At 71.3% G+C, this 230686-nt stretch carries 195 protein-coding genes, 1 tRNA gene, 11 pseudogenes and 1 riboswitch (2 of these 208 running past the window's edge); of the genes and pseudogenes, 85 read left to right on the forward strand and 122 right to left on the reverse strand.

The window, feature by feature from the left end:
* On the forward strand, positions 1-1163 hold the 3' portion of the coding sequence (locus OG568_RS10765; RefSeq protein WP_329531289.1) for an MFS transporter. 190 nt of this gene lie to the left of the window's left edge; the window shows 1163 of its 1353 coding nt (coding positions 191-1353); the start codon falls outside the window, past its left edge; the stop codon is at positions 1161-1163.
* A 229-nt stretch (positions 1164-1392) separates the two neighbouring features.
* Here the strand turns inward: OG568_RS10765 and OG568_RS10770 are convergent, their stop codons facing one another.
* Positions 1393-1833 (reverse strand): PPOX class F420-dependent oxidoreductase, encoded by a 441-nt coding sequence (locus OG568_RS10770; RefSeq protein ID WP_329531290.1) that lies wholly within the window; start codon positions 1831-1833, stop codon positions 1393-1395.
* 77 nt (positions 1834-1910) lie between these two features.
* On the opposite strand from OG568_RS10770, the gene OG568_RS10775 reads away from it, so the two are divergent.
* The 3 genes from OG568_RS10775 to OG568_RS10785 all read left to right on the forward strand — a co-directional run bounded on the left by OG568_RS10775 (position 1911) and on the right by OG568_RS10785 (position 5423).
* On the forward strand, positions 1911-2489 hold the full coding sequence (locus OG568_RS10775; RefSeq protein ID WP_329531291.1) for a TetR/AcrR family transcriptional regulator: 579 nt from the start codon (positions 1911-1913) through the stop codon (positions 2487-2489).
* Positions 2486-4120, forward strand: coding sequence for an MFS transporter (locus tag OG568_RS10780; protein ID WP_329531292.1), 1635 nt, complete (start codon positions 2486-2488; stop codon positions 4118-4120). Before OG568_RS10775 ends, OG568_RS10780 begins: the two co-directional genes overlap by 4 nt.
* A gap of 76 nt (positions 4121-4196) precedes the next feature.
* Positions 4197-5423, forward strand: a complete 1227-nt coding sequence (locus OG568_RS10785; RefSeq protein WP_329531293.1) for a serine hydrolase domain-containing protein — start codon at positions 4197-4199, stop codon at positions 5421-5423.
* Positions 5424-5429: 6 nt separating this feature from the next.
* On the opposite strand, the gene OG568_RS10790 is transcribed toward OG568_RS10785, so the two are convergent.
* The 5 genes from OG568_RS10790 to ribA form a co-directional block, all read right to left on the reverse strand.
* Positions 5430-6581, reverse strand: coding sequence for a saccharopine dehydrogenase family protein (locus OG568_RS10790; RefSeq protein ID WP_329531294.1), 1152 nt, complete (start codon positions 6579-6581; stop codon positions 5430-5432).
* Positions 6574-7668 carry a saccharopine dehydrogenase gene (locus OG568_RS10795; RefSeq protein ID WP_329531295.1) on the reverse strand — a complete coding sequence of 365 codons (1095 nt, stop codon included), beginning with the start codon at positions 7666-7668 and terminating at the stop codon, positions 6574-6576. Before OG568_RS10795 ends, OG568_RS10790 begins: the two co-directional genes overlap by 8 nt.
* Positions 7665-8810, reverse strand: a complete 1146-nt coding sequence (locus OG568_RS10800) for an NAD(P)/FAD-dependent oxidoreductase (RefSeq protein ID WP_329531296.1) — start codon at positions 8808-8810, stop codon at positions 7665-7667. The genes OG568_RS10795 and OG568_RS10800 overlap by 4 nt, the downstream gene beginning before the upstream one ends.
* Positions 8807-9784: an ornithine cyclodeaminase family protein gene (locus OG568_RS10805; protein ID WP_329531297.1), complete on the reverse strand. Its 978-nt coding sequence runs from the start codon at positions 9782-9784 to the stop codon at positions 8807-8809. The genes OG568_RS10800 and OG568_RS10805 overlap by 4 nt, the downstream gene beginning before the upstream one ends.
* 75 nt (positions 9785-9859) lie before the next feature.
* Positions 9860-10549, reverse strand: coding sequence for a GTP cyclohydrolase II (ribA, locus tag OG568_RS10810; protein ID WP_266588111.1), 690 nt, complete (start codon positions 10547-10549; stop codon positions 9860-9862).
* Positions 10550-10598: 49 nt separating this feature from the next.
* On the opposite strand from ribA, the gene OG568_RS10815 reads away from it, so the two are divergent.
* Complete coding sequence (locus tag OG568_RS10815; protein WP_329531298.1) at positions 10599-11402, forward strand: creatininase family protein; 804 nt, start codon at positions 10599-10601, stop codon at positions 11400-11402.
* A gap of 167 nt (positions 11403-11569) precedes the next feature.
* On the opposite strand, the pseudogene OG568_RS10820 reads toward OG568_RS10815, so the two are convergent.
* From OG568_RS10820 to OG568_RS10840, 5 genes and pseudogenes are all read right to left on the reverse strand, one after another.
* Positions 11570-12448, reverse strand: a pseudogene (locus OG568_RS10820) (lysylphosphatidylglycerol synthase transmembrane domain-containing protein); the annotation flags it as partial.
* Positions 12449-12513: 65 nt separating this feature from the next.
* Positions 12514-13458 carry a class I SAM-dependent methyltransferase gene (locus OG568_RS10825; protein ID WP_329361942.1) on the reverse strand — a complete coding sequence of 315 codons (945 nt, stop codon included), beginning with the start codon at positions 13456-13458 and terminating at the stop codon, positions 12514-12516.
* Complete coding sequence (locus OG568_RS10830) at positions 13455-14642, reverse strand: glycosyltransferase family 4 protein (protein WP_443077860.1); 1188 nt, start codon at positions 14640-14642, stop codon at positions 13455-13457. Before OG568_RS10830 ends, OG568_RS10825 begins: the two co-directional genes overlap by 4 nt.
* 11 nt (positions 14643-14653) lie before the next feature.
* Positions 14654-15052: a 6-pyruvoyl trahydropterin synthase family protein gene (locus tag OG568_RS10835; RefSeq protein ID WP_266428011.1), complete on the reverse strand. Its 399-nt coding sequence runs from the start codon at positions 15050-15052 to the stop codon at positions 14654-14656.
* Between the two features lie 137 nt (positions 15053-15189).
* Entirely contained in the window at positions 15190-16170 is a 981-nt protein-coding gene (locus OG568_RS10840) for a zinc-dependent alcohol dehydrogenase (RefSeq protein ID WP_266631198.1), read from the reverse strand.
* Between the two features lie 106 nt (positions 16171-16276).
* Here OG568_RS10840 and OG568_RS10845 point away from each other — a divergent pair, with 106 nt between their 5' ends.
* A complete protein-coding gene (locus OG568_RS10845) occupies positions 16277-17068 on the forward strand; it encodes a CDP-alcohol phosphatidyltransferase family protein (protein WP_329531300.1) in 792 nt (263 codons plus the stop codon).
* Between the two features lie 167 nt (positions 17069-17235).
* On the opposite strand, the gene OG568_RS10850 is transcribed toward OG568_RS10845, so the two are convergent.
* Positions 17236-17436 (reverse strand): hypothetical protein, encoded by a 201-nt coding sequence (locus tag OG568_RS10850; RefSeq protein ID WP_329531301.1) that lies wholly within the window; start codon positions 17434-17436, stop codon positions 17236-17238.
* A 14-nt stretch (positions 17437-17450) separates the two neighbouring features.
* Here OG568_RS10850 and OG568_RS10855 point away from each other — a divergent pair.
* A pseudogene (locus OG568_RS10855) lies at positions 17451-17654 on the forward strand (hypothetical protein); the annotation flags it as partial.
* Positions 17578-18714 (forward strand): annotated as a pseudogene (locus OG568_RS10860) (RNA polymerase sigma factor); the annotation flags it as partial. The pseudogenes OG568_RS10855 and OG568_RS10860, both read left to right, overlap by 77 nt.
* Positions 18715-18720: 6 nt before the next feature.
* On the opposite strand, the gene OG568_RS10865 reads toward OG568_RS10860, so the two are convergent.
* The 13 genes and pseudogenes from OG568_RS10865 to OG568_RS10920 form a co-directional block, all read right to left on the reverse strand.
* Complete coding sequence (locus OG568_RS10865) at positions 18721-19929, reverse strand: cytochrome P450 (protein WP_266428026.1); 1209 nt, start codon at positions 19927-19929, stop codon at positions 18721-18723.
* A gap of 31 nt (positions 19930-19960) precedes the next feature.
* A complete protein-coding gene (locus tag OG568_RS10870) occupies positions 19961-21334 on the reverse strand; it encodes an NAD(P)/FAD-dependent oxidoreductase (protein WP_329531302.1) in 1374 nt (457 codons plus the stop codon).
* Positions 21324-21533 carry a ferredoxin gene (locus OG568_RS10875; protein ID WP_266428032.1) on the reverse strand — a complete coding sequence of 70 codons (210 nt, stop codon included), beginning with the start codon at positions 21531-21533 and terminating at the stop codon, positions 21324-21326. The genes OG568_RS10870 and OG568_RS10875 overlap by 11 nt, the downstream gene beginning before the upstream one ends.
* A 178-nt stretch (positions 21534-21711) precedes the next feature.
* Positions 21712-21906, reverse strand: a pseudogene (locus tag OG568_RS10880) (saccharopine dehydrogenase); the annotation flags it as partial.
* A gap of 194 nt (positions 21907-22100) precedes the next feature.
* Entirely contained in the window at positions 22101-23228 is a 1128-nt protein-coding gene (locus OG568_RS10885) for an MsnO8 family LLM class oxidoreductase (protein ID WP_266428035.1), read from the reverse strand.
* 13 nt (positions 23229-23241) lie between these two features.
* Positions 23242-24327: an LLM class flavin-dependent oxidoreductase gene (locus OG568_RS10890; protein ID WP_329531303.1), complete on the reverse strand. Its 1086-nt coding sequence runs from the start codon at positions 24325-24327 to the stop codon at positions 23242-23244.
* A complete protein-coding gene (locus OG568_RS10895) occupies positions 24324-25712 on the reverse strand; it encodes an NtaA/DmoA family FMN-dependent monooxygenase (RefSeq protein WP_329531304.1) in 1389 nt (462 codons plus the stop codon). The genes OG568_RS10890 and OG568_RS10895 overlap by 4 nt, the downstream gene beginning before the upstream one ends.
* A gap of 17 nt (positions 25713-25729) precedes the next feature.
* Positions 25730-26965: an LLM class flavin-dependent oxidoreductase gene (locus tag OG568_RS10900; protein WP_329531305.1), complete on the reverse strand. Its 1236-nt coding sequence runs from the start codon at positions 26963-26965 to the stop codon at positions 25730-25732.
* Positions 26966-27040: 75 nt separating this feature from the next.
* Positions 27041-27208, reverse strand: coding sequence for a putative leader peptide (locus OG568_RS61410; RefSeq protein WP_443077608.1), 168 nt, complete (start codon positions 27206-27208; stop codon positions 27041-27043).
* A 28-nt stretch (positions 27209-27236) separates the two neighbouring features.
* Positions 27237-28013 carry a GNAT family N-acetyltransferase gene (locus OG568_RS10905; RefSeq protein ID WP_329531306.1) on the reverse strand — a complete coding sequence of 259 codons (777 nt, stop codon included), beginning with the start codon at positions 28011-28013 and terminating at the stop codon, positions 27237-27239.
* A 26-nt stretch (positions 28014-28039) separates the two neighbouring features.
* Positions 28040-29065, reverse strand: coding sequence for an ABC transporter substrate-binding protein (locus OG568_RS10910; RefSeq protein WP_329531307.1), 1026 nt, complete (start codon positions 29063-29065; stop codon positions 28040-28042).
* A gap of 111 nt (positions 29066-29176) precedes the next feature.
* A complete protein-coding gene (locus tag OG568_RS10915; protein WP_329531308.1) occupies positions 29177-30001 on the reverse strand; it encodes an amino acid ABC transporter ATP-binding protein in 825 nt (274 codons plus the stop codon).
* Positions 29998-30963 (reverse strand): annotated as a pseudogene (locus OG568_RS10920) (amino acid ABC transporter permease). Before OG568_RS10920 ends, OG568_RS10915 begins: the two are co-directional and overlap by 4 nt.
* A 466-nt stretch (positions 30964-31429) precedes the next feature.
* Positions 31430-31576: riboswitch (SAM riboswitch) on the forward strand.
* A gap of 36 nt (positions 31577-31612) precedes the next feature.
* Between OG568_RS10920 and OG568_RS61415 the strand changes: the two are divergent.
* Together OG568_RS61415 and OG568_RS10925 are read left to right on the forward strand one after the other, a co-directional pair.
* Positions 31613-31687, forward strand: coding sequence for a putative leader peptide (locus tag OG568_RS61415; protein WP_351299548.1), 75 nt, complete (start codon positions 31613-31615; stop codon positions 31685-31687).
* Positions 31688-31814: 127 nt separating this feature from the next.
* Positions 31815-32504: a glutathione S-transferase C-terminal domain-containing protein gene (locus tag OG568_RS10925; protein ID WP_329531309.1), complete on the forward strand. Its 690-nt coding sequence runs from the start codon at positions 31815-31817 to the stop codon at positions 32502-32504.
* Positions 32505-32554: 50 nt separating this feature from the next.
* Here the strand turns inward: OG568_RS10925 and OG568_RS10930 are convergent, their stop codons facing one another.
* Positions 32555-33070 carry a YceI family protein gene (locus tag OG568_RS10930; RefSeq protein ID WP_329531310.1) on the reverse strand — a complete coding sequence of 172 codons (516 nt, stop codon included), beginning with the start codon at positions 33068-33070 and terminating at the stop codon, positions 32555-32557.
* Between the two features lie 174 nt (positions 33071-33244).
* On the opposite strand from OG568_RS10930, the gene OG568_RS10935 reads away from it, so the two are divergent.
* Complete coding sequence (locus OG568_RS10935; RefSeq protein WP_329531311.1) at positions 33245-33790, forward strand: MarR family winged helix-turn-helix transcriptional regulator; 546 nt, start codon at positions 33245-33247, stop codon at positions 33788-33790.
* 77 nt (positions 33791-33867) lie between these two features.
* Here the strand turns inward: OG568_RS10935 and OG568_RS10940 are convergent, their stop codons facing one another.
* Positions 33868-33999 carry a hypothetical protein gene (locus OG568_RS10940; protein ID WP_329531312.1) on the reverse strand — a complete coding sequence of 44 codons (132 nt, stop codon included), beginning with the start codon at positions 33997-33999 and terminating at the stop codon, positions 33868-33870.
* A gap of 69 nt (positions 34000-34068) precedes the next feature.
* Between OG568_RS10940 and OG568_RS10945 the strand changes: the two genes are divergently transcribed.
* Positions 34069-35358 (forward strand): YhgE/Pip domain-containing protein, encoded by a 1290-nt coding sequence (locus OG568_RS10945; RefSeq protein ID WP_329531313.1) that lies wholly within the window; start codon positions 34069-34071, stop codon positions 35356-35358.
* A 32-nt stretch (positions 35359-35390) separates the two neighbouring features.
* On the opposite strand, the gene OG568_RS10950 is transcribed toward OG568_RS10945, so the two are convergent.
* Positions 35391-35876: a hypothetical protein gene (locus tag OG568_RS10950; RefSeq protein ID WP_329531314.1), complete on the reverse strand. Its 486-nt coding sequence runs from the start codon at positions 35874-35876 to the stop codon at positions 35391-35393.
* A gap of 186 nt (positions 35877-36062) precedes the next feature.
* The gene (locus tag OG568_RS10955) at positions 36063-36362 is read right to left on the reverse strand and encodes an oxidoreductase C-terminal domain-containing protein (protein ID WP_329531315.1); all 300 of its coding nucleotides are present in this window, start codon (positions 36360-36362) and stop codon (positions 36063-36065) included.
* A gap of 244 nt (positions 36363-36606) precedes the next feature.
* Between OG568_RS10955 and OG568_RS10960 the strand changes: the two genes are divergently transcribed.
* Positions 36607-38238 (forward strand): transposase, encoded by a 1632-nt coding sequence (locus OG568_RS10960; protein ID WP_329531316.1) that lies wholly within the window; start codon positions 36607-36609, stop codon positions 38236-38238.
* Here OG568_RS10960 and OG568_RS10965 read toward each other — a convergent pair.
* The gene (locus OG568_RS10965; protein ID WP_329531317.1) at positions 38228-38731 is read right to left on the reverse strand and encodes a MarR family winged helix-turn-helix transcriptional regulator; all 504 of its coding nucleotides are present in this window, start codon (positions 38729-38731) and stop codon (positions 38228-38230) included. The two genes, OG568_RS10960 and OG568_RS10965, sit on opposite strands and share 11 nt — an antisense overlap.
* Before the next feature lie 404 nt (positions 38732-39135).
* On the opposite strand from OG568_RS10965, the gene OG568_RS10970 reads away from it, so the two are divergent.
* Positions 39136-40179 (forward strand): zinc-dependent alcohol dehydrogenase, encoded by a 1044-nt coding sequence (locus tag OG568_RS10970; RefSeq protein ID WP_329531318.1) that lies wholly within the window; start codon positions 39136-39138, stop codon positions 40177-40179.
* Between the two features lie 100 nt (positions 40180-40279).
* Here OG568_RS10970 and OG568_RS10975 read toward each other — a convergent pair whose 3' ends face one another.
* Together OG568_RS10975 and OG568_RS10980 are read right to left on the reverse strand one after the other, a co-directional pair.
* On the reverse strand, positions 40280-41269 hold the full coding sequence (locus OG568_RS10975) for a hypothetical protein (protein WP_329531319.1): 990 nt from the start codon (positions 41267-41269) through the stop codon (positions 40280-40282).
* On the reverse strand, positions 41266-42180 hold the full coding sequence (locus OG568_RS10980; protein WP_329531320.1) for a helix-turn-helix domain-containing protein: 915 nt from the start codon (positions 42178-42180) through the stop codon (positions 41266-41268). The genes OG568_RS10975 and OG568_RS10980 overlap by 4 nt, the downstream gene beginning before the upstream one ends.
* Before the next feature lie 244 nt (positions 42181-42424).
* On the opposite strand from OG568_RS10980, the gene OG568_RS10985 reads away from it, so the two are divergent.
* Positions 42425-43627 (forward strand): CaiB/BaiF CoA transferase family protein, encoded by a 1203-nt coding sequence (locus tag OG568_RS10985; protein ID WP_329531321.1) that lies wholly within the window; start codon positions 42425-42427, stop codon positions 43625-43627.
* A gap of 164 nt (positions 43628-43791) precedes the next feature.
* Here the strand turns inward: OG568_RS10985 and OG568_RS10990 are convergent, their stop codons facing one another.
* Positions 43792-44373, reverse strand: coding sequence for a dienelactone hydrolase family protein (locus OG568_RS10990; protein WP_329531322.1), 582 nt, complete (start codon positions 44371-44373; stop codon positions 43792-43794).
* Between the two features lie 50 nt (positions 44374-44423).
* On the opposite strand from OG568_RS10990, the gene OG568_RS10995 reads away from it, so the two are divergent.
* The 3 genes from OG568_RS10995 (at position 44424) to OG568_RS11005 (ending at position 46272) form a co-directional block, all read left to right on the forward strand.
* Complete coding sequence (locus OG568_RS10995; RefSeq protein ID WP_329531323.1) at positions 44424-44597, forward strand: hypothetical protein; 174 nt, start codon at positions 44424-44426, stop codon at positions 44595-44597.
* An 84-nt stretch (positions 44598-44681) separates the two neighbouring features.
* On the forward strand, positions 44682-45764 hold the full coding sequence (locus tag OG568_RS11000) for a beta-ketoacyl-ACP synthase III (protein WP_329531324.1): 1083 nt from the start codon (positions 44682-44684) through the stop codon (positions 45762-45764).
* Positions 45765-45918: 154 nt separating this feature from the next.
* Positions 45919-46272: an SCO4225 family membrane protein gene (locus OG568_RS11005; RefSeq protein WP_329531325.1), complete on the forward strand. Its 354-nt coding sequence runs from the start codon at positions 45919-45921 to the stop codon at positions 46270-46272.
* Between the two features lie 23 nt (positions 46273-46295).
* Here OG568_RS11005 and OG568_RS11010 read toward each other — a convergent pair whose 3' ends face one another.
* The gene (locus tag OG568_RS11010) at positions 46296-46865 is read right to left on the reverse strand and encodes a TetR/AcrR family transcriptional regulator (RefSeq protein ID WP_329531326.1); all 570 of its coding nucleotides are present in this window, start codon (positions 46863-46865) and stop codon (positions 46296-46298) included.
* A gap of 158 nt (positions 46866-47023) precedes the next feature.
* Here OG568_RS11010 and OG568_RS11015 point away from each other — a divergent pair, with 158 nt between their 5' ends.
* Together OG568_RS11015 and OG568_RS11020 are read left to right on the forward strand one after the other, a co-directional pair.
* On the forward strand, positions 47024-47881 hold the full coding sequence (locus OG568_RS11015) for an AAA family ATPase (protein ID WP_266591573.1): 858 nt from the start codon (positions 47024-47026) through the stop codon (positions 47879-47881).
* Positions 47878-49260 carry a VWA domain-containing protein gene (locus OG568_RS11020; protein WP_329531327.1) on the forward strand — a complete coding sequence of 461 codons (1383 nt, stop codon included), beginning with the start codon at positions 47878-47880 and terminating at the stop codon, positions 49258-49260. The genes OG568_RS11015 and OG568_RS11020 overlap by 4 nt, the downstream gene beginning before the upstream one ends.
* 67 nt (positions 49261-49327) lie before the next feature.
* Here OG568_RS11020 and OG568_RS11025 read toward each other — a convergent pair whose 3' ends face one another.
* Together OG568_RS11025 and OG568_RS11030 are read right to left on the reverse strand one after the other, a co-directional pair.
* Positions 49328-50029 carry an SDR family oxidoreductase gene (locus tag OG568_RS11025; RefSeq protein ID WP_329531328.1) on the reverse strand — a complete coding sequence of 234 codons (702 nt, stop codon included), beginning with the start codon at positions 50027-50029 and terminating at the stop codon, positions 49328-49330.
* Positions 50030-50226: 197 nt separating this feature from the next.
* A complete protein-coding gene (locus tag OG568_RS11030) occupies positions 50227-51762 on the reverse strand; it encodes an MFS transporter (RefSeq protein ID WP_443077609.1) in 1536 nt (511 codons plus the stop codon).
* Between the two features lie 154 nt (positions 51763-51916).
* Here OG568_RS11030 and OG568_RS11035 point away from each other — a divergent pair, with 154 nt between their 5' ends.
* The 22 genes from OG568_RS11035 (at position 51917) to OG568_RS11140 (ending at position 79964) form a co-directional block, all read left to right on the forward strand.
* Entirely contained in the window at positions 51917-52393 is a 477-nt protein-coding gene (locus tag OG568_RS11035) for a MarR family winged helix-turn-helix transcriptional regulator (RefSeq protein ID WP_329531329.1), read from the forward strand.
* A 115-nt stretch (positions 52394-52508) separates the two neighbouring features.
* Positions 52509-53156: a DUF4255 domain-containing protein gene (locus OG568_RS11040; RefSeq protein WP_329531330.1), complete on the forward strand. Its 648-nt coding sequence runs from the start codon at positions 52509-52511 to the stop codon at positions 53154-53156.
* Positions 53153-53875, forward strand: a complete 723-nt coding sequence (locus OG568_RS11045; RefSeq protein WP_329531331.1) for a hypothetical protein — start codon at positions 53153-53155, stop codon at positions 53873-53875. Before OG568_RS11040 ends, OG568_RS11045 begins: the two co-directional genes overlap by 4 nt.
* Positions 53876-53897: 22 nt before the next feature.
* Positions 53898-55721, forward strand: coding sequence for a phage tail sheath C-terminal domain-containing protein (locus OG568_RS11050; protein WP_329531332.1), 1824 nt, complete (start codon positions 53898-53900; stop codon positions 55719-55721).
* Between the two features lie 45 nt (positions 55722-55766).
* On the forward strand, positions 55767-56222 hold the full coding sequence (locus OG568_RS11055; RefSeq protein ID WP_329531333.1) for a phage tail protein: 456 nt from the start codon (positions 55767-55769) through the stop codon (positions 56220-56222).
* Positions 56223-56347: 125 nt separating this feature from the next.
* Positions 56348-57988, forward strand: a complete 1641-nt coding sequence (locus tag OG568_RS11060) for a phage tail sheath subtilisin-like domain-containing protein (protein WP_329531334.1) — start codon at positions 56348-56350, stop codon at positions 57986-57988.
* Complete coding sequence (locus tag OG568_RS11065; RefSeq protein WP_329531335.1) at positions 57985-58500, forward strand: phage tail protein; 516 nt, start codon at positions 57985-57987, stop codon at positions 58498-58500. Before OG568_RS11060 ends, OG568_RS11065 begins: the two co-directional genes overlap by 4 nt.
* A 44-nt stretch (positions 58501-58544) precedes the next feature.
* Positions 58545-58766 carry a putative phage tail protein gene (locus OG568_RS11070; protein WP_067361831.1) on the forward strand — a complete coding sequence of 74 codons (222 nt, stop codon included), beginning with the start codon at positions 58545-58547 and terminating at the stop codon, positions 58764-58766.
* Positions 58766-59467 carry a CIS tube protein gene (locus OG568_RS11075; protein WP_329531336.1) on the forward strand — a complete coding sequence of 234 codons (702 nt, stop codon included), beginning with the start codon at positions 58766-58768 and terminating at the stop codon, positions 59465-59467. Before OG568_RS11070 ends, OG568_RS11075 begins: the two co-directional genes overlap by 1 nt.
* Positions 59468-59473: 6 nt before the next feature.
* Entirely contained in the window at positions 59474-60691 is a 1218-nt protein-coding gene (locus OG568_RS11080; protein WP_329531337.1) for a phage late control D family protein, read from the forward strand.
* A 16-nt stretch (positions 60692-60707) separates the two neighbouring features.
* On the forward strand, positions 60708-61448 hold the full coding sequence (locus OG568_RS11085) for a phage baseplate assembly protein V (RefSeq protein ID WP_329531338.1): 741 nt from the start codon (positions 60708-60710) through the stop codon (positions 61446-61448).
* Positions 61445-61906: a GPW/gp25 family protein gene (locus tag OG568_RS11090; RefSeq protein ID WP_329531339.1), complete on the forward strand. Its 462-nt coding sequence runs from the start codon at positions 61445-61447 to the stop codon at positions 61904-61906. The genes OG568_RS11085 and OG568_RS11090 overlap by 4 nt, the downstream gene beginning before the upstream one ends.
* The gene (locus tag OG568_RS11095) at positions 61903-64056 is read left to right on the forward strand and encodes a hypothetical protein (protein ID WP_329531340.1); all 2154 of its coding nucleotides are present in this window, start codon (positions 61903-61905) and stop codon (positions 64054-64056) included. The genes OG568_RS11090 and OG568_RS11095 overlap by 4 nt, the downstream gene beginning before the upstream one ends.
* A complete protein-coding gene (locus OG568_RS11100; RefSeq protein WP_329531341.1) occupies positions 64053-66215 on the forward strand; it encodes a putative baseplate assembly protein in 2163 nt (720 codons plus the stop codon). The genes OG568_RS11095 and OG568_RS11100 overlap by 4 nt, the downstream gene beginning before the upstream one ends.
* Before the next feature lie 2 nt (positions 66216-66217).
* Complete coding sequence (locus OG568_RS11105) at positions 66218-67756, forward strand: hypothetical protein (RefSeq protein ID WP_329531342.1); 1539 nt, start codon at positions 66218-66220, stop codon at positions 67754-67756.
* Positions 67753-69192 (forward strand): hypothetical protein, encoded by a 1440-nt coding sequence (locus tag OG568_RS11110; protein WP_329531343.1) that lies wholly within the window; start codon positions 67753-67755, stop codon positions 69190-69192. The genes OG568_RS11105 and OG568_RS11110 overlap by 4 nt, the downstream gene beginning before the upstream one ends.
* On the forward strand, positions 69189-70355 hold the full coding sequence (locus tag OG568_RS11115; RefSeq protein ID WP_329531344.1) for a hypothetical protein: 1167 nt from the start codon (positions 69189-69191) through the stop codon (positions 70353-70355). Before OG568_RS11110 ends, OG568_RS11115 begins: the two co-directional genes overlap by 4 nt.
* 12 nt (positions 70356-70367) lie before the next feature.
* A complete protein-coding gene (locus OG568_RS11120; protein WP_329531345.1) occupies positions 70368-71591 on the forward strand; it encodes a hypothetical protein in 1224 nt (407 codons plus the stop codon).
* Positions 71592-71711: 120 nt separating this feature from the next.
* Positions 71712-72299 (forward strand): hypothetical protein, encoded by a 588-nt coding sequence (locus tag OG568_RS11125; RefSeq protein WP_329531346.1) that lies wholly within the window; start codon positions 71712-71714, stop codon positions 72297-72299.
* Positions 72300-72344: 45 nt separating this feature from the next.
* Positions 72345-74378, forward strand: a complete 2034-nt coding sequence (locus OG568_RS11130) for a hypothetical protein (RefSeq protein WP_329531347.1) — start codon at positions 72345-72347, stop codon at positions 74376-74378.
* 49 nt (positions 74379-74427) lie between these two features.
* Positions 74428-76578 (forward strand): ATP-binding protein, encoded by a 2151-nt coding sequence (locus tag OG568_RS11135; protein ID WP_329531348.1) that lies wholly within the window; start codon positions 74428-74430, stop codon positions 76576-76578.
* Positions 76579-76817: 239 nt separating this feature from the next.
* Positions 76818-79964, forward strand: coding sequence for a phage tail protein (locus OG568_RS11140; protein ID WP_329531349.1), 3147 nt, complete (start codon positions 76818-76820; stop codon positions 79962-79964).
* Positions 79965-79976: 12 nt separating this feature from the next.
* Here OG568_RS11140 and OG568_RS11145 read toward each other — a convergent pair whose 3' ends face one another.
* A complete protein-coding gene (locus OG568_RS11145) occupies positions 79977-82724 on the reverse strand; it encodes an ATP-binding protein (RefSeq protein ID WP_329531350.1) in 2748 nt (915 codons plus the stop codon).
* A gap of 477 nt (positions 82725-83201) precedes the next feature.
* Between OG568_RS11145 and OG568_RS11150 the strand changes: the two genes are divergently transcribed.
* Positions 83202-84383: a glycosyltransferase gene (locus OG568_RS11150; RefSeq protein ID WP_329536326.1), complete on the forward strand. Its 1182-nt coding sequence runs from the start codon at positions 83202-83204 to the stop codon at positions 84381-84383.
* 238 nt (positions 84384-84621) lie between these two features.
* Here OG568_RS11150 and OG568_RS11155 read toward each other — a convergent pair whose 3' ends face one another.
* Positions 84622-85863, reverse strand: a complete 1242-nt coding sequence (locus OG568_RS11155; RefSeq protein WP_329531351.1) for a DUF418 domain-containing protein — start codon at positions 85861-85863, stop codon at positions 84622-84624.
* A gap of 201 nt (positions 85864-86064) precedes the next feature.
* On the opposite strand from OG568_RS11155, the gene OG568_RS11160 reads away from it, so the two are divergent.
* Together OG568_RS11160 and OG568_RS11165 are read left to right on the forward strand one after the other, a co-directional pair.
* Complete coding sequence (locus OG568_RS11160; RefSeq protein ID WP_266428105.1) at positions 86065-86736, forward strand: response regulator; 672 nt, start codon at positions 86065-86067, stop codon at positions 86734-86736.
* Positions 86733-87851 carry a sensor histidine kinase gene (locus OG568_RS11165; protein WP_266588045.1) on the forward strand — a complete coding sequence of 373 codons (1119 nt, stop codon included), beginning with the start codon at positions 86733-86735 and terminating at the stop codon, positions 87849-87851. The genes OG568_RS11160 and OG568_RS11165 overlap by 4 nt, the downstream gene beginning before the upstream one ends.
* A 110-nt stretch (positions 87852-87961) precedes the next feature.
* Here the strand turns inward: OG568_RS11165 and ykgO are convergent, their stop codons facing one another.
* The 13 genes from ykgO to OG568_RS11230 all read right to left on the reverse strand — a co-directional run bounded on the left by ykgO (position 87962) and on the right by OG568_RS11230 (position 97888).
* Positions 87962-88084 (reverse strand): type B 50S ribosomal protein L36, encoded by a 123-nt coding sequence (ykgO, locus tag OG568_RS11170; RefSeq protein ID WP_054244622.1) that lies wholly within the window; start codon positions 88082-88084, stop codon positions 87962-87964.
* 161 nt (positions 88085-88245) lie between these two features.
* The gene (locus tag OG568_RS11175; RefSeq protein WP_266428127.1) at positions 88246-88506 is read right to left on the reverse strand and encodes a type B 50S ribosomal protein L31; all 261 of its coding nucleotides are present in this window, start codon (positions 88504-88506) and stop codon (positions 88246-88248) included.
* Positions 88507-88571: 65 nt separating this feature from the next.
* On the reverse strand, positions 88572-88736 hold the full coding sequence (gene rpmG, locus OG568_RS11180) for a 50S ribosomal protein L33 (protein ID WP_266428130.1): 165 nt from the start codon (positions 88734-88736) through the stop codon (positions 88572-88574).
* A 355-nt stretch (positions 88737-89091) separates the two neighbouring features.
* Positions 89092-90333, reverse strand: a complete 1242-nt coding sequence (locus tag OG568_RS11185; RefSeq protein ID WP_329531352.1) for a cytochrome P450 — start codon at positions 90331-90333, stop codon at positions 89092-89094.
* A 418-nt stretch (positions 90334-90751) separates the two neighbouring features.
* A complete protein-coding gene (locus OG568_RS11190) occupies positions 90752-91291 on the reverse strand; it encodes an FABP family protein (protein WP_329531353.1) in 540 nt (179 codons plus the stop codon).
* A 204-nt stretch (positions 91292-91495) separates the two neighbouring features.
* Positions 91496-92071 (reverse strand): hypothetical protein, encoded by a 576-nt coding sequence (locus OG568_RS11195; protein WP_329531354.1) that lies wholly within the window; start codon positions 92069-92071, stop codon positions 91496-91498.
* A 27-nt stretch (positions 92072-92098) separates the two neighbouring features.
* Complete coding sequence (locus tag OG568_RS11200) at positions 92099-92233, reverse strand: hypothetical protein (protein ID WP_329531355.1); 135 nt, start codon at positions 92231-92233, stop codon at positions 92099-92101.
* Complete coding sequence (locus tag OG568_RS11205) at positions 92230-92598, reverse strand: BlaI/MecI/CopY family transcriptional regulator (protein WP_329531356.1); 369 nt, start codon at positions 92596-92598, stop codon at positions 92230-92232. The genes OG568_RS11200 and OG568_RS11205 overlap by 4 nt, the downstream gene beginning before the upstream one ends.
* A 110-nt stretch (positions 92599-92708) precedes the next feature.
* Complete coding sequence (locus OG568_RS11210) at positions 92709-92879, reverse strand: hypothetical protein (protein ID WP_329531357.1); 171 nt, start codon at positions 92877-92879, stop codon at positions 92709-92711.
* Positions 92880-92958: 79 nt separating this feature from the next.
* Positions 92959-94077 (reverse strand): helix-turn-helix transcriptional regulator, encoded by a 1119-nt coding sequence (locus tag OG568_RS11215; protein ID WP_329531358.1) that lies wholly within the window; start codon positions 94075-94077, stop codon positions 92959-92961.
* Positions 94078-94180: 103 nt separating this feature from the next.
* A complete protein-coding gene (locus tag OG568_RS11220; RefSeq protein ID WP_329531359.1) occupies positions 94181-95443 on the reverse strand; it encodes an MFS transporter in 1263 nt (420 codons plus the stop codon).
* A gap of 165 nt (positions 95444-95608) precedes the next feature.
* Complete coding sequence (locus tag OG568_RS11225; protein WP_329531360.1) at positions 95609-97000, reverse strand: amidohydrolase family protein; 1392 nt, start codon at positions 96998-97000, stop codon at positions 95609-95611.
* Between the two features lie 102 nt (positions 97001-97102).
* Entirely contained in the window at positions 97103-97888 is a 786-nt protein-coding gene (locus tag OG568_RS11230; RefSeq protein WP_329531361.1) for an Atu4866 domain-containing protein, read from the reverse strand.
* A 382-nt stretch (positions 97889-98270) separates the two neighbouring features.
* Here OG568_RS11230 and OG568_RS11235 point away from each other — a divergent pair, with 382 nt between their 5' ends.
* A complete protein-coding gene (locus tag OG568_RS11235; protein WP_266588026.1) occupies positions 98271-98555 on the forward strand; it encodes an Atu4866 domain-containing protein in 285 nt (94 codons plus the stop codon).
* Positions 98556-98695: 140 nt separating this feature from the next.
* Here OG568_RS11235 and OG568_RS11240 read toward each other — a convergent pair whose 3' ends face one another.
* The 3 genes from OG568_RS11240 to OG568_RS11250 form a co-directional block, all read right to left on the reverse strand.
* A complete protein-coding gene (locus OG568_RS11240) occupies positions 98696-99574 on the reverse strand; it encodes a helix-turn-helix transcriptional regulator (protein WP_329531362.1) in 879 nt (292 codons plus the stop codon).
* Between the two features lie 88 nt (positions 99575-99662).
* Positions 99663-100538, reverse strand: coding sequence for a helix-turn-helix transcriptional regulator (locus OG568_RS11245; protein WP_329531363.1), 876 nt, complete (start codon positions 100536-100538; stop codon positions 99663-99665).
* Positions 100539-100750: 212 nt separating this feature from the next.
* Positions 100751-101665, reverse strand: a complete 915-nt coding sequence (locus OG568_RS11250; protein WP_329531364.1) for a helix-turn-helix domain-containing protein — start codon at positions 101663-101665, stop codon at positions 100751-100753.
* Positions 101666-101761: 96 nt separating this feature from the next.
* On the opposite strand from OG568_RS11250, the gene OG568_RS11255 reads away from it, so the two are divergent.
* Positions 101762-103330 carry an alpha/beta hydrolase gene (locus OG568_RS11255; RefSeq protein ID WP_329531365.1) on the forward strand — a complete coding sequence of 523 codons (1569 nt, stop codon included), beginning with the start codon at positions 101762-101764 and terminating at the stop codon, positions 103328-103330.
* A 75-nt stretch (positions 103331-103405) separates the two neighbouring features.
* Here the strand turns inward: OG568_RS11255 and OG568_RS11260 are convergent, their stop codons facing one another.
* Positions 103406-103636 carry a hypothetical protein gene (locus tag OG568_RS11260; RefSeq protein ID WP_329531366.1) on the reverse strand — a complete coding sequence of 77 codons (231 nt, stop codon included), beginning with the start codon at positions 103634-103636 and terminating at the stop codon, positions 103406-103408.
* 403 nt (positions 103637-104039) lie between these two features.
* On the opposite strand from OG568_RS11260, the gene OG568_RS11265 reads away from it, so the two are divergent.
* The 3 genes from OG568_RS11265 (at position 104040) to OG568_RS11275 (ending at position 107212) form a co-directional block, all read left to right on the forward strand.
* The gene (locus OG568_RS11265) at positions 104040-104942 is read left to right on the forward strand and encodes an RNA repair domain-containing protein (RefSeq protein ID WP_329531367.1); all 903 of its coding nucleotides are present in this window, start codon (positions 104040-104042) and stop codon (positions 104940-104942) included.
* Between the two features lie 83 nt (positions 104943-105025).
* Entirely contained in the window at positions 105026-105286 is a 261-nt protein-coding gene (locus OG568_RS11270) for a hypothetical protein (RefSeq protein WP_329531368.1), read from the forward strand.
* A 717-nt stretch (positions 105287-106003) separates the two neighbouring features.
* A complete protein-coding gene (locus OG568_RS11275) occupies positions 106004-107212 on the forward strand; it encodes a L,D-transpeptidase (protein WP_329531369.1) in 1209 nt (402 codons plus the stop codon).
* 230 nt (positions 107213-107442) lie between these two features.
* Here OG568_RS11275 and OG568_RS11280 read toward each other — a convergent pair.
* Positions 107443-107530 (reverse strand) — tRNA-Leu (locus tag OG568_RS11280).
* A gap of 236 nt (positions 107531-107766) precedes the next feature.
* A complete protein-coding gene (locus OG568_RS11285) occupies positions 107767-108219 on the reverse strand; it encodes a MarR family winged helix-turn-helix transcriptional regulator (protein ID WP_329531370.1) in 453 nt (150 codons plus the stop codon).
* Positions 108220-108279: 60 nt separating this feature from the next.
* On the opposite strand from OG568_RS11285, the gene OG568_RS11290 reads away from it, so the two are divergent.
* On the forward strand, positions 108280-109293 hold the full coding sequence (locus tag OG568_RS11290; protein ID WP_329531371.1) for an LLM class flavin-dependent oxidoreductase: 1014 nt from the start codon (positions 108280-108282) through the stop codon (positions 109291-109293).
* On the opposite strand, the gene OG568_RS11295 is transcribed toward OG568_RS11290, so the two are convergent.
* The 3 genes from OG568_RS11295 to sucC form a co-directional block, all read right to left on the reverse strand.
* A complete protein-coding gene (locus tag OG568_RS11295; RefSeq protein WP_329531372.1) occupies positions 109229-110782 on the reverse strand; it encodes an aldehyde dehydrogenase family protein in 1554 nt (517 codons plus the stop codon). The genes OG568_RS11290 and OG568_RS11295 overlap by 65 nt on opposite strands.
* Positions 110783-111022: 240 nt before the next feature.
* Positions 111023-111922: a succinate--CoA ligase subunit alpha gene (sucD, locus tag OG568_RS11300; protein ID WP_329531373.1), complete on the reverse strand. Its 900-nt coding sequence runs from the start codon at positions 111920-111922 to the stop codon at positions 111023-111025.
* A 14-nt stretch (positions 111923-111936) separates the two neighbouring features.
* Positions 111937-113067, reverse strand: coding sequence for an ADP-forming succinate--CoA ligase subunit beta (sucC, locus tag OG568_RS11305; protein WP_329531374.1), 1131 nt, complete (start codon positions 113065-113067; stop codon positions 111937-111939).
* Positions 113068-113247: 180 nt separating this feature from the next.
* Between sucC and OG568_RS11310 the strand changes: the two genes are divergently transcribed.
* From OG568_RS11310 to OG568_RS11330, 5 genes are all read left to right on the forward strand, one after another.
* Entirely contained in the window at positions 113248-114933 is a 1686-nt protein-coding gene (locus OG568_RS11310) for a thiamine pyrophosphate-binding protein (RefSeq protein WP_329531375.1), read from the forward strand.
* A gap of 12 nt (positions 114934-114945) precedes the next feature.
* Positions 114946-116175 carry a formyl-CoA transferase gene (gene frc / locus OG568_RS11315; protein WP_266428201.1) on the forward strand — a complete coding sequence of 410 codons (1230 nt, stop codon included), beginning with the start codon at positions 114946-114948 and terminating at the stop codon, positions 116173-116175.
* 3 nt (positions 116176-116178) lie between these two features.
* Positions 116179-118323 carry an acetate--CoA ligase family protein gene (locus tag OG568_RS11320; RefSeq protein ID WP_329531376.1) on the forward strand — a complete coding sequence of 715 codons (2145 nt, stop codon included), beginning with the start codon at positions 116179-116181 and terminating at the stop codon, positions 118321-118323.
* A gap of 124 nt (positions 118324-118447) precedes the next feature.
* Positions 118448-119836 carry an OFA family MFS transporter gene (locus OG568_RS11325; protein ID WP_329531377.1) on the forward strand — a complete coding sequence of 463 codons (1389 nt, stop codon included), beginning with the start codon at positions 118448-118450 and terminating at the stop codon, positions 119834-119836.
* A 1-nt stretch (position 119837) separates the two neighbouring features.
* Positions 119838-121241, forward strand: a complete 1404-nt coding sequence (locus OG568_RS11330; RefSeq protein WP_329531378.1) for an OFA family MFS transporter — start codon at positions 119838-119840, stop codon at positions 121239-121241.
* A 126-nt stretch (positions 121242-121367) separates the two neighbouring features.
* On the opposite strand, the gene OG568_RS11335 is transcribed toward OG568_RS11330, so the two are convergent.
* From OG568_RS11335 to OG568_RS11430, 20 genes are all read right to left on the reverse strand, one after another.
* The gene (locus OG568_RS11335; RefSeq protein ID WP_329531379.1) at positions 121368-122534 is read right to left on the reverse strand and encodes a sugar phosphate isomerase/epimerase family protein; all 1167 of its coding nucleotides are present in this window, start codon (positions 122532-122534) and stop codon (positions 121368-121370) included.
* Positions 122535-122689: 155 nt separating this feature from the next.
* Positions 122690-124090 carry a nucleotide pyrophosphatase/phosphodiesterase family protein gene (locus tag OG568_RS11340; RefSeq protein ID WP_329531380.1) on the reverse strand — a complete coding sequence of 467 codons (1401 nt, stop codon included), beginning with the start codon at positions 124088-124090 and terminating at the stop codon, positions 122690-122692.
* Complete coding sequence (gene eboE / locus OG568_RS11345) at positions 124087-125256, reverse strand: metabolite traffic protein EboE (RefSeq protein ID WP_329531381.1); 1170 nt, start codon at positions 125254-125256, stop codon at positions 124087-124089. The genes OG568_RS11340 and eboE overlap by 4 nt, the downstream gene beginning before the upstream one ends.
* 3 nt (positions 125257-125259) lie before the next feature.
* Positions 125260-126108 (reverse strand): TatD family hydrolase, encoded by an 849-nt coding sequence (locus OG568_RS11350; RefSeq protein ID WP_329531382.1) that lies wholly within the window; start codon positions 126106-126108, stop codon positions 125260-125262.
* Positions 126108-126812 carry an EboA domain-containing protein gene (locus OG568_RS11355; protein WP_329531383.1) on the reverse strand — a complete coding sequence of 235 codons (705 nt, stop codon included), beginning with the start codon at positions 126810-126812 and terminating at the stop codon, positions 126108-126110. Before OG568_RS11355 ends, OG568_RS11350 begins: the two co-directional genes overlap by 1 nt.
* Positions 126809-127780 (reverse strand): sugar phosphate isomerase/epimerase family protein, encoded by a 972-nt coding sequence (locus OG568_RS11360; protein ID WP_329531384.1) that lies wholly within the window; start codon positions 127778-127780, stop codon positions 126809-126811. The genes OG568_RS11355 and OG568_RS11360 overlap by 4 nt, the downstream gene beginning before the upstream one ends.
* On the reverse strand, positions 127777-128736 hold the full coding sequence (locus OG568_RS11365; RefSeq protein ID WP_329531385.1) for an SCO3242 family prenyltransferase: 960 nt from the start codon (positions 128734-128736) through the stop codon (positions 127777-127779). Before OG568_RS11365 ends, OG568_RS11360 begins: the two co-directional genes overlap by 4 nt.
* Positions 128733-129866, reverse strand: a complete 1134-nt coding sequence (locus OG568_RS11370; RefSeq protein ID WP_329536327.1) for an inositol-3-phosphate synthase — start codon at positions 129864-129866, stop codon at positions 128733-128735. Before OG568_RS11370 ends, OG568_RS11365 begins: the two co-directional genes overlap by 4 nt.
* Before the next feature lie 110 nt (positions 129867-129976).
* Positions 129977-131320, reverse strand: a complete 1344-nt coding sequence (locus OG568_RS11375) for a ThuA domain-containing protein (RefSeq protein ID WP_329531386.1) — start codon at positions 131318-131320, stop codon at positions 129977-129979.
* Between the two features lie 16 nt (positions 131321-131336).
* Positions 131337-133838 carry a PQQ-dependent sugar dehydrogenase gene (locus tag OG568_RS11380; protein ID WP_329531387.1) on the reverse strand — a complete coding sequence of 834 codons (2502 nt, stop codon included), beginning with the start codon at positions 133836-133838 and terminating at the stop codon, positions 131337-131339.
* Between the two features lie 80 nt (positions 133839-133918).
* Complete coding sequence (locus OG568_RS11385) at positions 133919-134923, reverse strand: sugar phosphate isomerase/epimerase family protein (protein WP_329531388.1); 1005 nt, start codon at positions 134921-134923, stop codon at positions 133919-133921.
* 13 nt (positions 134924-134936) lie between these two features.
* Entirely contained in the window at positions 134937-136205 is a 1269-nt protein-coding gene (locus OG568_RS11390; protein ID WP_329531389.1) for a Gfo/Idh/MocA family protein, read from the reverse strand.
* A 52-nt stretch (positions 136206-136257) separates the two neighbouring features.
* A complete protein-coding gene (locus OG568_RS11395; protein ID WP_329531390.1) occupies positions 136258-137316 on the reverse strand; it encodes a substrate-binding domain-containing protein in 1059 nt (352 codons plus the stop codon).
* Between the two features lie 64 nt (positions 137317-137380).
* Positions 137381-138403 carry an ABC transporter permease gene (locus OG568_RS11400; protein ID WP_329531391.1) on the reverse strand — a complete coding sequence of 341 codons (1023 nt, stop codon included), beginning with the start codon at positions 138401-138403 and terminating at the stop codon, positions 137381-137383.
* Positions 138400-139917 carry a sugar ABC transporter ATP-binding protein gene (locus OG568_RS11405; RefSeq protein WP_329531392.1) on the reverse strand — a complete coding sequence of 506 codons (1518 nt, stop codon included), beginning with the start codon at positions 139915-139917 and terminating at the stop codon, positions 138400-138402. The genes OG568_RS11400 and OG568_RS11405 overlap by 4 nt, the downstream gene beginning before the upstream one ends.
* Positions 139918-140085: 168 nt before the next feature.
* Positions 140086-141267 (reverse strand): ROK family transcriptional regulator, encoded by a 1182-nt coding sequence (locus tag OG568_RS11410; protein ID WP_329531393.1) that lies wholly within the window; start codon positions 141265-141267, stop codon positions 140086-140088.
* Between the two features lie 259 nt (positions 141268-141526).
* On the reverse strand, positions 141527-142201 hold the full coding sequence (locus tag OG568_RS11415; RefSeq protein WP_329536328.1) for a GntR family transcriptional regulator: 675 nt from the start codon (positions 142199-142201) through the stop codon (positions 141527-141529).
* A 186-nt stretch (positions 142202-142387) separates the two neighbouring features.
* Positions 142388-143335: a beta-ketoacyl-ACP synthase III gene (locus OG568_RS11420; protein WP_329531394.1), complete on the reverse strand. Its 948-nt coding sequence runs from the start codon at positions 143333-143335 to the stop codon at positions 142388-142390.
* Positions 143336-143493: 158 nt separating this feature from the next.
* Entirely contained in the window at positions 143494-143631 is a 138-nt protein-coding gene (locus OG568_RS11425; RefSeq protein WP_165853968.1) for an MFS transporter small subunit, read from the reverse strand.
* On the reverse strand, positions 143597-144934 hold the full coding sequence (locus OG568_RS11430) for an OFA family MFS transporter (protein ID WP_329531395.1): 1338 nt from the start codon (positions 144932-144934) through the stop codon (positions 143597-143599). The genes OG568_RS11425 and OG568_RS11430 overlap by 35 nt, the downstream gene beginning before the upstream one ends.
* A 239-nt stretch (positions 144935-145173) precedes the next feature.
* Between OG568_RS11430 and OG568_RS11435 the strand changes: the two genes are divergently transcribed.
* Genes OG568_RS11435 through fdhD form a run of 5 tightly spaced genes read left to right on the forward strand, consistent with a single transcriptional unit; the run spans position 145174 to position 151620 of the window.
* On the forward strand, positions 145174-146145 hold the full coding sequence (locus tag OG568_RS11435; protein WP_266587961.1) for a 2-dehydropantoate 2-reductase: 972 nt from the start codon (positions 145174-145176) through the stop codon (positions 146143-146145).
* Positions 146142-148061, forward strand: coding sequence for a molybdopterin oxidoreductase family protein (locus tag OG568_RS11440; RefSeq protein ID WP_329531396.1), 1920 nt, complete (start codon positions 146142-146144; stop codon positions 148059-148061). The genes OG568_RS11435 and OG568_RS11440 overlap by 4 nt, the downstream gene beginning before the upstream one ends.
* Before the next feature lie 4 nt (positions 148062-148065).
* Positions 148066-149898, forward strand: a complete 1833-nt coding sequence (locus OG568_RS11445; RefSeq protein WP_329531397.1) for an NADH-ubiquinone oxidoreductase-F iron-sulfur binding region domain-containing protein — start codon at positions 148066-148068, stop codon at positions 149896-149898.
* On the forward strand, positions 149895-150755 hold the full coding sequence (locus tag OG568_RS11450) for a 2Fe-2S iron-sulfur cluster-binding protein (protein WP_329531398.1): 861 nt from the start codon (positions 149895-149897) through the stop codon (positions 150753-150755). Before OG568_RS11445 ends, OG568_RS11450 begins: the two co-directional genes overlap by 4 nt.
* A gap of 7 nt (positions 150756-150762) precedes the next feature.
* Positions 150763-151620: a formate dehydrogenase accessory sulfurtransferase FdhD gene (gene fdhD, locus OG568_RS11455; RefSeq protein ID WP_329531399.1), complete on the forward strand. Its 858-nt coding sequence runs from the start codon at positions 150763-150765 to the stop codon at positions 151618-151620.
* Between the two features lie 252 nt (positions 151621-151872).
* Here the strand turns inward: fdhD and OG568_RS11460 are convergent, their stop codons facing one another.
* Together OG568_RS11460 and OG568_RS11465 are read right to left on the reverse strand one after the other, a co-directional pair.
* Positions 151873-152415, reverse strand: coding sequence for an isochorismatase family protein (locus OG568_RS11460; RefSeq protein ID WP_266630886.1), 543 nt, complete (start codon positions 152413-152415; stop codon positions 151873-151875).
* A gap of 19 nt (positions 152416-152434) precedes the next feature.
* Positions 152435-152869 carry a MarR family winged helix-turn-helix transcriptional regulator gene (locus OG568_RS11465; protein WP_266630884.1) on the reverse strand — a complete coding sequence of 145 codons (435 nt, stop codon included), beginning with the start codon at positions 152867-152869 and terminating at the stop codon, positions 152435-152437.
* Between the two features lie 102 nt (positions 152870-152971).
* On the opposite strand from OG568_RS11465, the gene OG568_RS11470 reads away from it, so the two are divergent.
* From OG568_RS11470 to OG568_RS11480, 3 genes are all read left to right on the forward strand, one after another.
* The gene (locus OG568_RS11470; protein WP_329531400.1) at positions 152972-153895 is read left to right on the forward strand and encodes a quinone oxidoreductase family protein; all 924 of its coding nucleotides are present in this window, start codon (positions 152972-152974) and stop codon (positions 153893-153895) included.
* Positions 153896-154064: 169 nt separating this feature from the next.
* Positions 154065-155942, forward strand: coding sequence for a sialidase family protein (locus tag OG568_RS11475; protein ID WP_329531401.1), 1878 nt, complete (start codon positions 154065-154067; stop codon positions 155940-155942).
* 10 nt (positions 155943-155952) lie between these two features.
* On the forward strand, positions 155953-157197 hold the full coding sequence (locus OG568_RS11480; protein ID WP_329531402.1) for a DUF4185 domain-containing protein: 1245 nt from the start codon (positions 155953-155955) through the stop codon (positions 157195-157197).
* On the opposite strand, the gene OG568_RS11485 is transcribed toward OG568_RS11480, so the two are convergent.
* Complete coding sequence (locus OG568_RS11485; protein WP_329536329.1) at positions 157130-158143, reverse strand: bile acid:sodium symporter family protein; 1014 nt, start codon at positions 158141-158143, stop codon at positions 157130-157132. The genes OG568_RS11480 and OG568_RS11485 overlap by 68 nt on opposite strands.
* Before the next feature lie 181 nt (positions 158144-158324).
* Between OG568_RS11485 and OG568_RS11490 the strand changes: the two genes are divergently transcribed.
* Positions 158325-159218: a LysR substrate-binding domain-containing protein gene (locus tag OG568_RS11490; RefSeq protein WP_329531403.1), complete on the forward strand. Its 894-nt coding sequence runs from the start codon at positions 158325-158327 to the stop codon at positions 159216-159218.
* Here the strand turns inward: OG568_RS11490 and OG568_RS11495 are convergent.
* A complete protein-coding gene (locus OG568_RS11495) occupies positions 159193-160173 on the reverse strand; it encodes an Lrp/AsnC family transcriptional regulator (RefSeq protein ID WP_329531404.1) in 981 nt (326 codons plus the stop codon). The genes OG568_RS11490 and OG568_RS11495 overlap by 26 nt on opposite strands.
* Positions 160174-160295: 122 nt before the next feature.
* On the opposite strand from OG568_RS11495, the gene OG568_RS11500 reads away from it, so the two are divergent.
* Together OG568_RS11500 and OG568_RS11505 are read left to right on the forward strand one after the other, a co-directional pair.
* Positions 160296-161780, forward strand: coding sequence for an MFS transporter (locus OG568_RS11500; RefSeq protein WP_329531405.1), 1485 nt, complete (start codon positions 160296-160298; stop codon positions 161778-161780).
* Positions 161781-162113: 333 nt separating this feature from the next.
* Complete coding sequence (locus tag OG568_RS11505) at positions 162114-163940, forward strand: AMP-dependent synthetase/ligase (protein ID WP_329531406.1); 1827 nt, start codon at positions 162114-162116, stop codon at positions 163938-163940.
* A 43-nt stretch (positions 163941-163983) separates the two neighbouring features.
* On the opposite strand, the gene OG568_RS11510 is transcribed toward OG568_RS11505, so the two are convergent.
* The 8 genes and pseudogenes from OG568_RS11510 to pqqA form a co-directional block, all read right to left on the reverse strand.
* Positions 163984-166011, reverse strand: a complete 2028-nt coding sequence (locus OG568_RS11510) for a PQQ-dependent sugar dehydrogenase (protein WP_329531407.1) — start codon at positions 166009-166011, stop codon at positions 163984-163986.
* 12 nt (positions 166012-166023) lie between these two features.
* Entirely contained in the window at positions 166024-171498 is a 5475-nt protein-coding gene (locus tag OG568_RS11515) for a glycosyl hydrolase family 28 protein (RefSeq protein WP_329531408.1), read from the reverse strand.
* Positions 171499-171509: 11 nt separating this feature from the next.
* The gene (locus OG568_RS11520) at positions 171510-172304 is read right to left on the reverse strand and encodes a Tat pathway signal sequence domain protein (RefSeq protein WP_266587933.1); all 795 of its coding nucleotides are present in this window, start codon (positions 172302-172304) and stop codon (positions 171510-171512) included.
* Between the two features lie 7 nt (positions 172305-172311).
* On the reverse strand, positions 172312-173511 hold the full coding sequence (locus tag OG568_RS11525; RefSeq protein ID WP_329531409.1) for a glycoside hydrolase family 88/105 protein: 1200 nt from the start codon (positions 173509-173511) through the stop codon (positions 172312-172314).
* Positions 173508-174593, reverse strand: a pseudogene (gene pqqE, locus OG568_RS11530) (pyrroloquinoline quinone biosynthesis protein PqqE). Before pqqE ends, OG568_RS11525 begins: the two are co-directional and overlap by 4 nt.
* Complete coding sequence (gene pqqD / locus OG568_RS11535; protein WP_329531410.1) at positions 174590-174844, reverse strand: pyrroloquinoline quinone biosynthesis peptide chaperone PqqD; 255 nt, start codon at positions 174842-174844, stop codon at positions 174590-174592. The pseudogene pqqE and the gene pqqD overlap by 4 nt, the downstream one beginning before the upstream one ends.
* Before the next feature lie 164 nt (positions 174845-175008).
* A pseudogene (pqqC, locus tag OG568_RS11540) lies at positions 175009-175707 on the reverse strand (pyrroloquinoline-quinone synthase PqqC); the annotation flags it as partial.
* Positions 175708-175797: 90 nt separating this feature from the next.
* Positions 175798-175893, reverse strand: a pseudogene (pqqA, locus tag OG568_RS61420) (pyrroloquinoline quinone precursor peptide PqqA); the annotation flags it as partial.
* Positions 175894-176259: 366 nt separating this feature from the next.
* On the opposite strand from pqqA, the gene OG568_RS11550 reads away from it, so the two are divergent.
* Complete coding sequence (locus OG568_RS11550) at positions 176260-177051, forward strand: aldo/keto reductase (protein WP_266431833.1); 792 nt, start codon at positions 176260-176262, stop codon at positions 177049-177051.
* A gap of 246 nt (positions 177052-177297) precedes the next feature.
* The gene (locus OG568_RS11555) at positions 177298-177993 is read left to right on the forward strand and encodes a glycoside hydrolase family 75 protein (RefSeq protein WP_329531412.1); all 696 of its coding nucleotides are present in this window, start codon (positions 177298-177300) and stop codon (positions 177991-177993) included.
* Between the two features lie 19 nt (positions 177994-178012).
* Here OG568_RS11555 and OG568_RS11560 read toward each other — a convergent pair whose 3' ends face one another.
* Both OG568_RS11560 and OG568_RS11565 read right to left on the reverse strand, forming a co-directional pair.
* Positions 178013-178714, reverse strand: coding sequence for an SDR family oxidoreductase (locus OG568_RS11560; RefSeq protein WP_329531413.1), 702 nt, complete (start codon positions 178712-178714; stop codon positions 178013-178015).
* A 525-nt stretch (positions 178715-179239) separates the two neighbouring features.
* Positions 179240-179464, reverse strand: coding sequence for a hypothetical protein (locus OG568_RS11565; protein WP_329531414.1), 225 nt, complete (start codon positions 179462-179464; stop codon positions 179240-179242).
* A gap of 224 nt (positions 179465-179688) precedes the next feature.
* On the opposite strand from OG568_RS11565, the gene OG568_RS11570 reads away from it, so the two are divergent.
* Entirely contained in the window at positions 179689-181077 is a 1389-nt protein-coding gene (locus tag OG568_RS11570; protein ID WP_329531415.1) for a glycosyltransferase family 39 protein, read from the forward strand.
* A gap of 10 nt (positions 181078-181087) precedes the next feature.
* Here OG568_RS11570 and OG568_RS11575 read toward each other — a convergent pair whose 3' ends face one another.
* On the reverse strand, positions 181088-181984 hold the full coding sequence (locus tag OG568_RS11575) for a class I SAM-dependent methyltransferase (RefSeq protein ID WP_329531416.1): 897 nt from the start codon (positions 181982-181984) through the stop codon (positions 181088-181090).
* Between the two features lie 139 nt (positions 181985-182123).
* Between OG568_RS11575 and OG568_RS11580 the strand changes: the two genes are divergently transcribed.
* Entirely contained in the window at positions 182124-182894 is a 771-nt protein-coding gene (locus tag OG568_RS11580; RefSeq protein WP_329531417.1) for a phytanoyl-CoA dioxygenase family protein, read from the forward strand.
* 28 nt (positions 182895-182922) lie between these two features.
* Here the strand turns inward: OG568_RS11580 and OG568_RS11585 are convergent, their stop codons facing one another.
* A complete protein-coding gene (locus tag OG568_RS11585; RefSeq protein WP_329531418.1) occupies positions 182923-184629 on the reverse strand; it encodes a glycoside hydrolase family 6 protein in 1707 nt (568 codons plus the stop codon).
* A 146-nt stretch (positions 184630-184775) separates the two neighbouring features.
* Complete coding sequence (locus OG568_RS11590; RefSeq protein ID WP_329531419.1) at positions 184776-186248, reverse strand: cellulase family glycosylhydrolase; 1473 nt, start codon at positions 186246-186248, stop codon at positions 184776-184778.
* Between the two features lie 256 nt (positions 186249-186504).
* On the opposite strand from OG568_RS11590, the gene OG568_RS11595 reads away from it, so the two are divergent.
* From OG568_RS11595 to OG568_RS11605, 3 genes are all read left to right on the forward strand, one after another.
* The gene (locus tag OG568_RS11595; protein ID WP_329531420.1) at positions 186505-189426 is read left to right on the forward strand and encodes a glycoside hydrolase family 48 protein; all 2922 of its coding nucleotides are present in this window, start codon (positions 186505-186507) and stop codon (positions 189424-189426) included.
* A gap of 233 nt (positions 189427-189659) precedes the next feature.
* Positions 189660-192323: a cellulose binding domain-containing protein gene (locus OG568_RS11600; protein ID WP_329531421.1), complete on the forward strand. Its 2664-nt coding sequence runs from the start codon at positions 189660-189662 to the stop codon at positions 192321-192323.
* A gap of 299 nt (positions 192324-192622) precedes the next feature.
* Complete coding sequence (locus tag OG568_RS11605) at positions 192623-193063, forward strand: hypothetical protein (RefSeq protein ID WP_329531422.1); 441 nt, start codon at positions 192623-192625, stop codon at positions 193061-193063.
* 66 nt (positions 193064-193129) lie between these two features.
* On the opposite strand, the gene OG568_RS11610 is transcribed toward OG568_RS11605, so the two are convergent.
* Positions 193130-195004 carry a rhamnogalacturonan lyase gene (locus tag OG568_RS11610; protein ID WP_329531423.1) on the reverse strand — a complete coding sequence of 625 codons (1875 nt, stop codon included), beginning with the start codon at positions 195002-195004 and terminating at the stop codon, positions 193130-193132.
* Between the two features lie 98 nt (positions 195005-195102).
* On the reverse strand, positions 195103-196047 hold the full coding sequence (locus OG568_RS11615; RefSeq protein WP_329531424.1) for a helix-turn-helix transcriptional regulator: 945 nt from the start codon (positions 196045-196047) through the stop codon (positions 195103-195105).
* A 139-nt stretch (positions 196048-196186) separates the two neighbouring features.
* Here OG568_RS11615 and OG568_RS11620 point away from each other — a divergent pair, with 139 nt between their 5' ends.
* Both OG568_RS11620 and OG568_RS11625 read left to right on the forward strand, forming a co-directional pair.
* Positions 196187-196639, forward strand: a complete 453-nt coding sequence (locus OG568_RS11620) for a hypothetical protein (RefSeq protein ID WP_329536330.1) — start codon at positions 196187-196189, stop codon at positions 196637-196639.
* Entirely contained in the window at positions 196636-197106 is a 471-nt protein-coding gene (locus OG568_RS11625; protein ID WP_329531425.1) for a hypothetical protein, read from the forward strand. Before OG568_RS11620 ends, OG568_RS11625 begins: the two co-directional genes overlap by 4 nt.
* Here the strand turns inward: OG568_RS11625 and OG568_RS11630 are convergent.
* Both OG568_RS11630 and OG568_RS11635 read right to left on the reverse strand, forming a co-directional pair.
* Positions 197075-197833: a class I SAM-dependent methyltransferase gene (locus OG568_RS11630; RefSeq protein WP_329531426.1), complete on the reverse strand. Its 759-nt coding sequence runs from the start codon at positions 197831-197833 to the stop codon at positions 197075-197077. The two genes, OG568_RS11625 and OG568_RS11630, sit on opposite strands and share 32 nt — an antisense overlap.
* 5 nt (positions 197834-197838) lie before the next feature.
* Complete coding sequence (locus OG568_RS11635; protein WP_329531427.1) at positions 197839-198144, reverse strand: 4a-hydroxytetrahydrobiopterin dehydratase; 306 nt, start codon at positions 198142-198144, stop codon at positions 197839-197841.
* A 250-nt stretch (positions 198145-198394) separates the two neighbouring features.
* Here OG568_RS11635 and OG568_RS11640 point away from each other — a divergent pair, with 250 nt between their 5' ends.
* Positions 198395-199243 carry a helix-turn-helix domain-containing protein gene (locus OG568_RS11640; RefSeq protein WP_329531428.1) on the forward strand — a complete coding sequence of 283 codons (849 nt, stop codon included), beginning with the start codon at positions 198395-198397 and terminating at the stop codon, positions 199241-199243.
* A gap of 55 nt (positions 199244-199298) precedes the next feature.
* Positions 199299-200165, forward strand: coding sequence for a helix-turn-helix domain-containing protein (locus OG568_RS11645; RefSeq protein WP_266428388.1), 867 nt, complete (start codon positions 199299-199301; stop codon positions 200163-200165).
* Between the two features lie 83 nt (positions 200166-200248).
* Here OG568_RS11645 and dnaK read toward each other — a convergent pair whose 3' ends face one another.
* The 4 genes from dnaK to OG568_RS11665 form a co-directional block, all read right to left on the reverse strand.
* Positions 200249-202114 (reverse strand): molecular chaperone DnaK, encoded by a 1866-nt coding sequence (gene dnaK, locus OG568_RS11650; protein WP_329531429.1) that lies wholly within the window; start codon positions 202112-202114, stop codon positions 200249-200251.
* 166 nt (positions 202115-202280) lie between these two features.
* Positions 202281-202706: an OsmC family protein gene (locus OG568_RS11655; protein WP_329531430.1), complete on the reverse strand. Its 426-nt coding sequence runs from the start codon at positions 202704-202706 to the stop codon at positions 202281-202283.
* A gap of 139 nt (positions 202707-202845) precedes the next feature.
* The gene (locus tag OG568_RS11660) at positions 202846-204930 is read right to left on the reverse strand and encodes a phage holin family protein (protein WP_329531431.1); all 2085 of its coding nucleotides are present in this window, start codon (positions 204928-204930) and stop codon (positions 202846-202848) included.
* Positions 204931-205018: 88 nt separating this feature from the next.
* Positions 205019-205453 carry a hypothetical protein gene (locus OG568_RS11665; protein ID WP_266428404.1) on the reverse strand — a complete coding sequence of 145 codons (435 nt, stop codon included), beginning with the start codon at positions 205451-205453 and terminating at the stop codon, positions 205019-205021.
* Positions 205454-205538: 85 nt separating this feature from the next.
* Between OG568_RS11665 and OG568_RS11670 the strand changes: the two genes are divergently transcribed.
* Together OG568_RS11670 and OG568_RS11675 are read left to right on the forward strand one after the other, a co-directional pair.
* A complete protein-coding gene (locus OG568_RS11670; protein ID WP_266428407.1) occupies positions 205539-206312 on the forward strand; it encodes an MBL fold metallo-hydrolase in 774 nt (257 codons plus the stop codon).
* Positions 206313-206326: 14 nt separating this feature from the next.
* A complete protein-coding gene (locus tag OG568_RS11675) occupies positions 206327-207001 on the forward strand; it encodes a DedA family protein (protein WP_385077909.1) in 675 nt (224 codons plus the stop codon).
* A 115-nt stretch (positions 207002-207116) separates the two neighbouring features.
* On the opposite strand, the gene OG568_RS11680 is transcribed toward OG568_RS11675, so the two are convergent.
* The 4 genes from OG568_RS11680 to OG568_RS11695 all read right to left on the reverse strand — a co-directional run bounded on the left by OG568_RS11680 (position 207117) and on the right by OG568_RS11695 (position 211434).
* A complete protein-coding gene (locus OG568_RS11680; protein ID WP_329531432.1) occupies positions 207117-208253 on the reverse strand; it encodes an MBL fold metallo-hydrolase in 1137 nt (378 codons plus the stop codon).
* Positions 208250-209497 carry an aminotransferase class I/II-fold pyridoxal phosphate-dependent enzyme gene (locus tag OG568_RS11685; protein WP_266428418.1) on the reverse strand — a complete coding sequence of 416 codons (1248 nt, stop codon included), beginning with the start codon at positions 209495-209497 and terminating at the stop codon, positions 208250-208252. The genes OG568_RS11680 and OG568_RS11685 overlap by 4 nt, the downstream gene beginning before the upstream one ends.
* 93 nt (positions 209498-209590) lie before the next feature.
* Positions 209591-210688, reverse strand: coding sequence for a hypothetical protein (locus OG568_RS11690; protein ID WP_329531433.1), 1098 nt, complete (start codon positions 210686-210688; stop codon positions 209591-209593).
* 158 nt (positions 210689-210846) lie between these two features.
* Entirely contained in the window at positions 210847-211434 is a 588-nt protein-coding gene (locus tag OG568_RS11695) for an ANTAR domain-containing response regulator (RefSeq protein ID WP_443077615.1), read from the reverse strand.
* Between the two features lie 320 nt (positions 211435-211754).
* Between OG568_RS11695 and OG568_RS11700 the strand changes: the two genes are divergently transcribed.
* Positions 211755-212882 carry a PAS domain-containing protein gene (locus OG568_RS11700; protein ID WP_329531434.1) on the forward strand — a complete coding sequence of 376 codons (1128 nt, stop codon included), beginning with the start codon at positions 211755-211757 and terminating at the stop codon, positions 212880-212882.
* A 3-nt stretch (positions 212883-212885) separates the two neighbouring features.
* Here the strand turns inward: OG568_RS11700 and OG568_RS11705 are convergent, their stop codons facing one another.
* The 5 genes and pseudogenes from OG568_RS11705 to OG568_RS11725 form a co-directional block, all read right to left on the reverse strand.
* Positions 212886-213680: an RNA polymerase sigma factor SigF gene (locus tag OG568_RS11705; RefSeq protein ID WP_329531435.1), complete on the reverse strand. Its 795-nt coding sequence runs from the start codon at positions 213678-213680 to the stop codon at positions 212886-212888.
* Positions 213681-213881: 201 nt separating this feature from the next.
* The gene (locus OG568_RS11710; protein WP_329531436.1) at positions 213882-215882 is read right to left on the reverse strand and encodes a hypothetical protein; all 2001 of its coding nucleotides are present in this window, start codon (positions 215880-215882) and stop codon (positions 213882-213884) included.
* 182 nt (positions 215883-216064) lie between these two features.
* Positions 216065-216224 (reverse strand): annotated as a pseudogene (locus OG568_RS11715) (DUF2795 domain-containing protein); the annotation flags it as partial.
* A 108-nt stretch (positions 216225-216332) separates the two neighbouring features.
* Positions 216333-216569, reverse strand: a complete 237-nt coding sequence (locus OG568_RS11720; protein ID WP_266431837.1) for a DUF6158 family protein — start codon at positions 216567-216569, stop codon at positions 216333-216335.
* A gap of 230 nt (positions 216570-216799) precedes the next feature.
* Entirely contained in the window at positions 216800-218419 is a 1620-nt protein-coding gene (locus OG568_RS11725; protein ID WP_266587882.1) for an ABC-F family ATP-binding cassette domain-containing protein, read from the reverse strand.
* A 266-nt stretch (positions 218420-218685) separates the two neighbouring features.
* On the opposite strand from OG568_RS11725, the pseudogene OG568_RS11730 reads away from it, so the two are divergent.
* From OG568_RS11730 to OG568_RS11740, 3 genes and pseudogenes are all read left to right on the forward strand, one after another.
* Positions 218686-219285: pseudogene (locus OG568_RS11730) on the forward strand (phosphatase PAP2 family protein); the annotation flags it as partial.
* Positions 219286-219460: 175 nt separating this feature from the next.
* Positions 219461-220282, forward strand: a complete 822-nt coding sequence (locus tag OG568_RS11735) for a class I SAM-dependent methyltransferase (RefSeq protein WP_329531437.1) — start codon at positions 219461-219463, stop codon at positions 220280-220282.
* A gap of 42 nt (positions 220283-220324) precedes the next feature.
* Entirely contained in the window at positions 220325-220495 is a 171-nt protein-coding gene (locus OG568_RS11740; RefSeq protein WP_329531438.1) for a hydrophobic protein, read from the forward strand.
* A gap of 169 nt (positions 220496-220664) precedes the next feature.
* Here OG568_RS11740 and OG568_RS11745 read toward each other — a convergent pair whose 3' ends face one another.
* Both OG568_RS11745 and OG568_RS11750 read right to left on the reverse strand, forming a co-directional pair.
* Positions 220665-222533, reverse strand: coding sequence for a transketolase (locus OG568_RS11745; RefSeq protein ID WP_329531439.1), 1869 nt, complete (start codon positions 222531-222533; stop codon positions 220665-220667).
* 135 nt (positions 222534-222668) lie between these two features.
* Positions 222669-222970: pseudogene (locus tag OG568_RS11750) on the reverse strand (NAD(P)/FAD-dependent oxidoreductase); the annotation flags it as partial.
* 122 nt (positions 222971-223092) lie between these two features.
* On the opposite strand from OG568_RS11750, the gene OG568_RS11755 reads away from it, so the two are divergent.
* On the forward strand, positions 223093-223449 hold the full coding sequence (locus tag OG568_RS11755) for a VOC family protein (RefSeq protein WP_329531440.1): 357 nt from the start codon (positions 223093-223095) through the stop codon (positions 223447-223449).
* Between the two features lie 51 nt (positions 223450-223500).
* Here OG568_RS11755 and OG568_RS11760 read toward each other — a convergent pair whose 3' ends face one another.
* The 6 genes from OG568_RS11760 to OG568_RS11785 all read right to left on the reverse strand — a co-directional run.
* A complete protein-coding gene (locus OG568_RS11760) occupies positions 223501-225507 on the reverse strand; it encodes a DUF5107 domain-containing protein (RefSeq protein ID WP_329531441.1) in 2007 nt (668 codons plus the stop codon).
* A gap of 114 nt (positions 225508-225621) precedes the next feature.
* Positions 225622-226173, reverse strand: coding sequence for a GNAT family N-acetyltransferase (locus OG568_RS11765; RefSeq protein ID WP_329531442.1), 552 nt, complete (start codon positions 226171-226173; stop codon positions 225622-225624).
* Between the two features lie 25 nt (positions 226174-226198).
* Positions 226199-227128 carry a S66 peptidase family protein gene (locus tag OG568_RS11770; RefSeq protein ID WP_329536332.1) on the reverse strand — a complete coding sequence of 310 codons (930 nt, stop codon included), beginning with the start codon at positions 227126-227128 and terminating at the stop codon, positions 226199-226201.
* 5 nt (positions 227129-227133) lie between these two features.
* Positions 227134-229170 (reverse strand): prolyl oligopeptidase family serine peptidase, encoded by a 2037-nt coding sequence (locus OG568_RS11775; RefSeq protein WP_329531443.1) that lies wholly within the window; start codon positions 229168-229170, stop codon positions 227134-227136.
* Positions 229171-229180: 10 nt separating this feature from the next.
* A complete protein-coding gene (locus tag OG568_RS11780; RefSeq protein WP_266591555.1) occupies positions 229181-230497 on the reverse strand; it encodes a M20/M25/M40 family metallo-hydrolase in 1317 nt (438 codons plus the stop codon).
* A gap of 40 nt (positions 230498-230537) precedes the next feature.
* Positions 230538-230686, reverse strand: the end of a protein-coding gene (locus OG568_RS11785; RefSeq protein ID WP_266428459.1) for a M55 family metallopeptidase. It continues 685 nt past the right edge of the window; the window shows 149 of its 834 coding nt (coding positions 686-834); its start codon lies beyond the right edge, outside the window; the stop codon is at positions 230538-230540.

Here is a 230686-nt window from a genome sequence, read left to right on the forward strand (position 1 = left end):
CGTTCGGTGTCGCCTACGCGGCCCGCCCGATCGGCGCGCTCTTCCTCGGCCACTTCGGCGACCGGGTCGGCCGCAAGAAGATCATGGTCTTCACACTGATGCTGATGGGCCTGTCGACGTTCCTCATCGGCTGTCTGCCCACCCGCGCCCAGGTCGGCGGTATCGCCCCGGTCCTGCTCGTGCTCTGCCGCGTCCTGCAGGGCATCTCCGCGGCCGGTGAGCAGGCGAGCGCCAACTCCATGACACTGGAGCACGCGCCGCCGAACCGCCGGGGCTTCTTCACCAGTTTCACCCTCAGTGGCACCCAGGGCGGCCAGCTCCTGGCGACCCTGGTGTTCCTGCCGATCGCCGCGCTGCCCGAGGACCAGTTGCTCTCCTGGGGCTGGCGCGTACCGTTCTGGGCGAGCGTCGCGGTCACCGCGGCCGGCTACGTCATCCGCCGCACCCTGCAGGAGACCCCGGCCTTCACCCAGCAGGCCGCGAGTGAGGGCGTTCCCGAACTGCCCCTCGTCGTGCTCCTGCGCGAGCACTGGGCGGACGTCCTGAGGGTCGTCGCGGGCGCCCTGATCGCCTCGGTCAGCACGATCTTCACGGTGTGGGCGCTGGCCTACGGGACGAGCGACTCGGTCGGGCTGTCGCGCACACAGATGCTGTGGGTGGGCGCGCTCGCCAACGTCGTCGCCCTCGGCGCGATCCCCGCCTGGGCCACGCTCTCCGACCGCATCGGCCGCCGTCCGGTCTTCCTGATCGGCGCCGCGGGCAGCGCCGTGCTGATGTTCGCCTACCTGTGGGCCATCTCCACCGGCTCGTACCCCCTCGTCCTCCTCTTCGGCATCCTCGCCTTCGGCGTCGTGTACAGCGCGGCGAACGGTGTCTGGCCGTCCTTCTACGGCGAGATGTTCTCCACCCGCGTCCGGCTCTCCGGTATGGCGATCGGCACGCAGATCGGCTTCGCCGTCGCCGGGTTCGCGGTCACCTTCGCCGCGCAGATCGCGGGTCCGGGCGGCAACGACTGGTCGTCCGTGGCGCTGTTCACCGCGGCCCTGTGCATCCCGCCGGTGCTCGCCGCGCTCACCGCCCGGGAGACGCACAAAGTGCCGACTGAGGATCTGGGCGAGCGGGTGCCCCAGGACGCCGCGAGGCGCGAGACCGTGACCGCCTGACCGCGCTCCTCACTCCGGTCGCTCAAGTCCCCGGCAGCCCCAGGCTGTCGGGGACTTGGCGGTTCTCGGGCCGGCACGGTCGGCGCACGGTTGACAGCTGACGTTTTCGGCAAGAAGATCAGCCGGAACAAGCGGAAAGAAACAGCGCGATTACACAGAGCCACTCCGCGCACCCCGGCCGGGTTCAGGGGCGGCCGGTGTGCGCGGAGATCCTGTCGCTCGAGCGGGCTCAGCGCTCGCGGGGGATGCCGTACGCGCGCTCCACATGGAGCCGTAGGACGAGCCGGCCGTCGCGGACCATCGCGGCCCGGAAGTCGTCCCAGTCCGGGTGCTCGCCCAGGACGTCCCGGTAGAGCCCGACGAGCTCCTCGACGGTCTCGTCATGGGGGTCCTGGGCGACGGCGGTCAGTTCGGCGGTGCCCTCGGCGACCGTGTACGCCCAGCGGTCCTCGGCCGTCACATGGTAGGAGGCCCGCGGGTCCCGGCGCAGATTGCGGGTCTTGGCGCGGTCGTCCGTGATCGAGACCCGGACGATGCGCTCGTCGGGATCGTAGGCGTGGTTCACGTTGGACAGCTGGGGCCGGCCGTCCTTCTTGAGGGTGACCAGTACCCCGCCGTCGTACTCGGAGAGCAGCTTGAGGAGTGCGTCCTGCGTCGCGTCCTGAGTCATGTATCGCTCAACCCCGGGGAACACATGGCCATTCCCATCGCGTAGACACTGTCTACGCAGACTGGTAGACAGTGTCTATGAGTGAAAGCGAAACCGGGCTGCGAGCCCGGTTGATCGAGGTGGGCGTGGACCTGGTGACCACTCAGGGCGCGCAGGTTCTGACCCTGCGGGAGATCGCCCGTCGCGCGGGCGTCTCCCACGGTGCCCCGCGCCGCTACTTCCCGACCCACCTGGAGCTGCTGTCCGCCATCGCGCACCGGGGCTTCGCCGACCTGGGGGCCCGGGCGGCGGCGGCACTGGGCGACGGCGGGGCGAGCCCTCGCGCCCAGCTCACGACCCTGGGGAGGGTCTACCTCGACTTCGCCTTCACCCAGCCCGGAATGTACGAGCTGATGTTCCGTCACGATCTGCTGGAGAGTGGGCGGCTGGGACTGCGGGAGACGAGTCTTCCGCTGTTCGGCGTCCTCGTGGACCTGGTCGGTCGGGCGCGCCCGGAGGCCGACGCCACCCTCGTCGCGAGCGCCCTGTGGGCGAACCTGCACGGGATCGCCCAGCTGTGGGGCTGGGGCAGCCTCCAACTCGCCACGGGAGCGACCGACTTCGTACCCCTGTTGAACACCGCGCTCGACGCGCACCTCGGGCCGGAGGAACGGTGAATCCGTCGGTACGTCGCCGTCTCACGCTGGCCAACAGCGTCGTCGGGGCCGTGATCGTCGCGCTCGACGGCACCGTCCTCACGGTCGCTCAGCCCACGCTGCGACGCGACCTGGGAGCGTCGTTCGCGCAGGTGCAGTGGACCAGTACCGGCTATCTCATCGCGGTGGCCAGTCTGTTGGTGTTCGCCGGGCGCCTCGGTGACCGGTACGGCCATCAACTGGTCTTCGCCGTGGGGATGGCGGGGTTCGGGGCGACGTCGGCGGGGATCGGCCTGGCGCCCGGCATCGGCTGGGTGATCGGACTGCGGGTCGCCCAGGGAATCTTCGGCGCGCTGTCGCAGCCCGCCACGCTCGGGATGCTGCGCGCGGCCTACCCGCCCGACCGGCTCGGTATGCCCATCGCGCTGCGCACCAGCGCCATCGGTCTCGCGGCCGCCGCGGGTCCCCTCGTCGGCGGGGCGCTGGTCACCCAGCTGGGCTGGCGAGCCGTCTTCTTCCTGAACGTCGTACCCGCGCTCGTCATGGCCGCCCTGGCCCTGACCGTCCGGGACGCGCCCCGGGACAGGGTGTCGGCGGCAGGACTCGACGTGCCCGGCGCGGCACTGCTCGCGGTGGCCCTGGTCGCCCTGGTGCGCACGCTCGTCGTGCTGCCGGGGACCGGCTGGACCACGGCGACCGTGCTCGGGCCGGTCGTGGCGACGGCCGCGGCAGCCGCCTTCGTACAGCGCGAACGGCGCGCGGCGAGCCCTCTGGTGCCGCCCGACCTGTTCGGCTCCCCCACGGTCGGCGCGGCGCTCGGCACCCTCGTGTGCGCCTCCGCGGCACTGTTCGGCACGCTCTTCGTCAGCACCTACTACCTTCAGGACGTCCGCGGCCTCGACCCGCTCCAGAGCAGTCTGCGCGCGCTCCCGCTGGCCGTGACGATGGTGCTGGGCGCGCCGCTCTGCGCCGTACTGCTGCGCCGCCACGGCCCGCGCCGCACGACCGGGACCGCGATGACGCTGCTCCTCCTCGGTGTCCTGCTGCTGTCCCGGCTCGACCGGTCCTCGACGGACCTGGCCATCGGCACCGGTTTCCTGCTCCTGGGCGCGGGGTTCGTCGCGGTGATGGTGAGCGCGACGGCCGTCGTGGTGCGCTGCGCGCCCGCCGGGTCGGCCGGGGTGGCGGGCGGCCTCCAGCAGACGGCGATGAACATCGGACCGACGGTGGGGGTGGCTGTCGCGACCACGCTGGTCGGCCTGGCCGGCGTCGACATGGGCCCCGCGCTGACCGTCCTCGCGGCCGTCACGGCGATCGGCGCGCTGTCGGCACTACGGCTCCCGGGCCGCGGCGATGCCCTGGGCACCGAGCCCCGACCCGCCGGTCCCCCACCCACCGACGCCCCCTGTGAAGTCCGTACGAGACGCGGGCGGCCTCCAGCAGACGGCGATGAACATCGGACCGACGGTGGGGGTGGCTGTCGCGACCACGCTGGTCGGCCTGGCCGGCGTCGACATGGGCCCCGCGCTGACCGTCCTCGCGGCCGTCACGGCGATCGGCGCGCTGTCGGCACTACGGCTCCCGGGCCGCGGCGATGCCCTGGGCACCGAGCCCCGACCCGCCGGTCCCCCACCCACCGACGCCCCCTGTGAAGTCCGTACGAGACGATGAGGGTGAGCGGGACGATGAGGACGAGCGAGTCCGAGAGCCGCAGTCCGGAGGAGAGCCATGGGACATCTGCGACAAGAGGTCGAGCCGAGCGAGGCCGGTCTTGATCCGAAGGCGCTGGCCCGCCTGGACCAGCACTTCTCCCACCTGGTCGACGACCTCCGGCTGCCCGGCTACCTCGTGTCCGTGTCCCGGCACGGCAAGGTCGCACACCTCACCACGTACGGCCACCGCGACCGCGAGGCCCGGCTCCCCGTCGAGACCGACACCTTGTGGCGGATCTACTCGATGACGAAGCCGGTCACCTCGGTCGCCGCGCTGATGCTCCTGGAGGAGGGACGCTTCCGGCTCGACGACCCCGTCGCCCGCTTCCTTCCCGCCTTCGCCGATCCCCAGGTGTACGTCAGCGGGTCCGGCGCCGACATGAAGACCCGCCCGGCCGAGCAACCCCTCCTGATCCGGCACCTGTTGACCCACACCTCGGGTCTGACCTTCGGCTTCTACCACTCCCACCCCGTCGACGCGCTCTACCGCGACGCCGGTCTGGAGTCTTCGGTGGCGCCGGGCGCGGACCTGGCCGGGACCTGCGACGTGTACGCGGGCCTGCCCCTGCAGTTCGAGCCGGGCACCGAGTGGAACTACTCGGTCTCCACCAATGTGCTCGGCCGCCTGATCGAAGTGGTGTCGGGACAGGACCTCGACGTGTTCCTCGCCGAGCGGATCTTCGGGCCGCTGGGGATGACGGACGCCGGGTTCTGTGTCACCGACGAGCAGGCCGGGCGGCTCGCCGAGCTCTACGGGGAGGACCCCGAGGGCCGGATCACCCCGATCGCCGGGCTCCCGCTGCACGGCCGCCCCCGCTTCCTCTCCGGGAGCGGCGGCATGGTGGCCTCCGCGCACGACTACCACCGCTTCATGGAGATGCTCCGCCGCCGCGGCGAACTCGACGGCGCCCGGCTGCTCAAGCCCGAGACCGTGGACACCATGGCCGCCAACCACCTCCCGGGCGGCGCCGACCGCCGCACCTTCGGCAGCGCGCTGCACCGGGAACCCGGCAACGCGGGGCTCGGCTTCGGACTCGGGGTCTCCGTCGTGGTGGACCCCGAGATCACCCGGTCGCCGTCCAGCGAGGGCGCGTTCGGCTGGAGCGGGGTGGCCAGTACGACCTTCTGGGTCGACCCGCGCCATGACCTGACCGTGCAGTTCTACACCCAGGTCCGCCCGACGTCGTCCCACTCGATCTATCCCGAGCTCAAGCGGCTCGTGCACGAGGCGGTGCTCGACTGAGCCCGACTACCCCGCCCGCAGGGTGGAGGGCACTCCCTCCCGGGCGAGTTCGGCCAGCCACGCCTCGGAGCGTTCCGCCGTCTCCGCGGCGCGCCCGAGGCCGGGCGGGAGCGAACCGTCCAGGATGTGCCGGACCCCGAGAGCGAGCGTGCGGGAGACACAGCGGGCCATGGCGCTCTCCTCGGCGGTTCCCACGAGGTCGAGGAGGTAGCGGCCCGACCAGGTCGCGCCGGAGCCGCCGCGCACATCCAGCGAGACGGCGAGAACGACCCGGTCACGGTCCGCGTCGGTGGTCGGATACGTCTTCGCCAGCTCCTGGGCGAGGGCAGCGATCCGGCGGTCGTCGCCCGCCTTCAGCTCTTCGAAGACGGCGTCCCAGGCCCGCAGCCAGCCGTCGAGGCGCAGCGTGCCGCGTACGAAGGCCTCGGGCTTCCAGGTGCCGGGAAGCCCGTACTGCTCGATGAAGGGCACGCTGTCGCGGTTGGGGTAGACCTCGAAGGCCTCGCCGTCGATGACGTGGGGGCGGGTGGCCTCCCAGGGGCGGTCGGCGGTGGTCTCGGCGCCGTCCTCGACGTAACGGGCGGGCGAGCGGAGGGCGTTGAGCACGCCCGCGGGTGCCCAGCTGAAGCGGTACCTGAAGTCGTTGGGCACGGCGGGGATGCCGCCGCAGTACGAGGTGAGGCGGTACGAGGCGGCCGACCCGGCGCCGATCGCGGCCTCGGCCCGGGCGATCAGACTGTGCGCGAAGAGGTGGTCGATGCCCGGGTCGAGCCCGCACTCGGTCAGCACCACCACTCCCGCCGCCTCGGCCGCGGGCACCTGGTCGAGGACCGCGTCCGACACATAGCTGGAGCAGGCGAAGTGCGCGCCGCGCTCGACACAGACGGCGAGCAGCGGGGCGTGTTCGGGCGCGGGCAGCATGGAGACGACGACGTCTCCCGGGGCGAGCTCGGCGGCGAGGGCCTCCCGTGTGTACGCACGGGGCTCGGCCCGCCCGGTCAGTCCCAGCGCCTCAAGGCTGCGCGCGGCACGCTCCTCGGTGCGGTGCCACAGGCGTACGCGGTCGGCTGCGTCGCAGGTCGCGGCGAGACCACTGCCGGTGGACAGGCCCGCGCCGATCCAGTGGACGGTGCCGCTCGCGGCCGTCACCTCAGACATCACGGGACTCCCCTTCCTCTGCTTTCTCGGCTTCCTCTACTACTTCCCCGGCTTCCTCGGCTTCGAGGGCGCGGCACGCCTCGTGGAAGCGGTCCAGGCAGCGCCCCCACGGACCGCCGACCCCGAACTCCAGCAGCTGGGGCACCAGCGCCGCCGAGAAGTCGACGCTCGCCTCCCGCGGCAGCAGCGACGGCAGATTGTCGATGGCGATCAGGTCCAGGGCGGGCCGCTCGCGGATGCGGCGGGCGGGGTGCGTCCAGTCCGTCGTGGTGTCGTAGATCGGCAGCACGTTCAAAGGGGAGCCGACGTCGCAGGTGACGTCGCACAGGGTGCGCAGCCGGCGGCCGGGCTCGTCGAGGTCCTGGTCCGTGAGGAAGGGCGGGATCGGCCGGGTGGTCAGCACGGTGTTGACCATCAACTCGTGCGCCAGCAGCGCCGGTCGGTCCAGCTCACGGGTCTCGGCGAGGTCCCAGCAGGTGGGCTCGACCCCGGCCACCCCCAGCGCCACGCGGGCACCCCGGCCACTGCGGCCGAGCGCGCCGATGACGAGGGCTCGCAGCTCCCCCTTCTCTGACGCGAGTTCGGCGTCCAGCTCCTCCTTCGACGTGGGCACCAACGGGGCCTTGAGGTTGCCCCGATGGTGCAGCACCGCCAGGGCCGCGCCCAGGTATCCGGCCCAGTAGCCGAACGCGGCGAGCCTGCGCCCGTCGTCGTCCACCAGGTACTCGAGGTCGAGCAGGGCCCCGCCCCCGGCGAGGAACCTGCGGAGCAGGGCGGCGGCCCCCGGCTGCCGCTTGTAGGCATGCCCGAAGAAGAGATGACGGTGTGTCAGTTCTGCTGGCGCGTCCGGGAGTTCCTTCAGTCCCAAGACGACCGCGTCCGGCGGCGCCGACACCCAGGAGCCGGCCTTCGCGACCCGGCACCCGGCCTCCTCGTACGCCTCGATCGGGAAGACCCGCTGCGGCGACTCCTCGACCGTGAGCGTCACGCCGCTCTCGACGAGCCGTCGGGCGTCCGCGGGCACGATCGGGGTGCGCCGTTCGGTCGTACGGGTCTCGTGGCGCAGCCACAAGTGGAGTTCGGTCATACGAGGTTGACCTCCGGGCGCGGGGCGTCGGCGGCGAAGCGCTCGACGCTCAGGGGGCTGATGTCGACGAAGGGTACGCGGCCCAGATACAGATCACGGACCACCTCGCCGACCGCCGGTCCCTGGAGGAAGCCGTGGCCGGAGAAACCGGTCGCGTACAGGAAGCGTGAGCACGAACGCGCCTCGCCGATCAGCGCGTTGTGGTCCGGGGTGATCTCGTACAGGCCCGCCCAGCCGCCCGTCCGGCGCAGGTCGAGCAGGGCCGGGGCGCGGCGCTCCATCGCCTCGGACAGGCGGGGGATCCAGCGGTCGTGGGTACTGGTGGCGAAGCCGGGGATCTCGTCGGGGTCGGACATGCCGAGCAGGAGGCCGGGTCCCTCGGTGTGGAAGTAGAGGCTGGTGGTGAAGTCGATGGTCATGGGGAGGTCGGGCGGCAGTCCCGGGACGGCTTCGGTGACGGCGATCTGACGGCGCAGCGGCTGTACCGGAAGGTCCACGCCCGCCATCGCGCCCACCGCCCGCGACCAGGCACCGGCCGCGCAGACGACCGTGTCGGTGGCGATCCGTCCCTGGCTGGTGACGACCGCGGTGATCTCGTCACCGCGGGTCTCGATGCCGGTGACCTCGCGGTGCCGCAGCACCGTCGCGCCGTGCCGGCGGGCCGCGGCCGCGTAGCCCTGGACGACCGACTCGGGCGTGCAGTGCCCGTCGTCCGGGGAGAAGGCCGCGGCCAGCAGCCCGTCGGTGGTGATCAGCGGGGACAGCCGCCGTGCCTCGGCCGGGTCGATCAGGCGGCTGGGCACCCCGAGCGCGTTCTGCAGCCGTACGCCGTCCTCGAAGGCGGCGACCTCCTCGGGCGTGGAGAGCAGGAACAGATAGCCGACCCGGTGCAGCCCGATGTCCTGGCCGAGTTCCTCACCGAAACGGGCGAACGCCTCCAGACTCCGTGCGCCAAGCTGGATGTTCAGCTCGTCGGAGAACTGCGCCCGGATTCCGCCCGCGGCCCGCGAGGTGGAGCCGGAGGCGAGTTCGTCGCGCTCGACGAGCACCACGTCCGGTACGCCCGCCCGGGCCAGGTGGTAGGCGACGCTCGTGCCCATCACCCCGCCGCCGATGACGACGACCCGTGCGCGCCCGGTCATCGGCCCGCCTCCCGGGCGCGAGCGGCCTCGATCACGGCCCAGGCCGCGGCGGCGTCCTGGATGCCGAGCCCGACGCTGTTGTAGAAGACGATGTCGTCGGGGTGGGTGCGGGCCGGGTGGCTGCCGGTGAGGACGCCGCCGAGCGGGATCAGGTCGGAGCGGGTGAGTGCTCCGTCCCGCAGTGCGTCCACGATCGGTCCGGCGTGCTCCGCCGCCGTCTCCGGGTCGTCGACCACGACCGCCGCGGCCCGCCGTAGGACCTCTCTGTCGACCTCGCTCCGGGTGGGCTCGAAGGAGCCGACGCTGACGACCGTGCACCCGGGCGTCAGCCATGCGCCCCGTACGACGGGTGTGCTGCTGAGCGTGCAGGCGGCGACCATGGGCAGGCCCGTGACGGCTTCCTCGGCCGTGTCGACGGCCTTGGTCGCGACGCCGAGTTCCGTCGCGAGGCGCCGCGCCGCCCGCGCCCGTCGGGCCGGGTTCGGGCTCCACACCCGTACGGACCTGAGGTCCCGTACCCGGGCGACGGCCCGCGCGTGGGCGAGGGCCTGGGTGCCGGAGCCCAGAAGGCCCAGCTCCGCGCTGTCGGCGGTGGCCAGCGCGTCGAGGGCGACGGCGCTCGCCGCGGCGGTGCGCAGGGCCGTGACCGCCGTGCCGTCCATGACGGCGGCGAGTTGCCCGGTCACCGGATCGAGCGCGTTGATCACGGCGTGCACCGTCGGCAGCCCGGCCGCCGCGTTGGCCGGGTTGACGCTGCCGAACTTGGCGACGGCCCCGGTGTCCGCGGACAGCCGGGCGAGGTAGGCGAAGACGACGCTGTCGTCGAATCGGCCGGCGTGCATGATCTTGCCGGGGAGCTCGGCGGTGCCGTCACCGAGCGCGGTGAACGCCGCGCGCTGCGAGGCGATCGCCGCATCGGTGTCCAACAGCTCCGTCACCCGCTCCCGGGAGAGGTACAGGACGTCGTCGGTCATTCCTTGTACCTTTCCCCGCACGCGCCTCTCTCACCACAGCCGACGCCTCCGGGTGACGTCCTCGGGCGCCCGCGCTCAGGAGGAGTGGGAGACCACCACGTCCAGGTGCGGCAGGAAGTGGTCGAGACGCTCCCGCTTGGTGCGCAGATAGGTGATGTTCTGCGGGCACGGCGGTATGAGCAGCGGGACCTGCTCGGCGACCTTGATGCCGTTGCGCTGGAGCGACTCCCGCTTGCGCGGGTTGTTCGAGAGGAGGCGTACGGACCGGACGCCGAGGTCGTGCAGGATGTCCGCCGCGACCCCGTAGTCACGGGCGTCGACCGGGAGTCCGAGGGCGACGTTCGCCTCGACGGTGTCGAGGCCCTCCGACTGGAGCTTCATCGCCTGCAGCTTGGCGAGCAGACCGATGCCCCGGCCCTCGTGGCCGCGGAGGTAGACGAGGACGCCCCGGCCCTCCGCGACGATGGCGCGCAGCGCGGCGGCGAGCTGGTCGCCGCACTCGCAGTGGGTGGAGCCGAAGGCGTCCCCGGTGAGGCACTCCGAATGGAGCCGGGTGAGGACACCATCCTTCGTGGCGCCTTCCCCGCTCTTGCTGAGGTTGCCGACCTCGCCGTAGACCAGGGCCACTTGCTCCTCTCCGCGATCGTGGTCCAGGAACCCGACCGCCTGGAAGTCGCCGTACACGGTGGGCAAAGGGGCATTGACGACTCGTTCGACACCTGTGAGGCGTGCGGTCCCGGCGAGTACTCCAAAGTTATCTGTCATGATCTGGTTCCTAAGCAGAGTCGAAAGCAGAGTCGAAAGGCCGTGAAACATGAGTGGTTCGGGAACGCGCTCGGCGGTATCCGGTCTGTTGCCGGCGGACACCACGGAGGATGTGCGCGAGCGGGGGGCCGGTGTCGCCCGTGAGGTCGCCGTGCTTCCCGTCGGGAGTTTCGAACAGCACGGTGCCTATCTTCCGTTGGCGACGGACACCCTGGTCGCGTGCGCCGTCGCGGAACGGATCGCCGCCGCTCATCCGGTCCATCTCCTCCCTCCGGTGACGATCTCCTGCTCGCACGAGCACGCGGCCTGGCCGGGTACCGTCAGCATTTCCGCCGTCACGCTGCACGCGGTGGTGCGGGACATAGCCGCGTCGCTGCGGCATTCCGGCGTCGACACCCTGGTGCTGGTCAACGGGCACGGCGGAAATTACGTGCTGGGCAATGTGGTTCAGGAATCCGTCGGCACCGGTACGCGTATGGCGCTTTTCCCGGCCATGGAGGACTGGGAGGCGGCGCTGGAACGGGCAGGTGTGGAGACCTCGTTGCTCACCGATATGCACGCCGGTGAAATCGAGACCTCCATTCTTCTGCACACGCATCCTGAATTGGTCCGGCCCGGTTACGAGACCTCCGACTTCGTCGAGGACGACCGGCGTCATCTGCTCACCCTCGGAATGGCCGGCTATACCGAGTCCGGCGTCATCGGCCGTCCCTCGAAGGCGTCCGCCGAAAAGGGGAAGGAGCTCCTGGCGGGGCTGACCGAGGCCTTCGGGGCGTACTTCTCCTTGGTGACGGCGAAGACGCTGCCCACCGCCTCGGACGCGACCCCGGCCAAGGGGACTTCCGGCGCGTGAACTTCGGCGGTCTCTGACGCTCGGCATAGATCGTGCCCTCCTGCGTTCTCCTCCCGGGGGCGCCGCAGCGCGGCGACCCACCGGACGACCAGGACCGCGACGCCGGGCAGGGCGGCGGCGAAGCTGAGCACTCCGTAGATCACCGCGACGCTCAGGCCCATGCCGGCGCCCAGCCCGGCGGCACCGAAGGCCCAGGCCATGACGCCTTCCCTGGGGCCCCAGCCGCCGATGTTCAGCGGCAGGCCCATGGCGAGCAGGGCCAGCAGGGCGAGCGGCAGCAGTACGGTGGCGGAGGCGTGGGATCCGGCGACGCGGGCGGCGAGCAGGAACATCGCCAGATGTCCCGCCAGCACCACGACCGACGAGATGAGCACGCCCGGCCAGTTGCCGCGGGCGAGCAGCGCGCCGCGCGCCTCGGTCAGCGCGGCACGGACGGCTCCGTAGCGCCGCGACGGACCGGACGACGCCCTGCCCTTGCGGACCACGGCCGCCGTGACGACTCCGCACACCGAGACGATCGCCAGGACGAGGGCGAGTTGGCGGGCGTCCCCGAGGACCGGTGACGGCAGGGTGAGCAGGACCACCGCGCCGACGGCCACCAGGACCGCCTGGCCCGCGGTCCGTTCGAGGACCACGGCGCGTACGCCGCGGCCGACGTCACCGGCGCTCTGGCCGTGCCGTACGGCGCGGTGCACGTCGCCGAGGACACCGCCGGGCAGCGCCGCGTTCAGGAACAGCGCGCGGTAGTAGTCCGCGACGGCGTCGCCCAGCGGCAGCCGGATGCGCAGCCCGCGCGCCACCAGGCACCAGCGCCAGGCGCTGAACACGGTGGTCAGCAGGCCCAGCCCCAGCCCCGCCAGCAGGGTCGGTCCGTCGACCCGCCGCAGCCCGTCGAGGAAGACACCGGTACCGAGCCGCCAGAGCAGCACACCGAGGATGAGGACACCGGCGACGGACCCGATGTGCTTGCGGAGGGAGCCCCCCTTGCGTCGGGTGGTGGTCGGGTCGGCTTCCACGGCGGGGCCGGAACGGTGGAGCTCCGGCATGCCCGGGTCCGACACCGCCTCCGCCGCGTCCACGGCGACCGGCTCCGCCGTCTCCACCCCGGTACTCACACCGCACCACCTGTCGGGTGCGGGAGCGCCAGTACGTCGCTGTGGTGGACCCGTACACGCAGCTCACCCGCGGCGCAGGCCGCCAGGCGGGACTCCAGATACGACTCCGCTCGGGCCGCCAGCGCGGGCCGCTCCTCGACGGCCGCGCCGACCCAGCCGCGCAGCCACTCCGCCGTGAGTTCGGCCTCGTCGGCGCCGAGCCGCCAGGGGCTCGGATGCACCCGTACCGTCGCGCCGTGCCGGTCGAAGGCCTCGCAGGCCACCGTGATCGCGTCAGGTCCGAGCAGGTCGCCGCGCCGCTGGTGGGCGTTGAACGCCTCGGCGATCTCGGCGTCCAGCGGATCGGCAGGCGTGAACTCGACGCGCCCCACGACGGAGAGCGTCAGCAGAGCCGGCACTCCGGCGCCCGCGCAGGCCGCCGCGAGCCGGTCGATCTCCTCGCGGGTCAGTACGTCGAGCAGGGCGGAGGCCGTCACCAGTGAGGCCCCGGTGAGCGCGTCCGCGGTCAGCCGGCCGATGTCACCGCGCTGGGTGGTGACCGTGACCCGGCTGCCGTCGGCGGCCGCGCTCGGCGCGCCCACGGTCGCGAAGTGCAGCAGATACGGGTCCCGGTCGTGCAGGACCCAGTGCTGGGCACCGTCGAGCCGGGGGGCGAGCCAGCGGCCCATGGAGCCGGTGCCGCAGCCGAGGTCGTGGATCACCAGGTCGCCGCCGCGGCCCGGCCGGTTCGCCAGCCGGATGCGCAGCGGGTCGAGCAGTTCGGGCGCCCGTGCGGCGGCGTCCGCCGGCTCCCGCAGCTGAAGCCACTGGGGGGCGTAGCGGGGCACGTCGTCGTCGGGCGCACTCACACGCTGCCCCGGAACCCCGGACACACCACCCTGCACGCCCACCTCCGACACACCCTGTTCCGGAACTCCCGACGGAGTCGTAGTCATGCTCATGCCGCCCTCCGAGGCCGCTGCGGAAGACGTCCCAGCACACCGGCCAGGCTGCGGGCGGTGGTCGCCCAGCCGTCCAGCGCGGCCCGGCGGCCGCGCGCGGCCGCCTTCAGCCGACGGCGCACATCGGCCTCACCGAACCAGCCGCGCAGTTCCACGGCGAGCGCCGCCGGGTTCTCCGGGGGTACGAGGATGCCGGGGACGCCTCCGTCGGGCGCGCGCCCGACCGCTTCGGGCAGACCGCCGACATCGGTCGCCAGCACCGGGATCCCGCGCGCGAGCGCCTCGGTGACGGCCATGCCGTACGTCTCGGCGTACGAGGTGAGGACCATGAGGTCGGCCGCCGCGTAGCTCGCGTCGAGTTCCGCGCCCGCCTGCGGTCCGGCGAGGTGCAGCCGGTCGCCGAGCCCGTACTTCTCGATCAGGCCGCGCAGCTGGGCGACGTACGCCGGGTCCTGGGTGAGTCCGCCCACGCAGACGCAGCTCCAGGGCAGGTCGGTGACGGTGGCGAGGGCCTCGATCAGCCGGTGCTGGCCCTTGCGCGGGGTGACCGCGGCGACACACAGCAGCCGGGAGACGCCGTCCGTGCCGGAGGCAAGGGGCGAGATGTCGGCGCCGGGGGCGGCCACGTGCACCCGTTCGGGGGCGAGCCCGTGGTGGGCGACCAGCCGGCGGACGGCCCAGTCGCTGGTGGCGACGACGGCGGACACGGCCCGCAGCGTCTCCCGTTCCTTGGCGTCCAGCTCGGCGGCCACGGCGGGCGCGAGCCCCGTCTCGTCACCGAGCGGCAGGTGCACCAGGACGGCGAGACGCAGCCGTTCGGCCTCCGGGACGATGATCTCGGGGACGCCGCAGGCGACGAGTCCGTCGAGCAGGACGACCGTGTCGTCCGGGAACTCACTGAGCGTGCGGGCCAGCTCCGTACGGGCGGAGGCCGACGGCCGGGGCCAGCTGCCCGCCACGGCGTGCTTGTGGACCTGCCAGCCGAAGCCGGGCAGGTCCAGGCAGAGCCGCCGGTCGTAGGCGTTGCCGCCGCTGGGCGCGGACGGGTCGTCGACACCGCCCGGCATCACGAAGTGCACGGAGCGCAGGGACATGGGGATGATCTCGGCGTTCTTGAGAGCCGTGTGCTGTACGGGCACGTAGTTCAGGGAAGCCTGGTGGCTGTTCGGGGACGTCTGGTCCATGGTCGTGTCGGTCACAGCGCACGCTCGTAACTCGCCCAGGCGATGTGCGACTCGTGCAGGGTGACCGTGATGCCCGCGAGGCCGTGGGCGCCCTCGCCCAGACCCCCGGCGTGCACGCGCTCGGCGAGGCGGTCGGCGATGACCTTGGCCAGGAACTCCGTCGAGGTGTTGGTGTTCTTGAAGTCCGGCTCGTTGTCGAGGTTGCGGTAGTTCAGCGCGCTCACGACGGCGCCGAGTTCCTGCGTGGCCAGACCGATGTCGACGACGATGTTGTCGTCGTCCAGCTCGGCCCGGCGAAACGTGGCGTCCACCAGGAACGTCGCCCCGTGCAGACGTTGCGCGGGCCCGAAGACCTCGCCACGGAAGCTGTGGGCGATCATCAGGTGATCGCGGACGGTGATGCTGAACAACGGACGACCCTCCAGGTGCGGCACGTCTGGTCCCCTGCCGGGACCATGCCGTGTAGTACGGCTGCCCCGTTCTCCTTGTTCAGCCGCCCGTTCCCCTTTCTTTGCAGTCTTTGGAGGTCAGGCAGGTTGTTCAGTGCTCAAACGCCTTCGTAGACAACGCGATGGCACATGCCGGGTATCGATCCGGAGGCCAACTTCGGCATCACGTCGGGCAGTTCGTCGAAGCCGCACTCACCGGTGACGAGCGCGTCGAAGGCGGGCTCGGCGAGCAGTTCCAGGGCGAGCGCCAGCCGATCGGCGTACGTCCGACTGGCGCGCCGCGCCGGAGAAACGGAACCGACCTGGCTGCTGCGCACGACCAGGCGCCGTGAGTGGAAGGCCTCGCCCAGCGGCAGGCTGACCCGCCGGTCGCCGTACCAGCTCATCTCCAGGACGGTGCCCTCGTGGGCGAGCAGCTCCAGCGACCGGGTGAGCCCGGCCTCGGTGGCGCTGGCGTGCACGACGAGGTCGCACTCGTCGGCGGCGTCCGCGGGGAGTGCGAAATCGACGCCCAGGGCGCGGGCGATGTCGGCGCGCGCGGGGTCGGCGTCGACGAGCTGGACGCGTACGCCCGGGAAGCGGGCGAGGAGCGCGGCGACGGAGCAGCCGACCATGCCGCCGCCCACCACGGCGATCCGGTCACCGACCAGCGGGGCCGCGTCCCACAGCGCGTTCACCGCTGTCTCCACGGTCCCGGCGAGCACGGCGCGCGGGGCGGGGACGGAGTCCGGTACTACGGTCACGGCACTCACCGGGACGACGTACCGCGTCTGGTGCGGGTACAGGCAGAAGACGGTCCGGCCGCGCAGACCCGCCGGGCCTTCCTCTACCTGGCCGACGCTCAAATAGCCGTATTTCACCGGCGCGGGGAAATCCCCGTCCTGGAACGGTGCACGCATCGAGGCATGCTGGCTTTCCGGTACGCCGCCACGGAAGACGAGGGTCTCGGTGCCCCGGCTCACCCCCGAGTAGAGCGTGCGCACCAGCACCTCCCCCTCGGCCGGCGCAGGGAGGGCCACCTCGCGTATCTCGGCGTGGCCGGGCGAGCTCAGCCAAAAGGCGCGAGCTGTGAGTTCCATGAGCATCCCCCTGAACGATTCAGCAGATCTTCACGTACGGACCGGTGACAAGCCGCGCACTGTACGCGGCGTTGATCGACTCTGTCATACGGCCGGAGGATGTGCGGTGGCCCTGAACAACACGTACGACGCGAGGCTCTTGGCGCAGGAGACCACGGTGGGAGCGGGTCTGCAGCTCCTGGTGCTGGCTCTGCTGGGCACGGCGATCGGGATGGGGCCCGCGGGCTGGCTGACCGGTCTGGCCTTCGCGATCGCCACCTGGGCGGTGCTGACCCGCGCCCTGCGCCGCTCACGGCCCCGCTCCTTCGGACCGGCCAATCGGGTGACACTCGGCCGGGCCATCCTCGTCGGCGGGGTCACCGCCCTCGTCGCGGACTCCTTCGAGAGCTCGCCCCCGGTCAGCCTGCTCGTCGGTCTCACGGCGGTCGCCCTGATCCTCGACGGCGTGGACGGCAAGGTCGCCCGCCGCACCGGCACCTCGACCGCGCTGGGCGCCCGCTTCGACATGGAGGTCGACGCGTTCCTGATCCTGGTGCTGAGCGTGTACGTCTCGATGTCGCTCGGCCCCTGGGTGCTGCTGATCGGCACCATGCGCTACGCGTTCGTGGCGGCGGCCCGGGTGCTGCCCTGGCTGAACGCCGCGCTGCCGCACAGCATGGCGCGCAAGACCGTGGCGGCCCTGCAGGGGATCGTGCTGCTCGTCGCGGGCGCCGGGATCATGCCCCTGGAGGGCAACGCCGCCGCGGTGCTCCTCGCGCTCGCCTCGCTGGTCTGGTCGTTCGGCCGTGACATCACCTGGCTGTACCGCCACCGCCACCCCGTGCAGGAGCAGGAGCAGGAGCAGGCCCCGGAGCAGGCGCAGGCGCAGGACAGCGTCCGCGAGCTCGTCGAAGCGTGATGCCGCGGCGGCGACGCCGACACGTCAGCCCGTCGCCCGTGCCCGTCGCCCATGCGGGTTCCCGCCGGTGGTCCCGCCCGGCACGAGGTCCCCGCATACCGCTCGAGCCAGGTGCGCCCGACGAGGAACAGTTGATGACGACTCGGCAACCGCACAGGCCGGCGGTGCTACGCCGCATCGCATTCCGTCTGCGTCGACTCCGTGGTTCTCGACGCCTCCGGCCCGGAACGTGAGGTGCGGTTCCCGGAGCGGATGACCTGCCCCGGCGCGACGGCGCCCTCGGACAGCGACTTCTCCTCGTCCGGCACGCCGAGTTCGGCGTCGACCTCCATCGCGGCGCCGAGTACTTCACCGCGATCACGGCGCACGACGCCGGGCGGCCCCTGACGTCTACGTGCCGTGTGAGGTCTGTCACGGAGCGCAGTACAACCGGGAGACCCTGGACGTACACTTCAAGGACAGGTCCGTCGTAGGCGTTCTGGACCATGTGAAACTCGGCCGGCCCGCCACGACGCTCTCCGGCGGCGAGGCACAACGCGTCAAGCTCGCCTCCGAACTGCAGAAACGCACCAAAGGTAGAACCCTTCCCGCACCGGGCAGTTCCTCCGACCGCTTCTGGAGAGGAGTTGAGCGCCATGGAGACGGATGCCCAGGCGTGGGATGCGGAGCCGCCCGTTGCCGCCATGGAAGAGGACGACGACGCGCCCAGCCCCCGGCTCACCTCCGGCGGTGCCTCGGTCGATCAAGTACGTGACTACCTCAAGCAGATCGCCCGGGTCTCCCTCCTCGACGCCGAGAAGGAGGTGGAGCTGGCGAAGCGGATAGAGGCGGGTCTGTTCGCCGAGCGGAGGCTCACGGAGGAGCCGCGCCTCGGCCCGGAGTTCCGACAGGAACTGGAGATCCTCGCAGCGGACGGGCACGTGGCGAAATCCCATCTCGTCGAGGCGAACCTGCGCCTGGTCGTCTCCATCGCCAAGCGGTACAGCAGGCGCGGAATGTTGTTCCTGGACCTGATCCAGGAGGGAAACACGGGACTGATCCGTGCGGTGGAGAAATTCGACTACACCAAAGGGTTCAAGTTCTCGACCTATGCGACCTGGTGGATCCGGCAGGCGATCTCACGGGCTCTGGCCGACCAGAGCCGGACCATCCGCATTCCCGTCCACATGGTCGAGGTCATCAACCGCATGGCCAAGGTCCGCCGGGAAATACTCCAGGACACCGGCGCCGAGCCGACACCGGAACAACTCGCCGACAAGCTGGACGTCTCCGTCGAGAAGATCACCGAGATCGAGGGCTACAGCAAACAGCCCGTCTCGCTCCACACCCCGCTGGGCGAGGACGGTGGCACGGAACTCGGTGACATCCTGGAGGACAGTGAGACCATCTCCCCCTCGGACATGGTCACCTTCCTCCTCCTCAAGGACGCCATCCAGGCCGTCCTCGCGAACATGACCGCACGCGAGGCCGGCATCATCTCGCTGCGCTACGGCCTGATCGACGGGCAGGCCAGGACCCTGGAGGAGATCGGGCAGGTGTACGGGGTGACACGCGAGCGCATCCGTCAGATCGAGTCCAAGACGATGTCCAAGCTGCGCCACCCCTCCCGCTCCCAGTCCCTACGGGACTACCTCGACGTCAGCTGACCTCATCTACCCCGTCGGCAGTTGGACGGACAGATGGCGGGGGCCGCGGAGCATCGCGTTCTGCCGATAGGGGGGCGGGTCCTGGACCAGGCGGGCCGTGGCGAGGCGGGGGAGCAGCGCGCCGAGCGCGGTCTCCGCTTCGATGCGGGCGAGTGGTGCGCCGTAGCAGAGATGGATACCGCTGCCGAAGCCGAAGTGCTCGTTGTCGGGGCGGGTGGGGTCGAAGCGGTCGGGCTCGTGGAACCGCTTGGGGTCGCGGCTGCCCGAGGCCAGCGCCAGTACGACGGAGGTGCCCTGGGGGATCGTGGTGCCGGCGACGTCGATGTCGGCGAGAGGGGACCTCTCGCGCATGTGGACCGGGGGTTCGAAGCGCAGCAGTTCCTCCACCGCGCGCGGCAGCAGGCCGGGGTCGCGGCGCAGCCGGTCCAGCTCGTCGGGGCGGCGCAGCAGGGTGAGGACGCCATTGGTGATCAGGTTGACCGTGGTCTCGTGTCCGGCGATGAACAACAGGATGGTGTTCTCCGCCAGTTCCTCGACGGAGAGCCGCAGGGCGGGGTCCGGTTCGTTGATGAGGTCGGAGAGCATGTCGCCGGTGGGACGGCCGCGGCGCTGTTCGGCGAGGTTGACCAGGTAGCGGCCCATCTCCTGGCGGGCCTGCAGGCCCGCCTTGTCCCGTTCGGTGGTGTCCTCGTCGGGCCCGATGTCGGCGGACGCGACGATCGCGTCGGTCCATGCCTGGAACAGAGACTCGTCCTCGCGCGGGACGCCCATCAGCCGGCAGATGACGGTGATGGGCAGGGGGTAGGCGAAGTCGTCGACGATGTCGATCTGCTCGCGGTCCTGGAGCCCCTCGATCAGTTCGTCGGTGATGCGGGCGATCTCGCCGCGCATGGCGTCGACCCGGCCGGGGCTGTGCGGCGGCCCGAACGGCCGCATGGTCAGGGTGCGCTGTCTGTGGTGCTCGGGGTCGTCGAGCCGCAGGAACGGCAGCCGCCCCGGCTCCTCGGACGGCGCCGGGCTGGTACGGCTGCGCGGATCGGCGCTCATCCGCGGGTCATGGAGCAGAGCGGCGATTTCGTGGTAGGTGCCGATCAGACAACTGCCGTCCGCCTGCCACACCACGGGACCGGCCTCGCGGAGTTCCGCGTACAGCGGGTAGGGGTCGGGGCGGTTCGCGTAGTCGGAGATCCGTGCCAGCAAGGTCTCGGAGGCCATGGTGGCTCCTCGTCGTCGGGCGGGACGTGGGTCAGCGCGTGGGCTGCACCACCGTCAGTCGTCGATCGGGCAGATAACCGGTGAGCGCCACGGTGGGGCCGTGCGACAGCACGCTCGGGTCGGGCACGTCGGACGGAATCGTGACGTCGGCCGCGATCGCGCGGTCCGCCGCGCCGGGCGGGGGCGGGAACGGAGCGGCCGTCTCGATCAGGTGCTTGTAGTAGTCGAGCGACTTGGCCATGTCGACGGTGACCGCGGCGGTGACCCGTCCCCGGTAGCCGTAGACCACCGCCAGACGGCGCGCCTCCAGAGAGCCCTGGGCGATGACCACATGGTCGGAGTAGGTGGGCACGCCCACCGACTTGATGTTGAGCCCGAACTGGGTCGACCAGAACGTCGGGACGGCGAGGTGCGGGCGCCTCAGGGGCCCCGGACTGACCATGTTGTGGGCCGCCACCTCGGCCTGCGCGACCGCGTTGCCCCAGTGCTCCAGCGAGAGCATCTGGTACCCGAACAGCGGGTGCGGGAACCGGGAGACGTCACCGGCCACGAAGACGTCGTCGGTGACGATGCCGTACATGTTGAAGGCCCGGCACCCGGCGTCGCAGGCGATCCCGCGCGGACCCGCCGCCAGCCCGGACTCCGCCAGCCACTCGACGTTGCGGACCGCCCCCAACGCCACCACGCACACATCCGCCTCGACACGACTGCCGTCGGACAGGCCCGCACCGATGAACCGGCCGTTCCCGTCCCCGCGCAGAGCGGTGACCGTCACCCCGGTGCGCAGGTCCACGCCGTGATTGCGGTGCATGGCCGCCGCGAGTTGAGCCAGGGTGCCGCCCAGCGCGCCCACCAGGGGTGCGGGGCCGCGTTCCGCGACCGTGACCTCGATTCCCCGCTCCCGGCACGCGGAGGCGATCTCCGAACCGGTGAAACCGGCACCGATCACCAGCACCCGCCCCGGCCCGGCACCCAGCCGCTCGGCCAGCTCCCCGGCCTCGACACTGGTGCGCAGGGTGAACACCCCGTCCAGGGAGGCCTCGTCCGGGTTGGGCCAGGGGCGCGCCCGGGTCCCGGTGGCGATCAGCAACCGGTCGAACGGCAGCGACTCGCCATCGGCCAACGTCACCCGTTTCTCCAGGGGGTCCAGACCGGTGGCGGCCACACCCAGCCGCCAGTCGGCGTCCGGGTCCCGGCGCATCGGCAGCGCCGTGGAGTTTGCCGGCGTCTTGCCGAGCAGTACCTGCTTGGACAGGGGTGGGCGGTCGTAGGGCGGATGGGGCTCGTCCCCCACCACGGTGAGTGAGCCGGTGAAGCCCTGCTCGCGCAGCGTCTCCGCGGCCCTCAGCCCGGCCAGCGACGCGCCGACGATCACGATGCGGCCGTCGCGCACATCACCGGGCACCGGCGCTCACCTCCGCGCCGAGGAGGATGGCCTGGACCGGGCATGCCGCCGCGGCCTGACGCACGCGCTCGACCTGGTCGTCCGGGACGGCGGTGGCGTACAGCAGCCCCTCCTCGCCGTGCAGCTCGAACACCTCCGGCGCGAGGAACACGCACTGCGCATAACCCTGGCAGCGCGTGAGATCCACAACGGTCTGCATCCTCACCACCTCCTCCGTGGCCTCACCCCCTCACTTCCAGCATGGGGGGAGATCCGAAAGCCCGCACGGCCACGACTCGGCTCCCCGATGAGCTGGGCGGCGGCCCGTGTCACGGGCCTCACCCTTGGAGCGAGGACAGCGCGTGCGTGGGCGTTGGCCCCAACGCCCACTCCGACGGTCAGGAGGCCGTCCGCTGCCGGAGCAGTTCGAAGGAGATGTGCGGGGACAGCGCGCGGAGGAAGTCGGGCGCGTCGAAGATTTCACCGGCGGAGGCGACTCCGACCATGCGGGTCCGGCCGGTGAGGACGCGGTGGACCGCTTCCACCGCGAGCGGCGCGCTGACGGCGTAGGTGTCCCGGCCGCGGACCCCGGCCGCGGACGGCTACCACTACCTCACGGTGTACGCGACGACCCGCTCCGGCATCCGACTGTCGCCCCATTACTACTACTTCACCTGAACTGAATCCGGGCACTGCCCGCGCACCGCCCACGCATCGGCCATGTCCGAGCCCACCGCAGCCGCCGGTGGGCTCGGATGGCTGCGACACCCCCGTCACCCGGATGCGGTCACCTGCGTCGCCACTCCTCGGCCAGCAGTTCGTACGAACGCACCCGGTCCGCATGGCCGTGGGTGATGGTCGTGATCAGCAACTCGTCGGCCCCGGTGGCCTCCTGGAGCTGTTCCAACTGGTCGGCGACGTGTCCCGGGGAGCCCACGAACTGGGTCTCGACGCGATCCGCGACCAGCGCCCTGTCCTCGTCGCTCCACACATGGGCGCGGGCCTCCTTCGGCGTCGGGAACTCGATGGCGCCCTCGGCGGTGCGGATGCTGCGGACCCAGAGGCCGTAGCCGGTGGCGAGTTCGCGCGCGGTGTCGTCGTCCTCGGCGACGACCACGTCCGCGGACACGCTGACGTACGGCTTGTCGAGGACGTCGGACGGCTGGAAGGCGGCGCGGTAGCCCTCCGCCGCCTCCAGCACCGTGGCCGGACTGACGTGGTAGTTCGCCGCGAACCGCAGCCCGTTGCGGCCGGCGACCGTGGCGCTCTCCCCACCGCTGCTGCCCAGGATCCACACCTGTACGTCCGCGCCCTCGCCCGGGACGACATGCGCCTCGACGCCGTCCGCCGACCGGTACGTCCCCGCGAGCAGCGCGAGGATGTCGTCGATCTGCTCGCCGTAGTCCTGCGACCGGGCGTGCGGCTGTTGGAGCAGCCTGCGCTGGAGGGCGACGCGGGGTGAGCCGAGCAGATACTCGAAGGAGAAGCGGGGCGGGATGCGGAGACCGCCCGGGGCGCGGCCGTCGACCACGGGGGTCGCGGTCGGCAGCGGGGCGGTGGGCCCTCCCGGCGGGCGCCCGCCGGAGCGGCCGAGGCCCAGGTCGAGGCGGCCGGGGTGCAGGGCGTCGATCAGACCGAACTCCTCGACCGTGGAGAGCGCGGTGCGGTGCCCGAGCTGTACGGCGCCCGAACCGAGCCTGATGGTGGAGGTGGCGGAGGCGGTCAGGGCGAGGACCACCGCGGGTGAGGTGCCGGCGACTCCCGGGTTGAGGTGGTGCTCGGCGAACCAGTAGCGGGCGTACCCGAACCGCTCCGCCTGCCGGGCCAGGTCGACGGAGTTGCGCAGGGCCTCGGTCGCGGTGGAGCCCGAGGAGATCGGGACGAGGTCGAGGACACCCAGGGGGATGTCGGACATGGGGCGGGGCTCCTCAGCGGTCGGCGGGGACGGACGCGGGCTCCGCGCGGACCGGGCCCCACGAAAACGGTGGATCGGGGATCTCGCGGCGCAGCACCGGTGCGACCTCCGACTGGAAACGCTCAAGGGAGTCGCGGTGCTGGGCGTCGCCGAGACCGCTCGCGTCCGCGTGCAGATGCAGCACCGTGTGCCCGAACCGCTCGTGGTAGCGGTGCACCTTGTCGATGATCTGCTGGGGGCTGCCGATGAGGGCCGAGCTGCGCTCGACGAAGTCCTCCAGGGTGGGGAAGACGGGCTCCAGGCCGAGGCTCTTCTGGAAGGCCAGGTTCCCCTCGAACACCGGGCGGTACGCGGTCAGCGCCTCCTGCGACGTACGGGCCACGTAGAGGCCCGCCGTGCCCGCGCCCACCGCGATGTCGGCCGGGTCGTGGCCGTAGTGCTCCCAGCGCTCGCGGTAGTAGCGGATCAACTCGGCGTAGGGCTCTATGGGGTTGGTGACGTTGGCGGAGAAGAGGGGGTCGCCGTAGCGGGCGGCCAGGTCGACCGACTCCTTGCTGGTCGCGCTGCCGTGCCAGACCCGGATCGGCTGCTGGTACGGCCGGGGCCACACCTCCGCGTCCTTGAGTCCCGGGCGGAAGCGGGTCTCGGCGGTCACCTTGTCCTGGCGCCAGATCGTGCGGAACACCTCGTAGCTCTCGGCGTTGCGGTCCCACTGGTCCTCGGGGGTGACGTCGAAGAGGTCGCGCTGGGCGGCCCCGTTGCCCTTGCCGATGATCAGGTCCAGGCGACCGTCGGAGAGGTGGTCGAGGGTCGCGTAGTCCTCGTACGCGCGTACCGGGTCGAGAAGGCTGAGCGTCGTCACGGCCGTGAACAGGCGGATGCGCTTGGTGAGCGCGGCGACGTGGCTGAGCACGACGGGCGGTGAGGAGGAGATGAACGGCCGCTCGTGCCGCTCCCCCACGCCGAAGCCGTCGAAGCCCAACTCCTCGGCGAGCTGCGCGTTGTCGAGGACCTCGCGGAAGCGGTCGTGCGTGGGCTTCCGTACCCCGGTGATCGGGTCGGGCCGGTGCACGATCAGGGTGATGGCCAGGAATTTCATGACGCCGCTCGCTCGTCGCGCACGGTGTCCGGGTGGGCGAGGCCGAGGTGGTCGCGCAGGGTCGTGCCCTCGTACTCCGTGCGGTACACCCCGCGCTCCTGGAGCAGCGGGACCACCGTGTCGGCGAAGGTGTCGAGGCCGCCGGGGGTGATGTGCGGGACGAGGATGAAGCCGTCACTGGCGTCGGCCTGCACGAAGGAGTCGATGGTCTCGGCGACGGTGGCCGGGGAGCCGACGAAGGTCTGCCGGTTGCCGGTCTCGATGACCAGATCGCGGATGGACCACTTGTTGGCGGCCGCGAGCTCGCGCCACTCCCGGGCGGTGGCCAGCGGGTCCCGGTACATCCGTACCTGGGCGCGGCCCCGGGCGATGGTGTGCTCGCCGAGGTCCGGGTCGATGTCGGGCAGCGGGCCGTCCGGGTCGTACGCGGACAGGTCGCGGTTCCAGACGAACTCCAGGTGCTTGATCGCGGTGGCGCCGCTGACCTGCTGGCGGCGCACCTCGCGGGAGATCTCCTGCGCCTCGGCGTCCGTGTCGCCGAGGACGAAGGTCGCGGCGGGCAGGATCAGCAGTTGGTCGCGCGTACGGCCGTAGCGGGCGAGGCGTCCCTTGACGTCCTTGTAGAACGCCTGGCCCTCCTTGAGGGTGGCGTACCGGCTGAAGATCGCGTCGGCGCCGGAGGCGGCGAACTCGCGCCCCTCCTCGGAGTCTCCGGCCTGGAAGGCGACCGGGCGTCCCTGCGGGCTGCGCGGGACGTTGAACTGTCCCTGGATGTCGAAGTGTTGGCCCTGGTGCACGAAGGCTCCGGCCTTCGCGTCGCGGAGGAAGGTGCCGGTCCGCTGGTCGGCGACGATCTCGTCCCCGTGCCAGGAGTCGAAGAGCTCGTTCGCCGTGGTCAGGAACTCCTTGGCCCGGGAGTAGCGCTCCTCCTGCGGGAGGAAGCCGCCGCGGCGGAAGTTCTCGCCGGTGAAGGCGTCCCAGGAGGTGACCACGTTCCAGGCGGCGCGGCCGTCGGAGAGGTGGTCGAGGCTGGCGAACTGACGGGCCACTTCGTAGGGCTCGTTGAAGGTGGAGTTGATGGTGCCGGTCAGGCCGAGGTGTTCGGTGACGGCGGCGAGCGCGGTGAGGATCGTGAAGGTGTCGGGGCGGCCGACGACGTCCAAGTCGTAGATCTTGCCGCCTTGTTCGCGCAGTCGCAGTCCCTCGGCGAGGAACAGGAAGTCGAACTTGGCGCGCTCGGCGGTGCGCGCGAAGTGGGCGAAGGAGCTGAACTCGATGTGGCTGCCGGCCTCGGGGTCGCTCCACACGGTGGTGTTGTTGACGCCGGGGAAGTGCGCCGCGAGGTGGATCTGCTTGCGGGGCTTGTCCTGTGACGTGCTGCTCATGAGTGGGTCCCTCCGGCTCAGGCGGTGGCGGCGTAGCGGTTGGCGGGGCGGGAGAGCCCGAGCAGCCCGCGCAGGGTGTCGGCCTCGTAGGACTGCCGGAAGACGCCCCGGCGCTGGAGTTCGGGCACGAGGCCCCGGGTGATCGCGGGCAGGTCGTGGCCGACGACGGCGGGACGCAACCGGAACCCCGACAGCCCTGCATCCCCCAACTCCTGGAGCAGATCGGCCAGTTGCGCGGGCGTGCCGGTGAAGATCCGCGCGTCGCTGGTGTAGGGGTAGCCGGCGAGGGCGTCGAGGCGCTCACGGCGGGCCGCGGCGGCGGCCGGGTCGTCGTCCAGGAACACCACGAGGTCGCCGAAGAGGTGCAGGGGTTCGCCGGTGCGGCCGGCCGCCGCCCGCTCGCCGCGGATCTCCTCGACTACGGCACGGGCCTGGTCGGTGTCATGCGGGGTCACGTAACCGAGGTCGACGGCCCGGGCCACCAGCCGGTAGGGGATGGTCGCGTGGGCCAGGGCGCTGACGATCGGCTGGCCCTGCGGTGGGCGGGGGGTGATCGAGGGGCCCTTGACGCTGAAGTGCTTGCCCTCGAAGTCGATGTAGTGCAGTTTGTCGCGGTCGAGGAAACGGCCGGTGGCGACGTCACGGATCTCCGCGTCGTCCTCCCAGCTGTCCCAGAGCCGGCGCACCGCTTCCACGTAGTCCGCGGCCTCGTCGAAGAGGTCGGTCGTCAGCTCCCGTACGGCCGGGCTGTCGAAGTCCTCGATGCGCAGCGGCGGGAACGTACGGCGGCCGAAGTACGCGGCCTCGTGGGTGCGGGCCGACACCTGCACCCGTACGCCCGCACGCCCCGTGCTCACGTAGTCGAGCGTGGCGATCGCCTTGGAGAGGTGGAAGGGCTCGGTGTGGGTGACCACGGCTGTCGGGACCAGTCCTATGTGGCTGGTCAGCGGGGCGACGCGGGCGGCGATCAGGACGGCGTCCAGGCGCCCGCGGACCTGGTCGGTGCGGTCGTCGGGCTCGGTGAGGCGCGAGGACTGGAGCCCGAGGGCGTCCTCGATGGTCACGAAGTCGAGGAGACCGCGCTCGGCCTCGGTGACCAGGTCCGTCCAGTACCCGGCGGTGAGCAGTTCGTGAGGGCGGGCCACCGGCTCGCGCCAGGCGGCCGGGTGCCAGCCGGCGCCGTCGAGCGCGACGGCGAGGTGAAGAAGGGGGGACGAGGGGGAGGAATCGGGCAGCGAAGATGATGCGGACACGGAGGGGGTGCCTTCCTGGTCGACCGTACGAGAGCGCGGCCCTCTACGCGGAGGGCGGGGCGGCGGGGTGACAGGTCAGGGACGACAGAGCGCGCCGGCCACGCGCTGCAGATCGATGTGCGGCCGGGAGTAAAGACGTACACGGCGGCGCGGGGTGAGCACCATGACGCGAAGATCGGACCCGACTCGCACGTCGCTCACCTCCGCTCTTGCGTCCCGGCGGGCCCGTGGCCGCGCCGACATCGTGCATCCCTTCAACACAACGGCCCGCCTACGCCGTCTGTTCCTGCTCGGCGCCCGGAGTTCGGACGAGGAGGAACTCCGAGCGGCGGCGCAGGGTGAAGCCGATCGACTCGTAGAGCCGGATCGCGCCGGTGTTGGTCGCGGAGGCGTGCAGGAAGGGGGTGTCGCCGCGCTCCCTGATGCCTGCGGCGACGGCGCGGACCAGTCGCGTGGCCAGGCCCTTGCCGCGGTGGTCCGGGGCGGTGCAGACCGCGCTGATCTCGGTCCAGCCGGGCGGGCGCAGCCTCCCCCAGCCTCCGGCCGGGGGGACCCCCATCTCGCTTCGCTCGCCGGCCAGGGCGATGAGCCGGCCGCGGTGCCGGATGCCGAGGTAGGTGCCGAGTTCGACCGTGCGGGGCAGGAAGGGCCCCGGCTCGGTCAGGGCGATCAGGTCCAGGATCTCGGGCACGTCGTCCGGCCCGAGCCGCACCGCGTCGGGGGCGGGCTCGGCGCGCAGCGCGGTGTCGACCAGTTGTACGCCCCGGCCGTGCTGCACCGTCTCCCAGCCCTCGGGCACCGACTTCGCGCCGGTCACGGGGGTGACGGTGCCGGGGCCGACGAGTGCGGCGAGGTCGTCCCAGGCGCGTGGGTCGGCCGGGTCGGCGAGGGCGGTGAACGGGGAGACGTCCAGGGGGTAGCGGGCGGCGCGGCCGACGCGCTCGGCGAGGTGGGCGTGCGGGCCGGTCAGCGCGGCCCAGGCGGCGTTGTCCAGGATGTGGGGCGCCGCAGGGCTCTGCGGCGGAGCAGGTCGGGCAACGGTGGACATGGTGGTGTCGGACCTCCGGGGCGCGGTCAGGAGTTGTCGAGCGGCAGGCCGGGCGGGTTGATCTGCGAGGTGCTGACGGCCTCGTTGGAGAGGTTCCAGGCGGCGAGCCACTTGGCGTACTGACCGTTCTTGATGAGGTGGTTGATCGCGTCGGCGACCGGCTTGGCCAGCCCGCTGTCCTTCTTCGCGGTGGCCGCGATCAGCCCCTGGAGCGTCGCGCCCGCGCCGGAGAACTTGCCCGCGTTGCGGGTCGGGTTGGGCGTCTTCGCCGTCTGGGTGATGTGGTACGAGATACCGGGGTTGGGTCCGAAGTAGGCGTCGATCTTCCCGCTGGACAGCGCCAGATAGACGCTGTTGTTGTCCTGGAAGTACTTGACGGTGAGCTTCTTGCCCTCCTTCGCGAGCTTCGCCTTCCACTCCAGCAGGAGCTTCTCCTGGTTGGTTCCGGCGCCCACGGAGACGGTCCGGCCGGCCAGGTTCTCGTAGTCGCCGGCGAAGTTCCAGGTGCTCTTCTTCGGCACCTCGAAGGCGAGGTTGTCCTGCCGGTAGGAGGCGAACTCGTACTTCTTCTTGCGTTCCTCGGTGTCCGTGACGTTCGTGAAAGCGACGTCGACCTTGCCGCTGTCGATGCCGACGAACAGGTTCTCCCAGGTCGAGTTCTTCACCTCCGGCTTCAGTCCGAGGACGGCGGCGACCAGTCGGCCGAGGTCGGGTTCGGCACCGGTGAGGGTCTTCTGGTCCTGGCCCACGTACGCCAGCGGCGGGAACCCGGCGGGCAGCGCGCCGACGCCGATGACCAGCTTGCCGCTCTTGGCGACCGACTTGGGCAGTTCGGCGCTGATGGACTTGACCTCGGACACCTTGAGGTCGGTCTGCCGTGCGGCGCCGTTGGAGAGCGCGCCGACGGTGACGGTGCCGGAGGCCGCGCTGCCGGAGGTGGTGGCGGCGTCGCTCTCACCCCCGCACGCGGCGAGACCGGCGGCGAGGGTGGCGACGGCGGTGGAGGCGGTGAGGCCACGGAGGAGTCTGCTGCGGAGGGTGAGGGTGCGCATGGCTGTCCTTGTCCGATGTTCGTGAGTGAAGGTGAGGTGGGTGAAGGTGAGGTGGGTGAAGGTGAGGTGGGTGAAGGCGCGCGGGACGAAGGCACGGAGGGTGCAGGAGGTTCAGAGGACCTTGCTCAGGAAGTCCCTGGTCCGCTCGTGTACGGGGTGGTCCAGCACCTCGGTGGGCGAGCCCTGTTCCACCACCCGGCCCTCGTCGAGGAAGACGACCCGGTCGGCCACCTCACGGGCGAAGCCGATCTCGTGGGTCACGATGACCAGAGTGGTGCCGCTGGTCGCCAGGTCCTTGATGACGGCCAGCACCTCGCCGACCAGCTCGGGGTCGAGGGCGGAGGTGGGTTCGTCGAAGAGGATGACCCCGGGCCGCAGCGCGAGGGCGCGGGCGATGGCGACCCGCTGCTGCTGACCGCCCGACAACTGGCGTGGATAGGCGCCCGCCTTGTCGGCCAGACCCACACGGTCGAGGAGGGTGCGTGCGAGCTCCCTGGCCTCGGGCCGCTTCAGCCGTCGGGTCGCCACCGGCGCGGCCGCCACGTTGTCCAGCACCGTCAGATGCGGGAACAGGTTGAAGTTCTGGAAGACGAACCCGATCCGGCCGCGCTGGGCCAGGATCGCCCGCTCGGTCAGCTCCTTCAGCCTCCCCCAGCCTTCGGCCGGGGGGACCCCCATCTCGCTTCGCTCGCCGTGCCTGCGTACGCCGATGAGCTCGCCGTTCAGGCTGACATGGCCGATCTCGGGCTTCTCCAGGTGGTTGATCACCCTGAGGAGGGTGGACTTGCCGGAGCCGGACGGGCCGAGGATCACGGTGACCTCACCCGGCGGTACGGTCAACTCCACTCCGTTCAGCACGCGTTGGGTGCCGTACCACTTGTGCACATCGCGCACCTCGACGGCGGCCGGCCGGATCGCGAGCGTCTCGTCGGTCATATCGCCGCCTCCTTGCGGATCCGCGCCCGCAGGTCACGCAGACCGGTGCGGACCTTCTGCAACGGGGTCGGCGGGAGGGAGCGCAGCGCGCCCCGCGAGTAGTACCGCTCGACGTAGAACTGGATGACGGACACGACGCTCGTGAGGATCAGATACCAGGCGGTGGCGACCAGCAGCAGCGGCACGATGTCGCCGGGGTAGGTGGAGCCCATGCTCTGCACCGAGCCGAAGAGGTCGAGCAGCGAGACGTAGAAAACCAGCGAGGTTCCCTTGATCAGGCCGATCAACTAGTTGACGTAGTTGGGGGTGATGGAGCGCAGTGCCTGCGGGAACACGATCCTCGTGAACTGGTAGCCCTTGGGCAGACCGAGTGCTGAGGCCGCTTCGTGCTGGCCCTGGTCGACGGAGAGGATGCCGCCGCGGACCACTTCCGCCGCGTACGCCGCCTCGTTGAGGCTCAGTCCGACGACCGCGACGACCATGTCGGTGGCGAGCCGGGACTCGTCGAAGGTGAGGAAGGCGGGGCCGAAGGGGACGCCGAGGCTCAGCGTCTTGTAGAGCGCGCTGAAGTTGTAGAGGAAGAGCAGGACGACGATGAGCGGCACCGAGCGGAACAGCCAGATGTAGACCCAGCTCACCGCGCGCAGTACGGGGCTCCTGGAGAGTCTGGCCAGTGCGAGCAGGATGCCGCCGAGCAGGCCCAACACGGCGCTGTAGACGGTCACTTCGAGGGTGATGAGCAGACCGTCGAGGATCGTGGGGCGCAGGAACCAGTACTGGAACCGGTCCCACTGGAAGAAGGGGTTGGTCGCCAGCCCGTGGACGATCTGTGCGACCACGACGAGCACGATGGCCGAGGCGATCCAGCGGCCGGGGTGGCGCAGGGGCAGTACGCGCTGGGTCGCGGTGAGGCGGGGCTCCGTCGTGCTCAACGGCACGGCGGAGCCCAGGGATTCACTCATGGAGGGCTCCAACGAATGCGGACACACCGCCGCCGCGGCCCGTACGACGGCGGTGCGCGGGGGCAGACGGATGTCAGGGGGTACGGAGGGGGAGGCTCACCGACGGAGCGCCGACAAGGCGGCGGGCGAGGGAGGTTGAGCCATGCGGACGTTCAACGCCGCGGAAGGCGGAAGCGGTCAGCCCTGACAGAGACAGCGGGCGCCGCGGGCGGTACAACACAGTGCGGCGGCGGAGCAGCCGTGGCGCCGCGGAGCGGTCGTCCCGTCAGCTGCGTACATCGCGTTCACCGTCACCATTCCGCCTCGTTGGGCCTCACACGTACCGGAATCGATCCGGCCCGATGCGGCGTAAGTTAGACACGGCCCCAAACGAATGTCAACGCGCACCGGCCGGAATGACCACGTCGTGAGACCGCGCATATGCCTTCTTGACGGCTTCGCGGACCACACCGAGACTGACAGGGACGGTCACGATTGTCAGCGCCCGTCGTGCGGGGTTCTCCCGTTCGACGCGGTTATCGGCCCCGGCCCGCTGACAGGCAACCCTTCCACCGCGACGGGGTGCCCCGGGTGACGACCGGGTCCCGCCGGAGCGGCGGGACAAGCGTGGTCTCGCCTCTCGCGAGCCCCGGACACGGGAGCGATGGGAATGGCCAGGAGGAGCACGAACGGTCTGACCAGGCGCCTGCACATCGATCTGCAGCGGGTCTCCAGCGCCTACTAGTCCACACGGTCCGTCCGTCGAGTCCGGCATGTCCCACGATCCGGACCGGTCCGTACGTCAGCGCAGTCACTCCGTTCCGCCACCGCCGCCCTGCCGGCCGCGGGGCTTCGACGTTCCCTGGAGAGTCATGCCCAAGACAGCTTCGCTCGGGGCCCCTCGCCCCCACCGCATCAACAGCCGCATCGGCGTGGGCCTGGCCGGCGGTTTCTACCCGGCGCCGCACCGCTATCAGCTGTACCTCTGCGAGGGCTGTCCGCGTTCGCTGCGCATCTCGATCACCCTGGAGCTGCTCGGTCTCCACGACTCGGTCGCCACCACGCTGCTGACGCTTCCCGCCGAGACACCCGGCGCGTTCGCCGCACTGCGCGGCGCGTACGAGGCCACCTGGCACCACTACGACGGTCCGCTCATCGCGCCCGCGCTGTGCGACCGTTGGAGCGGGCGGATCGTGAGCAACCACACGCCCGACATCCTGCGCGACCTCGCCGGACTGCCGACCTGCCGGGACGACGCCCGCCTCCCCCGGCTGCACCCATCGGCCCTCGTCGCGGACATCGACGCCTTGCGCGAACTCCTCGACCGGGACGTCACCCCCACCGCACCACCGCAGGCGCGCACGACGACACTCGAGGCACTGGACCGCCAACTCGTCGCGGGCGCCTACGTGTTGGGCGACAAGCTGACGGCCGCGGACGTCGACCTCTGGGTGGCCCTGACCCAGCTCGGCCCGACGGAATCCCTCTCTCCGTACGGTCGACTCCGGGATTACGTACATCGGCTCGACGCCCACCCGGCCTTTCACGGCAAGGTGCGCTGAGCGCGTACGCCGGGGCCGGTAGGGCCGCAGGGCCCCGGCGCCGCGTCGGCTCAGGCCTTGGCGCGGGTGAAGACGAGCGTGCTGGTGACCGTCGTCAGGCCGCGGATCATGCCCATCTGGTTCCAGCCCATGTCGAACTGGTCGCGGTCCACGGTGAACTCCGCGGTGAGCGTGACGGTGTCGGCGCTCGCCCCGGTCACCCGGCCGGTGACGGGCTGCGGCCGGCTGATGCCGCGCACGGTCAGCTGCCCATTGATCTCCACCGTGTCGTCCTGACCGAGGGTGGCGTCGCGGACGGCGAAGGTGATCGCGGGGTGGCGGTCGGCGTCGAAGAGGTCGGCCGAGCGGAGGTGCTTGTCCCGCTTGGCGTTCTTGGTGTCCAGGGACGCGACGTCCAGGGTGATGGTGCCGCGGGCGGTCCCGTCGGGCTGTACCTCACCCTCTCCGGCGACTCCGGTGAAGGTGCCCTTCACGTTGACCATGCCCCACATCGTCTTGTGCTGGATGGCGACGACGGTACGGGCGGGGTCGAGCTGCCAGAGGCCGGTTTCGACGGCGACGGTCATGTGAGTTCTCCAGACGGTTACGGGCGGTGCGCAGGGGTGCGCGACACACAGGGGCGCGCGACACACAGGGGCGCGCGGCACACGGGGACTGTGGGGACAACGTGGTTATCCAAATTTGGATGACTCCACGCTAGCCGCTTCTTCAAATTTGGACAACCGGTAGACTTGGACACTATGGCCGACCCTTCCGCCCCCACTGACCTGCCCGAACATGAGCCGTCGGGCGACGGTGAGCTGCTGCCCACCCCGCTGCGGGCCTGGATGCGCCTACTGGCGGCGGCCGGGGCGATCGAGCAGCAGCTGCGTGCCCGCGTCAAGGACACCCTCGACGTCTCGCACGACGAGTTCCTGGTGCTGTGCCTGCTGGCCGACCAGCCCGGGTCCAGCCTGCGGATGACCCAGATCGCCGAACTACTGGGCCGCCCCAAGACACGGCTGACCTATCAGGTGGCCTGTCTGCAGCACGCGGGACTGATCACACGGCGCTCGGCGTGCGGCGACCGGCGCGGTATCGAGGTGGCCCTCACGGACAAGGCGCGTCGGCTGCTGCGCGAGTCCACGGGGCCGCTGGCCGAAGCCGTCTCGCAGGCCATCGCGCAGACGGCCTGCGCGCAGCGGTACGAGGCACTGCACGACCTGTTGCCGCCCGCACCCCATCCCGGTGCGGAGTCCGGGCCGGCCCAGGGGGACGACAAGGCCTCCGAGCAACCGGGGAAGTAGCCCCTTCGGGGCCGAGTTCGCCTTCGGGCCGGCGGTCAGCGGCGACCGCCCCGTGTCGACTCGTTCTCCCGGCGTTCCTAGGTGGCGCGGTGCTGCTCGCCGCACACCCGGCGGTGCGGGTCGTCGTCGTGGGCGTCCTCGTGGGCGCGGCGCTCCGTGGCGCTCCACGCGCGGCGCGTCGCTGACCGTCGTACCGCCGCAGCCCGCATCCTGGCCTGGTGCGGGCGCCCGTACCCGCCCACGCAGGTCCCGCGCCGCCACCCCACCCACGGAGAACCATGGCCGCCGACAGCACGTCCACCGCCGACGACACCCCCGTCCGGGCACGCGCCGCCGCGCTCCTGTGTCGCCCCAGACTGTGGCTGGTGCCGACCGTGCTGTGCGGGCTGCTGGCGTTCCTGCTGTCGCTGCTCTACATGGGCGGCATCGTCAACCCGAACGGGGAACTGCACCACCTGCCCATCGGCATCGTCAACGCCGACCAGGGCAGACCCCTGCCCGGGCAGACCACGAACCTCGGCACACAGATCACCCGCTCCGTCATCACCGACACCTCCGGCAAGGCCGACTGGCAGCCCCTCACCCGCGCCCAGACCGAGGAGAAACTGGCCTCCGGCAAGATCTACGGCGCCCTGGTCGTCCCCGCCGACTTCACCACCACCACCGCCGCCCTCACCACGGCGAACGCCACCACCCGGCCCACCCTGACGGTGCTCACCAACCCCGGCATGGGCAGCCTCGGCTCCTCCCTCGCCGCCCGGATCACCCAACAGGCCGCCGAGCAGGCCTCCCTGGCCATCGGCAAGCAGCTGATGGATTCCGCCGCCACCGCGCAGGCCGACGCCACCACCCGCCTCGTGCTGGCCGACCCCGTCGCCGTCACCACCCAGGTCGGCCACCCCATCAGCGATCACAGCGGCCTGGGTCTGAGCGCCTTCTACTACACCCTGCTCCTCGTCCTCGCCGGATTCCTCGGCGGCAACGTCATCAACAACGGCGTCGACACCGCCCTCGGCTACGCCGACAACGAGATCGGCCCCTGGCACACCCGCCGTCCCACCGTGCCCATCAGCCGCACCCAGACACTGCTGCTGAAGATGGCCATGACCGCGGGAATCATCGTCCTCAGCACCACGCTGGTCATGATCGCCACCATCGGCATCCTCGGCATGGACGCCTCGCACCTGCCGCTGCTGTGGGTCTACTCCTACTGCGCGTCACTCGCCGTCGGCCTGGGCGTACAGGCCATCAACGCCGCCTTCGGGGGCATCGGTCAGCTCGTCTCGATGTTCGTGTTCATCGTCCTGGGCCTGCCGTCCTCCGGATCCACCGTGCCCCTCGAAGCCGTCCCCGGCTTCTACCGTTTCCTGAGCACCTTCGAACCGATGCACCAACTCAGCATGGGTGTCAGGGCCATCCTCTTCTTCGACGCCCGCGGCGACGCCGGCCTCACCCGCGCCTGGATCATGATCGCCGTCGGCGCCGCCCTCGGCCTCCTCTTCGGCCTCGCCATGACCCGTTACTACGACCGCAAGGGCCTGCACCGCTTCACCCCTCAGCCCGCCTGATCCCGCGGGACGGCACGGGGGGCGAGTCCTCGTCAGGATCCGGTCGTGGCGTTCGGGTCCCGCAGGCGCCGGACGGTTCCGCCGACCTTCGCACGCAGCGGTTCGAGGACCTCCGGCTGTGCGCTGATCGCCCAGCGCGGGCCGACGAGAAACGTCCCGCCGTAGACCGCGGCACTGTCCAGCCAGGTCAGTTTGTACCGCTCTTCGGGGAACGTCGTGATGAGGTAGTCGCCGGTCTCCGTGTGGCAGGCACCCTCGCGGAGTTCCTTCGCCTCGATGCGGATCGTGACCTTGCATCCGGTGAGGTTCGCGAGCACCTCGACGTCCGCGGGCGCCACCACCTCGACGGCGCCGGCCTTCTTCGAGGCCTTGCGCTCGGCCGCCGCCTCCTCCCCTCCGGCGTCGCAGCCCACGGCAAGGGGGAGCAGAGCCAGACCCCCGGCGACCGCGGCCCGGCGGACGAGGCGGGTGGGGGAAGGGGTGCGGCCGAGGCGTCCTTGGCGTCGCTGCTGGGGCACGTCGTCTCTTTCCGTCTCCGGTGCGGTTCGCGCGTACTCGAAAAGGGATACGAAGGGACGCCGGGTCCTGTTCACGACGTGTCTCCCGGACGCGTGTGTCGCGGGCGAGGCCGGCCGGCATGGTGTCGATCAGACCGTCCACGATCTTCCCGCGCGTCGCCACGCGGGTTCTTCCGCGCGCGGTGCTCAGAAGGACGGTTCGCCGTGGACGGCCTCCTTGGCATCGGCGTCCGTCGCCCATGCCCAGGCCCGTATCGCCTCGTGCCAGCTGGTGCCGGTGGCGATGGCCTGCCGCCAGGGACGCATGGCCTTCGGCGGCATCCCGACCGCGAGGGCTCCGGCCAGCCGGTCACCGGTGCGGTAGACGGCCAGGAACCGACGCTCGCTCAACTCGCCCTCCACCACGACGATCTCGTCGTGCCCGCGCAGATGGCCGAGCCGAGCAGGCGACTCCCCTTCGCCCGGACCGGGGGTCCTCCGTTCCACACCAGACCCACCGCTGGATCAGGCCGGGTGGGCGGCCCCGGCCGGCTCCCGGGGGGGGGAGCTGCTGCTCCTGGAGTGCGCTCGAGCACGTTGTAACGGTGAGCGGGAGCGAGTGCCGGTGATAAGCGTCGTGCCACGTACCTGAAGGGAACTGGTGTTCTTGTGCCGAATGCGTGACCTCTGCGGGTGGTGCTCGTTGGATGCGGTGTTGGGATCTTCGGGTGCGGACGGGCGGGGGTGGAGGGTGGGCGAGCTGAGGGAAGTGGCGGAGCCGTTCGTCGCGTCCGGTCCGACCGGTGTGGCGGTCCGTACCCGGCTCAAGCTCCTGGCCCCTGGGGACGAGAAGGTGCTGCGGCTGGTCGGTGCGCATCTGGGGTCGCTCGCCGCGAAGGATCTTGCGGCGCGCTGCCGGGACGGTCCGGAGCATTCCGCCGACACCTGGGCGGCCCGCAAGCGCGAGCTGACCCCCCTCTCGTCGTCACGCTGGGCCGGGACGATCACGAAGGCGTCGCACGACCAGTGGGCGCTGGCCCGCCGCTGCCAGCTGGCGCACGTCCAGAACCTGGAAGCGGGCATCAGGACCCTCACACACCGGCTGTCCCTTCCCGTCGGGCAGAAGGGCTCCAAAAAGACGCCGGGCGGTTACCGTTCGAGGCGGGAGTGGCATGCCAAGGCGCGTCGCCTGCACGTGCTGGAAGACCGACTGGCCGCCGAGCGGGCCGACCGTGAGGCGAGGCGCGTGCGTGTCGTGCGCGGCGGCAAGCGCCTGGCCCGCACCCGGCACCACCTGGACGCCGCCCACCTCACCGAGGCCCAGTGGCGTGAACTCTGGGAGGCCGAGCGCTGGTTCCTCGCCGCCGACGGAGAGTCCGGCAAGCGCTACGGCAACGAGACCATCCGCGTCAGCCCCGACGGCGAGGTCAGCATCAAGCTGCCCGCGCCGCTCGCGCATCTGGCGAACGCCGGGCACGGCCGGTACGTCCTCGCCTGCCGCGCCACGTTCGGGCACCGGGGCACCGAGTGGGCCGACCGCGTTGGGGCCAACCGGGCGATCGCCTACCGCATCCACCTGGACGTGGGCCGGGACCGCTGGTATCTGACCGCCTCCTGGCAGATCCCGCCCACCCCGGCCATCCCCATCCGTGCCGCGCTCGTCGACGGCGTGATCGGTGTGGACATGAACGCCGACCACCTCGCCGCCTGGCGCCTGGACGTCCACGGCAACCCCATCGGTGCCCCGCGCCGGTTCTTCTACGACCTGACCGGCTCGCGAGATCACCGCGACGCCCAGGTCCGCCACGCCCTCACCCGGCTGCTGCACTGGGCCCGGGCCTGCGGCGTGAAGGCCATCGCCATCGAGGACCTGGACTTCACCGCAGACAAGACCCGCGAGAAACACGGCCGCAGGAAGCGGTTCCGGCAGGTCATCTCCGGCATGCCCACCGGCAGACTCCGCGCCCGGCTGACCTCGATGGCCGACCAGACGGGCATCGCCATCATCGCCGTGGACCCCGCCTACACCAGCCGCTGGGGCGCCCAGCACTGGCAAAAACCTCTCACCAGCAGCAACCGTAAGACGACTCGCCACGACGCGGCAGCGGTGGCGATCGGAAGGCGCGCCCAGGGACACCCGATCCGGCGACGGACGGCACCGCCCCCGCACGACCAGAGTGATCGTGCGGGGCATCGGACCGTCCAGGCCCGACCGGGCATCCCCAGGCGTGAGGGAACCCGCCCCCGCATCCCCGGACCACGGACACGATCCGTCGGCGCCGGACGCGGAGCGAACGCGGGGGACCAGAACGCCCAGCACCGTTCGGGGCGTTCGGCTGAGCACGGGTCCTGGCAACAGGACTCACTCCCGCTCAGTCTTTAGCAACGGTCTCCTCGTCCTCGATGGCGTACGAGAGGAAGTCGTCCACCATCCGGTGGAACAGGGTGGCGAGCTGCTGCAGCTCCTGCGGCGACCAGTCCGCCAGAGCCATCTGCATACCCCGCGTGCTCGCCTCGCGAATGCGGTCGACCGCCTCCTCGCCCGCCGGGGTGATCTGGATGCGCTGCGCACGGCGGTCGTCGGGGTCCGGCACCCTGGTCACGAGGCCGGCCTTCTGCAACTGCTGCACCTGGCGGGTGACATGAGAAGCCTCCACGGCCAGCCGGGCCGCGAGCTCACCGGGGCGCAGGGGCTCGGAGTCGGCGATCTGCCGCAGCAGCGCCGTGGCGGCACGGTCCAGCGCCACCCCGGCCAGCGCCATCAGCCGATCGTGCTGGCGGATCCCTCTGGCCAGGTAGGTGACGCGGCTCAGGGCGCGCTCGATCTCCTGCATGGCGGCCGAGACGGGAACCTCTGCGGGCGGCGGTGTGGGCATGGCCCAAGTCTAGCATCTAATTGCCTGAGTCAAGTAACTTAGCAACCACTTGCTTGACTCAAGTACTTCACATATGCTTGCCTGACTCAAGTAAGCCGGTAGCCGGCACACAGACCGGGGCCTCCTCGAGCGGAGGCGGCCTCGCCACGCCGAACCCGTGGGGACGGGGGACGGCGCGGTCCCGGGCCCGGCGGCCGGTTCACTCCCTCCGTCCGCCGCCGGGCCCGAGGGCACCGACGCGCGTCATCTCTCCCCTGTCCACCGAGGTCGGCCGTCCACCGCGCGTACCGAGCGAAGGAGCACGGCTTGAGCGGCACCGGCCCTGAAGGGCTCGGCGTCATCCACGGCTCGTCCGAGCCAGAAGCAAGCAACCGCCGCAGCGTATTGAGAAAGTGAATCCCTCCATGGCCACCATGAAGTCCGTACAGACCGGCCCCGTCGACGCCATCGACGTCGTCGAGGTCGAGCGCCCCGTCCCCGGTCCCAAGGACATCCTCATGCGCATCCGTGCCTGCGGCATCTGTGGAACCGACACCTTCTTCCTCCACATCGGCGGCGCTCCTTTCGGCCCCGACGGCTCCATGGTCTCCATCCCCCTCGGTCACGAGCCCGCGGGTGAGATCGTCGAGGTCGGCGCCGAGGTCGAGGGCCTGAAGGTGGGTGACCGAGTGGTGGTCAACCCCCAGGACGCCCCCTCCGGCATCATCGGCTGCGGCGGCAGGTTCGGCGGGCTCAGTGAGTACCTCCTCATCGAGAACGCCGAGGCCGGCAAGAGCGTCGCCGTCTTCCCCGGGTCCGTTCCCTTCGACGTCGCCGCCCTCAACGAGCCCATGGCCGTCGCCCGCCACTGCGTCAACCGGTCCGAGGCCAAGCCCACCGACAAGGTCGTGATCTTCGGCGCCGGGCCGATCGGGCTCGGCGCGGCGATCTGGCTGAAGCTGCGGGGCGTGCGGCACGTCACGGTCGCCGACGTCATCCCCGAGCGCCTGGAGACCGCGCTCGCCATCGGTGCGGATGCAGTCATCGACTCCGCCGAGGAGAACGTGACCGAGCGGCTGACCGAGCTGCACGGGCAGGCCGCGAACGCGCTCGGCCAGCCCCGTCCCGACACCGACATCTACATCGACGCGGCCGGTGTCGCCGCCGTCATCAACACCACGGTCGAGTCGGCGAAGTGGGGGGCCAGGCTGGTCATGGTGGCCGTACAGAAGAAGTCCGACGCGATCGATCTCGGCGGGATGCTCCGCAGTGAGCTGACCCTCATCGCCTCGCAGGGCTACCCCACCGAGATCTTCGAGGTCACCCCCGAACTCATCGAGCACCACGAGCGCTTCGCCAAGCTCATCAGCCACCGTGTTCCCTTCGATGACGCCAAGCACGCGTTCGAGCTCGCGTTGACGCCGGGTGCGGCGGAGAAGGTGGTCGTGACCTTCGACGACGAGCGGTAGTCGGTCCGTCGGGTGCGGGTGCGTGGGGGCTGGTCGCGCGGTTCCCCGCGCCCCTCAAAGATCCCGGGGCGCGGGCGCGTTGCCCGGTGAACCGGACGGGCTACCTCCGACTCCTTCCGATCGACGCGGGGGCCAGCAGGAGGTTGGGGTCGGTGGCCGTGCTGTAGGCGGCGCTGAGGACGTAGAGCGTGCCGCGGCGCAGCGCGAGCGAGGTCGGGTTCTGCAGGCCGTCGGCGGCGGTGAGTACCGTCGACGAGGTGCCGTCTCGCCGGATGCGTACGACCGTGTCGGGGCCGTTGAGCGCGGCCAGGATCTCGTCGCCGCGGCCGGTGAAGGCGAAGTCGTCTATACCGGTGAGACCCGTCGCCCGGATCCGGACGGGCCCGGGCCCGCCGTCGCGGCCGAACGGGATACGCAGCACGGTGCCCCGGTCGAGGTTGGTCGCCCACAGCGCGTTGTCGTGGATCTTCAGACCGTTGACGCCGAGGAAGCCGGTCGAGGAGAGGTCGGGGGCGGCGGACCAGGTGACCGGTTCGCCGCCGGTGGAACCCTTCGTGGAGACGGTGTAGATCTTTCCCAGTACGGAGTCGGCGATGTAGAGCCTGCCTCGGTGTTCGTCCAGCACCAGTCCGTTGGGCAGGCCGTCCGCGGGCAGGGCGGCGATGCGCTGTGGGGTGCCGCCCGGGCGCAGCCGCCACAGGCCGGTCAGGTCCGAAGTGCCGGTGGCGTAGAGGAAGTACAGCGTGCCGTCGTGGGCCCGGGCTATGCCGGTGGTCAGGGCGAAGCCGAGGACCGGGGTGTGCACCCCGCCGTCGGCGGGCGCCGGCAGGGTCGCCAGGACACGGGTCACGCCCGCCGTGCTGACGGAGGCCACCTGCCGGGCGGCCGCGAAGGTGACGTCGGCCGTGCCGTCGGGCTCCAGCGCGATGTTCTCCGGCATCTGCCCCCGGGCCAGGTCGAAGTGAGCGGCGATACGGGGCTTCGCGAGCGGCCCGGTGGCCGCCACCACGGGGGACGCGGTGAGGGCGGTCACGGCCGTCATCGCGGCGGCCGTGACCGTGTAGGCAAGTGCGGTCAGTTTCTTTCTCATGTGTCCTTCGCCGTTTCCTTCACTGTTTGCTTCGCGATGGTCTTCCGGCGCCCGGCGGACGGTCCGGGCGCCGCCGTGCTGTGGGTGAGGAGGGTCATGGCGGCCCGTGACGGTGAGTCGGCCTCGGTGGTCGCGACGACGACGTTCTGCCCCTGTTCGGTGTGCAGCGTCTGCTGGGTGACGTCCATGGCGCCCACCAGCGGATGCCGCATCTTGTGGACCGCGACGTCACTGGTCTTGACCCGGTGGTCGGCCCACATCGCCGCGAACTCGGCGTTGTTGACGGTCAGTTCACCGACGAGCGAGGCGAGTCCCGGATCGTCGGGGTACTGGCCGGACGCCAGGCGCAACGTGCCCACGACGGCTCTGGCCTTGGCCGGCCAGTCCGCGTACAGATCGCGTGTGTGGGCGTCGAGGAACACCAGCCGGGCCAGGTTGGGTCGTTCACCCGGCCGGTCCGGGGCGTCCGGGTCGAGGTGTCCGGCGTACAGCGCGTGCCCGGCGCGGTTCCACGCCAGTACGTCGCCGTACCGGCCCGTCACCACCACGGGCACCTCCGAGAGCACGCCCAGGAGTTGGGCGACCGCGGGTGAGACGCGTTCCGGCGCCGGGCGGCGCGTTCGGGTCCGGCGCCGGGCTCCGGCGGACAGCTCCCGCAGGTGGCGCCCTTCGGCCTCGCTCAGCCGCAGTGCCTGGGCGATCGCGTCCAGGACGTCCGGGGAGGCCTGGGACTGCCCCTGCTCCAGCCGCGCGTAGTACGACTCGCTCACCCCGGCGAGCCGGGCCAGTTCCTCGCGCCGCAGCCCCGGCACGCGACGGCGTTCCCCGTACGTCACCACGCCGAGGTCTTCGGGCCGCACCTGCGAGCGGCGCGCCCGCAGAAACTCACCCAGCTGTCGTTTTCCGTCCATGCGCCGAGTATTGGGCTCCCCCGCGAGGACCAACCACACCCTGATCGGGATACCCGGCGCCGAAGAGGCGCCGTGCGCCACGCTCGCGGACGAGGAGACGGACGTTCGGCGAGGGGGTGGCGGCAGCGGCTCCGAGCAGGTCGGTCGCGCTCTCCAGGAGGCCCGCCGAGGTCTCCATGAGCGACCATGATGGCATCACGGCCGCGTCGCCGCGGCCTCCCGGCCAGCCTCTGGAGGTCGCCCCATGACCGAGCTCTCCGAAGTGCTTCCGCTCTCCGGCATCACCGTCGTCAGTGTCGAGCAGGCGGTGGCGGCGCCCTACGCCACCCGTCAGCTGGCCGACCTCGGCGCCCGGGTGATCAAGGTGGAACGCCCGGGAGGCGGCGACTTCGCCCGTCGCTACGACACCACCGTGCACGGCGAGTCCAGCTACTTCGTATGGCTCAACCGCTCCAAGGAGTCCCTGACCCTGGACCTGAAGTCGGCCCGGGGCCGGGACATCCTGGAGCAACTGCTCGCCGGTGCCGACGTCTTCGTACAGAACCTCGCGCCGGGAGCGGCCACCCGGCTCGGGCTGGACGCCCCGGCGCTGCAGGGGCGGTATCCGTCCCTGATCCCCTGCACCGTCTCCGGATACGGGACCAGCGGGCCCTGGGCCGACCGCAAGGCGTACGACCTGCTCGTGCAGTGCCAGACGGGACTGGTCTCCCTGACGGGGAACGAGCACGGGTCCGCCCGGGCCGGGGTGTCGGTCGCCGACATCGCGGCCGGGATGTACGCCTACTCGGGGATCCTCACCGCCCTGTTCACGCGCGCCACCACGGGAGTCGCCCGCGCGGTGGAGGTGTCGCTGTTCGAGGCGCTGGCGGAGTGGATGGGCCAGCCCGCGTACTACACGCGTCACGGCGGCACCCAGCCGCCGCGGCTCGGCACGCAGCACGCCACCATCGCCCCCTACGGTGCCTACCCCGCGGCCGACGGCAAGGACGTGCTCTTCTCCATCCAGAACGAGCGCGAATGGGCCGCGCTGTGCGAGCGGTTCCTGGAGCGCCCGGACCTCGTCGACGACCCGCGTTTCGCCACCGGCTCGGACCGCGTGGCCCACCGGGAGGAGCTGAACGCGATCGTGGCCGAGCGGTTTCGCGTGCTGGACAGCCAGGAGGCGATGAGACTGCTGGACGCGGCGGGCATCGCCAACTCCGGCGTCAACACCGTCGAGGAGTTCCTCACCCACCCCGTGCTCGAGCAGCGCGACCGCTGGCAGGACGTACGGCTGCCCGGCGGCGCGGGGCCCGTGCCCGCGCTGCTGCCGCCCGTCGACCTGGCCGGGGTCACTCCCCGTATGGACGCCGTTCCCGCCGTGGGCGAGCACACCGACGCGATCCTGACCGCACTGGGACACAGCGCGGCCGACATCGACGCCCTCCGGGCCGACGGCGTCGTCTGAACCCCCGGCCCGACGCCTCCCCCCTGATCGAGCGGATGAAGAAGCCCGGGATCTTCGGGCTCGCCGTCCCCGAGGGCCACCGCGTCCGCGCGCGCAGACGCGGTCCGGGGGACGCCGAGCCGTGGACCGAGCTGTGTCGCCGCCATGGGCGGCCCGTGCGGCCCCTACTCGATGCCGTCGAGGAAGCCGAGGACGCGCCGGGTGAGCAGGGTGGCGGCGTGTTCGTCGTACGACGGCAGGCCGTTGTCGGCGAACAGGTGCTGCTTGCCGGGGTAGAGGAACAGTTCGGCGGCGTCGGGGGCCGACTCGACGAGGGCGCGGGCCGCGTCGAGGTCGCCCTCGTCGACGAAGTACTCGTCCGCGTCCATGCCGTGGATCTGGACCGGCACCTCCTGCGGCCAGCCGCCGCCGAACTCCGAGGTCGGGACGCAGGAGTGGAACAGCAGCGCGCCCTTCGCGCCGGCCCGGGTCTGGGCGAGGTCCTGCGCCGGCAGGACGCCCAGCGAGAACCCGGCGTACACGAGTTCGGCGGGCAGCTCGGCCGCGGCGGCCCGTCCGCGCTCGACGAGGGTGCCGAACCCGATGCCCTGGGCGTGCGCGACGCCCTCTTCCAGGTTCTCGAAGACCCGCCCTTCGTACAGATCCGGGACGTGGACGGCGTGCCCCGCTTCCCTGAGCGACTCGGCGAACGCGTGCATACCGGACGTCAGTCCCTGCGCGTGGTGGAACAGCAGTACTTCAGCCATGTCGGCCCCCTCCGTCGGCGCGCAGCCCAGGTGACTCCGCGGGGCCGAGTATGGACCGAGGCACTGACATCGCCCGGCGGTCGCCGCGCGGCGCCGCCAAACACCTCGTCCGGTGGGCGCGTGTGGTGTGCGACGGGCGCCCGGAGGGAGGCATTCCGTACTTCGTCCATCGGATGCGTGGCACGACGGCGGCGTGCTTCTTCGCCGAAGCGCACGCCCCCTGAGCGCACTTGTCCCTGTTGATCCATAACCGGTTAGGTGAACACCATGCTGCTGACCGGCAGTTGACGCGTGGAGAGGTGGTTGTGATGTCAGCTGCTGTGGTCTGTGGGATCGGCACGTGTCTGCCGGAGCGTGTCGTCGGCAATGACGACCTGGCGGCCCGGCTGGACACCTCGGACCTCTGGATCCGTTCCCGGACCGGCATCGCGCGGCGACGGATCGTGGAGCCGGGCACCAGCACAGGCGATCTCGCGGTGGCCGCCGGCCGGGCCGCGCTGGACTCCGCGGGGCACGGCGCCGACTTCGTGCTGCTGGCGACGACGACCCCGGACCGCCCCTGTCCGGCGACCGCGCCCGAGGTGGCACACCGCCTGGGGCTCGGCGAGGTACCGGCGATGGACGTGTCGGCGGTGTGCTCGGGATTCGTGTACGCGGTCGCGGTGGCGAGATCCCTGATGGCGTCCGGGACCTGCGCCCGCCCGCTCGTGATCGGTGCCGAGGTGTACACGTCGATCATCGACCCGCTGGACCGGGACACCGCCGTGATCTTCGGCGACGGCGCCGGGGCGGTCCTGCTGCGCGAGGGCGGGGCCACGGAGCCGGGAGCGCTGCGCGCCGTCGACCTCGGCAGTGACGGCTCGGGCGGCGAGCTGATCACGGTGGCCGCGGGCGGCTCCCGTCACCCCCGTGCCGACGGCGAACTCCCGCGCTCACAACGGTACTTCCGGATGCAGGGCCGTACGGTGTACCGGCACGCGGTGCACCGGATGACCGCCTCCTCGCGGCTCGTGCTGGAGCGGGCCGGCTGGTCGCCCCAGTCGGTGCGTGCCTTCGTCGGTCACCAGGCCAACCAGCGGATCCTCGACGCCGTCGGCGACCGGCTGGGCATCGGCACCCCGCACCGCTTCGGGAACATCGCGGAGGTCGGCAACACCGCTGCCGCCTCCATCCCCCTCGCCCTCGCGGACACAGCCGCACGTGACCTCGTGCGACCTGGCGAGCGCAGCCTGCTCACCGCCTTCGGCGGTGGCCTGACCTGGGGTTCCATCGCCCTGTCCTGGCCTGCCGCGGTGCCGGTCCACCGGCCCCTCCCGGTCCCCGCCGCACGCCGGCCGACCGCGGTCCCGGCTCCCTCGCCGGTACCCTGTCAGAACCGGCGGCAGCCGTGACACCCATATGCCGCCTGAGTGGATCAGTCGTATCGGATGAGTAGTCGTACTCATGCCCGCTCGCGGACACAGCCGCCATCGTGATGTCAACGCCCCTCCGGCAGTCTCGCGGAGAGGGGGACCGCACCACCGGCTTCATCCGACGGAGGACGTCATGAACATCTCTCGCCGCATACGTACCGCGCTCATCCGGGCCACGGACAACTGGCTCTCCCGTGTCTACCTGGCCGCCGTCACCGGCGCGACCTGCTACTTCCTCTTCGACGCGCTCTTCGTCGACCACCCCGACGCCTCCATGGCCGCCGTGGTGCCCTGGCTGCTGACCGCCCCGCTGAGCCTGCTGTACACCCTCCTGCCCGACGGCACCCTCTCCGGCACGAGCACCGGCCTGTTCACCGCGCTCTACCTCGTGGGGATCGCCCTCGCCGCCCTCGCGAACGCCGCCTTCATGGGCCACGTCGTCCACAGGCTCCGCCAGCCGTTCCCCGGCACCGCGCCCGGCGCCTGAAGCCGACGCCCGGAGGGTCCCGCCTACTTCACCCCGCCCGCATCCAGCAGCGCCGTCACCGTCGTCGTGGTCAGCCCTTCCAGCGTCTCGATCCCGGCACCGGCCCGGGCGCTCGCGCCGTCGAAGACCAACATCAACTGCCGGGCGAGAAACTCGGGATCACGCGCACCACCCAGCTCGGCCTGCGCTCGGAACACCTCTTTCATACGGTCCTTCGCGCCGCCCGCGACCACCGACGCCGGGTGCCCGGGGTCCTTGAGTTCGACGAGCGCGGCGAGGAACAGACAGCCGCGGTACTCGGGCCGGACCGAGGCCGCCTCCACCCGCTCGAAGATTCCCAGGATGCGCTCGCGCGGCGTCCCGGCATCCTCCGGATCCGGCGCGAGCTGCTTCTCGTACTGCGGAATCCGCCGTTCCAGGCTCGCCGCGATGACCTCGTCCTTGCTCTCGAAGAGCTGGTACATCGACCGCTTCGAGACACCGGCCGACCGGCACAGCGCCTCGATGCCGACGGATACGCCCTCGCGATAGACGAGGTCGGCCGCCGCGTCCAGCAGCCGATCCCTCGTGGACGCCTTGTCTGTAGTGGCCATGAGGGCAGGTTACCGCGCGGGACGAGACAAGGAAACCGATCGGTCTCCCCAGGCCGCGTGGGCGCAATCACACGTGACACAGCGACTGAACAAGCGCTTGGATAGTGACGTTCGGACCGTGTGTCCCACCCCGCCGTGCCGCGCTGGAGGCCCCGTTGCTGTTCACATCCGTCGACGATGTCTCCGCGCGTCTCGCCGAGACCGGCTATCTGGCCTCGCCCGCGGTCGCGACCACGGTCTTCCTGGCCGACCGCCTGGGCAAGCCGCTGCTGGTGGAGGGCCCCGCCGGGGTCGGCAAGACCGAACTCGCCAAGGCCGTCGCCGAGGTGGCCGGGGCGCGACTGGTCCGCCTGCAGTGCTACGAGGGCGTGGACGAGTCCCGGGCGCTCTACGAGTGGAACCACGCCAAGCAGCTGCTGCGCATCAGCGCGGGCCGCGACGAGACGTGGGACGAGGCGCGCACGGACATCTTCAGCGAGGAGTTCCTGCTGCCGCGCCCCCTGCTGACCGCCATCCGCGGCGACGATCCCAAGGTGCTGCTGATCGACGAGACCGACAAGGCCGACGTCGAGGTGGAGGGGCTGTTGCTGGAAGTGCTGAGCGACTTCCAGGTCACCGTCCCGGAGCTCGGCACGATCACCGCGACCAGCCGCCCGTTCGTGGTCCTCACCTCCAACGCGAGCCGTGAGCTGTCCGAGGCACTGCGCCGCCGCTGCCTCTTCCTCCACATCGGCTTCCCGGAGGAGGAGTTGGAGCGTCGCATCGTACGGCTGAAGGTGCCGGGTCTGGACGCGGCGCTGACGGCGTCGGTGGTGCGGGTGGTCGGCGCGCTGCGCGAGATGGACCTGCGGAAGGTCCCCTCCGTCGCCGAGACGATCGACTGGGCCCGCACCCTGCTCGCGCTCGGGGCCGACACCCTCGACGCGGCCGTCGTGCGCGACAGCCTCGGTGTCCTCCTCAAGCACCAGGACGACATCCTCAAGGCGGCCGCCAAGCTCGACCTGGACGCCATGTGAACGCGCCGACGGGCGTCGCCGAGCGGCTGACGGGACTGGTCGGCGCGTTGCGCGCGCACGGCGTGCGGATCGGCACCGGTGAGACGGTGGACGCCGCGCAGGCGGTGGAGGCGCTCGGCCTGGCCGACCGGGATCGGCTGCGCGAGGGCCTCGCCGCCACGCTGCTGCACAGCACGGGGCAGCGCCGGGTGTTCGACCCCGTCTTCGACCTGTACTTCCCGCGTCTCGTCGGGGCGCCGGGGTCCGACGGGCGGGAGAGCGACGCTCCCGCCGCCGACCGGGAGGAGCTGCGCGACCGGCTCGCGGCCGCGCTCGCCGCGGGCGACCGGGAGATGCTGGAGCGGCTGGCGATCGAGGCGGTGGACGGCTTCGGGGGCTACGGCTCCTCGCCGGGGTCGGACGGCTGGTCGTCCTACCAGACACTCGACCGGCTCCGCCCGCAGACGCTGATGGCGCGCGCCCGTGACAGCGTCCGGGCGCGGCAGGACGGAGCGGCGGGGTTCGCCGACCGGTTGCTGGAGGACGAGATCCGGCGGCACATCGAGATGTTCCGCGCGCTGGTCGCCACGGAGGCGCGGCGCCGGGTCGCCGAGCGGCGCGGCCGGGACGCGATGGCGCGGCGGGCGGTGGCCCCGACCGCCGACCGGGTCGACTTCCTGTTCGCCGGGCGGGACCGGCTCGCCGAGCTGCGCAGGACGGTCCAGCCGCTCGCGCGCAAGCTGGCCACCCGGCTCGCCGCACGCCGTCGCCGGGCCGCGCGCGGCACCATCGACCTGCGGCGGACCCTGCGCGGCTCGCTGTCCACGGGCGGGGTGCCGATGCGGCCGGTACTGCGCAGGCGCCGCCCCGTCCGGCCCGAACTGGTGCTGCTGTGCGATGTGTCGGGCTCGGTGGCGGGCTTTTCCGACTTCACGATGTTGTTGGTGCAGGCGCTGCACGACCAGTTCAGCAAGGTACGGGTGTTCGCCTTCGTCAACCGGATCGACGAGGTGACCGGGCTGCTCGTGCACGGTGCGGCCGATCCGGAGGGGCTGGGTGCCCGGATCCGCTCGGAGGCGACGCTGACGGGCTGGCACGACAGCAGCGACTACGGCGCCGCGTTCGGCGAGTTCGCCGAGCGGTATGTCGACGCGGTGGGGCCGCGCTCGACCGTGTTCGTCCTCGGCGACGCCCGTACGAACATGGGGGACCCGAATCTGCCGGCCGTCCGGCGGTTGTCCGAACGGGCCCGCCGTGTGTACTGGCTGAACCCCGAGCCGCTCTCCCAGTGGGGCACGGGCGACTCGGCGGCGCCCGAGTACGCCGGGCTCGTCGAGATGCACGAGTGCCGCAACGTACGGCAGCTCAGCGAGCTGATCGGCCGCCTGCTGCCGGTCTGACCGCCGGGTGACGGGAGCGATCTCCCCATCGCCCCATCGCCCCGTCTCCGCGCCTCCCCCTTCTCCCCTACGCGACCAGCTGCGGGTACATCGCGCCCAGGTCCTCGGACAGCTGGGCCTTGACGTGCCGGGAGAGGTCGTCGGCCAGCACCTCGAAGGCACCGGACTGGATGCCGTCGAGGGCCTGGGCCGCGACGCTCTCGGGCGACGACTTCGGCCCGTCCACGTGCGCGGCCATGTCGGTGTCGACGTAGCCGACATGCAGGCCGGTGACGTCGATGCCGCGCGGCTTCAGATCGAGGCGCAGGGAGTTGGTCTGCGACCAGAAGGCCGCCTTGGAGGCGCTGTAGGAGCCCAGGAGCCCGATCCACGACAGCACCGAGTGGACGTTGAGGATGTGGCCGCCGCCGTTGCGCTCGATGATCGGCACGAAGGCGCGCGTGACGAGGAGCGGGCCGAAGAAGTTCGTCTCGAACTCACGGCGGACGTCCTCGACGGGCGAGTCCAGGAAGTTCGCGTTCACGGACGCGCCCGCGTTGTTGATCAGGACGGTGACGTCCTGCGCGCGCTCGGCGGCCGCGGCGACGGACGCGGGGTCGCTCACTTCCAGCGCCAGCGGCACCGCGTCGGGGTGCGTGACGGTCCGGGGGTCGCGTGCGGTGGCGTACACCTTCGACGCGCCGCGCTCGTAGAGGGCCTGCACCAGCGACCGGCCGATACCGCGGCTGCCGCCGGTGACCAGGGCGACCGAACCTTCGATGGATGTCATGAGAACTCCCGAAGCCAAAGGAAACCGATCGGTTTCCGTTCATTCGAAGAGTAAACCGATCGGTTTCCAAGGGCAAGGCGGGGGCGCGGTGAGACGGGGCACGGCGGGCCAAGGAGCGGACACGAAAACGGCTCGCCCCGACGGACGGGGCGAGCCGTTACCTGCGTACCAAGGGCGAGCCGTTGCCCGCGCACCGATCAGGACGAGGTGCCCGCCGTCTCCACGACGGCCTCGTCCGCCGCGGCGCCGCCGGTGGTGGCGGCATCGTCGGTGGTGGCGGCCTTCTTCTCGACCGTGTACTCCTGCGCCGCACCCCGGGTCAGACCGACCAGCGCCACGGCCACGATCAGCACGCACGCGACCCCGGCGATCGCGAAGCTCAGGGTGAACTGGCTCTCGGCGGGCAGCGCGGGCACACCGGCCGGCAGATGCTGGATGGACTTGGACGCGAGCAGCGAGGTGATCACGGCGCTGGCGATGGCGCTGCCGACGGATCGGGAGATGGAGTTGAGGCCGTTGGCGATGCCGGTCTGGTGGTGCGGCACGCTCGCCACGATGAGCGCGGGCATGGCGGCGTAGCCGAAGCTGATGGCGACGCCGATCAGCAGGCCCGCCAGGATGACCGACGCCGAGGTGTCGTGCGCCAGGGTCAGCCACACGAAGCCGGCGACGCCGAACGCCGCGCCCACGGCGAGGGTGAACCGCGCCCCGATCCGCCCGACGAGGATCCCGCCGAACTGTGCGGCGAGCAGTGAGATCAGCGTGGTCGGCAGCAGGTACTCGACGGAGGCGCGCAGCACCGAGGCGCCGAATCCGTACCCGGTGAGCCCCTTGGGCATCTGCGCCAGGTACGCGACACCGATGAACTGGGAGAACATCGCGAAGCCGAGGAAGAGGCCGGCGAGGTTCGTGAAGAGCACCGGACGGTGGGCGAACATCCCCATGTCCACCATCGGCGCGCGGACCTTGCGCTCGACCAGGACCCAGACGGCCGCCATGACGACCGCGGCGACGAACAGGCCGATGGTGCGGGCGGAGGACCAGCCCCACTCGTGTCCCTGCGAGATCGGCAGCAGGAGCAGGACGAGGAGCGCGGCGAGCGTCCCCGCGCCGAGCCAGTCGGTACGGCCGCCGGTCGTCGAGCGTGCGGAGGGGACGCGCAGGACGACGCCGACCAGGGCGAGGGTCGCGAGCACCACGGCGAGCCAGAACACCCGGTGGTAGTCGGGGTCCGAGCCCCGAGTGAGCAGTCCGGCCGCCACCAGGGCGAGTCCGCTGCCGACCGCGAGCGTGCCGCTCACCAGCGCCATCGCGCCGTGCAGCTTCGCCGGAGGTATCTCCTCGCGCAGGACCGAGAGGGCGAGCGGGAAGATCGCGGTGGCCGCGCCCTGGAGCACCCGGCCGACGATCAGCCACAGCAGCGAGGTGGTGGTGGCCGCCAGGACCGAACCGGCGATCATCAGCAGCAGAACCCCGATCAACGTGGGCTTCTTGCCGTGCATGTCGCCGAACCGGCCGAGCAGCGGGGTGAAGACCGCGGCGGACAGCAGGGTCGCGGTGGTGACCCAGCTGACGTTGGCGGTGGTGGTACCGAGGTCGCTCTGGATGATGCTCAGGATCGGCACGACGAGGGTCTGCATCATCGAGACGATCATGGCCGCGAGGCCGAGAACCAGGACAAGCGAGAGGTCGCCGGTGGGGCGCCCGGGCGCCACGCGATCAGTGGGTGTCACGGTCTCTTCCGTAGGTCGAACGAGGGCGATGGACTACTGGACGGAAACTTGAAGTCGCAAAGCTGTAGAGCATAGAAGTTTGAGGTCCTCAAGTAACTCGATAGAGGTAAGCATCGAAGATTGAGGTAGTCAAGTTTCGGGTTACGCTGGCTCCATGTCCGCGACACCTGGAACGAGCCGCTCCACCGAGGCGTCCGACGCCGGCCCCCTCGCCGTCTCCAACGTCATGCTCCTCGACACCCTGTGGGCGTCGATGGTCAGCCTCTACGCGGATCTCACCAGCTCCGCCGCCGCACACGGCCTCACCTACAGTCAGGCCAAGGCGCTCAACGTGCTGCGCCAGGGCCCGGCCCCGATGCGGGCCCTGGCGGGCATACTGCGCTGCGACGCCTCGAACATAACGGGGATCGTCGATCGGCTGGAGGCACGCGGCCTCGTCTACCGCGAGCCCAGCCCCACCGACCGCCGCGTCAAGAACGTCGTCCTCTCGGAGGACGGGGCGGCCGCCGTGTCGAGCATCCGTGACGGCATGCACGGCACGCACCAGGCCCTCGACTCACTCAGCGACACCGAACGGGCCACCCTCGAAGGCCTGCTCTCACGCCTGTTCGTCGCCCAGGACAGGCCCTAGGGCAGCCCTAGGGAGGGACCCAGGGATTTCCCCGAAGAGCCGGGGTGTGCCGCCGCCCTAACCTCGCAGGTGATCGGCCTGGGCGGTGTACGAAGCCCCGGGCACACTCAGGGGGGTGGTCGTGGTGGGCAGTGCCGATGTGATCGCCGATGTGTCCGACATCCTGGTGCACGTCCTGACCGCCGCGGTACGCGAATCCGATGCTCACGCCCGGGTGCACCTCGTCGAGCTCGTCGGGCAGCACCGGGGCGGCGGCCACGGAAGGCTCGGCCTGGAACTCTTCCTGTACGAGGTCGCCGAGGACCCCAGCGCACGCAACCGCCCCTCCCGCCACACCGTGGTCGAGGATCCGGACACCGGTGCCGTCCGGCAGGAGCGGCGCAGGGCGGACATGGCCCTGCTGCTGCGCTATCTGCTCATCCCCACCGGCGGCACTCCCGACGCCCAGCAGCGCATCCTCGGCCGGGCGATGCGGGCGCTGTACGACGACGCGATCCTCCAGGGCCCGTCGCTGGTGCCGGCCGCGCAGAGCAACAGCGTGGCCGACGCCGGTGAGTCGCTGAAACTGCGGCTGGCCCCCCTGTCGCTCGACGAGCGGGCCAAGGTGTGGTGGGCGATCTCGCAGCCGTACCGGCTCTCCCTCAACTACGAGGTACGGGTGGTCAATCTGGCCTCCCGGGACATCACCAGGGAATCGGCCGTCACCGGTGGCGGCGTCGGCGTCGGCGTCGGCGTCGGACCGAGTGCGGGAGTCCGCCCGTGACGGCCGGCGGCCCGGCGGTGGACACCGTACGGATCGCGGTGGGCCCTGTCTGTCTGCTGCCGTGGGACACCTTCACCGGACGAGCCCCGGTCCTGCCTGTCACCGCTCTGGTCGAACGCCGCACGCCCGGCGGGCAGTGGGCCGCCGAGAACGACGTACCGGTCGTGACCACCCCCAGCGGCGCGATCGTGCTGCCGTCCCTGGCGAGCGCGCGACCGGCGCCCGTGCCAAATGCCGTACAGCGGCTGCGGATCCGGCTCGTCTCGCCGTATCTGCTGGACGCCGAGCACCCGGCCGGCGTGGAGTTCGACGCCCCGGCGTACGCGGCGCCCGCGGTGACCCGGATCCGGCTGCACCCGCTGCCCGCCTATCCGTTCCCGCCCGGCACCCGGCTGCTGCTCGGACGGGTGCGGCACGGCGGGCGCCCTGCGGCGGGAGCGGCGGTCGTCGGCCGGGCCCGCGCGGACGCGGACCATCTGCCGCGGATCGCCGCGTGGACGGAGGTCGCGGCGACGGCCGGGGACGGCGTCTTCCGGCTGCCGTTGCGGCGGGTCGGCAGCAAGCCGCAGCAGCCCCCGCCGGATCCCGCCGCACCGGACGCCGAGTGGTTCACGGTCACGGCGCTCGCGGAGCCCGGCCGGGCCGGCGGCCCCGAGGTGTCCGTCCAGCTGACCGCGCAGGACATCCGCGGTACCGAGCAGCTCATCGAGATCCCGTAGCGGAGTAGCGGAGGAAGCCCCGATGCCCGAATACCTCAGCCCAGGCGTCTATGTCGAGGAGATCTCCACCGGCCCGCGGCCGATCACCGGGGTGGCCACCAGCACCGCCGGCATGGTCGGGCTGACCGCCCGGGGCCCCGACTCGGGCAAACCCAAGCTGGTGACCAGCCTGTTGCAGTTCCACCGGCTCTTCGGCGGCTTTCTGCCCGAGCCGAGCCAGGCCGACGTCCGCACGGCCGACGGGAACGGCATCCGGTGGTGGCTGCTCCCCCTCGCGGTGAAGGGGTTCTTCGACAACGGCGGGCAACGGCTGTACGTCAAAAGGGTCGTCCCCCCGGCCGGCGCCGCCGCCCAGGCCGCCGCGACGCTCAGCGACACCGCCACCCCGCCCGCGACCGTCCTGTCCGCACAGGCGGTACAGGCGGGCGAGGGAGGCAACGGCCTGCACGCCGTACTGCGCCTCGTGCGGTCCGCCGGCTATCCCGTCGTCGCACCCGCCACGGCGCCCGCGGGCGTCCCCCCGGCCACCGTGACACTCGCCCGCATGGGCGCGATCGACGACGGCGACACCGTCCTCCTCGTCCCCGCCGACCGTACGAAACAGCCCAGTCTGCACACGGTCGTCAGCCACGCGCCCGCCGGAAGCGACGTCACCATCACTCTCGACCGCCCGCCCCGGGCGGCGGCGGTCGCGGGCGACGCCCTCGTCCTGGCCGGGTTCCGGCTGGAGATCGTCGACGCACCGCCCGGCGTCCCGCGGTCCACGCGGACGATCCCCCCGACGTCGCAGGCGTCCGCCGCCGATCTGGCCACGCTCGCGCAGGACGTCGGCGCCGCCCCGGACGCACCGCTCACCCTCACCATCGGCGCGAGTCCGCTGCCGTATCTGAGCACCCGTCTCTCCAGGACCGATCCTGGCCGGCCGCTCGCCACCCTGGATCTCGTGAACGGCGACAGCGGCGGCACGGCACTCACCGCCGCCGACTACATCGGCGTGGACGGCGGCAGCGGGAACCGGACCGGCATCCAGGCGCTCGAGGACATCGACGAGGTCGCGATCTGCGCCGTGCCGGGCGTCTGGGAGCCGACCGTCCTGGACGGACTGAAGACACACTGCGAGATCCTCGGTGACCGGTTCGCCGTGTTCGACGGACCCCCCACGACCGACCTGGAGATCGTCAGGGGCTTCCGGGCCGCGCTGTCCACCGACCGGGCCGCCCTGTACCACCCCTGGCTCCATGTGCCCGATCCCGCGGGCACCGGCAGCGCGGACGCGCCCCCGTCGGGGCACATGATCGGTGTCTACGCCGACACGGACGTCAGGCGCGGGGTCCACAAGGCCCCGGCCAACACCGTGCTGCGCGGCATCGTCCCCGGCGCCGGCCTGGCCTCGGACGTCACCAAGCGCGAGCAGGACACCCTCAACCCCTTCGGGATCAACGTGCTGCGCGCCTTCCCCAACCTGGGCCAGCGGGTATGGGGCGCGCGCACACTCGCCGACGACACCCGGTGGCAGTACGTCAGCGTCCGGCGGCTCTTCCTCTTCATCGAGGAGTCGCTCGACGAGGGCCTCCAGTGGGTGGTCTTCGAGCCCAACTCCGAGCAGCTGTGGGCCTCGGTCCGGCAGACCATCGGCGCCTTCCTGACCGGGGTGTGGCGCGGCGGCGCCCTGGCCGGCACCACCGCGGAGGAGGCGTTCTACGTCGTCTGCGACCGGACCACGATGACCCCGGACGACCTCGCCCAGGGCCGGCTGGTCTGCGAGGTCGGAATCGCCCCGGTCTTCCCGGCCGAGTTCGTCGTCGTCCGGATCCAGCAGGCGACCCGTGAGTCGACGACCTCCTGAGACGACCTCCTGCCCCGTACCGAAGCCGAAAGAGAGGGGTCGGCCGTGCCGCCCGTTCAGCGTGACGATCCGTACGGTGCCTACAACTTCCTCGTGGAGGTCATCGGCATCGCCCCCAACGGCCATGACGTGACAGCGTCCTTCACCGAGGTCACCGGACTCACCGTGGACATCCAGCCGATCGAATACCGCGACGGCAACGCGAAGAAGCCCCATGTGACCAAGCAGCAGGGCCTCGCGAAGATGTCCAACCTGGTCCTCAAGCGCGGCATCACCGGCCATCCGGAGTTCTGGAACTGGGTCAAGTTGTCGATGAACGGCAGGACCGAGCGCGCCGAGGGCGCCATCACGCTCCTCGACGAGAACCGCAGCGCGGTCATGCGCTGGAACTTCCGCCGCGGCTGGCCGGTGAAGTACACCGGCCCCTCACTCGGCGCGACCAAGAACGAGATCGCCATGGAGACGCTCGAACTCTGCGTCGAAGAGCTCGAGATCGCGTGATCCAGGGGCTCGAGAGCGCGTGATCCAGGGCCTCTGGACCGCGTAGGCGAAAGAGCTCCGGACCGCGCAGGCGAAGAGCTCTGCACCGCGTAACCGGGAGAACATCGCGCAATCGGGGGAACATCGTGCCCGCATCCGCCCTTGAACCGCCGCCGCCCACCTACCCGTCGCCGCCGTCACCGCCGTCACCGCCCGGCGTGACCGCGACGGCGGTCGCGGCGGCCGAACCCGTCCAACCGCTGCGCACCGACGTGGCCTGCTTCGCCGGGCGCACCCGGCGCGGCCCCCTGGCCTCCCCCGTGCGCGTCACCGACTGGGCGGCCTACACCGCCGTCTTCGGCGGCCTGGACACCGCACTCGATCTGCCGTACGCGGTGCGCGGCTTCTTCTCCAACGGCGGCACCGCGCTGTGGGTGCTGCGCACGGAGCCGGCCGGACCGACCCCGGCCGCGGCGGTCTGGCCGGCCGGGGCGCCCTCCCCGTTCGCGCCCGCGGCGGGCTGCCGGATCGAGGCGGCCTCCCCGGGCGGCTGGGCCGACGGCACCCGGGTGACGGTCCGGCACCGCCCGGCCGGGACCGCCGGACAGGCCCAGGTACTGGTGCGGGTCGACGCCCCCGGAGAGTCCCCCGAGTCGTTCGGCTGGCTACCGGCCGCCGCACTTCCCGCCGCCGTGAGCGCGCTCTCCCGGCTCGTCCGGGTGGTTCCCGACGGCCAGGCCCCCGTGCCCCCGGCCGGCACGGCCCACGCCGGCACCCACGCGGTCACCCTGACCGGTGGGACGCCCCTCCCGGGCGGCCCCGACGACGACGGCACCCTGGCCGACGCCTACGCCGACGCCGTACGGGCCATGACCCAACTGCCGGAACCCGCCCTGCTGGCCCTGCCCGACCTGGACCGCTGCGGGGTCGGCGAACGGCACCGGGAGGAGCTGGCCGATCTGCTGGTCGAGGGCTGCGCGCAGGCGCTCGACCGGCTGGCCCTGCTCGACCCGCCGCACTCGCCGAACTCGCCCGACACGGCCGCCGATCCGGTGGCGGCGACGCGGCGGGCCACCGAGTGGATGGAGGCCCTGCGGCAGCGGCACGACACGGCGGGACTGCAGGCCTGCGCGGTGCACTGGCCGCCGCTTCGGGTGCCCGATCCCCTGGCCACCGTGCCGCCCGCGCTGCGTACCGTGCCCGCCTCCGGCCATGTCGCGGGAACGACGGCGCGGCTCGACCGTGAGCGGGGCGCGTTCGCGACCCCGGCCAACGCCTCGCTGGAGGACGTCGTCGACCTCGCGCACGTCCTGCGCGCCGAGCAGGAGGCGGCCGTGTACGCCTCGGGCGCCAATCTGCTGCGCTGCCCGCCCGGCCGGGGACCGCTGGTGTGGGGCGGGCGGACCGCGGTGGCGCCGGCGCGGGCCGGGGGCGTGGGCGACGGCTGGTTCATCGCCCACCGCAGGCTGCTGCACCGGCTGGTGCGCGCGGCCCGCGCGGTGACCGAGCCGCTGCTCTTCGAGCCCGACACGCCCGGTCTGCGGCTGCTGCTCGTACAGGGGCTGACCGAGGTGCTGCTCGCTCTGTTCGAGGCGGGCGCGCTGGCCGGGGAGCGGCCCGCGGAGGCCTTCCGGGTGCGCTGCGACGACGGGCTCAATCCGCCGGAACTCGTGGCGCTCGGGCAGTTGGTCTGCCAGGTGGAGGTGGCTCCGGCCGCGCCCATGGAGTTCATCGCCGTCCGCCTGTTGATGGGCGGGCGGGACCGGCTGGAGGTGGTGGAGGCATGACCGAACAGGCCCTGGAGTTCTTCACCGAGCCGCTGCCCAAGTACCGGTTCCTGGTGGTGCTCGGCCCGGCGGCCGCCCATCTGCCGCCCGAGCAGGCCGCGTTGCTGCCGCTCACCGCCCAGGGCGCCTTCCAGCAGGTCACCGGGCTCGGAGCGCAGCTGGAGATCACGGCGTATCCGGAGGGCGGGGTCAACGACCGGCTCCGGCAGTTCCCGGTGCGCCACGCGTGGAACCGGATCGTGCTGCACCGCGGGGTGGCCCGGGGTCCTGGCCTGTGGGCCTGGTACCGGGCCGGGCTCGGCAATCCGCTGGGCGCGCGGCGCAGCGGCGCGGTGCTGCTGATGGACGCGGCCGGGGTGCCCGGTGCGGTGTGGGCCTTCCGCGGCGGCCTGGCCTCGAAGTGGACGGGCCCCGATCTGCACGGGGAGCGCAGCGAGGTGGCCCTGGAGCAGCTGGAGATCGCGCACGAGGGGCTGGTGGCGGTGGAGCAGGCGGTACCGGAGCTGGGCTGACATGGACGGCCGCCGACGTGACGGGGTTCGGGAGAGAGAAGAAAATGCTGACGATTCATCACCTTTCCGTCGACTTCGAGGTCGGCGGCGACGACACGGCGGTCTTCGCCCGGCTCTTCGCGGAACACATCCGGGAGTGGTCGCAGCGGCAGGACGACGTCAGGGCCCGCGGCCGGCTGCTGGCCCGGGAGGCGTCGCTGACCGGTGAGGGCCCGGCCCGTGAGTCCTCCGGCGGGCCCGCCGCCGGTTGCTTCGGGGGGTCCTGATGGCTCCGGTGCCCGGTCTGTCCACGGGGCGGGACGCCGCGCCGACGCTGGCGACCCTGGTCGTCCGGCCGTCCGGTTCCGTGGCCGGGCCCGCGAAACCGCTGCTGACGCTGCCGGTCAATCCGACCGAGTACGCCGTCTCCAAGGCGGTGACGTTCGCCGAGATCGGCATCCCGGGCCTGGACTCGCCGCCTCTGCAGTTCGTCCGGGGTGGAGCGCGCACCCTCAAGCTGGACGCCCTGGTCGACGCCGCCGAGGAGCCGGAGCCCCGGGACCGCGATGTGCAGCGGCGCTGGCTCGACGACTTCCAGAACCTGACGATTCGTCAGAGCATCACGCACGCGCCGCCGGTGGTGACCTTCGCCTGGGGCGCCAATCCCCCCTTCACCGGGGTCGTGGACAGCCTCTCCTTCACCTATGTCCTCTTCGACCGGGACGGTACGCCGACCCGGGCCAAGGTGTCGCTGTCGCTCAAGGAGTTCAGGACGGCCAAGGAGCAACAGCTGACCACGCCGACGAGTTCACCGACCGTGCGGAAGGTCTGGACGGTGCGGCGCGGTGACACGCTCTCCTCCATCGCCGCCGCGGTGTACCGGGACTCCGGACGCTGGCGGGAGCTGGCGGCCGCCAACGGCCTCTCCGATCCGCGGGCGCTCGCTCCCGGCACCGCGCTCGTCGTGCCCGCGCTGGAACGGGGGTGAGGGGCGATGGCACCGCCGTCCAACGCGCTCGCGACCCCGCTGCCGGCCGACACGTACGCCCCGTGCTTCGAGGTCGCGCTGAACGGCTCCGAGATCGCCGTCCAGATGCGCGACTGCGTGCTCGACATCCAGGTGGTCCGTGAGCTGGACAAGACCGGAACGTTCTCGCTGGCGCTGAGCAACTGGGACGAGCTGACCCGCCGGCTGCGCTTCGACGACCCCAAGCACTTCGCCCCCGGCCAGTTGGTGGAGATCCGGCTCGGCTACACCTCGCTCGGCCGGCCGCTCGTGGTGGCCAAGGGCCAGGTCACCACGGTCCAGTCGGACTTCCCCTCGTCGGGGCCGCCGACCCTGCAGATCACCGGCCAGGACCGCACGACGCGGATGAAGGAACGCAAGCCACGGCCGGACGACATGAAGAAGTTCCTGAACCTCGCGGACTGGCAGATCGCGCAGAAGATCGCGGAGCGGCACCAGCTGGAACTGGTGGCCGAGAAGGAGGGCGTGGTGCATCCGCTGGTGACCCAGGACAACCTCGACGACGTCTCCTTCCTGCTCAAACGCGCCAAGGGCATCGACCGGGAGTGCTATGTGGCGCCCTGTCCGCGGACCGGGGTGGAGAAGCTGTACTTCGTCTCCCCCGCCGACGGCCGGGCGGGCTCCACGGCCCGGCAGCCGCACACCTTCGACCTCTGGTACGCGGTGCCGGCCGACGGCGCCCGCTCGGAGCGGGCGGAGCAAGGTCCGGCCCCGGCCGGGACTTCCGAGCCCAATCTGATCTCGTTCCGGCCGACCGTGACCCTGTCGGGGCAGGTCGCCAAGGTGACGGTGCGCGGCTGGGACCCCCGGACCAAGAAGGCGATCGTCGGCGTCGCCACCCAGGCGGACCTGCGGGCGGAGCGCGACGCCGGACGCAGCGGGCCCGCAGCGGCGGCACAGGAGATGGGCGACCGGGAAGAGGTGATCGTGGACCGCCCGGTCGGCTCCGAGCAGGAGGCGCGGGCGCTGGCGGTGAGCGTACTGCGCGGGAAGTCGTACGAATTCGTCACCTGTGCGGGGCAGTTGGCGGGACTGCCCGATCTGGTGCCGAGCGACTCGCTGCGGATCGGCGGGGTGGGGAGCCGGTTCGGCGGCACCTATTACACGACCAAGGTGACGCACTCCTTCAACTCCTCCGGCTTCCTCACCTCGTTCGAGGCGCGGCGCACGTCCGAGGGGCGGTGACGGGGTGATGTCGGCCATGCCCGGACTGACCGTGGACAAGAAGTACTTCGGTGTGGCGACCGGAATCGTGCAACGGGTGGAGGACGACCCGGAGAAGGAGTGCCGGGTGCAGCTCACGCTGCCGTGGTACGACGGCGCCACGATCAGCGAGTGGTGCCGGGTCGCGCAGCCGTACGCGGGCAACGGGTACGGGGCGAGTTTCGTGCCGGAGCAGGGCGACGAGGTGCTCGTCGCCTTCGACCAGGGCGACATGCGCTACCCCGTGGTCATCGGCTGCCTCTACAACGGCGTCGACAAGCCGCCCACGCACCGCACCGGCGGCCGGGACGAGAAGCTGCTGCGGACCAAGCACGGCCATGAACTGGCCCTGGACGACAGCACGGGCCGTCAGGCCGTGCGGCTCACCTCCTCCGCCGGGCACCGCGTCGAGCTCGACGACGCGGGCAACTCGGTGGTGGTGCGCACCGCCTCCGGCGGCAAGGTGACGGTGGCCGCGGACGGCTCGGTGGAGATCACCGCCGGGTCGGGTCCGGTGACGGTCAGCGGCGGTTCCGTGACGGTCACCGCCGACTCGGTGACGCTGGACGCGCCGCAGGTGAAGCTGGGCAGCGGCGCCTCGGAGCCCGCGCTCACGGGAACGACCTTCGCGAACTGGGTCCTCGCGCACACCCACACCGTCGGCCCGCCCGGGGTGACCGGTACGGCCCTTCCCACGGCCCCCGCGCCGATGTCGACGACCGTGCGGGTGGCCCTGTGACCGGCGGCGCGGAGGCCTTCGTCGGGCGGGGCTGGCGCTTCCCGCTGCTGCCCGACGCCTCGGGGCGGCTGGCCTACGCGGCCGGTGCGGACAGTGTCCGCGACTGTCTGCTGGTGCTGGTGCGCACCGGCCTCGGCGAGCGGGTGATGCGCCCCGAACTAGGCACCCGCGCACCTGAGTTGGTCTTCGCTCCCGGCAGTGCGCGGGCGCTGCGCGAGTTGGAGGACTCGGTGCGGTTCGCCGTCCGGGACTTCGAGCCGCGGGCGGCCGTGGACGACGTACGGGCGCAGGCGCAGCCGGGCGAGGAGTGGCGGGTGACGGTGTCCGTCGACTACCGGGTCAGGGCGACGGGCCGGCACGAGACGCTGGTCTTCCCCTACTACCTCGACGGCGGCGCGGGGCTGGTGGACGGCGCGGGCGCGTTCGAGTCGGGCGCGGGCGGGGGTGAACCCTCATGACCCTGGCGCCGCTGCGGCTGGACGATCTGTCCTGGGCCGATCTGGTGGACGCGGTCCGCTCGCGGATCCCCGCCGAGTCCGCGGGCCGCTGGACCCTGCACGCCCCCGTCGACCCGGGCATGACCCTGCTGGACCTCCAGGCCTATCTGCTGGAGCAGCAGGTCTACCGGCTCGACCAGGTGCCGGACGCGGTCGTGCACGCGGTGCTGCGACTGCTGGGGGTGCCAGGACCCGCCCCGGCGACCGCCGCGGTGACGGTGCTTCAGGTCGTCCCGGAGGAGCCCGGCGCCCGGCTGCGGATCCGGGAGGGTGCCTCGTTCGGCCGGGAACCGGGGCGCGGTACGGACTTCCATCTGGACGGGGACCTGGACGTGCTGCCGGTGCGGGTGAGCGGGCTGTGCGTGCGGGACGCGTCCGGCGGCGAACGCGACCGCACGGCCGATCTCGCCGCCGGACGCCCGGTACCACTGGCGGGCGCCCCTGGCCGTCCCGCGCGGGTCCGCCTGCGCCTGACCGTGTCCGGTGACGGCTTCCCGGACGGCGGAACGCTCTCCCTGCTGCTCACTCTGGAGGAACCGGCGGGACCGTGGACCGGAAGCCCGGCCCCCGAGGGCTGGAGCGCGCGGGCCGTGCCCGGCGTACCGCCCCCGGCTCGACTCCGATGGTCGTACGGGCCGGGCGGCGACGTGCGCGCCCTGCCGGCCGGTGCGGTGGTGGACGGCACCGGCGGGCTGCGCCGGTCCGGGCTGGTCCGGCTGACACTCCCGGCCACGGCGGGCGGCACCGAACACGAGCTGCTCCTGGACACGCCCGCGGCCACCTTCGCCGCACCGCCGCGGCTGCTGAGCCTGTCCCCCAACGCGGTCCCCGCCCACCACGCGCGGCGCGTCCGCCTGGAGGAGGGCCCGGACGGGCCCTTGGTGGCCCGGTTCCTCGCCCGGCCGCGGCTTCCGGGTCTGGTGGTCGCCTTGCCCGAGGACTCCGCCGGGCGGCTCATCGACGTCGTAGGGCTCAGGCTGTGGGAGACGGACGACTCCGGGAACGCTCGCGCCTACGACTGGACGGCCGTACCGGATCTGGCGTTCAGCGGGCCGCTCGACCGGGTGTTCACCGTGGACCGGGCCTCGGGAGCACTGCGCTTCGGCGACGGTCTGACCGGACGGATCCCCCGGGTCGGCCGCACCGGGTCGGCGACGGTGTTGTGGGCGGAGTACCGGCTCGGCGGCGGTCCGTCCGGCAACGGCGGCGCGGATCCGGCCGTGAGCGCCGCCGTACCGGCGGCCCTGCTGGCCTTCCCCGCGCTGGCCGGGCTCGCCGGTCCGCGACCGGTTGCCGGGGCCACCGGGGATCAATCCGCGCCAGGGGACTGGGTGTTCACCGGCGAGCCCGCCGACACCGAGCCGGCCGGCGCGCCGTGCACCGCGCGCGCCCTGGTGCCGTCCGTGGGCGGGGCCGAGCCCGAGTCCCCGGCGGCCGCGCGCCGCCGGGCCGCCGCCGCGCTCGGCACCGTCACCCGTGCCGTGACCGCCGCCGACCACGAGGAACTCGCCCTCTCCACACCCGGGGTCGCCGTCGCCCGCGCCCACGCACTGGTCGGCGTCCACCCCGCGCACCCCGGGCGGAGGGTGTCCGGCGCCGTGACCACGCTCGTCGTCCCCCGGGTGCCGCGCGCCCCCGGCGACAGCGCCGCGCCCGACGCCGTACCGCTGCCGGTGCCCGACCCCGGCGCGCTGAGCGCCGTGCGGGCACGGCTGGAGGCGGCGCGACTGCTGGGCGCCGGGGTGTTCGTCGCGCCCCCGCGCTACCGCCCGGTGCGCGTCCGCGTCACCCTCGCCGCGGACACCGCCCGCCGGCACCTCCTCGACGCGGCACTGCGCCGCCACCTCGACCCACTCGTCGGCGGCGACGGCACCGGCTGGCCGTTCGGCGGCGTCCTGCGCCCCTCGGCGCTGCAACGTACGGCCGAACGCGCACTGGAGGCCGCGGGCGACCGGACGCCGGTGCGGGCCGTCGCGGTGGCCCTGGACGAGGGACCGTACGAGTCCTGCGGCGATGTGCCGCTGCGCCCCGGCGAACTGCCCGGCCCGGTCGAGGTCCTGGTGCGCACGACCCCGCCCTCCGGCGCCGCCCCCCGGGAGGTACGCGCATGACCGCCCACGACCCCGGCCCGCCCGTCCCGGTCGATCCCGCCGCCCGGCTCGCCCCCGCGGTGGACGAGCCGTGGTGGACGCTGTCCGCCGGTGCCGCCCGGGCGGCGCTGCTCGACGCGGACGGCCGCCCGGTACCGCTGGGTGTCACCCGGGACGACCTGGTCGCCGCGCTGCGCGCCCGGGCCGGCGGTTTCACCCCCGAGTGGACCGGTACGGGCCCCGACGACGCGGGCGAGGCACTGCTGCGGCTGTTCGGACTGCTGGCCGAGGCGGTGGCCGGACGCGTCGACCGGCTGCCCGCCAAGCTGCTCGTGGAGCATCTGCGGATCGCCGGGGTCTCGCCGCTGCCCGCCTCGCCCGCCCAGGTCCTGCTGCGCCTCACGGCAACGGCCGCCGCCGGAACGGGAGTTCAGGTGCCGGCCGACTTCCAGGCCGGCGCTCCCGGCGAGGACGGCACCGAAGTGGTGCTGGAGACCGTGGACGACATGTGGGTGTCCCCGGCCGAGCTGACCTCCCTGGCCGTGGGCCGTCCCGCCACGGGCACGCTGCCGGGGCCCGTGGACGAGGTGCTGCCGGGTCAGGGGGCCGCCGCCGACGGCTTCCTCCCGTTCGGCGCCCTGGGCACGGCCGGCTCGGCGCTGTGGCTGGGGTTCACCGCCCCCGAGGCCGTCGAGGGCGGGCTCTCCCTCGCCTTCGTCGCCGCCCCGCGCCCGGGCGGTCCCGCCGCCGCGGCCCGTGGCACCACCACCCCGCCCGACGCACCCCCGCCGCAGCTGCGCTGGTCGGTCCTGGACGGCGACACCTTCCGGGCGGCCGATGTCGTGGTGGACCACACCGGGGCGCTGGCCGGCACCGGGACCGTACATCTGCGCCTGCCCACGGGATGGCGGCCGGGGCGGCCGCCCGGCGGGCCGCAGCTGCCCGAGGCCCGCTGGCTGCGGGTGCGGATCACCGGAGGGGCGTACGCCGAGCCGCCGCGGCTCGTCGCCGTCCTGCCCCACACGGTGCTCGCCACGGCCGTACGGACCGTGCGCGACGAGGTGCTCAGCCCCGTGCCGGTGGACCCCCGGGACCGGGACGGCGGGGCGGGCGTACGGCTGCGGGTGGCGACGCCGCCCGTGGTGCCGGGCTCGCTGACCGTCACCGTCGCCGACGACCCCGCCGCGCCGCTCTTCCCGGTCGGAGAGACGACGGCCGACAGCGACCGGGACCCGGGGCCCGTGTGGCGCGAGGTGCCCGATCTGACGCTCGCGGGCCCCGCCGACCGGGTGTTCGCGCTCGACGCCGAGACCGGCGTGCTCACCTTCGGCGACGGCGTGCACGGAGTAGCCCTGCCACCGGGAGCGGGAAACGTACGGGCCGTCGGCTACCGCACCGGAGGCGGCAGGCGTGGTGCCGTCGCGGCGGACGCGGCCACCGCGCTGCGCACCGCCGTACCCGGAGTGGCCTCGGTGACCAACCCGCTGCCCGGGACCGGCGGCACCGACCCCGAGCGGTTCGACGCGACCGTCCGGCGCGGCGCCGCCGAGATCCGCACCGCCGGGCGGGCCGTCACCCCGGCCGACCACGCCCTGCTGGCGCTGCGCGCCCCGGGTGCCCGGGTCGCCCGCGCCCACGCCGTAGCGGGGCATCACCCGGACCATCCCGGCGCCCGGCTGCCCGGCATCGTCGGCGTCTATCTGGTGCCGCCCGACGAGGACCCCGCCACCGCCGGGGCGCCACTGCCCACGGCCGGGGACCTCGAAGCCGTCGCCGACCACCTGACCCGCGCCCTCGCTCCGACCGGCATCACCGTCGTGGCCGCCGCGCCCCGGTACGTCCAGGTCGACGCCCGGATCGTGCTGGCGCTCGCGCCGGGCGCCGACCCGGCCGCGGCCGTACGCCGGGCCGAGGACGGGCTGCGCCGCTTCCTCCATCCCCTCGACGGGGGCGCCGGGGGCGACGGACGGCCCTTCGGCGCTCCCCTCGTCCACACCGAGTTGCTGCACCGGCTGCTCACCGACGACGCGGTGACGGCGGTGCCGCTGCTGACACTCACGGTGGACGGGCGGCCGGTCCCGCCCTGCGCCGACACACCGCTGCCGCCGCACGCGCTGGTGCGCGCCGGACGGGTGACGGCCTCCGTCGTCGCCCCCGCCACCGACCGGAAAGGGGAGTGACCGTGGACATCCGCGCCGACGCGCCCGCCCATCTGCTGCTGGACACCGCCTCCGGCTGGTGCCCGGCCGAGTCGGCGGCGGCTCCGCTGCCCGCGCCCGTCCAGGACGGCGACGCGCTGGTCCTGCCGTCCGGCGTGACCGAGGCGGCCCTGGTCACCGTCCCGCTCGACAGCGGAATCTCCCGGTGCCGCTGGCACCGGCTCCGGATCGACGCCGACGTGCCCTCGGGCAGCGTGCTGGTCGTCCAACTGGCCACCACCGGGGACGATCCCGCGGGCATGCCGGGGCCCGAGGACTGGCAGTCGGTCGCGGGAGAGGCCCACGACGTCCTGGTCGACCAGCCGCCGGGCCGGTTCCTCGTCGTACGACTGCTGCTGGGCCGCGCCGACGCCGCCGCGCCCGGACCCGCCGTACGGCAACTGCGCCTCGATCTGCCCCGGACCACCTCCGCCGATCTCCTCCCGGCCGTCTACCGCGAGGATCCGTCCGCCGACGACTTCACCGAGCGGTTCCTCGCCCTGTTCGACTCGGTCGTCGAGACCCTCGACCGGGCCACGGAGCGCGCGCCCGCGCTGCTGGACCCGGCCGGAGTGCCCGACGGCGTGCTGCCGTGGATCGCGGGCCTGCTCGGCCTCGACCTGGGCCCCGACCCCGACCCGGCGCCGGGCGCGAGCTCGGGCGGTGGACCCGCCGGCGGCGCGCGCCCCGGCGCACCCGACGCCGCTACCGCGCAGCTCCCGCCCGCCGTGCTGCGCCGACTCATCGCCGCGGCACCCGAGTTGCGCAGGCGGCGCGGGACACCCTGCGGGCTCGCCCTCGCGCTGGAGATCATGCTGGGGGTGCGTCCGGCGATCCTGGAACCGGCGGGCGCGCCGTGGGGCGCGGTGGGCCGCGACACCCGCCTGGGCGAGGTGCGGCTGTTCGGACGGTCGGCGTCACGGGTGCGGCTCGGCGGGCCCACGGTCCTCGGCTCACGGCTGGCCGGGACCGGTGGCCGCCGGGGCGGCGCGCCGCTGCGTTCGCTCGGCGACCCGGACGACGACCCGCTGACCGACACCGCGTTCCGTTTCCGCGTCCTGCTCCCGCCGCGTCCTGCCTGCGGGTCCCGGGGTCCCACGTCGCCCGCCGACGACACGGCCAAGGCCGCCGCGGACCTGGTCGAGCGGCTCGCCCCCGCGCACACCGCGGCCACCGTGTCGCTCGGCGGGCACGGCTTCACCGTCGGCGAGCGCAGCGCGGTCGGCGTGGACACCCTCCTGGTCGCGCCGGCGGCCTCCCCGGCGGGCACGGCCGTCCTCGGCGCGGACAGCGTGCTCGGGGCGGACCGTTCGGGGCGGCGCGGCATCCGGCTGGACGGCACGTCAGGTGCGGGCCTGCGCACGGTGGCCCTGGACGAGCGCGGCGCGGGCGGACACCCCGGCCCGCACGCCGGCGGCCCCCTCGACGAGAAGACGGGCGGGCACCCCGACGACCAGACCGGCGGACACCCCGACGACAAGACGGGCGGACACCCCGACGAGAAGAAAGGCAGGACCTCATGACGGCTCCTCCGACCGGGCGTGACGGCGCCCCACCGACCGGCCGGCGGCGGCTGACGTACTTCCACGGCCAGTTGCTGTCCGCCCAGGACCTCCGGCAGGAGCAGGAGCAGTTCCTCGCCCGGCTGCGCCTGCACAACCTGGCCCTGCACGGCTACGGCGTGGCCCACGGGCTGTGGACACGCCCGGTGCCGGCGCCCGAAGGCAGCTGCCCGGATCCGCGGCGCACCGCGCCCTGGTTCGAGGTGACCGACGGAATGGCCGTCGACCGGAACGGCGACGAACTGATCGTGCCGTGCGGTGTGCTGCCCCGGCACGACCTGTGGCGGCTCCTCGACGAGGACGAACGGTGCCACGCCCTGGAGGACATCCGGTCCGGCGCCGCCGGCGACGGCGTCACCGTCTATCTGACCATCCACCACTGCGAGGAGCCGGTCGACAGCGTGCGCGCCGTCTACACCGAGTCCTGCGACGGTCTCCCGCGCACCGCTTACGCCCATATCCGCGAAGGGTTCACCCTGCGGGCGACGACCCGGCGCCCGCGACCCGATCCCTGCGATCCGCCCTGTCCCTGCGCGCCACCCGCCGAGGACGCGTCCCACACGCCCGGATGCGGTGACGGCAGGACCGTGGGACCGGGCCTGCTGCTCGCCCGCGTGCACCGCGTCCGTCCCGATCGCGCCCTGACCCCCGAGCAGATCCACCCCGAGGTCCGCCGCCCCCTCGCCCGGCGTCCGGCGACCGTCGTCACCAGCGTCTCCTGGCCGCACGGCGGCCGTCTCACGACCCAGCAGGCACGCACCCTCCTGGGCAAGGACGGCCTGCGGATCGAGTTCTCTCGACCGGTGCGCATCGCGACGCTGGCCGAGGAGGGCGTCGCGGACCTGTTCCTGATCACCGGCGGCCGGGGCGTCCGCGGCACCGTGATGCGCCTGGAAAGCCGCCTCAAGAGGGACGAGAGGGAGTCGCCGGACGGCGCGACCGTCGAGACCAGGGAGTTGCCCGACGGCACGACCCTCGAGACCGGTGAGACCACGACAGCGATCAGGATCCGGCAGACGGACCGCGAGTACCTCAACGACGGCGACCGGATCCATCTGGTGCTGCGCACCCCGTTCGTCCTGGACGTCTGCGGCGACCCGGTGGACGGCACCCACACCGGCGGCCTGGTGCCGCGGCCGGGTGGCCCGCCCGCGTATCGGCCGGGGCTCCTGCCGCCCGACGGCTCGGGTCCCCGCACGTCCGGGACGCCCGCGGGCGCGGCCGGTGTCTTCGAGAGCTGGATCTTCATCGAGAACGACCGACGACCCGACCCTGACCAGCGGTCCGAGGACGAGCCCTCCCCCGACATCGGCACGGACACCCGGGCCGGTACGGCGCCGGAACCCCCGGCCGAGGACGGCGGCACCGACAGCGCGACCACGGAGGAGCGGCCATGACCGGCTCCGGCACCCACACCACCGGCACCCACACCACCGGACCCCACACCACCGGACCTCGCGACTGCGGCTGCGGATGTGGCGCGGACCCCACCGCCACGGCGTCCGCCGCCCTCGCCCCCACCGCCGGATTCCGCGCGGGCGGTCCCGTCCGCCCGGTGTTCTTCGCGGGCCAACTCCTCACCGAGGACGACCTGTCCGGCCTCGCCGGCTGGACCACCGGCCGCGTCCGCGCCCACAACCGGCTGCGGTACGTCTCGGCCGACGGACACGGTGCGGTCCTGTGCGGTCTGCCCGTCGGCTGCGACTCCCGCGCCCGCGGCACGGTGCGCGTCGGGGAGGGCCACGCGGTGGACGGCACGGGCAACGACATCCCGGTGCCGTGCGCCGAGGACGTCGATGTCGTGGCCCTGGTGCGGGAGTTCCGTGCCACGGGCGGCGGCTGCCCCGACCCGTGCCCGCCGGGACCCGAGCGTACCTACGGCCTCTTCCTCCGCTACGAGGAGGAGTTCGCCGAGCCCGCCGCCCCCTACGATCCCGGCGACGGCTGCGCGACGGCCGGGTGCGTGCCCACGCGAGTGCGCGAGGGCCACCGATACTCCGTGGGCTGCGTCCCCGAGCCGCCTCGGGACCGGCTGTGCGCGCTGTTGCGGCGCCGGTTCGGTGACGACCGGGGGTTCCTGGCCGCCTGCGAGAGCGACAAGACGCGGCCCTCGGCGGACGACCTCACCGACTGGCTCACCGCCCGTCTCGACGTCAACGGCGACCTGTGCGACCGCGCCCCGCTGACGCTGCTGTGCGACGTACCGGCCAAACCGCCCGGCAACGACGTTCAGCACAACCGGCTGCGCAAGGTGTTCGCCTGGCGCGCCTTCGAGGCGTATCTACGCTCGGCCGTCCGCTCGCTCGTGGTCGTGCCCTGCCCGAGCGGCTGCGTCCCCGAGGTGCTGATCGCCGAGGTGACGCTGGACGGCTGCGACGTCGTACGAGCCGTGCCGGCCGGACGGCGTGACGCCCACCTGCCCGATCCGGTCGCACAGCGGTGGCGCAGCGGGCTCGCCCGGCTCCTCGAACACGACGTCACCACAGCCGAGCTGCTGGTCTTCCTGCTGGACCTGCTCGACCTCACCGGCTGCCTGCCGCGGCCGACCACCGAGACATGAAAGGAGCAGCCCATGCCGGCACCTCTGCGCCCGGAGTTCCACGAGGGCCAGACCCTGGCCGCCGACGACCTGTCGGCCGTGGTGCGGTACGACCGCGATGCCGCCGCACGCCACCACCGGCACCTGCACACCTGGGGAATCGCCTCGGGCCTGGAGGTGACGGTCCGCGCGCGGGCCGGGTCGGACGTCTACAAGACGGTCGTCGTCGGCAGCGGCACCCTCGTCGACCCGTCCGGCCGCGAGATCGTGGTGCCGGCCCCGGTCGAACTCTCCACACCCGACCAGGGGTTCACGATCGTCGACCCCGGCAACACCGCTCCCCGTCCGCTCATGCTCATGTGGAGCGACGAGCCCGCCACCGGTGGCGCCCCGGTGTCCTCCGGTGCCTGCTCCGCGAACGGCGCCGCCCCGCGCACCACGGAGGGCTTCCTGCTGGTGGTCGGCGCCCCCGGTGACGAGCTCGACCTCGGCGAGCAGCGGCCGCCCGCACCCGACGCGGGTCCCGACCGTCTCGACGGCGGCGACCGGGGCCGGGTGCTGCTCTCCTTCGTCACCTGGGCCACCGACGGCGAGGACGGCGGCTTCAGCGCGGTGCTGCCCCGGGCGAACGGGGTCGGCCGCCGGTACGCGGGCGTTCTCGCCGACCGGGTGTCCGCGCGCGGCGGCACGCTGGAGCTGGCGGCCGAACCCCGCCCGGTGGCCGGCAAGGTGGGGGTCCGGATCGGCGGTGCGGACGGCAGCCTGGACATCGGCCGGTTCAACGCGGCCGGCGCGCTCGCCCCGGCGCTGCGCGTCCTCGGCGACGGCAGCACCCGCATCCTGGGCGATGTGCGGGTCTCCGGCGGGCTGACCGTCGGCGGCGCCGTGGACAGCCCGCTGGTCAGCGGCGGTGTCCTCGTCCAGTCCGGCACGGCGACCCACGGTGTGGTCCTGCCGCTGCCCCCGCCGGTGACGGCGGATCAGGTGGAGTCGGGCGAGGTCGTCCTGCACGTCCAGGTGACGCCACGGATCCAGACCTACGGCGCTCCTGCCGAGAGCGGCGTCAACGGGTCCGGCTTCGGCGCCCTGCCCGTGGTGCTGCGCTGCGAGGTGGACTCCGAGCGCCGGCTGAGCTGTCTGATCGCCTGGTACTCGGGGCTCGGCCCCGCCCGGGCGCTCAACCACTTCGCCACCCTGCCGGGCACCGCCGACTACGTCGTCCTGGCCACCCGAACCGCCGCCCGCCCCGCCACCTGATCCACCTCCTGATCCCCCACTTGATCCCCTACTTGATCCGTCCGAGCCTCCGCCCCCTTATGTCCATCCCTCACGTCCGTCCCCACCCGTCCGTACGACAGTCACGAGAGCGAGTCAGTCATGGCGATCGCGGTACCGGCCCCGGCGGCCGGGCAGACAACCGGGCCGACCGTCACGGTCGTCCGCCTGAAGCACACCGGCCATGTGGTCGCCGCCCTCACCCGAACCGGCGCGGCTCCCCCGCCCGTCGCCGGGCAACTGACGGGCGGCGCCCTCCCGTTGGCCGTCCCGGGCGCCACCGGGCTGGTCCTGGTCCCTGCCGACCTCCTGACGGCCGAGGAACCCGGGGCGCCGCCCGGGCTGCTGACCGCGCCCTGGCACTGGTACGTGGACACCGGCGACCCGCGGGCCGTCGCCCCGGCGCCGCCGCGGCTCGTGGAGGTCTCCGGTGACATCCCGGCCGTCGAGTACGACGCCGGGTCGCTGCGGATCACCTCCCCCGACGACGAGAACGCCCCCGTCCTCCTCCTGGTCCATCCACCGGCCCAGTGGGGCACAGGCACCGCCGCCGTCATCACGCTCACAGCCCATCTCGACGGAAGCGGGACGGTCCTCATGGGCGACGGCGCCGTCGGGGAGAACGACCACGCCCTGGCTTTCGTCCGAGGACGACCGGTGAGCGTGTACGTCACCGGGCTCCTCAACTGACACACGGTCGCGTGCGGATCACATGAGGACGGAGAGGCGACGGGTATGACGACGTTCCCCACGGATGCGACGGCCGACGGCGGCGACGGTCTCCTCGACGCGCTCGGCGGCTGCACCGTGCTCGACTGCCGGGTGCGCGTGGTCAGGACCGACGGCTGGAGCTGGGGCCCCGACCCGTCCGAACTGGCCCGGGGCGCGGTCGCGTTGCTCCCCCGCATTGTGCGGACCCACCTCGCCGACGCACTCCACCGCACCGGCCTGCCGCTCCCCGCCTCGATCGTCGCCCCGCGCTCCGGCCCCGTACCACAGGACCTGGAGGTCACCGTCCCCGTGCGCATCAGGGCCCACGCCTCGCTCGACGAGCTCTCGGCCGCGGCCACCCGCGCGAAGGCCCCGGACGACGCGTCCCCCTCGTCAGGACCCGACGTGGCGGTGCCCCTCCACCGCGGCAACTCGGGATCGGTGCCCCCAGATACCCCCGCCCACCTCCGTGCCGCGGGATCGCCGACCGGTGCCGGGCCGAGTGCCGAGGCCCACGAGACCGTGGACTCCGACGCGGTGCGGAGCCTGGGTCGGCCGGTGCCCGAGCCGCCCTTCGACCGGGACCGGGTGCTGGTCGGCCTCCTCCACGAGGCCTCCGCCTGTGGGGCGCTGGACACCGTACTGGCCCGGCTCGGTGAGGAGGCGCTGCGGCTGCTGCTGAACGCCCTCGACGCGGCGGGACGCCGTACGACGCCCGCGCCCGGCCCCCCTCCGACGGTGCCGCCGGCTCCCGCCCCCGGTGCCACCGAAGGCGCCCCGGGAACGGTCGACGCATCCGCGCCACCCGACCCGGACGCCCTCACCACCGCCCTCCTGTCGGCCCTGCGATCCCTGCCGTCCGGCGGGCGCGACACCCCACGCACCGTCACCCCCACCGGCCCCGAGCCCTCCCCGGGCGCCGACGGCGCATCACCCGCGCGCCCCGCATCCGTCCCCGGCGAGACGCGGGAACGGCACGACTGCGGCTCCATGTCCGGTTCCATGTCCGGCACGATCACCGACATCGACCGCGCACTCCCCTTCCTGCTGCTCCCGCCGCTGCACGACCGCGGCTATCTGGAGGCGCTGACCGCCGTCCTCACCGGAGGGGGCGCACGGGACGCCGACGGTGCGGCCTTCGCCGCCTGCCTCGCGCACAAGGTGCTGCCGCCGCCCGCGCACGGCTGGCTGCGCGCACCTCGGGACACGCACGCGGTCGCCGTCTTCGCGGGGACGACGGCGCCCGCCCACGGCATGCCCGACGCCTCCGCATCGGATCTGGAACGCCGGCTGGGCCCGCTGCTGCCCCTGCTCGACGCCCGGCTCGGGCTGCAAGCCGCCCAAGGGCACACCGCCACCAGCCCGTTGCTGCTGCACGCGCTGGCTCCGGACCGGCTCCTCCTGCTGGACCTCGACGGTCTGTACCCGGTGTGGGAGGCGGCGCGACCCGCGGAACTGCTGCGGCCCTGGGAACTGGCCGGACGTCCCCTGGTCCTCCTGCCCGCCCGGTCCGTCGCCTCCGAGGCCACCGGGCTGACGCACGCTCTGGACGCCCTGGGCATCGGCTTCGTGACCGATCTGCCGCCCGCGCGTGGCGAGCGGCTCAGCCGGGTGCCCGGTCCGCGTCGCTGCTGGACCAACACCGGGGCGCCGCTCCCGTCCCGTACCGCGCCCGACGACGCCCTCGTCGGGGCGGCACGGCGCCTGACGTACGAGGCGTCGCGCGCCGCCCGGTTCGTGGAGGCCCTGGTCGAGCTGCGCCCGGCGGTCCGCACCGGTCAGGCCCCGGCGGTCGAACGCTCGACGACGCTGGCCGTCGGGGTCGCGCTGGCCGACCTCGCCTGGACGCTCTGGTCGCAGCGGGAGGCCACCGATCCCGTCGACGCCCTCGACCGCTTCGCCGACCTGGGCGCCCGCGTGATGTTCCACGACAGCACCGTGGAGATACGGCTGCCGCTGGGCGCACGTCACGCCGACCTCTACCGGCACCGGCTGCTGGCCGATGTGCCGGACGTGCCGTGGTTCGGCGGCCGCACCGTCGTCTTCACAGGAGGGTGAGATGCCGAACCGACCCGTGCGGCCCCAACCAGCCCTCACAGCAGCCCACTTGGCTTTGCGTCAGGGTGCCGTCCATCGCGCGCTGCGGATGGCCGCGGCCCGCCGTGCGAAGCGTTCCGCGCTGCTCGCCGGGGTGGAGCTCTCCCCGTACTGCGTGACCGACCAGCAGGCCGGCCTGCTCCTGGACCTCACCGATCCCGCCGACGTCCATCCGGCGTCGGGTCCTGCCGAGCTTCCGGCCGACCAGACGGACGCGGAGCGCGAACTGCGCCGCCAGGCCGCCGCCGACGGTGCCGCGCTGCCGCTCGACGCGCTGGCCCGCGCCGCGGAGCTGGACTCCTTCGAGTGCGACGCGCTGCTGTTGTGCCTCGCCCCGGCGCTGGCGCCCGAACACGCCCCGCTGTTCGGCTATCTCGTCGACGACCTCGACCAGCGCCGTCCCACCGCCGAGCTGATCCTCACCGTGCTGGCGCCCACACCGGCCGAACGGTTCGACCGACTGCCCGCGCTGGGCCCGTACGGACGGCTGCGCCGCTTCGGTCTCCTGCTCCAGGACGGCGCCCCGGACCCGTACGGCGGACCGGAACCCTCCGGCGCGGATCTGCTGCGCCCGCTGCACGTGCGCCCCGAACTGCCCGCGTTCCTGCTGCACGGCCTCGGCGATCCGGGCCTGCTGGCGCACGACCCCGGCCGGGTACTCGCGCCGCGGTCCCTGCTGCTCGACACGCGGACCCGCGCCCGCGCGGCACGGCTGGCCGCCCACCTCGTCTCCCGCCCGGCGGGGATCGCCGCGCTGTGGGGCCTGCCCGACGGCAGCCGGCGCGACGCGGCATGCGCCGTGGCGCGGCAGGCGGGGCTGGCGCTGCGCCGCACCCCGGACCTGGAGCTGTGCCGCAACCCCGACGACGTACGGGCCGCCCTGGGGCGGGCGCTGGCCGCGGCGGCCGTGCTCGATACCGGGCTGTGGCTGCCCACCGACGACTTCCACGCCCCGGACGCGCAGTGGGCGGCGAAGGCGGCCGTCGACATGCTGACCCGGGCGGGCGTTCCGGTCGTACTGACCGGCCGGACGCCTTGGCGTCCGCTCGCTCTGCTCTCCTCGGGCCGGTACGCGGAGGAGTCCGCGGACGAGCCCGGCTACCGGGAACGCCGGGCGCTGTGGAACACCGCCACCACTGGGACGGACCCGGGCCCGGACCCCGCTCTCCTCGACGAGTTGGCCGCCCGCTTCCGGTTGACGCCCTCTCAACTCCGGTCGGCCGTAGGGCTGGCCGAGTCCGACGGCATGGCGCTGGAGTCGGCCGTGCCCCGGGTCCTGACCGCGGGACCGGCCCGGCTCGCCGAGGTCCGTACGCCCACCCGCGGCCCCTCGGACCTCGTGCTCCCCGTGGAACAGGAGCGGCAGATCGACGAACTCGCCGCGGCGTTCCGTGCCTGGCCCAAGGTGGCCGAGGAGTGGGGCTTCGGCGGGCAGCACGGCGGGGCCGGACTCAAGGCCCTGTTCACCGGCGAGCCAGGCACGGGCAAGAGCCTCGCCGCGGAGGTGCTCGCCGGAGCGCTCGGCGTGGACCTGCTCAGGGTCGACCTCGCGCAGACCGTCTCCAAGTGGGTCGGCGAGACGGAGAAGAACCTCGACGAGGCCTTCGGGCACGCGGAGGCGACGGGCGCGCTGCTGCTCTTCGACGAGGCGGACGCCGTCTTCGGCAAACGGGGCACGGTCGACCGCGGCAGCGACCGCTACGCCAACCTCGAGGTCGGCTATCTGCTGCAACGTCTGGAGCGCAGCCCCGCGTTGGTCGTCCTCACCACCAACCTGCAGGGCAACCTGGACGAGGCGTTCACCCGCCGTTTCCAGTTCGTGGTGCACTTCACCCGGCCCGGCGAACGGGAGCGGAACCGGCTGTGGCGCATGGCGTTCCCCCCGAGCGCCCCGCTGGACGCGCGGCTGAGCCTGGCGGGACTCGCCCGGCTCGATCTCACCGGCGCGGGCGTCATGGCCGTCGCGCGCTCCGCCGCGCTGCTCGCGGCGGAGAACGACAGCGCGGTCATCGGCCGCGAGCACCTCTGCGAGGCGATCGTGCGCCAGTTCCGTCAGGAGTCACGGCTGCTGCGCTCCGGCGAACTGGAGCGGGCGCTCGGCCCGGCGCCGGTACCGGGCCCCGACAGGGCCGACCGCGACGACCCCCATGGCCGAGCATGAACACCCCCACGCCCGGCGCACCGACGCCCCCACCCCCGGTGACCGGCACGGGCCCCGGACCGGCCCGACCGTCCCCCGGCAAACTCAAGTCCCTACGGAAGCGCCCTGCGCCGACAAGGGGTTCGGCGCGTGGGGCGCGTACGACGGATGGGGCGCGTACGACGGACAGGGCACGCACGACGGGTGGGACACGTACGGCGGATGGATTCGCGCCGGCGCCGGGGCCCAGTGCCGCTCGGGTGCGGGGGCAGGGCTCCGCCTCCGCGCCGCACACGCTCGCGCCCGCGCGGCGTCCGGGTCGGGCGGGCCCCGGTGTCGGCAACGCCGTCGCCGTGGCGCTCGCCGCCCGCGATGCCGGGGCGTCGGCCGGTCCCGCCCGCGGCGAGGCCCCAGGTCGGGCCGTCGCCAGCAAGAAGGCCGTCGTGCCGGGGCTGCGCCGGATCGCCGCCCAGGTCACCGCGGGCAAACGCGCCCTCACGCGGCACCCCGAGCCCGCCACCGAGGCCGCGGCGGCCCAGCACGCGGCCGTGGCACCCCCGGGCGAGCGTGCCGCGTTCGCCGGGCAGGACCAGGCGGCGGCGATCGCCTCGGCGCAGGCCAAGCCGTTCGCCCGGGCCGAGTTCATCGCGAAGTTCGAGAAGCGGATCAAGGACCAGCAGCCCACCACCCGCGAAAAGGCCGAGGAGTTCGCGGACCCCGCCCGTGCGGACACCCTCACCCCGCAACTCTCCGGTGAGGCGCACGCCGCCGCGGAGGCCTCGTCGGGTGAGGTACGGGCGACCGCCGCGACCCCGCCCGACCCCACGCGCGTACCCGAACGACCTGCGGTGGCGCTGACGCCCGACCGGCCGCCGCCCGTACCGGCCCCGCCCCGCGCGGCGGACGCCGTACCGGCGCCGGTGCCGACCGCCACGGTGGACTTCTCCGCGCATGCGAGCGGTACGACGGACGCGATGGACAGGGCGGGTCTCACCGACGAGACCCTGGCGGACGCCGGCGAACCGGCGTTCTCGACCGCCGCGCGGTCGAAGAAGGCCGCGGAGAAGGACTCCGCCGCGGCGCCGGATTCCTTCCGCGCCAAGGAAGCGGCGCAACGGGCCGCGGCCGAGCAGCGGGCGGCCGCCGCGGGCGGTACGGCGATGGCCGCCATGGCGGGTCTGCGGGTCGCCGCGGGCAGGTCGGTGGGCAGCGGCAAACAGGCGGCCCAGGCACGTACGGAGGCCCGCCGCGCCGAGGTCACGGCCGCACTGACCACGATCTACGAGGAGACCAAGCAGGCTGTCGAGGCCGCGCTCGCCGGCCTCGACGACACGGTCCGCGCGCTCTTCGACGAGCGGGCGGGGCAGGCCCGGAGCCGATTCCTCGCGGCGTGCAGGAAGAGCTGGTGGGACTTCTTCAGCGGTGCTCCCGACTACGAGAAGCACGCGGCCGTCTACACCGCCGAGATCCGGGGCGTGGTCGACGAGATCGCCACCGTCGTGGAGAAGCGCGTCAACGACGCCCGGCAGAAGGCGGCGGACGGCCGCCGTCGGATGGCCGACCACGTCGCGGGCCTGGAGCCCGCGCTGCGCGGGTTCGGGGAACAGGCGGCCGCCGGATTCGCCGCACGGCACGACGCGTTGGAGGCGTCCGTCGACGAGAGGGCGGACGCGATCGTCGACCTGCTCGCCGAGTCCTACGCGCAGGCGCAGGAGGCGACGAACGCGGCGCTCGCGGAGGTGAAGCAGGGCAACAGGAACCTGTGGGACCGGGCCCGCGACGCCGTGGTGGGCGCGGTCAAGATCTTGATCGACCTGAAGAACCTGCTGCTCGGGGTGGTGAAACGGGCGGCCGGAGTGGCCGATCGGATCGTACGGAATCCCCTCCGATTCCTTTCGAACCTCGGCGCCTCGGTCAAGGCCGGGCTGACCGGGTTCCTGTCGAACATCGTCACCCATCTCAAGGCGGCCCTGAAGGACTGGCTGTTCGGCAATCTGGCCGCGGCCGGGGTGGAGCTGCCCGAGCAGTGGGATCTGCGCGGCATCGTGAAGACGGTGCTGTCGCTGTTCGGGATCAGTTGGGCGTTCATCCGCGCCGAGTTGCTCAAGCACATGCCCGAGCCGGTGCTGAACACGGTGATCGGCGCGATCAGGGTCATCGGGGTGATCAGGGACAAGGGTGTCGGGGGCCTGTGGGAGGAGATCAAGGAGAAGGCCGGCGACCTCAAACAGCAGGCCTTCGAGATGATCAAGAGCTTCGTCGTGGAGACCGTCCTGAAGGCGGGCATCACCTGGCTGCTGTCCCTGATCACTCCGGCCGGCGCTCTGGTCAAGGCGGTCATGGCCGTCCACGACTTCCTCACCTTCCTGGTGGAAAAGGCCCGCGCCCTCGCCGAGTTCGTCAACTCGATCCTCGACACGCTGGAGGAGATCTGCGACGGCGTGTCCCAGAAGGTCGCCACCAAGATCGAGTCCTCCCTGGCCCGGACCCTCCCCCTCGCCATCGACCTCCTCGCCCGCGTCCTCAAGCTCGGCGCGATCCCCGCGAAGATCAAGAGCGTCCTGGAAAAGGTCGGCGCCCCCGTCCGTGGTTTCATCTCCCGGCTGATCACCAGGGCCGCCGCGTACGGCAGGAAGCTCATGACGGGCGGCAAGAAGGCCCTCGGCAAGCTCGTGGGCAAGGCGGACCGGCGTACGCCCGCGGAGAAGAAACGCGACGCCGAGAAGGGCGTCGAAGTCGCGACGAACGCCGTCAACGCGCTTTCGGGGAGCGACGTCGGAGCGAAGGTGATCCGCCCTGTGCTGGTCGCCGTCCAGGTGCGCTATCGCATGGCATCCCTGAAACCGGTCGCGAAGGACGGCGTCTGGTACGTACACGGCGTCATCAACCCCAAAATCGTGGGGAAGTCGAACAAGAAGGTCGCGTTCGAGCTCGCGATCACGAGAAAGAGGACGGGCACGAATTCGGCGACTCTCACCGCGACATGGTTCTGCCCCGACCCGCCCAAGGACCTTGACGCGAAGATCAGGGCGCTCCAGCAGGCCAGCGCGCGCGGCGAGCTCAAGAAGACGAAACCCAAACGCCATCCGTCCCGGACCCGCGCGTACCGCAGGTCGATGGAGAAGAAATACCGGGCGGTGGTGCAAAAGGGCAAGGAGATGGTGAAGGCGGGCAACGAAGAGGCAGGCAAGGCGAAGGCGGCAGAGGGCAGGGGAGCGCTGGCGAGGCTCAAGGGCCAGGACGTCGATCATCCCGTCGAGCTGCAACTCGGCGGCCTGGACAAGACATCGCTGATGCGCATGCTGGACAAGACGATCAACCGGATCTTCGGCAGCCGTATCTACAAGGCGATGGTGGGCCTGAAGCGGGGAACCAGGATCAGGATGCGCTTCAAGCGGCGCACCTGACCGGCTTACCTCTCACAGCCCCCGCCGCGCCAGCTCACTCCGCGACCGCACCCCCAACTTCCGGTACACATTGCCCAGATGGAACTCCACCGTCTTGGGGCTGAGGAACAGCGCCGCCGCCGTCTCCTTGTTGGTCGCGCCCCCGGCGACCAACGCGGCGATCCGCCCCTCCTGCTCGGTGAGCCGCGCACAGGTCGTACGCCCGCTGCGCGCCCCTGCCGCGCGCAACTCGCTGCGGACCGCCTCCTCCCACGGCACCGCACCGAGCACGGAGAAGACCGACAGCGCCTCCTCCAACGCGTCCCGCGCCTGTGGCGTACGCCCCGTACGCCGGAGCCACTGCCCGTGGCAGAGCAGGGTCCGCGCGCGCTCGAAGACGACGGCGCCGCGCGCATGCCATTCCAGGGCCTCGTGGAAGGCCGCGTCGACCGCGCCGGGCGTGCCGTTCCCTTCGGCCTCCAGCAGCAGGGCGCGGCAGCGGGCGCTCACCGCGAGCGCCCAGGACGGCCCCGAGCGCCGCATCTCCGCGTCGAAGCGGCCGTGTTCGTCCACCGCTTCCCCGATCCGTCCGCTGCGTAGATACGCCTCGATCAGGTTGGCCGCCCACGGGGCCACCGACGGGTCCTCGATGCCCGCGCTGCGCGCCAGCGCACCGGCCCGTTCGTAACCGGCCACCGCCTCTTCGTACTTGCCCGCTCCGAGGGCCAACAGGCCCTCGGCCACGGCGATCTGGCCCATGACGAGTTCAAGGCCGTGTGCTCGCGCGACCCCGGCGGCGCGGGCCAGTATCGCCCCGCACTGGGCGACCTGGCCCTGCGCGGCTTCGAGCCGTGCGAGCGCGACCAGCCCCTGGGCCAGGGACGCGGTCTCCCGCCGTTGTTCGGCGCAGCCGACGGCTTCGGTGGCGTCCGCGCGGGCTCCGTGCCAGTCCCCGGTCCACAGCCGGATCCAGGCGCGGCAGCCGAGCGCGGCCGCCCGCTGGGCCGACGTCGCGCCGCCTTGCGAGCCGCCGTGCGGAGCGGGCTGGTCGCCGAGCACACGGTCGAGCAGGACGCAGGCGGCCTCGTACTCCTCCAGCCAGCCCAGTACTTCCGCCCGGCCCACCAGCGCCCTCGCGGCCTCGCCCGCGGTCTGCCCCAACAGCAGTTCGCGGGCCTGGCCGCGCTCGCCGCGCAGGGCCAGGACCTGGGCGAGATGGACGGCCGCCGCCTCCGCGAGGTCCCCGCCGCACAGCCGGGTGAGCCGGTACGCCTGCCACGCACTGCCCAGCGCGGCCCTGCTGTCGGCCGCGTGGACCGCGGAGTCGACCGCTTCGAGCAGGAGTCGGGCGGCCCGGTCGGGCTCCCCGGTGAGTCGTCCTGCCGCGTCGCGCAGCACCCGGTGCGCGGTCCTGGGGTGGCCGGTCGCGCCGCGCTGGCGCGCCTGGAGAACGGCCAGTTCGCGGCGCAGCGCGGGCGCGCGGGCGAGTGCCATCGCCCTGCCCAGCAGCGTCTGTACGTGTTCGGCGGCTCCGGCCCGCTGTCGGCAGACCGCGGCCAGGTACAGCAGCCGGGCGGTTTCGTCATGGTCGTCGGCGAACCCCGCGGCTCGCTCGTACAGTTCGGCGCCCGTGTCCGGGTCCGTCTCCTCGGTGGCGCCCGCCGCCTCCTCGACGGCCCGCACCACGTCCGGGCTCGGGCAGGTGTGCGCGGCGGCGAGGTGGCGGCCGACCACGGGCCCGCGCAGAACCTGCGCGAGCACGTGGTGGACGCTGCGCCGCCGCGACGTAGGGGCGTCGTGGTAGGCGACGAGCCGCAGTCGTCGGTCGGCGAAGACCAGTCGGCCCCTGCGCAGTTCGACGACGCCCTCTTCTTCCGCGGGCAGCAGGGCGTCGGGCGCGTGTCCGAGCAGTTCCAGTGCGCGCTGCAGGTCGCCGCCGGCGACGTCGCCGGCCGCGGCGGGCACCAGCAGGGCGGCGCGGGTGGAGTCGGGGAGCCGGGCCAGCGTCGGGAGATGGGCGTCGCGCAGCCGTTCGCCGGGGGTGAGGGGGTCGTCGAGGGGCAGGTGTCCGGAGCACTGGCCCGGGGTGAGGACGGCCGGCAGTTCGGTGAGGGCGAGCGGGTTGCCCTCGGCGACGGCGAGCAGCCGGTCGGCGACGAAGCGGCGCAGCGGGTGCCGGGCCGACCGCTGGAGCAGGGTCCGGGCGTCGGCCGGGTCCAGTGGTCCCAGCCTCAGTTCCGGTACGCCGGTGACGGCGGGGCGCAGGGCGGATCCGGCGGCACCGCCGCGGTGTTCGGCCGTGAGGAGCAGGGCGATCGGCTCTTCGGCGATGCGCCGGGCCACGAAGAGCAGCGCTTCCCTCGACGGCGTGTCGAGCAGATGCGCGTCGTCGATCGCGAGCAGGAGAGGACGCCGTGCGGCCGCGGCGCCGAGCAGTCCGAGCGTCGCCGCGCCGACCGCGAGCCCGGTGTCCTCCGGCCGCTGCTGTCCGGTGGCCAGCAGATGACCGAGCAGGTCACGCTGGGGTGCGGGCAGTCGTGGCAGATCGCAGCGGTAGGCCTGGACGACCTGGTGCAGACCCGCGTAAGGCAGTCCCGATTCGGCGGCGGCACCCGCGAGGTACACCGCCCGGACGGTGTCGTCGAGGGTGAGGATCCTGCGGAGCAGGGTGGTCCGTCCCAGCCCCGGTTCTCCTACGACGAACAGCGCGCCACCGCGCCCGGACGCCGTCTCACGGAGCAACCGGGCCACCGCGGATGCCTCTGCGATCCTCCCGAGCACATGTGCGCGGCGGTACGGGAATCAGACGCGTGGCCCCGCGTCCCCGGTGCCGCTTCCCCCCTGCGTCAGTGTGGCACGCACCGCTCGGCCGGAACCGGGAAATACCCAGACATTCACCCTTCCGCTTCAGCCGAGCTCGCGTTCCGACGCCGTTGACCACGCGGCCGGCCTGCCCGGCGGAGGGGCCGGTGGATTGTACGTGCCGCGCAACCCCGGGACAGGAAAATTCTGGCCTGTTTTTTACCGTCCGGTTGGTGTGAGAACGGCCGTCAGGCCCGCGACCTCCGCCTCTCCATTCGGCTGATCACCCGAACGGTACGCCGTAACCAATCGTGTCCGAATTCGAAACGACGAGTTCACGAGCCCGCAAGTTTCCCTTGTGTCCATAGCGGAGAACCCGCAGATCACAGGGGTTGAAAAGGTTTCCTCCCTTTCTGCGAGACAGGCCAAGAGGTGCGCGTGATGGACGAACTGCGTGTGCTGTCGATCTATGAAGGATTCTTCTCGGGCGGGGCCCGGATCGTGCACAGCGATGTGGTGCTGGGGCTCCACGAGGGTGGCCAGCGACATGCGGTGCTGAGCGTGAATGGCGAAATGTATCGGGAGGAGACCCGGCAGCGGATGGAGGACGACGCCTGCTACCGGTCACTGACCGCGGCAGGCGTGCCGGTCACCTCGCTGGACCGCACCCCCGGGACTCCCGGCGCCCCGGAGACCTTCACCGGACCGGAACTGGCGTCCACCACGCGGGCGGTGGCGGCCGCGGACGTCATCCTGTCCCTCAAGGAACAACCGCTCGGCCTGCTCAACCAGGCCGGACTGCCCCGCCGGCCCGTCGTGGTCTGCCTGCACCGCTCCGACCCGGAGAACCAGGGCGCGGCGCTGGACGAGCTGCGGACCGCGGTCGCCGACGGCCGGATCGCCGCCGGGATCTGCTGCGCGGAGTCGACGCGCGCGGCGTACGCCGCGGCCGGGATCCCGGCCGGACTGCTGCACGTCATCCCGAACGGCGTGGATCTGCTGCGGTTTCGCCCCGACCCGTTCAGACGCGCCCTGCTGCGGACGTCCCTGGGCATCCCGGAGGGTGCGCCCGTGATCGTCTTCGCGGCACGCTACGCCGCGATGAAGAACGTGCCGCTGTTCCTCCGTGCCGCCCGGGCCTGGCTGCGCCGACAACCCGACGGCCATGTCCTGATGTGCGGCGCGGGCATGACGCGGGTCAACGGCTGCCTGAGTGCGGACATCGCCACCGTGTTCGGCGACGACGCCCCGCTCGCCGACCGCCTCTCGCTGCTCGGCGTGCGGCACGACATGGAGACCGTCTACGCCGCCGCCGACGTGGTGTCGCTGACCTCCTCCAGCGGCGAGGCGGCTCCGCTGTGCCTGATCGAGGGCATGATGTGCGGGGCCGTGCCGGTCGCCACCGACGTCGGCGACAGCGCCTCGATCGTGACCGGGCACGGCTTCCTCACCCCGCCCGACCCCGAAGCGATCGCCCTGGCCTGGTCCGAGGCGGTTGCGCGTGGCCCCGAGTTCGCACCGGCGCTGGCTCTCAGCCGCGAACGGTTCAGCCGCACCCGGATGATCGCCGCGTACGCCGCGCTCCTCGAACAGGTACGCAGCAGGTCGGGCCGGGTACCTCTCCCGGAACCCTTCTGAGAGCCCGCCACGAAGGGGCGCCCCCGGGCGCATGCCCCGACCGAGACCAACGCGGCGTCCGCCGGGAGGACCTCACTTACCACGGTTTCACCGGGCGGCAGGTCGAGCTCCAGTTCAGGAAGGCCGGGGCCGCCCACTACAGCACGGTCAAGGCCGTGAAGACGGGAACCCACGGGAAGCTCAGCACCAGGCGGCGGCCGTCAGGGGCCAGGGCTCCTGACGGCCGTTCGACGGGGCCTCACCGGACGTGCTCCGCGACCCTGGTGGCCTGGCCGAGCAGCCACTCCAGCGGTCCGCGGGCGAAGAAGCGGGACCAGAGGGTCGCGAACGCCGTCACGGCCACGAGGAAGACGAACAGCACGTGCAGCGGGGCGCCGGGTAGTTCGTCCATGCCCAGGACGTGGATGCCGACGATGTGGAAGACGTACGCGGTCAGGGACATCGTGCCCACCGCGATGACCGGAGCGGCCAGCCGGCGAAAGTACGGGAAGGCGTCGGTGGCGGCGAGGCACGCGGCCAGGACCAGGATGGCGACACCGGCGTTGGCCACGATCGAGAGAGTCGTCTCGCTGTGCGGCGAGGCCGCCAGCAGCCAGGCCGGGGTGGTGCCGGTCGGGTAGCCCGCGGTGTCGGACCACCAAGCCGACATGACCGAACCGCCCTCGCCCGCGCCGGCGACCTTCAGGGCGGAGGCGGCACCGGGAACGAGGTGCAGGGCCAGGAACGAGCCGCCGTAGCCGAGCACGGCCAGCGTGACACCGGTGATCGCGAGGCGTGTCCGCACGACGGTGGAGGCCAGGTCCAGCCGGGCCACTGCCATGCCCGCGACGACGAACGGGAGCCAGGCCAGGGCCGGGTAGCCGCCGGTGAAGAGCAGCGAGACGATGCCGTCCGCGTCGGCCGGCCAGGCCCAGATGCCGCCCGGACCACCACCCTCGCCGCCGCCGGGATCGAGGATGTGCTGTGCCACGTACAGGACCTGAGGCAGGATCAGCGCACCGCTCGCGGCGATGACGGCCAACGGTCGGGCACTGAGCCGGTACAGCGGCAGGACCAGCAGGAAGTACAGGCCGTAGAAAGCGAGGATCACCTCGACCGGGGTGCCGGTCAGGGTGAGCGCGGTGCCCAGGGCCAGCAGGACGAAGGCGCGGATCACCACCTTGGCGACCGCCTGGCGGCCCGCCCGGCCGGTCTTGGGGGTACGGCGGCCGGTGATCAGCGCGATCGAGAAGCCGGCCAGGAAGGCGAAGAGCGCGGAGGCCCGGCCGTGAGCCAGTTCCATGAAGAAGCCGGTCGATCCGCCGTCGGAGGGATCAGGGCCCACGTGCGCCGCGTACATCCCGAAGACCGCGAGCCCCCGGGCGAGATCCACTCCGATCAGGCGCCCCATCGCGGGCCGGGCATCAGGTTGTCGCGTGGTTCCGGATGCCTCCGGTCGAGGCCGTGCGACGAGCGCCGTGTCGTCTGCGTTCAGCGTCATGGCCCACAGGCTGGAGAGGGCGCCGATCACGCGCTATCCGGCAGGCGTCCGGTCAACGCCCCCCGGACGACTGGAACCTACCCGCCAGGTGGCTGGGCCGTCCCGCCAGCGCGCCGCACCGGGCTTTCCCCGTTCTACGGTCGCAGTGACGACAATCGACATCGACGACATCAATGACATCAATGACGAGGCGGAACGTACGTGATCCGGGTAGTGGTGGTGGACGACGAGGCCCTGGTGCGGTCCGGCTTCGAGCTCATCCTCGGTGCGGCCGACGACATCGAGGTCGTCGCGACCACGACGGGCGCCGAGGCGGTGGACGCGGTACGGCGGGAGGGGCCGGACGTCGTACTGCTGGACATCCGGATGCCGGACGTCGACGGTCTGACCGTACTGCGGCAGTTGCGGGCACTGCCGGACGCGCCCGTGGTGGCGATGCTGACGACGTTCGACGCCGACGAGTACATCCTCACCGCGCTGCGCTCCGGCGCGGCCGGTTTTCTGCTCAAGGACACCGAGCCTGACCAACTCGCGCAACTCGTACGAACCTTGCGCGCCGGCGGTGTCGTGATGTCTCCGAAGGCGTCCCGTGCCGTATGGCAGAGCCACCCGGGCGCGACCGCCGCGGACGACGAGGAGGCCGCCCGCGTCGGACGGCTCACCGAGCGGGAGCGCGAAGTGCTGGTGCTCATCGCGGAGGGCCTGTCCAACGCGGACATCGGCAGTCGCGTCCACCTCAGCGCGGGCACCGTCAAGGACCATGTCAGCGCGATCCTCACCAAGCTGCGCGTGAACAGCCGGGTGCGGGCCGCGCTGCTCGCCCAGCGGGCGGGCCTGCTGGACGGGCGGAACGGGTCGGAGGACCGGCGATGAGTGCGAGCAGGCCGTGGTGGGCGCGGATCCCGGATCCGGTCGTCGACGCGGTGGTCGTCGCCGTGGCCGCCGTGGACGTCTTGATCAACCTGGGGAACGCGAGCCGCCTCGCGACGGCGGCGGCAGCGGTCGCCTGTGGCGCGCTCGCCCTCCGCCGCCGCTTTCCGCTCACGGTGTTCCTGCTCACCCTCCCGGCCAGCCTGATGGTGGACATCGTCTTCGCCTCGTTCGCCGCGCTGTTCACCCTCGCCGAGCGCTCCCGCGACCGCCGGCTCCTGGTGACGGGCGCCTTTCTGTTCGCCGGCGCCTCCGCCGTGCCCTGGCCCCTGGGCAACGTCGGCTCACACGAACGCGCCTGGACGCTGATCTACTTCCTCTACACCCTGGCCACGGCCGCCGCCCCCGTCCTGCTCGGCCAACTCGTCCAGGCCCGGCGGGACTTGGCCGACCGGCTCGCGGAGATCGAGAAGGCCCGCGAACACGAACGGCTGATGCACTCCCAGGCCGTCCTGGCCCGGGAACGCGCCCAGCTCGCCCGCGAGATGCACGACGTCGTCTCGCACCAGGTGAGCCTGATCGCCGTACAGGCGGGCGCTCTTCAGGTCGCGGCCAAGGACCCGTACTTCAAGGAGGGTGCCCGCACCATCCGTTCGCTGAGCGTCGACACACTCGACGAACTGCGCCACATGGTCGCGCTGTTGCGGGCCTCCGGGGGCCGCTTCGGCGAACTCAGTCCGCAGCCCACACTCGCCGACCTGCACAAGCTCGTGTCGACCAGCGGCATCGAGACGACGCTGACCGGCGAGCTCCCCTCCGCCATCGGCACCCCCGCGCAACGCGCCCTCTACCGCACCGTGCAGGAATCCCTGACCAACGTACGCAAACACGCGCCCGGCGCGGCCGCCGACGTCCGCCTGTGGCACACCGGCGACCGCTTCGGCGTCACCGTGACCAACAACGCCCCCACCCGGCCCTCCCTGCCCCTGCCCGGCTCCCAGCACGGCCTCGTCGGCCTCCGGGAGCGCGCCGAACTCCTGGACGGCACCTTCGAGTCCGGCCCCACCCCCGACGGCGGCTACCGCGTGACGCTCCGCATCCCGACCGACGCGGACTGAGCGCGACGCTATGGACCGTACACGTCGGGACAAGGCTCACGCCCGTACCGCACGCCGACTTCGGGCGTGCGGTACGGGCGTGGTGTGTGCCGGTCGTCCCCCGGGTCCCGTCAGCCCTGTCGGGCCTTGAAACGCGGGTTCTTCTTGTTGACGACGAAGACCACGCCTCGTCGACGGACCACCTGAGCCCCCGGCTTGGACTTCAGTGAACGCAAGGACTTGCGCACCTTCATGAATCTGTCCTCCTCGTGGGCGAATCCATTTGGTGATGTCGGTCCCACCCCATGCGTGCCAGAAACCCTGAACACTTAACCGCTTAAGTGTTCACGGTTTCCGAGGAGGGTGTCCCCAGCGGCGGATTCGCCGACAGCATCCCGCTGGGGACCGGCCCCCGTCAGTGCCGCGGCGAGGCCGTACGGCCGTAACGGCGCTCGAAGCGCTCCACACGGCCGGCGGTGTCCAGGACCCGTGAGGTCCCGGTGTAGAACGGATGGCTCGCCGACGAGATCTCGACGTCGACCAGCGGGTAGACACTCCCGTCCTCCCACTCGATCGTCTTCGACGAGTGCGCGGTCGATCGGGTCAGAAACGCGACGTCCGCGGCCCGGTCACGGAAGACGACGGGACGGGATTCGGGGTGGATGCGAGGCTTCATGAGGTTTCCTCCCTTGTGACGGTCGACGGTCCGGTGACGCTCCGCCCGGTGACGCCGGGCTCGGCTCAGCGCTCCTCCCGGAACGGGACGTGCTCACCGACCACCGGGTCGTACTTACGCAGGACGAGTCGGTCGGGGTCGTTCGCGCGGTTCTTCCGCGTCACGTAGGTGACGCCGGTCCCGGCTGTCGACCTCAGCGTGACGACGGGTCGCGCGCTGCTGCGTGCCATGAGGTCCTCCTTCCGCCCACATGACGCGATCTTGACTCGCGCATGTCAGCTACGTGTGCTGTAACAGCGGACATGGTCGGCGCATTCCCGCGGGTGAAAGGCAGGAGCACAGGGGGCCAGGGGCCGGAGGCGAAATGAAACAAGCCCCGCCTCCGGAACACAGGAGGCGGGGCTGTGGAGCGCCGGGCAGGCCTTGCACCTGCATCTCCCCGCAGGAAGCGGGGCGTCTTTCCTTGGACCACCAACGCGAGGCCTACCGCCGAGATGTTCCGGCGGGCTGCTCAAGATCAATCATAGCGCAGCCGGAGCGGTGCGTGACACCACCAGGCATGCCGCCTGCCCGGAAAGCCGCGGGCTACCAGGTGACCGGCAGCGCGGCGACGCCGTACGCCAGCGCGTCCTCCTTGAAGTCGATCTCGTCCAGCGTGGTGGCCAGTCGCAGCGTGGGCACGCGCCGGTAGAGCGTGCCGTAGACGACCTGGAGCTCCACTCGCGCGAGCTGCTGGCCCAGGCACTGATGGACGCCGAAGGCGAACGCGTTGTGCTGGCGGGCATCGCGGAGCAGGTCGAGGCGGTCGGGCTCCGGGAAGGCTTCCGGGTCCCAGTTGGCGGCGGGGAGGGAGACGATGATGCCGTCCCCGGCGCGGATGACCTCACCGCCGATCTCGATGTCCGCCAAGGCGATCCGGCGCTGGCCGGTGTGGGCGATGGTCAGATAACGCAGCAGTTCCTCCACCGCTCCGGCCACGACCTTGGGATCGTCCGTCTCGCGCAACAGGGCCAGCTGCTCCGGGTGCTCCAGCAGGGCGAGGGTGCCCAGCGCGATCATGTTCGCGCTGGTCTCGTGCCCGGCGATGAGCAGGATGACGGCCATGAGGGACGCCTCGCCCATGGTCAGTTCGCCTGCCTTCACCAGGGCCGCCAGGTCGGACAGCGTGTCCTCGGCGGGGTTGTCCGTCTTGGCGTGGATCTGCCGGGCCAGGTACTCGCCGAGCGCGACGCTCGACTCACGGTCCTGCTCGGCCGATGACGTCTGACTGACCGCGACAGTGGCGTGGTACTGGAAGAACTCGTGGTCCTCGTACGGGACTCCGAGCAGTTCGCAGATCATCAGCGTCGGAATGGGCAGACCCAGCGCCTGGACCAGGTCGGCCGGCTTCGGTCCGGCCAGCATCGCGTCGATGTGCTCGTCGGTGACCTTCTGGATGGCGGGGCGCAGGGCCGCCATCCGCTTGGCGGTGAAGGAGGAGGTCAGCATCCGGCGGAGCCGGGTGTGGACAGGGGCGTCCGTGTTGAAGAGCGTGTCGGGGTGGTGGTGCGCGTTCTCCGCCATGGCCTTCTTCGGGAACGGAAAGCCGGGCCGCTTGTCGTCGACGCTGACGCGGGAGTCGCCGAGGACGGCCCGCAGATCCTCGTGGCGGGTGATGAGCCAGGGCGTGCTGCGGTCCCAGATCCGCACCTTGCTGATCGGCTTCGCCTCGCGGATCTCCGCAAGGACCGGCGGCGGCGCGAACGGACAGGCGGCCGCCCTGGGCGGCACGAACTCGGGGATCTCCTCGACGGCGTCGCTCGCGGTTCCCGTCAGTGTCTCAGCCATGTCACTCCTCGGTGGGGGGGGGCTCCCTCGGATCGGGGAGCGGGGTCTCAGAGGGGCTCTGGGCCCCATGAGATCGGAGCGGACTGACAGCTACGGGTCACTTCACTGACGGGAACCTGACGTGACTCAGATCACGCACATATACCCTGCGCCCCGGCGTCGGCCGACCGCAGCCCGGGGGCGAACGGGCCTCAACCCTGCGCGCGCCCTCGGCAACCAGCGTGGTTTTCCTGGGCAGTTTCGTCATGGAAAACGGCGCCGAGACCCCCTGCCCCCTCCCGACGACCGGCGACGCCACGGAAATCGAGGCCGTACTGCGCGGCCGTCTGGCAGCTGCCGCACCCGAGTGACCCGCATCTCCGCCACGCCCGCCGCTTCCCGACCGGACATCCCCATGCACGTGACGGCGAGTGCGGGCCTACCCCCTGCGCCGCAGCGTCGCGGAGAGGTGGTGCTGCAACGGCTGCCCCATCGCCGCGAGGTCGTGGACGAACGTGAGCGTGTCGTCGATCAGTGAGTAGGTCCGGCGGGTGGCGTTGACCTCCTTGGCCGTGGGCGTAAGGGCCACCTCGCGGGTGGAGAGCTCGACCGTGTTGTCGGCCGCACGGCCGACGGCGATCTCGGCGATGCCGGTGGGCTGGGTGGTCAGCGCCTCCACCCGTCCTTCGGGCTGCAGCCGCCACCAGCCGCTCTCCCGAGCGGACGGGCGCAGTGGTGTGTCGTCGGCGTCCAGCAACCAGGCTCGGGCCTCGTAGCGAAGGAAGGGGCGGCCGTCGTGGCTGAAGGTGACCTCCTGCGCGTACGCGAAATCCCCGGCGAGCGTGGGATACCCGCCGTGACCCCGCCCGTGCCAGGTACCCAGGAGTCCGATCACCGGTGCGAGAAGCGCGTGCGGGGCGGGCGCTTCATCCGGTCGATGGACGTCGGGGTACGGATACTCCGGTGCGGGGTCGAACATGGTGTGCGCTCCTGGGATCGAGGGCGGTGCCGGGTCGAAGCCTAGGGTGCCGACATCGCTCCCCGCGGCGCCCGTCGCCACCATCGGTGACGGAGGTGACACCGCACCCGGCGTGCTTCATCCCGGCTCCACCGAGGGAGAGCCGACCCACCTGGGGATCTTCGGCTACTCAGGACCGGCTGCCGCACCGAGACCCGTCTGCGCTCAGCCCGTCGTGGTGGACTTCGCCCCGGAGGGCGTGACGGCGTACCACATCCCGCCCTTGGCCTGGCCGTTCAGCTGTCCGGCCTGCGTGTCACCCACGTATCGGTACAGCGGCCAGCCACCAAGGGTGAGCTGCGTCTCGCCGTTCCGGTGGACCGTGCCGAGAAGGCTCTTCTCCACCCCCGTGGTCTGCACGGAGTCCTGCACTATGACGGGTACCCACGTCTTCGTACACTCACCGGCGCACGTCCACTTGGATGGGTTCGCCTGGTCCTTGTCGTAGCGGTAGAGGGTCATCCCCTTGTCGTCGGTCACCACGCTGCCCACGCCCTGGACCGCCCTGGCCACCACCGTGGTGGTCGTGGCCGTGTCCCCGCTGCCGGCCGGTGCGGAGGTCACGGACTGCGGGGCGGTCGGTACGGGGGACGCGGAGTCCGACGCGGCCGTGGCGACCGGAACGGCGCTGCCGGGGCCCGTACCGGTGGAGGTGTTCTCCGTCGAGCCGCCGCATGCCGCCAGAAGGAACGCGGAGGCGAGCCCTGCGGCCGAGAGGAGGACGATGCGTCGCTGGATCACGGAGTTTCCCTTCGCCGGTCGTACTACTTACTCCCTTAGTACGTAGGACAACTCCCGTCCGCTCAGCGACCGGTGCCACATGGCGAAGCCTTGACCGTCGGCGGTGGAGAAGCCCCTGAGCACGGCCGCCGTGCAGCCGACCAGGACGGGGGCGGCGTTCACCGCTTCGCCTGTCGGCCCACGTTCCGCAGAACCCTGCGCAGAGCGGCCACTTCTTCCTCCGACATGTTCTCCACGAACTGGAGCAGCGCGGCCGAGCGGTCCTTGCTCTCCCCCAGGCCGTCCTCCATGAGTGCGGCGGCGTAGGCCTCCCGGCTGCGGACCGGCGCGTACAGCCAGGCGCGGCCCTGCTTGCCCCGCAGCAGCCAGCCCTTCGTGTAGAGGATGTTGGTGACGGTCATCACCGTGGTGTACGCGAGGGGGCGGGTCTTGTTGATGTCGTCGACGACCTCGCGCACGGTCGCCGGACGGTCCCACGTCCAGAGGCGATCCATGATCTCCGCCTCCAGGTCCCCCAGCCGCCGCATGGCCCGACTCCCTCTCGCCGCCGAGTACGTAGCGCCATAGTAGACGGCTCATCTGTCGCGCTTCCGCGTGCGGAGGGAAAGATGCTCAGCTCAGGAGCCGTGCGACATGCTCAGTGCTCCTTGACTGCACGCAGCAGTGTGATGCCGAGCCACGGACCGCTGTACCAGTACTCGGGGCCGAGTCCGCGCAGCGTGCCCTGGCCGATGTGCTCGGCGTACTTCCTGGCCATGGGCCAGAAGTCGGCGACGAGCAACTGCCCGCCCGGGCGCAGTACCCGCATGGCCTCAGAAGGGACCGCTCGTGATGCGCTCGCCGATCGGCCCGTTCGACCGAACAGCTACCCGATGGGGGTGTTCACGTCAGTGTTCAACGTGACGGGCCAACCGGCGATCTCGATCCCCGTCCACCACGACGCCGCCACCGGCTTGCCCGTCTGCGTCCAGATCGTCGCCGCACCGTGACGGGAAGACCTCCTGCGCCAGGTGTCTCGCACCCTCGAGCTCGGACAGTGCCTGGAGCCGGTACTCCCTCGGGGAGCACCCGTAAGCGGTGCGGAAGGCGCGGGTGAATTCGGAGGCACGGGGGAAGCCCCAGCGGGCGGCGACGGCGTGGATCGGCGTGCTGCCCAGTGAGGAGTCGGCCAAGTCACGGCGGGCGCTTTCCAATCGCCGGCCGCGGATCCAGGCCGCGACCGTTTCGCCCTGCGACTCCTGTTGAAAGATCCGGTACAGGTAGCTGCGGGAGATGTGGTGCGCGGCGGCGATCGCGGACGGCGTCAGCTCCGGGTCGTGGAGGTTCTGCCGGATGAACGCCTGGATGCGTTGCGCTGTGGCCCGCCGGCGCGACTCCTGCGGAAGGGCGGCCTCCGCGTCCAGTACCTGGGCGAACCAGGCCGACACCAGGTCGAGTACGACCGTACCCAGGCGTGGCGCGTCGGACGGCTGCAGGGTGTTGGCCTGCCGGTCCAAGCCCACGAGGAACTCTGCCAGCAGGGCGCCGGTACCCTCCCGTCCCGACAGCCCCCGGCCCAGCAACTCCCGGACGAGGTGCGGCGGCAGGGGCAGCAACGCCTTGGGGAAGTCCACGCCCACCCCCTTGACGGCACGGCGATCCCGGTCGTCCGCCGGCCGGAGGTCGTACGGCCGCGAGCCGTCGACCATGTGCAGATCACGTGGGCCGAACGTGTCGGTCCGTCCGGCGTGCTCGAGAGCCAGCCCTCCCTCGAGCAGCAGCGTCAGGTGATACGACTCGGGGTCGGACCGTCGCACCATTTTTCCGCTCCGCCGGTAGCGGGTCGGCAGGAACGACGACGGCCATACGGTCACCGGGCCCAGCTCCATCAGCCGGTACTCCGCCCAGTAGTCGGCGGTGTGGGCACTGATCAGGTCGCTCGAGCGTGTCCGGACGACCAGTTCCCGCCAGTAGTCGAATCTGTCTTCCGCAGGCACGTCCTCGGTTCGGAACACGGTCCCGATCATTCCGTCCCATCTCCCCTACGGCCTGCCAGGCGTTCCCGTCACCATCCTCGCATCTGGAGATCACATCCACTTCGCCGCATGCGATCCGGCGCCGGGCGCGGGGTCATTCGGTGTGCTGGTGGCGGAGAGCGGGCAGGGCCAGGAGGACACCCAGGACGAGCGCGGCGGCGACGACGCGCAGGATGCCGCCGAAGCCCAGGCCGGTCAGAGCGCCGGTGAGTTGCGGGCCCAGGCTGGCGCCGATGAACATGCTGCATCCGTAGAGGGCTACGGCCGCGCCTCGTGCGTGCGGGGCGCCCGCGTTGATGGTCTCGACGACGGCGGGTGCGGCTGCCGCGACGGCTGCCACGAACAGGAGCAGGGCGAGGGCCAGCGGCACGGTGTGAGCGCCGAGGAAGGAGCCGGCCGCGACGGCGGCGGCGGCCAGCGCGAAGGCGAGGACCGCGCGCAGGGGTGCGGCCAGGCGCTGGAGCACGGGGGCGAGTACGGGGACGGCGACCAGGGCGGGCAGTGCGCTGGCCCGCAGGGCGAGGATCGCGGAGGAGTTCCCGGCGATGCTGGAGGGCCCGGCGATGGCGACCGCCGTGTAGACGGCGACGAAGGAGGACATCAGGGCCACGGTCGACAGGTAGAGGGCGACCCTGCGCGGTCGGCCCAGCAGTCGCGGCATCGCCGCGAACGCCTGGCGCAGCCCGCCGCCGGAGCGGTGGCGGAGGGTGGGCCGCAGGACGCGGCGCACCGGGATCAGGCTCAGGGCCATGAGGACGGCGCTGAGCCAGAAGACCGCACGCCAGCCGAGCCCGGCCGCGACGGCCTGGGCGCCGATCTGCAGGAGCACGGCGGCGGCGAACATGCCGCTGGTGATGCAGGTCAGGGCGGTGCCGCGGCGCTGTGGCGCGATGTGGTGGACGACGTAGGAGAGCGCGGAGGGCGCGAAGGTCGCGGTGGTGAGTCCCTGCAGGGTGCGCAGGGCGATGGCCCAGGTGAGGTTGGGGGCGGCGCTGACCGCCAGGGTGGCCACCGTGGCGGCCACGAGTCCGGCCGTGATCACGGCGCGCGAACCGTAGCGGTCCGACAGCGGACCGGCAAGGAGGAATCCGACGGCGTAGGCGAAGCCGAACGCCGTCGCCGTCCAGGTGACCTGCCCCGCTGCCGCGCCGAGCGTGGTGGCCATGGGGTGCAGCAGGGCCAGGACGGTGTACATCTGGCCGACCATCAGGACACCGAGTGCCGTCAGCAGGGCGATGGTCGGGGCGGCGGGCGCCCAGGACGGCGGCTGGTCCGGGGTGCTGGGCGCGGTTGCCGCGGGCCCGGGGGACGTGGTGGGAGTGGAGTGAGGAGACGTGGTGGGAGTGGGGTGGGACATGGGAACTCCAGAAGGGGGCGTCTGGTCGCCGCCCCGCGTGTTCGCGCGCGGGCACGATCGGCCGATGGCACCACCGGGACTCAGTGGGACTCAGTGGGTGCCCCCGGCCGTGGGAGGGACGGCCGGGGGACGATGGGGGGAAGGGGCGGGGTGGCGGGGAGATGCTCAGACGGCCGGGGTGTTCAGGACGTACTCGCGGGAGGCGTGTACCTGGCTGCGCAGGGTGGGCAGGTCGACGTCGAGGACCTGGCCGTGCCACTTGCGGGGCTCGCCGTTGATGAGGACGGCGCTGATGTTGCGGGCGTCGGAGCCCAGCACCACGGTGCCGGTCGGGTCGTTGAGGGGCATGTTGTTGAGGTCTTCGGCCTGGATGACCAACAGGTCGGCCTTCTTGCCCGGGGTGAGTGAACCGGTGACGCCGGCCAGGCCGTTGGTGCGGGCACCCTGAAGGGTGGCGAAGTCCAGCACGTCGTGGGTGGTGATGCGGGAGGGCTGCTGATCGGTGCCGTAGACGGCGTTGACCGCGCGCATCCGCTGGATGGCGTGCAGGGCCCGCATCTGCGTGAACATGTCGCTGGCCAGGGCGACTTCGACGTCGATGCTCAGACCCGGACGGATACCGACGGACAGGGCCTCGTCGACGGCGGGGATCGCGGTCTCCAGGCCGATCTGCGCGTCGGACGTGGGGGCCAGTGCCACGGTGGTGCCGGTCTCCCCCATCGCCTTCCATGCCTCGGGGGTCAGTCCGGTGGAGTGGATGAGGGTGACGTCGGGGCTGAGGATGCCGTCCTTGGCCCAGCGCAGCACCGCCTCGGAGGAGGATGTGCCGAAGACGGCGTCCACGCTCACTCCGATGCCCAAGTCCTTGGTGACCCGGGCGAGTTCGGGGCCGTAGGCGAGGGCGGGGCCGGCGATCTCGTCGGTGGCCAGGGTCGCCAGGCGCAGGGTGAGCAGCTGGTCGTCGCTGCTGAAGTACTGGTCCTTGATGCGGGTCAGGTCGCCGGGCCACTGCCGGTCCCACTCGCCGAAGTGCGGGCCCATGGAGGCGTGGACGCCGCGGATGCCGGTGTCGAGGAGGGCCTGGACGGCGGCGTCGGAGTGTTCGCGGGTGCGGGAGTTGTGGGAGAAGTCGAGCATGGTCGTGATGCCGCTGTCGATCGCGGTCAGGGCGGCCAGCCGGGTGCCGATGTACATGTCCTCGGGCCGGTAGACCGTGGCGTAGCCGGCCAGGGTGGCCATGACGTAGCCGCCGAGGTCGTCCACGTCCGGCATGATCCGGCGCAGCTGGGCCTCCCAGGCGTGCCGGTGGGTGTCGACGAAGCCGGGGGTGAGGATCGTGCCGGTGGCGTCGACGACCACGGCGTCACCCGGACTGAGGTCGGGTCCGACGGCGGCGATGGTGTCACCCTCGACGAGGAGGTCGCCGCGGTCGATGACGCCGAGGTCGGGGTCCATGGTGACGATGGTCGCGCCGGTGAACAGGATGCGCCGCCGGTCGGCGGGCCGACGCCGGAGCTCTTCGAGCACGGCGGCACTGGTGGTGTCGTTGACGTTCATGAGGGTCCTATTTCCGAAAGGGGGAGCGGGCCGGAAGGGTGTGGGAAGTGGGCCGTACGCGGGAGAGGGCTGGACTGAGCTGAGCTGGGCCCGGAGGGAAGGTCAGCCCAGCTTCATGACGTAGCCCGCGTGGTGGAGTTCGTCGTCCTGGAACTCTCCGTAGGCCCAGAAGCCGAGGTCGTCCAGGTAGTCGATGCGGTCGCCGTCGATCCAGTACCGGCCCTGGTAGGCGTGCGGGCGGCCGCCCCGGGTCTCGTCGTAGCGGCCGTCGGCGGTGAGCTCCTGGTGCAGGAAGTCCTTCTGGTCGATCCAGACGCCGACCCGCGGGTTGCCGGTCAGGTCGGGAGAGGCCGGGATGCCCGTCTCGGGGGCGGTGGCCCGGCCGGGCGCGTCGGTGCCGGCCCACAGGACGGGCCGACCGGCCGCGACGAGCGCGCGGACCTGCTCCGGCCGGGTCATGAGTGTGGCCACCGCGCTCGGCACGTCGGCGGCGAGTTCGTCGGGCACCACCAGGAAGTCGGGGGTGTTGCCCGGAGTCAGCGTCGCGACGTACTCCGAGCGGTGGCCGCGGCCGCCGGCCAGTGCGACGGTGTCCACGACCGCGGGGGCGATGGTCATGCCGGTGCAGTCGACGACGATGGCGTTGTCGTCCTGTGCCGCGGTGACGATGGCGGGGCCGACCCCCACGACCAGGGAGCCGACGAACAGCAGGTCGGCGCCGGTCATGGTCCCGATCAGCGGGTCCATCGTCAGGATGCGGGCGTTGGTGAACAGGACGGGACGCCCCTCGTCGTTCGAGAGGATCTCGTCGAAGGCCTTCGGGTTCCAGCTCACGGCGCCGGTACCAGTGTTGATGTCGGTGTTGATGTCGGTGTCGGTGATGCTCATCGCATGCTCCTCGGCGGAGTCGGCTCATCGGTCTGCCCGATGCGCGAAGTGAGCACCGATGCAGGTCCGAGACGGAAGTCCGGCAGCTACAGCGGCTGCCTGACCACCAGGTTCGTCGCGCGGTGGAGCCGGAACCAGGCCGCCGTGTCCCCAGGTGTCGTGCACCCACGATCCGTCCCGCCGCGTGCAGCGGAGGGGGCGAGGGGCGGTCTCGGACGGCCCGCGCCGCTGCGGCATGGAGCGGTCAGGGACGGCCCGCGCCGCCGCCGAACCGCACGAAGGGCCCAGCCGCTCGCGATGGTGGGTGCGCGGCACCCAGGAAGCCCTCACCTGGGGAGACGGCGGCCTGGTTGTCACCGGCCGCCGGGCGGACCGTAGAACCATGACCAGCAACGACACGCCCCGCGACCCGCACCCGTACGTCGGGATGTGGGTGACCGCAGACGGCTTCATCCGCCAGGAACTGCTGCCGAACGGCCGCTACGACGAGGCCCGCGGCAACCGCCGGAGCGCCTACACCGGCAGCTACACCGTCACCGGCAACCACCTCGATTATGTCGACGACACCGGCTTCACCGCCACCGGCGACGTCCGCGACGGCGTTCTCTTCCACGAGCACCTGGTGCTCTACCGCGAGGGCGACGAGCGCGCCCGGCGGCGAGCCTGACCACGAACGGCCTTGTTCACCCCTTGACCGGCGGCCGACGCGGTTCGAGCAACGACTCGCCGCGTCGGCCGCTGCCCTGTGCAAGGGGTGTCCCCCCGGCACGGCCACGTCGTACGCACGCCAAGGAAAAGTCTGATGTCTCAGGTGTCTCTGAGAGCCCGGCTGGTTTCTTCCCGCTGATGAGTCCGTGCGGATTCCCCACGGGCGGCCCGGGAACGGAGTTCCGCGAAGGCAGCCGCGGTGGAACTGGCGGGCTCGGCCTGGTAGACGACCAGTTGCTGATGCGGAGCACCGTTGACCGTGAACGCCGAGAACTGGATCTCCAGGTCACCGACCTCGGGATGTGCGAGGTTCTTCGCCTGCTGGGTCTTGCCCTTCACCTCGTGCCGTGCCCACAGTGCGGCGAATTCCGGGCTCTTCGCGCTGAGCGTGTCGACGACCTCGGTGATCCGCGGGGATTCGGGGTCGTATCCGTAGGCCGCGCGGATTTCGGCGACGCAGGAGTTCGCGGCCTTGTCCCAGTCCCGGTAGAAGCCGCGCCCGGCCGGGTCGAGGAAGACCATGCGGGCCAGGTTGTCGAACCGCTGGAATCCGCTGTGCAGGGCCGCGGCGAGCGCGTTGTGCGCCAGGACGTCCAGGGCAGGTCCCAGGACGAAGGCGGGGGTGTCGCGCCGGCTGTCGAGCAGTTGGAGGAGCTGGGGGCTGATCCGGTCGTGCCCGGCGGGGACGCCGCGGCGTTCCTGGGGCGCCCGGGCGAGTCTGCGCAGGTGGTCGAGTGCCTCGTCGTCGAGGTGGAGGGCGGCGGCGACGGCGTCGATCACCTGCGGCGACGGGCTGCTCTCGCGGCCCTGTTCCAGGCGCATGTAGTAGTCGGAACTCACGCCCGCGAGCATGGCGACCTCCTCGCGGCGCAGCCCCGGCACCCGCCTGCGGCCGTGCTCCGGCAGGCCCACGTCCTGCGGCTTGAGTGCTTCACGCCGTGCGCGGAGGAACTCTCCCAGCGGAGTGCTGTCGCTCATGAAGTCATTCTCCTTCGCCTCAGCCCGGGTGGGGAGCCGTGATCCTGGCCCTGGCACACCCAGGAAACGCCGGGCCGCGAGGACGTACTCAGTCGGTGCCCGTCGCGGTGTCCTGCGCGGGTACGGGTACGGCGCTCAGCGAGCCCAGCAGGGCGAGGGCGTCGGCGGACGTGCTGCCCGGTTCGGCCTGGTAGACGATGAGCTGCTGGGTGGGGGCGCTATTGATGGTGAACGCCTCGTAGTGCAGCTCCAGGTCGCCGACCTGGGCGTGGTGGAAGAGCTTGGCCTCGCGGGTCTTGCCGCGCACGTCATGGCGGGACCACAGGACGCGGAAGTCGGCGCTCTTCATGGACAGTTCGCCGACGAGCTCCCGCAGCCGCGGGTCCTCCGGATCGATGCCGGCCGCCCGGCGCAGTGTGGCCACACTCGATTCGGCCGCACGGTCCCAGTCACGGTAGAAGTGATGCGCGACCGGATCCAGGAACGTCATGCGCAGCAGGTTGTCGGAGTGGGTGAAGCCCGCGTACAGGGCGCCTGCGAGCCGGTTGCGGGCCAGGACGTCCAGGGCGTTGCCCAGGACGAAGGCGGGTGTGTCGCTCCAGGTGTCGAGGAGTCGCCGCAGGTGCGGGCCGACGCGTTCGACGCGGGGCGCGCGGCGCGTACGGCGGGTGGTCGGGGTGGCCACGCGGTACAGGTGGGCCACCGCCTCGTCGTCCAGTTGCAGCGCGCGTGCGACGGCTTCGAGTACCTGCTGGGACGGGTGGCGTTCGCGGCCCTGTTCCAGGCGCATGTAGTAGTCGGTGCTCACACCGGCGAGCGTGGCGACCTCTTCGCGGCGCAGGCCGGGCACCCTGCGGCGGCCGGACGTGGGAAGTCCCGTGGCTTCGGGACGCAGTTGGGCACGCCGTGCGCGGAGGAAACCTCCCAACGCGTTCTCGGCGGCGGGGTCCTTGTCTGTGTCCATATGTCGAGGCTAGGGCTCCGCGTCGCCTTGTTGTGGGGGCGAAGGGGGGCGCGCTTCACCTGGGAATCGCGCACCTGGGACAACCACGGCCTGGTTGTGTCTCCAGCGCCTCACCGTGGACCAGTTGCCGGGGTCCCGCAGGGCGCCAGTGCCGACTGTCGCCTGGGACGGGCAACGCCCTGCTCCCCGGACGCCGGGTGAAGGCACCCGGTTCAGTGCGCCGACCGGGCGGTCTGGGTGTCCAACGCGGCGCAGAGCCAGTCGTGGGCGGCGCCGGCGGTCGGTTCCGACGGGTCGGACAGCTCGGCGGTGAGTTCCCAGTAGCGGTCGATACGGGGATCCGCGGCCAGCAGCCGGCCGAGTCCGCGGCGGAAGGCGGGCGTGTCCCGCGTGCCGCGTGAGCGGGCGTAGGCGGACACGAAGCAGTCGAGTGCCTCGCCCTCGTGCGGTGGCCGCTCCGCCCGCAGCTGCGGCGATGCCAGCGCGTACGCCTCGACGAGGCCGTCGTAGAGCACGGCCGGGCGGCCCCCGTCGGGCCGGTGTGCCGCGGGCTGGCCGTGACCGGTGCCGGGGCAGGGGGCGGAGACGAGGGCGTGCAGCCGGGTGAAGGCCAGCACCTGGGCCGGGGTCGGACCTTCGGGAAGCTGCGGAACCGCGTGGTCGACGATGACGGAGACCAGCCGGGCCGGGAGCCGCGGCGGCAGCCAGCGCCGCCAGAAGCGTGCCAGTGCGGCCGTGCTGGGCGGGACGGACACGGCGCCGATCAGCCGCAGCCGCTCGGCACGTTCCTCCGGGGCACACTCCTGGAGCAGTTGGAGGGCCGCCTCCTGCCAGCGCAGGGCAGCCAGCCGCGAGCCGATCTGCCGCAGCTGCCCCGCGACGACGTCCTCCAGCGTGTCCTCCTGGTCGAGGATCCGGCCTACTTCGGGGACCGGCAGGTCGAGGGTGCGCAGGGAGCGGATCAGGTGGAGCCGGTCGAGTGCCTCGGGGCCGTAGCGGCGGTGGCCGCCCGCGCTGCGGGCGGCTTCGGGCAGCAGACCGCGGTCCGAGTAGAAGCGGACGGTCTTGACGGTGACGCCCGCGTGCTCGGCGAGCTCTCCGATGCTCCATGTGCGCTCAGGGGGCACGGCTTGAACCTCCCTCAGGGGGAGTTCCTACCGTACCCACGAGCGCGGACGGCCGGTACGGGCGGCCCTGCGACGACGGCGTGCGAGGAGATATCGATGACGGCATTCATCCTGGTGGCGGGAGCCCACACCGGCGGCTGGATATGGCAGGCGGTGGCCGATCGGCTGCGGGAGTCGGGGGAGCAGGCGTATCCGGTGACGCTGACCGGCACGGGTGAGCGCCGCCATGAGGCGGGACCTGACACGGACCTGGAGACGCACATCCACGATCTGCTGCGGCTGATCGACCGGGTGGACGCGGCGGAGGTGGTGCTGGTCGGTCACTGCTACGGCATCTACCCGGTGCTCGGCGCCGCCGACCGGCGCCCGGAGCGGATCGCGCGGATCGTCCACATGGATGCGGGCATGCCTCAGCACGGCGACCAGGCCCTCACCCTGGTGCCCGACCAGGCGGTCCGTGACCGGCTGCTGCACCGGGCCGGGCCGGGCGAGGCCGACTGGCGGATCCCCCCGCCGCCACTTGAGGAGTGGCAGCGCTGGGGAAGCGTCGCCGGGCTGACGCCCGCCGTGCTGGCCCGGCTGGCGGGAGACGCCGTACCGCAGCCGGCGGGCACGCTCACCCAGCCGCTCCGCCTGTCGGGAGCGGTCTCCGAGCTGCCGAAGACCGGCGTCCTGTGCACCGCCAACGGTTCGAGCATCGCCATGGTCCAGGCCCTGGTGGGACTGGGGGACCCTCGCTTCCAGGTGCTCACCGATCCCCGGGTGAGCTTCTTCGAACTCGACACCGGGCACTGGCCGATGCTCTCCTGCCCCGACGAGGTGGCCGAGATACTGGTCCGGGCCGCCGCGGGAGAAGGGCACCGGGTGGCCGCGACGGTGGACGAGCAGCCGGCGCACCTTCGCCCCTTCCTGATGGACGTACCGGAGCGGCATCGCGAGCGGGTGGGACGGGTCGACCTCTACCTCCCGGATGACCTCCCCGATCACCTCGCCGATCACCTCCCCGATGACCTCGCCGATGACCTCACTGAAGCCGACCGCCCGCGGCCGGCGGTGGTGTTCGTCCACGGCGGCCCGATCCACCCCGACGTGCGGCCGACGCCCCGGGACTGGCCGGGCTTCGTCGGCTACGGCCGCTACGTGGCGGGCAGGGGTGCCGTCGGTGTGACGCTGGACCATCGGCTGCACGATCTCGCCGACTACGCGCGGGCCGCCGAGGACCTGGCCGAAGCGGTCGACCTCGTACGGGCTGATCCGCGCGTCGACGGGGACCGCGTGGCGCTGTGGTTCTTCTCCAGCGGCGGCCTGTTGTCGGCGGACTGGCTCGCGGCGCCTCCGCCGTGGCTACGATGCGTCGCGGCGAGCTATCCGATACTCGCACCGCTGCCGAACTGGGGGCTTGTCGACTCCCGGTTCCGCCCGGCGGACGCGGTGCGTACCGCGGGGCGGTTGCCGATCGTGTTGACCCGAGTGGAGCTGGAGCGCGCGGAGATCGCGGTGACGGTCGAGGAATTCCTGGCCGCCGCCAAGGAGTGCGACGCCGACGTCGAGGTGATCGACGTACCGCTCGGCCACCACGGTTTCGAGACGGTCGACCATACCGAGCAGGCGCGCCACGCCGTGGACCACGCGGTGCGATCCGTGCTGGGGCACCTGCGGCGCTGACACGTCCCTCGACGAGCCGGCCGGGGCACCTCGTCGGCTCCAGGAGGTGAGCAAGGCGATGGCGCTGCTGAAGGCCTACTGCATGCCCCCGTAAAGACAGTCGTGATAGCCCCAGTACCGGCCGCTGCGGCCCACGTGGTGGACGGCCGAGCCCATGACCTGGCCCACCGGCTCGAACCCCACGGCGCGCAGTGCGGCGAACTCGCCGGTGGACAGCGCCGAGGACCACGTCCCGCTGCCCCGCACCTCCGCGATGGGCGCGGCTGCCGCCGGGGGCAGCCCCGCCCCTGTCCAATCCCCGCTCATGGACATCAACTCCCCGCTTCATGCCCGGCCCAAGGCATAGCGGATCGAGTGTATGCCCGGCCGCCGGACCGACTTGGGTGAGGTCGACGCCGAAGAGCCCGGTGGCATCGGCGGTGGCGGCCCGCCCATCAGCGCCCCGCCCTGGCACGGCCGGTAGGGGACATGCGGCTGTCCGGACGGAGACGCGTCCGCTCCCTGCGCACGACATCGCGAACGGTCGCCCCGCTGCACCCGTCGCCCGCACCGATCGCCGATCCTGACGAGACGACTCGCCTCGGCATACGCCGGCGCCGGCTCCGTCACGCACCACACCTGATGCGTCGCGATGCGTGAGGGAGGGCCGTCCAAGAGACGGTACGCGGCACCCTGGAGGAGGAGGTGTGACGGCGGGAAAGGAGGCGTGATGCGAACCAGCGACGAGATCTATCACCGGGTCCGCTGGGACCCACGGTTCGACCCGGCCCGGTTCGTGCTGGGGATCAGCCAGCGCGGGGGTGCCTTCAAACGCATCGCGCTGCCTTCCTTCGTGCCCGGGGGCGACATCCCGTGGCACCGGGTGGTGTTCATCGAGGCGGACGGCGAGGTGCTCTGGGACCGGACGACAGGCGTGGACCGCATCGACGCGTCGGGCGCCGGCCGGGTGCGGAACCCGCAAGTGGACCCGAGCTTGGGCCTGGGAGAACCCGTCGGCGTCCTCGGCTTGTCCCCGACGGCCCGCACAGCAGTGTCCTGGATCCCGCCCGCGGAGCTGTGGCCGCCGATCCAGGACATCCGCCGGGACTACGATCCGCAGATCCACCGCTGGCCGCCGCACGTCAATGTGCTCTTCCCCTTCGTGCCGGAGTCCGACTTCGAGCGGGCCGCCTCGCTGCTCGCCGCAGCGACGACCGGGACGCCGGTCTTCACCGCCCGACTGGACGGGGTGCGGACCTTCCAGCACGGGACGTACTCCACCGTGTGGCTCGACCCGACGGCGGCCGGCAAGGCACCGTGGGCGGACCTGCACCGCGTACTGCAGCAGCGGTTCCCGCGCTGTCATGGGCCCGCTAAGAACTTCACCCCACATCTGTCCCTGGGCCGGACCCGGGATCCGCGGCGTGTCAGCGCCGACTGCGCCACCCGGCTCGACGCCATGACGGCGACGGTCTGGGAACTCGTCCTGCTCTCGCGCAGGGGTCACGGGCCGATGCGGCCACGGGCCACGATCGCCCTGCGCACGGGCGAGGTCCGCCGACTGCCCGCACCCTGCCTCGAAGCGCCTGGCCCGGAGGACACGGCATGGCTCTCCGAGATCTCCGACAGGTGAGGCCATGTCCAGGTGAGACGAAACGCCGCCGGGTATTCAGCTCGCATGGGCGGAGTGTCCGAGCCGCCGCTGACGAATCCGCCGTGCTCGCGTCTCCGTCCCACCAGCCCGTGCTCGCCGAGCAGCTGGCGCTGTCGCCGATGTCGGCCACACCAGCCCCGGCGATCCCCCACCTCAGCAGCCAGGAGATCTCCCTGACCTACGGTCCCGCAGCCAGGACCCTGACCTCGGACACACCCCAGACAGAAAGACACGGGCCCCGGCACCGCGGCCCCCAGACGGTACTCCTGCCCGTCGATCCGGTGATCCGCGCGTCGACCGCAGCGCCGCCGCACCACCCCTGACCACGCGGACGCCGCTCAGACGCTGCCCCGCCCGACGCTGCCCCGCCCGACGCCGGCCGGCCAGGGAGGCCGGCTCTCGTTCGGACGCCCCCGGACGTGATCTACGACCAGTTGATCAGTGCCGGCTGGTCAGAACCTTTGGTCTGCCGCCCGCGACCGAAGGGAGCCGCCCGACCGCCGGACGACCAGCAGGCAGGTCCGGGCACCCGACCGCCCCGCAGGGCGGGCTCGGCCCGCAGCCCGCGGTCACCGTGATGCCGGCCGGCGGGTGGTCGGGGCTGTGACCTGCAAGGCTTGGGGTCGAAGACTCGCGGACCTGGTAGACCTGGTCACACGCAGTGCGGGGCATCATGCGCACCGGTTCCGCGACCACGAATGGGCCACGACCTCGGTTCGGGGTCGGCTCCGGCGTCGAGGCGGCCCGGTGGCGGGCCAGGCGCCGGTCACATCAAGGCTCCTCGCCTCCGTATCGCTGTACGGCTTGCCCCGATCGGCGAGAGCAGATCGACTCCGCGCCATCCGGCCGTCGAGCAGAGCCTCGGCGAGGCTTTCATCACGCGTGGACTTCGCCACAATTCACCCCTTCAGGGAGGATGAATGCATAAAAGTAGTTGTTCAGGGCCGGTTGCACTCCTTCGGTAACCAGCTCCAGGGATTCAACGACCAGCGGCACGGGAGAAGCGTTTGATCACGGCACGTAAGCGACACACCGGGCTGATGGCTACGGCCGGCGTACTCGGGGGCGTACTCGCACTCACGGCGCTCGGCGGTACCAGCAACGCTGCCACCAGCGGCAACGACACCGGGAATCGCCCGAAATCGCAGGCGCAGGTACATAAGGCGGGCGCTCAGGACGCTTCCGACGCCCGGATAAAGATCACGCCCGGGGAAGGCGCCTACGACGTCGGGATCAACGGCCCCGTAAAGGTCACCGTCAGCAACGGCAAGCTCACCAAGGTGACCATGACCTCCGTCGCGACCGGTACCGAGGTTCCGGGCACCCTGTCCGCGGACGGCACGTCCTGGCAGCCGGACGGCCCGCTGGAGCGGGCCACCAGATATCAGGTCGCCGCAGAGGCCGAGGACGCCCAGGGCAGCTCCGTCAGCGGGAACGCCACGATCACCACGGTCTCCCCGGCCAACGACTTCATCGGGCACGTCTCCCCTCAGGACGGCTCGACCGTCGGTGTGGGCATGCCGGTGACGGTCAACTTCGGCAAGGCGATCGGCGACAAGACCGCCGTGGAGTCGGAGATCCAGGTCAGCTCCAGCAGCGGCCAGCAGGTCGTCGGTCACTGGTTCAACGACAACCGTCTGGACTTCCGCCCCGAGAACTACTGGGAGCCCGGCTCCACCGTCACCGTCAACCTCAACCTCCACGGCATCCAGAAGACGGTCACGTTCAAGATCGGCCGGAGCCAGATCAGCACCGTCGACGCCAAGACGAAGCAGATGGCCGTCGTACGGGACGGCAAGACGATCAAGACCATCCCGATCTCGTCCGGCAGCCCCGAGCACCCGACGTACAACGGTCAGATGGTCATCTCCGAGAAGTTCAGGCACATCCGTATGAACGGTGCGAGCGTCGGCCTCACGAAGAAGGACGGCAAGCCCGCGTACGACATCAGCAACGTACCGCACGCCATGCGCCTGACCGCCTCGGGCACGTTCATCCACGGCAACTACTGGGGTGCCGACTCGGTCTTCGGCAAGGTCAACACCAGCCACGGCTGCGTGGGCCTGAAGGACGTCAGGGGCGGCGGCGACGGCAAGCGGCCCGCCGCGTGGTTCTTCGACAACTCGATGATCGGTGACGTCGTGATCGTCAAGAACTCCGAGGACAAGACCATGTTGGCCCCGGACAACGGCCTCAGCGACTGGAACATGCCGTGGAGCGAGTGGGTCTCGGGCAGCGCGTCCAGCTGACGCCACGTCACTCCACGCATATGAACCTGAATCCCTTCCGCCAGGCGGCGGCCGACACCATGTCGGCCGCCGCCTGCGGCGTCAGGGTGCCCGAACAGCCCTCGCCCCGGGGAGTCGACGCCGACAAGAAAGACCCACCGTACGAAGCCCTGGGCATCACCGTCAGTTACGAACACGAAAAGAGGACCGCGACCGTTAGGTCGAGGCCCTCGTCTGCGTATCGTCAATGATGGTGTCCGAGGGGGGACTTGAACCCCCACGCCCGATAAAGGGCACTAGCACCTCAAGCTAGCGCGTCTGCCATTCCGCCACCCGGACTAGGTGTCTGTCGCCCGGCCGGGGGTGTTCCCCGCGGCGACATGGACAACAATACCAAGGTTTCGGAGTGCCTTTCACCTGCATATCCGGGCCCTAGGAGTCGCCGCACCAGGCCGAACGAGGGGCCACTCGACAGCGCACCGTGAGTGACTCGTCGATCACCGAGGGTCTACCGAGAGCTCACTCCAGCCCGCCCCGGCGGGTCCGCCGAGCCGATGAGTGCCCCACCCGCGCCGTCACTCCGCGGCCCGACGCTCCTCCATCACCAGGACCTGCAGGGCTCGTACGAGCGAGGCCGCCGCCTCCTCGTCCAGCGGGGCGAGGAAGCGGCGTTCCATCGCTCGGCGTGCGCGCTCGGCCAGGTCGAGGCAGTCTCGGCCCGCGGGCGTCAGTTCCACGATGTTCTTGCGCCGGTCCCGCGGACTGCGGCGCCGCTCGACCAGCCCCTGGTCCTCCAGGCCGTCGACGAGCGCGACCATCGTGGTGCGGTCGACACCGAGCCGTCCGGCCACCTCGACCTGCGACAACGGGTACTCGGCGGCGAGTACCGCCAGCACCGCGAGCTCGTGGCCGTCGATCCCGAAGGGCGCCAGCGCCTCCGCGGACGCCCGCGCCAGCCGCTGCTGGGCGTGCTTGAGCAGATAGCCCAGCCGGGACTCGAGCGGCACAGGAGGTTGCTCACCAGTCATGCCGGAACTGTACCGAAGACTGATTGTCAGCCATGCTGATGATTCACTATGCTGATCGATATGAGCGATCAGCGTGTGCGCTTCGGTATCAAGACCACCCCCATGCACGTCTCCTACGACGACATCCGCCGCGTCTGGCAGGAGGCCGACGCCCTGCCAGAGATCGAGGACGCCTGGCTCTGGGACCATCTGCTTCCGCTGCGCGGCCCCGAGGACGGCCAGATCCATGAGAGTTGGACACTGCTCAGCGCCCTGGCCGCCCAGACCGAGCGGCTGCGGCTCGGTCTCCTCGTCACCAGCAACCGCATCCGCCCACCCGCCGTCCTCGGGAAGATCGCCTCGACCGTGGACGTGATCTCCGGCGGTCGGCTGGTCATGGGCATCGGCGTCGGCGGCACCCATCAGCCGCCCGGCGCGGGCGGGATCGCCGGTGAGAATCCGGCGATCGCCGAGTACGAGGCGTACGGGCTCTCCCTCGTCCCGCCGGGCGAAGGGGTCGCCCGGCTCGGCGAAACGGTCGAGATCCTGCGCCGGATGTGGACGGAGGACGACCCCTTCGACTTCGAGGGGCGCTACTACCGGCTACGGGGCACGCGCAACGAGCCCAAGCCGGTGCAGCGGCCCGGGCCACCCCTGCTGATCGGCGGCTGGGGGACTCGACTGTTGCGGCTCGTCGCCGAGCGGGCCGACATCTGGAACATCCCCGGGCCGCCGCACCACGGTGTGGAGTTCGTCGCCGAGCGCGGTCGGGTGCTGGACGTGCACTGCGCGGACATCGGACGGGATCCGCGCGAGATCACCCGTTCCGTACAGGTCGTCGTCTCGTACGACGATCCAGCCGCCACCCGCGCCACCGTCGCCGAGCTCATCGGTATCGGCGTGAACCACGTCGTGCTCGGCCTGCCCCAGCCCTACCCACCGGGTGTCGCCCACTGGCTGGTGGACGAGATCATCTCGGGAGTCCGAGCGGGTGGGCGGCACCCTGAAGCGGGTACCGCCCACCCCCACCTCACGGAACGAGCTGGTACTCGGGGAAGTTGCCCGGCAGCCGCTCCCCCGCCGGCCCCTGCGTGACGGCACGCACGAGCAGCTCGCCGCCGACGAAGGCGCCGCGCCAGGACGCGCCGAGGCCGCCGAAGAGCTCGTCGCGGTCGCCGCGGGAGCGGGGCTTGCCGCGGCCGACCTTGAACGCGCGGATCTGCGGCGCCAGTCGGGCGTACGTCGCCTCGTCGTCCGTGGACAGCGTGGCGACGAGCGCGCCGTTCGACGCGTTCATCGCGGCGAGCAGCTCCGCCTCGGTGTCGACCAGGACGATGGTGTCGACCGGGCCGAAGGGCTCCGCGTGGTGCAGCGGTGAGGACGGCGGCGGGTTCAGGAGCGTGACCGGTTGGACGTACGCCGCCGTGTCCTGGCCGGGCAGGAAGCGTGCGTCGGTCAGCTTGCCGCGGTGCAGCGGGACGGCGCCGCGGTCGATGGCCTCCGCCACCTGGTCGTGCAGCTCCTTCGCCTTGGCCGCGTTGATGACGGGCCCGAAGTCCAGTGCGGGGTAGGGGTCTTCGGGGTGCTCGACGGCCAGTGGGTGACCGACCCGCAGGGTGCGGACGGCGGGGAGGTAGGCGGCGAGGAACTCGTCGAACAGCGAGCGCTGGACGACGAAACGCGGGTAGGCGGTGCAGCGCTGCTTGCCGTAGTCGAAGAGCTTGGGGATGACGGCCGTCAGTGCGTCCCAGTCCGTGTGGTTCCAGATGCCCCAGGTGTTGAGTCCCTCCTGTTCGAGTACGTGCCGCTTACCGAGGTCGGCGACGGCGGTGGCCACCGCGGCGCCCGTGTCACGGCCGCCGACGAAGGAAACGCAGCCGATCTCGGGCGCGCGGACCAGCGCCTCCGACAGCTCGCCTCCGCTGCCGCTGACGAGGGTGACGGGAATCCCTTCACGTGCGGCGAGCGCGCCGGCCAGGGTGAGGCAGGCGACGCCGCCGTCGGTCGGGGTCTTGGCGATGACCGCGTTCCCTGCCAATGCCTGTACCAGCATTGCGTGAACGAGCACGCTCATCGGGTAGTTCCAGCTCGCGATGTTGGACACGGGCCCTTCGAGCGGAGCCCGGCCGTCCACCATGGGCTCGATGCCGTCGACGTACCAGCGCACGCCGTCGATCGCCCGGTCCACGTCGGCCTGCGCGAGCCGCCAGGGCTTGCCGATCTCCCAGACGAGGAGGAGGGCGAGCAGCTCGCGGTGCTCGGTCAGGGCGTCGAGGGTGGCCGCGACGCGCGCCCGTCGTTCGGCGAGCGGGACGTGGCGCCACGCCCGGTGCTGGTCGAGTGAGGCGCGTACGGCCTGGTGGGCGGTTGCGGCGTTCAGACGGGGCGGGCCCGCGATGGGGCTCTGGTCGACAGGGCTGGTGGCGGGCAGTGCCCGGCCGTCCGCCCGCCAGGAGGCGCCCCAGAGGTTGAGGACGCGGTCCTCCTGGAACGCCTCGGGGGCGACGGCGAGGCAGCGCTGCCAGGCGTCGGCCCAGGACGTACCGGACTTCAGGACGAGGGGGGTGTTGAGGGTGGATGCCATTCGGATGTCTCCGCTCTCGGTGCACAGTCGGGGGCGGGAGGTGCCTGGCTCCTGCCGAGCCGCACGGTGCGCGGGCTCGGACGAGGAGTGGTCGCATCCGTGCGGAGGAGGACGGTGGTCGCGTCCGCACGCAGGCAAGGGTGCGTACGCGGGGAGGTGGTCGCGTACGCAGGGAGGAAGGTACTGAGGCGGCTCTGCTCGTGACAGTCACCTCACATCAACTATGAGTGACGTCTCATCTCACCCCTGTGCGGCGACACGCTCCGTTTCCAACCGGGCCAGCACCAGCCGGGCCGTCTCGGTCGGTGTGCCGCCCACCCGTACGCCGGCCGCTTCGAGGGCCTCCTTCTTGGCCTGTGCGGTGCCCGCCGAGCCGGAGACGATCGCGCCCGCGTGGCCCATCGTCCTGCCCTCGGGCGCGGTGAACCCGGCGACGTAGGCGACGACGGGCTTGGTGACGTGATCGCGGACGTACGCGGCCGCCCGTTCCTCGGCATCGCCGCCTATCTCGCCGATGAGGACGACGAGTTCGGTATCGGGGTCGTCCTGGAAGGCGGCCAGGCAGTCGATGTGGGTGGTGCCGACCACGGGGTCGCCGCCGATGCCCACACATGTCGAGAAGCCGATGTCGCGGAGCTCGTACATGAGTTGGTACGTCAGCGTGCCCGACTTGGACACCAGACCGATGCGCCCCGGCTTGGTGATGTCGGCGGGGATGATGCCCGCGTTCGACTGCCCCGGAGTGATCAGGCCCGGGCAGTTGGGGCCGATGACACGGGTGCCCTTCGTGGCGGCGTACGCGTGGAAGGCGACGGAGTCGTGGACGGGGATGCCCTCGGTGATGACGACGGCGAGCCCGATGCCCGCGTCGGCGGCCTCGATCACCGCGGCCTTGGCGAACGCGGGTGGAACGAACACGACGGTGACGTCGGCGCCGGTCGCCGCCATTCCCTCGCGGACCGAACCGAAGACGGGCACCACCCGGTCGCCGAAGTCGACGGCCTGTCCCGCCTTGCGCGGGTTGACCCCGCCGACGACGTCCGTGCCGGCGGCGAGCATCCGCCGGGTGTGCTTCATGCCCTCGCCGCCGGTCATGCCCTGGACGAGAACCTTGCTCTCCTTGGTGAGGAAGATGGCCATGTCCTGTTCCTCCTTCAGCCGGCGGTGGCGAGTCGGGCCGCGCGGCGTGCGGCGTCGTCCATGGTGGTGGCCTGCTCGACCAGGGGGTGCGCGCGGCCGTCGAGGATGGCGCGGCCACGGACGGCGTTGTTGCCGTCGAGGCGGACCACGAGGGGTTTGGTCAGCCGGACGGTCTCCAGCGCCCGCACGATGCCGTCGGCGACCGCGTCGCAGGCCGTGATGCCGCCGAAGACGTTGACGAAGACCGATTTCACGGCCGGGTCGGAGAGGATCACGGAGAGGCCGTCGGCCATGATCTGGGCGGAGGCCCCGCCGCCGATGTCGAGGAAGTTGGCGGGGCGGGCGCCGCAGCCCGCGACCACGTCGAGTGTCGACATGACGAGGCCCGCGCCGTTGCCGATGATGCCGACCTCGCCGTTCAGTTTGACGTAGTTGAGGCCCTTGGCCGCGGCCGCCGCCTCGAGCGGGTCGTCGTGCGCGGCCTCCTGTTCACCCCAACGTGCTTGCCGGAAGCGAGCGTTGTCGTCGAGGGTGACCTTGCCGTCCAGGGCGATGATCTGCCCTCTGGCCGTGCGTACGAGGGGGTTCACCTCGACGAGCACGGCGTCCTCGCGGGTCAGCACTCCCCAGAGGCGTACGAGGACGTCGACGGTCTCCGGGGGCAGCCCCGCGGCCTCGGCGATCTCGGTCGCCTTCGCCGAGGTGACACCCTCGGCCGGGTCGACGGGAACACGCGCCACCGCTTCCGGGCGGTTCGCGGCCACCTCCTCGATCTCCATGCCACCCTCCGCCGAGGCGATCGCGAGGAAGCGTCCGGCTGCGCGGTCGAGGACGTAACTGACGTAGAACTCACTCTCGATGTCGACCGGTTGGGCCAGCATCACCTTGCCGACCGGGTGGCCCTTGATGTCCATGCCGAGGATCTGACGTGCCGTGAGTTCGGCGGCGGCCGGGTCGGCGGCGAGTTTGACCCCGCCCGCCTTGCCGCGTCCACCGGTCTTCACCTGGGCTTTCACGACGACTCGGCCGCCGAGTCGACGGGCGATCGCGCGTGCTTCCTTGGGCGAGTCCGTGACCTCGGCCCTCGGCACCAAGATGCCGTGTTCCTCGAAGAGTTCCCTTGCCTGGTGTTCGTACAGGTCCATCACCGGCTCCTGACTGCTGTGTCTGTCCGGGGAGCGACGCCCGGCCCCCCGAAAAGTGCCGCACGCCCCCTGGACACCACCCACCGGATGCGGGATAACAAGCTTCATACAGTATTCGTCGACTGTATGCAATGTACCGCGAGAGCGTTCCAACCCCCTACGAAGGGACAGGACTTCGCCATGCCCGACGACATCAGCCAGGACTCCATCTCCGGTGGGCATCTGGTCGCCAAGGCACTCAAAGCAGAAGGTGTGGAGGTCATCTACACCCTGTGCGGCGGCCACATCATCGACATCTACGACGGCTGCGTCGACGAAGGCATAGAGGTCGTCGACGTCCGACACGAGCAGGTCGCCGCCCACGCCGCCGACGGCTACGCACGCATCACCGGCAAGCCCGGATGCGCCGTGGTCACGGCGGGGCCCGGTACGACCGACGCCGTGACCGGCGTCGCGAACGCCTTCCGCGCCGAGTCCCCGATGCTGCTCATCGGCGGCCAGGGGGCGCACACCCAGCACAAGATGGGGTCCCTGCAGGACCTGCCGCACGTCGACATGATGACCCCGATCACCAAGTTCGCGGCGACCGTGCCGGACACGGCGCGCGCCGCCGACATGGTGTCGATGGCGTTCCGGGAGTGCTACCACGGCGCCCCCGGCCCCTCCTTCCTGGAGATCCCGCGCGATGTCCTGGACGCCAAGGTCCCGGTGGAGAAGGCCCGGATCCCGGCCGCCGGCCACTACCGGGCCTCGACCCGCTCGGCCGGTGACCCCGAGGCGGTCGAGAAGCTCGCCGACCTCCTCGTCCACGCCGAGAAGCCCGCGATCCTGCTGGGCAGCCAGGTGTGGACGACGCGCGGCACCGCGTCCGCCATCGAGCTCGTCCGCACCCTCAACATCCCGGCGTACATGAACGGCGCCGGGCGCGGCACCCTGCCGCCAGGGGACCCGCACCACTTCCAGCTCTCGCGCCGGTACGCCTTCTCCAACGCCGATGTCATCGTCATCGTGGGTACGCCCTTCGACTTCCGCATGGGCTACGGCAAGCGGCTCTCCCCGGACGCGACCGTCGTACAGATCGACCTCGACTACCGGACCGTCGGCAAGAACCGGGACATCGACCTCGGGATCGTCGGCGACGCGGGGCTGATCCTGAAGTCGGTCACCGAGGCGGCCTCCGGGCGCCTCAACGGAGGCGCGTCGAAGCGCAAGGAGTGGCTGGACGAACTGCGCGCCGCCGAGCAGACGGCCCTCGAGAAGCGGCTGCCCAGCCTGAAGTCGGACGCCTCACCGATCCACCCGTACCGCCTGGTCAGCGAGATCAACGACTTCCTCACCGAGGACTCGATCTACATCGGGGACGGCGGCGACATCGTCACCTTCTCCGGGCAGGTCGTCCAGCCCAAGTCACCCGGGCACTGGATGGACCCGGGCCCGCTCGGCACGCTCGGTGTCGGCATCCCGTTCGTCCTCGCGGCCAAGCAGGCACGGCCCGACAAGGAGGTCGTCGCCCTCTTCGGGGACGGCGCGTTCTCCCTGACCGGCTGGGACTTCGAGACCCTCGTCCGCTACAACCTCCCCTTCGTCGGCATCGTCGGCAACAACTCCTCCATGAACCAGATCCGTTACGGCCAGGCCCAGAAGTACGGCCTGGAGCGCGAGCGGGTCGGCAACACCCTCGGTGACGTCCACTACGACAAGTTCGCGCAGATGCTGGGCGGTTACGGCGAGGAGGTCCGCGACCCCGCCGACATCGGCCCGGCGCTGCGGCGCGCCCGGGAGTCGGGCAAGCCGTCGCTGATCAACGTCTGGGTCGACCCGGACGCGTACGCCCCCGGAACCATGAACCAGACGATGTACAAGTGAGGTGACCCTGGCATGACCAAGGCTCTCGAAGGCATCCGCGTCCTCGACATGACGCACGTCCAGTCCGGACCCTCCGCGACCCAACTGCTGGCCTGGCTGGGCGCGGACGTCGTCAAGCTGGAGGCGCCGACCGGTGACATCACCCGCAAGCAGTTGCGCGACCTCCCGGACGTCGACTCCCTCTATTTCACGATGCTCAACTGCAACAAGCGGAGCATCACCCTCAACACCAAGACCGAGCGCGGCAAGGAGATCCTCACCGAGCTGATCCGGCGCTCCGACGTCATGGTCGAGAACTTCGGACCGGGCGCGGTCGACCGCATGGGCTTCACCTGGGACCGCATCCAGGAGATCAATCCGCGAATCGTCTATGCCTCCATCAAGGGGTTCGGGGACGGGCCGTACACCAACTTCAAGGCGTACGAGGTCGTCGCACAGGCCATGGGCGGGTCGATGTCGACCACCGGTTTCGAGGACGGGCCGCCGCTGGCGACGGGGGCCCAGATCGGGGACTCGGGCACGGGTATCCACGCCGTGGCGGGGATTCTCGCGGCGCTGTACCAGCGGGAGAACACCGGGCGCGGGCAGCGGGTCAACGTGGCCATGCAGCATGCCGTGCTCAACCTCTGCCGGGTGAAGTTGCGCGATCAGCAGCGACTGACACATGGCCCACTCGCTGAATATCCCAACGACGACTTCGGCGTCGAGGTTCCCCGCTCCGGCAACGCGTCGGGCGGCGGCCAGCCGGGCTGGGCGGTCAAGTGCGCGCCGGGCGGCCCCAACGACTACGTGTACGTCATCGTGCAGCCCGTGGGCTGGAAGCCGATCACCGAGCTCATCGGGCGGCCGGAACTGGCGGACGACCCCGACTGGGCGACCCCTGAGGCCCGGCTGCCCCAGCTCACCAAGATGTTCCAGCTCATCGAGGAATGGTCGGCCACGCTCCCCAAGTGGGAGGTGCTGGAGAGGCTCAACGCCCACAACATCCCGTGCGGCCCGATCCTGTCCACCAAGGAGATCATCGAGGACGAGTCACTGGTCGCCAACGAGATGGTCGTGACGGTGCCCCACCCCGAGCGGGGCGAGTTCGTGACCGTGGGCAGCCCGCTGAAGCTCTCCGACTCCCCCGTGGACGTGACCAGTTCGCCGCTGCTCGGTGAGCACAACGCAGAGGTCTACATCGGCGAGCTCGGCCTCGGCGACGAGGAGCTGCGCCTGCTCAAGTCGAACGGAGTGATCTGAGTGATGGCCGAAGACCGGGTGCTGAAGGTGCGCGCGCTCCTCGACTCCGTGCGGGCCGAGGGGAGGACCGCGCTCACCGCGCCCGAGGGAAAGGTGATCGCCGACGCGTACGCGATCGCCGTACCGGGCGAGGAGCTCGCGACGGACGTCGACGAGGCGGTGGCGTACGCGGCGCGCTTCGGCGGGCCCGTCGTGATGAAGATCGTCTCGCCGGACATCCTGCACAAGACCGATGCCGGTGGTGTGATCGTGGGCGTGGAAGGCGCGGCGGACGTACGCGCCGCCTTCCACAAGATCGTCGAGAACGCGCGGGCCTACGACCCGCGGGCCCGTATCGAGGGCGTCCAGGTCCAGGAACTGCTCCCCTCGGGGCAGGAGGTCATTGTCGGCGCGGTGACCGACCCGACCTTCGGGAAGGTCGTCGCCTTCGGACTCGGCGGGGTGCTGGTGGAGGTCCTGAAGGACGTCACCTTCCGGCTCGCCCCCGTGGACGCCGACGAGGCGCTGTCGATGCTGGACTCGATCAGCGCGGCCGAGATCCTGCGCGGGGTGCGCGGGGCCCCGCCGGTGGACCGGTGGGCGATCGCCGAGCAGATCCGCCGGGTCTCCGAACTCGTCGCGGACTTCCCCGAGATCGCCGAGGTGGACCTCAACCCGGTGATCGCCACCCCTGAGGGCGCGGTCGCGGCGGACATCCGCGTGATCTTGGCAAACTCGGTCCCCAAGGAGCGGCGCAAGTACACGCGCGAGGAGATCCTCACCTCCATGCGCCGGCTGATGGAGCCCTCGTCCGTGGCGGTGATCGGTGCCTCCAACGAGCAGGGCAAGATCGGGAACTCGGTCATGCGCAACCTCGTCGACGGCGGCTTCTCCGGCGAGATCCACCCGGTGAACCCCAGGGCCGATGACATTCAGGGCCGCAAGGCGTACAAGAGTGTCACCGACGTTCCCGGTGAGGTGGATGTGGCGGTCTTCGCGATCCCCGCCAAGTTCGTGGCCTCGGCCCTGGAGGAGGTGGGACGCAAGGGGATCCCCAACGCCGTGCTGATCCCCTCCGGGTTCGCGGAGACCGGCGAGCACGAACTCCAGGACGAGATCGTGGCCATCGCCGAGCGGCACGGCATCCGGCTGCTCGGGCCCAACATCTACGGCTACTACTCGACGTGGCAGGACCTGTGTGCCACGTTCTGCACACCGTACGACGTGAAGGGCGGCGTCGCGCTCACCTCACAGTCGGGTGGCATAGGGATGGCCATCCTGGGCTTCGCCCGCACTACGAAGACGGGTGTCTCCGCGATCGTCGGGCTCGGGAACAAGTCGGACCTCGACGAGGACGACCTGCTCACCTGGTTCGGCGAGGACCCGCACACCGAGTGCATCGCGATGCACCTGGAGGACCTGAAGGACGGCCGTGCCTTCGTGGCGGCGGCGCGCGCGACGGTCCCGAAGAAGCCGGTCGTCGTCCTGAAGGCGGGTCGTACGGCCGCCGGGGCGAAGGCCGCCGGCTCGCACACCGGCGCGCTCGCGGGCGACGACGCCGTGTACGAGGACATCCTGAAGCAGGCCGGCGTCATCCGGGCTCCCGGGCTGAACGAAATGCTGGAGTACGCACGCGCGTTGCCCGTACTTCCCACCCCCAAGGGCGACAACATCGTCATCATCACGGGCGCGGGCGGCAGCGGTGTGCTCCTGTCCGACGCGGTGACGGACAACGGCCTGTCCCTGATGGAGATCCCGCCGGACCTGGACGCGTCCTTCAGGGCCTTCATCCCGCCCTTCGGGGCCGCGGGCAACCCGGTGGACATCACCGGGGGCGAGCCGCCGTCGACGTACGAGGCGACGATCCGGCTTGGCCTGGAGGACCCGCGCATCCACGCGCTCGTCCTCGGCTACTGGCACACCATCGTGACCCCGCCCATGGTCTTCGCCGAGCTCACCGCGCGCGTGGTGGCCGAATTCCGTGCGCGCGGCATCGAGAAGCCCGTGGTGGCGTCGCTCGCGGGTGATGTCGAGGTCGAGGAGGCCTGCCAGTACCTGTACGAGCGGGGGGTCGTGGCGTACCCGTACACGACGGAGAAGCCGGTGGCCGTGCTCGGCGCGAAGTATCGCTGGGCGCGGGCGGCGGGCCTGTTGGGGGGCGGTTCATGAGGTGAACCAGGGCGGGGGCGGCCGACGGTGCGCGTCGGCCGCCCCCAGGACCCGTGCGCACACGAAAGGCATTTGGACAGGGGGCGCTGGCCAGATCTTTCGACGCGAGGGGTGCTGAACCGACATGACAACCACCGACCTATCGACATCCGTTCCCTACAGGGAGGTGACGGATCGCAACGGCCGCCTGTACCGCGTCGGCGAGACCGATCGGGACATCATGGGGCGACCACGCTGGACCATGGTGCTCTTCCCCTGGATGGGGATGCTGGGCATCAGCTCCTCGGAGTACGCGTTCACCTCCGCCGAGGACACCCTGCACGACGCCCATCTCTGGGGCAGTGGACACATCTTCTGGCTGATGGGCGTCTGGATCTTCTTCCAGGCCGCCGTCGCCTTCCCGGCCGGGCAACTGCGGGAGAGCGGACGGCTGCCCGCGCGGTACGCCATGATGCTCGGCGCGCTGGGCACGGTCCTGGGGTACCTCTCCCTGGCGTTCGCACCGCATGTGATCGTCGCGTACATCGGCTTCGGCATGTTCAGCGGTATCGGCGCCGGCCTGGTCTACGCGACCTGCGTGAACATGGTCGGCAAGTGGTACCCGGAGCGCAAGGGCGGCAAGACGGGCCTGGTCAACGGCGGTTTCGCCTATGGCTCGGTGCCCTTCGTCTTCCTGTTCACCTCGTACATGGACCTCGGCAACTACCAGGGCGTCCTGGTGACGGTTGGCCTGGTCTGCTGTGCCGTGGTCGCCTTCGCGGGCTGGTTCTTCAAGGACCCGCCCAAGGGGTGGTGGCCCCCGCACGTGGACCCGCTGAAGGTGTCCGACGACCCGAGGATCCGCCGGGCGCTGGAGAAGAACCCGCCCGCCGTGAAGCAGTACACCCCCAAGGAGGCCGCCCGTACGCCCGTTCTGTGGATGATGTGGTTCTGTCTGCTGTGCACCGCCGGGATCAACATCTTCGGCATCGCCTTCCAGGTGCCGTTCGGCAAGGACATGGGATTCGCGGGCGGGATCGTGGCCACCGCGATGTCCCTGAAGGCGATCGTCAACGGCACGGGGCGCGGCGTGATCGGCTGGATCTCCGACCGCTTCGGACGCCGCAACACACTGATCATCGTCTGTCTGGTGCTGGGCTCCGCCCAGTTCGGGGTGCTGGGCTCCGGCCAGATGGGCAGCATGCCGTTCTTCCTGTTCTGCTCCATGGTCTCCGGATTCGGCGGCGGGGCGATCTTCCCGCTGTTCGCGGCCATGACGGCGGACTACTTCGGCGAGAACAACAACGCGTCCAACTACGGAATGGTCTACAGCTCGAAGCTGGTCTCCGGCCTTGTGGGCTCGGGCCTGGGCGCGGTCGTCGTCGGCGCGTGGGACTACCACGGAGCCTTCGTGCTCGCGGGCTCCATCGGCCTCGCCTCCGCCGTGCTGGCGCTGTTCCTCAAATCACCGGGCCGCCCGAAGGCCCGGAGCATCGTCCCCAACCCGCAACCGCTCGGCGAGGAGATGGCGTGACATGACGACAGAACCCATCGCCACCCAGGGCGCGTCGGCCTCGGCCGGCGCCTCGAACCGCTCGTACCGCGAAGTCACCGACGCCCGGGGCCGTGTCTACCGGATCGGTGAGACGGACCGCGACATCCTCGGCCACTCCCGCAAGTTCATGGTGTATCTGCCGTGGATCGCCATGATGGCCATCAGCGTCTTCGAATACGCGTACGGCTCGGCCGAGGACACCTTGTCCCACGCCCACGGCTGGACGCAGAGCAACACCTTCTGGATATTGAGCGTCTGGGTGTTCTTCCAGGCCGGCATAGCCTTCCCGGCGGGCTGGCTGCGGGAGCGGGGCATCCTCACCGCCCGCAGGGCCATGTACATCGGCGCGGTCATGTGTGTGATCGGCTTCCTGGCCCTCTCGCACCTGAGCAACGTGCTGCTGGCCATCCTGGGCTTCGGCGTCATCGGCGGCCTCGGCTCCGGCCTGGTGTACGCGACCTGCATCAACATGGTCGGCAAGTGGTTCCCCGAGCGCCGGGGCGCGCGGACCGGATTCGTCAACGGCGGATTCGCGTACGGCTCCCTGCCGTTCATCTTCATCTTCAACTACGCGTTCGACACCGGGAACTACCACCGTGTCCTGGACCTCATCGGCTGCTACGTGATGATCGTCGTGCTGTCCTGCGCGTTCTTCTTCAAGGACCCGCCGAAGAACTGGTGGCCCGCGGACATCGACCCGCTGACGTACGGCGGCAACAGCAAGACCTCCGCCGCCCTCGCCAAGAACCCTCCCGCGGTGAAGCAGTACACACCCAAGGAGGCCATCAGGACGGGTGTGCTGCCCCTGATGTGGATCACGCTGGTCATGACCGCGGGCGTGTCGATCTTCGGGATCTCCTTCCAGGTCGACTTCGCCAAGGAAGTGGGCTTCGGCCCGCTGGTGGCGGCGTCCTCGATGGGCATCATGGCCGTCATCAACGGGATCGGGCGGGCCGTGGTGGGCTGGCTGTCCGACACCTGGGGCCGCAAGCTGACCCTGGTGTTCGTCATCGTCGTGCTGGGGCTCGCGCAGTTCGGCGTGATCTGGGCCGGGAACATCAAGAGCGAGTGGCTGTTCCTGTTCTTCGCCTTCCTCTCCGGGTTCGGCGGCGGCGCGTTCTACCCGATGTTCGCGGCCCTGACCCCGGACTACTTCGGCGAGAACTACAACGCCACCAACTACGGCCTGGTGTACAGCGGCAAGCTGATCAGCGGCCTGTTCGGCGGCGGTCTCGGCTCGATGGTGGTCGCGGCCTGGGGCTACAACGGCGCCTACGCACTGGCCGGCGGTATCTCGATGCTGGCGGCGGCGATCGCGTTGCTGCTGAAGCAGCCGGGGCGCGAGGGCGCGGTGCGCACTCCCCAGCCGCAGCCCGCGGGCTGAGAGGTCTCCTGGTCAACGGATCGACAGCTTTCCTACCGGCACAGAGCACGGAGCGCAGATCGGGCGGCCCTCCCCACGTGGCACGATGTGGGGAGGGCCGCCCGGTATATGTGCAGTGTCGCGACGCTAGTGACGCCGCTTGCGGAGGGCCGCGAGGTTGTCGTAGCCGATCTTCGCGTGCGTGAGTGACTGCCCGGGGTCCGTGGCGCTCGGGGCGTTGTCCTGCTCGACCATCGGGTTGTGGTAGTTCCGGGCGCCGACGCGCGAGAAGAACGTGGTGTAGTCGATGACGCCGGTGCCGAACGGCACCATGTCGTAGCCCATGCCGTTCGTCGTGTTGACGACGCCGTCCTTGGCGTGGAAGAGCGGGTAGCGCTTGTTGTTGCGGACGACGAGCCCGGCGGGATCGAACACCTTCTCCCGGGTGGAGCCGTCGTGGGCCGTGTACGTGTGGAACTTGTACTGGGCCACGTGCGCCCAGAAGATGTCCATCTCCAGCCAGACCACCTTCGGGTCGGTGATCTTCAGGAAGTACTCCAGCTTGCGGATGCCGGAGCTGCGGGTCGGGTTGCCCTGGGCGTCCAGCGGGCCCCCGTCGAGCAGGAAGCCGTACGCCGCGTCGTGGTTGTGGGTGTACAGCTTGATGCCCTCGCGGCGCGCGATCTCCCCGAGCGCGTTCCACTTGTCGGCGGCCACGTCCCAGTCGGCGCGGTAGGCACTGCCGGTGGGGTCGCCACCGGTGCCCATGTGCGCCATGCCGAGGATGTTGGCGATCTCCAGGTGCTTCTTGAAGGTGTCCAGGTCGGCCGTGGTGAAGGGCCAGGACGGGGGTATGAAGCCGTGGTTGCCCTGCGCCCGCAGCCCGTACTCGTCGAGCCAGGAACGCAGCAGCTTGGCGCCCTGCACGGACTCCAGGTTCGCGCCGCCCGGGGCGTTGGCGTGCTGGCCGTATCCGGCGAACTCCACCTGCCGGTAGCCGAAGCGCGAGAGCTGCTTGAAGACCTCGCGGAATCCGGAGGGCAGGTCGGTGGCGAGCGGGTCGCGGCCCGTGGCGTCCCGGACGGTGTAGAGGATGATGCCGCGCTTGTTCGCGGGGACGAGGACGTCGCCGCCGTGGTCGTGGTCGTGGCCTCTGTCCCGGTCCTGGGCGAGGACTGGTGAGGCGCCGAGGACGGGTGCGGCGATCGCCGCGGTCGCGACGGCGGTGCAGGTGCTGAGGAAACGGCGGCGGTTGATGCCGAGAGTGCGGCGCAGGGCGTCGCCGGCGGCGGATTCGTCGTTGAACGCGGTCACGGTTTCTCTCTTTCGGATCGTGTACGGCGGTGTCGGGTGCCCGGTGGTCTGCTGCTCGTGCGCAGGTCGGAGGCGTGCGAAGCGTTCGCCGGACGCGTTGTCAGTGGCGCGTGCTTCACTTTCCGTAGTTGCTCGTCACGCCTTGTCAGGTCTCGTCAGGTGAGGCCGGCCAGGTCGAGCAGCAGGGATTTCACTTCGGTGGCCGCGACGCGGCCGGGAGCGGTGTGGGGGGTGGAGCAGATGAGGAGCGGACCTTCGTCGTCGCTCGTGGGAAGGCGGCCGTGGCTGCCGCGAATAGGTGAGGGGTCCAGCGGCACGACCGCCATGCGGTAGCGCAGGCCGAGCTTCTTGCGGGCCAGTGCCGTGGCCGCCTTCACCTTGACGTAGGGGTCGAGGGGATCCATGAAGAGTTCGACCGGGTCGTAGCCGGGTTTGCGGTGGATCTCGACGAGCTGCGCGAAGTCGGGCGCGCGGGCGTCGTCGAGCCAGTAGTAGTACGTGAACCAGGCGTCCGGCTCCGCGACGGCGACGAGTTCGCCGGAGCGCGGATGGTCGAGGTGGTGGGTCTTCTTGCCCTCGTCGTCGAGGAGCCGCTCGATACCGGGCAGGTCGGCGAGGGCTGCCTTGGTGGCCTCCAGGTCCTCGGGGCGGCGCACGTAGACATGGGCGATCTGGTGGTCGGCGACCGCGAAGGCTCGGGACGCCATCGGGTCGAGGTACTCCATGCCGTCCTGCGTGTGCACTTCGAGCAGTCCGGCGCGGCGCAGGGCACGGTTGATGTCGACGGGGCGGTCCGCGCGGGTGATGCCGTACTCGGAGAGCGCGACGACGGTGCGGCCTTCCGCCTTCGCGTCGTCGAGGAGAGGAGCCATGGCCGCGTCGAGGTCCGCGGCCGCCTGGAGGGAGCGCGCGTCGTCGGGGCCGAAGCGCTGGAGGTCGTAGTCGAGGTGAGGGAGGTAGCAGAGGGTCAGGTCCGGTAGGCGGGTGCGGTTGATGTGGCGGGTCGCGTCGATGATCCAGCGACTGGAGACGAGGTCGGCGCCGGGACCCCAGAAGTGGAACAGGGGGAACGTGCCCAATTTCTCGGTGAGTTCGTCGTGCAGGGCCGGGGGCCTGGTGTAGCAGTCGGGTTCCTTGCGGCCGTCGGCGTAGTAGACGGGACGGGGAGTGACGATGATGTCGGTGTCGGCGCCCATGGCGTACCACCAGCAGATATTGGCGACCGTGTAGCCGGGGTGCGCGCGCCGGGCGGCGTCCCACAGCTTGTCGCCGGAGACCAGGCCGTTGTGCTGCCGCCACAGCAGTACGTCGCCCAGTTCGCGGAAGTACCAGCCGTTGCCGACGATGCCGTGCTCGGACGGGTGGGTGCCGGTGAGGAAGGTGGACTGGGCGGCGCAGGTGACGGCGGGCAGGACGGTGCCGAGCGGGGCGCGGAAGCCGGACTGGCCGAGGGCCTTGAGATGGGGCATGTGGTCGAGGAGACGGGGGGTGAGGCCGACGACGTCCAGGACGAGGAGAGGAGTGGGGCCGGCCGGCTCCTGTGGTGGTGGGGTCACGGCAGCTCCTTGAGGCCGAGGTCCGTCAACAGGTCCCGGGCAAAGGTGAGTTCGGCGGCGATGCCGTCGGCGAGCTGGGCGCGGGCACGGGGGCGCAGCTCCGGCGGGAGGGCCTGCCAGGTGTAGGTCTCGACCTCCAGGTGGCGGGTGAGGGGGTGCGGGCCACCGACGAGGCGGGTCAGTGCGGCCCGCAGGACGGGGAGGGTGGAGGTGAGGGGTGCGGCGGGGGCCGCGTGCAGCGGGACGTGGAAGTGGGCGCGCCACGGGGAGGCGTCGGGCAGGGCGTCACCGGCGAGGGCCTCGCCGAGGTCGTCGGTGCCGCGCAGGCCCGCGGCGGTGCGGGTGCGGGTCTGGTGCAGGAAGCGGGGTTCGTCGAAGGCGGCCAGGGCCGCACGGACTTCGGGGAGATGGGGGTGTTCGGCGTGCAGGGCGGCTGAGAGCTGGGATTTGACGAGGGGGACGCGGGCCTGTGTGAGCGCGTCCAGGGCGGTGTGCGGGTCTTCGAAGGAGGTGGCGAGATGGCAGGTGTCGACGCAGATGCCGATGCGGTCGTGACCGATCGCGGTGAGTGGGGCGAGGGCGTCGCGGGTGGTCTCGACGGTGCAGCCGGGTTCCGGTTCCAGGCCGATGCGCAGGGATCGGCCGGTGAGTTCGTGGAGGGCGTCGAGGCGTTCGGCGAGCGTGGTCAGCGCGGTGTGCGCCGCCGTCGCCCGCTCCTGGTCGTAGGCGGTGCGCCAGGCGAGCGGCAGGGTGGAGATGCTGCCCTCGGTGACGTCGTCGGGCAGGAGCTGGGCGAGGACTCGGGCCAGGTCGGTGGTGTGGGCGAGCCGCCTGGGGTCGGCCCAGTCCGGCTGGTAGACGCGGTACTTGACCTCTTCGGCGCCGAAGCCTTCGTAGGGGAAGCCGTTGAGGGTGACCACTTCGAGACCACGGCGTTCGAGTTCGGTGCGCAGGCCGCGCAGTGCGGAGGGGTCGGTGACGAGGGCGTGGGCGGCGTCCTTGGCCAGCCACAGGCCGATGCCGAGGCGGTCGCGGCCGAGGCGGCGGCGGACGGGTTCGCAGTGGTCCCGGAGTTGGGCGAGGACGCCGTCGAGGGTCTCGGCCGGGTGCACGTTGGTGCAGTAGGCGAGGTGGACGGTGGAGCCGTCGGGGTGGCGGAAGCGCATCGCTCACTCCCCGCCGCGGAGGAGGGAGTTGCCTTCGTGGGTGAGGTCGGGGGTGGTGACGTCGAGGTTCAGCCGTCCGCTGAGGCCGTAGAAGGCGACGGGGTTGCGCCACAGCACCTGGTCGACGTCGTCGTCGGTGAACCCGGCGGCCAGCAGGGCGTCGGCGACGCGGCGGGTCTTGAGGGGGTCGCTTCTGCCCCAGTCCGCGGCCGAGTTGACGAGTACCTGCTCCGGCCCGTACTCCCTCAGGACGGCGACCATGCGTTCCTCGTCCATCTTGGTGTCGGGATAGACGGAGAAGCCCAGCCAGCAGCCGCTGTCCTTGGCTTCCTTGACGGTGTTCTCGTTGAGGTGGTCGACCAGGACGCGGTCCGGGGAGAGGGCGGACTCCCGGACGACGTCGAGGGTGCGGCGCAGGCCGGCCTGCTTGTCGCGGTGCGGGGTGTGGACGAGCGCGGGGAGTTCGTGGTCGGCGGCGAGTTGCAGCTGGGCGGCGAGGGCGGTGTCCTCGGCGGGGGTCATCGAGTCGTAGCCGATCTCGCCCACGGCCACGACCTGGTCCTTGACGAGATAGCGGGGCAGCTCGTCGAGGACGGGGACGCAGCGGGGGTCGTTCGCCTCCTTGGGATTGAGGGCGAGCGCGCAGTGGTGGGCGATGCCGTACTGGGCGGCGCGGAAGGGTTCCCAGCCCAGAAGGGAGTCGAAGTAGTCGAGGAAGGAGGCGACCGAGGTGCGGGGCTGGCCGAGCCAGAAGGAGGGCTCGACGAGGGCGCGGACACCCGCGGTGTGCATGGCCTCGTAGTCGTCGGTGGTCCGTGACGTCATGTGGATGTGGGGGTCGAAGATGCGCATCAGGACTCCTTGCCGGATGTGCGGGAGGTACCGCACGGGCCTGCGGGGGCGGCGGTGGGCTCGGTCAGGGCCAGGACGCGGTGCAGGTCCTCGGGGACGGGACGGTCCGCGGCGGTGCGTTCCCGCGCGTAGTCGCCGAGCATCCGGGCGAGTTCGGCGTCCGCGTGGGCGCGCGGCGCCAGGTCGGCCACGACGTCCACGGGTACGCCGGTGAACAGGCATTTGAGGACGGCGTGCCGCCAGGTGTGGGCGTCCAGGTGGCGTGCGGCGTAGGGGCCGAGGGCGGCGGCGACGAGCCGGGTGTCGTTGGTGCGCAGGGCGTCCTCGACGAGGGGCAGTGCGTCGGGGCCGGGCACGAGGTGGGGCAGGGCGCGCAGGACGGCCCGGCGTTCGGCGGCCGTGCCCTGCCGGTAGACGCGGGCGAGTGCGTCCGGGTCGGCGCGGGCGGCGTGCAGGAGGAGCACGCGGACGGCGTCGGCGTGCTCGGGGCCGCAGCGGCGGCCCGCCTCGGCGATCCGCAGTTCCCAGACGGAGATGGGTCCGTGGGTGCCGGGGTGGTCGGCGGCCTCGTCGAGGGCCTGGTCCAGCCAGGCGCGGGCGGGCGGAGCGAGGGAGGTGTTCAGGCGGGCGTGCAGGGCGGCGAGGGCGGGTTCGGCCGGGTGGTTCGCCGTGCTGCCGTGGGGTGCGTGCGGGTGGTGGTTCACGGGGTGCTCCCTTCGGCGCCTGCGGGGATCGCCCGGGCCGCGCGGTGGAGGAACGGGAGGGACTGTGCGGCGAAGTGGGGGCCCGCGTGGGAGTGGCGGGGCAGTTCGACGACGGTCAGCGCCTGGTAGCCGGTGGCGGCCAGGGCTTCGAGTACGGGTGGGAAGTCGATCTCCCCGTCCCCGAACGGGAGGTGTTCGTGGTAGCCGCGGCGCATGTCCTCGATCTGGACGTGCCGCAGCCAGGGCGCGGCGGCGCGGACGCAGTCGGCGGGCGGCAGGGGCTCCAGGCACTGGCAGTGGCCGATGTCGAGGGTGAGGCCGAGGGCGGGCGGGTCGCCGAGGACGCGGCGCAGGTGGTGGAAGTCGGCGAGGGTGGCGAGGAGATGACCGGGTTCGGGTTCGACGGCGAGCGGGATGCCGGCGTGGGTGGCCGCGTCCAGCACGGGGGTGAGTGCCTCGGCGAGGTGCTTCCAGGCGATGTCCTCGGCCGGGTTGGCCGTGGCGGCCGGGTTGGCTGCTTCGGCCGTGTTGGGTGGGTTGGCCGTCGCGGCCCTGTCGGCCGGGAGTACGCCGCTGAAGCAGTGGACGGCGTGGGCGCCGAGGTCGGCGGCGATCCGGACGGCGCGGATGAGGAGGTCGACGCGGCGGGCCCGGTCGGCCGGGTCCGGGTCGAGGAGCGAGGGGCCGTGCTTGCGGCGCGGATCGAGGACATAGCGGGCGCCGGTCTCCACGGTGACGCCGAGGCCGAGGGTGTCCAGCCTCCGGGCCACCTTCCGGGTGCGGGCGGCGACGCCCGGGGCGAGGGGGTCCAGGTGCATGTGGTCGAGGGTCAGGCCGACGCCGTCGTAGCCGAGGTCCGCGAGGAGTGCGAGGGCGTCGTCGAGGCGGAGGTCGGCGAGGCCGTTGGTGCCGTAGCCGAAGCGGAGGGGGTGGAGGCCGGGGTTCGTGGGCCGGGGTGCTGTGGTCATGTGACGCTCACCCTTCTCGCGAAGTGGCGGGCCGCCGGGGCGAGGGCGGCCGTGAGAAGGGCGGAGGTCAGGGCACCGGAGCGGGCCGCGAGGGCGGCCTGGAGGGGGATCATGGCGCGGATTCCGCCGCCGACGGCTCGCTGGGTGAGCGGGGGTGAGGGGTTGAGGGCGGCGTGGAGGAGGGGGCGGCCCGAGGTGGTGACGAAGGCGGCGGTGAAGGCGGTGTGCAGGGCGTCCGCGGCGGGGTGCCGGGAGGGGGCCTCGCCCGAGGCTCCCGGGGTCCTCGTCAACCGCCAGGCGAGCGTGCCCGTCGTGGCGAGCGCGGCGAGCGGTGCGAGCGGCGAACCGCCGCGGGTCTCGCCGCGGGACACCGTGGTCACCGCAAGGGTGTGGGTGGCCAGGGTCAGCGCCGCGGGCAGGGCGGGGCGGGCGCTGCCGCCGGTGGCCGTCGCGCCGAGGAGCAGATCGAGGCCCCGGGCGGTGGCCATCGCCGCCGGCCCGGCGGGCGTCCGTTTGAGCGCCAGGTCGTACGCCCAGACGGTGGCCGCGAGGGGGGCCGCGACCGTGAGGGCCGGGCGTCCGGCGCGTGCAGCCAGGGCCAGGCCCGCCGCCGTGAGGGCGCCCGCGGCGGTCAGGGCCGCGGACGGTCGGATGCGTCCGGACGGCAGCGGGCGGTGCGGGCGTTCGAGGGCGTCCTCGGTCCGGTCGGCCCAGTCGTTGAGGGCCATGCCCGCCTCGTACAGGCAGAGGGAGGAGGCGATGGCGAGCAGGGTGCGGGAGTCGGGGCGGGCGCCGGTGGTCGCGGCTCCGGCGAGGGCGTCGCCCAGGACGGTGAACAGGGCGGGCAGGCGCAGGAGTTCGGCCCAGGCCCTGGCGGGTGTACTCGCTCGCGGGCTCCGGTTCGGCGTCGGGCTCGTCGTGGACGGTCGGTCCGGTCCGCGGGAGTGCGGCGTCATCGGGTCTCCCCGGGGACTGCGCGGAGCCGCCCCGCGAGACCCGCGAGGGCCGCGTACTGCTCACCCAGCGCCGCGGGCCCGTCTCCCATCGGGTCCTTGAAGTAGAAGCCGAGTTCGCTCAGGGGGCCGGAGAGACCGGCCTCGTGCGCGCGGGACACCAGGCGGGCGAGGTCGAGGACCAGGGGCGCCGCCAGTGCGGAGTCGCAGCCCTGCCAGGTGGTCTGGAGGATCATCCGGGTGCCGAGGAAGCCGTCGAAGGCGATGTGGTCCCAGGCGGTCTTCCAGTCGCCGAGGGCCGGTACGTCGTCGATGTGGACCTCGCCCTGCGGGGCACCGCCCAGGGTGTCCGCGAGGACGCGTTCCTTGCCGGCGTTCTTGGCCGCGGCGGCGGCCGGGTCGGCGAGGGAGGCGCCGTCACCGCCGCCGAGCAGGTTGGTGCCGGACCAGGCACGGACCGCCAGCGCGCGCTGCGCGAACATCGGGCCGAGCACCGACCGCAGCAGGGTCTGGCCCGTCTTGCCGTCGCGGCCGGCGTACGGGAGGCGGCCGGCGCGTGCCGACGAGGCCAGCGCCGGGTGGTGCAGGCCGGTGGACGGGGTGAAGTTCACGTAGGGGCAGCCGGCCGCCAGCGCCGCCGCCGCGTAGAGCGAGCTCGGGGGCAGGGCGGGGCCCACCGGTACCGGTTCGGTGGAGGCCACGTTCACCACGACCGCCCGGGTCAGGCCCCGTCGTCGTACGAAATCGCGCAGGTCGGCCGCGAAGGCGTCCACCAGTTCGGACTCGTCCCGTGTGTCGTCGGGGACGGGGCCGCCGGGGCGGATCTCCGCGTCGGCGGCCTCCAGTTCGGCCACGATCGCCGCGGGGAGGCCGTGCGGGAGGACACCGCCGGCTGCCAGTGCCTCGGCCCGTTTCGGCAGGGGGCAGTCGATGGTGTCGTGGCCGCCGAAGACGAGGGAGGACAGGCTGGGCAGGCCGCACTCGGCGAAGAGGGATGTCTCGGTGACCATGCCCGTCGGGGGGTGCAGGCCGGCGGTGAGAGCCGCGCAGCCCGCGATGACGGTGGTGGCGACGGAGCCGCGGGCTCCGATCAGCCACACCCCCACCCGAGGTTCGGAAAGGGACGCGGGCATGGGTGACATGGGCAGCCTCCTTGTCGTACGTCAGCCACACAGGGGAGGAGAGAGAAGCGCGGTGGAGCGAGACGGCGGGCGAGGGTCCGGCGTCCCCCGCCCGCCGCCGGTCAGTCGCCCTTCGCGGGCAGTTCCTTGATCCGGACGTCGCGGAAGGACACCTGGTCGTCGGCTCCGTGGTTCTGGAGGCCGATGTGTCCGTCGCGAAGGCTTCGTACCGGATCGGTGTTGGTGAAATCGTTGATCTTCACGCCGTTGAGCCAGACGCGGAGGCGCTCGCCCTCCACACGGATCTCGTACGTGTTCCACTCCCCCGGCGGGTTCAGCGCGCGGTCGCGCTTCTTGAGGTCGGCGGACTGGAAGCTGTACACGGCCCCGGTGGTGCGGTCGGGGGCGTCGGTCGCGTCGATCTGGATCTCGTAGCCGTTGTCGACGGCCGACCAGGGGTCGTCGGACTCCGGGAACCCGACGAACACTCCGGAGTTGTCGTCCCCGGCCACCCGCCAGTCCAGCTTCAGCGAGTACGAGCCGAACCCGGAACCGGCGTACCAGAGCATCCCCAGGCCGTCGTGCGACGTCAGCGTGCCGTCGTCGCTCAGCGAGAACGAACCCGGGCCCGCCTGTCTCCACGCCGCCAGCGACCCGGCCGTGCCGTCGAAGAGCGGCCGGTAGCCGTTCTCCGGGCGGCAGTCGGCCTGGGCGGCGCCGATGGCGTACCGGATGCCGCCCAGCAGGTGCTGCCGGAAAGCGGGTTCGGCGTAGGACTCCTTGGTGTGGCCGCCCCCGGTGTAGAAGGCGCGGCCGCCCCGGTACTCCTGGCACCAGGCGATCGGATGGTCGCCGCTCATCGTGCCGCCGGTGTACGAGGACTCGTCGAGCGAGGCGAGGACATGGGCCCGCTCGCGCGGATTCGAGCGGTAGTTGTACCACTCGTCCGTGCGCTCCCAGGATCTCGGGAGCTGCGAGGCCGCCGGGTGGGACCGGTCCTCGACGGTGACCGTCGCGGGCTGGATCGCGGGGTGCGACTGGAAGTACGCGCCCGCGAGGCCGCCGTAGAAGGCCCAGTCGTACTCGGTGTCGGCGGCCGCATGGATGCCCACATAGCCGCCGCCCCGCTTGATGTACCGCTCGAAGGCGGCCTGTTGGGTGGTGTCGAGGACGTCACCGGTCGTCGAGAGGAAGACGACGGCTTCGTACCGCGCCAGGTTGCGTGCGGTGAAGGCGCCCGCGTCCTCCGTGGCGTCGACCGTGAAGCCGCCCGTCGCCCCGAGCTCCCGTACGGCCGCGATCCCCTCGGGGATCGAGTCGTGCCGGAAGCCCGCGGTCTTCGAGAAGACCAGCACCCGGCTTCTGTCGGGGCCGTCCGCGCCCTTCGACGCCGCCGGTCCCGACACACAGCCGAGGAGCAGGGCGGCAGCGGCACCCACGGTCAGCATGCGTAGCGATGTGCGCATGACCGTCACCCCCCCGTCAGCTCGTCGTGAAGGTGAAGTCGTCCACGTCGTAGAGCGCTCCGGTGGCGCTCCCCTTGAAGACGAGGTAGAGCGTGGTGGTGCCGCGCGGGGCGTGTGCGAGATCGGCGCTCACGTCCTGGAAGGTGTCCCAGCCACCCGTCACCGGTACGGTCGCCCGGCCCAGCACCCGGCCGGTCGGGGAGCCCGCGCGGATCTCGAGGGTGCCGCCCGCGCCGGCGGAGGAGACGCGTGCCGTGATCTTCTGGGCGTCGCTCAGGGAGTAGGGCGTGAAGGAGATCCAGTCGCCGTTGTCGATGTCGCCGACGGTCTTGCCGCCGTGCGCGGTGGCCTTGGACTGGACGGTGATGCCGGAGGCCTTGCCGTAGTGCTCGGCCTGGCGGTGCTTGGGCTGGAGCACGTTCTGGTCGTGGGTGGTCAGCGGGGCCTGGCCGCCGCCCCCGCCGTCGGTGTATTCGGCGTCGAGGACTCCGAAGATGTTGGCGTCCTCGTCGTGGCCGCCGTCGGCGCTGGTCTGGAGGGTGCCGGAGCAGCCGTTCGCCGAGGTGAGCGGGTGGCCGTGGCTGTCGTGTCCGAGGATGAAGGTGACCTTCACCTTGGCGCAGTCGATCGCGCGGCCGTCCTCGGGGTCGGTGACCTTCACCTTGAACGGCACCGGGTCACCGAAGCTGAACAGCTGGCCGTCACGCGGTTGTTCGATCACGACCTTGGGTGCGGTGTTGCCGACCACGATCTGCACACTCGCGCTGCCGGTGCGGCCGGTCGCGTCCTTGGCGGTCACCGTCGCCGTGTAGGTGCCGTTCGTCCTGTACTTGTGGGACGGGTTCGCCGCCGTCGACGTGCCGCCGTCGCCGAAGTCCCAGCTGTAGGTGAGGGCGTCGCCGTCCGCGTCGGACGAACCGGCCGAGGAGAAGCCGACCTTGAGAGCGGCCTGCCCCGAGGTGCGGTCGGCCGCGGCCTGTGCGACGGGCGAGTGGCCGTCGGTGGCGTTCTCGATGCGGTAGAGGCCCGAGTTCTCGTCGCCGCCGAACCAGGCGGTGCCGTAGTCGAGGACGTACAGGGCGCCGTCCGGTCCGAACGTCATGTCCATCACCTGCGTGCCGGTCCACGGTACGGAGTTGATGGACTGCACCGTGCCGGTGGAATCGCTCGCGATGCGCTTGATCCAGCGGCGGCCGAACTCTCCGGCGAAGAAGTTCCCGTCGTACGCCTGCGGGAACTTCACGGGCGAGTCGAGCGTGGCGTCGTAGTGGTAGACCGGGCCGCCCATCGGGGACTCCGAGCCACTGCCGAACTCCGGGACGGAGGCGCCGTCGTAGGGGATCCAGGCGGACTGGGCCGGGGGCAGGTCCGTCAGCCCCGTGTTGTGCGGGGAGGTGTTCTTCGGGGCGTCGCAGTCGAAGGCGGCGCCGGAGGTCTTCGTCGCGAAGTCGTAGTCCACGTAGGCGTCGTTCTTGCCCGTGCAGTACGGCCAGCCGAAGTTGCCGGGGCCGGTGACACGCGCGAACTCGACCTGGCCGCCGGGGCCGCGCGCCGGGTCGGCCGCGCCCGCGTCGGGGCCGTAGTCACCGACGTAGACGATGCCCGTCGCCTTGTCGACGCTGAAGCGGAACGGGTTGCGGAAACCCATCGCGTAGATCTCGGGCCGTGTCTTGTCCGTGCCGGGCGGGAACAGGTTGCCGTCGGGGATGGCGTACGAGCCGTCGGCATTGACCTTGATGCGCAGGATCTTGCCGCGCAGGTCGTTGGTGTTGCCGGCCGAGCGCTGGGCGTCGAAGACCGGGTTGCGGTCGGGGCGCTCGTCGATGGGCGTGAAGCCGTCGGACTGGAAGGGGTTGGAGTCGTCCCCGGTCGACAGGTACAGGTTCCCCGCCGCGTCGAAGTCGATGTCGCCGCCGACGTGACAGCAGATGCCGCGGGTGGCCTGGACGTCGAGGATCTTCTTCTCACTGGCGGTGTCGAGGGTGCCGTCCGTCTTGAGGACGAAGCGGGAGAGACGGTTGACGCCGTCGAAGGGTGCGAAGTCGGCCGCCGTGCCCGTCTCGGGGGCGTCACCCGCCGGGGTGTTCAGGGGCGGCGCGTAGTAGAGGTAGATGAAGCGGTTGTCGGCGAAGCCCGGGTCTATGCCGACGCCCTGCAGGCCTTCCTCGTCGTGCGTGTAGACGTCGAGTTTGCCGGCGAGCCTGGTGTTTCCGGCCGCGTCGGTGAGGCGGAGTTCGCCGTCGCGCGAGGTGTGCAGGACCGAGCGGTCGGGAAGCACGGCGAGCGACATGGGCTCGCCGACCTCGGGCTCGCCCTTGGCGAGCGTGACCTGCTGGAAGTCCTCCGCCGCCGCGTTCCCCGGGTCGGCGACGGCTGCGCCGGCCGGGGGTGCGGTGAGGGTGAGCGAGGCGGCCGCGAGCAGCGCGCCGCTCAGCAGGGCGAGCGCCCGGCGGGATACGGAGCGTCGTCTGTGGGTCTCGGTTCTGTCGGTGCGGGTGGCGCGGTCTTTCCCGTGCACGAATGCCTCCAGAAAGGGGCTGGTTGTACGAGCGGGTGCTTGCGCCGGGGTGCGCCGTCACCCCGGAGACACAGGAGAAGTCAGTCGTTGCCGCCGAACGCCGCGTCGAAGGATGCCGACGGCGGCTCGAAGTCGTACGCCTTGAGACGGGTCAGGGCCTCGGGTGCGCCCTGGAGCCGGTCCATGCCGGCGTCCTCCCACTCGACCGAGATGGGGCCCGTGTAGTCGATGGAGCGGAGCATGCGGAAGACGTCCTCCCAGGGGACGTCGCCGTGTCCCGCCGACACGAAGTCCCAGCCGCGCCGGGGGTCGCCCCAGGGCAGGTGCGAGCCGAGGCGCCCGTTGCGGCCGTCGAGCCGCTTGCGGGCTTCCTTGCAGTCGACGTGGTAGATCCGGTCGCGGAAGTCGTAGAGGAAGCCGACCGGGTCCAGGTCCTGCCACACGAAGTGCGAGGGGTCGAAGTTCAGACCGAACGCCGGACGGTGGTCGACTGCCTTGAGCGCCAGCTGTGTTGTCCAGTAGTCGTAGGCGATCTCGCTCGGGTGGACCTCGTGTGCGAACCGGACGCCCTGCGCGTCGAAGACGTCCAGGATGGGGTTCCAGCGCGTCGCGAAGTCCTCGTAGCCGCGCGCGATCATCGACTCGGGGGCGGGCGGGAACATCGCGACCAGGTGCCAGATCGCCGAGCCGGTGAAGCCGACGACGGTGTCGACGCCGAAGGCCGCCGCGGCGCGCGCGGTGTCGGCGATCTCGGCGGCGGCCCGCTGCCGTACGCCCTCGGGTTCGCCGTCGCCCCAGATCCGGGCGGGCAGGATCGCCTGGTGCCGCTCGTCGATGATGGCGTCGCAGACGGCCTGGCCGACCAGATGGTTGGAGATCGCCCAGCACTTGAGGCCGTACTTGTCGAGAAGCGCGTGCCGGGAGTCGATGTACGAGGGGTCCGCGAGCGCCTTGTCGACCTCGAAGTGGTCGCCCCAGCAGGCGAGTTCGAGTCCGTCGTAGCCGAAGTCACGGGCGAGGCGGCAGACGTCCTCGAGGGGCAGGTCGGCCCACTGGCCGGTGAAGAGTGTGAAGGTGCGCGGCATGTCCGGGGCCTCCTCAGACCGCGATGGGTGTGTAGACGGAGTTCTTCTCGGCGCTCTCCTCCACCGCCGCGAGGACGCGCTGCACCCGCAGCCCGTCGGCGAAGGACGGTTCGGGTCGCCGGCCCGCGCCGATGGCCCGCACCAGGTCGCGGGCCTGGTGGGTGAAGGTGTGCTCGTAGCCGAGGCCGTGGCCCGGCGGCCACCAGGCGTCCAGGTAGGGGTGGTCGGGCTCGGTGACGAGGATCCGGCGGAAGCCCGCGTGCGTGCCGGCTTCGGTGTGGTCGTGGTACGAGAGCTCGTTGAGCCGTTCCAGGTCGAAGGCGAGCGAGCCGCGCTCGCCGTTGAGTTCGATGCGCAGGGAGTTCTTGCGCCCGGTCGCGAAGCGGGACGCCTCGAAGGAGGCGAGGGCGCCGGAGGCGAAGCGGCCGGTGAACAGGGCGGCGTCGTCGACGGTGACCGTGCCGACTCCCCCCGCCCGCGGGCTCGTCTCCGACACCGCGGACAGACCGCTCGACGCTCCGGCGGGCAGCGGGCGCTCCCGTACGAACGTCTCGGTGAGCGCCGAGACCCCGACGACCGGCTCGCCCGCCAGGTACTGGGCGAGGTCGACGATGTGGGCTCCGAGGTCGCCGAGCGCACCCGATCCCGCGAGCTCCTTGCGCAGCCGCCAGGTGAGCGGGAACTCCCGATCCACCAGCCAGTCCTGAAGGTACGTCACCCGCACGTGTCGCAGGGCTCCGAGCCGCCCTTCGGCGACCATCTTCCGGGCGAGTGAAGTCGCGGGCAGTCGGCGGTAGTTGAAGCCGACCATGGACATCTGGCCGCGGGCGAAGGCCGCCTCGGCGGCCTCCGTCATCGCCTGCGCCTCCTCGACCGTGTTCGCGAGGGGCTTCTCGCACAGTACGTGTTTGCCGGCGGCCAGGGCGGCGAGGGCGATCTCGGCATGGCTGTCGCCGGGGGTGCAGATGTCGACGAGGTCGACGTCGTCCCGGGCGATCAGGGCCCGCCAGTCGGTCTCGGCCGCCGCCCAGCCCTGCCGGTCGGCCATGGCCCGCACCGCGCTCGCGTCCCGGCCGCAGACGGCGGCGAGGACCGGGCGGCGCGGCAGGTCGAAGACGCGGCCCACGGTGCGCCAGCCCTGGGAGTGGGCGGCGCCCATGAAGGCGTATCCGACCATGCCCACGCCGAGCGTCGGCTTGCCCGCGTTCGTCCCGGCCGCCTCGGCCCCGGGCACGAGCCCCGCCTCCACCCCGGCTGCCTCGCCCTGGTGCGGCTGTCCCATACGGATGTCCTCCTCGTCGTCGTGACGCTGTGGGGGGTGTGAGCGGGACGGATCACCTGAAGCCGGTGGACATGTACTGGCCGACGTTGTCCTTGTCGACGACTGCCGAGTAGAGCGTGAGCGAGGCCGGGATCTCGAACTCGGCGAGACCGCCGATCCCCTTGCCCTGGCCGAGCGCGCGAGCGAGGTCGATCGCGGAGGCGGCCATCGTCGGCGGGTAGAGGACGGTGGCCTTCAGGACGCTGTTGTCGGCGTCGATGGCCTGGAAGGCGGAGAGCGCGCCCGCCCCGCCGACCATCAGGAAGTCGTCGCGCCCGGCCTGCTTGATGGCACGCAGCGCGCCCACGCCCTGGTCGTCGTCGTGGTTCCACAGGGCATCGAACTTCGACTGCGCCTGAAGGAGTTGGGCCATCTTGGCCTGTCCGGACTCGACGGTGAAGTCGGCGGCCTGACGGGCGACCTTCTTGATGTTGGGGTAGTTCTTCAGGGCCGCGTCGAAGCCCTGGGTGCGCTGCTTGGTGAGTTCCAGGTTGTCGAGCCCGGCGAGTTCGATGACCTTGGCGTCCTGCTTGTCCTTCAGCTTCTCGCCGATGTAGTGGCCGGCGCTGAGGCCCATGCCGTAGTTGTCGCCGCCGATCCAACAACGGTACGCCTGTGGGGTGTTGAAGATGCGGTCGAGGTTGACGACCGGGATGCCCGCGCGCATCGCCTTCAGACCGACCTGGGTGAGGGCCTTGCCGTCGGCGGGCAGCACCACCAGCACGTCGACCTTCTTGTTGATCAGTGTCTCGATCTGGCCGATCTGCGCGGCCGTGTCGTTGGAACCCTCGGTGATCTCCAGCGTCACGTCCGAGTATTTCTTGGCGCGGCTCTTGGCGTTGTCGTTGATCGCGTTGAGCCAGCCGTGGTCGGCCTGCGGGCCCGCGAAGCCGATGGTGACGTGATTGCCCGGCTTGTCGTCGGCGGCCGGCCGGCTGTCCGCGGCCGTCTTCTCGTCCTTGGTGTCGTTGCTGGTACAGCCGACCAGGAGGGCGCCGGCCGAGGCGGCGGCGGTCCCGAAGAGGAGGCCTCTGCGGCTCGTGAAGCTGGTGGAGCTCGTGGATTCTGGCATGGCGGTGGGCCCTTCCCGTGTCAGGTGCTGCTTGCTCCCGTGTCAGGTGCTGCTTGCTGCCGTGTCAGGTGCTGCTTGCTGCCGTACGCCGCTGGACCAGGACCGCGGCGACGATGATCGCGCCCTTGGCGATCTGCTGGACGTCGCTCTGCAGGTTGTTCAGCGCGAAGATGTTGGTGATCGTGGTGAAGATCAGGACACCGAGCACCGAGCCGGTGATGGTGCCGCGGCCCCCACTGAGCAGGGTCCCGCCGATGATCGCGGCGGCGATGGCGTCGAGTTCGTACAGGTTGCCGTTGGTGTTCTGGCCGGAGCCGGACAGGATGATCAGCAGGAAGGCGGCGACGCCGCAGCACAGTCCGGAGAGCAGGTAGAGATACAGCCGCTGGCGTCGTACGTCGATGCCGGCGAGCCGGGCCGCCTCCGCGTTGCCGCCGACCGCGACCGTGCGGCGGCCGAAGGTGGTGCGGTTGAGAATCAGCCAGCCGATGATCGTGACGACGGCGAAGACCAGTACCAGCGGTGGGATGCCGAGAATGTACGAGTCACGTTCGCCGAGCTTCAGGATCCCGTCGATGGTGACGATCTGGGTCTTGCCGTCGGTGATCTGCAGGGCGAGGCCGCGGGCGGAGGCGAGCATGGCGAGCGTCGCGATGAACGGGACCATCCCGCCGTACGCGATGAGCAGGCCGTTGACCAGGCCGCATCCCACACCGACGAGTACCGCGGTGAAGAGGACGCCCGCGAAACCGTACTCCTGGGTGGCGACCGTCGTGGCCCACACCGAGGACAGCGCGACGATCGCGCCGACCGACAGGTCGATGCCTCCGGAGGTGATGACGAAGGTCATGCCCACGGTGACCACGCCGATCACCGAGGCCTGGGTGAGGACGAGTTGGAGGTTGCGAGTGTCGAGGAACTCGTCGGGCTTGGTGATGCCGCCGATGACGATCAGGGCGACGAGCACTCCGAGAAGCGAGAGGGTGCGGACGTCGGCGCGGGCCACGAGGGTGCGCCACGCGGGGAGTTCGCCCATCGGCGACATCTTGTCGGTGCCGCCCCGGGGCGGGGACACGGGCTGCGTCATGACGCCGGGCTTCCTTCCATGACAAGGTCGAGTACGCGGTGTTCGTCGAGCTCCTGGGCGGGCGCCGTGTGCACGACACGGCCCTCCCTGAGCACCAGCACGCGGTCGGCGAGCCCCAGCACCTCGGGCACCTCGCTCGACACGAGCAGCACGGCGAGGCCTTCGTCGGCGAGGCGGCGGATGACCGCGTACAGCTCGGCGCGGGCGCCGACGTCGACACCGCGGGTCGGCTCGTCGAGCAGCAGGACACGGCAGCCGCGCAGCAGCCAGCGGGCCAGGACGGCCTTCTGCTGGTTGCCGCCGGACAGCGTCCGGATCGGGACGGACGGGTTGTCGGGGCGCAGCGACAGCTCGCGTGTCGCGGCACGGGCGGCGCCTCGCTCGGCGCTCCGGTCGATCCAACCCCCGTGCGAGTAGCGCGACATGGAGGACACGGACACATTGCGGGTGACGGACTCCAGCATCAGCAGGCCCTGTGCCTTGCGCTCCTCGGGGGCGAGTCCGAGTCCGGCGCGCACGGCGGCGCGTACGCTGCCCGGTCGCAACTGTCGTCCGTCGACGCTGACTCGACCCGCTGTCGGCTTGCGGGCCCCGTAGATCGTCTCCAGGATCTCGGAGCGCCCGGAGCCGACGAGCCCGGCCAGGCCGACGATCTCACCGGGCCGCAGTTCGAGGTCGAGGGGCTCGAACTCGCCTGCCCGTGCGAGTCCTTGGACTTTGAGCACCGGCTCGGACGTAGCCGGTCGCGTGGGCCGTTGTGGGAAGACGTACTCGACGTTGCGGCCCGTCATCAGCGCCACCACCTCGCGGGTCGGGGTGGACTTCGCGGGCAGCCCGCCCGCCACCGCGCGGCCGTCCTTCAGTACGGTCACCCGGTCGCCGATGCGGCGGATCTCCTCCAGCCTGTGCGAGATGTAGACGACGGCGACGCCGTCCGCGGTGAGGTCGCCGACGATACGGAAGAGGTTGTCGACCTCGTCGGGGTCGAGGGCCGCGGACGGCTCGTCCATGACGATGAGGCGTACGTCGTGGGAGAGCGCCCGTGCCATGGAGACGATCTGCTGCTGGGCGGCCGACAGCTCACCGACGAGGCGCGCCGGGTCGATCTCCGGGTGGCCGAGTCGGTGGAGCAGCCGCGCCGTTGACGCCTTGGCCGCCTTTCCCCGTACGACGAAGCCGGCGGCGGTGGGTTCATGGCCGAGGTGGACGTTCTCGGCCACCGACAGGCCCTCCACCAGGTCCAGTTCCTGGTAGATGGTGGCGATGCCGAGGCGCATGGCGGCGATCGGGGAGCGGAGCGTGACGGGTTCGCCGCGCCAGCCGATGGTGCCGCCGTCGGGCTGGTGGGCGCCGGCCAGGACCTTGATGAGGGTGGACTTCCCGGCCCCGTTCTGGCCGAGCAGACAGTGGACCTCGCCGGCCTGGACGTCGAGGTCGACGCCGTCGAGGGCCCGGACTCCGGGGAACGACTTGGTGATGCCGGACATGGTGAGCAGCGGTGGTTCTGGTGCCATGACGGTTCCCCTTGGCGGGCGTGCGGGCCGGTTTCAGGGTGATGCGCCCGCGGAGCGGGCGTTTTCGGGCAGGGCAGAGCAGGGCGCTGTACAGGTGGGGTGGCTTTAGTGGGACGGCTTTGGTGGGGCGGCTTTGGTGAGATGGCTTTTGGTGCGGCTCTGGCAGGGTTACGCGGGCGAGAACAAGTGGTCGCTGATGAGCCGGGCCGCGCCGATGACCCCGGCGGCCGGCCCCAACTCCCCCAGCACGATGGGAAGGTTGCCGGTCGCCAGTGGCAGCGACTGGCGGTACACCTGGGTGCGGATCGCGGCGAGCAGCGTATGGCCGAGACCGGTGACGCCTCCGCCGATCACCACCAGACCCGGGTTGAAGAACGAGACGAGGCCGGCGATGACCTGCCCCGTGCGGTTGCCGCCCTCGCGGATCAGCCCGAGGGCGGTGGCGTCGCCCGCGGCGGCCGCGGCGGCGACGTCGACGGCGCTCAGTGTGCCCGCCGCCTCCAGCCGTGCGGCGAGCTCCGCCGAAAGCCCCTGCTGGGCGGCCTCCGTGGCGTCCCGGGCGAGCGCGGCCCCGCTGAAGTGGGCCTCCAGGCAGCCCCGGTTGCCGCAGGCGCACAGACGCCCGTCGGGCACGGCCTGGATGTGGCCGATGTCGCCGGCGCTGCCCGTCGTGCCGCGGTAGACCTCACCGCCGACGACGATGCCGCAGCCGATGCCGGTGCCGATCTTGACGCAGAGGAAGTCGCCCACGGAACGGGCGACGCCCGCGTGCTGCTCCCCCATCGCCATGAGGTTCACGTCGTTGTCGACCATGACGGGGCAGCCCAGGTCCTGGCTGAGCGCCTCGCGGACCGGGAAGCCGTCCCAGCCGGGCATGATCGGCGGTGCGACCGGAACGCCCTCGGGGAAGCGGACCGGGCCCGGGACGCCGATCCCGGCGCCGTCGAATCCCTCCGCGAGTCCCGATGACCTCAACTTGGCTGCCATGGCCAGGACTTGCTCGAAGACGGCGACCGGGCCCTCGCGTACGTCCATGGGCTGATTGATGTGCCCCAGGACCTCCAGCTCCGCGTTGGTGACGGCCACGTCGATCGAGGTCGCCCCGATGTCGACGCCGAGGAAGCGCAGCGCCGGGGCGAGCCGGATGTTGTGGGAGCGGCGGCCGCCGCGGGATGCGGCGAGGCCATCGGCGACCACGAGCCCGGTCTCCAGGAGCCGTTCCACCTCGACGGCCAGCTTCGACCGGGAGAGGTCGACCTGATCGCCGAGCTGGGCACGGGAGTTGGGTCCGCCGTCCCGGAGCAGGCGCAGCAGTCGCGCCTGGTGCGCGTTCGCGGGTCGTGCCGTCATGCGTCTCACGAGCCCCTCCCCGCCTCAATCGGCCAGCGTCCAACGGATTTTGGCCACATCACTGTGGCTTGCTTTCGATGGGAACGTAGCAGCGGCTGCCGGGACTGGGAAGAAGTCGCGCAGAGATTGCCCTCAACTTTCTCCACTGAGTGGACAAAGCCAGGTCCGGGACACGACGAGGCCGACTCACAGGGCGGGCACCCGAATGAGGTGGGTTACTTCTTGGGGGTTACTTCTTGGGAGCTACTTCTCGGGTGGGTTACTTCTCGCGCTCGTGGTACGTCTTGCGCGTGTGCTCCGTGTGGGCGCGCATCACCTGGGTGGCGCGGGGTTCGTCACGGGCGGCGATGGCCGCGATGAGGTCGCGGTGCTCGATCCAGGACTGGTGGCCGCGCTGCCGGGCGACCGGGGTGTAGTACCAGCGGACCCGGCGGTCGACCTGGGCGGCCAGCTCGGCGAGGACGGTGTTGCCGGCGAGCTCCATGACCTTCGCGTGGAAGCGGGCGTTCAACGCGACCGCGCCGTCCACGTCGTCGGCGGCGACCGCGCGCTCGCCCTCGGCGCAGAGCTCCTCGAGGGCGGTGATGCCGGCGGTGCCCGCGTTGGCGGCGGCGAGCCGGGCGGCCTCGGCCTCGAGCAGCGTACGGACCGTGAGGAGCTGGTCGGCCTCCTCCTCGGTCGGCTCGTGCACGAAGGCGCCCTGGGCGGGCCGAAGATCGACCCACCCCTCCGTGTTCAGCCGCTGCAGCGCCTCGCGGACCGGCTGCCGGGAGACCCCGAGGTGCCCGGCGAGCTCGCTCTCGACCAGGTGCTGGCCCGGCTGGAGGGCGCGGGTCGTGATGAGTTCGAGCAACGCCTCGTAGACGCGGTCGCGCAGCGGGCCGGGCCGTTCGAGCTTGGGCACCGCCCCCGGCGGCAGTCCTGTCGACAACATCATGGTCCCCTCCTGCCGAGCCATCCCGCCACCGCCACTGCCACCGTCGCCGTAGCCGTAGCCGTCACCGTCACCGGAAAGCACGTGTCAAAAGACAGTATCGATTGTCTTTCGTCTACAGTCTACGGCGCACCGTGGCCAGGCCCGGGGAGAGTCGGACTCGTCACACCGGGTTGTCGGTGCACGTCAGGGGCAGCGGACGACCTGTCCCGCGTACGAGAGGTTCCCGCCGAAGCCGAAGAGGAGCACCGGGTCTCCGGTGCTGATCTCGCCGCGTTCGACAAGCTTGGAGAAGGCGAGCGGGATGCTGGCGGCGGAGGTGTTGCCGGAGTCGACGACATCGCGCGCGACGACGGCGTTCACGGCGCCGATCTTCGCGGCGAGGGGTTCGATGATGCGCAGGTTCGCCTGGTGCAGCACGACCGCGGCGAGGTCCTCGGGCGCGAGCCCGCCCCGCTCGCACGCCTGCCGGGCGATCACCGGGAGCCGTGTCGTCGCCCAGCGGTAGACGCTCTGCCCCTCCTGCGCGAACCGCGGGGGCGTGCCCTCGATGCGCACGGCGCGCCCCATCTCGGGCACCGATCCCCACAGGACCGGCCCGATCCCGGGCTCGGTGCCCGGGGCGGCGGCCTCGACCACCGCGGCTCCCGCCCCGTCCCCGACCAGGACACAGGTCGTACGGTCGCTCCAGTCCGTGACCTCGGACATCTTGTCCGCGCCGATGACGAGGGCACGGGTCGCCGCCCCCGCGCGCACGGCGTGGTCGGCGGTGGCGAGCGCGTGCGTGAAGCCCGCGCAGACCACGTTGACGTCCATGGCGGCCGGGGAGGGCACGCCGAGGCGGGCGGCGACCCGGGCGGCCATGTTCGGGGAACGGTCGATCGCCGTGGACGTGGCGACCAGCACCAGGTCGATGTCGCCCGCGGTCAGACCCGCCGCCGCGAGCGCCTTGGCCGCGGCGTGCGCGCCCAGCTCGTCGACGGGCTCGTCGGGACCGGCGATGTGGCGCGTGCGGATGCCCACCCGGCTGGTGATCCACTCGTCACTGGTGTCGACCAGGCCCGCCAGGTCCTCATTGGTGAGTACCTTGGCGGGCTGGTAGTGGCCGACGGCCGCGATGCGTGAGCCGTTCATTGGGGGGTCTCCCTCGATGCCTTGGGTAGGGGGATCCTCCAGTCTGATCAGTGACTCACGGGTACGACGGCAGGTGTTGGCACAGGAAAGCGGCGTCAGGCTTGTCGGCTTCTGTCAGACCCTCGGACACCCGAACACCGTCCGCACGCGTACGCCCCTCACCCCGTGAACAGCTGCTTCGCCTTGAGTACGAGCTCATACAGGCCGTAGCACAGGGGCGCCCCCACCCACAGCCAGGCGAAGGCGATCAACGGACGGCGGTCAGGCGGACTGCTGGGGCTGGACGGAGTCGTCATCGGCGGCCTCCCTCGGGGCGGGGATGTGGTGGCGGGCATCGACGGGTCGCACCAGCTCGTTGGCGACGAACCCGACGACCAGCAGCCCGATCATGATCAGGAACGAGGTGTCGTAGAGCTGGGCACCATGCTTGCCCGCCTCCTTCTGCCGGTCCGCGATCCAGTTGACGATCAGCGGACCGAGGACGCCGGCCGTGGACCAGGCGGTGAGCAGTCGGCCGTGGATGGCGCCGACCTGGTAGGTGCCGAAGAGGTCCTTCAGGTAGGCGGGAATCGTCGCGAAGCCGCCGCCGTAGAAGGAGAGGATCACCAGGGCGCAGATGATGAACAGGGGCTTGGAGGAGTCCCCGAACTGCGAGATCAGCAGATACATGACCGCGCCCACGCCGAGGTAGACGCGGTAGATGTTCTTGCGGCCGATCAGGTCGGAGGTGGAGGACCACCCGATCCGGCCCGCCATGTTCGCGGCCGAGAGCAGCGCCACGAAGCCCGCGGCGGCGGAGACCGACACCGGGGTGGAGGTGTCCGCGAAGAAGTCCGTGATCATCGGGGCGGCCTTCTCCAGGATGCCGATGCCCGCGGTCACGTTCATGCAGAGCACGACCCACAGGCACCAGAACTGCGGGGTCCGCACGGCGCTGTTGGCGGACACCTGCACCCCGTCCAGGGGCCCGGGCGCGGCCTTCACCGGCGCCTTGTCGCCGCGCGGTACCCGTACCAGCAGGACGCCGAGCGTCATGAAGACGGCGTACGACAGCCCGTGCACGAGGAAGGCGAGCGCGATGCCGGAGGAGTCGGAACCGAAGGACTTCAGCATCTGCGCGGACCACGGCGAGGCGATGAGCGCGCCGCCGCCGAAGCCCATGATCGCGATGCCGGTGGCCATGCCGGGCCGGTCCGGGAACCACTTGATCAGGGTCGACACGGGCGAGATGTAGCCGATGCCGAGGCCGATGCCGCCGACGAAGCCGTAGCCGAAGACGATCAGCCAGTACTGCTCGGTGGCGGCGCCGAGCGAGGCGATCAGGAAGCCGGTGGAGAAGCAGACCAGGGCGACGGTCATCGCCCAGCGCGGTCCGTTGCGCTCGACGAGGGTGCCGCCGAACGCGGCGGACAGTCCGAGCATGACGATGCCGAGCTGGAAGGGCAGCGCGCTCTGGGTCCCGCTGAGGCCGAGCGCGGATTCGAGCGGCGGCTTGAAGACGCTCCAGGCGTAGGCCTGGCCGATGGAGAGGTGGACGGACAGCGCGGCGGGCGGGACGAGCCAGCGGCTCCAGCCGGGTGGCGCGACAGGGGGACTCATGATCCCGGACGATAGGAAGCGGTTGCCCGGTTGTGAAGCCGTTCGACACCAACTCGTCGACGGTATGCGGTGAGCGGTATCCATCGCGCGACGAACGGTCGGTCGGTCCTTGGCCCTGCCGATGGTCTGTCCAGGTGCTGCGCGAAGTCTTGCTGCCCCAAGTCCCATACTGTAGACAATATTTCGTCGACAGAGTTCGGCAGTTCCTCGGTACCCTCGACCGAACGGAGCGAGCCACAGTGAAAGTCGCCGTTCTCGGCGCCGGTGCGATCGGCGCCTACGTCGGCGCCGCGCTGCACCGCGCCGGCGCCGATGTGCACCTCATCGCCCGTGGACCGCATCTTGCGGCCATGAGGCAGCACGGAGTCCAAGTCCTCAGCCCGCGCGGCGACTTCACCGCGCGCGCCCATGCCACCGACGACCCGGCCGAGGTCGGCCCGGTCGACTACGTCCTGCTCGGCCTCAAGGCCAACTCGTACGCGGCGTGCGGGCCGCTGATCGAGCCTCTGCTGCACGACACCACGGCGGTGATCGCCGCCCAGAACGGCATCCCCTGGTGGTACTTCCACCGGCACGGCGGCCCGCACGACGGCCACCGTGTGGAGAGCGTGGACCCGGACGGCGCGGTCAGTGCGGTGCTCGCGCCCGAACGGGCCATCGGGTGCGTCGTGTACGCCGCGACCGAGCTGGAAGGACCGGGCGTCGTACGGCACTTGGAGGGCACCAGGTTCTCCGTCGGTGAGCCCGACCGTTCCCTGTCCGAGCGGTGCACGGCGTTCAGCGAGGCCATGACGGCCGGCGGCCTCAAGTGCCCGGTCGAACGGGACCTGCGCAACGACATCTGGCTCAAGCTGCTCGGCAACATCTCCTTCAACCCGATCAGCGCGCTGGCCCGCGCGACGATGCGGCAGATGTGTCTGCACGGCGGCACCCGCAAGGTCATCGAGATCATGATGACCGAGACGCTCGCCGTCGCCGAGGCGCTCGGCTGTGAGGTGGGCGTCTCCATCGAACGGCGGCTGGCCGGCGCCGAGCGCGTCGGCGACCACCGCACCTCCACGCTCCAGGACCTGGAGCGCGGCAAGCCGCTCGAACTGGACGTACTGCTGGCGGCGGTCGTCGAGCTGGCGGACATCACCGGCGTCGAGGTGCCCACCCTGCGCACCGTCCACGCCATCTCGGACCTGCTCGCGCTGAGGAGCGCCGCATGAGGAAACGCGAATCGAAGATCTACGCCCGGCTCACGCACCCCCTGGTCCGTGACACGCGCGACGAGCCCTTCCGGCGGGCCGGCTGGGACGAGGCCCTGACCCGCGCGGCTGCGGGACTGAATGCCGCCCGGGGCGCCTTCGGCCTCTTCTCCTGCGCCCGCGCGACCAACGAGATGAACTACGTGGCCCAGAAGTTCGCCCGGGTCGTGATGGGCACGAACAACGTCGACTCCTGCAACCGCACCTGCCACGCCCCGAGCGTCGCGGGTCTCTCCGCCGCCTTCGGCTCCGGCGGCGGCACCTCCTCGTACGCGGAGGCGGAGGAGACCGACCTCATCGTGATGTGGGGCTCCAACGCCCGCTTCGCGCACCCGATCTTCTTCCAGCACGTGCTGAAAGGGATCAGGAACGGCGCCCGGATGTACGCGGTCGACCCGCGCCGTACGTCCACGGCCGAGTGGGCGGAGAGCTGGCTCGGTCTGAACGTCGGCACCGACATCCCGATGGCGCACGCGATCGGCCGCGAGATCATCCACGCGGGCCTCGCCAACCACGCCTTCATCGAGCGGGCCACCAGCGGCTTCGAGGAGTACAAGGCGCTCGTCGAGCCCTGGACGCTGTCGCTGGCCGAGAAGGTGACGGGCGTACCGGCGGCGGCGATACGGCAGTTGGCGCACGCCTACGCACGGGCCGAGCGCGCCCAGCTGTGCTGGACCCTCGGCATCACCGAGCACCACAACGGCACCGACAACGTCCGCGCGCTGATCAACCTGTCCCTGCTGACGGGGCATGTCGGCCGCCACGGCTCCGGACTCCAGCCCCTGCGTGGGCAGAACAACGTGCAGGGCGGCGGCGACATGGGCGCCATCCCCAACCGCCTCCCCGGCTTCCAGGACATCCTCGACCCCGGGGCACGGCTGAAGTTCGAGTCCGCCTGGGACACCGTCATCCAGCCGCACTACGGGCTGAACCTGACGGAGATGTTCGAGGCCATGGAGGAGGGCACGCTCAAGGCTGTCTACTGCATCGGTGAGAACCCGGCGCAGTCGGAGGCGGACAGCGAGCAGGCGGTACGGCGGCTCGGTGCCCTCGACTTCCTCATCGTGCAGGACATATTCCTGACAAAGACAGCCCAGTTGGCGGACGTCGTGCTGCCCGCGACCGCCGGATGGGCGGAGACGGAGGGTACGACCACCAACAGCGAACGGCGCGTGCAGCGTGTACGCGCCGCGGTGACTCCGCCCGGTGAGGCCCGTGAGGACATCGACATCCTCTGTGACCTCGCCGCGCGCCTCGGGCACGAATGGAAGTACGAGGACGCCGAGGCCGTCTGGAACGAGCTGCGGTCGGTGTCGCCGGACCACTACGGGATGACGTACGAACGCCTGGCAAAGCACCAGGGCATCCAGTGGCCCTGCCCCGACATCGCGCGCCTCGAACCCACCTACCTGCACGGCCGGTTGTGGTCGTCCGACCCCGCCGAGCGCGGGCGGCCCGCACCCTTCGGGCTGGTCCAGCACGACCCGCCCGTCGACCTGACGGACGAGCGGTACCCGATCCGGCTCACCACCGGGCGGCGGCTCGACTCGTACAACACCGGGGTGCAGAGCGGCGGTTTCGCCTCGCCGCTGCGGCGCGGCGAGTACGTCGAGCTCTGCCCGGAGGACGCGGAGCGCTACGGGGTCGTGGTGGGCGAGAAGGTCCAGGTCTCCTCGCGCCGGGGATCGGTCGTGGCACCCGTGTGGATCGACACGGCGCTGCGGCCCGGACTCGCGTTCATGACCATGCACTTTCCCGACGAGGTGGACACCAACCAGCTGACGATCGAGGCGAACTGCCCGATCGCGGGGACGGCGGAGTTCAAGGCGTCGGCCATCCGGATCGAGAAGCTGCCGGTCGCGACTCAAGTGAGGTGATGTGGTGGATCTGCACTTCGGTGACAGCAAGCCGACGGACGAGGAGCGGGCGGCTGTCGACGCTCTGCTCGGTCCTCCGCAGTCCTCGTGGGAGGGCGCCGCGCGCGACGAGATGAGGGCCGCCGACCTCAGGTGGGCGCGCGGCGGCCGGGAGGCACGCGAACGCCGCGACCTGCTGTTGCCGGGGCTGCACGCCGTCAACGACCGGATCGGCTGGATCAGCGAGGGTGCGCTCGACTATCTGTGCCGCCGGCTGACCGTGCCGCCGGCGGAGGCGTACGGGGTCGCGACCTTCTACGCGATGTTCTCGGTGAAACCGCGCCCCGCGACCGTGCTCCACGTGTGCACGGACCTCGCGTGCGCGGCGGCGGGAGCGGCGGAGCTGTGCGCCGGGGTCGAGGCCCGCCTCGGGCCCGGCAGCGGCGTCGGTGTCGAGCGCAGCCCCTGCCTGGGTCTGTGCGAGCGCGCTCCAGCGGCCCTCGCGGTCAGAGCGGGCGATCCGGTGCGTACGGCCGTCTCGGCGCCCACCACCGTCGCGCGGGCGGCGGAGGCGGCGAACGCCCCCGACTCGGCGCCCGAGGAGCCGCCCGCGGCCTTCGCGGTGCCCCAGGCGGGCGATCCCTCCCTCGTGCTGCTGAGCCGTGTCGGCGTGGTCGATCCCGCCTCGCTCGACGACTACCGGGCGCACGGCGGGTACGCGGCGCTGCGGCGGGCCTTCGCGCTCGGGCCCGCCGGGGTCATCCGTGAGGTCACCGACGCGGGCCTGGTCGGGCGTGGCGGCGCCGCCTTCCCCACCGGCCGCAAATGGCAGGCCACGGCGTCCCAGCCCGACCGTCCGCACTACCTGGTGTGCAATGCCGACGAGTCCGAGCCGGGGACCTTCAAGGACCGGGTCGTCATGGAGGGCGACCCGTACGCGCTCGTCGAGGCGATGACGGTCGCGGCGTACGCCGTCGGCGCGCACAAGGGTTACCTCTATCTGCGCGGCGAGTACCCGCGCGCCCTGCACCGCATGGAGCACGCCATCGGGCAGGCACGCGCGCGTGGTCTGCTCGGCGACGACATCCTCGGCCACGGGTACGCCTTCGACATCCAGATCCGGCGGGGCGCGGGCGCGTACATCTGCGGCGAGGAGACCGCCCTGTTCAACTCGATCGAGGGGTACAGAGGAGAGCCGCGTTCCAAACCGCCCTTCCCTGTGGAGAAGGGTTTGTTCGGCAGACCCACCGCCGAGAACAACGTCGAGACCCTGGTGAACGTCCTGCCGATCCTGACGAGGGGGGCCGAGGCGTACGCGGCGATCGGCACCCCGGGCTCCACCGGTCCGAAGCTGTACTGCGTGTCGGGCAGCGTGGACCGGCCCGGAATCTACGAACTGCCGTTCGGATCGACCCTGGGCGAGCTGCTGGCACTGGCGGGCGTACGGGAGCGGCTGCGCGCGGTGCTGCTCGGCGGCGCGGCGGGCGGCTTCGTACGCCCCGACGAGCTGGACATCCCGCTCACCTTCGAGGGGACCCGGGCGGCGGGCACGACTCTCGGCTCGGGCGTGGTCATGGCCTTCGACGACACGGTCCCGCTCCCCCGCCTCCTGCTGCGCATCGCCGAGTTCTTCCGCGACGAGTCGTGCGGGCAGTGCGTGCCGTGCCGGGTCGGGACCGTACGGCAGGAGGAGGCGCTGCACCGGATCGCCGAGCGGACCGGCGCGGCTGCCGCCGACGACATCGCCCTGCTCAGAGAGGTCGGCCGCGCGATGCGGGACGCCTCGATCTGCGGTCTCGGGCAGACCGCGTGGAATGCCGTGGAGTCCGCGATCGACCGCTTGGGGGCCTACGAATGACCGCGATACCGCTGGGAGTGCCGCGTCGGCTCGTCGAGTTCACCCTCGACGGGCAGGAGACCAGGGTTCCCGAGGGCTCGACGATCCTCGACGCCTGCCGGGCGGCGGGCAAGGACGTCCCCACCCTCTGCCAGGGCGACACGCTCACCCCCAAGAACGCCTGCCGGGTCTGTGTCGTCGAGCTCGAGGGCGCCCGGACCCTCGTCCCGGCCTGCTCCCGCAAGGCGGAGCCGGGCATGGAGGTGCGGACGGACACCGAACGCGCCCGCCACAGCCGCAAGGTCGTCATCGAGCTCCTCGCCTCCTCGGTCGACCTGTCGACCACCCCGGAGGTGGCCGGGTGGATCAAGGAGTACGAGGCGAAACCGGACCGTTTCGGCCCCGACGCGGCGCGCCTCGACGAGGAACCGAAGATCGACAACGACCTCTATGTCCGCGACTACGACAAGTGCATCCTCTGCTACAAGTGCGTCGACGCGTGTGGCGACCAGTGGCAGAACACCTTCGCGATCTCGGTCGCGGGGCGCGGTTTCGACGCCCGGATCGCCGTCGAGCACGACGCCCCGCTGACCGACTCGGCGTGCGTGTACTGCGGCAACTGCATCGAGGTGTGCCCGACGGGGGCGCTGTCGTTCAAGTCGGAGTTCGACATGCGGGCCGCGGGTACATGGGACGAGTCGGCGCAGACCGAGACGACGACGGTGTGCGCGTACTGCGGTGTGGGCTGCAACCTCACCCTGCACGTGCAGGACAATGAGATCGTCAAGGTCACCTCCCCGCACGACAACCCGGTGACCCACGGCAATCTCTGCATCAAGGGCCGCTTCGGCTACCAGCACGTACAGAACCGGGACTGATCAGGACATGGGACGAGTCACGGAACGACGCAAGGTGATCCGCATCCGGGACGGGGCTGTCTCCACCCGCCCGGACACGCTCGTCGCCGAGGAGCCACTGGAGATCCGCCTCAACGGGAAACCGCTCGCGATCACCATGCGCACCCCGGGCGACGACTTCGCGCTCGCCGCGGGCTTCCTCGTCAGCGAGGGGGTGTTCGGCGAGGCCGACGAGCTGCAGAACATCGTCTACTGTGCGGGCGCCACGGTGGACGGGTCGAACACGTACAACATCGTGGACGTCCGGACAGCGCCGGGCGTCGTGATGCCCGACATCACCCTGGAGCGCAACGTCTACACGACCTCGTCCTGCGGTCTGTGCGGCAAGGCGAGCCTGGACGCGGTCCGCACGACGGCCCGCTGGGCCATCGACGACGGCGCCGAGGCTCCCCCGGTCCGGCTGGAGCCCGCTCTCCTCGCCGGCCTCCCCGACCGGCTGCGCGCGGCCCAGCGGGTCTTCGACCGGACCGGGGGTCTGCACGCGGCGGCCCTGTTCACCGAGGACGGGGAACTGCTCGACGTGCGGGAGGACGTGGGCCGGCACAACGCGGTCGACAAGTTGGTGGGGCGTGCCCTGCAACGCGGCGACCTCCCGCTCTCCCGCACGATCCTGCTGGTGTCGGGCCGGGCCTCCTTCGAGCTGGCGCAGAAGGCGGTCATGGCGGGCATCCCCGTACTGGCGGCCGTCTCGGCACCGTCCTCGCTGGCGGTGGACCTGGCCGCCGAGACCGGGCTGACCCTGGTGGGCTTCCTGCGCGGCCCCTCCATGAACGTGTACGCGGGCGAGCACCGCATCGCCCTGCGGGCCGCGGCCGCCCAGGGCTGACCTGCTCCCCGCGACACGGCGGCGGGGCCCCGACCGGCGGGGAGCGCCCCCTGCGCCGTAGGGGCCCCGACCCCCCCTTTTTTTTAGGGCTCGGTTCGCCTCCGGGGCGGCAAAGCCTTTGTCGAGAGCGCGACCGTGCTCGGCCCCTCCTTCGTCGGGGCCTCCGCGCTCCCCCACTCTCGGCTTCGCTCGAGCGGGGGCCCCATTCGCTCTCGACACAGGCGCGCCCCTTCGGCTCACTCGCCGGGGGGGTCAGGCTGCGCTGAAGTGCACCTGCGCGGCGGTCACGACCGTGCCCAGGCGTGGGAAGTCGAGGCGGACGGAGGCCTCGTGTTCGGGCGCGGTGAGGGCGGCCATCGCGTCCTCGGCGAAGACGAGGTCGTAGCCGAGGTCGCCGGCGGCGCGGGCGGTGGACTCGACACCGAGGTTGGTGGCGATCCCGCCGAACACCAGTGTGGAGATGCCGTGTTCCCGCAGCCGCTCGTCGAGACCGCTGCCCTGGAACCCGCCGATGGTCCGCTTCACGATCTCGAGGTCTCCCTCCGCCGCGAGCCCGGCGACGAGTCCGCTGCCGGGCGGCTGCTCGGGCAGCCCGGGCCGTTCGCCCCTGACGAGCACGACGAGCGCGCCCGCCTTACGGAAGGCGGCCGCCAGCTCCTCGGCGGCGGCGAGGACTTCGGTGCCCTTGCGGGGTTCCACGGGCAGCCCCACGATGCGCTCCATCAGATCCACGAGTACCAGGGCGGTGCGCGCGGGGTCGAGGGCGAGTCGGGGTTCGGTTTCGGGTGCGGTCATGACGGAACGTTAGCCCGCCCTAGCCGTCCGTACCGGAAATCCGGATCAACAGGCCCATGAACTGCTCCCGCTCGGCCTCCGAGAGTGGCGAGAGGAGCGCGTCATTAGCCTCGCGCGCCACCTGTTCGCAGCGCCCGAGGAGGTGTGCGCCCTCCTCGGTGATGGACACCGCGTTCTTGCGACGGTCCTTGGGGTCGGGTTCGCGCAGGACCAGGCCGGCGCCCTGGAGGTCGTTGAGGACACCGACCATGTCCTTGGGGTCGAGCTGGATGCTGCGGCCCAGTTCGGCCTGGGCGACGGGTCCGAGATCGGAGACGGCGGAGAGCACCACGTGATGCCACATCTTCATGCCCTCGGCGGCCAGCGCCTCGGCGACGAGGGACCTGCCACGGGCAGCGGCACGGCCGAGGAGCCAGCTGGGGAGGGAGCGGATGGCGGGCAGAGGGGCGGACATGGGGCCAGCGTAGCGAATAACCATTGGGTATCCCAATGAATCCAGGATACCGTTGGAACTCCCAACGACCCGTTGGTCTCCCCCCTCACCCCTGGAGGTGCGATGCGTCGCGTCCGATACGAGCACACCGGCGGCCCCCTGTTCCTGGAGGACGTTCCCGTACCCGTCGCCGGGCCCGGCGAGCTGCTGGTGCGCGCCGAGGCGGTCGGCGTCACCCTTCCCGTCGTCCGCAAGGTCATCGAGGCCGCGGAGCCGATCCCGCTCGGCGGCGAGACCGCCGGCGAGGTCGTCGCCGTCGGCCCGGGAGTCACCCGCTTCAGGGAGGGCGATCGCGTCACCGGACTCTGCTTCGGACACGGGTACGCCGACTACGCCCTCCTGGACGAGACCATCGCCTCCCCCGTCCCAGCGGGCGCGAGCGCGGTCGACGCCGTCGCCCTCGTCCGCAGCGGACTGGTCGCGCTCGGCGCCCTGGAGGCGGCGCGCCCCACTCCCGGCGAGGCGGCGCTGATCACCGGCGCGGCGAGCGGGGTCGGCCATCTCGCCGTCCAACTCGCCCGGTCGCGGGGCGCGTCACGTGTAGTCGGAGCCGTGTCCACCCTCGGTTGCGGCAAGGCGGGGTTCGTGCGCGGACTCGGCGCCGACGAGGTCGTCGCATACGACTCCGAGCACTGGGGCGAGCCGGTCGACTACGCCCTCGACGCGGTCGGCGGTGACCTGCTCACTCCCGCCGTCGCCGCCCTCACCCCGGGCGGGCGGCTCGTCGCCTACAGCTCGGGCGGCGGGACCGTGCGGGCGTACGACCTCCTGGTGGGCGCCAAGTCCGTGATCGGCTTCCAGATGGCACGGATCGCCCGGAACGAGCCGCGGTTGTACGAGCGGTGGCGCGAGGAGCTGTGGCGCCTGTTCGCGGAGGGGGCGTTGCGGCCCGCCGTGCACGGGGAGTTCGCGCTGGCGGACGCGGCGAAGGCGCACACGGCGATCGAGTCGCGGAGCAACCTGGGGAAGGTGGTGCTGCGCCCCTGACAGCCGAGCCCGGATTTGGCGTGAACACGACCGGTGCTCGCTCCTTGTGGGACCGCTGAGGGCCCAAGTAGCGTCTGTGACGCGCACATTGGACGTCGGATGTCCGATGTCCGATGTCCGATGTCCAAATCATCCAGGTCGCCCAGACGTATGAAGGGCAGGTCGCACCATGTCGGCACGTCTCCGCGCACGTCTGAGATCCACCCTGACCGCCGTCCTCACGGCCGCCGCGCTGAGCGTGCTCGCGCTGCCGAGCCCGGCGAGGGCCGAAACGGCCGCCACGTCCGGGGAGTTCGAGCAGCAGGTGCTCTTCAGGGCCTCCCAGGATCCCGGCTACGCCTGCTTCCGCATCCCGGCCGTCGTGCGGAGCACCCACGGCACCCTGCTGGCCTTCGCCGAGAGGCGCGTGCACGACTGCGGCGACGCGGGTGACATCGACATCGTCGTCAAGCGGTCGACCGACGGCGGCCTCACCTGGGGGCCGCTCCAGGTCGTCAACGAGGGCGCGGGCGACACCCACGGCAACCCCGCCCCGATCGTGGACCGTGAGACCGGCCGCATCGTGCTGGCGGAGACGTACAACACTGGCCGCACGGACGGGCGGAGTTGTGACGTGCCCTGCGACCGCACCCCGCATCTCCAGAACAGCGACGACGACGGCCTCAGCTGGTCCCGACCGCGCGATCTGAGCGCCGAGATCCTCCCGCCCAACTGGAACTCCTGGTACGCCACCGGCCCCGTGCACGGCATCCAGCTCACCCGCGGAAAGCACGCCGGACGACTGGTCTTCGGCGTCAACACCGAGACCTGGGACGGAAGTCGGGTCACCGCCAACAACGCCGCTCTCATCACCAGCGACGACGGCGGCGACCACTGGCGGATCGGTGCGAGCGACTCCTGGCCGATCGCGGAGGACGGCACCTTCCGTCAGAAGCCCTCCGAGCTGACGCTCACGGAACGCGCCGACGGGTCCGTCCTCGTCAGCGGCCGCGAGCAGGACGGCACCGACCTCGGTCACCGCACCCAGACCGTCAGCCGCGACGGCGGCGACAGCTTCACGACCCCGTTCCGCGACCTCCCCGGCCTCTACGCACCCCAGGTCCAGGGCTCCGTACTCCGCCTCGGCGACCGGCTCCTGCTGGCCTGCCCCGGCGACCCCGACCGCCGCAGGACCATGATGATCCGCTCCTCGTACGACGGCGGGCGCACCTGGGACAGCGTGGACCGCGGCACGGTCGTCACCACCGACTGGTCGGGCTATTCCGACCTGGTCCGGATCGACGGCGCCGATGTGGGGCTGCTGTACGAGGGCGGCGCGGTCGACGCGCGCGACGAGATCCGTTTCGCGCGCTTCACCGAGGACTGGCTCACCCCGCGCCGCGGCCCCGACCCGACGACCGCCGACCTCGCCCGGCACGCCGAACCGGCCGCGGTCCTCGGCGGCGCCCGGGGGACGGCGGGCGTGCGCGGCGGCGCGCTGGAGTTCGACGGCGCCGACGACGCCGTACGACTGCCGTATCAGGACCGACTCCCGCTGGGGACAAAGGACTTCACCGCGTCGCTGTGGTTCCGCTACACGGCCACCGGCGGGGAGCAGCCGCTGCTGTGGATGGGCGGCATCGGGACGACACAGCCGCAGGTGTGGATGCGCGCCGAGCCCGCGTCCCACAGGATCACCGCGCTGATCACCACCAGGAACGGAGCCGCGGCCCCCGCCTCCGCCTCCGTGCGCACCGCGAGCGCCTACAACGACGGCCAGTGGCACCATCTCGCGCTGCGCCGGGGCGACGGACTGCTCACACTCTCCGTCGACGGTACGGCGGTCGGCGCCGCGGACGTGCCCGGTTCGGTCAGCCGCAACTCGCCGTTCGGGGTCCATGTCGGACAACGGATGGACAGCCGGGCGTACTTCACGGGAGCGATCGATGAAGTACGTGTCTATGACCGGGCGTTGAGCGACGAGGAGCTGTCCGCGCCGCCCTCCCGGGCAGTGGCCCGGGACACCGTCCTGTATCTGCCCATGGACCAAGTGCGCGGCGGACACTAACGTCCCGTCCGTGCCCGACGACACACGAGCACGACGACGGCGGGCCGGGGCCGGCCTCGGTGTCCTGCTCGCCCTGGTCTGCGCGGCCGTGCTGCTCACCGCCCTCCCCGACCACGACCGGGAGGGCGGCGGCACGTGCACGGCCCGCACGCTGCGGGCCTGGAGCGCGGACGCTCGGCTCACGGGCGAGTTCGCGCGATACGGGGACGACGCGAGCCGTGTCGACGACTGGACCGGCGGCGACGGAACGCACTCGGTGCGGCTGCCGGACGGGCGGGTGCTGTGGCTGTTCTCGGACACGTATCTGGGCCAGGTGCACGGACCGCCGAACCCGGTCGGCGAGTCGTACGCGTGGCGCGACACGAGCGCGCCCCTGGTGCGGAACTCGGCCGTGGTGATGTCGAAGGACGGGCGGCTGGAGACGACGCTGCCCACGCCGGTGTTCCCCGACCCGGGGCCGGGGCGGTGGCGGTGGCCGGTCGCGGCCCGTGTCGAACCCCGCTCCCCCGGCTCCTCGGAGCAGGTCGTCCGTGTCCTGCTGTGGACCCGTACCGCCGGCCAGGCTCCCTGGATCTACGGGGTGCCCACGTCCACCGAGGTCGCCACGCTCTCACTGCCCGACCTGCGGCTCGAAGGCATCACCACGGCCTTGGACCAGAGTTCCGTGACGGATCCCTCCCGGCGGGTGCTGTTCGGCACCTCGACGGTCGACGCGGGCGCGTGGACGTACGTCTTCGGCGGCGACGACGGCCAGGCCGCCTCGCGCCCCGCCTCGCAGGCGTACCTGGCGCGGGTGCCGCGCGGCCGGCTCGGGCAGCCGGCGGCCTGGGAGTACTGGGACGGCACCGGATGGGGGGTGCGGACGCGGCCGAGCCCGGTGCTCGGGGACGGGCGGCGGACGGGGGTCGGCAGCGCGTACACGGTGGTGCGGGACGGCGGGACGTACGTCCTGTTCACGATGGCGGCGGGCACCGCGGGCCTGACGACGATCACCTCCTACTGGGCGTGCGCGCCGACCGGTCCCTGGCACGGGCCGACCCGGAGCTTCAGTCCGTCCCTGCCGCAGGGGCAGGTGGCCGCGTACAACCCGCAGGTGCACGCGGCGCTGAGCGACGGCGACCGGCTCGTCCTCAGCTACGACGTGAACTGGCTGGACACGACGGGCGGTGTCTCGGCGCAGGCGAACCTCAGTCGGAACGTGGCGCTGTACCGACCGCGATTCGTGACGCTGCGACTGGGGGACCCGGGGCCGTAGCCGCCTCGAGGTCGCGGGCGCGGCGCTTGGCGATCACCGCGCACACCATCAGCTGCATCTGGTGGAAGAGCATCAGCGGCAGTACGGCGAGCGAGGCGTGCGCGCCGAACAGCACGCTGGCCATGGGAAGCCCCGAGGCGAGGGACTTCTTCGAGCCGGCGAACTGGATCGCGATACGGTCCTCGCGGTGGAAGCCCAGCGCCTTCCCGCCGTACCAGGTGAGCGTCAGCATCACCGCGAGCAGCACGGCCTCGACCGCGAGCAGTCCCGCCAGTCGCACGGCGCTCACCTGGTGCCAGATGCCCCGCACCATGCCCTCGCTGAACGCCGTGTAGACGACGAGCAGGATCGAGCCGCGGTCGACATACCCGAGGACCTTCTTGTGGCGCGTGATGAACCCCCCGATCCAGCGGCGCAGCACCTGCCCGGCGAGGAACGGCACCAGCAGTTGCAGCACGATCTTGACCAGCGAGTCCGCGGAGAATCCGCCGCCGCTGTTGCCCAGCAGCGCCGCGGCGAGCAGCGGGGTGACGACGATGCCCACGAGTGAGGAGAAGGAGCCGGCGCAGATCGCGGCGGGCACGTTGCCGCGGGCCATGGAGGTGAACGCGATCGACGACTGGATGGTCGACGGGACGAGCGTGAGGAAGAGCAGACCGGTGTAGAGGTTGTGACTCAGGAGCACCGGTTCGAGGCCGCGGGCGGCCAGGCCCAGCAACGGGAAGACGACGAAGGTGCAGGCCAGGACGGTGATGTGGAGCCGCCAGTGCTTGAACCCCTCGACCGCCTCACGGGTGGAGAGCCGGGCCCCGTACAGGAAGAAGAGAAAGGCGATGGCGGCCGTGGACGCGCCCGACGCGATGTCGGCGCCCGTACCCCGCGCCGGGAGGAGGGCCGCGAGGCCCACCGTCCCGAGCAACAACAGGATGTACGGGTCGATCGGCATCCAACTCGGCCACTGCAGGCGTTTCACGGTGCTCCACTGCTCAGACGTCGTACGGGGCGGTCCCGACGAGAGGGGCGGCCTCGGGGCGGTTCGTGCCCTCTCCATCGTCCTCTTCCGGCCCGCGATCGGGAATCCGTCATACCGTTCTGACTGTCATCACGTTCCGCGATAACGTGAGGGTGTGTACGACCCGTCCCAACTGCGTACCTTCCTGGCGGTGGCCCAGACCCTGAGCTTCACGCAGGCCGCCCGGCGGCTCGGGTTGCGCCAGTCCACCGTCAGCCAGCACGTACGCCGCCTCGAGGACGCGGCGGGACGGCAGCTGTTCTCGCGGGACACGCACTCCGTGGAGCTCACCGAGGACGGCGAGGCGATGCTCGGCTTCGCGCGCCGGATCCTGGCGGTGCACGAACAGGCGACCGCCTTCTTCGCGGGCACCCGCCTGCGCGGGCGGCTGCGCTTCGGCGCCTCCGAGGACTTCGTGCTGACCCGGCTCCCGGAGATCCTGGAAGGCTTCCGGTACGACCATCCGGAGGTGGACCTGGAGCTCACGGTCGAGCTGTCCGGCACGCTGCACGAACAGCTCGCGGCGGGCAAGCTGGACCTGGTGCTGGCGAAGCGGCGGCCCGAGGACCCGCGCGGCGAGCTGGTCTGGCACGACCGCCTGGTGTGGATCGGCGCGGAGCGCCTGCGGCTCGACCCCGACCGCCCGGTCCCCCTGATCGTCTACCCGCCCCCGGGCATCACCCGCGCCCTCGCCTTCGAAGCCCTGGAACGACAGGGCCGCGCATGGCGCATCGCCTGCACCAGCGGCAGCCTGAACGCCCTCGTCGCGGCGGCCCGCGCGGGCCTCGGTGTGATGGCCCACTCACGCGGACTGATCCCCCCGGGCCTCGTCCGCGTCCCGGACCGGGCGGGCCTCCCGGAACTCGGCGAGGTCGACTTCGTCCTGGTGCACGGGCAACGGCGTACGCCCGCGCAGGGGGCGGCGGACGCGCTCGCGGCCGCGATCCTGGGCGGCGGGGACCGGCTGCTCGGGGGTGGCGGGACTAGCGCGTCGATCTCGCGTACGTGAGTTGTTTGATGCGGCGCAGGAACGGGGTCGTCTCGACGTGCTGGACGCCTTCGAGGGTGCCGAGGCGGCCGCTGAGGTAGGCGTAGAGGCCCGCCGTGTCGCGGGCCACGGCGGTGACGACGATGTTGGAGGGGCCGGCCGTCGCCGCGGCGAAGGCGATCTCGTCGTGGGTGGCGAGGGCCTCTCCGACGGAGTGCAGGGCCGCCGGGGCCGCGGTGATCCACAGGACGGCGGCGCAGGCGTAGCCGAGGGTCTCGGAGTGGTACTCGACATCCACGTACATGGCGCCGGAGGCGAGCAGAGCGGCGAGGCGGCGCTTGACGACGGACTCGGAACGGCCGGTGGCCCGCTGGAGTTCCGGATACGTGGCGCGTCCGTCGCGTTCGAGCGCGGCGACCAGCGGCTCGTCCTCGGGGTCGATCCGGACGGGCCCGGAGGGCTCGGGGAGCCTCGGCCGCAGCGCGGCGAACTGCTCGTCCGTCAGCGCGCCGAACCTGCTGACCCAGCCGGTCGGTCCGCCGAAGAAGCGGTGCAGGATCTGGTGGGCGCGGATCTCCACGATGCTCGGGGTACGCGGCAGCTTGCCGAGCAGCAGGTCGTCGTGGTCTCCGGGGCTGCGCGGCCGTGTCATGCAGACCACCTCGGTGCCGCCCGAGGCGAGTCCGATCCAGGCGGTGTCCGGGCGCTTGGCCAGCGCCTCCGCGATCGTCTCCGCGCTGTCGGGCGCGCAGCGCAGCCGCAGCATCCACTGCCCCTGGCCGAGGCGCTCGGCGTCGCGCACCGCGACCACCCTCAGCCCGCCCTCGGCGGACAGTCTGCGGAAACGGCGGGCGATCGTCTGGTCGGAGACGCCCAGCACCGCCGCGATCCGGCTGAAGGGTGCGCGGGCGTCCAGCTCCAGCGCGGCCAGCAGTTGGAGATCGAGCTTGTCGAAGATGTCGGATTCCATCTCCATGAGGTCCACCCCTGTCGGATTTCGTCGATCCGGTGCCTGGAACCACAGTGATCACCCGGAAGAGGCCCATCGTACGGAGGCACGCACATCCGTGGCACAGGAGTTCATGAGGAGTTGAGGAGATGCGCACATGGGGGCCGCTCACGGCGGTGTGCCTGGGGACGTTCATGTTGTTGCTGGACGTGACGATCGCGGTCGTCGCGCTGCCGGACATGGCGCGGGCGCTGCACGCGTCGCTGAGTGATCTGCAGTGGGTGATCGACGGGTACGCGCTCGCGCTCGCCGCACTGCTGCTGGGAGTGGGGGCCGCCGCCGACATTCTGGGTCGGCGCCGGGTGCATGTGGCGGGCGTGGTGCTGTTCGCGGTGGCGTCGCTGCTGTGCGGGCTCGCGTCCGGGCCCGGGATGCTGGTGGCCGCGCGTGGGCTGCAGGGGGTGGGCGCGGCGGCGATGCTCGCGACGACCCTGCCGCTGCTCGGCTCGGTCTACCAGGGGCGGCAGCGGTCGACGGCGCTCGGGGTGTGGGGCGCGGTCAGCGGTGGTGCGGCGGCGGTCGGGCCGGTGCTCGGCGGGCTGCTCACCGAGGGGCCGGGCTGGCGGTGGATCTTCTTCGTGAATCTGCCGGTGAGCGTGGCGTCGGTGTGGCTGACGCTGCGGGTGGTGCCGGAGTCGCGGGGAGCGCGCGGGGTGCGAGTCGACTGGGCGGGCACGATCGCCTTCGCCTGCTTCGCGGCGACGACGACATACGGGGTGGTGCGGGCCGGGTCGGACGGCTGGACGTCGGGGGTGGTGACGGGCTCGTTCGCGGCGGCGGCGCTGGCCCTGGTCGCGTTCGTCCTCGTGGAGCGGCGGGTCGCCCATCCGCTCCTGGACCTGTCGCTGCTGCGCAAGCCCGCGTTCGTGGGCGTGCTGGCGGGCGCGCTCGCCTTCAACGGGGTGGCGTTCGGTGTGATCCCGTACCTGTCCATCTGGATGCAGACCGTGCTGGACATGAGCCCGGTGCGCGGCGGGCTCACCCTGCTCCCGCTGACGGGCGCGACGATGGTGGTCGCGATCCTCGCCGGGAAGCTGCTGCACGGGGTTCCCGCGCGGCTGACGATAGGCGGCGGGCTGCTGCTGATCGGCTCGGGAGCGTTCTGCCAGGCCGTGCTGGACGCGGGCACGGGCTGGACGGTGCTGGTCCCAGGTCTGGTGCTGGTCGGCATCGGTACGGGGTTCGTGTCCCCGGCGATCGCGGGGGCCGCGCTCGCCGCCGTGCCGCCGGAGCGGGCGGGTATGGCGAGCGGCGCGGTGAACACGGTCCGCCAGCTGGGGTACGCGCTCGGGGTCGCCGTCTTCGGCACGGTGCTGACCTCCCGCACGCAGGACACGCTCTCGCACGACGCGGCCCACACCCTGGCCGGCGGTGGCGCCGGGGCGCTGCGCGGTCCCCTCTCCGAGCACACCCTGCGGGCCGCTTTCGCCTCGGGGCTCGACTCGGCGTCGGTGGCGGCGGGCGTGACGGGGATGGTCGCCGGTGCGCTGGTACTGGTGTTGGTGCGGACGCCGCGCGCTGTGACGGACACGGCCGAGGCACCGGCGAAGCGGGCGACGGCGTCCCGCGCATGACACCGGTGAGGGCCCGGTCATGACACCGGCGGAGCCGGTTCCGAAACCACCGGGACCGGCTCCGGCGGTGGCCGCGCGACGCGGAATCGGAACCTCCGTGTCCGGTATTCGGTGCCCCGGGCCCCGTAGGAGGGTCGTACAGATTCCGTGGAGATTACGGGATCGAAACCTACGGAACCGTAAGGGATTCTGTCCGGCCCTTCCCCATGTGCGGGCATTTTCTCGGCTGACCTGTGCATATGCCGCACACACCCCGGCTCCGGCACCCCTCCCGCCCGACGGCGCGGTGGGGTAGCTTTCACGGCGCTGTGCGGAGCGCCACTAGGAGCGGGATTGCGCGAGTTCACCAACCCTCCGTTGGCGTCGGCGCCGCCGGTGGGCGGCCTGGCCGACGTCGTGTTCGACCATGCCCAGGAGGACCCGCTGCGGGCCGCGTTCGGCCGCAAGGACGAGAACGAACAGTGGCGCGATGTGACGGCCGCCGAGTTCCGTGACGAGGTCCTCGCACTTGCCAAGGGACTGCTCGCCCAGGGAATCCGATTCGGCGACCGGGTCGCGATCATGTCCCGTACCCGCTACGAATGGACACTCTTCGACTACGCGTTGTGGACGATCGGCGCCCACGTCGTCCCCATGTACTCGACGTCCTCGGCCGAGCAGGTCTTCTGGATGCTGCACGACGCGCAGGTGTCGGCCGCGGTGGTCGAGCACGAGGACCACGCGATGACCATCGCCACGGTGATCGACCGGCTACCCCAGCTGCACAAGCTCTGGCAACTGGACTCGGGCGCGGTGCAGGAGCTCTACGAGGCGGGTGCGGGCATCGACGACGAGGTGGTGCACCGGCACCGGCGCGCCGTCACCCCCGAGTCGATCGCGACGATCATCTACACCTCGGGCACCACGGGCCGCCCCAAGGGCTGCGTCATCTCGCACGCCAACTTCATGGCCGAGGCGAGCACGGTCATCGGGCTCATGGAACCGATCTTCACCTCCAAGCGCGACAACGGGGCGTCCACGCTGCTGTTCCTGCCGCTCGCGCATGTCTTCGGGCGGATGGTCCAGGTCGCGGGAGTCCTCGGGAAGGTCAAGCTGGGCCATCAGCCGCAGATGCATGCCGCCGTGCTGCTGCCCGACCTGGCCGCGTTCCAGCCGACGTTCATCCTGGCGGTGCCGTACATCTTCGAGAAGGTCTTCAACGCGGCCCGCCGCAAGGCCGAGAAGGACGGGAAGTCCGGAGCCTTCGAGAAGGCCGTGGAGGTCGCTGTCCGCTACGCGGACGCGATCGAGGCGAAGGCGTGGGGGATCGGCGCCGGGCCGTCGGCGAGCCTGCGGATGCAGCACCAGTTCTTCGACAAGGTCGTCTACACCAAGATGCGCGCCGCCATGGGCGGGCGGGTCAGACACGCGGTGTCGGGCGGCTCCGCGATGGACCGTCGGCTCGGGCTGTTCTTCGCCGGCGCGGGCATCCAGATCTACGAGGGATACGGGCTCACCGAGACCACCGCCGCCGCGGTCGTCACCCCGCCCGAGCGGACCCGGTACGGGACGGTCGGCCAGGCCATTCCGGGCACGACCGTGCACATCGCGGACGACGGCGAGATCTGGCTGCACGGCGGCAACATCTTCCAGGGTTATCTGAACGACCCCAAGGCCACCGACGCCGCACTGCACGACGGCTGGCTCGCCACCGGCGACCTCGGCACCCTCGACGAGGATGGGTTTCTCACCATCACCGGGCGCAAGAAGGAGATCCTGGTGACCTCCGGCGGCAAGAGCGTCTCGCCGGGTGTCCTGGAGGAGCGTGTGCGCGACCATCCACTGGTCGCCCAGTGCATCGTGGTCGGCAACGACCGGCCGTTCATCGCGGCGCTCGTCACCCTCGACTCCGAGGCCGTCGACCACTGGCTCCAGATGCGGGGCAAGCCGCGGCTGTCCTCCTCCGACCTGGTGCGCGACCCGGACCTGGAGACCGAGGTGCGGCGGGCGGTGGTCGCCGCGAACACCCTGGTCTCGCAGGCCGAGTCGATCCGTACGTTCCGGATACTGGCGCACCAGTTCACCGAGGAGCACGGATTGCTGACGCCTTCGCTGAAGTTGAAGCGGAAGGCCATCGAGAGCGCGTACGAGACCGAGGTGGAGGCGTTGTACCGGGCGTGAGCCCGCTCCCCGGTACAACGCCTCGGTCGGGCTGGTCGTCGGGCTAGTCGATGCTCACCTTGAAGATCTTGTCCGAGCCGTCCGCCGCTCCTCCGTTGTTGTCGCAGTTGGTGGTGGAGAGCCAGAGCTGGTCGGCGCCGGGCACCTTGGTGACCGTGCGCAGGCGGCCGTAGGTGCCGACGTAGTACGCCGTCGGCGTGCCGACGTTCTCCGTGTCGCCGGTGATGGGGATCCGCCACAGGCGTTCACCGCGCAGGGACGCCATGTAGACGACGTTGCGGACGATCGCGATGCCGCTGGGGGACGCCTCGGAGACGTTCCAGGTCGCCTTCGGGTTGGTCATCCCGGAGACGCTGCAGCTGCCCTCGCAGGTCGGCCAGCCGTAGTTGGCGCCCGGTTTGATGAGGTTGAGTTCGTCCTTGGAGCTGTTGCCGAACTCGGCCTCCCACAGACGGCCGTTGCGGTCGAAGGAGAGGCCCTGCGGGTTGCGGTGCCCGTAGCTGTAGACGTAGTTGCCGAACGGGTTGCCGGGGGCGGCCTTGCCGTCCGTCGTCATCCGCAGGATCTTGCCGTTCAACGAGGTCTTGTCCTGGGCCAGTTCGGGTGTCTGGGCCTCGCCGGTGGAGACGTACAGATAGCCGTCGGGGCCGAAGAGCAGCCGTCCGCCGTTGTGGTAGCGGTTCTTCTTGATGCCCTGGAGGAGGATCGTGTAGTTGGTGAGGGAGCCGCCGTCGTAGGTCATGCGGACGACGCGGTTGCCCTCGGAGGCCGTGTGCATGAAGTACACGTAGTGGTCGGTCGCCCATTTCGGGTCGACGGCCACGCCCAGCAGTCCGCCCTCGCCGTTCGTGGTGACGGCGTTCGGCACGGTTCCGACCTGGGTCCTCGTGCCGTCCTTGGTGACCTTCCAGACCCGGAAGTCGTCCCGCTCGGTGACCAGCGCCGTCTGCCCGTCGGGCATCCAGTACGTGCCCCAGGGGATCGTCCAGCCGCTGGAGACGGTCCCGATGGACGAGGGGACCCCGCCGTCGGTGGCGCACGCCTTCGTCGTGAAGCTGACCGTGTTGCTCTGCGGAGAAACATTGCCGGCCGCGTCGCGCGCCACCACGTTCAGGGTGTACGGGCTGTTGCAGGCGAGCCCGGTGAGCGTGGTCGACGTGCCGGTGACGCTCTTGTACACCGTGGTGTCGCTGCGCACGTCGTAGCCGACGACCGCCTTGTCGTCGGTCGAGGCGCCCCAGCTCAGGTCGGCGCTGGTGGCCGTGACGTTCGACGAGGTGAGGGTGCCGGGTCTGGTGGGTGGGGTGGTGTCGGAGCTGGGCCGGGTCGTGCAGTCGACGACCGGACTGGCCTGGGAGGCGTTGCCGGCCGCGTCGCGCGCGATGACGGTGAGGTTGTAGGTGGTGTTCGGACTCAGTCCGGTGAGCACCTTGGAGGTCGCGTCGCCCGCCGCCTCGCCGAGCTTGTTGCCGTGCTCGTAGAGGTCGTACGCGGCCACGCCGACGTTGTCGGTCGACGCGCCCCAGGAGAGGGTGAGGCCGTCCTCGCCGATGTCTGGGCAACTCGGCTGGCCCGGCCGCGACGGTGCCTGGGTGTCGGCGGCGGCGCCGACGCTGACGCGGTCGAGGTTGGGGCCGCCGTTCGCCGTGGTGGCGGTCGCGCGGATCTTGTTGGAGCCCGCATTGAGCTGGACGTTCAGACTCTTCGTCGCCCAGGTGTTCCAGTCGGTGGTGGCCGGGAAGGAGACCCCGGAGGCGACGACCGTGCCGTTGACGGAGAGGTCCATCGGCCGGTCGACGCTCGTCCCGTTGGCGTAGCGCAGGGCCAGCGAGGAGGTGCCGGCCGTGGCCGCGCTCACCGTGAACTCCACGTACGAGCCGGTGATGTTGGTGTAGTCGACGAAGCCGGTGCCCGTGTAGCCGGTGTGGTTGGTGGCGACGGCGCCCTGCGAGATCGTGGCGTCCTCGGCCTGGTAGTCGGTGGCCGCCTGCGCCGCCGTGCCGGTCAGCGCGACGAGCGGCACGGCCAGGGCGAGCGAGAGGCACCAGGGCAGCGCTCTGTTGAGTTTCATGGGTTCGTCCCCTCAGCCCGTGTACTGGGCGAAGACCTTGAGATAGTCGTACGGCTGCTGCGACACGCCGCTGCAGGAGTCACCGTCGGATCCGGAGCCGCAGGCCCGGTCGCGGTTCACGGACCAGTAGGTGAGGCGCCCGATGTGGTGCTGTTGGGCGTAGGCGAGCATGGTCTTGAAGTCGGCGACGCGGACCAGTTCGCCGGAGTCGTCGGTCTTGCCGTTCATGGACGACAGGCCGATGTGCGCGTACGCCGTCGCGTCGCTGTATCCGTAGGCCGACTTGACCCGCGCCTTGAGGCCCTCCATGGCCTGGGTCGTGAGCGTGCCCATGTTGGTGGTGCCGCCGCCGAAGTCGAACGGCATGATGCACCAGATGTCATTGGCGAGCCCCGAGGTGGCGGCCCGCTTGATCATGTCGACCCCGGTGGAGTCCGGGCCACTGGTCGTCGTGCCGAAGGTGATGATCGTCTTGAGGCCGGGGTTGCCGGCCTTCACGATCTTCAGCGCGTCGATCACGCGTTGCCGGACGGTGGCATTGCTCCACTCGGTGTTCTCGATGTCGATGTCGATGACCTTGAGGCCATAGGCGTTGATGATCTTCTGGTAGGCGCCCGCGAGCGCCGAGGCGCTGGAACACTTCTCGCCGAGCTTGGCGCCGCTCCAGCCGCCGACGGAGACGACGACATCGCCGCCGGCCGCGCGGATCGCGTTGATCTTCGACTGGTCGTTGCCGCCGGTCAGCGGGCGGGAGCCGTCCCACTTCGGGTTGCAGGAGCCGTCGGAGAGAACGAACGCGAGCGTGAACCACTTCACCCCGGTCGCCGACATGACCGACGTCGGGTTCTGCGGGCTGCCCCAGCCGAGGTACTCATAGGGCGCCACCGCCATGCCCGGTGAGGCCGCGGCCGTCTTCAGGGCTGTGCTCACCGGCTTCACACGGATCAGGCGCGTCTCGCCCGGGCGCAGGGTCGCGCTGTACGAGTCCGCGATCGTGCCCTTGTGAGAGCCCGACCACAGGTCGGTGACATCACCGGAGCCGGTGAAACCGACCTGCGACCAGTTCACACTGACCGTGGAGTTGCCGGACGTGCCGGTGTTGAAGAGGGCGACGACATACTGGCCGTCGCTCTCCTTCTTGCTCCAGACCTGCTTGACGCCGCTGCTCACGATCCGCTTCGCGGCGACCCCGTCCTGGTCGACGCCGATGAGCCGGTCGTTGGTCAGCATCGGTTTGTCGACGGAGTCGAGGTTCGTCAGGTCCGTGCCGAGCAGCAGGGGTGCGCCCGCCATCGCCCACAGGGTGAAGTGCGAGCGGCGCTGGTCGGCGGTGAGGCCCGCCTGGTCGCCGTTTCCGATCTCCAGTGAGTCCAGGTCGTTCCAGCCGCCCGGGCCCGCGTACTGCTGCCAGTTGGCCGCCGAGGTGAAGCGGGCGGAGACGTGCGACCAGTCGGTCAGCGGATAGCCGCTGCCGTTGTCGCCGGAGCCGCAGTAGCACTCGACGTCGCCCTGGGTGCGCCAGCTGTTCGCCAGTGACTTCCAGGTGGAGGCATTGGCGATCGGAAGGTTGTTGGAGAGGGCGAAGGTGATGGGGCGGCCGGTGGCCCGCAGCGCCTTGTCCCAGGCCTGGACGTCGGGGATGTCGGCGCTGCCCACGCCGTCGATCTTCAGGTAGTCGACTCCCCAGGAGGCGAACTGCTTGGCCCATGAGTTCACGAACTCCTGGGCGCCGGGCTTCCCGTAGTCGATGTAGTACATGTTCTTGCAGTTGTAGTTCTTCTCGGTCTTCGAGGTGTCCGCGATGTCGGCCGCGTGGTACGAGGTCCCCTCGATCGGTGTGTTCTTGGTGACGGCGTTCTTGGCGATGCCCGGCGTCACGTAGAAGCCGAACTTCAGCCCCTTGGAGTGGATGTAGTCGGCCAACGCCTTGATCCCGGCGGGGAACTTGGCGGTGTCGACGGTCCAGCGCCCGTAGGAGTCGACGACGAATCCGTCTCCGTCGCACTTCTGCCAGAAGTCGTCGAGGTTGACGTACACGAAGCCGTGGTCCTTGAGTCCGCTCGCGATGAGCGCGTCGGCCTGCGCCTTGATCTTCGCCTCGGTCGGCCACCGGCGCACGAAGCTCCAGCTGCTCCAGCCCATGGCGGGGCGCAGCGACTGGCCGTTGTCCGAGTAGGTTCCCGGAGTGGCCGCGGGGGTGGCGTACGACGTGCCGATCCAGGCCTCGTCGATCCGCAGCCGCTTGTAGCGGGTGGTGTCGGTGGACGCGGCCCAGGTGGAGTCGACTTCGAGGCGTACGTACCGGGCGTTGGCGGCGGGCAGGTCGATTCCCTGGATGCCGCGTCGGCTGGGGAGCTGTCCGGTCTTGACCGCGCTGCCCCAGGTGGACCCGTCGTTGCTGAGGAACACCTTGTAGTCCTTGATGCGGGCGGACTGCTCGGTGTCGGAGCGTGCGTAGGCGACGGAGTCCTCGCGCTGGTTGAGGCCGATGTACTGCACCTTCTTGGCGCTGCCGAGGTCGAAGGTGAGGTTGACCGGCAGGGTCTTGTTGCTGTCCCAGTAGGTGAGGTAGTCGCCGTCGCCCGCGGCGGCCGCGCCATGACCGCTCACCGAGGCGCTCGCGGACATCGTGACGCCGGAGGCGATGCCCTGGCGGCCGGCCGTGGTGACCTTGAAGACGGTGTCGTACGGGTCCCAGTTCGCGAGGCCGTTGAGAGTGAGCACGCCACCTGACTGCGTCCACGAAACGGCCGCGTCCGTACGGAGGTTGGTGACGGCGGCGATGCGGTAGCCGTTGTCACGGATACGCAGGGTGCTGGTGCTGGGCGGGGTCAGCACATGGACGTACTGGAGGTTGGGGTCGGTCTTGCTGACCGTGGTGACGCCGTGTGCCCCGTCGTTCCAGAAGCCGGGCTTGAGGCCGCCGTACATGTAGCCGCCGCCCTCGGTTCCGTGCAGTGACTGCCAGATGGGACCGAGGTAGGAGTCGGCGAAGTTGTTGAAGGCCTCCTGGTTCGCCGGGAACTTGCCGTTGACCTGCGCGGTCTCGGCCATCAGTGCCTTCACGGACGAGCCCGCGTTGGTGATCAGGCGGCCGAGGGTGAGCGTCTTGTCGACGGAGGGGTTGGAGCCGTCGTACCACCACGCCCCGCTCGACGGCAGCTTGAAGTCGGCCTCGGTGAGGCGGGGTTGGGACGTGTAGACGGCCTGGGGGTAGTCGTAGGACGGGGTCATGCCCGTCTTCTGCTCATTGCTGATCATGTCCATGATCGGCGTGTCTTCGTTGTTGTTGCTGAGCGTGTAGTTCGGGCGCTTCTGCTGGATCTGCGCGTAGAGGTCGTGGCTCTCCCAGTACGCGTTGTCGTTGTCGATCCAGAAGCCGCCGAGGTCCGGATAGCGGTCCATGACCTCGAAGAAGTTGTCGTAGCTGAAGCGGCCGAAGCCGTCGCGGGTGGTGAGGTCGACGTCGGTCCCCTTGTAGGCGGAGTACGCGGCCGAGTCGAGCCACTCGTGACCGCCCTCGTCGTGCCACTGGGGGTCGTCGGTCATGTAGAGGACGACCTTGAGCCCCTTGGCCTTGGCGGCCGTGATCAGCTCACCGAGGAAGTCCCGCTTGGTGGAGCAGCTGCCGGGGATCTTCGAGGGCCAGGGCCGGGCGTAGCCGAGGCGGCTGTGGAAGGTGGCGAGGACGAGGTACTGGGTGTGCAGCTTCTGGGCCTCGTTCACCCAGTAGTCGGGGGTCCAGCCGCCGTTGGTGACGTCGTTCTCCCAGGCGGTGCAGCTGGTGTGGGCGGGGGCGGTGCGTTCGCCCCAGTGCAGGAAGAGTCCGCCGACGGAGCCGCGCAGGAACGCCTGGCGGGGGTTTTCGAGGTCGAGCGGCTTCACACCTGTGTGCGGCTGCGGCACAGCTCGGGTCGTCACCGCCGTGCTCTTGGCCGCCGTACCGCAGTTCTCGCTGGAGCCGCTGCCGGAGACCCGCAGCGTGCCGCCCGTGGTGTTGTGACTGTCCGTCAGGCAGTAGCCGGTGACGTTCTGGAAGCCCATGTCGTGGGGTGAGTCGCTCCCCCGCTGGGCCGTGAACCGGGTGAACCTGATCCCGTTCGCGGCGTTCGCGATGACGGCCGGGCGTCCGTCGTCGGCCGCGTACTTCACCGAGCTGTCCGTGAAGGTGATGTTGTCGGCGTTGTGGAGGTACCAGCCGTACGCGGGCCGCGTGCCGATGGCCTTGGGGTTGTAGTCGCCCGGGTCGTTGCTCGGCACGGCGGTGGACATGGTGCCGTTGCCGCCGGGGACGGTGATGTTGACGTTGGTGAAGGTGACCCCGCTGATCCGGTGGCCGTTCTCGCCCCACAGCGTCGGGCTGAAGGACGGACTCACCCCGGTCGCCGTGATGTTGTGGTACGTGACGTCGCTGATCGAGCCGACGCCGGGACTGTTGCCGCAGCGCTTCCGGGTACCGATCTTCTGCATGATCGGCGAGTGGACGCCGGTCATGGTGATGTCGCGGTAGTGGACGTCGGAGATCTTCGCACCGTCCATGGAGACCATGCCGAGCCCGGACTTGTCCGCGCCCTCGATGCGGATCTTGGCGAACTGGTAGTCGGAGAAGTCGCCGCAGGTCTCGGAGCCGAACATCAGGGCGTTGCAGCACGCCGCCGACAGATACGAGTCGCTCACCCGCACATGGCCGTTGGGGAGCTTGGCGCCGAGCGCGTAGTCGCTCTTGAAGACGAGGGCGTCGTCGTTGGCCTTGATGTTGGCGTTCGTGACCGTGACGTTGGTCGTGCTGATGATGTTCCAGCCGTCGCGGTCGCTCGCGGTGTCGATGGTCAGGTGGTCCGAGGTGACGTTCGTACAGCCGTTGATGAGGGCCGCGAAGTGGCCGCCGCGCCGCAGGGTGAGGCCGTCGCCGAGGCGCAGGCCGTCGCAGCGGGTCAGGGAGAGGATCTTGTCGGCCTCGCCGGACTTGGGGTTGCCGGTGATGAGGTTGCCGAGTCCGTCGATGACACCCCCGCCCACGAAGCCGATGTTCTTCAGCTTGTCGCCGTAGATCATCGCGTTGTGGAAGTGACTGTGCCCGTAGTCCTGGTAGGCGTCGTTGGGGTTGGTCTCGGGCGGGTCGTAGGTGTCCGCGCTGGAACCCTGGACCGTAGCGCCCTTGTCCACTTGAAGAGTGACCTCGCTCTTCATGTGGATGGTGTTCTTGGACTTGTACTGGCCGGCGGGGAAGCGGACGGTACCGCCGCCCGCCGCGTTCGCCGCGGTGATGGCCTTGTTGATGGCCGGGGTGTCATTGGTGGAGCCGTCGCCCTTGGCTCCGTAGTCGTGGACGTCGAACACGGCGGCGGCGTGGGGCGCGGTGGTGGACGTGGGTGCGATGGCGCTCCGGGGAGCGGCGAGGGCCGCGGGGTGCGTCAGCCCCAGTACGACGGCGAAGGCGAAGAAGACACTCGCCGCCCAACTCCATTTTCTCATGGGTGGTTTCATGGAACGGCTCCTCACACCAGTTGGTAGCCGCGCAGGTTGGTCAGCAGCAGGTAGCAGTCCTGCAGGGACCCGGAGGTGTCGCCGAGGGACCGGTAGATGCCCCACTTGGGGCGCACCCGGTCGGCGAGGAAGGTGTCGACGCCCGACTTGGACGCGTCGATGACGGTGGTGGAGCCGTTCTTGAGGATCCAGCGGAGGGTGCCCGCGGAGCCGTTGCCGACCTTGATCTGGAAGTCGACGTCGATCCATTTGTTCTGCAGCGGCTCCAGATCGGTGCGGCCGACGAGGATGTCGTCGATCGCGAGCTTCAGCTCGATGGTCTGCACCCCGTTCACCCGGCGCAGTGACTGCACGACGATCGGCGAGGTGCCGGTGCCGGGCTGCTTCATCTGCATGATGTGGGTGAAGGTGGTGGTCGCCTTCAGCGAGCTCGGGATGTACATCGAGTACGTGACCCGCCAGGTCTGGCCGACGGTCCACTTGAGGTAGTCACTGCCGCTGCCGTTACGCAGGCCCGTGACTTCCTGGCGCTGGCGGTCCGTCGAGGTGTCGCGGTCGACGGTGTGCATGTTGAAGCGCCAGTTGTCGCCGGTGGCGAAGATGTGCGGCTGGCCCGCGGGGTGCGAGTCCGCGCGGTCGTCCTCGATCGTCTCGAAGGCGCCGAGCTTGTCACCGCTCGCCGACGGGGACCACTTCAGCTGCCAGGAGGCGGCGTGCGCGGCGGTGGCCGTCGCCGGGATGCCGACCGCGGCCCCGGCGGCGCCGCCGAGCGCCGCGCCGAGCAGGGTCCTTCTCGTGGTGCTCATGGCTGACTCACCTCGTCCTGAGTGGGTGGGCTGTGAGCTGTTCGTTCATGATCAGAAAGGCGCCGAGGCCGTGGAAGTCGTTCGTGGCCCGGTCACGGGCGATGTAGTACGCGTAGTCGCCGACGTTGGTGCCGATGGAGATGTCGGTGAGGTTGGTCCGGCCGTCGGAGCCGACCGAGATCCTGGCGAGGACGCCCTGGTAACCGCGCTGCGCGACGGACGCGTAGTGCGGGTCGAGGTAGCCCTGCTGGGCGCCGCGCGAGAGGGCGTAGGTGAACATGCTGGAGCAGGACGTCTCGGTCCAGTTGTCGCTGCGGCCACCCTTGTCGATCACCTGGAACCAGCGGCCGGTGGCCGGGTCCTGGGTCTTCTCCAGGCCTGCCGCCAACCTCCGTAAAATGCCGACCAGTTGGGGGCGTCGTGGGTGGTCGACCGGGATCGCGTCGAGCACGTTGACGATCGCCATCGCGTACCAGCCGACCGCCCGGCACCAGTGTTCCGGGGCGAGACCGGTAGCCGGGTCGGCCCAGCTCGCCGTCTTCGACTCGTCGTAGGCGTGCTTCAGCAGGCCGTTCGCCACCTGGAGATGGTTGCCGTAGACGTAGAGCTGCTTGGCGGCCTCGTCGTTCGCGTAGGTCGCGTCCCCGAACTCCTTGCCGTACTCGACCAGGAACGGGTTCACCATGTAGACGCCGTCCGACCAGAGTTGGTGGGCCCGGCTGCTGGTGTCGGCATGCCAGAAACCGCCGTCGGAGGTGCGCGGGTAGGTGTTCAGACGGTTCCGGATCTTCAGGGCCGCCTTGCGGTAGCGGTCCTGGCCCGTCTCGTGGTGCAGGATGGTCAGCAGCCGGCCCGCCTGCATGCTGTCGAGACTGTTGAAGCTCTGGCTGATCGAACCGTCGCTCGACACGAAGCGGTCGACATAACTCTTGATGTAGGTGAGATAGCGGGCGTCGTGCGTGCGCTTGTACGTGAGGTACTGGCCGTAGAGGTACAGCCCGACCGGGTACGACCAGCCGCCGATCGTGCTCGGGGTGTAGCGGGCCATGGTCGAGTCGATCAGGGCGACGGACCAGTCCTGGGCGGCGACGGGTCTCCCCACAGGCGTTCGGGGTAGAGGTGTCGGGGGTGCGGTGGCGGCCACCGTGGTCAGGCCGGCGGTGGTGAGCACGCCCGCCATCAGCGCTGCCCGCAGTCGTCGTCTCATGTTCCTCCCTCTCGGTAGGCGTAGGCGGAGTTCCTGAGCGGGGCCTCGTCGACGAGTGCGCGGACGAGGTGGTGGTCGGGTGCGCGGTGGCAGGCCGGGTCGGTGCGGGAGGCGTCGCCGGTGAGCGCGTACGCCTGGCAGCGGCAGCCACCGAAGTCCGTCGTGCGCAGGGCGCAGCCGCGGCAGGGGTCCGGCATCCAGGCCTCGCCCCGGTAGGCGTTGAAGGCCTTGGAATCGCGCCAGATCCAGTCGAGCCGGTGTGCGCGCACGTTCGGCGCGTCGAGTGCGGGGAGCGTCGCGGCGGAGGGGCACGGGAGTGCGGTGCCGTCCGGGGCGACGGTGAGGGAGACGGCACCCTAGCCGCCCATGCAAGGTTTCGCGATGGCGTCGAGAAGGTCGGGGGCGACCCAGACCAGTTCGAGGGAGCCGGTGAGTTGTTCGCGCCGTCGGCGCACCGTGACGCGGGCCCGTTCGACCTGGTCCCGGGTCGGCAGGAGAGCGGTGCGGTTGCGGGCGGCCCAACCGTAGTACTGCGTGTTGGCGAGTTCGATCCGGTCGGCGCCCCAGGAGAGGGCGAGCGTGATCAGGTCGTCGACGGCGTCGATGTTGGCCCGGTGCAGGACAGCGTTCAGGCCGAGTGGCAGCCCGGCCGCCCGCACCAGCCGTGCGGCGCGCTCCTTGGTGGTGAACGCGCGGGCCCCCGCGATGAGTTCGGCGGCCCCGGGATCGGTGTGCTGCACGGAGAGCTGGACGCTGCGCAGTCCCGCGTCCACCAGCTCCGCGAGCCTTCGCTCGTGCAGGCCCACACCGCTGGTGACGAGCTGGGTGTAGAGGCCCGCGGCGTCGGCGGCGGCGACGATCCGGGCGAGATCGCGTCTGAGAAGGGGTTCGCCGCCGGACAGATGGGTCTGGACAACGCCCAGGTCAGCGGCCTGACATAACACGTCGGCCCATTGCCCGGCGGTCAGCTCTCTTGACCGACTGATCAGTTCGACGGGGTTGGAGCAATACGCGCAGCGCAGCGGGCAGCCGTGGGTGAGTTCGGCCAGCAGAGCCCAGGGGGGATCGACGGTCGCGGTCATCGGAGCCAGCCCTCCTCGCGCAACGCCGCGAGGAAGCGGGGTACTTCGTCGGCGACGGGCGCGCCGGGGAACCGTTCGGCGAGCGTGGCGACGATCTCGGACACCTCGCGGTGGCCGTCGCAGAGCCGGACGACACTCCCGGCGTGCCCGCGCAGGACCACGACCCGTTCGGGCACGAGCAGCAAGTCGGCTTCACGAACGGGATCATGACGGAACATCACGGGACGGGAGAGGGCGGGGCGCCAGGTCATGGCGGACCTCCCGCGGGGCCGGGCACACGCGGGGCCGCCGAATGATCCGACGGGCCCGGCGGGACAGCTCCGGGTGAGGCATCTCCTGACGCCCACCCGGACGCGAGGGACAACGCGTCCCCCGACACACCGGCCGACGTGCTCGTGCCCGTCGGTACGGTGTCGCTCGCCCGGTCCACCGCGTCCAGGAGCGCCCACAGCACCTCGCACTTGAACGTCAACGCCGCCACCGCCCGTTCCTGCTGCTCACGGGTGCGGGCCCAGCCCTGGACCAGGGCGAGTGCCTCCGCGCTGTCGCGGCCGCCCTGCCCGATGCGGGTACGGAAGTACGTGAGGCCCTCGGCCTCGATCCAGGGGTAGTACCGCTCGAACGCGGCGATCCGCGTACGCATCAGCCCCGGTGCGGACAGCTCCGTGAGGGAGGCGGCGACCGCGTCGAGCACCGGCCGCAGGCGGCAGAAATTGACGTAACCCTCGACCGCGAGCCGGACGCCGGGCAGCACCCGGGAGGTGTCCCACAGCGTCGGCCGTTCGAGGCCGACGGCCTCGCCCAGCCGAAGCCAGCGTTCGATGCCGCCCTGCCCGACCGCCGTGCCGTCGTGGTCCTGGATCCTGCGGACCCAGACCCGCCGCAGTGCGGGCTCGTCGAACTTGGCGAGGATCAGGGCGTCCTTGACGGGGATGTGGCGCTGGTAGTGGAAGCGGTTGGTGATCCAGCGGCGCAGCTCGGCCGGGGTCAATTCACCATCGTGCATACGGACGTTGAAGGGATGACGGTCGTGGTAGCGGTCCTCGGCGACGGCGCGCAGCCGCTCGGTGAACTCGGCGGTTCCCCAAGGGGCCGCGGCACCGTCGTCGGGTATCGGTGTCGCGGTCACTGTTCGACGACCCCGGGGCTAGACGGTACGTACGAGGTGTTGCCCGGCGGGTGCCCGTTCGGCCACCGCGCCCAGGCGCTCGCCGAGGGCGTACGCGGTGACCTCGAGGGCGGTTTCGACGACCAGATATCCAGGGGTCTCCCAGACCCTTTCCTCCGATGTTTCCCGAATGGCCTGCTCCGCGCGGCGGCCTTCGAAGACGCTCTTGTTCATGTGCGCGTACCTGCTTTCCTGATGGGTGGGGGGTGTAGGGCCCAGACAGGTGCTGGTGTTCACATGGATGCACCGAGTTCATGAACCCGTTCGGTGACGCCCTACAGAGTGGTCGGATGACGGCACACGGTCAATGGTCCGGACCCATAAGGTCGGATCCATTTCCGGCCAATCTCCGACCCTCACCAGGAATCCACAGCGAATCCACCGGTCAGGAATGCATAACGGCCGGTGATCGTTGACGATGGGAGTACCAACCGACGACTGAAGGATCGAGAGCTCGTGAGCAAGGTCCCCCCGATCATCCTGAACAACGGCATCGAGATGCCGCAGCTGGGCTTCGGTGTCTGGCAGGTCCCGGACGACGAGGCGGAGCAGGCCGTCGCCACGGCGCTGGAGTCCGGATACCGCAGCATCGACACCGCGGCGATCTACGGCAACGAGGAGGGCACCGGCAAGGCCATCGCCACCTCCGGCATCCCCCGCGAGGACCTCTTCGTCACCACCAAGCTGTGGAACAGCGACCAGGGATACGACTCGACGCTCCGCGCGTTCGACACCTCCCTGGAGAAGCTCGGCCTGGACTACCTCGACCTGTATCTGATCCACTGGCCGCTGCCGTCCCGGGGCAAGTACATCGACACGTACAAGGCCTTCGAGAAGCTCTACTCGGACGGCCGGGTCAAGGCCATCGGCGTCTCCAACTTCTACCCGGAGTACCTGGAGAAGCTGATCGAGGCGACGTCCGTCATCCCGGCCGTCAACCAGATCGAGCTGCACCCGCAGCTTCAGCAGCACGCGGCGCGCGAGTACCACGCGCAGCAGGGCATCGCCACCGAGGCCTGGTCCCCGCTCGGCTCGGGCAAGGGTCTGCTGGAGGTTCCGGCGATCGTGGCCATCGCCCAGAAGCACAACCGCACTCCGGCCCAGATCGTGCTGCGCTGGCACATCCAGCAGGGCAACGTCGTGATCCCCAAGTCCGTGACCCCGTCCCGGATCAGGGAGAACATCGACGTCTTCGACTTCTCGCTCGACGCCGAGGACATCGCGGCGATCAGCGCGCTGAACGAGGACCGTCGCCTGGGTCCCGACCCGGCGACGTTCGACATGGGCTGAGCCTGATCCCCACGGGCTGACCCGCCCCGACCCCACCGCCGGCCCGGACGCGCACCGCGTGTCCGGGCCGGCGGCGTTTCCCCACACGCATAGGCTTCCCCCGCACGCATCGACAGCCCCCTCCCCGCCGGTTTCAGCTCCTGGACCGGACCAACTCCGCTGGAGGGCTTGACGCGGTCATGCAAGCAGGGCCACCTTGTACGGCAACCCGGTAAGGAAACTTTCCTAACAGAAGGGTCCCCCACAGTGCGCTCTCGAACACTGACCCTCGCGGCCGTCGCCGGTGCCGCGCTCCTCGCCACCGCGGCACTCCCGGCCAGCGCGTCGGGCACCGTCACCCCTCGTTCCGCCCAGGAGGGTTCGGTCAGCGCGGCCGCCCTGCTCGCCAAGGTGACATCCTGTTCGCAGATATCGAGCGGCAAGTACAAGACCGACGACGAGACCTCGGCCACCATCCCCGTGTGCGGCAAGAACGGCGCGGTGTTCTGGAAGGCCGACATGGACATCGACTGTGACGGTCAGGTCACCAGCAAGTGCAACGGCGACGCCGACCCCTGGTTCCAGGACGACACGGCGTTCCACCAGTCCAACGGGAAGCCGCTGCGCGCCGAGTCACTGCCGTATGTGGTCGTGCCCAGCACCAGCAGCATCTGGAAGTACACGAGCTACGGCATCAAGGGCGGCGGTGTCGTCGCCGTGATCTACAACAACAAGGTCGAGTACGCGGTGGTCGGCGACACCGGGCCCACGAAGATCATCGGTGAGGCGTCGTACGCCACCGCGAAGGCCCTCGGCATCGACCCCGACCCTGCCACGGGCGGGGCCGACTCCGGCGTGACGTACATCCTGTTCAAGAACTCCCAGGTGACGCCGATCGAGAGTCACAGTGCGGCGGTGTCGCTCGGGGACTCACTGGCACAGCAGTTCCTGCAGAACAACTGAGGCCCCCGCGGGTCCGACGTCAGTTGGGCTGGCCGATCGGACGTACCACCACGGTGTTCACATCGACGCCCGCCGGCTGTCCGATGGCCCAGACGATCGACTCGGCGAGCTGGTCCGCCGTCAGCAGCTGACCGGGTGGCAGGCTCCCGTTGCTGTTCCAGAACGGGGTCTCCACCCGGCCCGGCGAGATCAGGGTCACACCGACACCGAACTCGGTCACCTCGCGGCGGGCGTTCTCGGCGAGCCCGGTCACGGCCCACTTGGTGGCACCGTAGATGTTGCCGGGGGTGTGGACGTGGCCCGCCACACTCCCGACCAGCACGATCCGGCCCCGCGTCTCCTTCAGGGCGTCGATGGAGGCCCTGATCAGCAGCGCGGGACCGAGCACATTGGTCAGCACCATCTCGGACCAGCCGGCCGGGTCACCGCCGGCGACGGTGTCGTGCGTGGCGAAGCCGGCGTTGGCAACGACGGTGTCGAGACGCCCGAACTCCTTGAGCGTCGCCTCGACCGCGGCCCGCACCTCGTCGTACTCGGCGGCGTGCCCGACGACGGTCAACAGCCCCTCCGGACTGCCGAGTTCCTCGGCGAAGGCGCGCAACCGCTCCTCACCGCGCCCGGTGACCGTCACCCGGTGCCCGGAGTCGAGCAGTCGCCGCGCGACCGCGGCGCCGATACCGCTTCCACCACCGGTGATGAGTGCGACAGGTGAGTCGGTCATGAGTACCCCCGTATGTGTGCGATGACTCGCGGGAGTACATCACTTGAAGCGCTCTCGAAGTCAAGGTCGGCACCGCCGAACTCCCTCAACACGTAAGCCGGTAGGGCACGTCGGGCAGATGTCTGCGCCACTCGGCCCGGGTCGCCCCGCCCCCCCGCTCGGGCGCACACTTCGGCCGCCGCACGATCCGGCGCCAACCGCACGGAGCGCACGGCCAGATGAGACGTCGCGATACGCAACTCGCCACCGCCAGAGGTGAATCCGATCGCGAGGACGGGTCCGTCACCGGCCGGCACGATCGCTCCCGGCAGCCGCGGGGACGCCGTCTCCCACACGCGGACCGAGCCGTCGGCCGAGAAAGCCAGGGCGGGGCGCTCCACAGTGGAGTCGGCGGCGGCCAGGACGGCGATCCGGTGCTGCCCGTCCGCGTCCCACAGGGTGAGGCGCCCCTGAATGTCGGCGGCGGCCAAGAGGCACCCCTGCACACACAAGTGCAGTAATTCACAGAAAAAAAACAGCAGTTGACTACCTCTTCCTGCGCCTGCCCGTCGCGACGTCGATCAGGGCCCCTTCTGCGGTCACGACCGTGCGCCCCGCCGGGTCGATCGCGGCGGCGTCCTCGGTCCGCGTTCCGATGATGCGGGAGCCGGGGTGCGGGCCCTGTCGTGTAACGCGGATCCTGTGGCAGCTATTGACGGGGATGTGCACCATGCCGTCGGCGGCGACGGCACGGGCTCCGTACCGCGGCACGGGTTCGGCCGGCCTCCCACCTGCATTGATAGGTGCCCCGCGACGGGGTTGCCCATCAGTCGTCCGACGGCTTGACTCGGCGGTGCACGTCCTCGGGGCCTCCTCGGAGGGGACCGCGAGGCATCGACCACGCGCCGGAGTCAGCCATCGCCACCACACACGCTTCCAGACCGCCGTTCGCCCCCGAACGGTTGCCGCCGTCGGCCCCACGCACCTCACTGACAGTGTGCGCACCCGCCCTGCTCTCGCTCGCCCTCGGGCTGTGGGGCGTACGACGTGGCGGCGCCATGTGGCGGGACGAGGCCGTGACCTACGACATGGCGCGCCGGTCCCTGCCCGACCTGTGGTCGACACTCGCCGATGCCGACGCCGTACACGGCCTGTACTACCTGTTCATGCACCTGCTGTTCGAGGTGACCGGTGGGCTGGACCCGCTCCTGGTGCTGCGCCTGCCATCGGTCCTCGCCACGGCCGCCGCGACGGGAACGCTGGCCCTCCTCGGACGCCGGCTGGCGGGGGCCCGCGCGGGTCTCCTCACGGGGGCCGTCTTCGCGCTGCTGCCGCAGGTCCAGCGGTTCGCGCAGGAGGGCCGGTCGTACGCGATCGTGTGCGCTCTGATCGTGTGGGCGACGTATCTGCTGGTGCGGGCGGTGGCGAGCCGGGACGGCCGGACCTGGGTCGCCTACGGCGCGGTGCTGATGGCGGCCGGGCTGCTGCACGAGTTCGCCCTACTGGCGCTCACCGCGCACGCGGTCGCCGTGCCACGCGCCGCCCGCCGGGCCTGGGCCGGGGCGGCGACGGTGGTCCTCGTCACGGTGGCGCCGCTCGCCGTCCTGAGCACGCGGCAGTCGGATCAGGTGTCATGGATCGGCAGACCGGGCGTCGGCACGCTCGCGGAGTTCGCGGGAACGGTCGCCGTCGCATTGGCCTGCGCGGCGATGTGCCGGAACACCACTTCGCGCGAACTCCGGGGCGTGCGGCTGCCCGTCCTCGCGCTCGGACTGCTCGTCCTGCCCACCCTCCTGCTCCTGCTGGTCTCGCTGGTCACACCCCTGTACGTGGACCGCTATGTGCTCTACGGGCAGAGCGGCACCGCCCTGCTGGTCGGCGCGGCGCTGGACCGGCTCGCCCGGACCCGGCGGACCCGCACGGCGGCGCTGGCCTGCGCGGGCGCAGCGGTCCTCGCGCTGCTCCCCGTCACCCGGCACCTGCGTACGCCGCAGAGCCGGGTCGACGACGTGAGCGCGATCGCCCACGCCGTGGCCCAGGCCGGTGCGCCGGGTGACGGGATCCTGTATCTGCCGGCGCGGCGCCGGGTGTGGTCCCTGCCCGACCCCGGATCCGTGCGCGGGCTGCGCGATCTGGCCCTCGACCGTGCGCCGGCCGCCTCGCACACCTTGTACGGCACCGAGGTTCCGGCGCCGGTCATCCGCGCCCGCATGATCACGGCGGCCCGTATCGTCGCGGTGAGCGATCCCGCGGGACAGCCGCTCGACACGACTCCGGGGGAGATCGTCAAACGGCGGGTCCTGGCCACGTACTTCGAGGAGTGCGGCACGCGCCGGGTCCAGGGCGCCCGGGTCACCGTGTACGCCCGCCCGGGCACGTGCTGACCGGCCGGAACTACTCCGGCTTCACCGCGACGTGCATGGTGTGCGCCGTCAGCAGGAAGACGTCCGGCCGGTGGTACACGCTCGCCTTGTCGTCCGGGTCGAGGAGACGGTCGAGGGTCGCGAGGTCGTCCGCGTCGAGGCCGGGGGCGAGGGCGTCGCGACGGTGGGTGAGGGAGGTGACGACGAAGGCGCGCGTCTCGTCCGAGACAGGGGCGGGGAGGTCGACGAGGAAGGTGCGGGTCGCGGTGTGGCGCAGGCCGACGGCGGTCAGCAGGGCGGGCCAGTCCTCCGTCTCCGCCACCGCTCCGGGCAACTCGTCCCGCATCCGGCCGAACCATTCGTCGTGGACCGCGTCGATCCGGGACTGAAGGCCGGGGCGGCCGATGCCGATCTCGCGCGGGAAGTAGCGCATGGGCAGGCCGCCTTCCATGAGGGCGAGGGTGCCGCCGGGCGCGAGGGCGCGTGCGAAACCGGTGAGCGCTGCGCGCTGGTCGCCGACGTGGTGAAGGGACCTGCTCGCCCACAGCAGGTCCGCCGGATACTCCAAGTCGGCGAGCCCGCTGCCGAGTTCGGCCCGCAGGGTGCTGAAGCGGTCGCCGACGCCGAGCCGGTCGGCGCGGGCGCGGGCCCGCTCCAGCAGGGGTTCCACCTCGTCCACGGCGACGACCCGCGCCGCGGGGAAGACGTCCGCGAGGAGACAGGAGATGACACCGGGGCCACTGCCCGCGTCCACGATCAGCCCGGTCCCGGACCGCTGGTTCCGCAGCCAGCCCGCCGCCTCGGTGTACTGGGGGCTGAAGAGCTCCGCCTCCTGCTCCAGCATGGGGATCATCTGACCGAAGTCCATGTGGGTGTGGTCGTGAGCGTGCCGGGCGCTGTCGTGGTTGTGGTGGTGGTCGTGTGCCATGGTGGTCGGCCTCTCGTCCGGGTGGGTACACAGCGTGCTCCTCGGCTTCCGGAAACGGCCAATGTTGTTGCGCAAACAGCAAAACCGGTGGTCGGAAAATGTGATGCGTCCGAAGCGGTCCGTCCCCGAACATGGCCCCATGGACGACGAGTTGGTGGAGCGGTTCCTCGAGGACGGGTTCGTAAAGATCGAGGGCGCCTTCCCGCCGCGCGTCGCCGAGAGCTGCGCCCGGCTGCTGTGGAAGGAGACGGGGTACGACCCGGACGACGCCGGCACCTGGAAGGACCCCGTGCACTGGGTGAGCAGCATGGCGCAGGGCCCGTTCGCCGCCGCGGCCAACTCCCCCGCTCTTCACCAGGCCTTCGATCTGCTGGTCGGCGAGAGACGCTGGGACCCGCTCTACGCGCTGGGCAGCTTCCCGCTGCGGTTCCCGCACACGGAGGAGCCGGACGACGCGGGCTGGCACATCGAAGGGAGCTACCTCCCCGCCGGTGAGTCGCTGTACCACTCCAATCTCCGCTCGCGGGGCCGGGCGCTGCTGATGCTCTTCCTGTTCAGCGAGGTGACGGAGGCCGACGCCCCGACCCGTATCAGGGTGGGCTCGCACCTCGATGTGCCGCCGGTCCTGGAGCCGTACGGCGAGGCGGGGGCCTCGTTCCTCGAACTCGGTCCGAAGGTGGCCGAGGCCTCCGCGCACCGCCCGCTCGCCCACGCCACCGGCCGGCCCGGCGACGTGTTTCTCTGCCATCCGTTCCTGGTGCACGCGGCGCAGCCGCACCACGGCACGCGTCCGCGTTTCATGGCGCAGCCGCCGCTGTGTCCGGCGGTGCCCTACGAGCTGGAGCGGGCGGACGGCGACTACTCGGCGGTGGAGTTCGCGATCCGCCGGGGGTTGGCCACGGAGGCCTGACCCCCGGCGGTTCACCGGGTCGGGCGCCCTACAGCGGCGGATACGCGTTCGTCATCAGCTGCTGGAACTGCGCCGAGAACCAGTGCCCCGACAGGGGGGCGTTCGGCAGTGCGCCGGACATGTTGTTGTTGTTCCGGGGGTTGCCCGTGTACGTCGGGTCGCACATCCGGTCGAAGCCCTTGCCCTCGTCGTTGGCGATGGCGGAGCTGGAGCCGTCGGACTCACCCGGGGGCTTCATCCACACATAGGCGTCGATCCCGGTGGCCGGGGAGGCCTGCGGGCGCTCGCCGAGGCCGGCACCGGCCTGGTTGCACCAGTTCCCGACGTGGATACGGCGGTCGTAGCGTCCGCCGTTGACGTAGGTGTCCACGCTGGTCGTCGCGCCGGGACCGGTGGGCCGGGCGGTGCCGCCCCAGCCGTTCCTGGACGTGTCGATCAGCATGCCGATGCCGGAGTTGAAGCCGACCGAGACGAGCTGGTTGCGGAAGGCCTGGGCGAAGGACAGCTCGTCGACGTAGCGGTTGTAGTCGATCCACTTGGACAGGCGGACGGAGGTGCCGTTCACCGTGTCGTTGATGGTGAAGTTGTTCTCCTTCAGGGCACTGTAGTTCGCCGTGTTGGTGATGAACCCGGCGACGTCGTCGACCGTCGCGCCCTCGCTGGTGGCCGCCTGCTTGAACAGGGTGGCGGACGTTCCGAAGTTGTCGTCCCAGCCGATCCAGCCGTGGTGACCGGCGTCCAGGTAGTTGTAGACGTTCGGGATCGCGCCGAGCTTGGCGAGCGCGTAGCCCACGCCCTTCACGTAGTTGCCGTTGGCGAGCATGGTGTCGCACTGCGGGGTGGCGGTGGCCCGGCTGCCGGTGTTGGTGACGAGGTTCGGCAGCGAGTCGATCTCGATGGTCGTGACGATCCGCAGTGCGGCGTACTTGCTGTCCGCGAGGATCGCCGCGATCGGGTCGATGAACTGCGTCTTGTACTTGTCGATCTCCGTCGGGCCGAGCTCCCCGTTGGAGGCGAGGGCCGCGCAGTCACGTCCGGGCAGATCGTAGACGACCAGTTGGACGACCTCTTCGCCGCTGCCCTTCTGCGCGAGCGCCGCGTCGAGGTGGGCGCGCAGGCCCATGCTGCCGCTCGCTCCGTTGATCGCGGCGATCCGGTCGAGCCAGACGCCGGTGGGCTGGTTGGAGATCCTGCTGCCGCCGGTCTCCGCCGCCGCCTTGGCGGACCACTCCGGGTTCACGTACACCTTGGCTCCGGCGTACGGGTTGTCGACTCTCCCGGAGGGGTCACTGCCCCCTCCGCCACCGCTTCCGTCGTCGACGTTGCAGGTCACCCCATCGAGGGTGAAGGTCGTGGGCAACGCGTTGGTGCCGCTGTAGGAGGCGTTGAAGCCGAAGCTGACCGAACCACCGGTCGCCAGCGTCCCGTTGTAGGTCTCGTTGGCCGCGGTGACGGCGGTGCCGCTCTGGCTGATCTTCGCGTTCCAGCCCGAGGTCACCTTCTGGTTCCCGGCGTACGCCCACTTCACCGCCCAGGAGGTCTTGGCGGCGCCGTTGTTGGTGACCGTGACGGCGGCGGTGAAGCCGGTGTCCCACTGGTTCTGCACCTTGTAGTCGACGGTGCAGGGGATGGCGGCGATCCCGGCGGGGTCCGCGGGAACGGCGGCCACGGCGGTGCCCGAGGCGCCGGCGAGCAGGACGAGCGCCCCTAAGAGCGCGGTTTTGGTACGACTCATGAGTGCGGGTTCCCATCTCTTCTTGTGCGGGTGTCCGTTGACTCCTCGCGCGGGCGCATGACTGATTCCTGCGCGGGTGTGCGTTTGACTCCGGCGCGCGTGTGCGTCTGATTCCGGCGCGCTTGTGCGTCTGATTCCTGTGCCGGTTATCCGTTGAGGGCGCGCAGATGATCACGCAGCCCGACTCCGTACGACGTGGGAGTGCCGTCGTAGTCGGAGATCAGGGAGGGACCTGAGGAGCAGTCCCAGGTGTTCCAGGTCCAGCCGAGGTAGGAGAGCCCCCGGTCGTCGAACCACTTCATCGCGGTGTCGATGAAGCCGTGGGAGCAGGTGTTCTCGCCGATCTCCCCCGCCACGAGAGGGACTTGGGCCGCCACCGGGGCGAGCGTCGAGTTCCAGCAGCTCTCGCTGGCGCAGGTGTTGAAGTTGTAGGTGTGGAAGGCGGCGACGAGGTTGCCCGTCGGATCGCTGGGCTTGTACGTCAGCCACTGGCTCAGGTCGTTGGAGTACGCCAGCCCGCCGGCCAGGATCAGGTTCTTGGCGCCGGTGCCGCGAACCGCGTCGACCAGGTCCTGCATCCCGGCGACCTCGTAGCCGATGCCCGGGCAGGTGCCGCCGTCCTTCCAGCAGGCCCACGCCTGGACGGCGGTGGAGGTCGCGCGGTCCGGGTAGGGCTCGTTGAACAGGTCGAAGGCGACGGCCTGGTCGTCCTTGAACGTACTGGCGACCGAGGACCAGAACGCCGGGCTGTACTGCGCGTCCGGCATCGGCTTCTGGCAGGTGGCGTGGACGTCGGAGCAGCCCGCCGAGTTCCCGGTGTACTGCCCGTAGTTCCAGTGCAGTTCGACGAGCGGGGTCATCCCGTGCGCCTCGACCTTGGCGACCAGGTCCTTGACGGCGGCGATGTAGTTGGCGCCGGCGTACTCCGGTTTGATGTTGGACAGGCCGAGCCAGCACTCCTCGTTGAGCGGAATGCGGACCGTGTTGGCCTTCCAGTCGGCGATCGCCTTGACCGAGGCGTCGTCGACCGGGCCGTCGAAGATGCCGTAGCCCTGGACGCACATGAACTCGCCGCCGGAGCGGTTGACGCCGAGCAGCCGCCGCGTCGCGCCGTCGGCGTCGACGAGCTTGTTCCCGGAGACGTGCAGCTTGGGCGCGGTGCCGGTCGTGGGCGGCGGATCCGTCGGGGTCGGCGACGGCTCCGTGTCCACGTTGCATGTCGTCCCGTTGAGCTTGAACGTCGTGGGTACGGCGTTGCTCCCCGACCACGAGGCGAGGAACCCGGCGCTGACACTGGCCCCTGAGCCGAGCGAACCGTTCCAGCTCTCGTTGGCCGCGGTGACCGTCGCGGCGGACTGGGACCACTTGGCGTTCCAGCCCTGGCTGACCTTCTGACCGGCCGCGAAGTCGAAGGTGAGACTCCAACTACTCAGCGCGGCCCTGTTGTTGGTGATCTTCACGCCGCCCTGGAAGCCGGTGTCCCACTGGCTCGTGACGGAGTAGTCCACCGTGCACGCGGGTGTGGCTCCTGAAGCCGTGACGACCGGCGCGATCGCGGTGCCCACGAGGGCGACCGCGGCGCCGACCACTAAAAGTCCTGAACGCGGAGGGTGTCGCATGAGCGACTCCTTGCAGCTCGGGCGCGTCGTGACGGACGCGTCGACTGATGGAACCGCTCCCACTGGTGCGGATGAAGTTAGCGCCAAGTGTCGGTAAAGGACAGAGGCGTCGCACTGTTGATCAATCGAACAATTTCGACTCTTCAAGCACCTTGACCCCTTCGACCCCCCTCTCCAATATGGGAGCGCTCCCACTGGTTCAAGGCTTGTTGCTGCTCCGCCCCCACTTCTCCGAGCCGCAAGGAGGAACCAGCACATGCACCCCAGTTCCAGAAGGAGACGCCGGAGGACCCGGCGGCTGTGGACGGCCGTGGTGGCGGCCCTCGCGCTTCCGTTCACCATGCTCGCGAATGGCTCAACTCCCGCTCAAGCTGTAGGAGTTCAGTGCAGTGTCGACTACAAGACCAATGACTGGGGCTCCGGTTTCACCGCGGATCTCACCCTCACCAACCGCGGCACGGACCCGATCAACGGCTGGACCCTGACCTACGACTACGCGGGCAACCAGACGCTCACCAGCGGCTGGAACGGCACCTGGTCACAGTCCGGCAGGACGGTCACCGCGAAGAACGCCTCCTGGAACGGGACGATCGCCGCCGGAGCCGCGGTCACCACCGGCGCGCAGTTCACCTACAGCGGCACCAACGCGGCGCCCGCCTCCTTCGCGATCAACGGCACCACCTGCACGGGCGCCCACGAGCCCCCGGTCACGGTGCTGACCAGTCCGGCCGCCGGCGCGGTCTACACGCAGGGCGACGTGATCCCGCTGGCCGCGACCGCGGCTGCCGCCGACAACGCGACCATCAGCAAGGTCGAGTTCTACGACGACACGACCCTGCTGGGCACCGACACCAGCTCCCCCTACACACTGTCGACCTCCGGCTTGACCGTCGGCAGTCATTCGCTGGTGGCCAAGGCGTACGACAGCCTGGGCGCGTCCGCGGCGTCCACGCCGGTCGGCATCACGGTCGCCTCGGGTCCCGCCGTGGTGGCCTCGCCCGCCCAACTCGGCGTCCAGCAGAGCAAGTCGGGCACGTTCGCCGTGCAGCTCTCGAAACAGCCGGCCGCGAACGTGACGGTGACGACCGCCCGTACGGACGGCAATTCGGGACTGTCCGTCACCGGCGGCGCCTCGCTCACCTTCACCCCGGCCAACTGGAACACGGCGCAGAACGTGACCATCACCGCCGACGCCTCCGGGACCGGCGCCGCGACCTTCACGGCCTCGGCGACCGGGTACGCCAAGGCGACGGTCACGGTGACGGAGCTGGCCGCGTCGAAGGCGTACGACGCCCGTTTCCTGGACCTCTACGGCAAGATCACCAATCCGGCGAACGGCTACTTCTCCCCCGAGGGCATCCCCTACCACTCGGTGGAGACGCTGATCGTCGAGGCGCCGGACCAGGGTCATGAGACCACGTCGGAGGCGTACAGCTATCTGATCTGGCTGCAGGCGATGTACGGGAAGGTCACCGGCGACTGGTCCAAGTTCAACGCCGCGTGGACGACCATGGAGACGTACATGATCCCCACCCACGCCGACCAGCCGACGAACTCCTTCTACAACGCCTCGAAGCCCGCGACCTACGCGCCGGAGCTCGACACCCCGAACGAGTACCCGGCCAAGCTCGACACGGGCGTCTCCGTCGGTTCGGATCCGATCGCGGCCGAGCTGAAGAGCGCGTACGGCACGGACGACGTGTACGGCATGCACTGGCTCCAGGACGTCGACAACGTCTACGGCTACGGCAACGAGCCCGGCAAGTGCGAGGCCGGACCGACCGCGACCGGCCCGTCGTACATCAACACCTTCCAGCGCGGCGCGCAGGAGTCGGTGTGGGAGACGGTGCCGCAGCCGACCTGCGACGCCTTCAAGTACGGCTCCACCAACGGCTATCTGGACCTCTTCACCGGGGACTCCTCGTACGCCAAGCAGTGGAAGTACACCGACGCGCCGGACGCCGACGCGCGGGCCGTGCAGGCCGCGTACTGGGCCGACGTGTGGGCCAAGGCGCAGGGCAAGGGCGGCGATGTGTCCACAACCGTCGGCAAGGCGGCGAAGATGGGCGACTATCTGCGCTACGCCATGTACGACAAGTACTTCAAAAAGATCGGCAACTGTGTCGGCCCGTCGACCTGCGCGGCCGGCACCGGCAAGGACGCCTCGCACTATCTGCTCTCCTGGTACTACGCCTGGGGCGGCGCGACCGACACCTCGGCGGGCTGGGCCTGGCGTATCGGCTCCAGCCATGTCCACGGCGGCTACCAGAACCCGCTGGCCGCGTACGCGCTCAGCTCGTACGCCGATCTGAAGCCCAAGTCCTCGACCGGCGCGACTGATTGGGGTACGTCCCTCACCCGGCAGCTTGAGTTCTACCGCTGGCTGCAGTCCAACGAGGGCGCCATCGCGGGCGGCGCGACCAACAGTTGGGCGGGCCGTTACGCGACCCCGCCGTCCGGGACACCGACCTTCTACGGCATGTACTACGACCAGCAGCCTGTGTACCACGACCCGCCGTCCAACCAGTGGTTCGGCTTCCAGGCCTGGTCCATGGAGCGGGTCGCCGAGTACTACCAGCAGACGGGGAACGCGAGCGCGAAGGCGATCCTCGACAAGTGGGTCTCCTGGGCACTGTCCAAGACCACGATCAACCCGGACGGCACCTACCGGATCCCCTCCACGCTCCAGTGGTCCGGCGCCCCCGACGCCTGGAACGCCTCAAGTCCCGCAGCCAACAGCGGACTTCACGTGACGGTCGCCGACTACACCAACGACGTGGGTGTGGCGGCCGCGTACGCCAAGACCCTGTCGTACTACGCCGCCAAGTCGGGCAACGCCCAGGCGAAGACGACGGCGAAGGCACTCCTCGACGGCATGTGGAGCAACTACCAGGACAGCCTGGGCATCGCCGTCCCCGAGACCCGCGCCGACTACAACCGCTTCGACGACACGGTCTACGTACCGAACGGCTGGAGCGGCAAGATGCCGAACGGCGACACGATCAACTCCTCCTCGACCTTCACCTCGCTCAGGTCCTTCTACAAGAACGACCCGAACTGGTCGAAGATCGAGGCCTATCTGGCGGGCGGAGCCGCGCCCTCCTTCACGTACCACCGGTTCTGGGCCCAGGCGGACATCGCCCTGGCCATGGGCTCGTACGCGGAGCTTCTCGAATAGTCCCCGCCGGGCGCTCCGCGGGTCGGACGGTACTTGAACCGCGGGCCGGTTGTGGCTGGTCGCGCAGTTCCCCGCGCCCCCAGGGGCGCGGGACCAGCACCGTGCCTCCAAGAGCGCCCAAAGCTCCGCGTGCGCGGTCTCGTCACCTGACGACGAGGCCACCTGGCCGGGCGGCCCCCACCCGCACTGGGGGCCGCCCGGTCGTCATGCCCTCCTCCAGAGAGGACCCCACCGTGCGAAGAACCCGCATCCTCACCGCCGTACTGGCCCTCACCGCCGGCTTGCTGGCGGGCAGCCCGTCCGCCCTCGCCGCGAGCACGACCCCGACAACGACGCTCGCCGCCGACACGTACACCTGGAAGAACGCCCGGATCGATGGCGGCGGATTCGTCCCCGGCATCGTCTTCAACCGCTCCGAGAAAAACCTCGCCTACGCCCGTACGGACATCGGCGGCGCCTACCGCTGGCAGGAGTCGACGAAGACCTGGACCCCGCTCACGGACTCGATCGGCTGGGACCGGTGGGGCCACACCGGGGTCGTCAGCCTCGCGTCCGACTCCGTCGACCCGAACAAGGTGTACGCGGCGGTCGGCACGTACACGAACAGCTGGGACCCCGGCAACGGTGCCGTGCTGCGCTCCGCCGACCGGGGCGCGAGCTGGCAGAGGACGGACCTGACCTTCAAGCTGGGCGGGAACATGCCGGGCCGGGGCATGGGTGAGCGCCTCGCGATCGACCCGCACAAGAACAGCGTGCTGTACCTCGGCGCGCCCAGCGGCAAGGGCCTGTGGCGGTCCACGGACTCGGGTGTCACGTGGTCGCAGGTGACCAACTTCCCGAACGTCGGCAACTACGTACAGGACGCGACCGACACCAGCGGCTACGCCTCCGACAACCAGGGGATCGTCTGGGTCACCTTCGACGAGTCGACGGGCACGTCCACAAACACCACGCAGACGATCTACGTCGGGGTCGCCGACAAGGACAACGCGGTCTACCGCTCGACGGACGGCGGCGCGACCTGGTCCCGGCTGCCAGGACAGCCCACCGGCTACCTCGCCCACAAGGGCGTGCTCGACGCCACGAACGGCTACCTCTATCTCGCCTACAGCGACAAGGGCGGCCCGTACGACGGTGGCAAGGGCCAGTTGTGGCGGTACGCCACCAAGACCGGGACCTGGACGAACATCAGCCCGGTCGCGGAGGCCGACACCTACTACGGCTTCAGCGGGCTGACCGTCGACCGGCAGCATCCGGGCACGGTGATGACGACGGCGTACAGCTCCTGGTGGCCGGACACCCAGATCTTCCGTTCCACCGACAGCGGCGGCACCTGGACGAAGGCCTGGGACTACACCTCGTACCCCAACCGTTCGAACCGCTACACGATGGACGTGTCGTCCGTGCCCTGGCTGACCTTCAACGCGAACCCGTCACCCCCCGAGCAGGCCCCCAAACTCGGCTGGATGACGGAGGGGTTGGAGATCGACCCGTTCAACTCGGCCCGGTTGATGTACGGAACGGGCGCGACGATCTACGGCACCGAGAACCTCACGAACTGGGACAGCGGCGGCCAGTTCACCGTCAAGCCGATGGTCCAGGGCCTGGAGGAGACGGCCGTCAACGACCTGGCCTCTCCCCCCTCCGGTGCCACCCTCCTCAGTGCCCTCGGTGACATCGGCGGCTTCCGGCACACGGACCTCACCAAGGTGCCGTCGATGATGTACACCTCGCCGAACTTCACCACGACGACGAGCCTCGACTACGCCGAGACGAACCCGAACACGGTGGTGCGGGTCGGCAACCTCGACTCGGGTCCGCATGTCGCCTTCTCGACGGACAACGGCGCCAACTGGTTCGCGGGCACCGACCCTTCGGGCGTCAGCGGTGGCGGCACGGTCGCGGCGGCGTCCGACGGCGACCGCTTCGTGTGGAGCCCGGCGGGCGCGGGCGTGCAGTACACGACCGGCTTCGGTACGTCGTGGTCGGCGTCCGGCGGCATCCCGTCCGGCGCGATCGTGGAGTCGGACCGGGTCGACCCGAAGACCTTCTACGGCTTCAAGTCCGGCAGGTTCTACGTCAGTTCGGACGGCGGTGCCACGTTCACCGCCTCCGCGGCCACCGGTCTGCCCAGCGGTGACAGCGTGCGGTTCAAGGCGCTGCCCGGGACGAAGGGCGACGTGTGGCTGGCGGGTGGCGCGAGCGACGGCGCGTACGGCCTGTGGCACTCGACGGACGGCGGCGCGAGCTTCACCAAGCTGTCGAACGTCGACCAGGCCGACACCATCGGCTTCGGCAAGGCGGCGACCGGCGCCTCGTACCAGACGCTCTACACCAGCGCGAAGATCGCGGGGGTGCGTGGCATCTTCCGCTCGACGGACAAGGGCGCGAGCTGGACCCGCATCAACGACGATGCCCATCAGTGGGGTTGGACCGGTGGCGCCATCACCGGTGACCCGCGGATCTACGGGCGCGTGTACGTCGCGACCAACGGGCGCGGGATCGTCTACGGCGACAGTTCGGACGCCGGGGGCGGGGATGGCGGCGGCGGTACGGATCCGACGCCTCCGCCGACGGGCGCCTGCACCGTGACGTACAAGATCACCAACCAGTGGTCGGGCGGCTTCCAGGCGGACGTGGCGCTCATCAACACGGGTACCACCGCTTGGAGCGGCTGGTCTCTCGCCTGGTCCTTCGCGGACGGACAGAAGCTCACCCAGGCGTGGAACGCCGACGTCACCCAGTCGGGCATGGCGGTCACGGCGAGGAACCTGACCTGGAACGCGAACGTGGCGGCGGGTTCGTCGGTGAGCTTCGGCTTCACCGGAAGCTGGACGGGGGCGAACACGAAGCCGACGTCCTTCGAGCTGGGCGATCAGACCTGCGCGCTGAGCTGACCGCTCCCCCGCTCACCCTCAGGGGCGCGTACCCATGGGCACGCGCCCCTCGCGATGTACACGAAGGTCCGGTTCGACGGCATTTACCCAGCCCATCATGATCACAGCTCCATCACCACACCCACCCCCCGCTCACACTTTCTTCACACCTCGCTATACGGTCACCCCACCTCGAAACCTCCCTGGGGGGGACTATGTCGTACAACCAGCCGCCGCCACCGCCCGGATTCGGCCCGCGGCCTGTGCCGCCCACCCCTGCCCCGCAGCCGGCCAGACCGCGGTGGGCACGGAAGCGCTATGTGCTCGGCGCGATCGGTTTCGCCTTCTGTCTCGGCATCGGCGCCGGCGGGAGCGACAGCGGCGACAGCACCAGTCAGACCAGGCACACCACGAAGGCCGCGGCCGGCACGGTGCGGCCCACCCCCACCGTCACCGTCACCACGACGGCCACCGCGAAGCCGAAGCCCGCACCGACGGTCACCGCGACGAAGACGGTCAAGGTCAAGGTGACCGTCACCGCGAAAGCCGCCTCGGGCAGTGGCTCCGGCAGCAGCGGCGGCGGTGGCAGCAGCAGCGGGGACAGCGTCGGCACCTGCTCGATCACCTCCAACTCCGGCAACTGCTACTCGGCGGGCCAGTACTGCCGCAACAGCGACCACGGCGCCAGTACGACCACCGCGGGCGGCAGCAGGATCACGTGCGTGTACCGCTCCAACGCGTGGCGCTGGTCCTACAGCTGACAGCCAAGCCGAAGTGCGAACGGCCCGCCCGCACTTCGGCTTGTTCTGGGACGGGATCTGCCCTGTTCAGGGGGTGTAGACCGTGGGACGCGGCGCCGTCGTCATCCCGTCGCCGATGAAGAAGCTCGGGTGCGGGGGCTGGTTGTAGGCGGTGTTCTGCCAGGCCAGGGCCGTGCGGTACTGGGTGTCGTGGAGGAGGGTGGTGATCTTTGTGGTCGTCTCGTACGGGGTGGAGTAGATCCTCAGGGCCGTGTTGTCGGTCGTCGGCCAGACGGCCTCCTCACGCCAGTCGCCGAGGATGTCGCCGGACAGCGACGGGGTCGCCTTGGTGCTGTTGTTGGAGTGGACGCCCGACCCGGTGAGCAGGCGGGTGTCGGACGAGGCGCCGTACTTGTCGATGTGGGTGTCGTCGAGGAGTTCGCGGACGGGGTCGCCGTCCCACCAGGACAGGAAGTTGATGCTGCCCGGCTTGCGGGTCGCCACCACCGTGCCCTGCGGGTTGCGGACGCCGTCCGCGTGCGAGGACCAGGACTCGGCGCCCGCGCTGCCCGCCCAGATGTCACCGGACACGCCCCGGCCGTTGTCGCCGTTGGCCGCCGTGGACCAGAGGATCGCACCCGTCTTGGCGTCCGCCATCCACGACGCCGGTTTAGAGGAGTCCTCGTCGACCTTGAACTCCTCCAGGCCGGGGCGGGAGGGGTCGAGGTCGCCGACGTGCAGGGCGTCCCCGTGCCCGTTCTTGGTGGTCCACAGGCCGTTGCCGTTGTCGTCCACGGCCATCGAGCCGTACACGATCTCGTCCTTGCCGTCCCCATCGACATCCGCCACCGACAACTGGTGGTTGCCCTGGCCGTCGTAGCCCTTGCCGCTGTTGGTCGAGGAGTTGGTGTCGAAGGTCCAGCGCCGGGTGAACGCGCCACCCCGCCAGTCCCAGGCGGCGATGACGGTACGGGTGTAGTAGCCGCGCGCCATGATGAGGGAGGGCCGGGCGCCGTCCAAGTAGGCCGTCCCCGCGAGGAAACGGTCGACCCGGTTGCCGTACGAGTCCCCCCAGGAGGAGACCGTGCCGCGCGCCGGAACGTAGTCGACGGTGCCCATCGCGGCGCCCGTCTGCCCATTGAACATGGTCAGGTACTCGGGCCCGGACAGCACGTAACCGCTGGAATTGCGGTAGTCGGCGGAGGAACTGCCGATCACCGTGCCCCGGCCGTCCGTCGTCCCGTCCGCCGTCTTCATGGCGACCTCGGCCTTGCCGTCGCCGTCGTAGTCGTACACCTGGAACTGTGTGTAGTGCGCGCCCGAGCGGATGTTCCTGCCCAGATCGATGCGCCACAGGCGGGTGCCGTCGAGCTTGATGCCGTCGATGACGGTGTTGCCGGTGTAGCCGGACTGGGAGTTGTCCTTGGCGTTGGTGGGTTGCCACTTGAGGACGAAGTCGAGTTGGCCGTCGCCGTCGAGGTCTCCGACGGATGCGTCGTTGGCCTCGTAGGTGTAGGCGACTCCGTCGGGAGTGGTACCGCCCGCGGGCGGGGTGATGGGGACGTCCTTGTATCCGGTACGGAACTGGACGGCGTGGACGGAGTCGGCCTGCTCGACGCCGTTCACGATCGCGCGCACCGTGTAGTCGGCCTGAGCGGGCGCACCCGAGTGGAAGTAGTTGGTGGAGCCGGTGATCGGCGACGAGTTGACCAACGTACCGGCGCGGTACACGTTGAACGACACGTCGTTCGGGTCGGTGCCGAGCCAGCACCAGCTGACCAGGTTGCCGCTGTCGGTGTGGACGCTGACGACGCCCCGGTCGAGGGACTCCACCTGACGGGCCGTGGCCGCATGGGCCGTTCCGGTGCCGAGGGCGGTGAGTCCGGCGGCGATGAGGGCGGCCGTGGCCCCCAGGGCCGAGCCGATGGCGCGTCTGCGGTGCTGCCTGTGCGGGTGCTGCACGATGGTTACCTCCTGAGAGGACAGACTGCTTCTGTTCCCTCAGTTGCCGCCGCGGGCAGGGGGGTTGCCGCCTATCGGCAAGTATCCGCAAGCGCTCTCTACGCGTACAGGCGGGCCAGTGCCGCCACCGTGCGCGCGATACGGTCCCGGAGCTCGACGGGCTCCAGCACGTCGATCGCCGCACCCAGGCGCAGGAACTCGTCATGGGCCTGGGCGACGGACTCGATGGGGACAATGGTCCGGGTCCAACCGTCCTGCTCCGTAAGGCCGTTGGAGTCCATGGCCTGGGCCGCCGGGCCGGTGAGACGAGTTCCCGGTGCCACCCGTATCACGGCCTCGGCACGGTGCAGACGGTCGTGGAAGTCCCGTTGGTACGCCGCCCAGTACGCGGCCAGGTCGAACGTCTCCGGTCGGCTGAACTCCTCATCCGTGGCGGTGAGTTCGAGGATCTGGTCGACGCGGAACGTGCGCGGCCTGGGGCCCGCCACGACATACCAGCGGCCCGCCTTCAGAACCAGACCGTACGGCTCCAGGCGGCGCCGCACATCGGTGGGCTCGCGCCAGCGGCGGTACAGGACGTGCAGCACCCGCGCGTTCCAGACGGCGTCGGCGACGGCGGGGAGGTACGGGATGTCGTCGGCGTCCGCGTACCAGCCGGGGGCGTCCAGGTGGAAGCGGCCGCTGATCCGGTCGGCGTGCTCGCGCAGCTCGCGCGGGAGGGCGGCGCGCACCTTCAGCTGCGCGGCGGCCAGGACCGGGCCGAGGCCCAGCTCGGCGGCGGGGCCGGGGACACCGGCGAGGAAGAGGGCCTCGGCCTCCCCCTCCGTGAAGCCGGTGAGACGGGTGCGGTAGCCGTCGAGGAGGCGGTATCCGCCGGCGTGCCCCGCGTCGCCGTACAGCGGGACGCCCGCCGCGCTCAGCGCCTCGACGTCCCGGTAGACCGTGCGTACCGAGACATCGAGCTCCTCGGCGAGGTCGGCGGCGGTCATCCGGCCGCGGGTCTGGAGCAGCAGGAGGATCGAGACGAGCCGGCTGGACTTCACTGACATATGGTGTCAGTGAAGTCGGCCTAGCGTGCGCGTCATGGCTTCGACGACCTTCCCGAACTCCTCGAACTCCTCGAACTCCCCGAGTTCCCCGAGTTCCCCGAACTCCCGCAACTTCAGGGAGAAACTGCTGACCGTGCCGCCGCCCATCGAGGTGGCAGGGCGACGGATCAAGCGCTACCACGTCACCGCGGACCCGGCCGGTATCGCGCCCGACGTCGAGGCGGCGGCGTACGCGATACTGCCGAAGCTGCTGCCGGAGCCCGACGGCACGCCGCCCGCGACCTTCGTCGTACTGCACCGGGGCGGCGACGACGGCGCCTACCTCAACGCGTACAGCTGGGTGTGGGACAACGTCCTGCACTTCCGGGGCGCGTCGGCGGGCCAGCCGGTCCTGGGCTGCCCGGACCGGGATCCGACGCACTTCATCACACCCGACCTCCCCTGGATCGGCTGCGTCTGGGAGCTGCCGCCGATCCTGCACGAACGCGACGCCTGGGTGCGGCACATGCTCACGCCCGACGCACCCGACCTCGACGCCTACCTTGCCGACTCCCTCCCCGAGGGCACGACGGGAGACCGCTCATGAGCAGCCCGCACGACTTCGACTTCCTCCACGGGGAGTGGGACGTCCGCAACAGGCGTCTGACCGACTTCCTCGACGCCGACAGCGGCTGGGAGGAGTTCGGGGCCACGAGCCACTGCTGGAGCCTGTTCGACGGGGCCGCGAACCTCGACGAGATGACGGTGCCCGGTCAGGGGTGGAAGGGCCTCACCCTGCGGCTCTTCGACCCCGCGGCCCTGGTGTGGTCACTGAACTGGTCGTCGAGCCGCAGCGGGAAGCTGTTTCCGCCGGTGGTGGGGCGGTTCGGGCCCGACGGGCGCGGTGAGTTCCGCGGCGACGACACACACGACGGGAAGGACGTACGGGTGCGGTTCGTGTGGTCGGGGATCTCCGCGAGCACCGCCCGCTGGGAGCAGGCCTTCTCCGTGGACGGAGAGAGGACATGGGTGACCAACTGGGTCATGGAGTTCGCGCGGCGGGGATCTTCCTGAACGCGCGGAGGACGAACCGCGGGTCGGGGCGCGGGACTTCCTGATCGGGCAGCGCTTCGAGCAGCGTGACGAAGCGCTCGGCCAGCGGATCGTCCGGGGCGATCCGGGTGAACCAGCCGCGGCGCAGGTCCGCCACCGTGCTGCGCGGGCTGCGGCCCTGGCCGTGGCCCCGGAAACGGGCCCGCCCGGCCGGGATGAGCCCGTGCTCCACGGCGTACGCCTCGACGTCCTCGGCGCGGTCCTGGGCGGCGCGGCGCGGGCGGTCGGCGAGTACGGCGTCTATGTCACTGCCCACGTCGTGCGCGGCGGCCTTGTCCACGGTGGTGACGTACACCCCGCCGGGGCGCAGGATCCGCGCGCACTCGGCGACGATGGCGCGGACGTCCTCCGCGCCGTCGACCAGATGGAGCAGCCAGACGCTGGTGACGGCGTCGAACGAGGCATCGGGGAAGGGCAGTCGGCGGCTGTCTGCTCGGATCACCGCGCCGGGGAGCCTCGCCGCCGCCATCCGGGCCATGCCGTGCGCGGCGTCCGCGCCCGTCACCCGGAGTGCCGGGCGGGCGGCGGCGAGCCGGCGCGTGACGATTCCGGTGCCGCAGGCGACGTCGAGCAGGTCCCGTACGCCGTCGGGGACGAGGCCGAGTACGGCGTCCGCGGCCGCGGTGGCCCTGGGCTCACCGCCCCTGGTGGAGTCGTACGCCTCGGCTTCCTTGTCGTAGTCCAGCATGCGGATCAGTGTGCGCCATGTCCCGGAGCGAGTGCCTCCACCCTGCGGGCGAGCTTGAAGTCGAGCTCGGTGACGGCGCCGCCGACGCTGTGGGTGTTCACGGTGAGGGAGATCGTGTTGTAGCCGAGGGTGAGGTCGGAGTGGTGGTCGAGCTCCTCCTGTACCTGGGCGATGTGGACGACCATCGCGGTCGCGGCGAAGTGGGAGGGGAGGTGATAGGAGCGGGCCAGTCGGTCGCCGTCCAGCGACCAGCCGGGCAGCTCCGCGAGCCGTTCCTCGATCTCCTTCTGCGACAGGGGTTCGACGGGCATGGCCTCACTCCATTCGTACGGGGGGGGTGCCGTGGGGCTGTTCCTCAGCCTGCCACAGTCCCCCGACCGGGGCTCTCCGGCGCCCCGAGGGGTTTCGCGCCCCCGCCGTCCCCACCCGTCCCCTCGTCAACCTGGGGGTTCCGCCCCCAGACCCCTGGGGGTGCTTCTTCGGCTGCGGGTGGGCGGGGGGGCCGGCCGCGTGGTTCCCCGCGCCCCTGAAAGCGGGGCGTTCCTCGGCTACGGTCGGCGTATGTCCATCGTCGCGTCCGGTCCGACCAGGCCCTCAACCAACCCTGCCGGCAAGGGCGTCGGCCCGCTGCTGCGGGGCTGGCGCGAACAGCGTCGGGTCAGCCAGCTGGAACTGGCGCTGCGTGCCGACTCCTCGGCCCGCCATATCAGCTTCATCGAGACCGGCCGTTCCCGTCCGAGCGAGGACATGGTGCTGCGGCTGGCCGAACACCTCGACGTCCCCGTGCGGGAACGCAACGCGCTGCTCCTGGCCGCCGGCTACGCGCCCCACTATCCGGAGACCCCGCTCGACGATCCGTCGATGGACGCCCTGCGCCAGGGCATGGAGCGGCTGATCCAGGGCTACGAGCCCTACCCGGCGCTGGTGGTCGACGCCACGTACACCGTGCTCGCCGCCAACCGTGGCATCACCATGCTCCTGGAGGGCGTCGGCGAGTCGCTGCTCACGCCGCCGCTCAACGCGATGCGGCTGACCCTCCACCCGGAGGGCCTGGCGCCTCGGATCCGCAACCACCGCGAGTGGCGCGACCACCTGCTCGCGCAGATGGAACGACAGATCGCCCTGGACCGCTCCGAGCCACTGCGCGCGCTGTACGAGGAGGTGGCGGCCTATCCAGTACCTCAACCGGAGACGAAGGCCATCTCCTCGGCCGAGGACGAGGAACTCGAGCCCGTTCCCTGTTTCGCGCTCCCCCTTCAGATCGAGCACGGCGAGCGCGTGCTGTCGTTCATCTCCTCCATCTCCACGTTCAACACCCCCATGGACGTCACCGTCGCCGAGCTGGCCATCGAGACGTTTCTGCCCGCGGACCCGGCGACGGTCAAATACCTTCAGTCACTGGTGTCTTGACGGAGCGTCGCTGATCCGTTTGAGTGGGGGCTTCGGCGCTTGGGGAGGGCGTGGCGTGAGTGAGCGGCGGGCTGCGCCCACCGTGGGGCAAGTAGTGCTCGGGCGGCGGCTGCAGGAATTGCGGGAGGCCACCGGGCTGAAGCGGGAAGAGGCCGCGCGTGTCCTGCGTGTCGCCCCGGCGACGGTGCGGCGGATGGAGATGGCCGAGGTCGCCCTCAAGATTCCGTACCTTCAGGTGTTGCTGACGACGTACGGCGTGGCCGACGACGAGGTGGCCGCGTTCGTCGCGCTCGCCGAGGAGGCGAACCAGCCGGGCTGGTGGCAGCGGTTCCACGATGTGCTGCCGGACTGGTTCAGCATGCACGTCAGCCTGGAGGGCGCCGCCCGTCTGATCCGCTCCTACGAGCCGCACTTCGTGCCCGGGCTGCTGCAGACCGAGGAGTACGCGCGCGCCGTGCTGGAGGCCGGAACGGTGGGCCAGGCGGGGCCCGAGGCCGTCGAGCGGCATGTGACGCTGCGCATGACGCGGCAGAAGCTGCTGCTGGGGCGCGAGAACCGGCCACACCTCTGGGTGATCATGGACGAGACCGCGCTGCGGCGCCCGGTGAGCACACGCGGCGAGGTCATGCGGGACCAGATCGACCGACTGCTGCGCGAGATGGAGAGCGACGACATCTCCGTCCAGGTCGCCGAGTACGCGAGCGGCCCGCACCCGGGGACGTACACCTCCTTCGCGTTGTTCCGCTTCGCGGAGCCGGAGCTGCCCGACATGGTCTACAGCGAGTATCTGACCGGTGCCGTCTACCTCGACTCGCGCTCCGAGGTGGTCACGCACCTGGAGGTTCTGGACCACATGTCGGCCCATGCCGCGTCCGTACCGCGCACCAAGGAGATCCTGCGGGAGATCCGGGACTCCTACTGAGGATTCCCAAAGAGGGTTCCCAAGCAGGAGCTCCAGGGAGGAACTCCAGGGAGGGGCTCCAGGAATGCTCCCGCTCAGGGCCGCTACGCCGCGCCGCCCCTCGTCTCCCTCTCGTCGTCCACGATCTCGGCGTCCACCACACCGTCCTCCTCCGCCGCGGTGTGCTCGGCGGCCGGCTCCTGGCCGGGTGTCTGCTGGGCCCGGGCGTACATGGCCTGGCCCATCTTCTGGCTCACCGAGCCCAGTTTCTCGACGCCGGTGCGCAGGGCGGTGGCGTCGGTGGCGGAGTCCTCCAGGAGGCGCTTGAGGTCGGCGACGGCGGACTCGACCTCGGGTTTCGTCTCGGAGGGGATGCGCTCGTCGTTCTCGCGGAGGAACTTCTCGGTCTGGTAGACGAGTTGTTCGGCCTGGTTGCGGGTCTCGGCGCCCTCGCGGCGCGCGCGGTCCTCCTCGGCGTACTGCTCGGCCTCGCGCATCATGCGGTCGATGTCGTTCTTGGGGAGCGCGGAGCCGCCGGTGACGGTCATCTTCTGTTCGCGCCCGGTGGCCAGGTCCTTCGCGGAGACGTGCATGATCCCGTTGGCGTCGATGTCGAACGCGACCTCGATCTGCGGCACCCCGCGCGGCGCGGGAGGCAACCCGGTGAGGTCGAAGACGCCGAGCTTCTTGTTGTACGCGGCGATCTCCCGTTCGCCCTGGTAGACCTGGATGCCCACCGAGGGCTGGTTGTCCACGGCCGTGGTGAAGATCTCCGAACGGCGGGTCGGGATCGTGGTGTTGCGCTCGATGAGCTTGGTCATGATGCCGCCCTTGGTCTCGATGCCCAGGGACAGCGGGGTGACGTCGAGGAGCAGGACGTCCTTCACGTCCCCCCTGATGACACCCGCCTGGAGGGCCGCGCCGAGCGCCACGACCTCGTCCGGGTTGACGCCCTTGTGCGGGTCCTTGCCGGTGAGGTCCCTGACCAGGTCCGTCACGGCGGGCATCCGGGTCGAGCCGCCGACCAGGATGACGTGGTCGATCGCCGCGAGCTTGACGCCCGCGTCCTTGATCGCCTGGTGGAAGGGGGTCTTGCAGCGGTCGAGCAGATCGGCGGTCAGCTCCTGGAACTGGGCGCGCGTCAGTTTCTCCTCGAGGTGCAGGGGGCCGTCGGCGGTGGCGGTGATGTAGGGCAGGTTGACGGTGGTCTCGGAGGAGCTGGACAGTTCGATCTTGGCCTTCTCGGCGCTCTCGCGCAGTCGCTGCAGCGCCATCTTGTCGTGGCCGAGATCGATGCCGTGCGAGGCCTTGAAGCGTTGCGCGAGGTGTTCGACGACCCGCTGGTCCCAGTCGTCGCCGCCGAGCCGGGTGTCGCCGTTGGTCGCCTTGACCTCGATGACGCCGTCGCCGATCTCAAGGAGCGAGACGTCGAAGGTGCCGCCGCCCAGGTCGAAGACGAGGACGGTCTGCTCCTCGCCCCGGTCGAGGCCGTAGGCGAGGGCGGCGGCCGTCGGCTCGTTGATGATCCGCAGGACTTTCAGGCCCGCGATCTCGCCCGCCTCCTTGGTGGCCTGGCGTTGCGCGTCGTCGAAGTAGGCGGGCACGGTGATCACGGCGTCCGTGACGTCCTCGCCGAGGTAGGCCTCCGCGTCCCGCTTCAGCTTCTGCAGGACGCGCGCCGACAGCTCCTGGGCACGGTAGCGGGTGCCGTCGACGGAGCCCTTCTCCGGGAAGCGCCAGCTCGCGTCGCCCATGTGGCGTTTGACCGAGCGCGCGGTGCGCTCCACGTTCGTCACGGCCTGACGTTTGGCGACGTCACCGACGAGCACCTCGCCGTTCTTGGCGAAGGCCACCACGGAGGGGGTGGTGCGCGCGCCCTCCGCGTTGGTCACGACGGTGGGGTCGCCGCCTTCGAGGAGTGCCACCACCGAGTTCGTCGTACCGAGGTCGATCCCGACCGCACGTGCCATGTCCGTCCCCTTCCGCCAGGGCGCTGCCCACCTTCAAGCACAAAACTTGAGTGCTTTCTTGTCAATGGGGCGCGCTGGCCGAGGGGGCGGCCGGGCCAGGGCGGCCCGGACATGACAGCGCCGCGGGCCCTGTGCGGGGACCGCGGCGCCGTACTGCTCCCGGACGTCAGGCCAGCTTGGCCGTCAGGGTGATCGTCGTGCCGGTCAGCGCCGCGCTGACCGGGCAGTTCTTCTTCGCGTCCTCGGCCGCCGCGACGAAGCCGTCGTTGTCGAGGCCCGGCACCGTGCCCTCCACCGTGAGGTGGATTCCGGTGATGCCCTCGCCGGGCTGGAAGGTGACGTCGGCGTTGGTGATGAGCTTGGTGGGCGGGGTGCCCGCGCCCGCGAGGGCGTGCGACAGCGCCATGGAGAAGCAGCTGGAGTGGGCGGCGGCGATCAGCTCCTCGGGGCTGGTCTTGCCGTTCGCGTCCTGCGCCCGCGACGCCCACGTCACCGGCTGCTGGCCGATGCCGGAGGAGTCGAAGGTGACGACGCCGCTGCCCTCGAGCAGGTTGCCTTCCCACACGGTGTGTGCGGTGCGCGTGGTTGCCACGATGATTCCCTTCGATGAGGTCCCGCTTTCGGGGTCCGTACGCACCATCCGATCACACCCGTGCCCAACTCACCCAGAATGACGGCCCGCTGGCAGCACTCCGTTTTCCGTCGCGCGGCCCCGGCCACCTGGCCGTGGCTCAGGCGGCGCGCTCGTCCGCGGGCGCCGCCAGCGGTACTTGGGGGCCGTCGCACTCGCGCAGCCAGCGCCGCAGTACGCGGTGCACCTGTTCGGCGCCCACGAGATCCGCGTCGTCCTCGACCGGCGCGGACAGGACCACGGGCGACAGCAGGAAGGGACGTGCCTGGGCCCCGCCGAGTCCGCCGTGCGAACCGATCTGCTCCTCGAAGGCGAGGACTTCGCCCTCCTGCGGGTCGTACGAGGAGTTGACCATGATGTCGGCGACGTGCGGGAACGAGTGCGTTCGTCGTACGGCGTCGGCGGCGCCGGGGCCGAAGTCGGCGAGCGGGCCCGGCCGCGCGTCGTCGAGCTTGTCGACCGGTACCTCGGCGCCGTTCGCGCCCAGCACGAGTCCGCCGTACTCCTCGCTGCGGACCAGCACGAAGCCGACGCCGGGGTGGTTGGCGAGGGTGGACAGCAGCGCGGGGTGGCGGCGGTCTATCTCCTCCCGGCTCATCCGGTGCGGCACGTCGGGGAAGGAGACGAGGCCGAGATTTCCGGAGGCCAGCACGATGGGCTCGGAGCGCCGCGAGGGACGGTGGTGCTCGCCGCGCTCCTCGACGGGTCTGCGCAGCGCGGCCCGGACCGCGGCCCGCGCCTCGGTGCCGCTGTGCGTGTGCTGTACCTTGCGCGGCACGGGCAGGCCGCAGCCGGCCCGGACCAGGTTGCCGAGGCTGAGGCCGTAGCGGGTCAGGAAGGTCTCGCCGGGGCTCTGGCCGTGGTCCGACAGCACCACGATCCGGTAGGGCCGCGGGGCGTGCTCGGCGACCTTGGCCACCAGGGCGAGGGAGCGGTCGAGGCGCTCCAGGACCTTCTCGGCGTCCCGGCTGCGCGGCCCGGAGTGGTGGGCCACCTCGTCGTACGCCACCAGGTCCGCGTAGACCGCGTTGCGCCCGGCGAGCATGTCGCCGATCACCGCGGCGACGACGACGTCCCGCTCGACGACGGTCGCGAAGGCGCGTACGAAGGGGTACAGCCCGCCGCGCTTGACCCGTGGCCGCCGCTTCTCCATCCGGGCCCACGTGGACTGGCCCATCTCGCGCAGGACCTCGGCGACGAAGGACATGGCCGTACGGACTGCGTTGGCGGGGTCGCTGAAGTACGCGAAGTAGCCCGAGCGGGAGCGGTTCTCCCGGCCCCTTCGCGCGGCGATGGACAGTACGAGGGCCAGCTGGTCGGCGCCGCCGCTGAAGAGGTTGCCGCGGCTGGCGCCGTCGACGGTGAGCAGGCCCCCGTCGCCGGTGTACTCGATGGCACGGCGCTGGAGTTCGGCGGCGCTGGAGGGCCGGTTGCACACCATGACCTCGTGCGTGTCCTTCTCGTACCAGCGGAAGGCCGGCACGTCGTGGTTGCTGCCGTGCAGGATGCCGAGCTGGCTGGCGCCGGTCTGGCTGGACCAGTCGGTGCGCCAGGGCGTGAGCCGGTGGGTGGGGCGGCCACTGCTCACCGGGCTGCCGAGCCACTGCGCGACGGTGGGCATCAGCCCCTTGCCGACCGCCTCCTCCAGCACGTCGTGGCCCACGCCGTCGAGCTGGAGGAAGACGGTACCGGGGGTCGAGGACCCGGCCTGCCCGTCACCGCGTCTGCGGCGCCGGTCGGCGAGCCGGTAGAGCCTGCGCCCGTAGGCGTCGTCGTCCCGGACCGCGAGGGCACCCCCGGTGGCCGAGGCGACCGCGGACATCACGGCGGCGACGACCACGGCGGTCTCCGGGGCGGCCTCGCCCTGCCCGGAGGGGTTGATGCGCAGGGCTATCAGCAGCAGGGACCCGTTCAGGAAGAAGACGAGCAGACCGAGCACGAGGGCGGGCACCAGCAGCAGCGCCCGTACGAGCAGTGGCCACACGAGCGAGGAGAGCAGACCGAAGACGGCCGCGCCCACCCCGGCGGTGACGGCGATCCGCGTGGCACTGTCCCCGTTGCTGGACTCCAGCTGGAAGTCGGGCAGCGCACCGGCGAGGACGAGCATGGTGACCGTGGACACGGCCCACACCGCGACACTCCGCCACACTCCGCTGAGAAGTCGCCGCCAACGCCTTCCGCCCACGCCCTGTCCACCTCACGTCCCGGCCCGCCCGGTGCGCGAGGCCTGCTCCCACCCTGTCACAACGGTCGAGCGGCCCCCGGTGTCCCCCTCAGCGGCCGTCGTAGCCGGCGGTCGGCATCGACAGGCGGCGGTGGACCCGGGCCTTCATCTGAGCGTCGTACGACGGTTCCGCACACCCGACCGTCTCGATCCGTACGCCTCGGCGGGCGCACTCGGCGGTGAACTCGTCCACGGAGGCGAGGGCGCGCTCCAGGACACGACGGCTCGGCGCGACGAACAGGTCGACGAGGCCCGCCTCGACGTCCGCCCACAAGGTGCGGTGGTCGGGGCGCAGACCGCGGACGAGGAGCTCGCGGGTGACGACGTAACCGCGCTCGGCGGCCCAGCGGGCGCACATCGCGTACTGGCTGCGGGAGTCCACGAGGAAGGGGTCCGCGTCGAGCTCCTCCAGGGGCGTCAGGCTCGCGATGGCCGTGACGCGGACTGTGGCCGCCGCCGCGGAGGCGCTGCGCGCGTGTCCCATGGCGTCCCCCCTCACCTCCGGGTTTCGCCGCCGACCCTACTCCTGCACGTAGGCTCGGGGGGAGTCGCACGGAGGAGGCAAAGAAGTGCCGGTGGAGATCACCTGGTGGGGGCACGCCACTTGCACGCTGGAGGACTCCGGCACACGCGTCCTCACCGATCCGCTCTTCGCGCGCCGGCTCGCGCACCTGCGGCGCAGGCGCGGGGCGCCGCCCCCTCCCGAGGCGGCGGTCGCGGACGTGGCGCTGGTCTCGCATCTGCACGCCGACCATCTCCATCTGCCCTCGTTGCAGCGGCTCGCGCCGGGCACCCTGGTGCTGGTGCCGAAGGGCGCGCCCCGCGTGGTGCCGGCGCTGCGCAGGCTGGACCATCTGCGGTTCGTCGAGGTGGCGCCCGGGGACCTGACCGAGGTCGGTGACCTGGTGGTACGTACGGTGTCCGCGCGGCACGACGGCCGGCGGCTGCCGGTCGGACCGCACCGCTCCCCCGCGCTGGGCTTCGTGGTGGAGGGTGAGGCGCGGACGTATTTCGCCGGGGACACCGGGCTGTTCGAGTCGATGGCCGAGGAGGTCGGACCGGTCGACGTGGCGCTGCTGCCGGTCGGCGGCTGGGGCCCGTTCCTCGGGGAGGGACATCTGGACGCGGGGCGGGCCGCCGAGGCGCTGGCCCGGCTGGCGCCGAGGAGCGCGGTGCCGGTGCACTACGGCACGTACTGGCCCATCGGGATGGACAGCGTGCGCCCCCATGAATTCCATGCGCCGGGTGATGAGTTCGTGCGCCTGGCTGGGGAGCATGCGCCCCAGGTGGCGGTGCACCGGCTCGAACACGGCGAGAGCGTGCGCCCGGAGGTCGCACGGTGACGCCTCTGACCGCCATGGGCGCGGCCCCGGCGATATTCCTGTCCGCCAAGAGCACCGCCCCGACCGTGTTCCTTGCCGCCGCGGGCGCGGCCGTGACCCCGGAGAGCACACAGCAGGCGATCGGCTATCCGTCGCTGTTCGTCCTGGTGCTGATCGGCGCGCTGGTTCCCGTGGTGCCGACCGGCGCGCTGGTCAGTTCGGCGGCCGTGGTGGCCTTCCACCAGACGGCGCCGTTCTCGTTGCTGCTGGTCTTCGTGGTGGGCTCGTTCGCGGCGTTCCTCGGAGACGTGGCGCTCTACTGGCTCGGCCGGCGCGGCATGGGCTCCAAGAACGGCTCGCGCTGGCTGGAGGCGATCCGTGTGCGCGCCCCGGAGGACCGTCTCGCCCAGGCCCAGGAGAAGCTGGACGACCACGGCGTCGCCGTCCTCGTCCTGTCCCGCCTCGTCCCGGCGGGCCGCATACCGGTGATGCTCGCCTGTCTGCTGGCGAAGATGCCCCTGCGCACCTTCGCCCGCGGCGACATCCCCGCCTGCCTCGCCTGGGCGGCCACCTACCAGGTCATCGGCATCCTCGGCGGCTCCCTCTTCGACGAGCCGTGGGAGGGCGTGGTGGCGGCGGTCGTCCTGACACTGGCGATCAGTGCGGCGCCGGGAGTGTGGCGGAGGGTGCGCAGAACCGCGCCGCGATAGAAGCGGTCCTGGAAGGGGCGCCCGGAGGGGGCATCCGCGGCTCCGCCGCGTGGGCGCGAGCCACCACGACCCACCCGCGGACACCCCCGCCAACGCCCTCACCCCGGAACCGCCCTCACCCCAGAACCCGAGAACCCCCCACCGCCAGATCCCACAGGTCCCCCCGCTCCAACCCCGCCCGCTCCCAGGCCACCTTCACCCGGGTCAACGGCTCCAGCACCGGCTCCGCGGACAGCACGAACGTCCCCCAGTGCATCGGCGCCATCCGACGGGCCCCCAGGTCAACGGCCGCCCGAACAGCCTCTTCCGGGTCACAGTGGACGTCGCTCAACCACCACCGGGGGTCGTACGCTCCGATGGGAAGCAGGGCCAGGTCTATCCCCGGGTAGCGCTGCCCGATGGCCGCGAACCAGTGCCCGTACCCCGTGTCCCCCGCGAAGTACACCCGCTGCCCTTCGGGCGCCGTCAGCATCCAGCCGCCCCACAGCGTGCGGCAGGTGTCGGTGAGGCTGCGCTTGGACCAGTGGTGGGCGGGGACGAGGTCGAAGCGGACTCCGTCGAGCTCGACCGCCTCCCACCAGTCCAGCTCGGTGACCCGGGTGAACCGGCGGCGCCGGAACCAGCGTCCGAGTCCGGCCGGCACGAACACCGGTGTGTCCCGCGGGAGCCTGCGCAGCGTCGGCGCGTCCAGATGGTCGTAGTGGTTGTGACTGATGACGACCGCGTCGACGTTCGGCAGCGCGCTCCAGGCCACGCCGACGGGGGTGATCCGGGCCGGGGTGCCGAAGATCTTGCGGGACCAGACCGGGTCGGTGAGGACGGTGAGCCCGCCTATGCGGATCACCCAACTCGCGTGCCCCGCCCAGGAGACGGCGACGGTACGGGCGCCCACCCGCGGCAGCGGCCCCGGTTCGAAGGGCAGCAGCGGGATGTCGGTGAGCCCCTCGGGGCCCGGCCGCAGCGCCCCCTCGCGGGCGAACCGCGCGAAGGCCCGCAGCCCCGGCAGTGGCGCGGTCAGCCGGTCGACGAACGACCGTGGCCACACACGGCGTTCGCCGAGCGGACGGGGTTCGGCGAGAGGAGGGGGCTCGACGAGCGGACGGAGCGGAACGACAGGTGAGGAACGGCCCACCGTGGGGGCCATGGAGGACGCCGGCTCCTCGGCGTCCTGCGTACTCATGGACGTACTCAGGGACGTGGACGTGCTCGGGGACGTACTCGTGCTCGTGGTCGACTGGGACTGCTGCGTCATCGAGGAGGCTCCCATCGCTGAGCGTCGTCACGGAGATCGTCGAACGCCGACCCCAGGAGGGTCAACGCGCGTTGCGTCTGCGGCAGTTCCAACGGCGAGGGTGAACTGAGGCATTCCGCCCGCTCCTCGTCGGTGGCACCGAGCAGCGGTCCGGTCTCCAACCGCACGCGCAGCGCCTCGAGGTCGTCCCCGAAGCGGTGGCCCCCCGGCGCGGGCATGCCGAGCCGGGCGGTGAGGAAGTCCTCCAGTTCCTGTGCGTCCCCGACACCGAGGGCGGTCAGCGCGGAGCTCAACGGACCGAGATCCACGTACAGATGCCGGCCGGCCTGCGGCGGCCGCGCGAGAGCGCCCGACCCGACCACCGCGCGGTGCGCGGCGAGAGCCACGCGCGCGTGCAGGCGTACGGCGGCGGTCAGCCGCTCGGTGACCGGGTCCGGCTCGCCGAGCGCGTACGCGGCCGCCGCGGCGACCGGTTCCGCGACCCGGGCGCCGAGCACGGTGAGCACGTCGAGGACGCGGGCGCGCAGCCGAAGGCCCTCGTCGGTGTCCGGGAAGCGGGCGACAGCGGCCGGCCAGCCCTGCGGCAGGAAGGCACCCGCGAGGTCCGCGACCACGGTGACCTCGCCGGGGAGCATTTCGGCGGGGCTGAGCAGCACGGTGTCGTGCGGCCGGTGCAGGGTGTCGCGCCAGGTCTCGTCGCTGACCACGTGCAGTCCCTCGCCCACCGCGGCCTCCACGGTCTCGTGCACCACCTCGGGCGGTGCGACGGTCGCGGTGGGGTCGTCGGCGACGGAGAGCACGAGCAGGCGCGGATCGCCGCCCTCGGCTCGGACCCGGCGGACGGTCTCCAGAAGGGCGTACGGATCCGGCAGGCCGCCGCACTCCGCGGGCGTCGCCGCGTGGAACACGGACCGGCCCAGCAGGCGGACCTGTGGTGCCCACCAGGCGGCACAGGGGCGCGGCACCAGGACGTCGCCGCCGAGTGCGCCGGTCAGCGCGAGGAGCAGTGCGGGGGCGCCGGGGGCGGCGACCACCCGGTCGCGGTCGGCGGCCAGGCCCCGCCGGGTCCAGTAGCCGCAGGCCGCGTCGAGGAGCGCGGGACCGCCGCCGGAGGGCTCGGCGTGGGCGTGGCCCGCCGCGTCGGCGAGTACGGCGCGCAGTTCGGACAGTACCGGCAGGCCCTGATCGGGAAGGGGCGGGCCGTAGCGGACCGGACCGTGCCCTTCCGGTACCGTCCGCCGCATCCGTGCCTCCGTGCAGTCCGTGGTGCCGTGCCCTGTCGTTACCCGGGCTCCCGCCCCGCCATGGGCGCCCGGCCGGGTGCGCCCGTCACAGCGTCAGCGGCCGGTGGAGCCCCTTTGGCGCAGCCGGTGGACGGCCGCACCCAGCGCGCCCAAGATCAGGACGCCGCCGATGATCAGGGCCGGGACGGAGTCGGTGAAGGCGCCGCCATCGCCACCCTGCACCCCGTACTGGGCACCGGCGGGGCGCTCCACGGTGTCGTCGTCCGCACCGGTGTCACCCCCGACGTCGGTGTCATGCCCGGCGTCGGCGTCATGCCCGGCGTCGGTGTCACGCCCCGTGCCGGTGTCACGCCCCGTGCCGGTGTCATGCCCTGTGCCAGTGTCGTGAGTCGCCGTGTCGTGAGTCGCGGTGTCGTGAGTCGCGGTGTCGTGAGTCGTACCCGTGTCGCGCCCCGCGCCGCTGTCATGAGCCGCGCCGGTCTCACGCGGCGAAGCGCCGTCATGAGCCGCACCCGTCTCACGCCCCGTGCCCGTCTCACGCCCCACGCCCGTGTCAGGAGCCGCGCCCGTCTCGCGCCCCGTACCGCTGTCATGAGCCGCGCCGGTCTCACGCGGCGAAGCGCCGTCATGAGCCGCACCCGTCTCACGCCCCACACCCGTCTCACGCCCCGTGTCGCGCCCGACGCCGGTGCCGGTCCCGATGCCGGCGCCCTGGGACACGGTGTACGAGGCGTTCCACGGCCGCTCACTGCCGCCCGGCGCGACGGGACAGACACCGTTGACACCCCATTCGCCCTCACGGCCCCCGGCGTCGGACCCGCTGTTGAACTGCCCGCCGGCCCCGACGGCACCAACCGCCCCGGCCACACCGGATCCACTGTCCGAAGTCCCACCGGACGGGATACGGGCCGTCCCGTGGTACGAGGCGGTGCCGCCCGTCTTCGCGTCGCCGCCGGTGACCCGGTGCAGTTGGACCTTGCCCCCCTCGAAGCCCTGGGAGTGGGCGTCGATGGACTCGGGCGGGGTGCCGCCGGTCGCGTCGCAGGTGACGGAGATGGAGAGCAGACCGCCGGGGCCCACGGAACGGGGATCGACCTCCGCGCCCGGATCCGCGGACGCGGCCGTGGCGGCCGCACCCAGGGCGGCACAGGCCAGGGCGGTGGCGGACAGGACAGGGGCGGTACGGCGCATGGGTCGGGCTCCTTCGGACAGACACTGTCTGAAGGGGGCACGGCCGTCGCGCCCCCGCCTCATCACAGCCCGCCCCCGCCCAGGGCGCGCGCGGCCGGACACCATTCGCGGGACACGGGCACCCGAGCGGGTGACAGCGGGGGCTCGGCCCGGCCGGGTCAGTCCGACAGGGAGACGAGCTCTCGCTCCAGGCCGCGTCCGCGCCTGTCCACGACCGCCGAGGCGACGTCGGAGAGTTTGCGCTGGGTCGCCTGCGAGATGCGGCGCAGTACGCCGAACGCCGCGTCCGCGTCGCAGCCCAGTACGTGCATGACGATCCCGCACGCCTGGTCGACGACGGGCCGGGTGCGCAGCGCTGCGCCGAGCTGGTCGAGCTCGGTGAGCGCGGCCCGGTAGGAGCGGTCGCGGACCAGGCAGGTGACGGCGAGGTCGCCGAGCGCGCGGGCGGGTCCGTGCGGGGCGTCCTCCAAGGCGCCGGGCCGGAAACTGTAGAGGCTGAGGGTCACGGTCAGCCCGGAGCGCCGGAAGGGGATCGTGACGCTGGAGCGGACTCCCGAGTCGAGGGCCATCGCGCGGTACGCCGGCCAGCGCTCCTCGCGCAGCAGGTCCGCCGAGTCGACGGGCTCGCCGCGTTCCAGCGCGGCGGGGATGGGACCGTCGCCGGAGCGGAGCTGGACCGAGACGAGTCCGGCGAGGTCGGGGTGGGTCACCGCGGCGGGGCGTTCCGGGCCGCCCTCGGAAACCATGCAACTGGCGCCGCAGCAGTCGGTGGTGCAGCGGGCGGCCTGCTCGGCGAGCTCCGAGAGCCGCCTTCCCGGCAGGGTGGATTCCGGCGACCGCGCGCCCAGGTGCCCGAGCTGACTGTCCTGCCTGCCTCGGCCGCCATGACCGCCATGACCGCCTTGATCGCGCCCGTCGCTTTGGCCGCGTTGCCCAAGTCGCCCCGCATCCGGCATGTTTCACCCCTCCTCCCTCCGCGCCTTCCCGCCCACTCGCGCGGAAAACGGGCGCGGTGGGTTACGCCGCCGCCACACCCGGAACCAGCCCTTCGGGTTACGTTCATCGCATGGCGCAGACGGACGAATTCGGTGAAGAACTCGCGGATTTCGTACGCCGCGTGGCGGAGCTCAAGGCAGCTCGTTCGGTACCGGCCGACAGCCTGCCGACGGTGCTCGACGCGGCGATCTTCGAACTCGACCATGTGGCAGGCCAGTTGTGGCCCTGGTACGAGCGCCTGTCCTCGACGGGCCCGTCCGGCGTCGCCTCGGTCGACCGCCAGGAGCAACAGCTTCTCAAGGCGCTCTTCCAACGGGTGCCGGTGCCTGTCGCGCTGGTGGACCGCGAAACGGTGGTGCGCAGGCTGAACTTCGCGGCGACCTCGTTCACCGGCGTCCGGGCCGGCTACGCGACGGGCCGGCCGCTCACCGGATTCCTCGCGCACGCCGACCGTGCCGCGTTCCGCTCCCAGGCCGCGGCGGTGGCGCGAGGCGAGGGCGACCGCAGTCTCACCGTGCACCTCCAGCAGCAGCCCGCGGTGCCGGTGCGGGCGACGCTCGCCGCGCTGCGGCCCAGCGGCGAACCCCGCGCCGCCGTCCTCGTCGTACTGCAGCCCGCGGGCAGCCGGGTGCCGTCCGACGAGCGCGTGCCGGGCCCGGTACCGAACCTGACCGAGACGACCCGGCACGCGGCCTTGATGGACCTGGTGAACGCGATGACCACGGCGCTGCTCAGCGGCCCGGCCGGTGATCCGTCCGAGGTGCTGGAGCGGGCGGCCGGGGTGCTGCACGGACGGTTCGCCGACTGGGTGGTGGCCGACGCGGCGGGGGCGGCGCGGCTGTCCCGTACGACGGTGCTCGCCCCCTCCGGCAGTGCGGAGGCGGCACGGGAGGTGGCCACGCAGGACCCTGCCGCGTGCCCGCTCGTCGTCGAGGCGGTCCGTGGCGGATCCACGGCGCCGCGGGTACGCCCCGAGGATCCGGACGCCTTCGGCCGTGACACCTCGGGCGCCCCGATCCTCGTACGCGCGAACGTGACATCGCTGCTGTGTGTGCCCCTGACCGCCGCGCCCGGACCCGTACAGGGCGTGCTGACCCTGTTCCGCAGCGGCGCCCGCCGGGCGTTCTCGCTGGCGGAGGCGCAGGCGATGGACATGATGTCCCGCCATGTGGCCCTGGCGATGAACGCGCCCCGGTAGGGGCTACGCCGCGTCGCGCATCACCTGGTCGCGCAGCCGGTGGCAGCACCGGCTGATCAGTCGCGACACGTGCATCTGCGAGATCCCGAGCTCGTCGGCGATCCGGCTCTGCGTCATATCGCCGAAGAACCGCATGTAGAGGATGGTGCGTTCACGCTCGGGCAGGGCCCGCAGCCGGGGCTTGACGGCCTCGCGGTCGATGACGACGTCGAGCCCGGGGTCGCACGAGCCGAGGACGTCGCCGAGCGAGTAGCCGTCGTCGCCGCCGGAGACCTCGGCGTCCAGGGAGAGCGCGGTGAAGCTCTCCAGGGCCTCCAGACCGGCCCGGACGTCCTCCTCGCTCATCCGGGCGTGCTCGGCGATCTCGGCGACGGTGGGCCTGCGGCCCGAGATGGTCCCCGAGAGTTCCTGGGCGGCGAACCGCACACGGTTGCGCAGGTCCTGGACGCGGCGCGGCACGTGCAGGGTCCACATGTGGTCGCGGAAGTGCCGTTTGATCTCGCCGGTGACGGTCGGCACGGCGTAGCTCTCGAAGGCGTTGCCGAGCTCGGGGTCGTACCGGTCGACGGCCTTGACGAGGCCGAGCGCCGCGACCTGGCGCAGGTCCTCCAGGCTCTCGCCGCGGTTGCGGAACCGGCCCGCGAGCCGGTCGGCCATCGGCAGCCAGGACTCGACGATCTGCTCGCGGAGCGTGTCGCGCTGCCGGCCCGGGGGAAGCGTGGCGAGCCTGCGGAATGCCTCCGTGGTGTCGGGGGCGTCGTCGTGCGGGTGGTGCTTCGCGCTCACTTGGTTTCGCATGGTGCGTCGCAACTCCCTTGAGGGTGCCTTGGGTCGGGCGGTCACCGTGGGAGCGCACGGGTGCGTCGAACGCACACCCGTGGCGAGGACTTCCCCGCTCCCACGGACGTGCCTCCTGTCCGAAGCACTGCAATTCCGCCTGCCCCGGCCCGTGCGAGGCAAACACCGAGGCAAACACCCGCGCCTGTCGGCGCGTTGGGCTCAAGGAAGGGCGATCAGGTACTCGATCGCGGCGCGGAGCTCCTCGTCCTGGAGGAAGGCCTCGTAGTTCCGTTCCCGTGCCAGGCGGCCGTCGAAGTCCCGCACCGTCCGCAGTGCGGCGCGCGCCGCCGGAGTGAGTGTGCCGATCCGGACCAGGGCCCGCAGTGCCTCTCCGAAGAGCTCATAGCCCTCGCCGCCGTCGGCGATCGGCAGGACGAACTCCTCCAGGACGGAGATGCTCGGCTCGGGCTCGCCCGTGCCCGACCAGAGGGCGAGCGCGGCCTCGATCCGGCGAAAGCCGCCGGTGTTCTCCATGATGTGCCGCACCCGGTCGGCGTACGGCGCGGCCGAGGTACCGAAGTCGGCCAGCAGGTGGACGGGCCCGTAATAGGGTCCCTCCTCGGCCAGCACCGCGTCGCCGATGAGCCGCAGCGCCGCCGTACGGTCCCCGCCCATGTGCGAGGCGGCCCACGCCGCCTTCCACTGGTACCCCGGCCAGTTGAGCGGCTTCCAGGCGCGCAGGGCGGGCTCGGCGGACGCGGCGCCCGGGCCCATCGCCGCCAGCGCCTCGACGGTCGGGAGCGAGCCTCCCGCGTCGTCCAGCAACGCCACGACCTCCGGCAGCGCGGGGAGTGCGTCCGGCCCCCACGCCTTGAGGACTTTCAGGAAGGCGTCGGTCAGTGGGCCGTGGCCGCCGTAGTGCGTCGCGTGGTGCCGCATCACCTCCCGCAGTGCGGGCAGCAGGACGTCGGTGTGCGCCCGCAGCGGAACCAGCACGGCGTCGACGTCCGGAAGTCGCGGGTCGCTGACGCAGTAGCCGCGTCCGTAGTACTCCCGATAGGGCTCGTAGAGCCGCTCGACGAGCCCCGGCAGCGCACGCGGGTCACCGATCCGGGTGAGCGCCCAGCGCGCGTAGTCGCCGACGGTCCCTTCCAGGTAAGAGTCCTCTCCCGCGTCGTCGATCAGCGTGGCGAGCCGGTCGGCGTACCGGGCCGACTGCCGACCGAGCACCGCCAGGAGGTGCGCCGCCCGCAGGCGCACGGGGTCGGCCGGGTCGTCCAGTAGTCCACCCGCCACCGGCAGCAGCGCGGGCGCCGCGGACGGCCTGCGCACCAGCAGCCGCCACGCCTCGTCCAGCACGGCCTCGGACAGCTTGGCGTCCCCCGTGCGGGCCGCCGCATCGGCCAGCCGGACCACGAAGGAGGCGGCCGTCCGGGCGTCGTGGTCGAACAGGTCGGCGGCCCAGGCGACGACCACTTCACGGGGGAAGGGTTCCTCGACCTCCGACACGTACCAGATCTCCTCGAACCTGGGCCGTACGGCGTCGGAGAGTGCCTCCACCAGCAGGTCGATCCGCCGGACCGGCTCCTCCGGGTCAAGCTCCGCCCAGGCGATCACTGCCGCGACCTTCATGACGGGCTCGCCGTCACGCAGGACGCCGTCGCACACCGTCCGCACCTCCTCGACCGCCCCGGCATCTTCCTCTCCGGCCGCCTCGCCCAGCTTGAGCAGCACCGGCAGCCGCATCGCCGGGTCCGTCTCGGCCCGCCAACGCGCCAGGAGCGGTACGACACCGTCCGCGAGGGGAACGGCCTCCCGCCGCACGTCAGGGTCCGGGTCCGCGAGCAGCGCCAGGACCGCGTCACGGTGACGTCTCCACTCCGCGTGCCATCCCTCGTCCACCAGGTCCGGCCGGGCCCTCCTGGCCGCCTGCTTCAGGGACACCAGCAGTCCTACGAGGTCGACGCGCGCGCCCGTGCCCGGATCGGCGGCGAGCGCGACCACGAAGGGCAGTGCGGCGGTCGCCGCGGAGGGCACCCGGCCGTTGCCGGCGGCCAGGCACGAGTACAGCGGGTAGCAGTGCTCCTCCGTCGCGGCCCCGCCCGCGAGCGCCAGTCGCCGCAGCGCGCGAGGCACCTCCTCGACCGGATGCTGGGGCAGTGCCGACTCGAGCCGGTCCCACGGCACCGCGTCCAGCGCCTCGATCGACATCCCCGTCACTTCCACCCCCATGACCCCGGAGAACCGGTTCTCCGGCCGTCATCATGCCGCCCGGCGGTGGATCTCGTCGTGCCGATTTGGTGCGCCGGATGGTGCCGCGTCCCGCGAGGGCGGACACTCCGTCAGGCGACCTGCCCGGCGAACGCCTCCAGGAACGCCTCGTCGAAGGCATTGAGGTCGCCCAGGGGGTCGGGCGCGCGGTTCGGCGCCACGGGGCCGCGCGCGATCTCCGGGTCGTGCCACTCCTCGGTGCGGGTGGGGTGACCCGACCTGAGCAGGCCCCGCAGTTCGTGTTTCATCTCTTCGTCCCGGTGGACGCAGCCGGTCGCTGCCTCGCTGCATGACTCCCTCCAGGGGACCGGTGACGACCGGTGACGGCGGGGGTGGTCCGCAACGGGTGTGCGGACCGGGCGAGTTCGCCCCGGCCCGTCGTTCATCTCCGCCACTCGTTCAGCACTCCGCCGCGAGGCCGCGCTCCCGGGCTCCGTCTCGGGTACGGCCCGCGGCGATGGGGCGGCGCGGATGGCGGCGCAGGTACTCGCCCTCCAGTTGCGCCATGCGCATGTTGTGCGTCCGCAGAGCCTCGTTCGAACCGTGCAGCAGTGTGTCGTGGCGGGTGCGGTGGATCGTCTGCAGCTCTTTCATCAGCTGCTGGTCGTCCAGCCGGTCCGGGTCGACTCCGGTCATGGTGGTACCCCGCTCGTCGTGTCCTGCGGCGCGGTCCGGGTATCCGCCGGGCAGGCGCTGCCGTGCGCGGCGCCCGAGCGGCGTCCAGGAGGGAGCCATGGATCTCGCCGTCCTCCCTCCACTCTACGAACTTCCGGGCCCCCGGTCCTCCGGGAAGCACCGGACATCCGGGACCGGGACCCGGACCGGGACCGAGTCCTGGCGGATCCGAGTCCTACCGGACCGGAGTCCTACCGGGCCCGCTCCACGCGCCGCTCGTCCCACACCGGCTCCGCCGTCTCCCGGATCCTGCCGTCCGAGCCGAAGACCAGATAGCGGTCGAAGGAGCGTGCGAACCAGCGGTCGTGGGTGACCGCGAGGACCGTCCCCTCGTACGCCTCCAGTCCCTCCTGGAGGGCCTCGGCCGACTCCAGGTCGAGGTTGTCGGTGGGCTCGTCCAGCAGCAGGGCCGTGGACCCCTCCAGCTCCAGCAGCAGGATCTGGAAGCGTGCCTGCTGGCCGCCGGAGAGCTTCTCGAAGCGCTGCTCGGCCTGGGCGGTCAGCTCGTAACGGCGCAGCCGGGACATGGCGGCGCCCCGGTCCTGCGAGTGCTCGCTCCACAGGATGTCGAGAAGCGTGCGGCCCTGGAGCTCCGGGTGGGCGTGCGTCTGGGCGAAGTGTCCGGCCACGACGCGCGCGCCGAGCTTCCACTCTCCCGTGTGCGCGACGGTGTCACCGGCGAGCAGGCGCAGGAAGTGCGACTTGCCGGAGCCGTTGGAGCCGAGCACGGCGACCCGCTCGCCGTAGAAGACCTCCAGGTCGAACGGGTTCATGAGCCCGGTGAGCTCAAGTCCCTTGCAGGTGATGGCCCGTACGCCGGTACGCCCGCCGTGCAGACGCATCTTGATGTCCTGCTCGCGCGGCGGCTCCGGCGGCGGGCCGGCCTCCTCGAACTTCCGCAGCCGGGTCTGCGCCGCCGCGTACCGGGACGCCAACTCATGGCTGATGGAGGCTGCCTGCCGCAGATTCAGCACGAGCTTCTTCAGCTGGGCATGCTTCTCGTCCCAGCGCCTGCGCAGTTCCTCGAACCGGGCGAACCGCTCCTGTCGCGCCTCGTGGTACGTCGCGAAGCCGCCTCCGTGCACCCATGCGTCGGCGCCGGTGGGGCTGGGCTCGACACTGACGATCTTCTCGGCTGCGCGGGACAGCAGCTCCCGGTCGTGGGAGACGAAGAGAACGGTCTTGCGGGTCTCCTTGAGCCGCTCCTCCAGCCAGCGCTTGCCCGGGACGTCGAGGTAGTTGTCCGGCTCGTCGAGGAGCAGGACCTCGTCGGTGCCGCGCAGCAGGGCCTCCAGCACCAGCCGCTTCTGCTCTCCTCCGGAGAGGGTGCGCACCAGCCGCCACTGCGCCTTCTCGTACGGGACGCCGAGCGCGGCCATCGTGCACATGTCCCAGAGCGTCTCGGACTCGTACCCGCGTACCTCGGCCCAGTCGGAGAGTGCCTGCGCGTAGCGGAGCTGGGCGGCCTCGTCGTCCACGGTCATCATGGCGTGCTCGGCCGCGTCGACGGCCTTGGCGGCCTCCTGTATGCGGGGCGGCGCCACGGAGACGAGCAGCTCCCGCACGGTCGTCTCGTCTCTCACGGACCCCACGAACTGACGCATCACGCCCAGGCCGCCGGTCACGGTGACGGTGCCCCCGTGCGGCTTCAGCTCCCCCGAGATCAGCCGCAGCAGCGTGGTCTTGCCCGCTCCGTTGGGGCCCACCAGGGCGACGACGGACCCTTCCCCCACCCGAAACGACACATCGCCGAGCAGCGCCCTCCCGTCGGGAAGGTAGTACTCAAGATGTGCGGCTTCGAGATGTCCCATGGGGAGGCATTCTCCGGCCACCCAGCCCCACGAGCAAACGCATATCCCCAGCAAGCCCCCAGCCTCGTCCTCACACGCCGGACGGGCTGAGTGACGCGGGCCGCGGTGGAGGCCTTCAGGGGCGCGGGGAACTGCGCGACCAGCCCCCACCCACCCGCAGCCGACAAACCCACCCTGGGGCCTGGGGCGGAGCCCCCAGGTTCGGGACGGGACGGGCAGGGGCGGCGGGGGCGAGGAAACGGCGGCTCGGCGGGTACGGGGAGCTCATGACCGTCACCCCTGACACTCTCACCCCGGACTTCGACCTCACCGCCCGCCTCCCGAACCACCACGCCCTGCGAAACCGCCTCCTCGCGGCCGACTCCCGCCTCTTCGAAGCCGTCGCAGCCCGCCACTGGCCGGGCTGCGACCCCCTCCTGCCCAGACTGAGCCGCAGCGCGAACCACGGCCTCCTGTGGTTCGCCACAGCCGCGGCCGTGGCCGCGAGCCGTACCCCCCACGCCCGCCGGGCCGCCGCGAGCGGCCTCGCCTCGCTCACCCTCGCCTCCGCCACGATCAACACGGTGGGCAAGCGCTCGGTGCGCCGCCCCCGCCCACCCCTCACCCCGGTCCCCCTGACCCGCCGGCTCAAGCGGCAGCCGATCACCACCTCGTTCCCCTCGGGCCACTCCGCGTCGGCCGCCGCCTTCGCCACGGGCGTGGCACTGGAGTCGCGTGGCTGGGGCGCCGCGGTCGTACCGCTCGCCTCCGCCGTGGCCCTGTCCCGCGTCTACACCGGCGCCCACTTCCCGAGCGACGTCCTCGCCGGCGCGGCCCTGGGCACGGCCGCCGCCTACGCCGTACGAGGCCTGCTCACACGCCACCGACCGTGACTCGTCCAGACACCTCGCCCCCCAACAGCACCCACCACCCAAACCCACACCCGCCCCTCACCTCTCCACACCCAACGGCCGTCCATATGGCAAGACATGGGTCTCACCATTCGACACAGGGGCGTACGGTGATGCACAACCGACGAGACGACGCGAAGGGGAAACGGTCATGTCGAAGTCGCAGGAGACCGCCGTCTACACACACGGCCACCACGAGTCCGTACTGCGCTCGCACACCTGGCGCACGGCCGCCAACTCGGCCGCCTACCTCCTCGACTCGCTGAAGCCCCACATGAAGATCCTGGACATCGGCTGCGGACCGGGCACCATCACCGCCGACCTGGCGGAGCTGGTCCCCGGCGGCCATGTCACCGCCGTCGACCACGCCCCGGGAATCCTGGACCAGGCCCGCGCGGTGGCCGTCGAACGCGGCCTGGACAACGTCGAGTTCGGAGTCGCGGACGTGCACGCCCTGGACTTCCCCGACGACACCTTCTGCGTGGTCCACGCCCATCAGGTGCTGCAGCACGTGGGCGACCCGGTGCAGGCGCTGCGCGAGATGTACCGGGTCACCAAGCCGGGCGGTTTCATCGCCGCCCGCGACGCGGACTACTCGGCGATGCCCTGGTATCCCGAGGTACCGGGCCTGCGCGACTGGCAGGACCTGTACCTGCGCGTCGCTCGCGCCAACGGGGGCGAACCGGAGGCGGGCCGCCGTCTCAGGTCGTGGGCACTGGCGGCCGGTATCAAGGACATCACGGCGACGTCCGGCACCTGGACCTTCGCCACCGAGGACGAGCGGGAGTGGTGGGGCGGGCTGTGGGCCGACCGCACGCTGGCCTCGGCGTACGCGGACCGCGCGACGGAGGGCGGACACGCGACCACCGCACAGCTGCGGGCCGTGTCGGAGGCGTGGCGGGAGTGGGCGCGGCAGGAGGACGGCTGGTTCTCCGTCCTGCACGGAGAGATTCTCTGCCGAAAGGAAGCGTGATCCGCCCGCTTCGGGAAACACGGACAGCAGGAGGTACACATTATGGTTCCGATTCTTCTGGTACTACTGCTGGCCCTGGTTCTCTTCGGCGCCGGATTCGCAGTGAAGCTGCTCTGGTGGGTGGCGCTGGTGGTAGTTGTCCTGTGGCTGCTGGGATTCCTGGTGCGCGGTACGAGCGCCTCGGGGAGCAGGGGCCGATGGTACCGCTGGTGATGCCATTCCCGTAGAGCAATTCACGGAGGCGGCCCGAGGCCTGGTTTCAGGCCTCGGGCCGCAGGCATTCCACAGGGACCACAAGTATTGCGCGGCACGCCGAATTCGAAATCAACATCATTCGAATTCGGCATCATTCGAATTCGGCGTCGGATTCAGCGGGTGCGGCTCAGCGCACGACCGCCGTCTCCACCAGTACCCGCGCCGCCGCCGCGATCGACTCCGCGTCGATGCCCGCGGCGTGCAGTTGCTCGGCGGGGGTCGCCGAACCCGGCATCGTGCGGACGGCGAGGCGGACCAGCCGCGGCACCGGGCGGCCGTCGAGGAACGCGTCGAGGATCGCGTCGCCGATGCCGCCCTCCTCACGGTGGTCCTCGACGGTCACGAGGCATCCGGTCTGTTCGGCGGCCTCACGCAGGGTGCGGAGGTCGACGGGCTTGACCGAGTAGAGGTCGATGACCCGGACCTGGATGCCCTCGCGGTCGAGCGACTCGGCGGCGGCCAGCGCCTCGTGGACGGTGACGCCCGCGGCGACGAGCGTCAGCCGGTCCTCGTCACCGGCGCGCAGTACCTTGCTGCCGCCGACGGGGAACTCCTCGGTGGGGCTGTAGATCACCGGAGTGTCCCCGCGTGAGGTGCGCAGATAGCGGATGCCCTCGCAGTCCGCCATCGTGGCGACGAGTTTCGCCGTCTGGTTGGCGTCGCACGGGTAGAGCACGGTCGTGCCGTACAGCGCCCGGAACATCGCCAGATCCTCCAGGGCCATCTGCGAGGGGCCGTCCTGGCCGATCGAGACGCCCGCGTGCGAGCCGACGAGGTTGATGCCGGAGCCGCTGATCGCGGCCATCCGGATGAAGTCGTGGGCACGGGTGAGGAACGCCGCGAACGTGGAGGCGTACGGCACCCAGTCGCGCGCGGCCATGCCGACGACGGTCGCGACGAGTTGCTGCTCGGCGATGTAGCACTCGAAGAAGCGGTCGGGGTGTTCCTTGGCGAAGAACTCGGCACGGGTGGAGTCGCTCACCTCGCCGTCCAGGACGACGACGTCACCGCGGGCGGTGCCGAGCGCGGCGAGCGCCTGTCCGTAGGCGTCGCGGGTGGCGGCCTTGTCCCCGGTGTCGTAGCGGGGCAGTTCGAGGTGGCCGGAGCGGACGGCGTGCAAAACCCTTGCCGGAGGCGGCTGTTGGACCTCCACGTGCAGGTTGCGCACTCCGCCGAGTTCGGCGATCGCCTCCTCGGCGTCCGGCAGCGGCTTGCCGTGCAGGCCCTCGCGGTCCTGAACGGACTCGACGCCCTTGCCTTTGAGGGTGCGCGCGATGATCGCGGTCGGCTGTCCCGCGGTGGACTCCGCCTCGGCGTACGCGCGGTCGATCGCCTCGACGTCGTGTCCGTCGATCTCCACGGTGTGCCAGCCGAAGGCCTGGAACCGGCGCGCGTACGCGTCCAGGTCGTGGCCGTGCCGGGTCGGGCCGCGCTGGCCCAGCCGGTTGACGTCGATGATCGCGACGAGGTTGTCGAGGTGCTCGTATCCGGCGTACTCGGCGCCCTCCCAGACCGACCCCTCGGCGAGTTCGCTGTCGCCGCACAGCACCCACACCCGATAGCCGGTGTGGTCGAGCCGCTTGCCGGCCAGGGCGATACCGACCCCCATGGGCAGCCCCTGGCCGAGCGAGCCGGTGGCGGTCTCGACCCACGGCAGCCGCCGGGGTGTCGGATGCCCTTCGAGTCGGCTGCCGAGCTTGCGGAAGGTGAGCAGTTCGGCCTCGCTGATGGCCCCGGCCGCCCGGTACGCGGCGTACAGGAGAGGTGAGGCATGCCCCTTGGAGAGGACGAAACGGTCATTGCCGTGATGCTGGGGGCGCTCGAAGTCGTAGCGCATGTGCTTGGCCAGGAGCACCGCCATCAGGTCGGCGGCGGACATCGAGGACGTCGGGTGCCCGGATCCCGCGGCGGCGGCAGCACGCACGCTGTCGACCCGCAACTGCTGGGCCAGTTCTGTGAGGTGACGGGTTTTCATGGGGTTCACGGTGGTGTTCATGTCTCTCCTTCCGGACGGCTCGCGAAGACGCCGGGGGAATCAGCCACCCGTGCCGGTTCCGGCGGCCCCGGCGAGGGGGCCGGACAGCGGGATACCCAGGGGGTTGGCGGCGTCCCCGCACGCGAACACCTCGGGCCGACGAACCAGCGCGTCGGTGGACAGCTGCCCCTGGCCGCGACCTCGGTCCCGGTGTACCCGGCGCCGACCCGGAGGTACAGCGCCTCGGGCAGTCCACGGAAGCCGTGCGCGTACTCGGCGACACCGGGCACGAGCAGCAGCTTGTTCACGCCGCCGACGGCCAGCACGAAACGATCGTACGTCAGCGTGCCGGAGAGCGAGACGGTGACACGGCGTGGTTCCAGGACGCCGACGGCGACCTGGGGAAGCAGGGGCAGATACAGAAAGTAGTCGATCGGGTCGATGTGGGTGATGTCGGCCACCGACGATCACAACCCGGGGGCCTCGGTGTTTCGCCCTCGTCCCCGGGCGTGACTCGACTGTCCGGAGGAGACGTCCGAAACGATCTCGTCCGCCGTCGCGCCCAACTAAGCTCGTCCGCATGGAGATTCTGGGAGCCACGTTGCGGATCTGCGTCGACGACCTGGAGGCTTCGGTCCCCTTCTACGAAAGACTTGCGGGTGGGCAGGCCCTGCGGTTCGAGCGCGGCGGTGTGTCGGTGGCGGCGGTGGGCTGTTTCCTGCTCATGAGTGGACCCGAGGCCGATCTGGAGGTCCTGCGGAAGGTCTCCGCGACCATCGCCGTCAAGGACGTCGAGGACGCGCACCGGGTGCTCACTGAGCTGGGGGCGCGGATTCTGGCGGGGCCGGTCGGGACGCCGGTGGGGCGCAATCTGATCGCCATGCATCCGGACGGGGTCGTGTACGAGTACGTCGACCGCGGAGCCACGTCACACTGACCAGCCCCGCCCTGAATCGCTTGACTGCGGGCCGGTGGGGGCGAGGAAAGGCTAGTCGGGGATTTCGCGCATGCGGAAGTCGTAGTGGGGCGGGAGTGGCTCGTCCGTCAGACGGGCCCACAGGGCGGTGATGGTCTCCGCCCCCTCCCGCAGGTCGGCCACTTCGAACGCCTCGTCGAAGACGGCCCGCGCCCCGTCCCGATCCCCCTCCCCGAGAAGCAACTCCACCTCGAGCAGACGGAACCGCCCACGCGCACGCGTGCCGGGTCGCAACCGATCCCAGACCCGCCGCGCCTCCCCGGTACGCCGCACCGCGAGCAGCGCCCCCACCGCCTCCCGCCCGAGCGCCGCCGTCGCCGCGGTCCAGGCCGGACCGTCGTCACGCCGCTCCTGACACAGGTCGTCGAAGGCATCGGCGTACCGGTCGGCGGCCCGTTCCCGGTTGCCGGCCTCCTGGTCGGCGACGGCCAGGCACCGCAGCAGCGGCCACAGCGACGGGGCGAGTTCGAGCGCCCGCTCCCAGCTGCGCACGGCCTGCGCCAGGTCCCCGGCGTGCCACTGCGCGACGCCGAGGTGGTACTCGGTGAGCGGTTTCGCGGGCGCGGTCTCCAGCATGTCCCGCCAGTGCGGGGCGACCAGGCTCTCGCCGGGTGGCCCGACCCGCCGCGGCTCCGGGAAGGCGCCGGTCCGCAGGAGCTCCGCCCAGGGCGCCTGCGCCTCCCCGAGCGTGGACTCCTCGAACGGCGTCCCGGGCAGCTTGTAGGTGGTGCGCAGCACTTCGAGCGCACCCCAGCCGGACCCGACGGCCAGCACCTCACCGGGCTCGGTGTCGGCGTGCGGCAACCACGCCTCGTACGCCGCGTCGACGTCCTCCCGAGGCAGCACGCCCGACAGCCCGCGTTCCACCTCGGCCCGCGCGACCGCCCAGTCCGCCCCGTGCACCGCCCCCGCATCCGTCGCCAGCGGCCCGTACGCCTCCAGCCAGGACACCTCACTCTCCGCCTCCAGCCGGACATGCTCCAGCTGGGTGCGGGCGAGCCCGGCCTGGATCTCGCAGTAGCCGCCGGTGCCGGGCTCGGTGAGCCATTCCTGCCAGCGCCGTCCGCCCGGACCTGAGCCCCAGACGAACAGCTTGCGCCCGCGCAGCACGTCGGTGGACGTCTGCACGAGCCCGTCGCCCGCGTCGTCGAGCGCGGCGATCCAGCGGCGCTGCCCGTCGGGCACCTCGTAGAAGTAGTCGGCGGGGAAGACGCCGCGCGGCGGATATGTGCGGTCCACTCCCTCGTGCTCGGGTACCGGCACCTTCCGCAGCCGCCGCTCGTACCCGAAGTGCCAGGCCTCGTCCGCGGGGGCCAGCACCCTGCGTTCCTCGGGGACGGCGGTGTTGGACCACCAGTACAGGGGCGCGGGCCTCTCGTGCGGATTGCGGACACGGACGCCGACGTGGAGGAAGTCGGAGCCGTCCGGGAGCCACAGGTCGACCTGGAAGGGCAGGTCGCGCAGCCGTTCCCACTCCCACAGGCGGAGCATCTCTCCCCCACTGCCTGAACGGCGTGGGCGGTGCCCCCAGCCGTCGGGGGCGGGGACGCGGGCGGCGTGCACAGGGGCACAGGACAGGGTGGTGTGGCCGGTCGCGCCGATGTTCCACTCGATGCCGCCGGAGAACCAGGCTCCGTTGAGGGCGAAGCAGGCGGGCTGCACCACCGGGTTGCGGTAGAGGAGTTCGCGCTGTGAGGGCTTGTGGAACAGCGAGACCACCCTGCCGCCGTAGCCCGGCAGGACCACCGCCCGCAGCCGGTCGTTCTCGATCACGATCGTGTCGATCCCGCGCTGCTCGCGCCGTCTGTCGTACCCGTCCCGGATGCGCTCGGGCAGGACGCTGCGCAGTGGTTCGTAGCGGAGCTGGCGGGCCATGTCGCGCGGCAGGTGGGCGTCTTCGCGATCGTCGACACGGTGTGTCTCGTCGAGCGGCCGCAGGGGTGGCAGCGGGTTGTCCTGGCCCAACTCCGCTACCGGCAGGGTCAGTACGTCACGTCGGATCGTCGTCACGATGACCATGGAACAGCGACATCGACCACCTGACCAGGGTGTCCGCTCGTCAGGATCCGGTCAGGATTCCGCAAAGGCGACGACGGCATCGGTGGACGATGACACTGGCGTTCGAAGGGAGGTTCAGCTCGAGCGGAGCATCTCCGAGGTGATCGCCCATCGCTCGTGGTCGCGCCATGCCCCGTCGAGGTAGATGAAGTCCGGCGAGAACCCCTCCAGCCGGAACCCGCAGCGCCGGGCAAGGGCGATCGAGGCCGAGTTCCTGGGCTGGACGTTGATCTCCAGCCGGTGCAGCCCCATCGGCCCGAAGGCGTGGCGGACCACGAGCCCCAGCCCCTCGGCCATGAGCCCGCGCCCCGTGGCGTGTGCGAAGGCGCCGTAGCCCAGCGCCCCGCACAGGAAGCCGCCCTCGACGATGTTGTTGATGTTGATGAAGCCCGCGATGGCCCCGCTGTCCCGTTCGCAGACCAGGAACCCGGCCTTCGTCCGGTCCTCGATGAGCCGCCCCGCGTACGCGGCGTACGCGTCGACGCTGGCGGGCGGGAAGAGCCAGGGCTGGTGCAGCGCCTTGCTCTCCCGGACCCGTGCGGTGAACTCGGCGGCGTCCTCGTAGGTGAAGTGCCGGATGCCCACGCGGGGGCCCTCGGCGAGATAGGCGGAGGCGTTCTCAGGCATCCCGACACACTACGCGACAGCGCTCCTAGGCAAGAGCCGGCTTCTCCAGCGTCAGGGTCCCGGCGTCCGCGTCGAGTTCGGCCCGTACCCCGAAGGGGATCGTCAACGCACCTTCACCGTGCCCGAATCCGAACTCCTCGACGACCGGCACCCCGAGCCCGGCGAGCCGGTCGGTGAGCAGCGTGCGCACTTGCTCGTACGGCGAGCAGCGCGCCCAGGAGCCGAGCAGGATCCCGGTGACCCCGTCCAGCCAGCCGGCCCGCAGGAGTTGGGTGAGCGCCCGGTCCAGGCGGTACGTCTCCTCGCCCACGTCCTCCAGGCAGAGCAGCCCGCCGCGCGCTGAGGTCCGGGCGTGCGGGGTGCCCAGGTCGGCTGCGAGCAAGCTCAGGCACCCGCCGAGCACAACTCCCGTGGCGCGGCCGGGTACGAGAGGTGCCGCGCCCCCGCCGGACTCGATCACCCGTACCGTCTCCGGTTCGAAGAGGGTCGCCCGGAGGTGCTCCTGTGCCCGCGTGTTCTTGATGAAGTCGACGGCCGCGACCATCGGCCCGTGCAGGGTCACCAGGCCCGCGCGGTTCGCGAACGCCTCGTGCAGCGCCGTGATGTCGCTGAAGCCGAGGAACACCTTGGGCCCGGCGGCCCGTATCGCGTCCCAGTCGAGGAGGTCGACCATGCGTTGGGCGCCGTAGCCGCCGCGGGCGCACAGCACCGCGGCCACGTCCGGGTCGCACCAGGCGGTCTGGAGGTCGGCGGCCCGGTCGGCGTCGGTGCCCGCGAGGTAGGTGAACTCGGGGTGGCGGTCCAGGACATGCGGTGCCACGACGGGGTCGAGGTCCCAGCCGCGCAGGATGTCGAGGCCTGCCGCCAGCCGCTCCTCGGGCACGGGCCCGCTGGGGGCGACGACGGCGACGCGGGCCCCGGGGGCGAGACGGGTGGGACGGGTGGGACGGGTCAGGGCTTTCACTGGGTGGACTCCACGATCGGTGGGGCGGATCCCGTCGGCGCTGTGACGGGCTCTTCCGGTGCGGTGAGGCGCAGGGTGGGGACGCCGGGCGGATGCAGGCCGAAGACCTGGGCGTACAGGGAGAGTTCGGCCTCCAGGGCCCGCACCATGGTGTCGGCCCGCCGGAATCCGTGCCCTTCTCCCTCGAAGGTGAGGTAGGCGTGCGGTACGCGTCGCCCGGTCGACCGGGCCAGCCTGGCGAGGAACCGTTCGCACTGTGCGGGCGGACAGATGACGTCGTCCAGGCCCTGCAGGAGCAGGAAGGGCGCGGTGATGCGGTCGGCGCGCTCGCTGGGCGAGCGTTCCACGTACCGGCCCGGCACCTCGGCGAGCGGGCCGATCAGCGTCTCCAGGTACTGCGACTCGAAGTCGTGGGTCTCCCCCGAGCCCCATTCGCCGAGGTCGAGGACCGGATAGAGGATCGTGCCGCAGGCGTAGACGTCGGTGCTGGTCAGGGACGCGGCGGTGGTCCAGCCGCCCGCGCTGCCGCCGCGGATGGCGAGCCGCTGCCGGTCGGCGGTGCCCTCCTCGGCGAGGGCGAGCGCGACGGCCGCGCAGTCCTCGACGTCGACGATGCCCCACTGTTCGCGCAGCCGGTTGCGGTACTCCCGTCCGTGCCCCGCCGATCCCCCGTAGTTGACCTCGGCGACGCCGATGCCGCGCGAGGTGAAGTAGGCGATCTCCAGGTCGAGGACGAGGGGCGCCCGGCCGGTGGGTCCGCCGTGCGCCCACACGACGTAGGGCGGCAGTTCGTCGCCGGGTGCCACGTGGTCGGGGTGGTGCGGCGGGTAGATGTGGGCGTGGACCTCGCGCCCGGCGGGGCCGGTGAAGGTGCGGATCTGCGGCTCCGGGTAGTGCGTGGGGTCCACCGGGTCGGCGTGGCCGGCTCCGATCACCCGGGCGCGGCCGGTGCGGGCGTCCAGTTCGACGACCTCGTAGGCGCTGCGGGGGCTGGCGGCGACGCCCACGATCCGGCTGCCGTGGGCGTCGAGCGTCGGGGTGAACTCGGTCCAGGGGCCTGCCGCGTCGACGACCTCGCCGGTCTCCGGATCCAATATCCCGAGGGCGGTGGCGTCCCGGCCGTGCACGACGGCGACGAGCCCGCTCTCCAGCGGCGCGAACCAGCGGTACCCGATCTTCCACAGCGGCCCGCCGAACTCCTCCTCCCGAGGGCAGACAGGCGTGTCCTCCCCGAGCCGGTAGAGGTTCCACCAGCCGGTGCGGTCGCTGGCGTACAGGAGGGTGCCGTCGGAGGTCCAGTCCGCCTGGGCGATCGACTCCTCCGGTCCGCCCGCGACGGACCGCGCGCCGCGCAGGATGCCGTGCTCGGTGACGTCGGCGAGGATCAGTTCGGTGCCGTCCCAAGGCATGCGCGGGTGGTCCCAGGCGAGCCAGGCCGCCTGCGCGCCGTCGGGCGAGAGCCGGGGTCCTGTGACGAACCGGTGGCTGCCGTCGGTGAGTTCGCGCACCGCGTCGCGGTCCTGCGCCGCCGACCCGTCGAGCGGCACCGCGGCCACGACCCGACGTACGTCGGTGGGTCCTTCCCCGGTGAACTCCTCCAGCACACACCACACTTCGCCCAGCTCGGGGCGCAACCGCGGGTCGACCCAGCGCAGTCCGCCGCCCACCGGGGACACGGGGGTCAGCGGGCGCGGCCGCGCGTCCGGGGCGTCGGGCTCGTACGCGTAGAGCCGCTGGTCGGCGAAGTTCACGAACACCACGAACGGCCCCTCGGGGCGCATCTCGCCGGCCCAGGGCTGCCCGCCGTACTCGATCACCCGGCTGCGCACGTTCCAGGGGGCCGACAGCACCGGCTCCTGAGTGCCGTCGGCGCGTCGGCGTACGAGCGTGCGCCGTCCGCCCTCCGCGGGCCGGGGTTCGGTCCACCACGTCTCGTCGCCGACGAAGCCGACGAACTCGGGGTGCCCGTCGTGCGCGGCGGCGAGCGCCGCGTCGATGGGCGAGGGCCACGATCCGTACGGCAGGTTCTGCATCCTGTCCTCTCTAGGCCGTGCGCAGGAAGCGGTCGAGGACGCGGACGCCGAAGTGCAGCGCCTCGACGGGAACGCGTTCGTCGACACCGTGGAAGAGGGCCTGGTAGTCGAAGCCCTCGGGGAGCTTGAGCGGGGCGAAGCCGTAACCGGTGATGCCGAGGCGTGAGAACTGCTTGGCGTCCGTGCCGCCCGACATGCAGTACGGCACCACATGCCCCTCCGGCGCGAACTCCTCGACGGCGGCGCGCATCCTGGCGTACGTCGGCGAGTCCAACGGCGACTGGAGGGCGACCTCGTGGTGGTGGAACTCCCACTCCACGTCCGGCCCGGTGAGCCGGTCGAGGGTGGTGCGGAACTCCTCCTCGCCGCCCGGCAGATAGCGGCCGTCCACATGGGCGACGGCCTCTCCCGGAATCACGTTGACCTTGTAACCGGCGCTGAGCATGGTCGGGTTGGCGCTGTTGCGGACCGTCGCCTCGACGAGCTTCGCGGCGGGCCCGAGCTTGTCGAGGAGCCCGTCGACGTCGTCCAGGTCCGCGTCGACGCCGTACAGCGTGGCGAGTTCGGTGAGTGCGGCGCTGACCGTCGGAGTGAGTCTGAGGGGCCATTCGTACGCGCCGATCCGGGCGATCGCCTCGGCCAGCCGGGTCACCGCGTTCGCCCGGTTCACCTTGGAGCCGTGGCCCGCCCGCCCGCGCGCGGTGAGCTTGAGCCAGCCGGTGCCGCGCTCCCCCGCCGCGATCGGGTACAGCTCCCGGCCCGCGCCGTCGTGGAAGGTGAACGCCCCGGACTCGCTGATGCCCTCGGTGCAGCCCTCGAACAGTCCCGGATGGTGGTCGGCGAGGAACCCGGAGCCGTCCTCCGCGCTCGCCTCCTCGTCGGCCGTGAACGCGATCACCAGGTCGCGCCGGGGCCTGACGCCGAGGCGCGCCCACAGGCGTACGACCGCAAGGATCATCGCGTCCATGTTCTTCATGTCTACCGCACCGCGCCCCCACACAACCCCGTCGCGGACCTCCCCGGAGAACGGGTGCACGCTCCAGTCGTCGGCCTGCGCGGGCACCACGTCGAGGTGACCGTGGACGAGCAGCGCGTCGGCGGACGGGTCGGTGCCTTCGAGCCGGGCGACGACGTTCGTACGACCCTTGGTGCGCTCCAGCAGCGTGGGTTCGAGGCCCGCTTCCGCGAGCCGCGCGGCGGCGTACTCGGCGGCGGGACGCTCCTGGCAGTCGCCGCCGCCCCGGTTGGTGGTGTCGATACGGATGAGGTCGGAGGTGAACCGTACGACCTCGTCCAACGCCCGCTCGTCCACGACCCGTTCTTCCATCGCCCGTTCTTCCACAGCCCGCTCGCTCGTGACCCTCTGGTCAGCCATACTGCTCCTCCACCGCGGCCGAGACGATCGTGGTGACCGCCTTGAAGGTGCGAATCCCCTCGTACATGGTGTCGCTGGTGTACGCCACCTTCCGCTCTCCGATGCGCCGCACGCCCGGCACGACGGTGGCCGCCATCGACA

The sequence above is a fragment of the Streptomyces sp. NBC_01450 genome, from assembly GCF_036227505.1.
Taxonomy (GTDB): domain Bacteria; phylum Actinomycetota; class Actinomycetes; order Streptomycetales; family Streptomycetaceae; genus Streptomyces.

What these genes read in the sequence shown, in the direction of transcription:
- OG568_RS10770 (WP_329531290.1), bottom strand. Translation starts at nt 1,833, where the DNA reads ATGACTCAGGACGCGACGCAGGACGCACTCCTCAAGCTGCTCTCCGAG.
- OG568_RS10775 (WP_329531291.1), top strand. Translation starts at nt 1,911, where the DNA reads ATGAGTGAAAGCGAAACCGGGCTGCGAGCCCGGTTGATCGAGGTGGGC.
- OG568_RS10785 (WP_329531293.1), top strand. Translation starts at nt 4,197, where the DNA reads ATGGGACATCTGCGACAAGAGGTCGAGCCGAGCGAGGCCGGTCTTGAT.
- OG568_RS10790 (WP_329531294.1), bottom strand. Translation starts at nt 6,581, where the DNA reads ATGTCTGAGGTGACGGCCGCGAGCGGCACCGTCCACTGGATCGGCGCG.
- OG568_RS10795 (WP_329531295.1), bottom strand. Translation starts at nt 7,668, where the DNA reads ATGACCGAACTCCACTTGTGGCTGCGCCACGAGACCCGTACGACCGAA.
- OG568_RS10800 (WP_329531296.1), bottom strand. Translation starts at nt 8,810, where the DNA reads ATGACCGGGCGCGCACGGGTCGTCGTCATCGGCGGCGGGGTGATGGGC.
- OG568_RS10805 (WP_329531297.1), bottom strand. Translation starts at nt 9,784, where the DNA reads ATGACCGACGACGTCCTGTACCTCTCCCGGGAGCGGGTGACGGAGCTG.
- ribA (WP_266588111.1), bottom strand. Translation starts at nt 10,549, where the DNA reads ATGACAGATAACTTTGGAGTACTCGCCGGGACCGCACGCCTCACAGGT.
- OG568_RS10815 (WP_329531298.1), top strand. Translation starts at nt 10,599, where the DNA reads ATGAGTGGTTCGGGAACGCGCTCGGCGGTATCCGGTCTGTTGCCGGCG.
- OG568_RS10825 (WP_329361942.1), bottom strand. Translation starts at nt 13,458, where the DNA reads ATGAGCATGACTACGACTCCGTCGGGAGTTCCGGAACAGGGTGTGTCG.
- OG568_RS10830 (WP_443077860.1), bottom strand. Translation starts at nt 14,642, where the DNA reads ATGGACCAGACGTCCCCGAACAGCCACCAGGCTTCCCTGAACTACGTG.
- OG568_RS10840 (WP_266631198.1), bottom strand. Translation starts at nt 16,170, where the DNA reads ATGGAACTCACAGCTCGCGCCTTTTGGCTGAGCTCGCCCGGCCACGCC.
- OG568_RS10865 (WP_266428026.1), bottom strand. Translation starts at nt 19,929, where the DNA reads ATGGCCTCCGAGACCTTGCTGGCACGGATCTCCGACTACGCGAACCGC.
- OG568_RS10875 (WP_266428032.1), bottom strand. Translation starts at nt 21,533, where the DNA reads ATGCAGACCGTTGTGGATCTCACGCGCTGCCAGGGTTATGCGCAGTGC.
- OG568_RS10885 (WP_266428035.1), bottom strand. Translation starts at nt 23,228, where the DNA reads ATGTCCGACATCCCCCTGGGTGTCCTCGACCTCGTCCCGATCTCCTCG.
- OG568_RS10890 (WP_329531303.1), bottom strand. Translation starts at nt 24,327, where the DNA reads ATGAAATTCCTGGCCATCACCCTGATCGTGCACCGGCCCGACCCGATC.
- OG568_RS10895 (WP_329531304.1), bottom strand. Translation starts at nt 25,712, where the DNA reads ATGAGCAGCACGTCACAGGACAAGCCCCGCAAGCAGATCCACCTCGCG.
- OG568_RS61410 (WP_443077608.1), bottom strand. Translation starts at nt 27,208, where the DNA reads ATGTCGGCGCGGCCACGGGCCCGCCGGGACGCAAGAGCGGAGGTGAGC.
- OG568_RS10905 (WP_329531306.1), bottom strand. Translation starts at nt 28,013, where the DNA reads ATGTCCACCGTTGCCCGACCTGCTCCGCCGCAGAGCCCTGCGGCGCCC.
- OG568_RS10910 (WP_329531307.1), bottom strand. Translation starts at nt 29,065, where the DNA reads ATGCGCACCCTCACCCTCCGCAGCAGACTCCTCCGTGGCCTCACCGCC.
- OG568_RS10915 (WP_329531308.1), bottom strand. Translation starts at nt 30,001, where the DNA reads ATGACCGACGAGACGCTCGCGATCCGGCCGGCCGCCGTCGAGGTGCGC.
- OG568_RS10925 (WP_329531309.1), top strand. Translation starts at nt 31,815, where the DNA reads ATGCCCAAGACAGCTTCGCTCGGGGCCCCTCGCCCCCACCGCATCAAC.
- OG568_RS10930 (WP_329531310.1), bottom strand. Translation starts at nt 33,070, where the DNA reads ATGACCGTCGCCGTCGAAACCGGCCTCTGGCAGCTCGACCCCGCCCGT.
- OG568_RS10935 (WP_329531311.1), top strand. Translation starts at nt 33,245, where the DNA reads ATGGCCGACCCTTCCGCCCCCACTGACCTGCCCGAACATGAGCCGTCG.
- OG568_RS10940 (WP_329531312.1), bottom strand. Translation starts at nt 33,999, where the DNA reads ATGCGGGCTGCGGCGGTACGACGGTCAGCGACGCGCCGCGCGTGGAGC.
- OG568_RS10945 (WP_329531313.1), top strand. Translation starts at nt 34,069, where the DNA reads ATGGCCGCCGACAGCACGTCCACCGCCGACGACACCCCCGTCCGGGCA.
- OG568_RS10965 (WP_329531317.1), bottom strand. Translation starts at nt 38,731, where the DNA reads ATGCCCACACCGCCGCCCGCAGAGGTTCCCGTCTCGGCCGCCATGCAG.
- OG568_RS10970 (WP_329531318.1), top strand. Translation starts at nt 39,136, where the DNA reads ATGGCCACCATGAAGTCCGTACAGACCGGCCCCGTCGACGCCATCGAC.
- OG568_RS10975 (WP_329531319.1), bottom strand. Translation starts at nt 41,269, where the DNA reads ATGAGAAAGAAACTGACCGCACTTGCCTACACGGTCACGGCCGCCGCG.
- OG568_RS10980 (WP_329531320.1), bottom strand. Translation starts at nt 42,180, where the DNA reads ATGGACGGAAAACGACAGCTGGGTGAGTTTCTGCGGGCGCGCCGCTCG.
- OG568_RS10985 (WP_329531321.1), top strand. Translation starts at nt 42,425, where the DNA reads ATGACCGAGCTCTCCGAAGTGCTTCCGCTCTCCGGCATCACCGTCGTC.
- OG568_RS10990 (WP_329531322.1), bottom strand. Translation starts at nt 44,373, where the DNA reads ATGGCTGAAGTACTGCTGTTCCACCACGCGCAGGGACTGACGTCCGGT.
- OG568_RS10995 (WP_329531323.1), top strand. Translation starts at nt 44,424, where the DNA reads ATGGACCGAGGCACTGACATCGCCCGGCGGTCGCCGCGCGGCGCCGCC.
- OG568_RS11000 (WP_329531324.1), top strand. Translation starts at nt 44,682, where the DNA reads ATGTCAGCTGCTGTGGTCTGTGGGATCGGCACGTGTCTGCCGGAGCGT.
- OG568_RS11005 (WP_329531325.1), top strand. Translation starts at nt 45,919, where the DNA reads ATGAACATCTCTCGCCGCATACGTACCGCGCTCATCCGGGCCACGGAC.
- OG568_RS11010 (WP_329531326.1), bottom strand. Translation starts at nt 46,865, where the DNA reads ATGGCCACTACAGACAAGGCGTCCACGAGGGATCGGCTGCTGGACGCG.
- OG568_RS11025 (WP_329531328.1), bottom strand. Translation starts at nt 50,029, where the DNA reads ATGACATCCATCGAAGGTTCGGTCGCCCTGGTCACCGGCGGCAGCCGC.
- OG568_RS11035 (WP_329531329.1), top strand. Translation starts at nt 51,917, where the DNA reads ATGTCCGCGACACCTGGAACGAGCCGCTCCACCGAGGCGTCCGACGCC.
- OG568_RS11050 (WP_329531332.1), top strand. Translation starts at nt 53,898, where the DNA reads ATGCCCGAATACCTCAGCCCAGGCGTCTATGTCGAGGAGATCTCCACC.
- OG568_RS11065 (WP_329531335.1), top strand. Translation starts at nt 57,985, where the DNA reads ATGACCGAACAGGCCCTGGAGTTCTTCACCGAGCCGCTGCCCAAGTAC.
- OG568_RS11070 (WP_067361831.1), top strand. Translation starts at nt 58,545, where the DNA reads ATGCTGACGATTCATCACCTTTCCGTCGACTTCGAGGTCGGCGGCGAC.
- OG568_RS11075 (WP_329531336.1), top strand. Translation starts at nt 58,766, where the DNA reads ATGGCTCCGGTGCCCGGTCTGTCCACGGGGCGGGACGCCGCGCCGACG.
- OG568_RS11080 (WP_329531337.1), top strand. Translation starts at nt 59,474, where the DNA reads ATGGCACCGCCGTCCAACGCGCTCGCGACCCCGCTGCCGGCCGACACG.
- OG568_RS11085 (WP_329531338.1), top strand. Translation starts at nt 60,708, where the DNA reads ATGCCCGGACTGACCGTGGACAAGAAGTACTTCGGTGTGGCGACCGGA.
- OG568_RS11095 (WP_329531340.1), top strand. Translation starts at nt 61,903, where the DNA reads ATGACCCTGGCGCCGCTGCGGCTGGACGATCTGTCCTGGGCCGATCTG.
- OG568_RS11100 (WP_329531341.1), top strand. Translation starts at nt 64,053, where the DNA reads ATGACCGCCCACGACCCCGGCCCGCCCGTCCCGGTCGATCCCGCCGCC.
- OG568_RS11110 (WP_329531343.1), top strand. Translation starts at nt 67,753, where the DNA reads ATGACGGCTCCTCCGACCGGGCGTGACGGCGCCCCACCGACCGGCCGG.
- OG568_RS11115 (WP_329531344.1), top strand. Translation starts at nt 69,189, where the DNA reads ATGACCGGCTCCGGCACCCACACCACCGGCACCCACACCACCGGACCC.
- OG568_RS11120 (WP_329531345.1), top strand. Translation starts at nt 70,368, where the DNA reads ATGCCGGCACCTCTGCGCCCGGAGTTCCACGAGGGCCAGACCCTGGCC.
- OG568_RS11125 (WP_329531346.1), top strand. Translation starts at nt 71,712, where the DNA reads ATGGCGATCGCGGTACCGGCCCCGGCGGCCGGGCAGACAACCGGGCCG.
- OG568_RS11130 (WP_329531347.1), top strand. Translation starts at nt 72,345, where the DNA reads ATGACGACGTTCCCCACGGATGCGACGGCCGACGGCGGCGACGGTCTC.
- OG568_RS11155 (WP_329531351.1), bottom strand. Translation starts at nt 85,863, where the DNA reads ATGACGCTGAACGCAGACGACACGGCGCTCGTCGCACGGCCTCGACCG.
- OG568_RS11165 (WP_266588045.1), top strand. Translation starts at nt 86,733, where the DNA reads ATGAGTGCGAGCAGGCCGTGGTGGGCGCGGATCCCGGATCCGGTCGTC.
- ykgO (WP_054244622.1), bottom strand. Translation starts at nt 88,084, where the DNA reads ATGAAGGTGCGCAAGTCCTTGCGTTCACTGAAGTCCAAGCCGGGGGCT.
- OG568_RS11175 (WP_266428127.1), bottom strand. Translation starts at nt 88,506, where the DNA reads ATGAAGCCTCGCATCCACCCCGAATCCCGTCCCGTCGTCTTCCGTGAC.
- rpmG (WP_266428130.1), bottom strand. Translation starts at nt 88,736, where the DNA reads ATGGCACGCAGCAGCGCGCGACCCGTCGTCACGCTGAGGTCGACAGCC.
- OG568_RS11185 (WP_329531352.1), bottom strand. Translation starts at nt 90,333, where the DNA reads ATGGCTGAGACACTGACGGGAACCGCGAGCGACGCCGTCGAGGAGATC.
- OG568_RS11190 (WP_329531353.1), bottom strand. Translation starts at nt 91,291, where the DNA reads ATGTTCGACCCCGCACCGGAGTATCCGTACCCCGACGTCCATCGACCG.
- OG568_RS11205 (WP_329531356.1), bottom strand. Translation starts at nt 92,598, where the DNA reads ATGCGGCGGCTGGGGGACCTGGAGGCGGAGATCATGGATCGCCTCTGG.
- OG568_RS11210 (WP_329531357.1), bottom strand. Translation starts at nt 92,879, where the DNA reads ATGCGGGTACTGCGCCCGGGCGGGCAGTTGCTCGTCGCCGACTTCTGG.
- OG568_RS11215 (WP_329531358.1), bottom strand. Translation starts at nt 94,077, where the DNA reads ATGATCGGGACCGTGTTCCGAACCGAGGACGTGCCTGCGGAAGACAGA.
- OG568_RS11220 (WP_329531359.1), bottom strand. Translation starts at nt 95,443, where the DNA reads ATGTCCCACCCCACTCCCACCACGTCTCCTCACTCCACTCCCACCACG.
- OG568_RS11225 (WP_329531360.1), bottom strand. Translation starts at nt 97,000, where the DNA reads ATGAACGTCAACGACACCACCAGTGCCGCCGTGCTCGAAGAGCTCCGG.
- OG568_RS11230 (WP_329531361.1), bottom strand. Translation starts at nt 97,888, where the DNA reads ATGAGCATCACCGACACCGACATCAACACCGACATCAACACTGGTACC.
- OG568_RS11235 (WP_266588026.1), top strand. Translation starts at nt 98,271, where the DNA reads ATGACCAGCAACGACACGCCCCGCGACCCGCACCCGTACGTCGGGATG.
- OG568_RS11240 (WP_329531362.1), bottom strand. Translation starts at nt 99,574, where the DNA reads ATGAGCGACAGCACTCCGCTGGGAGAGTTCCTCCGCGCACGGCGTGAA.
- OG568_RS11245 (WP_329531363.1), bottom strand. Translation starts at nt 100,538, where the DNA reads ATGGACACAGACAAGGACCCCGCCGCCGAGAACGCGTTGGGAGGTTTC.
- OG568_RS11255 (WP_329531365.1), top strand. Translation starts at nt 101,762, where the DNA reads ATGACGGCATTCATCCTGGTGGCGGGAGCCCACACCGGCGGCTGGATA.
- OG568_RS11260 (WP_329531366.1), bottom strand. Translation starts at nt 103,636, where the DNA reads ATGAGCGGGGATTGGACAGGGGCGGGGCTGCCCCCGGCGGCAGCCGCG.
- OG568_RS11265 (WP_329531367.1), top strand. Translation starts at nt 104,040, where the DNA reads ATGCGAACCAGCGACGAGATCTATCACCGGGTCCGCTGGGACCCACGG.
- OG568_RS11275 (WP_329531369.1), top strand. Translation starts at nt 106,004, where the DNA reads ATGGCTACGGCCGGCGTACTCGGGGGCGTACTCGCACTCACGGCGCTC.
- OG568_RS11285 (WP_329531370.1), bottom strand. Translation starts at nt 108,219, where the DNA reads ATGACTGGTGAGCAACCTCCTGTGCCGCTCGAGTCCCGGCTGGGCTAT.
- OG568_RS11290 (WP_329531371.1), top strand. Translation starts at nt 108,280, where the DNA reads ATGAGCGATCAGCGTGTGCGCTTCGGTATCAAGACCACCCCCATGCAC.
- OG568_RS11295 (WP_329531372.1), bottom strand. Translation starts at nt 110,782, where the DNA reads ATGGCATCCACCCTCAACACCCCCCTCGTCCTGAAGTCCGGTACGTCC.
- sucD (WP_329531373.1), bottom strand. Translation starts at nt 111,922, where the DNA reads ATGGCCATCTTCCTCACCAAGGAGAGCAAGGTTCTCGTCCAGGGCATG.
- sucC (WP_329531374.1), bottom strand. Translation starts at nt 113,067, where the DNA reads ATGGACCTGTACGAACACCAGGCAAGGGAACTCTTCGAGGAACACGGC.
- OG568_RS11310 (WP_329531375.1), top strand. Translation starts at nt 113,248, where the DNA reads ATGCCCGACGACATCAGCCAGGACTCCATCTCCGGTGGGCATCTGGTC.
- frc (WP_266428201.1), top strand. Translation starts at nt 114,946, where the DNA reads ATGACCAAGGCTCTCGAAGGCATCCGCGTCCTCGACATGACGCACGTC.
- OG568_RS11320 (WP_329531376.1), top strand. Translation starts at nt 116,179, where the DNA reads ATGGCCGAAGACCGGGTGCTGAAGGTGCGCGCGCTCCTCGACTCCGTG.
- OG568_RS11325 (WP_329531377.1), top strand. Translation starts at nt 118,448, where the DNA reads ATGACAACCACCGACCTATCGACATCCGTTCCCTACAGGGAGGTGACG.
- OG568_RS11330 (WP_329531378.1), top strand. Translation starts at nt 119,838, where the DNA reads ATGACGACAGAACCCATCGCCACCCAGGGCGCGTCGGCCTCGGCCGGC.
- eboE (WP_329531381.1), bottom strand. Translation starts at nt 125,256, where the DNA reads ATGCGCTTCCGCCACCCCGACGGCTCCACCGTCCACCTCGCCTACTGC.
- OG568_RS11350 (WP_329531382.1), bottom strand. Translation starts at nt 126,108, where the DNA reads ATGCGCATCTTCGACCCCCACATCCACATGACGTCACGGACCACCGAC.
- OG568_RS11360 (WP_329531384.1), bottom strand. Translation starts at nt 127,780, where the DNA reads ATGACCACAGCACCCCGGCCCACGAACCCCGGCCTCCACCCCCTCCGC.
- OG568_RS11365 (WP_329531385.1), bottom strand. Translation starts at nt 128,736, where the DNA reads ATGACGCCGCACTCCCGCGGACCGGACCGACCGTCCACGACGAGCCCG.
- OG568_RS11370 (WP_329536327.1), bottom strand. Translation starts at nt 129,866, where the DNA reads ATGCCCGCGTCCCTTTCCGAACCTCGGGTGGGGGTGTGGCTGATCGGA.
- OG568_RS11375 (WP_329531386.1), bottom strand. Translation starts at nt 131,320, where the DNA reads ATGCGCACATCGCTACGCATGCTGACCGTGGGTGCCGCTGCCGCCCTG.
- OG568_RS11385 (WP_329531388.1), bottom strand. Translation starts at nt 134,923, where the DNA reads ATGCCGCGCACCTTCACACTCTTCACCGGCCAGTGGGCCGACCTGCCC.
- OG568_RS11390 (WP_329531389.1), bottom strand. Translation starts at nt 136,205, where the DNA reads ATGGGACAGCCGCACCAGGGCGAGGCAGCCGGGGTGGAGGCGGGGCTC.
- OG568_RS11395 (WP_329531390.1), bottom strand. Translation starts at nt 137,316, where the DNA reads ATGCCAGAATCCACGAGCTCCACCAGCTTCACGAGCCGCAGAGGCCTC.
- OG568_RS11400 (WP_329531391.1), bottom strand. Translation starts at nt 138,403, where the DNA reads ATGACGCAGCCCGTGTCCCCGCCCCGGGGCGGCACCGACAAGATGTCG.
- OG568_RS11405 (WP_329531392.1), bottom strand. Translation starts at nt 139,917, where the DNA reads ATGGCACCAGAACCACCGCTGCTCACCATGTCCGGCATCACCAAGTCG.
- OG568_RS11410 (WP_329531393.1), bottom strand. Translation starts at nt 141,267, where the DNA reads ATGACGGCACGACCCGCGAACGCGCACCAGGCGCGACTGCTGCGCCTG.
- OG568_RS11415 (WP_329536328.1), bottom strand. Translation starts at nt 142,201, where the DNA reads ATGTTGTCGACAGGACTGCCGCCGGGGGCGGTGCCCAAGCTCGAACGG.
- OG568_RS11420 (WP_329531394.1), bottom strand. Translation starts at nt 143,335, where the DNA reads ATGAACGGCTCACGCATCGCGGCCGTCGGCCACTACCAGCCCGCCAAG.
- OG568_RS11425 (WP_165853968.1), bottom strand. Translation starts at nt 143,631, where the DNA reads ATGACGACTCCGTCCAGCCCCAGCAGTCCGCCTGACCGCCGTCCGTTG.
- OG568_RS11430 (WP_329531395.1), bottom strand. Translation starts at nt 144,934, where the DNA reads ATGAGTCCCCCTGTCGCGCCACCCGGCTGGAGCCGCTGGCTCGTCCCG.
- OG568_RS11440 (WP_329531396.1), top strand. Translation starts at nt 146,142, where the DNA reads ATGAGGAAACGCGAATCGAAGATCTACGCCCGGCTCACGCACCCCCTG.
- OG568_RS11450 (WP_329531398.1), top strand. Translation starts at nt 149,895, where the DNA reads ATGACCGCGATACCGCTGGGAGTGCCGCGTCGGCTCGTCGAGTTCACC.
- fdhD (WP_329531399.1), top strand. Translation starts at nt 150,763, where the DNA reads ATGGGACGAGTCACGGAACGACGCAAGGTGATCCGCATCCGGGACGGG.
- OG568_RS11460 (WP_266630886.1), bottom strand. Translation starts at nt 152,415, where the DNA reads ATGACCGCACCCGAAACCGAACCCCGACTCGCCCTCGACCCCGCGCGC.
- OG568_RS11465 (WP_266630884.1), bottom strand. Translation starts at nt 152,869, where the DNA reads ATGTCCGCCCCTCTGCCCGCCATCCGCTCCCTCCCCAGCTGGCTCCTC.
- OG568_RS11470 (WP_329531400.1), top strand. Translation starts at nt 152,972, where the DNA reads ATGCGTCGCGTCCGATACGAGCACACCGGCGGCCCCCTGTTCCTGGAG.
- OG568_RS11475 (WP_329531401.1), top strand. Translation starts at nt 154,065, where the DNA reads ATGTCGGCACGTCTCCGCGCACGTCTGAGATCCACCCTGACCGCCGTC.
- OG568_RS11485 (WP_329536329.1), bottom strand. Translation starts at nt 158,143, where the DNA reads ATGCCGATCGACCCGTACATCCTGTTGTTGCTCGGGACGGTGGGCCTC.
- OG568_RS11495 (WP_329531404.1), bottom strand. Translation starts at nt 160,173, where the DNA reads ATGGAGATGGAATCCGACATCTTCGACAAGCTCGATCTCCAACTGCTG.
- OG568_RS11500 (WP_329531405.1), top strand. Translation starts at nt 160,296, where the DNA reads ATGCGCACATGGGGGCCGCTCACGGCGGTGTGCCTGGGGACGTTCATG.
- OG568_RS11510 (WP_329531407.1), bottom strand. Translation starts at nt 166,011, where the DNA reads ATGAAACTCAACAGAGCGCTGCCCTGGTGCCTCTCGCTCGCCCTGGCC.
- OG568_RS11515 (WP_329531408.1), bottom strand. Translation starts at nt 171,498, where the DNA reads ATGAAACCACCCATGAGAAAATGGAGTTGGGCGGCGAGTGTCTTCTTC.
- OG568_RS11520 (WP_266587933.1), bottom strand. Translation starts at nt 172,304, where the DNA reads ATGAGCACCACGAGAAGGACCCTGCTCGGCGCGGCGCTCGGCGGCGCC.
- OG568_RS11525 (WP_329531409.1), bottom strand. Translation starts at nt 173,511, where the DNA reads ATGAGACGACGACTGCGGGCAGCGCTGATGGCGGGCGTGCTCACCACC.
- pqqD (WP_329531410.1), bottom strand. Translation starts at nt 174,844, where the DNA reads ATGACCTGGCGCCCCGCCCTCTCCCGTCCCGTGATGTTCCGTCATGAT.
- OG568_RS11550 (WP_266431833.1), top strand. Translation starts at nt 176,260, where the DNA reads ATGCCGCAGCTGGGCTTCGGTGTCTGGCAGGTCCCGGACGACGAGGCG.
- OG568_RS11560 (WP_329531413.1), bottom strand. Translation starts at nt 178,714, where the DNA reads ATGACCGACTCACCTGTCGCACTCATCACCGGTGGTGGAAGCGGTATC.
- OG568_RS11575 (WP_329531416.1), bottom strand. Translation starts at nt 181,984, where the DNA reads ATGGCACACGACCACCACCACAACCACGACAGCGCCCGGCACGCTCAC.
- OG568_RS11580 (WP_329531417.1), top strand. Translation starts at nt 182,124, where the DNA reads ATGGACGACGAGTTGGTGGAGCGGTTCCTCGAGGACGGGTTCGTAAAG.
- OG568_RS11585 (WP_329531418.1), bottom strand. Translation starts at nt 184,629, where the DNA reads ATGAGTCGTACCAAAACCGCGCTCTTAGGGGCGCTCGTCCTGCTCGCC.
- OG568_RS11590 (WP_329531419.1), bottom strand. Translation starts at nt 186,248, where the DNA reads ATGCGACACCCTCCGCGTTCAGGACTTTTAGTGGTCGGCGCCGCGGTC.
- OG568_RS11595 (WP_329531420.1), top strand. Translation starts at nt 186,505, where the DNA reads ATGCACCCCAGTTCCAGAAGGAGACGCCGGAGGACCCGGCGGCTGTGG.
- OG568_RS11625 (WP_329531425.1), top strand. Translation starts at nt 196,636, where the DNA reads ATGAGCAGCCCGCACGACTTCGACTTCCTCCACGGGGAGTGGGACGTC.
- OG568_RS11630 (WP_329531426.1), bottom strand. Translation starts at nt 197,833, where the DNA reads ATGCTGGACTACGACAAGGAAGCCGAGGCGTACGACTCCACCAGGGGC.
- OG568_RS11635 (WP_329531427.1), bottom strand. Translation starts at nt 198,144, where the DNA reads ATGCCCGTCGAACCCCTGTCGCAGAAGGAGATCGAGGAACGGCTCGCG.
- OG568_RS11640 (WP_329531428.1), top strand. Translation starts at nt 198,395, where the DNA reads ATGTCCATCGTCGCGTCCGGTCCGACCAGGCCCTCAACCAACCCTGCC.
- dnaK (WP_329531429.1), bottom strand. Translation starts at nt 202,114, where the DNA reads ATGGCACGTGCGGTCGGGATCGACCTCGGTACGACGAACTCGGTGGTG.
- OG568_RS11665 (WP_266428404.1), bottom strand. Translation starts at nt 205,453, where the DNA reads ATGGGACACGCGCGCAGCGCCTCCGCGGCGGCGGCCACAGTCCGCGTC.
- OG568_RS11675 (WP_385077909.1), top strand. Translation starts at nt 206,327, where the DNA reads ATGGGCGCGGCCCCGGCGATATTCCTGTCCGCCAAGAGCACCGCCCCG.
- OG568_RS11680 (WP_329531432.1), bottom strand. Translation starts at nt 208,253, where the DNA reads ATGACGCAGCAGTCCCAGTCGACCACGAGCACGAGTACGTCCCCGAGC.
- OG568_RS11685 (WP_266428418.1), bottom strand. Translation starts at nt 209,497, where the DNA reads ATGCGGCGGACGGTACCGGAAGGGCACGGTCCGGTCCGCTACGGCCCG.
- OG568_RS11690 (WP_329531433.1), bottom strand. Translation starts at nt 210,688, where the DNA reads ATGCGCCGTACCGCCCCTGTCCTGTCCGCCACCGCCCTGGCCTGTGCC.
- OG568_RS11695 (WP_443077615.1), bottom strand. Translation starts at nt 211,434, where the DNA reads ATGGTTTCCGAGGGCGGCCCGGAACGCCCCGCCGCGGTGACCCACCCC.
- OG568_RS11700 (WP_329531434.1), top strand. Translation starts at nt 211,755, where the DNA reads ATGGCGCAGACGGACGAATTCGGTGAAGAACTCGCGGATTTCGTACGC.
- OG568_RS11705 (WP_329531435.1), bottom strand. Translation starts at nt 213,680, where the DNA reads ATGCGAAACCAAGTGAGCGCGAAGCACCACCCGCACGACGACGCCCCC.
- OG568_RS11720 (WP_266431837.1), bottom strand. Translation starts at nt 216,569, where the DNA reads ATGACCGGAGTCGACCCGGACCGGCTGGACGACCAGCAGCTGATGAAA.
- OG568_RS11725 (WP_266587882.1), bottom strand. Translation starts at nt 218,419, where the DNA reads ATGGGACATCTCGAAGCCGCACATCTTGAGTACTACCTTCCCGACGGG.
- OG568_RS11735 (WP_329531437.1), top strand. Translation starts at nt 219,461, where the DNA reads ATGTCGAAGTCGCAGGAGACCGCCGTCTACACACACGGCCACCACGAG.
- OG568_RS11740 (WP_329531438.1), top strand. Translation starts at nt 220,325, where the DNA reads ATGGTTCCGATTCTTCTGGTACTACTGCTGGCCCTGGTTCTCTTCGGC.
- OG568_RS11745 (WP_329531439.1), bottom strand. Translation starts at nt 222,533, where the DNA reads ATGAACACCACCGTGAACCCCATGAAAACCCGTCACCTCACAGAACTG.
- OG568_RS11755 (WP_329531440.1), top strand. Translation starts at nt 223,093, where the DNA reads ATGGAGATTCTGGGAGCCACGTTGCGGATCTGCGTCGACGACCTGGAG.
- OG568_RS11760 (WP_329531441.1), bottom strand. Translation starts at nt 225,507, where the DNA reads ATGGTCATCGTGACGACGATCCGACGTGACGTACTGACCCTGCCGGTA.
- OG568_RS11765 (WP_329531442.1), bottom strand. Translation starts at nt 226,173, where the DNA reads ATGCCTGAGAACGCCTCCGCCTATCTCGCCGAGGGCCCCCGCGTGGGC.
- OG568_RS11775 (WP_329531443.1), bottom strand. Translation starts at nt 229,170, where the DNA reads ATGCAGAACCTGCCGTACGGATCGTGGCCCTCGCCCATCGACGCGGCG.
- OG568_RS11780 (WP_266591555.1), bottom strand. Translation starts at nt 230,497, where the DNA reads ATGGAAGAACGGGTCGTGGACGAGCGGGCGTTGGACGAGGTCGTACGG.